The 230,686-nt window shown below is 61.1% G+C and carries 200 protein-coding genes, 3 tRNA genes, 1 other RNA gene and 1 riboswitch (2 of these 205 running past the window's edge); of the genes, 133 read left to right on the top strand and 71 right to left on the bottom strand.

All coding sequences use genetic code 11. The annotated features are described in order from the left end of the window. Together ACIQTW_RS03940 and ACIQTW_RS03935 are read right to left on the bottom strand one after the other, a co-directional pair. On the bottom strand, window positions 1–138 hold the 5' end (the start) of the coding sequence (locus tag ACIQTW_RS03940) for a transporter substrate-binding domain-containing protein (RefSeq protein WP_402933912.1). 813 nt of this gene lie to the left of the window's left edge; 138 of the gene's 951 nt are visible here — the first part of the coding sequence; the start codon lies at window positions 136–138; its stop codon lies off the left edge, out of view. Between the two features lie 322 nt (window positions 139–460). Then, a complete protein-coding gene (locus ACIQTW_RS03935; protein WP_402933909.1) occupies window positions 461–1,171 on the bottom strand; it encodes a 3'-5' exonuclease in 711 nt (236 codons plus the stop codon). A gap of 66 nt (window positions 1,172–1,237) precedes the next feature. On the opposite strand from ACIQTW_RS03935, the gene ACIQTW_RS03930 reads away from it, so the two are divergent. The 3 genes from ACIQTW_RS03930 to ACIQTW_RS03920 are packed head-to-tail and all read left to right on the top strand — an operon-like array spanning window position 1,238 to window position 8,528. Next, the gene (locus ACIQTW_RS03930) at window positions 1,238–1,654 is read left to right on the top strand and encodes an MGMT family protein (RefSeq protein WP_402933906.1); all 417 of its coding nucleotides are present in this window, start codon (window positions 1,238–1,240) and stop codon (window positions 1,652–1,654) included. Then, a complete protein-coding gene (locus tag ACIQTW_RS03925; protein ID WP_402933903.1) occupies window positions 1,651–5,004 on the top strand; it encodes an ATP-dependent helicase in 3,354 nt (1,117 codons plus the stop codon). The genes ACIQTW_RS03930 and ACIQTW_RS03925 overlap by 4 nt, the downstream gene beginning before the upstream one ends. Next, the gene (locus ACIQTW_RS03920; protein ID WP_402933900.1) at window positions 5,001–8,528 is read left to right on the top strand and encodes an ATP-dependent helicase; all 3,528 of its coding nucleotides are present in this window, start codon (window positions 5,001–5,003) and stop codon (window positions 8,526–8,528) included. The genes ACIQTW_RS03925 and ACIQTW_RS03920 overlap by 4 nt, the downstream gene beginning before the upstream one ends. Before the next feature lie 39 nt (window positions 8,529–8,567). On the opposite strand, the gene ACIQTW_RS03915 is transcribed toward ACIQTW_RS03920, so the two are convergent. Further along, a complete protein-coding gene (locus ACIQTW_RS03915) occupies window positions 8,568–9,740 on the bottom strand; it encodes a macrolide 2'-phosphotransferase (protein ID WP_402933898.1) in 1,173 nt (390 codons plus the stop codon). Between the two features lie 193 nt (window positions 9,741–9,933). On the opposite strand from ACIQTW_RS03915, the gene nudC reads away from it, so the two are divergent. From nudC to ACIQTW_RS03900, 3 genes are read left to right on the top strand one after another with little or no spacing between them, the layout of a single operon-like run. Then, window positions 9,934–10,923 carry an NAD(+) diphosphatase gene (gene nudC, locus ACIQTW_RS03910; RefSeq protein ID WP_402933895.1) on the top strand — a complete coding sequence of 330 codons (990 nt, stop codon included), beginning with the start codon at window positions 9,934–9,936 and terminating at the stop codon, window positions 10,921–10,923. After that, window positions 10,920–13,052 (top strand): ATP-dependent DNA helicase UvrD2, encoded by a 2,133-nt coding sequence (locus ACIQTW_RS03905; protein ID WP_402933892.1) that lies wholly within the window; start codon window positions 10,920–10,922, stop codon window positions 13,050–13,052. The genes nudC and ACIQTW_RS03905 overlap by 4 nt, the downstream gene beginning before the upstream one ends. After that, window positions 13,052–13,690: a M48 family metallopeptidase gene (locus ACIQTW_RS03900; protein WP_402933889.1), complete on the top strand. Its 639-nt coding sequence runs from the start codon at window positions 13,052–13,054 to the stop codon at window positions 13,688–13,690. The genes ACIQTW_RS03905 and ACIQTW_RS03900 overlap by 1 nt, the downstream gene beginning before the upstream one ends. Before the next feature lie 127 nt (window positions 13,691–13,817). On the opposite strand, the gene ACIQTW_RS03895 is transcribed toward ACIQTW_RS03900, so the two are convergent. Then, entirely contained in the window at window positions 13,818–15,275 is a 1,458-nt protein-coding gene (locus ACIQTW_RS03895) for a zinc-dependent metalloprotease (RefSeq protein ID WP_402933886.1), read from the bottom strand. Between the two features lie 211 nt (window positions 15,276–15,486). Between ACIQTW_RS03895 and ACIQTW_RS03890 the strand changes: the two genes are divergently transcribed. The 5 genes from ACIQTW_RS03890 to ACIQTW_RS03870 all read left to right on the top strand — a co-directional run bounded on the left by ACIQTW_RS03890 (window position 15,487) and on the right by ACIQTW_RS03870 (window position 21,438). After that, complete coding sequence (locus tag ACIQTW_RS03890; protein WP_402933884.1) at window positions 15,487–16,623, top strand: PDZ domain-containing protein; 1,137 nt, start codon at window positions 15,487–15,489, stop codon at window positions 16,621–16,623. Window positions 16,624–16,664: 41 nt separating this feature from the next. After that, window positions 16,665–19,745: a UPF0182 family protein gene (locus tag ACIQTW_RS03885; protein WP_402933881.1), complete on the top strand. Its 3,081-nt coding sequence runs from the start codon at window positions 16,665–16,667 to the stop codon at window positions 19,743–19,745. Window positions 19,746–19,877: 132 nt separating this feature from the next. Beyond that, window positions 19,878–19,951 (top strand) — tRNA-Met (locus ACIQTW_RS03880). Window positions 19,952–20,445: 494 nt separating this feature from the next. Next, window positions 20,446–20,519, top strand: a tRNA-Met gene (locus tag ACIQTW_RS03875). Window positions 20,520–20,640: 121 nt separating this feature from the next. Then, window positions 20,641–21,438, top strand: coding sequence for a GntR family transcriptional regulator (locus ACIQTW_RS03870; protein WP_402933879.1), 798 nt, complete (start codon window positions 20,641–20,643; stop codon window positions 21,436–21,438). A 109-nt stretch (window positions 21,439–21,547) separates the two neighbouring features. Here ACIQTW_RS03870 and ACIQTW_RS03865 read toward each other — a convergent pair whose 3' ends face one another. After that, entirely contained in the window at window positions 21,548–22,336 is a 789-nt protein-coding gene (locus ACIQTW_RS03865; protein WP_402933876.1) for a PspA/IM30 family protein, read from the bottom strand. Window positions 22,337–22,434: 98 nt separating this feature from the next. After that, window positions 22,435–24,495, bottom strand: coding sequence for a TPM domain-containing protein (locus ACIQTW_RS03860; RefSeq protein WP_402933873.1), 2,061 nt, complete (start codon window positions 24,493–24,495; stop codon window positions 22,435–22,437). Window positions 24,496–24,827: 332 nt separating this feature from the next. Here ACIQTW_RS03860 and ACIQTW_RS03855 point away from each other — a divergent pair, with 332 nt between their 5' ends. The 6 genes from ACIQTW_RS03855 (at window position 24,828) to ACIQTW_RS03830 (ending at window position 31,282) form a co-directional block, all read left to right on the top strand. Continuing rightward, entirely contained in the window at window positions 24,828–26,459 is a 1,632-nt protein-coding gene (locus tag ACIQTW_RS03855) for a S1C family serine protease (RefSeq protein ID WP_402933870.1), read from the top strand. 246 nt (window positions 26,460–26,705) lie between these two features. After that, the gene (locus ACIQTW_RS03850; protein WP_402933867.1) at window positions 26,706–27,509 is read left to right on the top strand and encodes an electron transfer flavoprotein subunit beta/FixA family protein; all 804 of its coding nucleotides are present in this window, start codon (window positions 26,706–26,708) and stop codon (window positions 27,507–27,509) included. 14 nt (window positions 27,510–27,523) lie between these two features. Continuing rightward, window positions 27,524–28,477, top strand: a complete 954-nt coding sequence (locus ACIQTW_RS03845; RefSeq protein ID WP_402933864.1) for an electron transfer flavoprotein subunit alpha/FixB family protein — start codon at window positions 27,524–27,526, stop codon at window positions 28,475–28,477. 5 nt (window positions 28,478–28,482) lie between these two features. Further along, entirely contained in the window at window positions 28,483–29,262 is a 780-nt protein-coding gene (locus tag ACIQTW_RS03840; RefSeq protein WP_402933861.1) for a PIG-L deacetylase family protein, read from the top strand. Window positions 29,263–29,336: 74 nt separating this feature from the next. After that, window positions 29,337–29,882, top strand: coding sequence for a gluconokinase (locus ACIQTW_RS03835; RefSeq protein WP_402933858.1), 546 nt, complete (start codon window positions 29,337–29,339; stop codon window positions 29,880–29,882). Next, window positions 29,879–31,282, top strand: coding sequence for a gluconate:H+ symporter (locus tag ACIQTW_RS03830; protein WP_402933855.1), 1,404 nt, complete (start codon window positions 29,879–29,881; stop codon window positions 31,280–31,282). Before ACIQTW_RS03835 ends, ACIQTW_RS03830 begins: the two co-directional genes overlap by 4 nt. Window positions 31,283–31,382: 100 nt before the next feature. On the opposite strand, the gene ACIQTW_RS03825 is transcribed toward ACIQTW_RS03830, so the two are convergent. The 4 genes from ACIQTW_RS03825 to ACIQTW_RS03810 form a co-directional block, all read right to left on the bottom strand. Next, window positions 31,383–32,216, bottom strand: coding sequence for an anti-sigma factor domain-containing protein (locus ACIQTW_RS03825; protein WP_402933852.1), 834 nt, complete (start codon window positions 32,214–32,216; stop codon window positions 31,383–31,385). A gap of 1 nt (window position 32,217) precedes the next feature. Continuing rightward, window positions 32,218–32,823: an ECF RNA polymerase sigma factor SigK gene (sigK, locus tag ACIQTW_RS03820; protein WP_402936222.1), complete on the bottom strand. Its 606-nt coding sequence runs from the start codon at window positions 32,821–32,823 to the stop codon at window positions 32,218–32,220. Window positions 32,824–33,011: 188 nt separating this feature from the next. Further along, complete coding sequence (locus ACIQTW_RS03815) at window positions 33,012–33,479, bottom strand: tRNA (cytidine(34)-2'-O)-methyltransferase (protein ID WP_011775373.1); 468 nt, start codon at window positions 33,477–33,479, stop codon at window positions 33,012–33,014. A 38-nt stretch (window positions 33,480–33,517) separates the two neighbouring features. Further along, window positions 33,518–34,462, bottom strand: a complete 945-nt coding sequence (locus ACIQTW_RS03810; protein WP_402933849.1) for a J domain-containing protein — start codon at window positions 34,460–34,462, stop codon at window positions 33,518–33,520. Window positions 34,463–34,616: 154 nt separating this feature from the next. On the opposite strand from ACIQTW_RS03810, the gene ACIQTW_RS03805 reads away from it, so the two are divergent. The 4 genes from ACIQTW_RS03805 to ACIQTW_RS03790 all read left to right on the top strand — a co-directional run bounded on the left by ACIQTW_RS03805 (window position 34,617) and on the right by ACIQTW_RS03790 (window position 38,625). After that, window positions 34,617–35,510: a diacylglycerol/lipid kinase family protein gene (locus ACIQTW_RS03805; protein ID WP_402933847.1), complete on the top strand. Its 894-nt coding sequence runs from the start codon at window positions 34,617–34,619 to the stop codon at window positions 35,508–35,510. A 108-nt stretch (window positions 35,511–35,618) separates the two neighbouring features. Continuing rightward, window positions 35,619–36,293: a hypothetical protein gene (locus tag ACIQTW_RS03800; protein ID WP_402933844.1), complete on the top strand. Its 675-nt coding sequence runs from the start codon at window positions 35,619–35,621 to the stop codon at window positions 36,291–36,293. 374 nt (window positions 36,294–36,667) lie between these two features. Continuing rightward, window positions 36,668–37,351, top strand: coding sequence for a helix-turn-helix transcriptional regulator (locus ACIQTW_RS03795; RefSeq protein ID WP_402933841.1), 684 nt, complete (start codon window positions 36,668–36,670; stop codon window positions 37,349–37,351). A 41-nt stretch (window positions 37,352–37,392) separates the two neighbouring features. Further along, window positions 37,393–38,625: a cysteine desulfurase family protein gene (locus ACIQTW_RS03790; protein ID WP_402933838.1), complete on the top strand. Its 1,233-nt coding sequence runs from the start codon at window positions 37,393–37,395 to the stop codon at window positions 38,623–38,625. A gap of 9 nt (window positions 38,626–38,634) precedes the next feature. On the opposite strand, the gene ACIQTW_RS03785 is transcribed toward ACIQTW_RS03790, so the two are convergent. Continuing rightward, complete coding sequence (locus ACIQTW_RS03785) at window positions 38,635–39,870, bottom strand: NAD(P)/FAD-dependent oxidoreductase (RefSeq protein WP_402933835.1); 1,236 nt, start codon at window positions 39,868–39,870, stop codon at window positions 38,635–38,637. A gap of 162 nt (window positions 39,871–40,032) precedes the next feature. On the opposite strand from ACIQTW_RS03785, the gene mnmA reads away from it, so the two are divergent. From mnmA to ACIQTW_RS03750, 7 genes are all read left to right on the top strand, one after another. Continuing rightward, a complete protein-coding gene (gene mnmA / locus ACIQTW_RS03780; protein ID WP_402933833.1) occupies window positions 40,033–41,172 on the top strand; it encodes a tRNA 2-thiouridine(34) synthase MnmA in 1,140 nt (379 codons plus the stop codon). A gap of 171 nt (window positions 41,173–41,343) precedes the next feature. Next, window positions 41,344–42,972, top strand: coding sequence for an ABC transporter substrate-binding protein (locus ACIQTW_RS03775; RefSeq protein WP_402933830.1), 1,629 nt, complete (start codon window positions 41,344–41,346; stop codon window positions 42,970–42,972). 127 nt (window positions 42,973–43,099) lie between these two features. Then, window positions 43,100–44,191, top strand: a complete 1,092-nt coding sequence (locus ACIQTW_RS03770) for an ABC transporter permease (RefSeq protein WP_402933827.1) — start codon at window positions 43,100–43,102, stop codon at window positions 44,189–44,191. A gap of 2 nt (window positions 44,192–44,193) precedes the next feature. Beyond that, complete coding sequence (locus tag ACIQTW_RS03765) at window positions 44,194–45,198, top strand: ABC transporter permease (RefSeq protein ID WP_402933824.1); 1,005 nt, start codon at window positions 44,194–44,196, stop codon at window positions 45,196–45,198. Continuing rightward, entirely contained in the window at window positions 45,195–46,901 is a 1,707-nt protein-coding gene (locus ACIQTW_RS03760) for a dipeptide ABC transporter ATP-binding protein (RefSeq protein WP_402933821.1), read from the top strand. Before ACIQTW_RS03765 ends, ACIQTW_RS03760 begins: the two co-directional genes overlap by 4 nt. Window positions 46,902–47,095: 194 nt before the next feature. Continuing rightward, window positions 47,096–47,485, top strand: coding sequence for a chorismate mutase (locus tag ACIQTW_RS03755; protein ID WP_142938545.1), 390 nt, complete (start codon window positions 47,096–47,098; stop codon window positions 47,483–47,485). A 21-nt stretch (window positions 47,486–47,506) separates the two neighbouring features. Further along, complete coding sequence (locus ACIQTW_RS03750; RefSeq protein ID WP_402936220.1) at window positions 47,507–48,523, top strand: hypothetical protein; 1,017 nt, start codon at window positions 47,507–47,509, stop codon at window positions 48,521–48,523. Between the two features lie 12 nt (window positions 48,524–48,535). Here the strand turns inward: ACIQTW_RS03750 and ACIQTW_RS03745 are convergent, their stop codons facing one another. From ACIQTW_RS03745 to ACIQTW_RS03720, 6 genes are read right to left on the bottom strand one after another with little or no spacing between them, the layout of a single operon-like run. Then, window positions 48,536–49,249 carry a DUF4166 domain-containing protein gene (locus tag ACIQTW_RS03745; RefSeq protein WP_402933817.1) on the bottom strand — a complete coding sequence of 238 codons (714 nt, stop codon included), beginning with the start codon at window positions 49,247–49,249 and terminating at the stop codon, window positions 48,536–48,538. Between the two features lie 36 nt (window positions 49,250–49,285). Next, entirely contained in the window at window positions 49,286–50,578 is a 1,293-nt protein-coding gene (locus tag ACIQTW_RS03740; protein ID WP_402933814.1) for a DUF58 domain-containing protein, read from the bottom strand. 32 nt (window positions 50,579–50,610) lie between these two features. Next, the gene (locus tag ACIQTW_RS03735; RefSeq protein ID WP_402933811.1) at window positions 50,611–51,756 is read right to left on the bottom strand and encodes an AAA family ATPase; all 1,146 of its coding nucleotides are present in this window, start codon (window positions 51,754–51,756) and stop codon (window positions 50,611–50,613) included. Beyond that, on the bottom strand, window positions 51,753–52,955 hold the full coding sequence (locus ACIQTW_RS03730; RefSeq protein ID WP_402933808.1) for a DUF4350 domain-containing protein: 1,203 nt from the start codon (window positions 52,953–52,955) through the stop codon (window positions 51,753–51,755). Before ACIQTW_RS03730 ends, ACIQTW_RS03735 begins: the two co-directional genes overlap by 4 nt. After that, window positions 52,952–53,590 (bottom strand): DUF4129 domain-containing protein, encoded by a 639-nt coding sequence (locus ACIQTW_RS03725; protein ID WP_402933805.1) that lies wholly within the window; start codon window positions 53,588–53,590, stop codon window positions 52,952–52,954. The genes ACIQTW_RS03730 and ACIQTW_RS03725 overlap by 4 nt, the downstream gene beginning before the upstream one ends. Window positions 53,591–53,637: 47 nt before the next feature. Further along, window positions 53,638–54,603 (bottom strand): hypothetical protein, encoded by a 966-nt coding sequence (locus ACIQTW_RS03720; RefSeq protein ID WP_402933802.1) that lies wholly within the window; start codon window positions 54,601–54,603, stop codon window positions 53,638–53,640. Window positions 54,604–55,138: 535 nt separating this feature from the next. On the opposite strand from ACIQTW_RS03720, the gene mtrA reads away from it, so the two are divergent. From mtrA to secA, 7 genes are all read left to right on the top strand, one after another. Then, the gene (gene mtrA / locus ACIQTW_RS03715; RefSeq protein ID WP_014922244.1) at window positions 55,139–55,813 is read left to right on the top strand and encodes an MtrAB system response regulator MtrA; all 675 of its coding nucleotides are present in this window, start codon (window positions 55,139–55,141) and stop codon (window positions 55,811–55,813) included. Next, window positions 55,785–57,782, top strand: a complete 1,998-nt coding sequence (gene mtrB / locus ACIQTW_RS03710; RefSeq protein WP_402933799.1) for an MtrAB system histidine kinase MtrB — start codon at window positions 55,785–55,787, stop codon at window positions 57,780–57,782. Before mtrA ends, mtrB begins: the two co-directional genes overlap by 29 nt. Window positions 57,783–57,787: 5 nt before the next feature. Beyond that, window positions 57,788–59,497 carry an LpqB family beta-propeller domain-containing protein gene (locus tag ACIQTW_RS03705; protein WP_402936218.1) on the top strand — a complete coding sequence of 570 codons (1,710 nt, stop codon included), beginning with the start codon at window positions 57,788–57,790 and terminating at the stop codon, window positions 59,495–59,497. 103 nt (window positions 59,498–59,600) lie between these two features. After that, a complete protein-coding gene (locus tag ACIQTW_RS03700) occupies window positions 59,601–60,569 on the top strand; it encodes a ComF family protein (protein WP_402933796.1) in 969 nt (322 codons plus the stop codon). Between the two features lie 183 nt (window positions 60,570–60,752). Continuing rightward, window positions 60,753–61,481, top strand: coding sequence for a ribosome hibernation-promoting factor, HPF/YfiA family (gene hpf / locus ACIQTW_RS03695; RefSeq protein ID WP_402936216.1), 729 nt, complete (start codon window positions 60,753–60,755; stop codon window positions 61,479–61,481). A 29-nt stretch (window positions 61,482–61,510) separates the two neighbouring features. Next, window positions 61,511–62,803, top strand: a complete 1,293-nt coding sequence (locus ACIQTW_RS03690; RefSeq protein ID WP_402933793.1) for a winged helix-turn-helix domain-containing protein — start codon at window positions 61,511–61,513, stop codon at window positions 62,801–62,803. Between the two features lie 42 nt (window positions 62,804–62,845). Further along, on the top strand, window positions 62,846–65,587 hold the full coding sequence (gene secA / locus ACIQTW_RS03685; RefSeq protein WP_402933790.1) for a preprotein translocase subunit SecA: 2,742 nt from the start codon (window positions 62,846–62,848) through the stop codon (window positions 65,585–65,587). Between the two features lie 97 nt (window positions 65,588–65,684). On the opposite strand, the gene ACIQTW_RS03680 is transcribed toward secA, so the two are convergent. Together ACIQTW_RS03680 and ACIQTW_RS03675 are read right to left on the bottom strand one after the other, a co-directional pair. Further along, window positions 65,685–66,107: an Rv3235 family protein gene (locus ACIQTW_RS03680; RefSeq protein ID WP_402933787.1), complete on the bottom strand. Its 423-nt coding sequence runs from the start codon at window positions 66,105–66,107 to the stop codon at window positions 65,685–65,687. 151 nt (window positions 66,108–66,258) lie between these two features. Next, complete coding sequence (locus ACIQTW_RS03675; protein ID WP_402933784.1) at window positions 66,259–67,035, bottom strand: LysM peptidoglycan-binding domain-containing protein; 777 nt, start codon at window positions 67,033–67,035, stop codon at window positions 66,259–66,261. 148 nt (window positions 67,036–67,183) lie between these two features. Here ACIQTW_RS03675 and ACIQTW_RS03670 point away from each other — a divergent pair, with 148 nt between their 5' ends. Then, window positions 67,184–67,771: a hypothetical protein gene (locus ACIQTW_RS03670; protein ID WP_402933781.1), complete on the top strand. Its 588-nt coding sequence runs from the start codon at window positions 67,184–67,186 to the stop codon at window positions 67,769–67,771. Here the strand turns inward: ACIQTW_RS03670 and ACIQTW_RS03665 are convergent. Further along, entirely contained in the window at window positions 67,768–67,989 is a 222-nt protein-coding gene (locus ACIQTW_RS03665; RefSeq protein WP_402936214.1) for a helix-turn-helix domain-containing protein, read from the bottom strand. The two genes, ACIQTW_RS03670 and ACIQTW_RS03665, sit on opposite strands and share 4 nt — an antisense overlap. Window positions 67,990–68,143: 154 nt before the next feature. On the opposite strand from ACIQTW_RS03665, the gene ACIQTW_RS03660 reads away from it, so the two are divergent. From ACIQTW_RS03660 to ACIQTW_RS03645, 4 genes are read left to right on the top strand one after another with little or no spacing between them, the layout of a single operon-like run. After that, on the top strand, window positions 68,144–68,788 hold the full coding sequence (locus ACIQTW_RS03660; protein WP_402933778.1) for a flagella basal body P-ring formation protein FlgA: 645 nt from the start codon (window positions 68,144–68,146) through the stop codon (window positions 68,786–68,788). Beyond that, entirely contained in the window at window positions 68,785–70,095 is a 1,311-nt protein-coding gene (locus tag ACIQTW_RS03655; protein WP_402933775.1) for a CpaE family protein, read from the top strand. Before ACIQTW_RS03660 ends, ACIQTW_RS03655 begins: the two co-directional genes overlap by 4 nt. A 57-nt stretch (window positions 70,096–70,152) precedes the next feature. After that, window positions 70,153–75,009, top strand: coding sequence for an NAD-glutamate dehydrogenase (locus ACIQTW_RS03650; RefSeq protein ID WP_402933772.1), 4,857 nt, complete (start codon window positions 70,153–70,155; stop codon window positions 75,007–75,009). A 31-nt stretch (window positions 75,010–75,040) separates the two neighbouring features. Then, complete coding sequence (locus ACIQTW_RS03645; protein WP_402933770.1) at window positions 75,041–76,510, top strand: sensor histidine kinase; 1,470 nt, start codon at window positions 75,041–75,043, stop codon at window positions 76,508–76,510. 89 nt (window positions 76,511–76,599) lie between these two features. Here the strand turns inward: ACIQTW_RS03645 and ACIQTW_RS03640 are convergent, their stop codons facing one another. Then, window positions 76,600–76,848: a WhiB family transcriptional regulator gene (locus ACIQTW_RS03640; RefSeq protein WP_015937605.1), complete on the bottom strand. Its 249-nt coding sequence runs from the start codon at window positions 76,846–76,848 to the stop codon at window positions 76,600–76,602. 238 nt (window positions 76,849–77,086) lie between these two features. Between ACIQTW_RS03640 and ACIQTW_RS03635 the strand changes: the two genes are divergently transcribed. Next, a complete protein-coding gene (locus ACIQTW_RS03635; RefSeq protein ID WP_402933767.1) occupies window positions 77,087–77,587 on the top strand; it encodes a hypothetical protein in 501 nt (166 codons plus the stop codon). Between the two features lie 51 nt (window positions 77,588–77,638). Here ACIQTW_RS03635 and ACIQTW_RS03630 read toward each other — a convergent pair whose 3' ends face one another. After that, window positions 77,639–81,748 (bottom strand): FtsK/SpoIIIE domain-containing protein, encoded by a 4,110-nt coding sequence (locus ACIQTW_RS03630; RefSeq protein WP_402936212.1) that lies wholly within the window; start codon window positions 81,746–81,748, stop codon window positions 77,639–77,641. 232 nt (window positions 81,749–81,980) lie between these two features. On the opposite strand from ACIQTW_RS03630, the gene ACIQTW_RS03625 reads away from it, so the two are divergent. The 7 genes from ACIQTW_RS03625 (at window position 81,981) to ACIQTW_RS03595 (ending at window position 89,640) form a co-directional block, all read left to right on the top strand. Further along, window positions 81,981–82,598, top strand: coding sequence for an acyltransferase (locus ACIQTW_RS03625; protein ID WP_402936210.1), 618 nt, complete (start codon window positions 81,981–81,983; stop codon window positions 82,596–82,598). Continuing rightward, a complete protein-coding gene (locus ACIQTW_RS03620; protein ID WP_402933764.1) occupies window positions 82,595–83,686 on the top strand; it encodes a DegT/DnrJ/EryC1/StrS family aminotransferase in 1,092 nt (363 codons plus the stop codon). Before ACIQTW_RS03625 ends, ACIQTW_RS03620 begins: the two co-directional genes overlap by 4 nt. After that, complete coding sequence (locus tag ACIQTW_RS03615; protein WP_091468545.1) at window positions 83,686–84,672, top strand: Gfo/Idh/MocA family protein; 987 nt, start codon at window positions 83,686–83,688, stop codon at window positions 84,670–84,672. The genes ACIQTW_RS03620 and ACIQTW_RS03615 overlap by 1 nt, the downstream gene beginning before the upstream one ends. A gap of 188 nt (window positions 84,673–84,860) precedes the next feature. Further along, window positions 84,861–86,045, top strand: coding sequence for a UDP-galactopyranose mutase (glf, locus tag ACIQTW_RS03610; protein ID WP_026005450.1), 1,185 nt, complete (start codon window positions 84,861–84,863; stop codon window positions 86,043–86,045). After that, window positions 86,042–88,048 (top strand): glycosyltransferase, encoded by a 2,007-nt coding sequence (locus ACIQTW_RS03605; protein ID WP_402933760.1) that lies wholly within the window; start codon window positions 86,042–86,044, stop codon window positions 88,046–88,048. Before glf ends, ACIQTW_RS03605 begins: the two co-directional genes overlap by 4 nt. 2 nt (window positions 88,049–88,050) lie before the next feature. Then, window positions 88,051–88,908, top strand: coding sequence for an ABC transporter permease (locus ACIQTW_RS03600; RefSeq protein ID WP_024817353.1), 858 nt, complete (start codon window positions 88,051–88,053; stop codon window positions 88,906–88,908). Further along, window positions 88,909–89,640: an ABC transporter ATP-binding protein gene (locus tag ACIQTW_RS03595; protein WP_402933757.1), complete on the top strand. Its 732-nt coding sequence runs from the start codon at window positions 88,909–88,911 to the stop codon at window positions 89,638–89,640. It abuts the gene before it with no gap. A gap of 246 nt (window positions 89,641–89,886) precedes the next feature. Here the strand turns inward: ACIQTW_RS03595 and ACIQTW_RS03590 are convergent, their stop codons facing one another. From ACIQTW_RS03590 to ACIQTW_RS03555, 8 genes are all read right to left on the bottom strand, one after another. Beyond that, the gene (locus ACIQTW_RS03590; protein ID WP_402933754.1) at window positions 89,887–92,130 is read right to left on the bottom strand and encodes a hypothetical protein; all 2,244 of its coding nucleotides are present in this window, start codon (window positions 92,128–92,130) and stop codon (window positions 89,887–89,889) included. Window positions 92,131–92,227: 97 nt separating this feature from the next. Next, window positions 92,228–93,256, bottom strand: a complete 1,029-nt coding sequence (locus tag ACIQTW_RS03585; RefSeq protein WP_402933751.1) for a lysylphosphatidylglycerol synthase domain-containing protein — start codon at window positions 93,254–93,256, stop codon at window positions 92,228–92,230. Continuing rightward, window positions 93,253–94,008: a glycosyltransferase gene (locus ACIQTW_RS03580; RefSeq protein ID WP_243836811.1), complete on the bottom strand. Its 756-nt coding sequence runs from the start codon at window positions 94,006–94,008 to the stop codon at window positions 93,253–93,255. The genes ACIQTW_RS03585 and ACIQTW_RS03580 overlap by 4 nt, the downstream gene beginning before the upstream one ends. A 213-nt stretch (window positions 94,009–94,221) precedes the next feature. Continuing rightward, window positions 94,222–97,305, bottom strand: a complete 3,084-nt coding sequence (locus tag ACIQTW_RS03575) for a chitobiase/beta-hexosaminidase C-terminal domain-containing protein (RefSeq protein WP_402933749.1) — start codon at window positions 97,303–97,305, stop codon at window positions 94,222–94,224. Continuing rightward, the gene (locus tag ACIQTW_RS03570) at window positions 97,305–97,832 is read right to left on the bottom strand and encodes a hypothetical protein (protein WP_402936208.1); all 528 of its coding nucleotides are present in this window, start codon (window positions 97,830–97,832) and stop codon (window positions 97,305–97,307) included. Before ACIQTW_RS03570 ends, ACIQTW_RS03575 begins: the two co-directional genes overlap by 1 nt. 84 nt (window positions 97,833–97,916) lie before the next feature. Further along, window positions 97,917–98,753: a hypothetical protein gene (locus ACIQTW_RS03565; protein ID WP_402933746.1), complete on the bottom strand. Its 837-nt coding sequence runs from the start codon at window positions 98,751–98,753 to the stop codon at window positions 97,917–97,919. A gap of 118 nt (window positions 98,754–98,871) precedes the next feature. Then, window positions 98,872–100,218 (bottom strand): hypothetical protein, encoded by a 1,347-nt coding sequence (locus ACIQTW_RS03560; protein ID WP_402933742.1) that lies wholly within the window; start codon window positions 100,216–100,218, stop codon window positions 98,872–98,874. A 255-nt stretch (window positions 100,219–100,473) separates the two neighbouring features. Next, the gene (locus ACIQTW_RS03555; protein ID WP_402933739.1) at window positions 100,474–103,203 is read right to left on the bottom strand and encodes a GH25 family lysozyme; all 2,730 of its coding nucleotides are present in this window, start codon (window positions 103,201–103,203) and stop codon (window positions 100,474–100,476) included. A 284-nt stretch (window positions 103,204–103,487) separates the two neighbouring features. On the opposite strand from ACIQTW_RS03555, the gene ACIQTW_RS03550 reads away from it, so the two are divergent. The 14 genes from ACIQTW_RS03550 to ACIQTW_RS03485 all read left to right on the top strand — a co-directional run bounded on the left by ACIQTW_RS03550 (window position 103,488) and on the right by ACIQTW_RS03485 (window position 114,923). After that, window positions 103,488–104,708 (top strand): CpaF family protein, encoded by a 1,221-nt coding sequence (locus tag ACIQTW_RS03550; RefSeq protein WP_402936206.1) that lies wholly within the window; start codon window positions 103,488–103,490, stop codon window positions 104,706–104,708. After that, window positions 104,708–105,562, top strand: a complete 855-nt coding sequence (locus tag ACIQTW_RS03545) for a type II secretion system F family protein (RefSeq protein WP_402933736.1) — start codon at window positions 104,708–104,710, stop codon at window positions 105,560–105,562. Before ACIQTW_RS03550 ends, ACIQTW_RS03545 begins: the two co-directional genes overlap by 1 nt. Further along, a complete protein-coding gene (locus ACIQTW_RS03540; RefSeq protein WP_402933733.1) occupies window positions 105,559–106,500 on the top strand; it encodes a type II secretion system F family protein in 942 nt (313 codons plus the stop codon). The genes ACIQTW_RS03545 and ACIQTW_RS03540 overlap by 4 nt, the downstream gene beginning before the upstream one ends. 83 nt (window positions 106,501–106,583) lie before the next feature. After that, window positions 106,584–106,823 carry a hypothetical protein gene (locus ACIQTW_RS03535; RefSeq protein WP_402933730.1) on the top strand — a complete coding sequence of 80 codons (240 nt, stop codon included), beginning with the start codon at window positions 106,584–106,586 and terminating at the stop codon, window positions 106,821–106,823. An 8-nt stretch (window positions 106,824–106,831) separates the two neighbouring features. Continuing rightward, entirely contained in the window at window positions 106,832–107,254 is a 423-nt protein-coding gene (locus ACIQTW_RS03530; RefSeq protein WP_402933727.1) for a TadE family protein, read from the top strand. Continuing rightward, complete coding sequence (locus ACIQTW_RS03525) at window positions 107,235–107,777, top strand: hypothetical protein (protein ID WP_402933724.1); 543 nt, start codon at window positions 107,235–107,237, stop codon at window positions 107,775–107,777. Before ACIQTW_RS03530 ends, ACIQTW_RS03525 begins: the two co-directional genes overlap by 20 nt. Beyond that, complete coding sequence (locus tag ACIQTW_RS03520) at window positions 107,774–108,229, top strand: pilus assembly protein TadG-related protein (protein ID WP_402933721.1); 456 nt, start codon at window positions 107,774–107,776, stop codon at window positions 108,227–108,229. The genes ACIQTW_RS03525 and ACIQTW_RS03520 overlap by 4 nt, the downstream gene beginning before the upstream one ends. Before the next feature lie 69 nt (window positions 108,230–108,298). Then, on the top strand, window positions 108,299–109,417 hold the full coding sequence (prfB, locus tag ACIQTW_RS03515) for a peptide chain release factor 2 (protein WP_309073003.1): 1,119 nt from the start codon (window positions 108,299–108,301) through the stop codon (window positions 109,415–109,417). 188 nt (window positions 109,418–109,605) lie between these two features. After that, window positions 109,606–110,370 (top strand): cell division ATP-binding protein FtsE, encoded by a 765-nt coding sequence (gene ftsE, locus ACIQTW_RS03510; protein ID WP_017198501.1) that lies wholly within the window; start codon window positions 109,606–109,608, stop codon window positions 110,368–110,370. After that, window positions 110,367–111,281, top strand: coding sequence for a permease-like cell division protein FtsX (gene ftsX, locus ACIQTW_RS03505; RefSeq protein WP_017198500.1), 915 nt, complete (start codon window positions 110,367–110,369; stop codon window positions 111,279–111,281). Before ftsE ends, ftsX begins: the two co-directional genes overlap by 4 nt. Window positions 111,282–111,336: 55 nt before the next feature. Then, on the top strand, window positions 111,337–112,752 hold the full coding sequence (locus ACIQTW_RS03500) for a peptidoglycan DD-metalloendopeptidase family protein (protein WP_402933715.1): 1,416 nt from the start codon (window positions 111,337–111,339) through the stop codon (window positions 112,750–112,752). A 76-nt stretch (window positions 112,753–112,828) separates the two neighbouring features. Beyond that, window positions 112,829–113,299: an SsrA-binding protein SmpB gene (smpB, locus tag ACIQTW_RS03495; protein ID WP_017198498.1), complete on the top strand. Its 471-nt coding sequence runs from the start codon at window positions 112,829–112,831 to the stop codon at window positions 113,297–113,299. Between the two features lie 98 nt (window positions 113,300–113,397). Further along, window positions 113,398–113,766, top strand: a transfer-messenger RNA (tmRNA) gene (gene ssrA / locus ACIQTW_RS03490). A 173-nt stretch (window positions 113,767–113,939) separates the two neighbouring features. Continuing rightward, window positions 113,940–114,923 (top strand): S1C family serine protease, encoded by a 984-nt coding sequence (locus ACIQTW_RS03485; RefSeq protein WP_402933712.1) that lies wholly within the window; start codon window positions 113,940–113,942, stop codon window positions 114,921–114,923. Here the strand turns inward: ACIQTW_RS03485 and ACIQTW_RS03480 are convergent. Continuing rightward, the gene (locus ACIQTW_RS03480; protein WP_402933709.1) at window positions 114,920–115,288 is read right to left on the bottom strand and encodes a hypothetical protein; all 369 of its coding nucleotides are present in this window, start codon (window positions 115,286–115,288) and stop codon (window positions 114,920–114,922) included. The genes ACIQTW_RS03485 and ACIQTW_RS03480 overlap by 4 nt on opposite strands. Before the next feature lie 37 nt (window positions 115,289–115,325). Between ACIQTW_RS03480 and ACIQTW_RS03475 the strand changes: the two genes are divergently transcribed. Beyond that, window positions 115,326–116,774: an MFS transporter gene (locus tag ACIQTW_RS03475; RefSeq protein WP_402933706.1), complete on the top strand. Its 1,449-nt coding sequence runs from the start codon at window positions 115,326–115,328 to the stop codon at window positions 116,772–116,774. A 61-nt stretch (window positions 116,775–116,835) separates the two neighbouring features. Here ACIQTW_RS03475 and ACIQTW_RS03470 read toward each other — a convergent pair whose 3' ends face one another. From ACIQTW_RS03470 to ACIQTW_RS03440, 7 genes are all read right to left on the bottom strand, one after another. After that, window positions 116,836–117,549: a metal-dependent transcriptional regulator gene (locus ACIQTW_RS03470; RefSeq protein ID WP_402933704.1), complete on the bottom strand. Its 714-nt coding sequence runs from the start codon at window positions 117,547–117,549 to the stop codon at window positions 116,836–116,838. Between the two features lie 9 nt (window positions 117,550–117,558). Further along, complete coding sequence (locus ACIQTW_RS03465) at window positions 117,559–118,383, bottom strand: class I SAM-dependent methyltransferase (RefSeq protein ID WP_402936204.1); 825 nt, start codon at window positions 118,381–118,383, stop codon at window positions 117,559–117,561. 77 nt (window positions 118,384–118,460) lie between these two features. Next, a complete protein-coding gene (locus ACIQTW_RS03460) occupies window positions 118,461–119,870 on the bottom strand; it encodes an aminotransferase class V-fold PLP-dependent enzyme (RefSeq protein ID WP_402933702.1) in 1,410 nt (469 codons plus the stop codon). A 32-nt stretch (window positions 119,871–119,902) separates the two neighbouring features. Then, window positions 119,903–120,016, bottom strand: a riboswitch (SAM riboswitch). A 179-nt stretch (window positions 120,017–120,195) separates the two neighbouring features. Then, window positions 120,196–121,008, bottom strand: coding sequence for a histidinol-phosphatase (gene hisN, locus ACIQTW_RS03455; protein ID WP_091468486.1), 813 nt, complete (start codon window positions 121,006–121,008; stop codon window positions 120,196–120,198). Between the two features lie 56 nt (window positions 121,009–121,064). Then, entirely contained in the window at window positions 121,065–122,180 is a 1,116-nt protein-coding gene (locus ACIQTW_RS03450) for a ribosome small subunit-dependent GTPase A (protein ID WP_017198490.1), read from the bottom strand. Window positions 122,181–122,182: 2 nt separating this feature from the next. Continuing rightward, the gene (gene aroA / locus ACIQTW_RS03445) at window positions 122,183–123,565 is read right to left on the bottom strand and encodes a 3-phosphoshikimate 1-carboxyvinyltransferase (protein WP_402933699.1); all 1,383 of its coding nucleotides are present in this window, start codon (window positions 123,563–123,565) and stop codon (window positions 122,183–122,185) included. A 6-nt stretch (window positions 123,566–123,571) separates the two neighbouring features. Next, on the bottom strand, window positions 123,572–124,087 hold the full coding sequence (locus tag ACIQTW_RS03440; protein ID WP_017198488.1) for a DoxX family membrane protein: 516 nt from the start codon (window positions 124,085–124,087) through the stop codon (window positions 123,572–123,574). A gap of 181 nt (window positions 124,088–124,268) precedes the next feature. Here ACIQTW_RS03440 and ACIQTW_RS03435 point away from each other — a divergent pair, with 181 nt between their 5' ends. Then, window positions 124,269–125,063 (top strand): sigma-70 family RNA polymerase sigma factor, encoded by a 795-nt coding sequence (locus ACIQTW_RS03435; protein ID WP_402933696.1) that lies wholly within the window; start codon window positions 124,269–124,271, stop codon window positions 125,061–125,063. After that, window positions 125,060–125,320, top strand: a complete 261-nt coding sequence (gene rsrA / locus ACIQTW_RS03430) for a mycothiol system anti-sigma-R factor (RefSeq protein ID WP_017198486.1) — start codon at window positions 125,060–125,062, stop codon at window positions 125,318–125,320. Before ACIQTW_RS03435 ends, rsrA begins: the two co-directional genes overlap by 4 nt. 101 nt (window positions 125,321–125,421) lie before the next feature. On the opposite strand, the gene ACIQTW_RS03425 is transcribed toward rsrA, so the two are convergent. The 6 genes from ACIQTW_RS03425 to ACIQTW_RS03400 all read right to left on the bottom strand — a co-directional run bounded on the left by ACIQTW_RS03425 (window position 125,422) and on the right by ACIQTW_RS03400 (window position 132,986). Further along, the gene (locus tag ACIQTW_RS03425) at window positions 125,422–125,496 is read right to left on the bottom strand and encodes a 50S ribosomal protein bL37 (protein ID WP_369299106.1); all 75 of its coding nucleotides are present in this window, start codon (window positions 125,494–125,496) and stop codon (window positions 125,422–125,424) included. A 124-nt stretch (window positions 125,497–125,620) separates the two neighbouring features. Beyond that, window positions 125,621–126,235, bottom strand: coding sequence for a PadR family transcriptional regulator (locus ACIQTW_RS03420; RefSeq protein WP_402933694.1), 615 nt, complete (start codon window positions 126,233–126,235; stop codon window positions 125,621–125,623). Continuing rightward, on the bottom strand, window positions 126,235–127,083 hold the full coding sequence (locus ACIQTW_RS03415; protein WP_402933692.1) for a DUF4097 family beta strand repeat-containing protein: 849 nt from the start codon (window positions 127,081–127,083) through the stop codon (window positions 126,235–126,237). Before ACIQTW_RS03415 ends, ACIQTW_RS03420 begins: the two co-directional genes overlap by 1 nt. Before the next feature lie 81 nt (window positions 127,084–127,164). Beyond that, complete coding sequence (locus ACIQTW_RS03410; protein WP_402933689.1) at window positions 127,165–128,445, bottom strand: serine hydrolase domain-containing protein; 1,281 nt, start codon at window positions 128,443–128,445, stop codon at window positions 127,165–127,167. 2 nt (window positions 128,446–128,447) lie between these two features. Continuing rightward, window positions 128,448–129,095, bottom strand: a complete 648-nt coding sequence (locus ACIQTW_RS03405; RefSeq protein WP_402933687.1) for a GDSL-type esterase/lipase family protein — start codon at window positions 129,093–129,095, stop codon at window positions 128,448–128,450. 90 nt (window positions 129,096–129,185) lie between these two features. Continuing rightward, a complete protein-coding gene (locus ACIQTW_RS03400) occupies window positions 129,186–132,986 on the bottom strand; it encodes a multifunctional oxoglutarate decarboxylase/oxoglutarate dehydrogenase thiamine pyrophosphate-binding subunit/dihydrolipoyllysine-residue succinyltransferase subunit (RefSeq protein WP_402933684.1) in 3,801 nt (1,266 codons plus the stop codon). A gap of 487 nt (window positions 132,987–133,473) precedes the next feature. Between ACIQTW_RS03400 and ACIQTW_RS03395 the strand changes: the two genes are divergently transcribed. The 5 genes from ACIQTW_RS03395 (at window position 133,474) to ACIQTW_RS03375 (ending at window position 138,875) form a co-directional block, all read left to right on the top strand. After that, window positions 133,474–134,826, top strand: a complete 1,353-nt coding sequence (locus ACIQTW_RS03395) for a hemolysin family protein (protein ID WP_091468474.1) — start codon at window positions 133,474–133,476, stop codon at window positions 134,824–134,826. Next, entirely contained in the window at window positions 134,823–135,893 is a 1,071-nt protein-coding gene (locus tag ACIQTW_RS03390; RefSeq protein ID WP_402933681.1) for a hemolysin family protein, read from the top strand. Before ACIQTW_RS03395 ends, ACIQTW_RS03390 begins: the two co-directional genes overlap by 4 nt. Window positions 135,894–135,998: 105 nt before the next feature. Beyond that, window positions 135,999–137,015 (top strand): metal ABC transporter solute-binding protein, Zn/Mn family, encoded by a 1,017-nt coding sequence (locus ACIQTW_RS03385; protein WP_402933679.1) that lies wholly within the window; start codon window positions 135,999–136,001, stop codon window positions 137,013–137,015. A gap of 135 nt (window positions 137,016–137,150) precedes the next feature. Beyond that, the gene (locus ACIQTW_RS03380; RefSeq protein ID WP_402936202.1) at window positions 137,151–137,984 is read left to right on the top strand and encodes a metal ABC transporter ATP-binding protein; all 834 of its coding nucleotides are present in this window, start codon (window positions 137,151–137,153) and stop codon (window positions 137,982–137,984) included. Continuing rightward, window positions 137,985–138,875 carry a metal ABC transporter permease gene (locus ACIQTW_RS03375; RefSeq protein ID WP_402933677.1) on the top strand — a complete coding sequence of 297 codons (891 nt, stop codon included), beginning with the start codon at window positions 137,985–137,987 and terminating at the stop codon, window positions 138,873–138,875. Here ACIQTW_RS03375 and ACIQTW_RS03370 read toward each other — a convergent pair. Continuing rightward, window positions 138,872–139,339 carry a Fur family transcriptional regulator gene (locus ACIQTW_RS03370; RefSeq protein WP_402933675.1) on the bottom strand — a complete coding sequence of 156 codons (468 nt, stop codon included), beginning with the start codon at window positions 139,337–139,339 and terminating at the stop codon, window positions 138,872–138,874. The genes ACIQTW_RS03375 and ACIQTW_RS03370 overlap by 4 nt on opposite strands. Window positions 139,340–139,433: 94 nt before the next feature. Here ACIQTW_RS03370 and ACIQTW_RS03365 point away from each other — a divergent pair, with 94 nt between their 5' ends. Next, on the top strand, window positions 139,434–140,087 hold the full coding sequence (locus ACIQTW_RS03365; protein WP_402933673.1) for an MBL fold metallo-hydrolase: 654 nt from the start codon (window positions 139,434–139,436) through the stop codon (window positions 140,085–140,087). On the opposite strand, the gene ACIQTW_RS03360 is transcribed toward ACIQTW_RS03365, so the two are convergent. Further along, the gene (locus tag ACIQTW_RS03360; protein ID WP_402933670.1) at window positions 140,084–141,166 is read right to left on the bottom strand and encodes a PLP-dependent cysteine synthase family protein; all 1,083 of its coding nucleotides are present in this window, start codon (window positions 141,164–141,166) and stop codon (window positions 140,084–140,086) included. The two genes, ACIQTW_RS03365 and ACIQTW_RS03360, sit on opposite strands and share 4 nt — an antisense overlap. A gap of 83 nt (window positions 141,167–141,249) precedes the next feature. Here ACIQTW_RS03360 and ACIQTW_RS03355 point away from each other — a divergent pair, with 83 nt between their 5' ends. Genes ACIQTW_RS03355 through ACIQTW_RS03345 form a run of 3 tightly spaced genes read left to right on the top strand, consistent with a single transcriptional unit; the run spans window position 141,250 to window position 143,719 of the window. Then, on the top strand, window positions 141,250–142,149 hold the full coding sequence (locus ACIQTW_RS03355; protein ID WP_402933667.1) for a sulfurtransferase: 900 nt from the start codon (window positions 141,250–141,252) through the stop codon (window positions 142,147–142,149). Further along, entirely contained in the window at window positions 142,146–143,294 is a 1,149-nt protein-coding gene (locus ACIQTW_RS03350) for an NAD(P)-dependent alcohol dehydrogenase (protein ID WP_402933664.1), read from the top strand. Before ACIQTW_RS03355 ends, ACIQTW_RS03350 begins: the two co-directional genes overlap by 4 nt. Continuing rightward, complete coding sequence (locus tag ACIQTW_RS03345) at window positions 143,291–143,719, top strand: HIT family protein (protein ID WP_402933661.1); 429 nt, start codon at window positions 143,291–143,293, stop codon at window positions 143,717–143,719. The genes ACIQTW_RS03350 and ACIQTW_RS03345 overlap by 4 nt, the downstream gene beginning before the upstream one ends. A 102-nt stretch (window positions 143,720–143,821) precedes the next feature. Here the strand turns inward: ACIQTW_RS03345 and hrpA are convergent, their stop codons facing one another. The 3 genes from hrpA to ACIQTW_RS03330 all read right to left on the bottom strand — a co-directional run bounded on the left by hrpA (window position 143,822) and on the right by ACIQTW_RS03330 (window position 149,108). Continuing rightward, a complete protein-coding gene (gene hrpA / locus ACIQTW_RS03340) occupies window positions 143,822–147,772 on the bottom strand; it encodes an ATP-dependent RNA helicase HrpA (protein WP_402933659.1) in 3,951 nt (1,316 codons plus the stop codon). 13 nt (window positions 147,773–147,785) lie between these two features. Then, a complete protein-coding gene (locus tag ACIQTW_RS03335) occupies window positions 147,786–148,778 on the bottom strand; it encodes a helix-turn-helix transcriptional regulator (RefSeq protein WP_402933657.1) in 993 nt (330 codons plus the stop codon). A gap of 159 nt (window positions 148,779–148,937) precedes the next feature. Next, complete coding sequence (locus ACIQTW_RS03330; protein ID WP_402933655.1) at window positions 148,938–149,108, bottom strand: hypothetical protein; 171 nt, start codon at window positions 149,106–149,108, stop codon at window positions 148,938–148,940. 81 nt (window positions 149,109–149,189) lie between these two features. Here ACIQTW_RS03330 and ACIQTW_RS03325 point away from each other — a divergent pair, with 81 nt between their 5' ends. Then, a complete protein-coding gene (locus ACIQTW_RS03325) occupies window positions 149,190–150,158 on the top strand; it encodes a GlxA family transcriptional regulator (protein ID WP_402933653.1) in 969 nt (322 codons plus the stop codon). Window positions 150,159–150,213: 55 nt separating this feature from the next. Here ACIQTW_RS03325 and ACIQTW_RS03320 read toward each other — a convergent pair whose 3' ends face one another. The 6 genes from ACIQTW_RS03320 to ACIQTW_RS03295 all read right to left on the bottom strand — a co-directional run bounded on the left by ACIQTW_RS03320 (window position 150,214) and on the right by ACIQTW_RS03295 (window position 154,858). After that, window positions 150,214–150,516, bottom strand: a complete 303-nt coding sequence (locus tag ACIQTW_RS03320; protein WP_017199712.1) for a protealysin inhibitor emfourin — start codon at window positions 150,514–150,516, stop codon at window positions 150,214–150,216. 80 nt (window positions 150,517–150,596) lie between these two features. Then, window positions 150,597–151,637: a M4 family metallopeptidase gene (locus ACIQTW_RS03315; protein ID WP_402936200.1), complete on the bottom strand. Its 1,041-nt coding sequence runs from the start codon at window positions 151,635–151,637 to the stop codon at window positions 150,597–150,599. A gap of 158 nt (window positions 151,638–151,795) precedes the next feature. Beyond that, window positions 151,796–151,868 (bottom strand) — tRNA-Arg (locus ACIQTW_RS03310). A gap of 130 nt (window positions 151,869–151,998) precedes the next feature. After that, the gene (locus ACIQTW_RS03305) at window positions 151,999–153,501 is read right to left on the bottom strand and encodes an FAD-dependent oxidoreductase (RefSeq protein ID WP_402933651.1); all 1,503 of its coding nucleotides are present in this window, start codon (window positions 153,499–153,501) and stop codon (window positions 151,999–152,001) included. Further along, window positions 153,498–154,370: an FAD:protein FMN transferase gene (locus tag ACIQTW_RS03300; protein WP_402933649.1), complete on the bottom strand. Its 873-nt coding sequence runs from the start codon at window positions 154,368–154,370 to the stop codon at window positions 153,498–153,500. Before ACIQTW_RS03300 ends, ACIQTW_RS03305 begins: the two co-directional genes overlap by 4 nt. A 5-nt stretch (window positions 154,371–154,375) precedes the next feature. After that, window positions 154,376–154,858, bottom strand: coding sequence for a hypothetical protein (locus ACIQTW_RS03295; RefSeq protein WP_402933646.1), 483 nt, complete (start codon window positions 154,856–154,858; stop codon window positions 154,376–154,378). A gap of 235 nt (window positions 154,859–155,093) precedes the next feature. Between ACIQTW_RS03295 and argS the strand changes: the two genes are divergently transcribed. From argS to ACIQTW_RS03170, 25 genes are all read left to right on the top strand, one after another. Further along, window positions 155,094–156,743 carry an arginine--tRNA ligase gene (gene argS, locus ACIQTW_RS03290; protein ID WP_402933644.1) on the top strand — a complete coding sequence of 550 codons (1,650 nt, stop codon included), beginning with the start codon at window positions 155,094–155,096 and terminating at the stop codon, window positions 156,741–156,743. Between the two features lie 4 nt (window positions 156,744–156,747). Further along, window positions 156,748–158,220: a diaminopimelate decarboxylase gene (lysA, locus tag ACIQTW_RS03285; RefSeq protein WP_402933641.1), complete on the top strand. Its 1,473-nt coding sequence runs from the start codon at window positions 156,748–156,750 to the stop codon at window positions 158,218–158,220. Further along, window positions 158,213–159,529, top strand: a complete 1,317-nt coding sequence (locus tag ACIQTW_RS03280) for a homoserine dehydrogenase (RefSeq protein ID WP_402933639.1) — start codon at window positions 158,213–158,215, stop codon at window positions 159,527–159,529. Before lysA ends, ACIQTW_RS03280 begins: the two co-directional genes overlap by 8 nt. Beyond that, on the top strand, window positions 159,530–160,633 hold the full coding sequence (thrC, locus tag ACIQTW_RS03275; RefSeq protein ID WP_402933637.1) for a threonine synthase: 1,104 nt from the start codon (window positions 159,530–159,532) through the stop codon (window positions 160,631–160,633). Window positions 160,634–160,635: 2 nt separating this feature from the next. Beyond that, entirely contained in the window at window positions 160,636–161,610 is a 975-nt protein-coding gene (gene thrB, locus ACIQTW_RS03270) for a homoserine kinase (RefSeq protein ID WP_402933635.1), read from the top strand. Between the two features lie 304 nt (window positions 161,611–161,914). Beyond that, window positions 161,915–164,026, top strand: coding sequence for a transcription termination factor Rho (gene rho, locus ACIQTW_RS03265; protein WP_402933633.1), 2,112 nt, complete (start codon window positions 161,915–161,917; stop codon window positions 164,024–164,026). Window positions 164,027–164,317: 291 nt separating this feature from the next. Beyond that, the gene (prfA, locus tag ACIQTW_RS03260; RefSeq protein ID WP_014922181.1) at window positions 164,318–165,391 is read left to right on the top strand and encodes a peptide chain release factor 1; all 1,074 of its coding nucleotides are present in this window, start codon (window positions 164,318–164,320) and stop codon (window positions 165,389–165,391) included. A gap of 34 nt (window positions 165,392–165,425) precedes the next feature. Next, entirely contained in the window at window positions 165,426–166,298 is an 873-nt protein-coding gene (prmC, locus tag ACIQTW_RS03255; RefSeq protein ID WP_402933631.1) for a peptide chain release factor N(5)-glutamine methyltransferase, read from the top strand. A gap of 12 nt (window positions 166,299–166,310) precedes the next feature. Then, window positions 166,311–167,117, top strand: coding sequence for an L-threonylcarbamoyladenylate synthase (locus ACIQTW_RS03250; protein ID WP_402933628.1), 807 nt, complete (start codon window positions 166,311–166,313; stop codon window positions 167,115–167,117). Next, a complete protein-coding gene (locus tag ACIQTW_RS03245) occupies window positions 167,114–167,899 on the top strand; it encodes a WecB/TagA/CpsF family glycosyltransferase (protein WP_402933626.1) in 786 nt (261 codons plus the stop codon). The genes ACIQTW_RS03250 and ACIQTW_RS03245 overlap by 4 nt, the downstream gene beginning before the upstream one ends. After that, the gene (locus ACIQTW_RS03240) at window positions 167,900–168,856 is read left to right on the top strand and encodes a glycosyltransferase (protein ID WP_402933624.1); all 957 of its coding nucleotides are present in this window, start codon (window positions 167,900–167,902) and stop codon (window positions 168,854–168,856) included. It abuts the gene before it with no gap. Between the two features lie 280 nt (window positions 168,857–169,136). Further along, the gene (locus ACIQTW_RS03235; protein WP_402936198.1) at window positions 169,137–170,249 is read left to right on the top strand and encodes an MraY family glycosyltransferase; all 1,113 of its coding nucleotides are present in this window, start codon (window positions 169,137–169,139) and stop codon (window positions 170,247–170,249) included. Window positions 170,250–170,368: 119 nt separating this feature from the next. Beyond that, window positions 170,369–170,860 carry a hypothetical protein gene (locus tag ACIQTW_RS03230; protein WP_402933622.1) on the top strand — a complete coding sequence of 164 codons (492 nt, stop codon included), beginning with the start codon at window positions 170,369–170,371 and terminating at the stop codon, window positions 170,858–170,860. Continuing rightward, complete coding sequence (locus ACIQTW_RS03225) at window positions 170,847–171,185, top strand: hypothetical protein (RefSeq protein WP_402933620.1); 339 nt, start codon at window positions 170,847–170,849, stop codon at window positions 171,183–171,185. The genes ACIQTW_RS03230 and ACIQTW_RS03225 overlap by 14 nt, the downstream gene beginning before the upstream one ends. An 81-nt stretch (window positions 171,186–171,266) precedes the next feature. Next, on the top strand, window positions 171,267–172,067 hold the full coding sequence (gene atpB / locus ACIQTW_RS03220; RefSeq protein WP_017199729.1) for a F0F1 ATP synthase subunit A: 801 nt from the start codon (window positions 171,267–171,269) through the stop codon (window positions 172,065–172,067). Window positions 172,068–172,144: 77 nt separating this feature from the next. Then, on the top strand, window positions 172,145–172,348 hold the full coding sequence (gene atpE / locus ACIQTW_RS03215; protein ID WP_009356484.1) for an ATP synthase F0 subunit C: 204 nt from the start codon (window positions 172,145–172,147) through the stop codon (window positions 172,346–172,348). 55 nt (window positions 172,349–172,403) lie between these two features. Further along, window positions 172,404–172,961, top strand: a complete 558-nt coding sequence (locus ACIQTW_RS03210; RefSeq protein WP_017199730.1) for a F0F1 ATP synthase subunit B — start codon at window positions 172,404–172,406, stop codon at window positions 172,959–172,961. Next, complete coding sequence (locus tag ACIQTW_RS03205) at window positions 172,961–173,788, top strand: F0F1 ATP synthase subunit delta (RefSeq protein WP_017199731.1); 828 nt, start codon at window positions 172,961–172,963, stop codon at window positions 173,786–173,788. Before ACIQTW_RS03210 ends, ACIQTW_RS03205 begins: the two co-directional genes overlap by 1 nt. Window positions 173,789–173,873: 85 nt before the next feature. Beyond that, entirely contained in the window at window positions 173,874–175,511 is a 1,638-nt protein-coding gene (gene atpA / locus ACIQTW_RS03200; protein ID WP_026005655.1) for a F0F1 ATP synthase subunit alpha, read from the top strand. A 76-nt stretch (window positions 175,512–175,587) separates the two neighbouring features. Next, window positions 175,588–176,478 (top strand): F0F1 ATP synthase subunit gamma, encoded by an 891-nt coding sequence (locus ACIQTW_RS03195; protein ID WP_011775258.1) that lies wholly within the window; start codon window positions 175,588–175,590, stop codon window positions 176,476–176,478. 84 nt (window positions 176,479–176,562) lie between these two features. Then, the gene (atpD, locus tag ACIQTW_RS03190) at window positions 176,563–178,014 is read left to right on the top strand and encodes a F0F1 ATP synthase subunit beta (RefSeq protein WP_141282550.1); all 1,452 of its coding nucleotides are present in this window, start codon (window positions 176,563–176,565) and stop codon (window positions 178,012–178,014) included. Between the two features lies 1 nt (window position 178,015). Continuing rightward, the gene (locus ACIQTW_RS03185; RefSeq protein ID WP_014922172.1) at window positions 178,016–178,300 is read left to right on the top strand and encodes a F0F1 ATP synthase subunit epsilon; all 285 of its coding nucleotides are present in this window, start codon (window positions 178,016–178,018) and stop codon (window positions 178,298–178,300) included. 10 nt (window positions 178,301–178,310) lie between these two features. Beyond that, window positions 178,311–178,742, top strand: coding sequence for a DUF2550 domain-containing protein (locus tag ACIQTW_RS03180; RefSeq protein ID WP_402933616.1), 432 nt, complete (start codon window positions 178,311–178,313; stop codon window positions 178,740–178,742). A gap of 5 nt (window positions 178,743–178,747) precedes the next feature. Then, a complete protein-coding gene (locus ACIQTW_RS03175) occupies window positions 178,748–180,046 on the top strand; it encodes an alpha/beta hydrolase-fold protein (protein ID WP_402933614.1) in 1,299 nt (432 codons plus the stop codon). Next, window positions 180,028–182,544, top strand: coding sequence for a phosphatidylglycerol lysyltransferase domain-containing protein (locus ACIQTW_RS03170; protein WP_402933612.1), 2,517 nt, complete (start codon window positions 180,028–180,030; stop codon window positions 182,542–182,544). Before ACIQTW_RS03175 ends, ACIQTW_RS03170 begins: the two co-directional genes overlap by 19 nt. A 178-nt stretch (window positions 182,545–182,722) precedes the next feature. On the opposite strand, the gene ACIQTW_RS03165 is transcribed toward ACIQTW_RS03170, so the two are convergent. The 3 genes from ACIQTW_RS03165 to nucS all read right to left on the bottom strand — a co-directional run bounded on the left by ACIQTW_RS03165 (window position 182,723) and on the right by nucS (window position 185,218). Further along, window positions 182,723–182,926: a cold-shock protein gene (locus tag ACIQTW_RS03165; RefSeq protein ID WP_017199737.1), complete on the bottom strand. Its 204-nt coding sequence runs from the start codon at window positions 182,924–182,926 to the stop codon at window positions 182,723–182,725. 301 nt (window positions 182,927–183,227) lie between these two features. Then, complete coding sequence (locus tag ACIQTW_RS03160; RefSeq protein ID WP_402933610.1) at window positions 183,228–184,475, bottom strand: N-acetylglucosamine-6-phosphate deacetylase; 1,248 nt, start codon at window positions 184,473–184,475, stop codon at window positions 183,228–183,230. Window positions 184,476–184,522: 47 nt separating this feature from the next. Beyond that, entirely contained in the window at window positions 184,523–185,218 is a 696-nt protein-coding gene (gene nucS, locus ACIQTW_RS03155; protein WP_402933608.1) for an endonuclease NucS, read from the bottom strand. 57 nt (window positions 185,219–185,275) lie between these two features. Here nucS and ACIQTW_RS03150 point away from each other — a divergent pair, with 57 nt between their 5' ends. Further along, on the top strand, window positions 185,276–185,623 hold the full coding sequence (locus ACIQTW_RS03150; protein WP_402933606.1) for an ATP/GTP-binding protein: 348 nt from the start codon (window positions 185,276–185,278) through the stop codon (window positions 185,621–185,623). Window positions 185,624–185,642: 19 nt separating this feature from the next. Further along, entirely contained in the window at window positions 185,643–186,437 is a 795-nt protein-coding gene (locus tag ACIQTW_RS03145; RefSeq protein WP_402933604.1) for an alpha/beta hydrolase, read from the top strand. A gap of 100 nt (window positions 186,438–186,537) precedes the next feature. Here the strand turns inward: ACIQTW_RS03145 and ACIQTW_RS03140 are convergent, their stop codons facing one another. Beyond that, window positions 186,538–187,845 carry an AI-2E family transporter gene (locus ACIQTW_RS03140; RefSeq protein ID WP_402933602.1) on the bottom strand — a complete coding sequence of 436 codons (1,308 nt, stop codon included), beginning with the start codon at window positions 187,843–187,845 and terminating at the stop codon, window positions 186,538–186,540. A 202-nt stretch (window positions 187,846–188,047) separates the two neighbouring features. Between ACIQTW_RS03140 and ACIQTW_RS03135 the strand changes: the two genes are divergently transcribed. The 8 genes from ACIQTW_RS03135 (at window position 188,048) to ACIQTW_RS03100 (ending at window position 197,584) form a co-directional block, all read left to right on the top strand. Then, window positions 188,048–189,856 (top strand): hypothetical protein, encoded by a 1,809-nt coding sequence (locus ACIQTW_RS03135; protein WP_402933600.1) that lies wholly within the window; start codon window positions 188,048–188,050, stop codon window positions 189,854–189,856. Window positions 189,857–189,894: 38 nt separating this feature from the next. After that, entirely contained in the window at window positions 189,895–190,893 is a 999-nt protein-coding gene (locus ACIQTW_RS03130; RefSeq protein ID WP_402933598.1) for a co-chaperone YbbN, read from the top strand. Beyond that, window positions 190,893–191,993, top strand: a complete 1,101-nt coding sequence (locus tag ACIQTW_RS03125; protein WP_402933596.1) for an NADH:flavin oxidoreductase/NADH oxidase — start codon at window positions 190,893–190,895, stop codon at window positions 191,991–191,993. Before ACIQTW_RS03130 ends, ACIQTW_RS03125 begins: the two co-directional genes overlap by 1 nt. A gap of 40 nt (window positions 191,994–192,033) precedes the next feature. Next, the gene (locus ACIQTW_RS03120) at window positions 192,034–192,933 is read left to right on the top strand and encodes an ABC transporter ATP-binding protein (protein ID WP_402933594.1); all 900 of its coding nucleotides are present in this window, start codon (window positions 192,034–192,036) and stop codon (window positions 192,931–192,933) included. After that, a complete protein-coding gene (locus ACIQTW_RS03115) occupies window positions 192,915–194,486 on the top strand; it encodes a transporter (RefSeq protein WP_402933592.1) in 1,572 nt (523 codons plus the stop codon). The genes ACIQTW_RS03120 and ACIQTW_RS03115 overlap by 19 nt, the downstream gene beginning before the upstream one ends. Window positions 194,487–194,566: 80 nt before the next feature. Then, window positions 194,567–195,349 (top strand): glucosamine-6-phosphate deaminase, encoded by a 783-nt coding sequence (gene nagB / locus ACIQTW_RS03110; RefSeq protein WP_402936196.1) that lies wholly within the window; start codon window positions 194,567–194,569, stop codon window positions 195,347–195,349. A gap of 8 nt (window positions 195,350–195,357) precedes the next feature. Then, a complete protein-coding gene (locus ACIQTW_RS03105) occupies window positions 195,358–195,696 on the top strand; it encodes a DUF3039 domain-containing protein (RefSeq protein WP_017200120.1) in 339 nt (112 codons plus the stop codon). 112 nt (window positions 195,697–195,808) lie between these two features. Continuing rightward, the gene (locus ACIQTW_RS03100) at window positions 195,809–197,584 is read left to right on the top strand and encodes a DEAD/DEAH box helicase (RefSeq protein ID WP_091468360.1); all 1,776 of its coding nucleotides are present in this window, start codon (window positions 195,809–195,811) and stop codon (window positions 197,582–197,584) included. An 86-nt stretch (window positions 197,585–197,670) separates the two neighbouring features. Here the strand turns inward: ACIQTW_RS03100 and ACIQTW_RS03095 are convergent, their stop codons facing one another. Together ACIQTW_RS03095 and ACIQTW_RS03090 are read right to left on the bottom strand one after the other, a co-directional pair. Then, entirely contained in the window at window positions 197,671–198,297 is a 627-nt protein-coding gene (locus tag ACIQTW_RS03095) for an isochorismatase family protein (protein WP_402933590.1), read from the bottom strand. Next, a complete protein-coding gene (locus ACIQTW_RS03090; protein ID WP_402933588.1) occupies window positions 198,297–199,625 on the bottom strand; it encodes a nicotinate phosphoribosyltransferase in 1,329 nt (442 codons plus the stop codon). The genes ACIQTW_RS03095 and ACIQTW_RS03090 overlap by 1 nt, the downstream gene beginning before the upstream one ends. Before the next feature lie 37 nt (window positions 199,626–199,662). On the opposite strand from ACIQTW_RS03090, the gene clpS reads away from it, so the two are divergent. The 6 genes from clpS to rdgB all read left to right on the top strand — a co-directional run bounded on the left by clpS (window position 199,663) and on the right by rdgB (window position 204,016). Then, window positions 199,663–200,025: an ATP-dependent Clp protease adapter ClpS gene (clpS, locus tag ACIQTW_RS03085; protein WP_402933586.1), complete on the top strand. Its 363-nt coding sequence runs from the start codon at window positions 199,663–199,665 to the stop codon at window positions 200,023–200,025. Then, on the top strand, window positions 200,018–200,584 hold the full coding sequence (locus tag ACIQTW_RS03080) for a DUF2017 domain-containing protein (RefSeq protein ID WP_402933583.1): 567 nt from the start codon (window positions 200,018–200,020) through the stop codon (window positions 200,582–200,584). The genes clpS and ACIQTW_RS03080 overlap by 8 nt, the downstream gene beginning before the upstream one ends. An 84-nt stretch (window positions 200,585–200,668) precedes the next feature. After that, a complete protein-coding gene (gene murI / locus ACIQTW_RS03075) occupies window positions 200,669–201,739 on the top strand; it encodes a glutamate racemase (RefSeq protein WP_402933581.1) in 1,071 nt (356 codons plus the stop codon). Further along, on the top strand, window positions 201,736–202,533 hold the full coding sequence (locus ACIQTW_RS03070; RefSeq protein ID WP_091468347.1) for an MBL fold metallo-hydrolase: 798 nt from the start codon (window positions 201,736–201,738) through the stop codon (window positions 202,531–202,533). Before murI ends, ACIQTW_RS03070 begins: the two co-directional genes overlap by 4 nt. A 65-nt stretch (window positions 202,534–202,598) precedes the next feature. Next, window positions 202,599–203,357 (top strand): ribonuclease PH, encoded by a 759-nt coding sequence (gene rph, locus ACIQTW_RS03065; RefSeq protein WP_011775233.1) that lies wholly within the window; start codon window positions 202,599–202,601, stop codon window positions 203,355–203,357. Then, window positions 203,354–204,016, top strand: a complete 663-nt coding sequence (rdgB, locus tag ACIQTW_RS03060) for an RdgB/HAM1 family non-canonical purine NTP pyrophosphatase (RefSeq protein ID WP_402933578.1) — start codon at window positions 203,354–203,356, stop codon at window positions 204,014–204,016. Before rph ends, rdgB begins: the two co-directional genes overlap by 4 nt. A 73-nt stretch (window positions 204,017–204,089) precedes the next feature. On the opposite strand, the gene ACIQTW_RS03055 is transcribed toward rdgB, so the two are convergent. Beyond that, complete coding sequence (locus ACIQTW_RS03055) at window positions 204,090–204,851, bottom strand: DedA family protein (RefSeq protein ID WP_402936193.1); 762 nt, start codon at window positions 204,849–204,851, stop codon at window positions 204,090–204,092. 130 nt (window positions 204,852–204,981) lie between these two features. Between ACIQTW_RS03055 and ACIQTW_RS03050 the strand changes: the two genes are divergently transcribed. The 5 genes from ACIQTW_RS03050 to ACIQTW_RS03030 all read left to right on the top strand — a co-directional run bounded on the left by ACIQTW_RS03050 (window position 204,982) and on the right by ACIQTW_RS03030 (window position 208,754). Then, entirely contained in the window at window positions 204,982–205,383 is a 402-nt protein-coding gene (locus ACIQTW_RS03050) for a GntR family transcriptional regulator (protein ID WP_402933576.1), read from the top strand. Next, complete coding sequence (locus ACIQTW_RS03045) at window positions 205,380–206,315, top strand: ABC transporter ATP-binding protein (RefSeq protein ID WP_402933574.1); 936 nt, start codon at window positions 205,380–205,382, stop codon at window positions 206,313–206,315. Before ACIQTW_RS03050 ends, ACIQTW_RS03045 begins: the two co-directional genes overlap by 4 nt. Then, window positions 206,312–206,998 (top strand): hypothetical protein, encoded by a 687-nt coding sequence (locus ACIQTW_RS03040; RefSeq protein ID WP_402933572.1) that lies wholly within the window; start codon window positions 206,312–206,314, stop codon window positions 206,996–206,998. Before ACIQTW_RS03045 ends, ACIQTW_RS03040 begins: the two co-directional genes overlap by 4 nt. Window positions 206,999–207,094: 96 nt before the next feature. Further along, window positions 207,095–208,105, top strand: coding sequence for an exonuclease domain-containing protein (locus tag ACIQTW_RS03035; protein WP_402933569.1), 1,011 nt, complete (start codon window positions 207,095–207,097; stop codon window positions 208,103–208,105). A 79-nt stretch (window positions 208,106–208,184) separates the two neighbouring features. Further along, the gene (locus ACIQTW_RS03030; protein ID WP_402933566.1) at window positions 208,185–208,754 is read left to right on the top strand and encodes a DUF4395 domain-containing protein; all 570 of its coding nucleotides are present in this window, start codon (window positions 208,185–208,187) and stop codon (window positions 208,752–208,754) included. Window positions 208,755–208,761: 7 nt separating this feature from the next. Here the strand turns inward: ACIQTW_RS03030 and ACIQTW_RS03025 are convergent, their stop codons facing one another. Beyond that, window positions 208,762–209,832 (bottom strand): ADP-ribosylglycohydrolase family protein, encoded by a 1,071-nt coding sequence (locus ACIQTW_RS03025; RefSeq protein WP_402933564.1) that lies wholly within the window; start codon window positions 209,830–209,832, stop codon window positions 208,762–208,764. 81 nt (window positions 209,833–209,913) lie between these two features. On the opposite strand from ACIQTW_RS03025, the gene ACIQTW_RS03020 reads away from it, so the two are divergent. The 6 genes from ACIQTW_RS03020 to ACIQTW_RS02995 all read left to right on the top strand — a co-directional run bounded on the left by ACIQTW_RS03020 (window position 209,914) and on the right by ACIQTW_RS02995 (window position 217,419). Further along, entirely contained in the window at window positions 209,914–210,270 is a 357-nt protein-coding gene (locus tag ACIQTW_RS03020) for a YidH family protein (protein WP_175538584.1), read from the top strand. A 2-nt stretch (window positions 210,271–210,272) separates the two neighbouring features. Next, entirely contained in the window at window positions 210,273–210,617 is a 345-nt protein-coding gene (locus ACIQTW_RS03015) for a DUF202 domain-containing protein (protein ID WP_402933562.1), read from the top strand. Between the two features lie 139 nt (window positions 210,618–210,756). Further along, a complete protein-coding gene (locus ACIQTW_RS03010) occupies window positions 210,757–211,689 on the top strand; it encodes an MIP/aquaporin family protein (RefSeq protein ID WP_402933559.1) in 933 nt (310 codons plus the stop codon). Window positions 211,690–211,757: 68 nt separating this feature from the next. Further along, the gene (locus ACIQTW_RS03005) at window positions 211,758–212,963 is read left to right on the top strand and encodes an exonuclease SbcCD subunit D (RefSeq protein WP_402933557.1); all 1,206 of its coding nucleotides are present in this window, start codon (window positions 211,758–211,760) and stop codon (window positions 212,961–212,963) included. Then, a complete protein-coding gene (locus tag ACIQTW_RS03000) occupies window positions 212,960–215,971 on the top strand; it encodes an AAA family ATPase (RefSeq protein WP_402933554.1) in 3,012 nt (1,003 codons plus the stop codon). Before ACIQTW_RS03005 ends, ACIQTW_RS03000 begins: the two co-directional genes overlap by 4 nt. A gap of 86 nt (window positions 215,972–216,057) precedes the next feature. Continuing rightward, entirely contained in the window at window positions 216,058–217,419 is a 1,362-nt protein-coding gene (locus ACIQTW_RS02995) for an MFS transporter (RefSeq protein ID WP_402933552.1), read from the top strand. 3 nt (window positions 217,420–217,422) lie between these two features. Here the strand turns inward: ACIQTW_RS02995 and ACIQTW_RS02990 are convergent, their stop codons facing one another. Then, window positions 217,423–218,397 (bottom strand): helix-turn-helix domain-containing protein, encoded by a 975-nt coding sequence (locus ACIQTW_RS02990; protein WP_402933549.1) that lies wholly within the window; start codon window positions 218,395–218,397, stop codon window positions 217,423–217,425. 235 nt (window positions 218,398–218,632) lie between these two features. On the opposite strand from ACIQTW_RS02990, the gene ACIQTW_RS02985 reads away from it, so the two are divergent. After that, a complete protein-coding gene (locus ACIQTW_RS02985) occupies window positions 218,633–220,108 on the top strand; it encodes an APC family permease (protein ID WP_402933547.1) in 1,476 nt (491 codons plus the stop codon). A gap of 7 nt (window positions 220,109–220,115) precedes the next feature. Here ACIQTW_RS02985 and ACIQTW_RS02980 read toward each other — a convergent pair whose 3' ends face one another. Beyond that, window positions 220,116–220,862, bottom strand: a complete 747-nt coding sequence (locus ACIQTW_RS02980; protein ID WP_402936191.1) for an IclR family transcriptional regulator — start codon at window positions 220,860–220,862, stop codon at window positions 220,116–220,118. A gap of 129 nt (window positions 220,863–220,991) precedes the next feature. Here ACIQTW_RS02980 and ACIQTW_RS02975 point away from each other — a divergent pair, with 129 nt between their 5' ends. Beyond that, a complete protein-coding gene (locus ACIQTW_RS02975) occupies window positions 220,992–222,326 on the top strand; it encodes an MFS transporter (protein WP_091468291.1) in 1,335 nt (444 codons plus the stop codon). Between the two features lie 94 nt (window positions 222,327–222,420). On the opposite strand, the gene ACIQTW_RS02970 is transcribed toward ACIQTW_RS02975, so the two are convergent. Beyond that, window positions 222,421–223,089, bottom strand: coding sequence for a phosphoribosyltransferase (locus ACIQTW_RS02970; RefSeq protein ID WP_402936189.1), 669 nt, complete (start codon window positions 223,087–223,089; stop codon window positions 222,421–222,423). 86 nt (window positions 223,090–223,175) lie between these two features. Between ACIQTW_RS02970 and ACIQTW_RS02965 the strand changes: the two genes are divergently transcribed. Continuing rightward, the gene (locus ACIQTW_RS02965) at window positions 223,176–223,589 is read left to right on the top strand and encodes a MarR family transcriptional regulator (RefSeq protein ID WP_402933545.1); all 414 of its coding nucleotides are present in this window, start codon (window positions 223,176–223,178) and stop codon (window positions 223,587–223,589) included. 3 nt (window positions 223,590–223,592) lie between these two features. Here the strand turns inward: ACIQTW_RS02965 and ACIQTW_RS02960 are convergent, their stop codons facing one another. From ACIQTW_RS02960 to ACIQTW_RS02940, 5 genes are all read right to left on the bottom strand, one after another. Continuing rightward, window positions 223,593–224,423 carry an alpha/beta fold hydrolase gene (locus ACIQTW_RS02960; RefSeq protein WP_402933542.1) on the bottom strand — a complete coding sequence of 277 codons (831 nt, stop codon included), beginning with the start codon at window positions 224,421–224,423 and terminating at the stop codon, window positions 223,593–223,595. A 1-nt stretch (window position 224,424) separates the two neighbouring features. Next, window positions 224,425–224,754: a biotin/lipoyl-containing protein gene (locus ACIQTW_RS02955; protein WP_014922133.1), complete on the bottom strand. Its 330-nt coding sequence runs from the start codon at window positions 224,752–224,754 to the stop codon at window positions 224,425–224,427. After that, window positions 224,747–225,832, bottom strand: a complete 1,086-nt coding sequence (locus ACIQTW_RS02950; RefSeq protein WP_402933539.1) for an alpha-ketoacid dehydrogenase subunit beta — start codon at window positions 225,830–225,832, stop codon at window positions 224,747–224,749. The genes ACIQTW_RS02955 and ACIQTW_RS02950 overlap by 8 nt, the downstream gene beginning before the upstream one ends. Continuing rightward, window positions 225,825–226,877: a thiamine pyrophosphate-dependent enzyme gene (locus ACIQTW_RS02945; RefSeq protein WP_402933536.1), complete on the bottom strand. Its 1,053-nt coding sequence runs from the start codon at window positions 226,875–226,877 to the stop codon at window positions 225,825–225,827. The genes ACIQTW_RS02950 and ACIQTW_RS02945 overlap by 8 nt, the downstream gene beginning before the upstream one ends. A gap of 138 nt (window positions 226,878–227,015) precedes the next feature. Beyond that, entirely contained in the window at window positions 227,016–228,401 is a 1,386-nt protein-coding gene (locus ACIQTW_RS02940) for an amino acid permease (RefSeq protein WP_091468278.1), read from the bottom strand. 174 nt (window positions 228,402–228,575) lie between these two features. Between ACIQTW_RS02940 and ACIQTW_RS02935 the strand changes: the two genes are divergently transcribed. The 3 genes from ACIQTW_RS02935 to nadA all read left to right on the top strand — a co-directional run. Next, window positions 228,576–229,049, top strand: coding sequence for an Lrp/AsnC family transcriptional regulator (locus tag ACIQTW_RS02935; protein ID WP_017200403.1), 474 nt, complete (start codon window positions 228,576–228,578; stop codon window positions 229,047–229,049). Window positions 229,050–229,160: 111 nt separating this feature from the next. Then, window positions 229,161–229,880: an NrtR DNA-binding winged helix domain-containing protein gene (locus ACIQTW_RS02930; RefSeq protein WP_011775198.1), complete on the top strand. Its 720-nt coding sequence runs from the start codon at window positions 229,161–229,163 to the stop codon at window positions 229,878–229,880. Next, window positions 229,877–230,686: the 5' portion of a quinolinate synthase NadA gene (gene nadA / locus ACIQTW_RS02925; RefSeq protein WP_402933533.1), read on the top strand. 498 nt of this gene lie beyond the right edge of the window; 810 of the gene's 1,308 nt are visible here — the first part of the coding sequence; its start codon is at window positions 229,877–229,879; its stop codon lies beyond the right edge, outside the window. Before ACIQTW_RS02930 ends, nadA begins: the two co-directional genes overlap by 4 nt.

The raw sequence follows: 230,686 nt of genomic DNA, 5'->3' as shown, positions 1-230,686 counted from the left end.
CTTCTGGTCGCTACCGGCCAGGGCATCGGTGGGGGAGCCGCTGGGCTCGGAGGTTCCTCCGCCGCATGCTGCCAGGGAAATCACCAAGGCTGCGGCCACGGGGGCAACAGACAGCCACTTAGGGGCTTTGAATTTCATGAAGAAATCACTTTCATCGGGTCACGGAGACGTTTCGCGGTGGGCGGGGAATGCGGCAGCAATACGAAGGTTGGCTGCCCTAGCAGACTTCAACCCGCCAAACTTAATTATGTCACCAGCCATCTAAGGTGCGGTGAATCGAAGAAATGGTTGCCTACACTCGATTAAGCCGAAGAAAATTCCCGTCAGTGGCTCTTCGGGGTCCAGACTATTCCGGCGGCAGAGCCTCGGGTGGAATCTGCGGGCGGCCACCCCTGAAAATGTGGATCCCGAAATTGCTGTGACTTGTGTCGCAAAAACGGGCAGTCGCCTGTTCCCGGGGCTAGAAGCCGCCCCGGCTTGCATCTTCGGGGGGAAGGACCGGCCACTCGCCCTCGATAACCGCTGTGGGCTTACTGCGCCGCAAGTACTGCTGGAAATCAGCGGCCTGGGATGCAGCCCAGTCTACTTGTAGCTGGTGCAGCGTGGACGCCGGCATCTGCAACTTGGGGAATTTGCCGGCCATGGCATCCAGCACACGGAGCGTAGCGAGAGCGTCCGCAGCGGAAGTATGCGCGTTCGTCAGGTCCACGCCGTATTCCTCGCACAAAGCGGTAAGGGTGCGCTTTCCCTTGCGGTACCGGTCCACCTGCTTGTTCATCACATAGGGGTCCAGCACGGGGAAGCGGCTGAGCTGGGGAACGCCGTAGCGGGCGGACTCGGCCGCCAATACGGTGAAATCGTAGCTGGCGTTGAAAGCAATGACGGGAGTGCCGTCGTCGAACAGTCCCTGGAGTACCCCAGCCACCTCGCGTGTAACCTCTGCGGCCGGTCGGCCTTCTGCACGGGCTTTCTCTGTGGTGACGCCGTGCACTTCGCTGGCTTCGAGCGGGATTTCAACACCGGGATCTGCCAACCACTCGTGCTCTGCGACGAGTTCTCCGCGGGCATCCACGACGGTGATGGAAGCGGTGACGATCCGTGCTGACCGTGAGTTTTTCCCGGTGGTCTCGAGGTCGAATGCGGCGCGGGAGAGGGTGTTCCAGGAGCTCATGTCTTCAAGCTACCGGCTGGGTCCGACACTATTCGGGCACGACACTCCTGCCGTTACGCTGAACACATGCGGATGGAGTATGTGACGGCGGTCCTGGCCGTTGTGGACCTTGTTCCATCGGGTTCGGCGGTTTCCTACGGTGACGTCGCAGAGCTTTTGGGAGCCGGTGGGCCGCGGCAGGTCGGCGCAGTGATGAGCCGTTATGGCAGTTCGGTCGCCTGGTGGCGGGTCCTTCGGGCCAGCGGGGAAGCGCCTCCAGGTCACGAAGTTGCCGCCCTGCAGCACTACTTGGAGGAAGCTACCCCGCTGCATGGCGCATACGAGGCCTTCCTGAGGACGGGCGAAGGCCGTTGGCGCGTCGACCTGACTGCGGCCCGATGGACGCCTACCGACTCCGACTTCGACCAACTGGATGTGATCTCGGACCAGTTGGAGCGTCAACTCCATAAATTGTCGGTGCCCGATGATGAAATGACTGTGTGACCGCGACTCCTGCCAAAACCCGCCAAGCACCGGCAGCCCTCCGCCTGCTCCCGCCGCGTGAGACCCACTACGCGGCTCCTGTCTTGTCTCCGGACCAGAGCGCAGTCGTTTCCCTCACCCAGGGGAGCGGCCCTGTCCTCGTGCCCGGGGGGCCGGGAACGGGTAAATCAACAGTGTTGGTGGAATCCGCCGTCCGCCGCGTCCGTGAGGACGGCTTGGACCCGGAACAGGTCCTCGTTCTTGCTCCCGGGCGCCACGCCGCTGCAGCCTTGCGTGACACCTTCACAGGACGGCTGGACCGCAGTCTCAGTACGACGCCGGCACGTACCTGGGCTTCCTACGCCTTCGACGTTATCCGGCGGGCAAAGGCGGAAGGAATATTGCCTCTGACACGGCCGCCGAAGCTTCTGTCGGGCCCGGAGCAGGACCTCATCATCAAGGAGTTGCTGGAAGGCCACTCCCGTCCGGGATCCCAGCTGCCTTGGCCGGAGGATCTCGCAGCGGCACTTCCTACCCGCGGCTTCCGTCACGAGATCCGGCAGTTGTTCGACCGCATCATCGAATCGGGGCGTACCGCAGAGGACCTGGTTGGGCTGGCTTACGAATGCGGACGGCCTGATTGGATGGCGGCCGCCGAACTGTACAGCGAGTACCGGGATGTCTTGGACCTCCGCATGCCTGAGGCCTTTGACCCTGCTGGCATCATCACCACAGCGCGACAGATCTTCCAAGACTCGCCGGCCTTTCTGGCTGCCGAGCGGGAACGACTCCAACTCATCCTCGTGGACGACGCCCAGGAATCGAATCCTGCCGTGTTCGAGCTCCTTGCCGACATCGGCGAGGGCAAAGACGTCGTGGTCACCTACTCACCGGATACCGTCGTGCAAGGCTTCCGCGGTGCACGCCCGGACCTGGTGTCAGAGTTGCCGACACTGCTGGGCGGCTCACAGCAAAAGGTTCTCGAACGCCCACTGTCGATTACCCACAGGCACGTGCCCGAGGTAGCTGAGGCGTGGATCCGGGTCGCGAGCCACATCTCGCAGCGCTCGGGTGGCCAGTTGGCAAGGCAAATGGAACAACCACAATATCCGCAGGGCATGCATTCCGCATCTGCCCGGGATGGTCGGGTGGAGGGCCATGTGCTGCCGTCAGCGGTCCACGAGTTGAGATATGTTGCACAACGCATCCTCGAAGCTCAACTACGGGAGTCGCGGGAGTTCAGCGACATCGCGGTGATCGTCCGGAACGGCGGTCAAATTTCCCAGTTACAGCGTTACCTGAGCGGCCAAGGAATACCGGTACGTGTTCCAGTGGCAGACTCGGCTGTCCGCGATGAGGTTGCGGTGCGTCCGCTGCTTGAGGCCTTTGCCATTGTGCTGGACCCGGCAAAGCTGACGCCGGAAACTGCCGTTTCCCTCCTAACCTCCCGCATCGGCGGAGCCACGGCCGTTGAACTGCGCAGGCTGCGCCAGTCCCTGCGCCGCGAGGAACTACTGGGAGGTGGTGGCCGCTCCAGTGACGCTTTGCTGATCGAGGCCCTGCTTCAGCCCGGGGCTCTGGCATCGCTGGGCATTGAAGGCAGTTCTGCCCGTAGGCTCGCCCGTATGATCGCAGCCGGTACCGCGGCGGCTGCGGAACCCGGTGCCAACGCGGAATCTGTCCTGTGGGCTTTGTGGCACGCTACCGGCCTGTCTTCCCGCTGGGCAGAAATGGCACTTGAAGGAGGCAACGCGGGGGCGCGTGCCGATCGGGACCTTGACGCGATGATGGCGCTGTTCCATACGGCGGAACGCTTCGTGGACCAACTGCCCGGTTCCGGTCCCGAACAGTTCCTGGACTACTTGTTGAACCAGGAGCTTCCAATGGACACGCTTGCTGCACGAGCACAGCTGGAGGCCTGCGTGGAGATCATGACTCCAGCAAGCGCGGCTGGGCGGGAATGGCCGGTGGTGATCGTCGCGGGGCTCCAGGAAGGCGTATGGCCCAACACCCGGTTACGTGGTGAGTTACTGGGCAGCACTGTCTATGCCGACGCAGTGGAGCATGGAGTGGACTACGCCCTTCGGCGTGGGCCCCTGAGCAGGCTCCGGGACATTCGTTACGACGAACTCAGGAGTTTTTCAACCGCCGTATCCCGGGCCCGTGAAGTATTGATCTGCACCGCGGTGTCTTCTGAGGATGAGCAACCCTCGGCTTTTCTGGACTACGTGGTTCCCCTGGAGACCGGTGAGTACAAGCGTGATTACACCCCTGTTGACCGACCCATGACGTTGAGGGCACTGGTTGCGGAACTACGGCAGCACGTTCAGGCGGAAGACGCCGGTAGCGGTGGCGCCCGCAGCGCGGAAGAGGCCGCCCGGATATTGGCCAGGCTCGCCAGCACGGACCCACCCGTTCCGGGTGCACACCCGGACACATGGTGGGGTTTGGCGGCGCTGAGCTCCCAGGAAGCCGTGGTGCCACCGGGCGGTACCGTCTCCGTCTCGCCTTCCAAAGTGGAGGCCGTACATAAGTCGCCGTTGGACTGGTTCGTCCAAGCAGCCGGAGGGGAGGCTGCCACCGACTTCGCACGCAGCCTTGGCACCTTGGTCCATAGCATCGCCCAGGAGCTCCCCGATGCTTCAGGAGCCGAGTACGTGGCTGAGCTCGTACGCCGCTGGCCCACTTTGGGCATGAAGGACAACTGGGAAGGGAAGCTCGATTTCCAGCGGGCAGAACTGATGGTCCGGAAGTTGGCCCAGTACGTGCTCATCATGCGCGCCGATGGAAGAAGCTTGCTGGCAGTGGAGCACGACTTTGAAGTTCAACTGCCTGATGTGAACGTGGATGCCGGCGGTGTCAGTGCTCCTCATGCTCCTGAAGAGGAAACCACGCGCCATGCGGTACTACGCGGTCAGGTGGATCGCCTGGAGATAGATTCGGAAGGCCGGCTTGTAATCGTGGACCTCAAGACCGGTAAGCGCCAACCCGGCAAAGCCGAGGTTGCCATGCACCCACAACTGGGTGCCTACCAGGCCGCTGTCCTCAAAGGCGCCTTCCGGGACGCCGGAGCCGGAGACGAAACGCCAGACGTCGGTTCCCTTGCGGCGTCTACGAACGGCTCTGTCCCCGGCGGAGCCGTGCTGGCCCAACTCGGGACCAAGACCAAGAGCCCTGCGGTACAGCAGCAGGATGCGTTGGATCCCGCGGACAACTGGGCCGAGGGGCTGGTGAATGAGGCGGCAGCGCTGATGGCCGGTGCGACGTTCGAAGCACGGCACGACCCCGGTAAGGGAGGGCATGGCGGCCATGGATGCCGTCTACCGGACGTTTGCCCGTTGTGCGCCAGAGGAAAGCAGGTCACCGAATGACAACCGAGCTCCTGGATGGCCATGCCTCCAGCACCCTGGGCGTGGAGGCAGTTCCCGAGCCCAGGTTCTCTCCTTCTGAGCTGGCCAACATCCTTGGTGAGAAGAACCACCCTACGCCTGAGCAGGCCGCCATCATTGCCTCGCCTCTCTCTCCCCGCTTGGTGATAGCCGGGGCAGGTTCAGGTAAGACGGCCACCATGGCGGACCGCGTGGTGTGGCTGGTGGCCAACGGATGGGTGCGCCCTGAAGAAGTCCTCGGCGTGACGTTCACCCGAAAGGCTGCCGGCGAATTGGCGAGCCGGATACGGTCCAAACTGGCCACCCTCCAGCGGATAGCGTCGGCGGACGACGGCAGCCTGGGTTTCCCGGAGGGACTTCTCGGCGCAGACGACCTCGAGCCCAAAGTGTCTACCTACCACTCCTATGCAAGCGGCATCGTGTCTGACTACGGCCTGCGGTTGGGCATCGAGCGGGACGTCGTCTTGTTGGGAGGTGCACAGTCCTGGCAGCTGGCCAGCGAAGTTGTGGAAGCATATGACGGCGACTACGAGCACTTCACTGCCGCCAAGTCCACGCTCGTCAATGCCGTCATACAGCTGGCCGGGGAGTGTGCAGAGCACCTTCAGGATCCCGGGGAAGTACGGGAATGGGTTCTGGAACGCGTTCACGCCTTTGAGCAGCTTCCCTACGTAGCGGGCGCCAAAAAGAATCCAACGCAGGCCGCAGGAGAACTTGCGGCCATGCTCAGGACACGCGCCAGCGTTGCCGACATGGTGGTCCGCTACCAGGAAGCGAAGCGTCAGCGCGGTGTCCTTGATTTTGGCGACCTCGTGGCGCTCGCAGCCCGAATTGCGAGCGATATTCCGCTCGCTGCCACCACTGAACGCGCCCGGTACAAAGTGGTACTCCTGGATGAATTCCAGGACACCTCCCACGCACAGCTTGTTCTGTTCTCCCGTCTCTTCGGTCAAGGCCACGCAGTTACTGCGGTGGGCGACCCCAACCAATCGATATACGGCTTCCGAGGCGCTTCCGCGGGCCAGCTCTTCCATTTTGTGCAGGAGTTTCCTGTCCTCCAGACGGACCTGTCCGGCCACGCCGAATCCTATTCCGTTGCCCCTACCTCCTATCTGACCACCGCCTGGCGGAACGGCAGGAACATCCTCCGGGCCGCCAACACCATCGCAGCGCCCTTAAACAGGTCGGCGGCACTGGACGGTCCGGCTGGGGAGAGGGAAACGGCCAGTAATGTCTCAGTCCCCGCGTTGGTTCCAAGCCCGGGTGCGGTGGATGGAAGTGTGGTGATCGGTCGCTTCGGCACGGATGAAGACGAAGCCGCAGTGATAGCCCGCGATGTCCGTCGCTTCCAACTGACTGTTTTCGAAGAAGAGAAGGATGGCACTCCGGTCAAACCCACCATGGCGGTTCTCTGCCGCCGGCGGGCGCAGATGGAGTGCCTCCGCCGCGAGTTCGAGCTCCAGGGGATTCCCTACGAGATTGTGGGACTTGGCGGCCTGCTGGACACGCCGGAGATCGTGGATCTGGTGGCGACCTTGCGCGTCCTGGCCGATCCAGGACGTTCCGATGCCCTGATGAGGTTGTTGGCCGGGGCGCGGTGGAGGATTGGTCCGGCGGACTTGATGGCCTTCAGCGACTGGTCCCGCTTCCTGGCTCGCCGGCGGTCGGCTCCGGAAACCCAGTCGGAATCCTTTGATGACAACGAAGAACCGTCGGGGACCGTAATTGAAAGCGATATCACAGATGCCGCAAGCCTCGTGGAGGCCCTTGACTTCCTTCCTCGTCCAGGCTGGACGTCCGGTCATGGGAGGAGCCTGAGCGCTACTGCCCTGAATCGGCTGACCCACCTTGCTTCGGAGCTGCGCTCGCTGAGGAGCTACATCGGCGACGACCTCACCACACTCCTTGGCGAAGTGGAACGTGCGATGCTCCTGGATATCGAAGTGGCGGCCAAGCCTGGAATCAGCATCCATCAGGCGCGCCGCAACCTGGATGCTTTCCAGGATGCGGCGGCCGGTTTCCTGCAGACGTCGCAGCGCATTGACCTGCTGGCTTTCTTGTCGTGGCTGGAGGCTGCGGCCTCGGAGGAAGGGGGCTTGGATGTAGCCCCCGTCGAGGCGAATCGGGAAGCGGTGCAATTGCTGACCGTCCACGCTTCGAAAGGCTTGGAATGGGACGTTGTTTTTGTCCCGGGCCTTAACGCTGGTTCGTTCCCCAGCAACAGGGATTCGAGATGGAGCACCGGCGCCGCGGCTTTGCCGTGGCCCTTGCGGGGCGATCGCGCCGACCTTCCCCAGTGGGATCTCGATCAGCCTGACCAAAAGGGATGGTTGGACGCCGAGAAGGACTTCAAATCCGAGGTCCAGCATCACGGTGAGGCCGAAGAGAGGAGGCTAGCCTACGTCGCTTACACACGGGCGAAGTTCGTCCTGTGGGCTTCCAGCGCTGCCTGGAATGGCTCTCGATCGGGGATGGCCGGCATGTCGGCCTTCCTCTCCGAACTGGCGCCGCTTGCCGGAGTTGCTGGAGAGGACAGTGACGCCGGCCAGCCGCAGTCGGTCGACAGTGCACAGTCCGCCGTCAGTGCGGTGGTCCATGCGGAATCGGTGGCCGAAGAGGCCTTGCCTCAGGAAAGCCCCTTGACCGTACTGCTCGAGGTTGCCCAATTTCCCTATGACCCCTTGGAAGGGCCGTCAGACCCACGGAACGGCGCCCGGCTGAGGCTGACTCCGGGCAGGCGGCTTGCAATGGATCGCGCCGCCGCCATGGTCCGTGGATATATCGAGGAACCCTGCCCGGCCCCTTCAGATGAATTGATCGGTGCCGCGGGGAAATGGTCCCAGGAGGCCGAACTACTGCTGGATCGCCAACGGCAACTCAAGACCATCCAGGACGTCCACCTGCCCAGCCACGTATCTGCCTCCCTCTTCGTTGACCTGGGCGCTGACCCTGCCGCTGTCCTGTCCCAGCTGCGCAGGCCCGTTCCCCGCGAACCGGGTATCTCAGCGCGCAAAGGTACGGCATTCCATGCATGGGTCGAGGAGTACTTTGGCACAACCGGCATGCTGGACCTTGATGAAGCGCCGGGCTCGGATTCCCATATCGACGAGGCCTACGGCTTGGATGACATGGTGGCGGCCTTCAAGCAGTCTGAGTGGGCCCAGCGCGCCCCGGCTTTCGTCGAAGTACCTGTGGAAACGCGGATTGGCGACGTCGTGGTCCGAGGGCGCATCGACGCCGTGTTCCGTGATGCTGACGGCAGCTGGCAACTCATAGACTGGAAAACCGGGCGACGTCCCGCAGGTCGGCAGCTGGCGACCCGGGCGGTGCAGCTGGCCGTTTACAGGCTGGCTTGGGCGCGACTAAAGGGTGTACCCCTGGAGGACGTCAGTGCCGCGTTCTACTATGTGGCCGACGACGCCGTTGTGCGTCCGCACGATCTTGGCAGCGCCGAGGAACTGGAGCTGATAGTGGCGAAGGCGTTGAAGAACAGCGGGGATCTGTAGGGACGCCCTGGAACCCGGGAAGGAGCTGGGTTCCGGGTTCTAGGAACGTTCGGCCGCGTGAAGCGGCGTGACGCTGACAACACTGATAGCGGCAGTGGAAGTGTCGTCGTGTGATGTCGTGCCGGGGCCGCTTTCTTCGGAGCTCTCTGAATCTTCGGCGTCGGGAATCGCCGCCACACTGACTGCAGGCTTGTCGGCCCGTGAATCCGTTGCTCTCAGCTGAGCGGCCTCGTGCTGAGCAGCTTCGTTCCCGGCGGCCTCGTCCTCAGCGGCTTGGGCAGCTTCTTCGTCGCGACGCACTTGCTCGTCGATGTCATCGGCAAGTGCCTGGAGCATGGACTCTGCTTCTGCCGTCATGCTCTGGTGCCCTGCCGCCATTGCCTTGACCAGATATTGGGCAAGGGCGAACTCGGCCAGCAGTGCGGCCCGACGCAGAAGGTGTGTGTCTGGAATCTCGCGGCGTGCTTGGGTGTAGTGGCTCAAAACGGCCTCAACAAACGAGGCTTCATTGGATGCCACCAACCAGGCGAAGTCGTCTGCAGGATCACCGATCCGGAGATCGGTCCAACCCGTCAGGGCGGTCACCGTGTCATCCTGCACCATCAGGTTGTCTTCATGAAGGTCGCCGTGGACCACTGAGGGATTGAAACGCCATAGGGCAACGTCTTCGAGGGCGTGCTCCCAACGACGCAGCAGGGTGGCCGGAATCTTCCCGGTGGTTGCCGCTTGGTCCAGTTCATTGAGTTTGCGTTGCCGGAACTCATTGGCTGAGTAACTGGGCAGGTCCGCATTGGTGACCAGGGTCAGTGGCAAGTCATGAATGGCTGCCAGGGCTGCGCCGACTTCCTTGGCCAAGGCGGGACTTCCGGCCGACAGTTCGTCGATGGAGAGCATGGAGCCTTGCAGATGGGCGTACACGAACGTCGTCAATGCACCTTGCCTCACCGTGCCGGCAATGGTGGGCACATGAAAAGGCAGTTCAGCGCGGATGGCGGGCGCGAAGGCCCGCAGGACCATAAACTCGGTTTCCAGCCGGGTGCTGGCTTCCGGATGGCGCGGTGAACGGACTCGCCAGCGTTTGCCTTCCGCGTCCAGCAGCAACGCCGAGTCGAAGTCGGCGTCGTCGTCGGGGGAAAAGGCTGCGGCCGTTGGCGACAGGCCGGGCACCGCCGCTGTTGCTACGGCGGCCAGTTCGAGCGGTGTTCTTCTCACGTTCTCAACGGTAGATTGAGTGCGGCCCGTGGCCATGATGCAGTGCGGCGAGTCTTCAGATCCGCAGCAAATGCGCCGGAAATGTGGAGCAAAACATGGCTTAAGTGCGCAAGAGGGCATCCTATGGGGTGGTGTCCACAACAGGGGACCTTTCCAAATGTTCTTTGTCGGTGCTAGTCAGTACGGTAGATACATGAGTCAAACGGAGTCCTCGGCGCTTGCCAATCACCTGATGGAGACTGTTCTTCCCGTCCGTCCTGCCATGGTGGATCGCGGCTCGGGCGTGCGTATGAAGCCGGGCATGATTGAGGATCTCATCGCCTCCGGCACCGCCAAGGCCATGGTTATTTCGCAGCGCAAAGCGTTGGTGACTGCTGACGGCCTGTGGTTCGGAGACGCTGCGCCGCTCTGGAACGCTCTCAATGGGTCGGAGGCCGGCGCTGTTGCTGCCATCTACTTGGGCAGCACGTTGACATCGTCCTCCTTGCCGGAGGGTACGTCCGTTGTGCTGTTCACAGTGTCTGAACCGCCAGCGCCCGGCACCGCCACGGTTCCGTTGGATGCTTCGTGGGCAGGTTTTCGGGATGTCGCGGCGCGCCTTGACGCCAAGGACACCGCCTTGTTCATCGAGGCCAGCGCAATCTCCAACTGGCATGCAACCCACACACATTGCCCGCAGTGCGGCACGCCCACGGACATCGAGGCCGGCGGCTGGGTCAGGCGTTGTCCCAAGGACAACTCAGAGCATTACCCGCGGACGGACCCCGCGATCATTGTCACGGTGGTTGGCCCGGATGGTCGGCTCCTGCTCGGCGGCGGAGGGCCCGTCGACGCCAAAAATTACTCCACGCTGGCAGGATTCGTTGAGCCCGGTGAATCGCTGGAGCAGGCTGTCGTGCGGGAAATCGGGGAAGAAGTTGGTGTCCGCGTGACGGCCTGCCAGTATCTCGGTTCGCAGTCTTGGCCGTTCCCCGCTTCCCTGATGTTGGGATTCACGGCAAGGACAGACGACACCGTAGCCCGGCCCGACGGCGTAGAGGTCACCCGGGCACGGTGGTTCAGCCGTGAGGAGCTGCAGGAAGCGGTGTTGAGCGGTGAAATCACCATCTCAACGCGCCTGTCCATCGCACGTTCATTGATCGAGCATTGGTATGGCGGCGTCATCGAAGACCTGCAGCCGTGACTGAAGGGATTTTCGACGGCGGTGGCTCACTTGAGGAGCGCATCCTCGGTGGGCTGGACGAAGAACAGCGGGAAGTAGCCAGTACCTTGGCGGGTCCCATGTGCGTCCTCGCAGGGGCAGGCACGGGAAAGACACGCGCCATCACCCATCGCATTGCTTACGGCGTTCACTCAGGGGTATACAGTCCCCAGAGGCTGCTGGCCGTGACTTTTACTGCCCGGGCCGCAGCTGAGATGCGCAGCAGGCTTCGGGACCTTGGCGTCGCCAACGTTCAGGCCCGCACCTTCCACGCGGCCGCCTTGAGGCAATTGCAGTTCTTTTGGCCCCAGGCAATTGGCGGTACGTTGCCCAATCTGCTGGACCACAAAGCCAACATGATCGCCGAGGCCTCCCGCAGGCTTCGCCTCAGCACTGACCGTGCATCCATCAGGGACCTGGCAGCCGAGATTGAGTGGGCCAAGGTGTCCATGCTGACGCCCGCTAACTACCTGGAGAATGCACAAGGTCGTGGAACTCCCGGGGGGTTCGACCTCACGGCGGTCTCCCGGGTGTTCCAAGCCTATGAGGACATCAAAACAGACCGCAACGTCATCGATTTCGAAGACGTGCTGCTCATCACTGTGGGGATCCTCCAGGAGGACCCCAAAGTGGCGGCAACAGTCCGCGAGCAATACCGCCATTTCGTGGTGGACGAGTACCAGGACGTTTCACCCCTGCAACAGCGGCTTTTGGATTTGTGGCTCGGCGGCAGGAACGAGTTGTGCGTGGTGGGCGATGCAAGCCAAACCATCTACTCCTTTACCGGAGCCTCACCCAAACATCTTCTGGAGTTCAAAGCTCAATTCCCAGGAGCGACCGTCGTCAAGCTCATTCGTGACTATAGGTCAACCCCACAAGTGGTGAAGTTGGCCAACGACCTCTTAGGCTCCCGCCGAAGCGGTGGCCCGGTGGCAGATGCCGCGTGGGCTTCGCCCCTCAAGCTCGTCGCCCAGCGGCCCTCTGGTCCGGAACCGCGGTTCATGGAGTGCCCGGACGACGAAGCCGAGGCAGCTGTGGTGGCAGGCAGAATTCAGGAGCTGCTCAACAGTGGTGTCAGAGCCAGTGAGATCGCCATTCTGTTCCGCACCAACGGCCAATCTGAAGCGTACGAGCAAGCCCTGGCCTCTGCCGGGATTGGCTACCAGCTCCGTGGCGGCGAGCGGTTCTTCGCACGCAAGGAAGTCCGCGATGCGATCCTCCAGTTGCGCGCGGCAACCCGCGCCGTGGCGGAGGGTCCCCAGGAATCCCTGGGCCAGATCGTGCGGGACATCGTTGCCTCACTTGGTTATACGGAGGCCGCCCCCCACAACGGGGGAGCACTGCGTGAGCGTTGGGAATCCTTGGCAGCCCTTGTCGCCTTGGCGGATGAGCTTGCTGCAAGCCGCGGGGAGTCCTTCACCTTGGCTGAATTCGTCAACGAGCTTCAAGAGCGCTCGGTCGCGCAACACGCACCTACTGTTCAAGGTGTCACTCTTGCTTCCCTCCACGCCGCCAAGGGCTTGGAATGGGATGCCGTGTTCCTGGTGGGTCTCAGCGAGGGCCTGATGCCCATTTCGTTCGCAGATACCCCCGAGGACGTGGACGAAGAACGCAGGCTGCTTTATGTCGGAATCACCCGGGCAAGGGAGCACCTGAATCTTTCCTGGTCCACAGCCCGAACACCGGGTGGCCGGGCCAACCGCAAGCCCTCACGATTCCTTGACGGACTTCGCCCCAATTCCGTGGCTTCCGCTAACGCGCGCAGCAAGACAGGTCCCACGCGGCGCAAAGCTGCCGCCCCGGCGTCGTGCAAGGTATGCGGAAGCATGCTCGCAAGTGGAGCCGAACGGAAGGTGGGACGTTGCAACCAGTGCCCGCCCACCTACGAGGAACAGACCTTCGATGCGTTAAGGCAGTGGCGCAGGGACGAGGCCCAATCGGCCGACGTCCCGGCGTATGTAGTCTTCACGGACGCTACGCTGACGGCCATCGCGGAGGCTAAGCCTTCATCGCTTGAGGAACTGGCCGGTCTGGCGGGAATCGGCCCATCCAAGCTCGAACGCTACGGCGAAGCTGTACTGGCAGTGCTCGCTGAGAGCAGTGAACTCTGATGACCCGATCTTCCTCCGACACCGGCATCCCGCACATCACCGACGACGGCGCTCCCGTTGTGGTGCGGAGATCAGCCAGACGGCGGCGAACCGTCGCCGCTTTCTGGGAAGACGGAAACGCCGTGGTGGCCATTCCTGCCAGCTTCACCAAGTCCCAGGAACAGGAGTGGGTCCGGCGGATGCTGGTTAAGCTGAAGAAGCAGGGGGAGCGGCAAACGGGTGCTGGCAGGCGTCGTCCTGCCACGGACCAAGCCCTAGCCAAGCATGCCGAGCACCTTTCAAAAACGTACCTCGGGGGGCGGGCGGTCCCGACGTCGGTCCGCTGGGTAGCCAACCAGAACTCCCGGTGGGGATCGGCAACTCCTGCGGATGGCACTATCCGGCTGTCCAACAAGCTTCAGACCATGCCTCAATGGGTGATTGACTACGTCCTGGTTCACGAGCTCGCACACCTGCTGGTGGCGGGGCACAATGCCGAATTCTGGAAATTGGTCGAGGGGTACCCCGAGACGCAGCGGGCAAAGGCCTTCCTGGAAGGTGTCGCCTTTGCTACGTCCCGGGGACTACCGGCAGATTCAAGCCCCGAGGATCCAGGCGATTCGGCTGTGGACCCGACTGAGGAAGGACGTCAAAGCTAGTCGCACAGCTTCTCTTAACCGCGCAGCTTCTCTTAGCCGCAGCTGTCCCTAACTGCACTTGTACTAAATAGCGCAACGGCCGCCATCGAGATGGCGGCCGTTGCGCTGTGTTTCAGACTAGGCCCGCTTACTTGCTCGGTGCCTCGGGGTCGGTGTCGTCCGTTGCCGCTTCGTCACCGGAATTGTCCTCCGCTGAGTCTTCCTTGGAATCTAAGGCTTCAGCTTCATCGGCCTTGGTGGAGTCGTAGCCGCCGCTCAGGAGCTTCTGCAGGGCGTCATCAACTTCGCTGTCACTTGCTTCGGCCAGGCGCCGACGTTCGGAGAAGCCCTTGGGATCGTCGAGGTCCTCACCGGTGGGCAAGAGATCCGGGTGGTGCCAGATCGCGTCGCGTCCGGCGATGCCCCTTTCTTCCTTCAGGGTTGCCCACAGTGTTGCTGCTTCCCGGAGCCTGCGGGGACGAAGTTCCAGGCCGACGAGGGACGAGAACGCGTGCTCGGCCGGTCCGCCTGTGGCACGACGACGACGCACGGTTTCGCGCAGTGCGGTGGCTGATGGCAGCATCTTGTCGGTTGCTTCGGCGGTGAGCTCGTCTACCCAGCCCTCCACCAAGGCGAGAGCCGTTTCGAGCTTCTCCAACGCGGCCGTCTGGACCGGCGTGCGTTCCGGTGTGAAGACTCCCTGCGACAATGCTTCCTGGATACCCTCGGGGTTGCTTGGGTCGAGGTCGCGGGCGAGGTCTTCAATGCGCGACATGTCAATGTGAATGCCGCGGGCATATGCCTCGATAGCTCCGAGGAGGTGGCCACGCAACCACGGGACCTGGACAAACAGCCGCGCGTGGGCGGCTTCACGGACGGCAAGGAAGAGCCGAACGTCGTTCTCGGGGAGGCTCAGGCCTTCCCCGAACTTGGCTACGTTTGCCGGCAGCAGTGCCATTTCCAGGTCTGCCAGGGGGACACCGATGTCGGTGGAGCTGACAACCTCGGCTGAGAGTGCGCCGATTGCCTGTCCCAGTTGCATGCCGAAGATCGCTCCGCCCATGTTCTGCAGCATGGACGAGGCACCGCCCATCATGGACTTCATTTCTTCGGGCATTTGCTGGGTGAGGGCGTTGGACAAGGCATTGGCGATGCTGTTGGCCACGGGCTCAGTCAGGCGCTTCCACGTCCCCAGGGTCGCTTCAACCCATTCGGCCCTAGACCATGCCCTACCAATCAGGCCTGTTGCCGAGAGATCAGTAACCGGGTCCAGCCAGAGTTCTGCGAGCCTGAGGGCTTCGTCGATCTCCTTGGCCTGTTGGGCATTGACCGAGGGATCGCTGCCGGCAGCGGCGACACGCCGTGCATTCTCGTGGGCGAGCTGCCAATTCACGGGACCTTCAGAGGTAGAACTCATCATCGCCTGTACCTGCGCGAACATTTGCTGAAGGAGCTGCGGATCGTTGGGTAGGCCTGCTGCCTTGGCCAGCTCAGCGGGATCGATGTTGCCCATGTCCTGGCCGCCCATCAGGTTCTGGAGCATTTCTGCCAGCGGATCCTTGGGGGTTTCGTCGTCGTTGGACGGATTGTTGGGGTTGGAAGTCATGGTGCCGCCGATCGTCGAACTGGCTGGTGATCTCTTTCACCGTACCGCGCGGCCGGAAGGCTGTCTGCCCGGAGGCGGTGCCGTTCGCTGTAGGCAAAGCAGTCCTGCAACGTCAGACCGCGTAGTGTTGATGTTTGGTATGTGCCGCCGCCGCCTTCGGCGGCAGGAGCCATGGATCCGGTCACGCAAATGCCGGCATAGAGAGGCCTCAATGCTTACTTCGCCCAGCCCCGAGGGCTCATTGGACCCGCGTCAAACGCCCGACGCCGATTCCACCTCCACGCCGCCGGCGCCGCCCCGTGACGGTCGCTACATGATCATGGTGGTCTCGGGTCTCCTCGCACTCGGCCTCGGCATCGGGGCGGCAGCGTTGCCGGTTCCCTATGTCATAGAGTCAGCGGGTCCTACCTTCAACACCCTGGGCAAGGACGGCGACAAGCCTGTCATCAGCATTTCCGGCCGTGAGTCATTTCCAGCGAACGGCAACCTTGACCTGACCACCGTGGTCATGACCGGCGGTCCTAAGAGTCCGGCCACCATCTTTGATGTCTTCCGCGCCTGGTTGGATCCCTCCAGGGCCATTTATCCCGAAGAGCTCATCTATCCCAAGGGCACCACCGCCGAGCAGACAGTGCAACAAGGCGAGATTGCCATGGAAACATCGCAGGAGAACGCGGTGGCCGCAGCCTTGCGAGAGCTCGAGATCCCCTTTGAGCAGCGTCTCAACGTCGCAGGTCTGTCAGACCCTTCGCCATCCGCCGGGAAGATCCAGGAAGGTGACCGGCTGGCCTCTATCAACGGCAAGGCAATCACGTCCATGAGCGTGGTCCAATCCGAACTGGCCGCTGGCGCAGGTGCCCCGGTCGTCGTCGGCCTGGACAGGAACGGCACCTCGGTATCCGAAACGATAACCCCCACCAAGAACCAGGCGGATCGTTACGTTCTGGGTGTGCTGTTGGCTAGCGATTTCACGTTTCCGTTCGACGTCAGCATTTCCTTGGACAATGTTGGCGGACCCAGCGCAGGAATGATGTTTGCCTTGGGGATAGTGGACAATCTCACGCCGGGGGACCTCACTGGCGGCAAACACGTTGCGGGTACGGGCACGATCACCGCCGATGGCGCCGTGGGCCCCATCGGGGGCATTGCCCAAAAGATGATCGGCGCCCGTCACCAGGGTGCCACCATGTTCCTGGCGCCGGCATCCAACTGTGCCGACGTCGTGGGCCACGTTCCGGACGGGCTTCAGGTTGTCAAAGTGGAAACTCTGGCCGACGCCACCTCTGCCGTAGAGCGGCTCGGATCCGGTCAGGACACGGGGAGCCTTCCCACCTGCACAAACAACTAGACTGACGGTGGAACTTAGCTTCACCGCCACTCGTGGCATAGATGACGGCCCCTGCCACATCCCAGCGGCAGGGAAAGTCAACACGCGCACACCGACTGTTCACTGACACCAATGAGGTACAGAGTTTGTCCCGTCCCGCCAGCTCCAACCCGCCCGGAAGATCACCGCTGAGACGAGGTGCCCTGACGCCGACACTCATTGTCGTGGCAGTGGCCGTCGTAGGATTCATTTTCTTCGCCAATGTGTGGACTGACGTCCTGTGGTACCAGCAGCTTGGCTTTTTCGAAGTTTATATCCGCGAAAACCTCGCCAGGATCATTACGTTCCTCATAGGTTTCGCGATGATGTTTGCCGCTGTCTTCTTCGCCATCAGGATCGCCTACCGCTCCCGGCCCGTCTACGCTCCGGATGCTGAGGCGCGGGACAACCTCAACCGTTACCAGGCACAGCTTGAGCCTGTCCGCCGGGTTGTCATGATCGGCCTGCCCATCCTGTTCGGGCTCTTTGCCGGCAGTGCGGCAGCCAGCCAGTGGCAAAAGGCCCTGTTGTTCTTCAACCAGGAGCCGTTCGGACAGAGCGACCCGTTGTTCAACATGGATATCAGCTTCTACCTGATGACGCTGCCGTTCCTCGGTTTCGTCACCGGCTTCCTGATCAGCATCGCCGTTGTTGCCGGTATTGCAGGCATCCTGACGCACTACCTCTACGGCAGCATCCGTCTCATGGAACGCGGTATCTTTACGAGTCGGGCAGCGCAGATCCATATTGCCGTCACCGGCGCTCTTTTCCTGGTCCTGCTGGGGATTAACTTCTGGCTGGACAGATACACAACTGTCCAGAGCAACTCGGGCCGTTGGGCCGGCGCCCTTTACACGGATGTTAACGCCGTTGTACCCACCAAGGCGATCCTTGCGGTGGCCGCGGGCCTCGTTGCCATCCTGTTCATCATTGCCGCGATCATTGGTCGCTGGCGCCTTCCGGTGATTGGTACGGCGATGTTGGTTATCACGGCCATTCTGGCCGGCGGTGTTTATCCGTGGGTTATTCAGCAGTTCCAGGTTCGTCCGTCGGAGAACACCTTGGAAAAGGAGTTCATTGATCGAAATATCAAGATGACCCGGGCTGCATACGGTCTGGATAAGATCAATGTGTCGGCCTACAACGCCACTACCACGGCGACTACCGGTGCCTTGGCAGCGGACGCGCAGACTACTGCCAATATTCGCCTCCTTGACCCGAACCTGATTTCCTCGGCGTTTGCTCAGCTTGAGCAGTACCGCCCGTATTACCAGTTCCCGCAAACCCTGAATGTTGACCGCTACATGGTTGACGGCAAAGTCCAGGACACCGTGATCGCGGTTCGTGAACTGAACCCGGACGGCCTGAGCGCCAACCAGCAGACGTGGGTTAACAGGCACATCGTTTACACCCATGGCTATGGTGTGGTGGCAGCGAAGGGCAACAAGTTCACGGCCGATGGCAAGCCGGAGTTCCTGCAGTCGGGCATTCCATCCAATGGCGTTCTGGGTAACGATGCTTCTTACGAGCCGCGGATTTACTTCGGCGAGAACTCACCTGAATACTCCATCGTGGGAGCTCCGGATGGTGCCCCCAACCGCGAGCAGGACCGGCCTGCGGGCCGTGAAGGCGGCGGCGAAACACAGTACACCTTCAGCGGTAACGGTGGACCGAACGTTGGCAACTGGCTCAACAGAATTCTCTACTCCATCAAGTTCCAGTCTTCTGACCTACTGCTCTCGGACGGCGTGAACGCGGAATCCCAGATTCTCTACGAACGCAATCCGCGAGAACGCGTTGAGAAGCTCGCCCCGTACCTGACAGTTGACGGCAACGCCTACCCGGCAGTGGTGGACGGCCGCGTCAAGTGGATTGTTGATGGTTACACCACCAGCCAGTACTTCCCGTACTCCCAGCCTCAACAACTGCAGAACGCCACGGCCGATTCCCAAACCAGCGCAGGGCGCACAGTAGCCTTGCCGAACAGCTCGGTGAACTACATCCGGAATTCGGTCAAGGCAACCGTGGATGCCTACGACGGCTCGGTGAATCTCTATGCATGGGATGATCAGGACCCCATCCTGAAGGCTTGGCAGAAGGTCTTCCCCACAGTTATCAAGCCGTACTCGGAAATGTCCGGGGACCTCATGAGCCACGTTCGCTACCCCGAAGACCTCTTCAAGGTTCAGCGTGAGCTTCTCGGCCGTTACCACGTGACAGATCCGGACAGCTTCTATCAGAACAATGATGCTTGGAGCGTTCCGAACGATCCCACCGTTTCCGAGGCAGTCAAGCAGCCTCCGTTCTATATGTCACTCCAGATGCCTGACCAGGAGAAGCCGGCCTTCCAGCTGACCTCATCGTTCATTCCGCAGACTGTCAACGGCAGTGCGAGGAACATTTTGTATGGATTCCTTGCAGCTGACTCTGATGCCGGAAACGAGAAAGGAGTCAAGGCCGATAGTTACGGAAAGCTGCGGCTCCTTGAGCTGCCAACCGACACCCAGGTGCCGGGTCCGGGCCAGGCGCAGAACAAGTTCAACTCCGATCCCACGGTGTCCCAGGCGTTGAACCTTCTGCGTCAGGGTGCATCAGATGTGCTGAACGGTAACCTGTTGACTCTTCCCGTGGGCGGCGGTCTGCTCTACGTGCAACCCGTCTACCTGAAGTCCACAGGTGAGACGTCGTACCCCACATTGCAGCGTGTGCTGGTTGCCTTCGGTGACAAGATCGGCTTCGCGCCCACCCTTGACGAGGCACTGAACCAGTTGTTCGGCGGAGACTCCGGCGCTTCTGCCGGGGATGTCGCAAACAATGGCCAGACGCCAACGGCGCCTCCAGGCACTACTACACCGCCGGCTGGCCCCACCGATGCCAAGGCCGAACTCAAGGCAGCTCTGGATGAGGCCAACAAGGCCATTCAGGATGGCCAGGCCGCTCTGGCTAAGGGTGACTTCGCCGGCTACGGAGCGCAGCAGACCAAGTTGTCTGACGCACTGAAGAAGGCGATCGACGCCCAGGCCCGCTTGGACGCCACTCCGGCACCAACAGCGACGCCGGGAGCTACTCCCACTGCTACGCCGTCTCCTTCACCAAGCAGCTAGTTCTGTAGGTGGTTGAAGGCCGGTGCCTGCTTCCTTCCGGGGGCGGGCACCGGCCTTTTTAGTTGGCGAGACGCACATCACGTCGCCACGATTTGGTCTGCCATTCACCGGACGGTAATGTTGTTCTTGCGACGCGGGGTGGAGCAGTTCGGTAGCTCGCTGGGCTCATAACCCAGAGGTCACAGGTTCAAATCCTGTCCCCGCAACTGGAGAAAAGGTCCGGATCAGTAAACACTGATCCGGCCTTTTGTTTTGCCCGGAAACCCCTAGCCGGCATTTCCGAGTCCAACCTTCTCTCACTTCCCGCGGGCTTGAGCCCAACGCTCGCTCACTTCGCTGGGGCTTGAGCCCAGCGCTCGCTCACTTCCCTGGGGCTTGAGCCCAGCGCTCGCTCACTTCCCTGGGGCTTGAGCCCAACGCTCGCTCACTTCCCTGGGGCTTGAGCCCGGCCCTCTCTCACCTCCGGCGGGCTTGAGCCCCACGCTCGCTCACTTCGCTGGGGCTTGAGCCCGGCCCTGTCTCACCTCCCGTGGGCTTGAGCCCAGCGCTCGGAGGGCGTTGGCAGGCCGATGCAGAAGCTCCTGTTGGCTGTGGGCCAAGGTGGCTGCGAAGTGATTAGGCTTGGGGTAGTGATCTGCGGCACCTTGGGTGCCATATGGTCAGAAGCACCCTTGAGGGTGCGGTAGAGTTGTTCTTGCGACGCGGGGTGGAGCAGTTCGGTAGCTCGCTGGGCTCATAACCCAGAGGTCACAGGTTCAAATCCTGTCCCCGCAACTGGAGAAGAGATCCGGATCAGTGATAACTGATCCGGATCTTCTGTTTAAGTGCGCACCGGCACACCGGTGCTAGCATCAAACCCGGATTTGCTGGGGTAAGGAACGGATGGGACGGCCCAATGGTCAACGACGACTACAAGTTAGGCCTCGAGCGTGAAGTCCTCCAGAGGGATGGCCCTGTTGCCGTGTATCAGCAGGTGGCAGACGTCCTGACAGATCAAGTCAGCCGTCTGGAACCGGGGTCGCGGATCCCCACCGAGGAGTCCCTGATGGACGCCTACGGCATTAGCCGGACCACCGTCCGGAAGGCGATCGAAACACTGGTCGTGAAGGGCCTGCTGGTCCGGAGGCAGGGCAAAGGGACGTTCGTGATGGCTCAGCGCCCCGTCAAGATGCTGAATCGTCTGGCACCGTTCATGGAGACGTTCACGGCGGCTGGCATGAAGACTGTCAAGGGACTCATCGAATACAAATGGATGGAGAAGGACAAATCGGTGCCAGCCAAGCTGGTTTCCGATGACAATCTCGTTCTGGTCATTCGCCGCTCATACTCAAGTGCCGGATGGCCCTATGCCATTGCGGAGATTTTCATACCGTCGCATATTGGCCGTCATATCAGCCTCGCGGATGCTGAACGGAACTCCATCTACCAAGTCATCCAGGACAGGACGCTGAAGCCCCTCCATCGGGCGGAAATCACCGTGACCATGCATGCGCCGCCAGAGCACCTGGCAGACGCCCTCAACGTCCGTGGGTTCGCCATGGTGCCACGTTTGGAGCGGACCACCTTGGGCCCTCATGGAGAGGTCCTAGAGTGCACTGTGACCTACTTCCACCCCAAGGGATTCGAAATCCGCGCTGAAGTGGCAACCGACGCCAGCCCCACCCAGGATTCGGCGGTTCCTTCGGCAGGTTAGGTGAAAAACGCAAAATGGGCCGGATCCCTTAGAGGATCCGGCCCATTTCTTGGTTCAGCGGTGCGTTGTGGGCAGTCCGCCCGATCGGCGATAGCGGCCCGGTTAGTTCCTAGAGCTTGTCGAAGTCAGATTCGTCTACGGTTGCGCCTGCTGATGCAGGGGCTCCCGCGCCGATGGCAGGCTTGGAACCGCCCGACTTCAGGGCCGCAAGACGGGCCTCGATCTCAGTCTGCTCTCCAAGGTCTTCGAGCTGGTTGAACTGGGCATCGAGGCTGGAGCTGGCGAGTTCCTGCTGGCCCAGGACCTTGGCCTCTTCGCGGCGGATCTTCTCTTCGAAGCGGCCCACCTCGCTGGTGGGATCCATGATGTCGATGCTCTTAAGCGCATCGTGCACCTGAGACTGCGCGGCAGCGGTCTTGGAGCGTGCTACCAACTCGTTGCGCTTGGCGGTGAGCTGGTTCAGCTTGTTCTTCATCTGGTCAAGCCCGGTCTTGAGCTTGTCCACTACCTCGGTCTGGGAAGCGATGCTCGGTTCTGCTGCCTTTGCCTCGGACTCGGCAGTCATCTGGCGCTGGATGGCTACCTTCGCCAGGTTGTCGAACTTCTGGGCATCAGTCGCGTCACCGGCAGCGCGGTATTCATCGGCTTTCCGGGATGCTGCCAGAGCCTTGTTGCCCCAGTCCTGAGCGTTCTTGACGTCTTCGTTGTAGTCCGCCTGCAGCATCCGGAGATTGCCGATGGTCTGGGCCACGGCTGATTCGGCCTCGGCAATGTTGTTCGTGTAGTCGCGGACCATCTGGTCCAGCATCTTCTGCGGATCCTCAGCCTGGTCCAGCAAGGCGTTAATGTTTGCCTTGGCGAGCTGCGAGATCCGACCGAAAATGGACTGCTTAACCATGGTGTTGCCTTTCGTCCTGCTCAGTGGTGACACTGAAATCAGTGATCAGTTGTTGTAACGCTCCTATGCGGGGCATGGACCCCGCCTAGTCTGTCTGGCTAGAAGCTGCCGGAGTCTCCGCCGCCAAAGTCGCCTCCGCCGCCGCCCCAATCGCCGCCGCCACCGGAATCGCCGCCGAAGAAGCCACCGCCACCTCCGCCGTCATTGCCGCCGCCCCAGCCGCCTCCTCCGCCGTTGAGGATGGAGTTGATGAGGATGCCGCCGAGGATGGCGCCGCCGAGGCCACCGCCTCCGCCACCTCCGCCGAACATTCCGCCACGTCCGTAGCCCTGCCCTTGGTCGGCGTAACCGAACTGGTCGACGTCGGACTGTGCGAGTTGGGCAGCCTGCGCTGCAAGCGAATGCGCCTGCTGAGCGTAGGTCAATGCGGTGACGGGATCATTGCGGGAAATGGAAAGCGCGTAGTCGAGGTTTCGCTGAGCCTCGGCCAACCTCGTCCGGGCCTCAGTGCCCACACCGCCGCGACGGGCTGTGATGTAGTCCGATGTTGCGCTGATCTGTGCCTGTGCGGCCATGATTGTCTGCTGCAGCGAGGCCTGGGCGCGCCGGGCCTGCTCCTGCTGGTCACGGATGCCGGACAAGGACTGATCGAGCGCCTGATGAGCTGACTCTACGCGACTCAGAGTCGCGATTGGATCGATCTTTCCGCCTTGGATCTCGGTCTTCACCTGCGCCAAGGCGGCTTCCACGCCAGCCACGGGACCGGCGAGTTCCGGGTGTTCGCCGGACTGGATCATCGCACGCGCTTGGGCAAGGTCTTGGCTGGTCTCCGCTACGGCGCCTTCAAGGGAGGCCCGGGCCTCATCCAAGCTGCCGGCAGTCTTGGAAATGGCATCGATCAGCACGTTGGTCTGGTGCAGGCTTTCCTCCGCCGCGCGGACTGCCACAGCTGCCAGGCTGTTCTCACCCGTCGCCAACTTCTCTTGGGCGGCAGTGACGGCATTCTGAACAAACGCGAGTCGCTCCTTGGCCTGCAGAATGTTGTCTGAGACCTGAGCCAACGCGGATTCGGCGTACTTGGCGCGCAAGCCCTCAAGGGACCGCTCTGCGCTGGCAATCTTCGCATCCGCTTCTTTGGCCCCCGCAGTCACTGCTGCCAAAGCTTGAGGGGCGTTCTTCTCAAGCTCGCGCAAGGAGTCAAAGTCGGCCTTCTGGTCGCGCAGGGACGCCAAAGCGGCTTCTGAACGGCGAATAATCTCACCGAGCCAGCTCCTCTGTTGCTCTTCAGTGTCAGGGATGTGGTCGTCCAGCTGCTGTTGCAGCTTGAAGGACTCCGTCATGTGGCCCTTCGCCTCTTCGAGGGCTTTGGTGAAGTTGCCAATCGCGGAATCACCGTACTGCGCCTGTGCGAAACCGAGTTCCTGCTCGCTGGACTTGATAGCGTCGTCCGCCTCGATCAACAGCGAGCCGCTCTTCTGTCGGAGTTCCGGAATGCTGAGGCCAGCCAGCGGGTCAAGTTCCTCGCCCTGCGGTCCATAGCTGGCGCTCACGGCCTTGGTGCTGCCCTTCTTGCGGCGGTTCCGGAGGTAGAGGTAAGTTCCAGCGCCGCCGGCTGCTACCACACCGACCCCGACAAGGACGCCGACTCCGGCGTTGCCGCTGGGCACTGTTCCGCTGCCTCCTCCTGCGGCGTCACCAATAGCAGCAGCAGTATCGATGGCTGCCTGGGCATAGTCCTTCTTCCCGCCGGCCAGATTGGCAACGACGGCGTTCTGCGCGATGGCAGATTGTTTGGAGTAGATGGAGCTACCCGAGTTAAGGGCGAAGTTGTACTGGCCGGCCGTTGAGATCGCCAAAATAGCGTCTGCCTTGCCCATGACCTTCTTCTCGGCAACGGCCTTGGTCCACTCGGCCGGGGATGACGGATTCGTAAAGGAGTCCACCGTGACCACGTACAGGTTGTACTTGTGGTCCTTGAGCGTCTTTTGGATGGCCTCCTGGACTTCGCCTTTTCGGCCGCCAAGGACATTGGCGTCGTCCACGATGTTTTGGCCGGACGGAATGGTCACCGGATCGGCAGCCCAAGCGGCGCCGGCCGGCAGGGCCAACATTCCAGCCAGGCCGAGAACGGCGAGTACGCGTTTAACTATTGACCGCATGTGCAACCCTTCAGCACGTCTGCGACTGGAACAAGGCGTACCAATCGTCACAGAATGCTCAGCGCCCCCACGCATGGTGTAAAGCCGCAGGTCGCTGTGGCAATTCCTCTTGATTCTATGGTGCACCCCATAACCCGTCCACAGGGGTGAATATGCCACCAGCGAAATATAGGAGAAAGCTGGATTGTTGACCCCTTGAGGTTCTTTTTGAAGGGTATGCCGCCGCGGAGGGAACAGGGGTCAGTGCCTTTCAGGAAGCTCCCAGCGAACGTCCGCTTTTGTTCCAGTTATTGGGTACATAGTTAGTGGAGAAGAGGACGAAAGGAAGACCCATGACGGAGAACCCAGCGCAGGGCACCGCACCAGAGAACCGCGAGCCATCAGAGCCGCGGAATACGACGGCGGAGCAGGGCGATACGGCCGCCACCCAGCAGCAGCCTGCCTGGAATTCAGGACGCGGAGCGGGGTCGGACGGCACCGCTCAGCCCACCACTCCGCTGCCTGCCTTCCAGGCGCCGGCAACCCAGCAGCAGTCTCAGCAACCACAGCAGCCGCAGTACTACGGCGCTCCGCAGCAGCAGCATGATCCAGGGCACCGCCCGAACTACCCTCAGCACCAGCCGTTCTACGGTGGTTCAAACCCGGGAACAAATGGAAATACCGGCAGCCAGTTCCACAACGCACAGGGATTCCAGCATGCGCAAGGCCAGAACGGCTCCGGAATGCAGCACACCCCCGGCCACTCTTCGGCGGTAGCCAACAAGCGCAAGCCGGCGTTCGGTGTGGGCACCCTTGTGGCAAGCATGCTTGCAGCAGGTTTGATCGGTGGTGGTGTAGTGGCCGGAAGTAACGCGCTGTGGGATAACCCCGCTCCTGCTGCTTCGACAGGCGGGCAGTCCAGCACGGTCATCGTGAACAACAAAGACGACGTCAACGTCATTACTGCAGCGGCAGCCAAGGCATCGCCCAGCGTGGTGACCATCAAGGCGACCAGCGGCAACGAGGGTGGCACGGGTTCCGGCATCATCCTTGACGACCAGGGCCACATTCTCACCAACACGCACGTCGTCACGTTGGACGGTGCTACCGCCAACGCCGCCATCGAGGTCCGGACGAACGACGGAAAGGTCCTGAAGGCCACCGTGGTTGGCACGGATCCGTTGTCAGACCTCGCTGTAATCAAGGTGAGCGATGCATCGGGCCTGGTCCCGGCGACTCTGGGTGACTCGTCCAAGATCAACGTGGGGGACACCGCCGTCGCCATCGGTTCACCGCTGGGCCTCACCGGCACGGTGACGGACGGCATCGTGTCAACGCTCAACCGCACCATTAGTGTTGCGTCGTCTGCGGTGCCGGAAGGTACACCCGATGAGAGCCAGGGCGACGATGAAGGCTTCCAGTTCGCACCACCGAATGGTGGCCAGAGCCAGAGCGCGGCCAACGCGGGTTCGATCGCGATCAACGTCATTCAGACCGATGCTGCCATCAACCCCGGTAACTCCGGCGGTGCCTTGGTGAACAGCAAGGGCGAGGTTATCGGCGTCAACGTTGCCATCGCTTCCGCGGGCAGCGGTACCTCCGAAACGTCCACCGGCAACATCGGCGTTGGTTTCAGTGTTCCGATCAACCATGCGAAGCGTGTCGCGCAGGAGATCATCGACACCGGCAAAGCCAGCCATGGTCAGTTTGGTGTGTCCGTTCGTTCGAAGTCCTCTTCGGGCAGTGATTCAGGCTTCTCCGTGGGTGCCGAGGTTGCGTCAGTGACGTCGGGTTCGGCAGCTGCCAAGGCCGGGCTCAAGGTTGGCGACGTCGTAACCAAGTTCGGCGACTACACCGTGAGCGATCCCAACCAATTGACCGCCGCTGTCCGCGAACAGCCGGCCGGTGCCAAGGTGAAGGTCACCATCCAGCGTGGTGGCCAGACGCAAGAGGTTGAGGTCACCCTCGACGCAGCCCAGCAATAGTCAATAACAACGCACGACGGTGGACGGCAGCTCACGACTGTCGCCCGCCGTTTTGCTGTCACCCGCGGCGAACGGCGAAGGAACCGCATCGCGCGCAGCTGAAACAGGACTTAACGCAGGGAGTGGTTTTCTGCGGGCAATATGCTTAGCTAGGACGAGCCCACGCGATGGGCAATTTACGGCCACGCTGCTGCGTTTGGCCGTCCACAAGCATGGAAGGCTGCTTCGAAGACAGTGGAAGAGACATTGAAGATTGTCGTTCTGGTCAAGCACGTCCCGGACGCCCAGTTCGACCGGCACATCACCGGACCTGGCAACACAACCGACCGTGAAGAGAGCATTTTGTCCGAACTGGACGAATACGCCCTCGAGGCAGCGCTCCAACTGGCGGAGGAACGCGGCGGCCCGAAGGCCGGAAACGAGGTCATTGCCTTGAGCATGGGCCCGTCGGGTGCGGTCAATGCTGTCAAGAAGTCACTCCAGATCGGCGCGTATTCCGGCGTCCACCTCAGCGATGATGCTTTGGCTGGTTCGGATGCTGCTGCTACATCGCTGGCACTCGCCGCCGCCATCCGCCACATCTCAGCCGATGGGCGACCAGTGGATCTGGTTCTTACGGGAATGGCGTCCACGGATGGCGAGACTTCGCTCATCCCGGCCCAGCTTGCCGAGCGTTTGTCGGTCCCGCAGGTCACCTTTGCCTCAAGCCTTGAAGTGACGGGCGGCCAGGTCAGGGCCCGCCGTGACGCTGGCGCCTTCTCCGAGACGGTTGAAGCGCAGCTCCCTGCAGTGGTCTCGGTGACTGACCAGATCAACGAACCGCGCTATCCCAACTTCAAGGGCATCTTGGCTGCCAAGAAGAAGAAGATTGCCTCCCTGTCGCTGGCCGACATCGGTGTGGACGCCTCGCAGGTCGGCTTGGCCGGCTCGTGGACAGTGGTTGAGTCTGCAGAGGCACGCCCACCGCGGACAGCAGGAACCATCATCACAGACGACGGCGACGCCGGCATCAAGCTGGTCGACTTCCTTGCCGCACAGAAGCTGCTCTAAAGGGGACTCCAACCATGGCAAATGCACTTGTTTTCATTGACAACCCGGGAGCAGCTCTCAAGAAGAGCAGCCTGGAGCTCCTGACCATCGCCCGTTCCCTGGGGGAGACCGCCGTCGCGTTCACCGGGGAGCTTCACGACGACGTCGCCGCCACCTTGGGTGCCCACGGTGCCACCACGGTCTACCAGCCGTCGGTGGACGACCTCGACAACTACCTGGTGGGGCCCAAGGCCGCCTACCTCGCCGCTGCAGTGGCAGCGTCCGGAGCCACGACGGTACTCCTGGACAACTCTCCTGAGGGCAAGGAAATCGCGGGCAGGCTCGGCATCAAGCTCAACGCCGGCGTCATCACGGACGTTGTGGGCGTTGAGGCTGACGGCACCGCGCACAAGTCGGTGCTGGCGGGCTCCTACAACACCACCGCGAAGGCCACCACTCCGGTGACGGTTCTTTCGGTCAAAGCCAACAACGTAGAACCGGCGCCTGCCGGTTCGCCCACTGCGCCGGCTACTGCCACGGTTGAGGTTCCGGCAGACGCGACCGCCAACTCCGCACGCATCGCGGCGCGGAGTGAGAAGCCCGTCAGCGGCCGGCCGGACCTCAGCGAAGCAAGGATCGTCGTTGCCGGTGGTCGTGGCGTGGACGGCGACTTCGGCCCGCTCGAAGAGCTTGCCGACGCCCTGGGCGCGGCAGTTGGTGCGTCCCGAGCCGCTACCGATGCGGGGTGGATCGGCCACGATGCACAGGTTGGCCAGACCGGTGTCACGGTGTCACCGCAGCTGTACATTTCTGCCGGCATTTCAGGAGCCATTCAGCAAAAGGCCGGGATGCAGACTTCCAAGGTCATCGTGGCCATCAATAAGGACGCAGAATCGCCTGTGTTCGAGATTGCCGACTACGGCATCATCGGTGACCTCTTCAAGGTTCTCCCGCAGGCAACTGCGGAGATCAAGAAGCGGAAAGGCTGATCCCTTTGTCCACTGACGCCACGTCAGCAAAGAGCCCGTTCGATGCCTCCACGGAGCGCGTTGAGCGGGTGCTTTGTTTTACTGCCCATCCTGACGACATCGACTTTGGAGCTGCCGGGACCATCGCTGCCTGGACGGCGGCCGGCGTCGAGGTCAGCTATTGCATCATGACCGACGGCGACGCCGGCGGCTTTGATCCGGTGGACAGGGAACGGATCACCGAACTCCGAGCAGAGGAGCAACAGCGGGCAGCAGCCATGGTGGGAGTCGCCGACATCCACTATCTGCACGAGCGTGATGGCTACCTGGAGCCGACACATGGCGTCATCAAGCAAGTAGTGAAGCTGATTCGCGAAATTCGCCCAGGCATCGTGCTCACTATGCACCCGGAAAGGAACTGGGACCGCCTCCAGAAGAGCCATCCTGACCACCTCGCGGCAGGCGAAGCCGTTACCCGTGCGGTCTACCCCGCAGTGGAGAACCCCTTTGCCTACCCGGAGCTGGCCGCGGAAGGACTTACTGCCTACAAGCTCCCGTGGCTATGGTTTATCTCCAGCCCGGACGCCCGGGAGAACCACTTTGTGGACGTTTCGGACCAAGTGGAGGCAAAGCTTGACGCCATCCGCGTCCATGCAAGCCAACACCCGGACATTGAAGGAATGGAGCGGGTGGTCCGGGGCATGATGTTGGCCAACGGGGAGCGTGCCGGCCTGCCTGCCGGGACCAGCGCGGAAGCCTTCCACGTGGTGTCCGTCAACGGGTCAAGCACCATCGCCGGCTTCTGACGTTGCTGTGGTGTAACCCGTGTCATATGCTTGATCTCGGTTAAATCATATTTATTCGAGGAAGGCAGACTTTGATGGCGAAGACTGCGCAGCAACCTGTACTGGTGATTATGGGAGTCTCCGGTTCAGGCAAATCGACTGTAGCCGGCGTATTGGCAGGAAAACTTGGATGGGACCTTGCCGAAGGCGATGATCTCCATCCTGAGGCTAACGTGACAAAGATGCACTCGGGGCAGGCCCTCAGCGATGAGGACCGCTGGCCTTGGCTGGGCATCATCTCGGATTGGATCCGGGCGCACGTGGACGCCGGAACCCCGGCGATCATCACCTGCTCGGCATTGAAAAAGAAGTACCGCGACGTCCTCCGGGGTGAAGGGGTTGTCTTCGTCTTCCTCCAGGGGAGCAAGGACAAGATCTCGGACCGCCTTGCCTCCAGGCATGGTCACTTCATGCCGCCGTCGCTCCTGGAATCCCAGTTCGACGCTCTTGAGGAACCCACGGAAGACGAAAACCACATCTCACTGTGCGTTTCCGCGTCGCCAGCAGAAGAAGCCGACGAAGTCATTGAACGGCTCGGTCTCCGGCCCTTGGGCGCCGGTACCGAAGTGACCGCCTCGTGAGGGTCCTGGAAACAGCGACCCAGGTGCAGGAATGGACAGCGCACGACACCCAACTTCTTGTGGTGGCAGCACTTGGCATTGCCCTGATTGTGGTGCTGATCGCAAAACTGAAACTGCATCCGTTCCTGGCGCTGGTGTTGGGCTCGGCCTTCGTGGGACTGGCGTCAGGCGTGGAACTGGGCAAGGTCATCACCAACTTCGAGGACGGCGTTGGGGGTGTCCTGAAGGAAGTCGGCCTGCTCATTGCGCTTGGAGCCATGCTCGGGAAGCTGCTGGCTGATTCCGGCGGAGCCAACCGCGTGGTGGACACCCTGTTGGCCAAAGCCAGCGGCAACAAGCTCGTGTGGATGATCACGCTCGTGGCTGTGATCATCGGCTTGCCGATGTTCTTCGAAATCGGACTTGTCCTGCTGCTTCCGGTGATTGTCCTGGTTACTCAGCGGTCCAAGATGAAGCTGATGCGTATCGCGATCCCGGCGTTGGCTGGCCTGTCTGTGCTTCACGGACTGGTGCCACCGCACCCGGGTCCGTTGATTGCGATCAGCGCAGTCAAAGCTGAGCTGGGAACAACGCTCGGCTTGGGCATCCTCGTCGCTATTCCTACGGTCATTATTTGTGGCCCGCTCTTCTCGCGGTTGGCTGCCCGATGGGTACCTGTTGATGCGCCGGCGGTAGCCGGAGGCATAGACACCCAGCACGCAGCCGATCTGAGTGAAGTGAAGCGCCAGCCCTCGTTCCTTGTGACGCTGCTGACCATCATCTTCCCTGTGGTCCTCATGCTGCTGAAGGCCTTGGGCGGCATCATCTGGCCGAACTCTGAAACGGCACCGGCAATCAGGATCTTCTTCGACTTTGTGGGCCAGCCCCTGGTAGCCATGACGCTGGCGGTCCTCTTGGCAATCGTGACGTTCGGCTACGCCGTAGGCTTCACGGGTAGCAAGATCACAGGCAAACTGGGTGAAAGCCTGGGACCCATCGCTGCCATCCTCCTCATTGTGGGCGCCGGCGGTGGTTTCAAGCAGACACTGATCGGTGCCGGCGTAGGCGATGCCGTCAAGAAATGGGCAGAAGGCGCCAACATGTCGGTCCTGGTGCTCGGCTTCATCGTGGCGGTGGCCCTCCGCCTGGCTACGGGCTCGGCGACAGTGGCAACCGTGACTGCGGCGGGCATTGTGGCACCCCTCGCCAGCAGCCTTAGCCCGACGCACGCAGCCTTGCTGGCCTTGGCCATCGGAGCAGGGTCCCTGTTCCTGTCCCACGTCAACGACGCTGGATTCTGGCTGGTCAAGGAATTGTTCGGCCTTACCGTGGGGCAGACATTCAAAACCTGGTCCGTGATGGAGACACTGATCTCCGTGGTGGGCTTCGGCTTCGTGATGCTTCTATCGCTCGTGTTGTAGCTGCGAAAGCGATCTTGTAGCTGCGAAATCAGCCGACAAACGCACGACGGCGGCCGTCCCTTCTTGGGGCGGCCGCCGTCGTGCGTTACAAGGCCATGTGTCAGGCGCTGAGCCCGACCACCAGGACCGGGTCCGTAGTGGGGGCGCTGGATCCGCCAGTGGGTTCCACGGTGATGGCTACGGACGAGGCTGAGGACAGGCCCTTCACAACAGCTGGTTTGGAGAGTGTTTCCGCATCCATGGTTCCCTGCGGTACAGGGGCGGAGCCATCCTTGGGCAGGGTCCACAACTGGTAGACCTTGCCCTGAGGGGCCGGTGCGACGCCATCCATCAGAACCACGAAGGAATCTTTTGCCGTTGATGCAGAGATGGTGGCCGTACCGCCGCCGGGAACAGGCGCGGATTTCTTCTGGACATCCTGTGCCTGAAGGACCTGGTTGACCGGGTCGTTCTGCGCAGAAACGTAGGCGCCCACTCCGATGCCGCCCAGTGCAATCACCGCTGCTGCGGCGGCTGCCACTATCCATCTGCGTGCGCCACCGGCGCGTGTGCGTTCTTCGCGCTTGGCCCTGGCAGCTGCAAGGTCGTCGACGGCGGGATTCACCGCAGGTGGGGCCGCCGGCTCAGCAGTGGGTCGGGTAGCGGCATCCGTGGTGATGCGTTCCATGATGTTGTCGAATAGTCCGGCCGGGGGTGCCTCTTCCGGCGCGAAACTGACTGACAGTGCCTCGCGGGCTTCGCGGACCCGATCCAGGAATTCAGGACGTTCCGGAGCGTCCTTGATGTAGTCGTCGATCATGGCCCGTTCGTCGTCACTCAGGGCTTCCAGGGCATAGATTTCGGCCAATTCGAGAACGCGGCCCTCAGCGAGGTCGGTGGCGATGTCGTTGGCAAACATTCTGCGGATAAAGCCTCCACTGGTGTTTTCACTCATATCAGCCCACCCCCAGGCAGGTCTTCAGGCGTAGTAGTCCATCGCGGATGCGGGACTTGATGGTCGGGACGGCGGCACCGAGATGCTCGGCGACTTCCCGATAGGTCAATCCGCCGTAGTATGCGAGCCGGACTGATTCGCGCTGCGTGTCCGTGAGCGTACCGAGGCAGCGGCTGACAGCTTCGGCTTCCAGGTTGGTATCGGCTTCCTCCGCCACCAGGTCGCGGTCCGGGTCCTGGCTGGCTGCGCCGTATCTGGCCTCGCGGTCAGTTGCTGCTTGCACGGCGCGGACACGGTCTATGGCCCTCCGATGGGCAATGGTCATGAGCCAAGCCAGCGGGCTGCCTGCGGCGCGGTCGAATCTGGCAGCACCCTGCCAGACCTGGATATAGACCTCTTGGGTGGCGTCCTCGCTGAGGTCGGGGTCTATCAGGACGCGCCTGGCCATACCGAAGACACGCCGCGAGGTGAGGCTGTAGAACTCGGCGAAGGCCTGCTGGTCGCCTGCTGCCACGAGTTCGAGCAGGCCAGCCAGCTGCGAGTTCAGATCAGTCGCAGGGCCGGTAGCTTCGGAGACCGGGGGGCCGGGATTGTTGGGGATGTCCATCACCGTCCAGCATATGTCGTCCCGTTTGAAACCGGCAGCATAACGGGATTGCGTCGAAGGCGCGGCGGTGCAGCGGCTTGCCGTCATCACCCTGGTCTGCAGCGCACTCACGTAGGCTCCCTCAACGAATGTCCAAGGCAGGAGTTGTCCTGCATAAGGTATTCGGTGCTGCGGCCCCGTTGGATGGGCTAGACCTTGGCGCCGGCGAATCCGTTCTGCCGCCAGGCTTCAAACACGGCGATCGACGCAGCATTGGCCAGGTTGAGCGAACGAAGTGAAGGCTTCATGGGGAGGCGAACGCGCGCCGTAACGTGCGGATCCTGTTTGAGCCAATCCGGCAGGCCCACGGATTCCGGCCCGAACATCAGGACGTCTCCCTCGCGGTAACTGATGTCCGTGTAAGACGTCTCACCGTCCGAGGTGTAGGCGAAAACCCGTTCCGGCTTGAGTGCGGCCCAGGCGGCTTCGATGTCCTTGTGGACAGTAACTACGGCGAGATCGTGGTAATCAAGGCCGGCGCGACGCAGCTTGGCATCGGAAAAATCGAAGCCGAGGGGCTCCACCAAGTGAAGCTCGGCCCCCGTGATGGCGGCCAAGCGGATGGCGTTGCCCGTATTGCCCGGGATTTCTGGAGTGTGGAAGAGGATGCGGAACACTGTCCCATCTTAGTCAGCCACGTGGAGGTCGACTGCGCCTAGTGCATCCCGCGAAGCAACCGTGCCAGGACGGGTATCACCACGGTGTTCGGCGCTGGCCCTGAACTGAGGAATTGCTTGAGTCCCCTCGCCAACCCCGCTGCATTGACCACTTCTACAGGATTGTGGGTCGATACGCCCTTGCCGTATTGGTCGATCACCGGTTCGTGGAGGTTGCCGTCAGGGCTGTGCAGAACTACCCAACCTGTGACATTGAGTTCGGGAAAGAGGTCCTGCATGTGGCGGACGATGTGCTCGAGCTGCGGAGGAGCTACCGAACGCCCGCCATGCCGCAGAGAATGGCCGTCCCACGCATAGGCACCTTTGGGCAACAGCATGGAACCAATCAATGCCAGACGGTAGCCGGAAAGGACGGCGTGGTCGATGTGATTATTGTCCGACGGCGAGCGCAGGCCGTTGATCAGCCGGGCAGCGGGTATGGCAGTCAGGACCTGCCGGCTGATGAGCTGCACAGTGCGCATCTCGCGTTGAATGCGGGCCTCGGCTCCAAATATGCCGCGTTTGCGGGGGAGCCCGTGAACCTGCTGAGCCGCTTCAGCTGCTGAAATGAGCGGAACCTCGTTGGGGTCGTCAAACGCAGGGACATAGACAGGGGGGTCACCCGCAGTATTGCGTTGGGCTTGGGGTCGCTTGACATTGGTAGTGGCGGAAGGACCCGGCGCGGCAGCGCCGGTGTAGTCCCCGGGCCGGGGCTGACTGACGTTTGAGGCTCCACGGGCGTACCTTCGGTCGTACTCTGCCCGTCGTTTGGGATCAATCAGGGTCTCGTAGGCGAGTGTCACGCGCCGGAACATCTCCGCTTCTCCACCGTGGTCAGGGTGGGCCTTCCGGGCAGCCTTGCGGTAGGCCACTTTGATCTCCTTGTCCGTAGCTGTGACGGAAACACGGAGAACCTGATAATGCGAGTTGTTGCCCTCGGCCAAGCACAGGCCCTTCTCTGGGATGATGGTGCGCTTCTGAAGAGGCGCAGTACTGGCAAGTTTATCCAGCCACTATGTGAACGTCGGTAACGGGGCGCGTGGTTCCCGCTGGCATAATTCACGCTGTGAACCCTTCGGCAACCGATAGACCCTGAGCATGCCGAAGAAAATCGCTGTCGCCATTAACCCGGCTGCCTCGTTCGGCCGGGGGCGCGATGCCGGGGACCAAACCGTGGGTCTTCTCCGCGCCGCCGGCCGGGACGTCGTCGTACTTGAAGCGGACGACTACGACGCCCTGCGGAGGTCGGTGGATGCGACCTTGACGGCTGGAGTGGAGGCCTTGGTAGTGGTGGGTGGTGACGGCATGGTCCACCTGGGTGTCAATGCGCTCGCCGGGATGGACATTCCCTTCGGCATTGTTCCCGCCGGAACAGGCAACGACGTCGCAAGGCTGTTGGCGATGCCGCTGAACGACACTGGTGCGGCTTGCCGCAGGCTGCTGGCCGCGCTGGAGACGGGCGGGCGCAGGATCGACGTCGGACGGGTTGCCGCCGGCGGTGAGACCACCTACTTCGCCGGTGTCCTTTCCGCCGGCTTTGATGCCGCTGTCAACGAACGGGCCAATTTTTGGCGGTGGCCCCGCGGGAAGATCCGGTACAACCTGGCGATGCTCAGGGAATTGGTGTCCTTCCGTCGCATTACCTATACCGTGACCGCCGATTGCGTGACCTGGCGTCAGCCTGCCTTGCTCATTTCGTTGGCTAACGGTCAGTTCATAGGCGGGGGCATGCGGATTACCCCTGACGCGGTTCCCGACGACGGGTGGCTGGACATGTTTGTGGTGAAGCCGTTGTCGCGGCTCAGCTTCCTTGCCGTGTTTCCCAAGGTCTTCTCAGGGAAGCACACCAGCCATCCTGCCGTGGAAATCAGACGGGTCCGGAATGTGCAGTTGGACGCCGAAGGCGTGGTGGCCTACGCAGACGGCGAGCGCATAGCTGCGCTGCCCGTCGTTGTTGACCTTGTTCCCGCAGGCCTATGGGTGCTTGCCTAGTACGCGGGGTGCTGGCGGCACCTCGTTGCAGGAGGCGGCTAGACTCGATCGCGGCGACAAGCCGCGGGAGCCGGAAATCAGGCGGCAGGCTTCAGACAGGGAGAAATAGTGGCGAACAACGTTCGACGACGACTGGCTGGTTTGTTTGCCGCCGGAGCCGCAGGTGTCATGCTGGCCGCCTGCACCGTCAACGTTCCCGATCCGGCAGCTCCGAAGCCTTCGCCATCGGTACCCACACTTGCGACTCCCACTATCACTCCCGGACACGACGCGGCCGCGGTGGCGGCGAAGGATTTGCCGCTGGCAGCAGGGGGAACCTTGGCGCCGGGGGAGCCCGTGACGGTGTCTACGCGGTTGGAGGAAGTGCCTGGCTGGTCGGTGGTTCATTCGGGCCTGCAGGGTGAGTCCAGATACACGAAGACGGACGGATGCATCCTCGCGGTTCGGCTCAGCGTGAATCAGGGTCCGTTGGTGGTGGCTGGCGACGACGCTGCTTCAACCAAGGAACTGTTCAATTACTTGAATGCCGGCGTTGCGGTGGACGGCTTGAAACCGGCGTCGTTGCGTTGGGGGGAAGACTCTGACAAACCGCAACACAGCGTTGAGTTCCTCAGTTTGGAATCCTCTTCAGCGTCCGGCGGCCAGTCAGCAGTTGTCTTGGCCAGGTTGTTCAGCGCCCCTGCTTCCTCGGTATATGTCTCCCTGTCATGCCCGGATGACAAGACCTTGGCCCCGGCGCGCGCTGAGATGATGGCCCAGCTCGTGGTGGTGCCGCCGTCCTGATCCTGGTTCGACGGCTACATGGTTCGGCGGCTACAAGGTTCGGCGGTTACCTCGAGTTTGCGACTGCGAGGCGGTTCAGTGCCAGCGCTGCGATGAGTAGGCCAAAGTCCCTGAGCGCTACATCGAAAAATGCGCCCATCATCAACAGGTTGATGATGATGCCCGGAAGCCATCCCGCCACTATGAGGGAGGCGCAATGGTGAACACCGTTCGGAGCAAGAGGAAGGCGTGCTTGGAAGAACCTCTAAGGGCAGTTCTTCCGGAGCCGGATGCCGTGGTGGTTGCCATGATGCTCTCCAAAATTGTGTAACTCAATTTTAGATCTGACCCCTGACTAAAGCAATGGTTCTTGTTTTTAGAGTTAGGGTCTATGCATGGGTACAGTTGACCTCCCGTGGATCCGTAAAATCGCAGCCGTCGCTTCCCTGGGGGATGAGAACCGCCGCAAGCTATATCAATTCGTTCTCAATGCCCGTGGCGCAGTCGGCCGCGATGAGGCGGCCTTGACTCTGGACTTGCCCAGGAGTTCGGTCTCTTTCCATTTGGACCGCCTGGTTCGCGAAGGACTCCTGCAAGTCGAGTTCAGGAAGTCACCCGACAGGACGGGGCCAGGGTCCGGGCGGCCATCCAAGCTCTACAGGCCGAAGGTGGATGAGATTGGAGTCTCCATCCCTGAGCGGCACTATGACCTCGCCGGCCACCTCATGGCAGCAGCCATCCAGCGTGCTGAGGCGGATGGCGCACCCGTTGAGGCAACCCTGCGTGAAGTCGCTGCCGCCAAGGGAAGGGAACTCGGAAGGCCCGGCGATTTCCTGGTTGCGATCTCGGAGCTCGGATACGAACCTACCCCCGATGCCTCCGGGGGATACCGACTGCTCAACTGTCCGTTCCATCGCCTGTCGCGTGACCACAAGGACGTGGTGTGCGGCATGAACGGCGCCTTCCTCAACGGCGCTGCAACGGCCTCCGGACTCAGCGCCGACGTCGTCGTGCCGGATCCGGACCATGGCCCGGGAAGCTGCTGTGCGCGCATCACCGCCCATGAGGGCGTTTCCTGAGCGGTCGGGCCCCAGGCGCTCGCCGTCGGTAGAATTACAGGGTGCCTGTATACCTTGACCATGCTGCAACCACGCCCCTGTCGGCCCAAGCGTTGGCTGTCATGACGCGCGAGCTCGCGCGGACGGGAAATCCTTCGTCGCTGCACGGCGCAGGGCGCCGCGCGAGGCGGGCGGTAGAGGATGCCCGGGAGACGCTCGCCGCGGCAGCCGGGGCGCATCCATCGGAGGTTATTTTCACCTCAGGCGGGACTGAAGCGGACAACCTGGCAGTCAAGGGGCTCTATTGGGCCAGGCGGGACCAGAGCCCGCGCCGCACGCGCATCCTTTGCTCCGCCGTCGAGCATCACGCGGTCATGGATACCGTTGAGTGGCTTGAAAAGCACGAAGGCGCGCACGTTGTGTGGCTTCCCGTGGACGCTGAGGGCAAGGTCCGGATGGACGTCATCAAGCATGAAATCGAACGGGAGCCGGAATCGGTAGCCCTGGTAACCGTGATGTGGGCCAACAATGAAGTAGGCACCATCCAGCCGGTTACGGAGATCGTTGAGCTGGCAGAGCCTCATGGCATCCCGGTTCACTCCGATGCTGTCCAGGCTTTCGGTTCTGTTCCCGTGGATTTTCGTGCCTCCGGACTTTCCGCGATGTCCGTCTCAGGACACAAGCTTGGTGGTCCCGGGGGAGTCGGCGCCCTTTTCCTCGGTAGGGCTGTGAAGCTGACGCCGGTGCAGCACGGTGGAGGCCAAGAGCGTGATGTGCGGTCCGGGACGTTGGACACCCCCGCAATTGCTGCCTTTGCCGCAGCCGCCGAGGCTGTGACGGCAAACCTGGAGCGTGAACGTGAACGCCTCAGCTCGTTGCGCGACCGCCTCATTCGCGGGGTACTCGAATCGGTTCCGGACGCGGTGCTCAGGGGTGCTCCCGGGGACGGTCGGCTGCCGGGAAACGCCCACTTCACTTTCCCCGGTTGTGAAGGCGACTCACTGCTGTTTCTCCTGGACTTGGCAGGTGTTGAATCCTCAACGGGTTCGGCATGTACCGCTGGGGTGCCCCGGCCGTCGCACGTCCTCCTGGCCATGGGCTTGGACGAGGATACCGCCCGAGGAGCCCAGCGATTTACCCTGGGCCACAGCTCCACCGAGGCGGATGTTGAAGCGCTCCTGAAAGCACTTCCCGAGGCATGCCTCAGGGCCCGGCAGGCAGGAATGGCTGGTCATGAATCCAGCATTCAAACAGCGGCGACAGAGGCCCGGCAAACCGCGGCGGAAACTTTGTAGCGACTTCTGCTATCCGGGCACAAGGTCGTTCAGGGGTACTCCTGGATCCGTTAGTTTCGCTACATCTACCGGGACGCGGCTCGAAATCAAGGCCTTGATGGGTTTCTGAACCCGATTCTGGTTGACGCTCATTCCCGCCACTACGTTGCCCTCCCTCAACCAGAAAGCAATGAAGCTGCCCTCCTCCAGCGATCCGCGGATCACCGGTGGGACTCCGGAGGTCAGCGAGGGAAAGCCCGAATACTCCATGCTCAGGCTGAACTGGTCCGTATAGAAGTAGGGCACCACATCCAACTTTGCGTCCTGGCCCATCATGGACTTGGCAGCAACTTTGCCGCCGTTGAGTGCGTTGGCCCAATGCTCGCTGCGATGGTGCTCGCCGGTAAAGGGATGAAGTGCGTTGGCCACATCCCCTGCGGCCAGCACATCCGGAGCGCTCGACCTCAGTCCGGCATCCACCAATATTCCATTGCTTATTTCGAGCCCGGCAGTTTCGGCGAGTCCTGTGTCCGGGATGACGCCGACGGCAACGATGACGACGTCGGCAGGCAGCGTTTCTCCCATATCGGTGCGGACCGCCGTCGCCTTGCCCTCCTGTCCATCAATCCCGACGGCACTAGCCGGGAGGCGGAAACTGACGCCTTGGTCTTCATGGAGCCGCTGGAAGTATTTGCCGAGTTCAGGGCCGATGGCTGCACTTAGAGGTATATCTTCCAACCCCAGCAGCGTGACGTCGTTGCCGTACGTGCGGGCCGCCGCGGCCAGCTCCATGCCGATCCACCCGGACCCGATCATGACCACCCTCTGTCCTCCTCCTTTAAGGAGGGACTGAAGTCGCAGGCTGTCATCGAATGTCCGGAACGTCATGACTCCGTCAAGGTCTGCGCCGGGGAGCTGGATAGTGCGAGGCCGGGAACCCGTAGCCAGAAGCAGCTTGGAGTAGCTGAGGCGTCGGCCGTCGGCCAGGGTTACCTCGTGACCAGCCGGGTCGATCCAGCTGACGGTGCTGCCGAGGAGAAGCTCGACGTCATTCTCCCCGTACCAGTCCTCGGGTACTACCAGGGCAGAATCTGCGTCAGCTTTGCCCAAGAGGAATTCTTTGGACAGGGGCGGGCGTATATAGGGTGTCCGGTGCTCGGCGGCCACCAGGGTGACGACGCCTCCGTAGCCCTCGGCCCGGAGGGTTTTGGCCGCAGTAGCGCCGGCGAGCCCGCCGCCCGCTATAACGATGTGTTCGTTTGCCATGTCAGCTCGATTCTAAAACCAATAGTCTTGACTTTAGAAGGATGGTTGGGGACAGTCAAGGGGTTTTAGGGTGGGCGAGGCACTGCGGGCTAGAATGGATGGGCACGCCGACTCTTCCCAGCCGGATCAGTTGCCCTAAATCCACAGACACAGAAAGCCAGCATGCGAGTACTTGCAGCAATGAGCGGCGGAGTAGACTCCGCCGTGGCCGCAGCCCGGGCCGTGGAGGCCGGACACGACGTCGTCGGAGTCCACCTTGCGTTGTCGCGCATGCCCGGCACCCTGCGCACAGGAAGCCGGGGCTGCTGCACTATCGAAGACTCGCGCGATGCTTGGCGGGCCTGCGACGTCCTGGGCATTCCCTACTACGTGTGGGACTTCTCAGAGCGTTTCAAGGAAGATGTGGTCCAAGACTTCATCGATGAGTACGCTGCGGGCAGGACGCCCAACCCCTGCATGCGGTGCAACGAGCGGATCAAGTTCGCCGCTCTTCTGGAAAAGGCCATTGCACTGGGCTTCGACGCCGTGTGCACCGGTCACTATGCCAAAGTCATCGAAGACGCCGACGGCAACCGGGAACTCCACCGCGCCGCCGATTGGGCAAAGGACCAGAGCTACGTTCTCGGTGTACTGACACATGAGCAACTCAAGCACTCCATGTTCCCGCTGGCGGACACCCCTTCCAAGGCGGAGGTGCGCGCCGAGGCCGAGCGTCGCGGACTATCCGTGGCCAACAAGCCGGACAGCCACGATATTTGCTTCATTTCCGACGGCGACACCCGCGGATGGCTCGCCGAGAAGATTGACATGACCACCGGTGACATCGTTGACGAAACCGGGACCAAGGTTGGTGAGCATCCCGGTGCCAACGCGTTTACAGTGGGACAGCGCCGCGGCCTGAAGCTGGGAACCCCCGCGGCAGATGGCAAGCCCAGGTTCGTCCTGGAAATCCGCCCCAAGGAAAACAAGGTGGTTGTGGGACCGGAAGCCCTGCTGGCGATCGATGAGATCCGCGGCATCAAGGTTTCATGGGCCGGCTTGCCCATTTCCGAGGTTTCCACCGGTGCCGAGTTCGACTGCCATGCGCAAGTCCGGGCGCACGGCGATCCTGTTCCGGCAATTGCCCGTGTGGAATCCGTTGCTGACGAATCCGGCGTGGAGCGTGCCCAGCTCGTTGTCACTCTGACGGATCCCCTGAGGGGCGTGGCCCCGGGCCAGACCGTCGTCCTCTATCAGGGCAGCCGCGTCCTGGGGCAGGCCACCATTGACGCCGCCCGCTCACTTCAGCGGGAAGTCCTCTAGCAGCCGGCTCCTTCCTGGCGAAACCTACTGGAAAGTAAATTTTGTGTCTCGAATCACAAAATGAAGGGTTCGCGGCCTTCGAAGTCTGATTGAATCGTGGAATCAAGAGTGTGCGCCGTCACAAATATCCCACGGCGGCGCGCCGAATCCATCGAACAGAAGGTTCACCAGATGGCACTGAACAAGAAGGCCCTGCACGGCGTTATCGCGCTGGCGGGCATTTCCGCGCTCGCCCTGACGGCATGCACGGGTCCCTCCGGCGGCGGTTCATCATCCGCCCCGGCTGCCGCAGGCCCCATCGCCTACGGCACTACTGACAAAGTCACGTCGCTGGATCCCGCCGGGTCCTATGACAACGGTTCGTTTATGGTGATGAACCAGGTCTACTCATTTCTCTTGAATTCCAAGCCCGGCGGTGCGGAGCCCGTACCCGACCTCGCCGAATCGTCGTCGTTCACGGCGCCGTCGGAATACACCGTCAAGCTCAAGTCGGGACTCAAGTGGGCCAACGGGCACACCCTGGACTCCAAGGACGTCAAACACTCCTTTGACCGGCAGGTGGCAATCAACGATCCCGCCGGGCCCGCCTCGCTGCTGACCAACATCGAAAGCGTGAGTACGCCCGATGCCACCACGGTGGTGTTCAAGTTGAAGAATGCGAACGACCAAACGTTCAGCCAGATCCTCAGCAGCCCTGCCGCGCCGATCGTCGACGATGAAGTCTTCCCGGCCGACAAGATCCTTTCGGACGACGAGATCATCAAGGCGAACGCGTTCTACGGCCAGTACACGATTGACAGCTATAAGAAGAACGAACTGGTCAGCTTCAAGGCCTTCGCTGACTACCAAGGCGTTCTTGGAAAGCCCGCCAACGTTGCTGCCACCATCAAGTATTACGCCAGCCCCACCAACCTGAAGCTCGAAATCCAGCAAGGCGCCATTGACGTTGCCTTCCGCAGCCTGAGCGCCACGGATATCGACGACCTCCGCAAGGACTCCAAGGTCAAGGTCCTCACCGGGCCGGGTGGCGAGATCCGCTACATCACCTTCAACTTCGACACCATGCCATACGGAACAAAGGCAGCCGGCGCAGACCCTGCCAAGGCGCTCGCAGTTCGCCAGGCAGTAGCCAACCTCGTTGACCGCCAGGCCATCGCTGACCAGGTATACAAGGGCACCTACTTGCCGCTGTACTCCAACGTTCCGAGCGGATTCCTCGGTGCCAACGAGTCTTTCAAGGACGCCTATGGCGACGCTGGTAAGCCAAGCCTGGACAAGGCGAAGAAGGTCCTGACGGATGCCGGCATCACGGAACCCGTCGCACTGAACCTGCAGTACAACCCGGATCACTACGGCGGATCCTCCGGCGATGAATACGCCATGGTCAAGGAGCAACTGGAGAAGTCCGGTCTCTTTACAGTGAACCTGCAGTCCACCGAATGGGTTACTTACAGCAAGGCCAGCCGCGCCGACGAGTACCCCTTGTTCCAGTTTGGCTGGTTCCCGGACTTCAGCGATTCCGATAACTACCTGACGCCGTTCTTCCCGGAAGGCGGCTTCCTGAAGAACCACTACAACAATCCCGAAGTCAATGAGCTGATCGCCAAGCAGTTGACGGATGCGGACAAGACCAGCCGAGAGGCTGCCATTAAGGATGTCCAGAACGCCCTGGCCAAGGACATCTCCACCCTGCCACTGCTCCAGGGTGCCCAGGTGGCGGTCGTCGGAAGCGGAGTGAACGGCGTCGAGAAGACGCTGGACCCGTCCTTCAAGTTCCGTCTCGGAGTAATTTCCAAGTAACCGCACCTTTGTGAAGAAAGGGAGGCGGGACACTGATCCGGTGTCCCGCCTCCTTTGCTGACCACCCACGTGGCCGGCTCGCATGTGACAACCCCGCGCAATCCACGGGCAGGAAATGCAGGTAACAATGACAACACTTATTGAGGTTCCCGAGGCTGAGCCCGGCATCGTTGCTCCCAAGAGCAAGTCCAAAGCCGGGGGAGGGCTGGGCAGATACATCGTGGTCAGGTTTTTCCTGATCATTCCCACCGTTTTCATATTGGTAACTCTTGTCTTCTTCCTGATGCGGGTCATTGGGGACCCCATCACGGCATCGCAAGGCGGACGACTGCCCCCGGACGTCCTGGCCCAGCGAATACAAGAGGCCGGCTACGATAGGCCCGTCCTGGTTCAGTACTTCGAATACCTGGGCCAGCTCATCACCGGCAATTTTGGCAGCACCATCACCGACCGGCGGCCGGTGGTGGAGGTACTCACCACCTTCGGCGCAGCCACACTCGAACTGTCGATCAATGCACTGATCGTCGCGCTCGCAGTCGGCATCCCGTTCGGGCTCATTGCCGCACAGCACCGGGACAAGACTCCTGACGCGTTTCTGAGGTTCTTCGCCATCCTCTGCTACGCAACACCCGTATTCTTCTCCGGGCTCCTCCTGAAACTCACGTTTTCCGTGTGGCTTGGGTGGTTCCCAGTGGCCGGTCGAGCCTCTACGCGGACGGAACTGACCATGAGTGCCCTGGCTGCACCGTCTGGCATTTACTGGCTGGACGCATTACGCAGCGGCAACTTCGCAGCTTTGGGGGACATCGTCGCCCACGCGGTGCTCCCCGCAGTAGCCCTCGGGTTGTTGACCGCCGGCGTCTTCCTGCGACTAGTGCGCACAAACGTCATCGGGACGCTGGGAAAGGACTACGTCGAGGCCGGGCGTTCCCGCGGCGTCAGTGAGTTCCGCCTGGTGACCAAGCACGCCTACAAGCCGGCACTGATTCCCATCATTACGGTTATGGGCCTGCAAATCGCCCTGATGCTGGGCGGTGCCATCCTCACCGAAACCACGTTTGAGTGGAAGGGCCTGGGCTATCAGCTGGTGCAGTACCTGAACGCGCGCGACTTTGTGGCCGTCCAAGGAATCGTAGTGTTGCTGGCCATCATTGTGGCTGTCACCAACTTCGTGGTGGATATCATTGCCGCGCTCATCGACCCTCGAGTGAGGTACTGAACATGAGCACTTCCCAATTGACCCGACCCAAGCAGCCCTTGTTCTCAAGGTTGCCCGTGATAAGCCACCTGAAGAAAAGCGTAGGACTTCAGCGAGGCATGCTCATTGTGGGTGTCGTCCTCAGTGGACTCTTCATCCTTACGAGCATTTTTGCTCCTCTCCTTGCTCCCTATGGCTACTCGCAACTCAGCGATGCATCCGGTTCGTTTCCCACCCAGGAAGCTCCGAACTCCAAGCACCTGCTGGGTACAACCGTTGGCGGCTACGACGTCCTGTCACGGGTGATCTGGGGTTCCCAAACAGCGGTGACAGTCATCGTTGTGTCTGTGGCGATGTCCCTGTTCCTCGGTGTCGCCCTTGGTCTGCTCAGTGGTTATTTCGGAGGGTGGCTGGACAGGATTCTGGTGGTAGTAGCGGATGCCATCTATGCGTTTCCCACCCTGCTCCTGGCAATCGTCATTTCCATTGTGATCAGCCGGGGACAATCCAGTTTCTGGGGTGGCATCTTCTCTTGTGCTTTCTCCATAACGGTGGTCTTTGTCCCGCAGTACTTCCGGGTCATCCGGGCAGAGACCATTCGTCTCAAGGCCGAGCCTTTCGTCGAATCGGCCAAGGTGCTCGGAGCCTCCAGCGTGCGCATCATCGGGAGGCACATTTTCAAGAACGCCACCAGGACCCTTCCGCTCATGTTCACCTTGAACGCCTCCGAGGCGATCCTGACGCTCGCTGGCTTGGGCTTCCTTGGCTTCGGCATCGAGCCAACATCGGCTGCTGAATGGGGCTTTGACCTCAACAAGGCACTGGCGGACACCTCGTCCGGTATTTGGTGGACGGGCGTCTTCCCGGGTATCGCGATAGTTCTCACCGTCCTGGGCCTGACCCTCGTGGGCGAGAGCATCAACGACCTCAATGACCCCCGGATCCGTGGGCGCAAACGCGCGGGCAGGACGCCGGCACCAACAACGGCAGGAACGACCTCAAACCCGGCAGAGGCAGGCAAGCCATGAGCACCAACCTTGGAAATATGTCAGATCACGTCAGCACCGGGCAGCCCGTACTAACCATCGATCGGCTCCAAGTCACCTTCGCCACTGATAGCGGGGACGTCCATGCTGTAAAGGACGTCAGCCTGGAAGTCGGAGCCGGTGAAGTAGTGGCCATCGTAGGGGAATCCGGTTCCGGCAAAACCGTAACAGCCAAAACCATTTTGGGCCTGCTTCCGGAAACTGCTATCAGTTCAGGCGCCGTGGTGATCAATGGCAACAACGTCATCAGCGTCAGCAAATCCACGCTTCGGAAAATCCGTGGCCGGGATGTCGCAATGGTGTTCCAAGAACCTTCCACAGCCCTGAACCCGGTCTTCACCGTGGGCTGGCAGATTGCCGAAGGTATCCGAGCACACGCCACGGACGGTCGTCGCATCTCCGCCAAGGAAGCCAAGCACCGGGCAACCGAGGCGCTCCGCAAGGTGGGCATCCCGGATCCTGAGACGCGGGTCAACTACTACCCGCACCAGTTCTCCGGTGGCCAGAAGCAACGCGTGGTAATCGCTGCGGCCCTGGCCCTTAACCCGGGACTGATCGTGGCGGATGAGCCTACCACCGCGCTGGATGTCACAGTCCAGGCTGAAATCCTGCAGCTCCTGCGCGACCTGAGGGACAACTATGGAACCTCAATCGTGCTCATCACGCACAACATGGGAGTCGTCGCAGACTTGGCCGACCGCGTTGTTGTCATGTACCAGGGCGACGTCGTGGAAGAGGCTCCTTCCCGGGTCCTGTTTGCTGAACCCCGGCAGGAGTACACCAGGAAACTGCTGGCCGCAGTGCCGCACCTCGGACGGAACTCGGCCTCAGAGGGCGCCCGTGGCCGGCTCCATCAGGGAGGCAAAATCCTGGTGGAAGCAAAGAACCTCACCATCGAATACCCCGGGCGTTTCGGCAGGCACGGGTTCAAGGCCGTGGACAACGTCAGCTTCACGGTGTCGGAGAACGAGGTTTTCGGGCTGGTAGGGGAGTCCGGTTCCGGAAAATCCACCATCGGAAGGGCCATTGCGGGCCTGACCCGAACCACCGGCGGCAGCCTGAAGGTCCTTGGATACGAGATGCTGGACTTCAAGGAACGTACCTTCCGTCCGCTCCGCAAGGAGATCGGCTTCGTTTTCCAGGATCCGGCGGCGTCCTTCAATCCGCACCTCACCATCGGCGAGTGCGTCGCGGAACCGCTGCTTATCCACACCAAGCCCGGTGCCGCTGAGGCGAGGAAAAAGGTAGGTGAGCTGCTCGAATCAGTCCAACTGCCGGCGTCGTACGCGGAGCGCTACCCGCACGAGCTGTCCGGTGGGCAGCGGCAGCGCGCATCCCTGGCGAGGTCGCTGGCACTCAACCCGCGCCTCCTGATCGCCGACGAACCCACCTCCGCCTTGGATGTCTCAGTGCAGGCCAAAGTGTTGGACCTCTTCAAGGACATACAGGAGCAGTACGGTTTCGCGGCTCTGTTCATCAGCCACGACCTCGCAGTAGTGGACATGTTGTCCCACTGGGTTGGCGTGCTGTACAAAGGCCAGTTGGTGGAGCAGGGGATCGGAAACCATGTGATGGGCTCACCGCAGCATGAGTACACCAAGAGGCTCATCGCCTCGCTGCCGGTGCCGGACCCGGATGAACAAGCACGACGGCGGGAAGCGCACCGCACTCTGCTTGGCGGCTAGACCCTTGCTTAGCGCCTAGCATCCACGGAAAATCCGCACAACGTAGAGAAGGTACGCCCCCCACTGTGGCGGGCGTACCTTCTCCGCGTTGAGTCGTGTGGCAATAGGTGACTGTCATGGTTGCTTTGCCGTGCCGGTCCTGGGCGGCAGGTAACAACCGCGGCGGCACCGCCCCACACCATAGACTTGGGTGCATGACCGAGCAGAACAACGCCCTTCCCCATGACGCCGATTCCTTCAACCCGGCAGCAAGCTCCCTGGCCGGCCACGTGGACCGTGCCGTCATGGATGAGCTGTTGTCCATCCGGTCCAGCATCGACAACATCGACGCAACTCTGGTCTTCCTACTCGCGGAACGCTTCAAGGCCACCCAGAAGGTAGGAATCCTGAAGGCCACCCACAAGCTTCCCGCCGGAGATCCGGGCCGCGAATCGGCCCAGATAGCCCGCTTGCGACGGCTCGCCGAGGATGCGCACCTTGATCCAGCCTTCGCAGAAAAATTCCTCAACTTCATCATCAGCGAAGTGATCCGCCATCACGAGGCAATCGCCGAGGATCACCAGATTTCCAGCCAGCAGGCCTGATCCGTGGCGGAAGTGGTTACCATGCGCGCCAGCGCCACCGCACTGGGTCCTTGGCCTGGAAGCGACCCCGCGGAAGCAAGCCGGATCATTCGGGGCGAATTAGGGGACCCCCATCTTCCTTTCCTGCCCGAATTGCCTGATCGAGGGGTGGGGTCGGATGCCGTCGGCAGGACCGGCTCATTGTTGATGGACCTGGCAATCGACGTCCAACCGCACGGCTGGCGACTGGTGGACAAGCCCGGGAAGGATGCCCGGCGCGCCCACTCGGCGCTCTCGACTGACATCAATATTCTGGCCGACATCGCTGGTGCCGAGGATGTCGCTGCAACAGAGTTCAAAGTCCAGCTGTTGGGCCCCATGACTCTTGCTGCCAATCTTTACCTGCACAATGGCGAGCGGGCACTTCTCGATTATGGCGCCCGCAGGGATATTGCGGAATCCTTGGCCTCCGGCGTCGCAGAGCACCTCAACCGCATCGCCACGGCTGTCCCGGGTGCCCGTTTGGTGGCCCAAATTGACGAGCCGGACATCGCCTCCATCATGGCCGGCACGATCCCGACGGCGAGTGGCTACCGAACGTTGCGGTCCATATCCGGGGAGGAAGTGACTGGCGCGTGGCGCGTGGTGATCGAAGCTCTCAAGACAGCGGGCGTCGTGGAGGCCGTGGTCTCCGTACCGGAAATCGAAGCGCCCATCGAGCGAATCCTCGCAGCGGGAGCCGACGGCGTCGCGGTGCCCCTGAAAGCCCTGACAACACGCCAATGGGAGCAGTTGGCTGTAGCGGTCGAGGACGGAAAACGCCTGTGGGCCGGTGCACTTTCCACCAGCGAGCCACAGGCGCAACTGCCTCGCACCGCCGAGGTTGTTGAGAGCATCTGGAAGCCGTGGCGGCAGCTCGGGCTGCCTGCCGCAGGCCTGTCGCGAATCCGCGTCACTCCCTCCACAGGGCTGGCGGCCTTCAAGCCTTCAACGGCCAAGGACGTGCTCACCAAATTGACCCAAGTGGCTGACGGACTGGACCAGCTGGCTCAGGGCTGACTTGCGGAAGCGTCAGATTCTCTTTTCCCAGCGGTCCGGTTCCGCATAGCGGGGGAGCGAGCTACCGGGGGCAGTTCCTGGCAGATACGGTGCCAAGCGGTAGTCGAAGCGTCCGGCATATACAAGGACCAAGCCGATCTGGGGTTGGATGACTTTCACTTGGATGTGGTGCTTGCGCTCCGCGCTGTCCCACCACTGCTCAGCGTAGGCACGCGCATCAAGTGCGTTCGGCAACGGAATTCGCAAGGGGCCCAGGAATAGTCTGCTTGCTTTGGACACGCCACGAAGGCGGCCCTCCGAGGTAACGCTGACATCCAGGTCAGTCACCAGGCGACGGTAACGCCCCACATGGTCCACCAAGCGGGCATTTCGATGGTCGGAGCCAGTCAGGACGGCGCTCGTCGTATCGTGGAACAACCGTGTGCCCGAGGGAAAATAGATCTCCCGGCGGGCCGTCAGGGCCGGTCGTCCGAAAGGATCCAGGTGGGCGTGGTTTTCGATCCGGAACGGAATGCCCTCACCATATTCGGGGAAGAAAGCCTCCTCGCTCCCCGTCAGTGCGAGCAGAGGCCTCAACCACTTTTGCCGGCACCCCACAACGTCAAAGACTCCTTCACCGATTCCATACGATCCCGAACCGGCAGCCAACGAAAAATACTCCTGGAGCTCCGGGGTTAGCCGGCTGAATTCGTCACCGAGTGCCAGCTGGTAGATGGGGGTATTCATTGCGGTCCTTCCTTGTAACTGAAACTGAACCTGGGCCTAAAGCCTTCCGGCTGCTTTGAGCCGGATGTAGGCGTCAGCGAGCAGGGGAGGAACATCGTGAGGTTCGGCATCCACCACTTCGGCTCCGAGTTGCCGGAGTTGGGCGGTCACCGCGGAACGCTCCAACAGTGCGCGTTCGGCGGCGGCTGCTCGGAAAACCTGGCTGGCAGTGGTTCTTTCTTCTTTCATGGCAGAAAGCAGGGGATCCCGAACCGAGGCCACCACCACAACGTGTTGGCGCGACAATTGCGCCACAGTGGGGAGGAGTCCCTCTTCGGGGGCACCGCCGTCGAGCGCCGTCAAAAGAACCACCATGGACCGGTGCGCCGACACGGCCCGTACCTGCGCTGGAATCTGCTGCCAATCGAGTTCGATCAGTTCAGCTTCCAAGGGGGCCATGGCTTGGACGAGTTGACCCAGCAGATTGCCTTTTGAGGCCGATTCCACGCGAGCGCGGAGTCGTCGATCATAGGCGAGGAAGTCCACGCGATCGCCTCCGCGCTCGGCCAGCACTCCGAGCAGCAGCGCCGCCTCAATTCCGGTATCGAGCCGGGGTTCATCCTCGATCCGGGCAGCTGCTGTGCGTGAAGTATCAAGCACGATGACCACACGCCGGTCGCGCTCCGGGCGCCACGTCCTTACCACCACTGAAGTCCGCCGCGCCGTGGCTCGCCAGTCGATAGATCGGACATCGTCACCGCGGACGTAGTCGCGCAGTGAATCGAATTCGGTGCCGGCCCCACGGATCTGCACGGCGGCCCTGCCGTCCAGCTCCCTGAGCTTCCGGAGTTTGGAAGGGAGGTGACGCTTTGAATGGAACGGGGGGAGGACCCGCAGCTGGCCAGGTAGTGCGCGGGTCCGTTGCCTTGCGGCCAAACCCATGGGGCCAAACGATCGGATGGTCACGTGAGGGCTCTTGAGGTCGCCGCGACGCCGAGGAACCAGGGTCACTGTCAGGCGGCGACGCTCGCCGGAGGGGACTACCAAGGACTGTGAAGAGTTCAAGGCGCCGGCGGAGGGCTGCCACGTGTCTTTTACCTCGGCACGCAACTTGCGCCGCGTGCCATTGGTGATAGTGACATCGGTGTCCACCTTGCCCTCAAGCGTCACGTTTCCAGGTTGCGTGCGTTCCAAGGCAAGCTTCGCGGGCGAGGCTGCGGAGACAAGATCCATAACCAGCAGGAGCAGCAGGCCCAAGGCCACGAACAGGACGGTGCTCCACGCAGGAAAAACCACCAAGGGGGCCAAACTTAGAAGGGCCAGCAACACGAAACGACCCGTAATGGCCACTCAAACCTCCTCAGCCGGTGCTTGGCCCGGGATCACCGTGGCACCGGGACGGACGCCAGGATACTGCCCAGGACGTCGTCCACTTGGATGCCGTCCATTTGAGCCTCCGGACGCAGACCCACCCTGTGCCGCAGGCAAGGCAAAGACAAAGCCTTGACATCATCCGGAGTCACGAAAGACCTGCCGGACAACCATGCCCATGCTTTGGAAGTGTTGAGCAGTGCGGTGGCCCCACGTGGAGAAACGCCTAGTTGGAAAGAAGGAGCAGAACGGGTGGCGCGAACCACGTCAACTATGTACGCGAGGATTTCCGGAGCTACGGCCACTTGCGCCACAGCCGCTTGAGCGTTGGAAAGCTCGACGGCGCCCGCTACAGGCCGTACGCCGGCTGCAGACAGGTTCCGGGGATCAAAGCCGCTGGCGTGACGGCGGATGACCTCGATCTCCTCTGCCCGTCCAGGTAGTGGCATGGTCAGCTTGAGGAGGAACCGGTCCAGTTGTGCCTCCGGCAAGGGATAGGTGCCTTCATACTCCACCGGGTTCTGGGTTGCCGCCACAATGAACGGGCTCGGAAGGGGGCGGGACACACCATCCACCGAAACCTGGCGTTCCTCCATCGCTTCCAGGAGCGAGGCCTGGGTTTTGGGCGGAGTCCGGTTTATCTCATCGGCAAGCATGATGTTGGTGAAAACCGGGCCCTCACGGAAAGTGAACTCAGACGTATGAGAGTCATAAACCAGTGACCCCGTGACGTCGCCGGGCATGAGGTCCGGAGTGAACTGGACGCGCTTTGTGTCCAGGCTCAGCGCGGTGGACAAAGCCCTGACCAAAAGGGTCTTGGCCACGCCGGGTACACCTTCCAGGAGGACATGTCCGCCACAGAGAAGGGCGATGAGCATACCCGTTACGGTGGGGTCCTGACCGACCACGGCCTTGCCCACCTCTGTCCTGACATTCAGCAGTGACTGCCGCGCCGGATCCTCAGCGGGCCGGCGATGTCCGTTGTCTGCGGGCCCAGTTCCCTGAGGCGCACCCTGGTGGGTAGCGTTCCGCGGGCTGGCGTCTTGCAGGCTGGCGCCCTGTTGCGATGGATCGGGCTGCAGTCCATCCGGGCGGGGCGTCATACCTCCTGCGGAGTGGCTGTTGCTGTCCGTGTAGCTGTTTGGCTGGCTGCTCATCGGGCGGTCGCCTCCTGTTCGATTCGTTCAATCTGTTGTGCCCATTGCACCAGTTGTCCTTCGCTTTCCGGCATGAAGTCGATCAAGACAAATCGGACTTCCTGGGCGGATTGCGCCGCGTGGCGGGCTGTTGCGTCGACTATTGCCTCAGGGGTGGTGTCGGCGCCGAGGTTGAAGTGCCGGGCCAACCGTGACAGGGTGCCTGCCCTCAAGTTGTCGGCTGCCCGTCCCACAGCCCGCGAATCCTGGTAAAGGCGTGCCCGGCCTTCTGCTGTTTCGACAGCCTTGACCACCACGGGGAGCGGCTCGAATACGAGAGGGCCCATGCGCCGGCCCCGCCAAGCGATGGCCAACAGGGCTACCAAGCCCAGCCACGGGCCAGCGAAGGCCAGCCATCGCGGCGCCAGCTCGTTCAGAGTGGGGTTTGAATTGGAGGCGGAGATGTCACCGACGCCCGGGATGTACCACACGAGGTCCGCGTTGTTTCCCAAGGTACGCAGGGCGAGGGCAGCATTGCCCTCCAAGGCGAGGTGTTGATTGTCCAGAAGTTCCCTGCTGCCCAGGACAATAACCCGCCCATCGGCCGATGCCGCGTACAAGCCCGGTCCGTCGTCGCGGGTGGGATAGCAAACCACGGGTCCTGAATAGACGGAACCCTGGGCGGACACCCTGCCCGCTGCCCTTGCGTCTTCCTGTTCACAGCCGGGCTCGATGACCTGCGTTGCTTCTGGAACCACACCGCCGGGCCGGATCCCCTGGTTGAGGGCGTTAAGTGTCCTCAGCCGTGGAGTAACCACCACAACACGATCGGCTGCGGCAGTGATCTCCTCCAGTTGGGACCGGTCAAGGAAGCCCTGCGCGTCATAGAGGAAGACCGTGGTTTTGTCATTTGCTGACAGCACATCCAAAGTGTCTTCGTACGTGTCTGTCGGAGTAACGGATACGCCTTGGCGTGAGAGGATTTCGGCTGCGGCCATGGCTCCATCCGGTGCTGGATTCCGTGCGGAGAGACGCCGGGAATCCGTCGCGGCGGAGACACTGTTGACGGCCAGGAAAGTGACCAAGCCGGCTAGAAGGGTGCCCAGGGCAATCCACACCAGGTGTTTCCGGAACCAGGCGTTGAAACGCTGACCCGCGGAAACTCCTTCGGAAGCGACATTGTCTGCACCCACGGCACTGCCTTCCAACGTGGTACTCATCGTGGTACCGCGAATCCGGCGTGGGCTTGTCCCGTGAAGTCGGGCTTCAGATCAAGAAGATCAGCATCCAGTTGGCGGACGGACTCATAGTCCGCCCGTGTTGCGGCCTGTTCGCCGTACCGCACGGCGTCGAAAACACCGGCAGCGGCGAGCAGCCTCACTTGTGCCGCACCAAAAACCTCGCCCAGTTGACCGGCTGCTTCGTCTGCCGTCCTGCCCGCTCGAGCATCAATGATGTCCCGTTCTTCGGCCGATCGGACAAGAGCGCGAAATTGATCGACGACGGCGGCTGGCCAGTTGCCGCCGTCGGCTGCAGTTGCTGCCCTCCTCCGGTATCCCTCGGCATCGACGCTCTGGTCTTCTCCATAGAGATCGCCGGGTTCTTCCGTTCTCCGGGCGTTGAGCCTTGGCCTGATGACCACGATGGCAGCAATGATGAGGGCTAAAGCCAAAACCACAATCAACGGGAGAGCAAGGTTGGGCCCGGTACCCGGTCCGTCACCTTCCAAGGATGCCAACCAGTCAAGGAAATCGCGCCACAACTGGTCCAGCCAGCCGGGCCTTGCATCCGGATACCGGGGGTTCGATAGCTCCTCGGCAGCCCAACGCCGTGCTTCGTCACGGTCAGGTTCCACCGGCGGTTCCCTGAAAGCCGGCGGTGCAATGCCTATCGCGGTGACCCTCATGCGGGAGGCCGCTGCCCGGGGGGAGCAGAAGGAAACTGCCCGCCATCAGCTGGCCAGGTGGTGTTTCGGGTCAAGGTGGATGGACTGCCGGGAATACCGTCAGGATCGGAACCTGTTTCCATGATCCGCATCAATTCAACATCCAGGCCATCGCGACGCATCCGAAGATCCATGTAGATCAAGCTCGACACGGACGCTTGAAAGGCGAATGTCACGGACCCCACCAACGCCCCGATCGCTGTTGAGATCACAGTGGTCAAAACCAACGTGGAGGTCATCGAGTCGGGATCAGGATGGGGAGCAACTACGCCACCAATGGCAGCAGAGGCCAAGGACACGGGAATTTGCACAATCTGGGCGATGATTCCCACCATGATGGCTACCACCAGGGTGATGCCGAAGATGCGCCACCAATTGTTCTTGGTCAATCTCCAGGATCGGAGCAATCCTTGGAAAACGCCGGTCTGCTCCACCACGATGGCTGCGGGAGCCAGCATCAACTTCAGGCCGACCCAAACGAACGCCACAAAGGAACCAAGCCCCAGTGGCAGGACAATAAGCAGGGCGGCGGGCCCCATGGCAGTGAACAACAAGATCGCGAGCCCGATCACTGCGGCAGCTGCGAGGAGGCCGCCAAGCGTCAGCAGCGCGGCAACGCCGAGGAGCGGCAGGATTCTCGGGCCCGCCAGCTTCCACATTTGCTTGAAGCCTGTCCGGCGGTTGAGAACCGAGCGGGAGACCGGGACAACCAGAACTCCTTGGAGGACAGCACCCAGGAAACCGATCAGCACGGAAACGCCCAGGGTGCCGGCCATGAAAGCGAGGAACGGGCCCATCGCATCGGCCAACTCTGCTTCTGAACTGACAGATTCAAGGGAAGTCGACAGTTGGAACATCCCAACGGTGACGATGCCGATGAAGACTGCTCCGATGGCTTGTACGATCAGCGCGGAGCCAAACATGGAGGCAGCATTGCGGCGGATTGTTTGGAAGGAACCATCAAGAATCTCGCCGAACTGCAGCGGACGCAGGGGAATGACTCCGGGCTTTGGGGGAGCGACATAGAGAGGCTGCCCATACGGAGGCCCCGGAGGCCATCCCGGAGCAGCTTGGCGTGGATGGTTCTGCCCGCTGCTCTGCGGTGGCGCCCATCCCGGAGGGCCTCCCCACTGCGGCTGGTTTCCCCACTGTGGTTGACTTCCCCACTGTGGCTGGTTTCCCCATGCGGACTGATCGCCCGGCGGCGGATTCTGGCCGTGCTCTGGTTGTGACACGATTCCCTCCCCATAAGATCCGGCCCGCCGACTCCCGACGTCCCCCACACGGACCTTCGCACCCAGCCTATAGTCCCGCCGTCGTCCCTCATAGCCTGCAGCCCATGCTGCCGCCAGGGGCGTGGTAGCGGCAGGTGCAGTACGGTGGAAGTTGCCTTGGGGGCGCCATGCCGTGCGCCGCGCCCAACGGGACAAAGACTTGGTGATAAGGGAATATATAACTATGAAGGCACGCATTCTGGTAGTTGACGACGACGAAGCACTTGCAGAGATGATTGGAATCGTCCTGCGCAACGATGGCTTCGAGCCGGTGTTCTGCGCAGACGGCGGCCAAGCTTTGGAGGTCTTCCGGTCCTCAAAGCCGGACCTGGTGCTGTTGGACCTGATGTTGCCGGGCTCCGATGGCATTGAAGTCTGTCGGCAGATCCGTGGCGAATCGGACGTCCCCATCGTCATGCTTACCGCCAAGTCCGATACTTCAGACGTCGTTCGCGGGCTTGAGTCCGGCGCCGATGATTATGTGCCCAAGCCCTTCAAGCCCGCTGAACTTGTAGCACGAGTCCGGGCCAGGTTGCGGCCGGGCGATCAGAAGGCCCCCGAAACCCTGCGTATCGCAGACGTGACCATCGACGTCGCAGGTCACTTGGTGACCCGTGGCGGAGAGCGGATCTCCCTGACGCCCCTGGAATTCGACCTCCTGGTTGCGCTGGCACGCAAGCCGTGGCAAGTATTCACCCGCGAATTGCTCCTCGAGCAGGTGTGGGGATACCGCCATGCCGCTGACACGCGACTGGTCAACGTGCACGTCCAGCGCCTGCGCTCAAAAATCGAACGCGATCCGGAAGCGCCCGAGGTCGTTTTGACGGTGCGTGGTGTCGGATATAAAGCAGGTTCCTGAGTCCCCGGTCGGCAAGACCGGCGAGGCAGGCGGGGGTCTGGGTCCCAAAGCTCCCGATCTGGCCGGTGTCCAACAGGTGACCCCGGCAGATTCGGCGACCCCTGAGCAAGCCGCTGCGTCCGCTGAGCCAGCCGCTGCGTCCGCTGAGCAACCCGCTCGGGAGGCCAGGGACCTTTCATGGCTACTGTCCCGGGCGCGGATCTGGACACGGCGCGGATTGATCCTGGTCCTTCGAGTTTCGCGACTCGTCTCCATTGGCGTGCGGCAAATAAGACCAGGGCTGCGCTTCGTTTGGCGTTCCTTGTTGAGGCGCTGGCGGCGGTCCTTGGAGTTCCGTACAGTCCTGACCACACTGCTGCTCGCTGTGACGTCGTTCGCGATTGTGGGCGCATACTTGTCCAACCAAATCGCCAACAACCTCTTCCAGGAGAGGCTGGCACAAGCGGAATCCGAGTCGCGCTTTAACGTCAAGCAAGTCCAGGACACGTTCGACGGCGCCCAAGTCACCGACCAGTCAAGCGTCATCACCTTGGTTTATGACACCTTGACAGCCGTGGAAGGCCGGGGCTCGGTCATCCAACGCAGATATGTCTTCGAAGCTGCTCCGGAACAAACCAAACCACGTAACCGCTGGGTGGAATCGCGCGCTTCGGACCAGCTGACGGTTCGCGTCATTCCCCCAGAGCTGCGTAAGGCCGTTCAAAGCGGCGGAAAGCAGCAGTTTTGGGCCTCCACGCAGTTCCCGGTTGGGAACGAGGACCGGCCCGGTATCGCCGTGGGAAACATGGTCACCTTCAACGGAACGGCTTACGAGCTATACCTGATCTACGACCTCAATACTGCCCAACAGACACTGGACGAGATCCAGAATGTCCTGTGGGCAGGCGGTGCGGCTCTGGTCCTCATGATTGGTGCCATTGCCTGGTACGTGACCCGTAACGTCGTCAGTCCGGTCAGCCATGCTGCCGTCGTATCGGAGAAGCTTGCTGCAGGTCAACTACAAGAACGAATGGTTGTTAAGGGAGAAGACGAAGTCGCCAGACTGGGCGCTTCCTTCAACCATATGGCTGCAAGCCTCCAGGAACAGATCACCCAATTGGCCACGTTGTCGCAGATGCAACAACGCTTTGTCTCTGATGTGTCCCACGAACTGCGTACCCCGCTCACCACGGTTCGCATGGCGGCCGAAGTCCTGTTCGATGCGCGGGACGATTTCGACCCCATGAACAAGAGATCGGCGGAATTGCTGTACCACCAGGTTGAGCGCTTTCAGTCGCTGCTTTCCGACCTGCTGGAGATTTCACGATTTGACGCCGGCGCCGCCGTCCTGGATGCAGAACCGCAAGACATTTTCCAGGTGATCTCGCACGTTATGGAAGGTGCGGCACCGGTGGCAGCGGAGTATGGTTCCGAAGTCCGGCTGAACGCCCGACAGAAGAGCATCATCGTGGAGATGGACTCGCGTAGGATCGACCGCATTCTCCGCAACCTGCTGCTCAATGCACTCGAACATGGCGAGGGCAAGCCTGTCCATATATCTGTCGCGGCCAACCATGAAGCAGTAGCGGTGTCAGTAAGGGACCACGGCATCGGAATGACCCATGCTGAGGCGGCCAGAGTTTTCGACCGCTTCTGGCGGGCAGATCCAGCACGAGCCAGGACCACGGGAGGAAGTGGTTTGGGCCTTTCCATCGCAGCCGAGGACACCAAGCTCCATAACGGCTGGCTTCAGGCTTGGGGCCGAAAGGGTTCCGGTTCCAACTTCCGATTGACGCTTCCGCTGCGGCAAGGAGGCACCATCGTGAAGTCTCCGCTTCAGCTGGAACCTGCGGACATAGGATTCCCTGGGGCGGCAATCGAACGGCAAATGCTGGTTCTGGGCCAGGAATCCGGCGACGTTCCGCAGCCGACTCCATCTGTGGGCGTGAAGCTTGAGCCTGACGACGGTGGAACGGGGGAGAAGTCGTGAGGACGTTGCGTCCCGGGCGTACGAGGGCAGTCGTCGCGCTGCTGGTTGTGCTGATGGTCATGCTGGCTTCCTGCGCCCAGATTCCCCGCTCCGGCCCCGTCGGTAAAAGCAAAGACGAAGGCGCCGGTAACCCCAACGCGCCGGTATTTTTCCCCGCTGCACCGCGGGCCGGTTCCAGTCCTGAGACTGTGATTGAGGATTTCTACATGGCTGGCAGCGGCTACGAGGATGACTATCCTGTGGCTCGTCAGTACCTGACGCAAGCTCAGTCTGTGACGTGGAAGCCGGACAAGCGTGCGATCGTTTTTCGCGAGGCACAGGTAGTCAAAGCAGCGGGCGAGAACGAATACCTCTACGAACTCGATCTCGCATATTCGGTGGATGCAGACGGCGTTGCCACCCAGTTCCCTCCGGGTACCAAAGAGACCATTCCGCTAACGCTCGAGCAGGTTGAAGGAGAATGGCGGATCTCGAAGGTGCCCGATGGCACCGCCATCCCCGAGGAGACGTTCAAGGTTATCTATGGGGCAAACCCCATCTACTTCTATGACCCGACGTTCACCTATGCTGTACCGGACTACCGGTGGTTCATTAAGAAGAACACAGTCAAGTCCATGACCAGCGCCCTGCTGGCCGGTCCCGCCCCCTACCTGCGGGGGGCAGTGGTCAGTGCTTTCCCATCGGGAATGAAGCTCGCCCGCGAATCTGTTCCGGTTGTCTCTGGTGCAGCGCAGGTAGACCTCTCCGCCAAGGAGCTTTTCGAGGCCTCTGCGGAGGACCGTCAGAGGATGCAAAACCAGTTGGCACTGACCTTCCGTAGCCAGCCCGATGTCATCAACGTTCAACTTCGCGCCGATCAGGACCTGGTACGGGTGGAAGACAACGGTACGGTTCTGCCTCCGGTGCTGGACAAGAGCGTTCCTGCCCGCCAGATCGCAGTAAACAACGGCGATCTGGTGCGTTACGAGAACAACAGAATTACTCCGCTGCCGGACATTCAGTCTGTGGCTGGTCTGGGACCGCACTCGCCTGCTGAGTCGCCGGTGTCCCAAACAGCGGCTTTCCTCAACGGCGATAAAACCACGCTTTACTCCATCGAACCGGGGCAACCTGCGCGACAACTAACCACCAGGAGTACCCTCACTGGTCCTTCCTTCAGCCCGAACGATTGGGTGTGGACAGCAGGTCCTGGTGCCAACGGGGCAGCCGAAGTTGTGGCTTACAAGCCCACAGGCACAGCTCCTGGTACCGGCGTTCCCAGCGTCACTATGACGCCGGCCTGGCTAACGGGACGAACAGTCAAGGACTTCAGGGTCTCCCGGGAGGGGACCAGGGCGCTGGTCATTTCCGAAGTAAACGGTAAGTCCGCTGTACAGATTACGGGCATAGTCCGTAACCCGGACGGCGTTCCGAAGGACCTCACGCTTCCCATCACACTGCTGAGCAATACAGCCGCCGATCAAGGCGCCTGGGTCAATGGTTCCACGGTGGCCGTGATGTCCGGTTCGGCCACTTCGACGGTGGTTCCGGAGCTGCTGTCACTGGCATCGGGTGAACCGCAGGAGTTGGCACCGTGGGACGGTTTGACCAGCCTCAGCGTTGGAAACGGAGCAGAGCAGATTTACGGTCAGTCTGCTGCCGGTATCTTCCAACGCGTCGGAAACGGCTGGGAGCTTCAGCTAAAGGGACCCACAGAACCGGCATTTCCAGGCTGACCGCTGTTTGTCAGGGGCTCCGGTCCATGGATTCAACCCGATTGTTATGCACATAGCGTGCTGTGTGTCTTCTCAGGTAACGACCAGGCGGTAAAGCTGAAGAGTGACCTTTACAGTCCCCAGCTCATGGTTCCTTACACAGCAGACCCGGCAAGATGTCGACCCTGACCTGAACCCGGTTGAACCTGACAGGGCTCGACGCCGCGCCACTGACCAACGGAGAACCGGCCGACTCATCGCCGCGTTGCAGGCGGCCTGGGTTGACCTTCTGACCGTGCTGATTCCCGTGGACTGTGTCTGCTGTGAAAAGGAAGACGCAGTACTTTGCGGAAGTTGCGCAAGGAAGGTCCGTCAGCTGTGCAAGCAGCCGTTCCGGGCCGAGCAGGAGTCGCCGGCTTTGGTTGACGTCGACGGCACGGCAAAGACTGAAGTGGTAGCAGCGGGGGCATACCGGGATGAGCTGGCGCGGTGCCTCCTCTCTTTCAAGCACCACGGTCAGTGGCGGCTTGCGGCTGTTCTGGCTCCTTGCCTTGGCAAAGCCGTGCAGACTGCCATCGGTGGCCGCTCCGGTTATTGCCTTGTCCCCGTTCCCAGCAGCGGTAAGGCCTACCGCCGGCGCGGATTCAGTCCCCTGCATCTCCTGCTCTTTTTCATTCGCGTGCGCCGGATACTGCCGTTTTGCCCAATCCTTGACGTGCTGGAGAGGCGGGGGGAGCCGCCAGTGATGACGGCGCGCCCTCGAGCCGTCCTGGAGGTGGCAGCCCGGCTTTTTGGGGAGGTATCAGGACGTACCCCTGTGGAACGTGCAGGCGGTGGCCAAAAGGGGCTGGGAAGAGGCGAACGTGCTCGCCGGGTCCGGGGATCCATGAGGATACGCGCAGGCAGAGGCAAGGAACTGAGGGGACGGAGATGCATCCTCGTTGACGATGTTCTCACCACCGGGGCAACCCTTGCTGAGGCAGCGCGGGCGGTCACTCTTGCCGGCGGCGTAGTCTCCGGCGCTGTTGTGCTCGCGGCCACGAGGCCACCAGCCTACGCCTCCGTCGCTGCTGGGGACCACCCGACGCAGTGATTAAGACTCAATCAAAAATTAAGTGGCTAAAGGATGAATAACGGGTGCCGATGAACTAACGTCGGTTGTGGGTACCAAGAACAGATGTACCTGTCGATAGCGGCTCGGAAAGGGGCTCGACTGTCCGTCAGACAAGCCCCCAACAGCGTCGTTGTCGTGTCACCTGAGTTATTGGAGGGCACCATGGAGTTCATGATCAGCGGACGAAATCTGACAGTTTCTGACCGCTTTCGCGAATATGCCGGCGAAAAAATCTCAAAGATTGAATCGCTGGGGGATAAGGTCCAGCGGGTTGACGCCAAGGTTTCCAAGGAAACCAATCCCAGGCAGACGCCTGGCGAACTCACCGTTGAAGTGACTGTCCTGGGCCGAGGCCCCGTTATCCGTGCCGAAGCCACAGCCGCTGACAAGTTTGCTGCCTTCGATCTCGCGTACAACAAGCTGCTTGAGAGGCTTCGTCGTGCGAAGGACCGCAAGAAGGTGCACCACGGCCGCCACACGCCTAAGGCTGTGCGGGAAGCCACGGCAACACTTGAGCCAGCCAGTGCGAGTGAGCCGCTTTATGTAGAGGCAAGCAACCACCAGGAGTCCGCGCCGCAGGCAGATGAGCGGTCACCCTATGACATTGAGAACGATATTCCGGCCGGTGACTCTCCCGTCTTGATCCGCCGGAAAGTTTTCCCCGCAGCATCGCTGACCCTTGATGACGCTGTGGACAACATGGAGCTCGTCGGGCACAACTTCTACCTGTTCCTGGACAAGGAGACCAACGCGCCGTCGGTCGTTTATCGGCGCAGTGGCTGGACCTACGGTGTCATCACGCTCGACTCCACATGCGAGCCCGGCGAGGAAGCCGTGGAAGAAAAGATCCACGCCTACCGCTCCAATGATCAGGCCGCAACGGCCAAGTAAAGCCTCAACCTAAGCACGAAGGGACTTCAGTGACCGCTTCGCTGAGCCTGTCACAGGCAAGGCGGATCGCATTGGCAGCTCAAGGATTGGCAAAGGTCCGGCCCACCGGCCCCGTGACTTCACGGGCTGTGGGCCGGACCTTTGCCCAACTACAGCTTGTCCAGATCGATTCAGTTAACGTGGTGGCTCGGAGCCACTACCTTCCGTTCTTTTCCAGATTAGGTAACTACGATCGCCTCATCCTCCAGTCGATGGCAGGCCGCAACCCACGCAAAATGATGGAGTATTGGGCACACGAGGCAAGTTTTATCCGCCCGGAGCACTTTTATGACTTGCTCATATGGCAAAAGCGGGCCTGGGTGGGAGCCCATGGCCTGGATCCGGCCGTACGTCAGGATATGGAGGATCGAATTTTGGACGCCCTCACCGTAGGACGCCCGATGACAGCATCCGAACTGACTGTAAAGCTCGGACACGATGAAGGCCCGGAACGTGATAATTGGGGCTGGAACTGGAACATCGTCAAGCGCGTCCTGGAGCACCTCTTCGAAGAAGGACGGATATCCGCTGCTTCTCGAACATCGCAATTTGAACGCAAATACACCCTGACCTCACGGGTAATTCCACCACACGTGACTCCGTCCGACGTCGACGCCGAAGCGTCCATTGATCGTCTGATGGAAGCAGCCGCCCAAGCCCACGGCATTGGTACGGTGAGGTGCTTCTCCGACTACTTCCGGACACCCCTGAAAGCAGGTGCAGACTCTGTACGGCGGTTGGTCCGGGCAGGCCGCCTTGAGCCTGTTGTGGTCCGGGGATGGGACAGGGAAACCTACAAACATGTTGACGCCAAGCTGCCTCGAAAGGCCGCGGCCCGGGCGCTTCTGAGTCCGTTCGATTCTTTGGTCTTCGAAAGACGGCGACTCGAGGAGCTGTTCGGATTCCACTACCGGATTGAGATCTACACCCCAGCCGCCAAACGACGGTTTGGCTACTATGTTCTTCCATTCCTGCTCAGGGATGCCATCGTCGCCAGAGTGGACCTTAAAGCGGACCGCGCATCCGGTCAGCTCCTGGTGCGCTCCGCTTTTGGTGAGATGAACGCGCCGGTGGACACCGCCGTCGAACTTGCCCAGGAACTTAGGCTCATGGCTACATGGCTCGGCCTTCAGGGAGTGGTGGTGTGGCCAGTGGGGGACATTGCCGGACCGCTTTCCGAGGCGGTGGCAGAAGGTCATGTTGCGTCCGAACAACGCCTCCAACCGGGCAGTCCGCTCAGAGGGGAACGCGGCAACGTGGCGCTGGTCTCTCCCGTAGACTGAAACAGCCAGAATTCGGCAGCATGAGACTGGGAGCAATTTCACGTGGCATCACTAATCGAAAAACTTCTCCGCACGGGTGACAAAAAGACACTCAAGACACTGCGGAACTATGCCGATTCCATCAATGCCCTGGAAGACACTTTCAAGTCCTTCTCGGACGCTGAAATCCGCGAGGAAACGGACCGGCTAAGGTCCCGCCACCAAGATGGCGAATCCTTGGAAGCCCTCCTCCCGGAAGCCTTCGCCGCTGTGCGCGAAGCCTCGTCCAGGACCTTGGGGATGCGGCATTTCGACGTGCAGCTCATGGGTGGCGCTGCGCTGCACCTGGGCAACATCGCGGAAATGAAGACGGGTGAAGGCAAGACCCTTGTTGCTACAGCGCCTGCGTACCTTAACGCTCTTTCGGGCAAGGGTGTCCACGTTGTCACGGTGAACGACTACCTTGCTGAGTACCAGTCCGAACTCATGGGCCGCGTCTACAGGTTCCTTGGTCTTTCCAGCGGTTGCATCTTGTCCAACCAGGACCCCACCGTACGCCGGGAACAGTACGCCGCAGATATTACGTACGGCACCAACAACGAATTTGGCTTCGATTACCTGCGCGACAACATGGCTTGGGACGCGAGCGAGCTCGTCCAGCGCGGCCACAACTTCGCGATCGTGGATGAGGTTGACTCCATCCTGATCGATGAAGCGCGTACTCCATTGATCATTTCCGGTCCCGCGCAAGGCGACACCAACCGGTGGTACAGCGAATTTGCCAAAGTCGTCCTTCGTTTGCAGCCTGACGTCGACTATGAAGTCGATGAGAAGAAGCGGACCGTGGGCGTGCTGGAGGCCGGTATTGAAAAGGTAGAGGACTACCTCGGAATACAAAACCTTTACGAATCTGCCAACACCCCGCTGATTGGCTTCCTCAACAATGCCATCAAGGCCAAAGAACTGTTCAAGCGGGACAAAGACTACGTCATTCTCGACGGCGAGGTCCTGATCGTTGACGAGCACACCGGCCGCATCCTTGCCGGGCGGCGCTACAACGAAGGCATGCACCAGGCTATTGAGGCCAAAGAAAACGTCGAGATCAAGGCGGAGAACCAGACTCTCGCCACGGTGACGCTGCAGAATTACTTCCGCATGTATTCGAAACTGGCCGGCATGACCGGTACGGCCGAGACTGAAGCTGCGGAGTTCATGAGCACCTACAAGCTCGGTGTCGTGCCCATTCCAACTAACCGGGACATGCAGCGTATCGACCAGCCGGACCTCGTCTACAAGAATGAGGTGGTTAAGTTCGATGCTGTTGTTCAGGACATCGCGGAACGTCACGAGAACGGCCAGCCTGTGCTGGTGGGTACCACTAGCGTCGAAAAGAGTGAGTACCTCTCCAAGCTCTTGGCCAAAGAAGGTATCCGGCACGAAGTACTGAACGCCAAGAACCACGCACGGGAGGCGTCCATCGTTGCCCAAGCCGGGCGAAAGGGCGCGGTCACAGTAGCAACCAACATGGCGGGCCGCGGTACTGACATCATGCTTGGCGGCAACGCCGAATTTACTGCCATTGCCGAACTTGCCAAGCGCGGCCTTGATCCTGAGGAAAACTCCGAAGAGTACGAGGCCGCGTGGCCGGCGGCGCTTGCCGCGGCCAAGCAGGCGGTCAAGGACGAGCATGAAGAAGTTCTGGACCTTGGCGGACTTTATGTGCTTGGAACCGAGCGCCACGAATCCCGCCGGATCGACAACCAGTTGCGTGGACGTTCCGGACGGCAAGGCGACCCCGGCGAATCCCGGTTCTACCTCTCTCTGACAGATGACCTCATGAGGTTGTTCAACTCAGGTGCGGCCGAACGTCTGATGAACAGTTCGGTGCCTGACGATGTTGCCCTTGAGTCGAAGCTGGTTTCCCGTGCCATCGCATCTGCGCAAGGCCAGGTAGAGGGCCGCAACGCCGAGCAGCGTAAGAACGTACTCAAGTACGATGACGTCCTCAACCGTCAGCGTGAAGCCATTTATGGCGACCGTCGTCGGATCCTTGAAGGCGATGACCTGCACGAAAAAGTCCAGTACTTCCTGGAAGACACCATCAACGCACTTATTGACGCCGCCACCTCTGAGGGATCGGGCGATGACTGGGACTACAACCAGCTGTGGGCGAATCTCAAGACGTTGTACCCGGCAACAGTGACTGCCCAGGAAATCATTGACGAAGCCGGCGGTAAGTCCAGGGTCACTGCGGAATTCCTGAAGGAGGAGATCCTCTCTGATGCCCGGCTCGTTTACCAGGCACGGGAAGAGGCAATCGGCTCTGAGAGCATGCGTGAGCTCGAGCGCCGGGTTGTGCTCTCGGTCCTTGGACGCAAGTGGCAGGAACACCTCTACGAGATGGATTATCTCAAGGAGGGCATTGGTCTTCGTGCAATGGCCCAACGTGATCCCTTGGTGGAATACCAGCGCGAGGGGTTCGTGATGTTCCAAAGCATGATGGAAGCCATCCGTGAGGAGAGCATCGGTTTCCTCTACAACCTCGAAGTTGAGGTAACACCCGCCGAAGACGTGGTGGTGGCGGACGATTCTGCCGCCGGCGCACACACCGAGCATCACGACCCGCAAATCCGTGCGGCAGGCCTCCAAGCGCCGGAAAAGCCGGCGCAGCTACAGTACACCGCGCCAGGTGAAGACGGAGCAACCCAGACACGCATTGAGGGCCGGACTTCAGGCCGCTCCGGCAATCCTGCGAAAGCGGCCACCCAGGACCAGCGCAAGCAGGCCAAAAAGAAGCGTCGCTGAACCGGTCTCCTAACGCGCTAATGAAAAGGGTGAACCCTGGATTATGGTCCAGGGTTCACCCTTTTTGTCCGCCTCGAAGCAGTTTCTTCCGTTGAGTTTATCCAATTTCCAGTGCGGTAACCTGCCAAACTCCGTCCAGCCGCTCCAGCCTCATGGCTACGGCGCGGCAGCGTTGCTCTTCCGCCACTACGATGCTTGCCTCGCAAATGGATTCGGATATTGAACAGACCCGGACAGAGCGGACCATGGGGCTCAAGTGCGGCTGCGGGTTACCCCTGGTCCTGGCTGCGTGCTTCCGTGTGAGGGCTGCTCGATGCTGGAGGGACAAGTAGCACTCCGAATCCAGTGAGCGGGAGAGTTGTTGCAGTGGACGGGTGCCGGCCAGGACCTCCAGGGCTGCCTGCGCGATGCTCCTGGCCACAAGCCGGACATCGATGTCCTGGCCACCCGGGCCGTATGTGGGGGTTGTTCGTTTTGTGCTCCGACGGCTTGCTGGTCGGTTCGCTGTTGCAACGGTCATGTCATACCTCAGGCATTCACTACATGAGCTCAGCGTGGGGACGCTTGGCTCGGTGGCTTCTGCTGGGATGACGCTAGGAATCGGCTTTGATATGTGGAGGCGCCCCTGAGCGGGCGGGTCTGTGGAAATGGCGGGCACTAGCCCTTGGCTGCTAGCCCGGTGAGGGCGGCTGCAGAACCTGTCCCGCAAGCAGCACGGCTGGGTCACTTCCGATGGTTTCGCGGTTGGCGGCATACCACCTGGGCCAGATCAGCGCGACGTCCACGTCAGTTGCGAAGGGTCCCAGCCTGGACGCTGCAATTGACCACAACGAGTCTCCATCCTTGACGACTACGCCGGGGTCGCCGGCTTGTGTCGATGAACGCGAGGACTGGCGGCTCAGAAGCCCTGGATCAACCACGGGAGGTTGAGGCTGCCAGCGTGGATCAATGGCCCGGCTGCTGGCCTTGTCGTTGTCGTCTGCGGATGCAGGGGTGGAGAAGTCGCGCTCCGCGGAAGCGGGAATCCACGCTGGCTGCGCGTGGGCCGCGTTGCCGGGAGAAGCACTATGCCAACCTGGGACAGGTGGGCGGGTATCTGCTTGAGCGACCCCTGCGCCCAGAAGGTTCAGGCTCATCACCGCCACGGCGATTCGCAACATAAAGCCAGGGCTGAACTTCGAAAGCGAGTCGGCACGCTTCCTGTGCCCTGACTGGTGCAGTAGCGACGCCAGGAAGGCGATGAACAAGGAGAGCGCCCACCAAATCACTATCGCAATCCCGGCAGCGCAAACAGCAAACCCGAGAAGGTGGTCAAAAGTTGATCTTTGGTTAAGTCGCTCAGCGGCTTCCCACTGTGCAAGGAGCAGGTTTCCTACAAGAATCAGGAGCAGTCCCAGACCAAGAACAGACGCTGCGAGGGTGGCGTCACTGCGTAATGTTCGTGCCATTCAAAGCCCCCAAGCTTCATTTGATGCAATTTGATCTAATTTGATCTTGATAGACCCATTTTGGGCACAATTGCTTCCTCTTGTCCAATCCGAGTGTTCTTGTCCCGCCAGATTGGCCGTGCTTCTTCCAGCAGCCTAGTCTGACTACATGAGATGGGACTCTCTTTTCGACGATCTGGAAGCACAATTCTCCGCAGGGCGTGCTCTGGAGCACGAATCTGAGATCACAGATCGGGCCAGGGTTGAGCTTGCGGGAATCGATCTAAGTGATCGCCTGCGGGGGGCTGCTGGTGCCGAACTCAAGATCGCACTGGCTGACGGCAACGTCATCCGAGGGGTGCTGGCTCATGCGGGTAGCGAGTGGCTGGTCCTGACGGAGGGGGCTCGACAGTGGCTGGTGCCTCACGCATCGGTGCTCTCATACCAAGGATTGGGGAGAGTGGCATTGAAGCCTTCGTCACGGATACTGCAAGGAGCGGGGATAGCTTCAGCACTGAGGGCGCTGTCACGGGACCGCTCTGAACTGGTAGTTCATCTAAAGGTGAGCACGGGAGACGGGCAAAAGCTGCATGGAGTCATAGACAGGGTGGGGCGTGACCACTTCGACCTCGCAGTTGTTCCGCACGGTGAAGTACGCCGGGCCAGCAATATAGCCGCTGTCCTGACCATCCCTTTCAGTTCATTGGCGGCGCTTTGCTCTGGGGGGAGCCAAGAATTCAGGGGTAGCGGCAATTAAGGGTGGTTAGCCTTGCTCTTGGCCTCTTCGATCATGCGGCTGGCCTCTGCGTAGCGGTCCTCGATGTACTGCTCAAGCATCTTTTCCTCAATGCGCCATTGCCCCCGCCCTCCTACCTGTATGGCCTTCAGTTCGCCGCTTCTTACCAAGGCATAGGCCTGAGGGGAATTAATTTGGAGCTGTTCGGCGACATCCGCAAGAGTCAGGAATCGGGGCATGGCTTCATTTTGCCACTGTTGTTGGCTTTTGGTGTAGTTATCCACAGTTTCGGCCTGTTTGAGGCCAATGACTTTGGACCTGTGGAAGGCGCCGGTAAGAATGAGGAGGCAGGTGCCGTCGGCCATGCCATAACTCAAAGCGGGGATGAGGAAAATGGGTCAGAGTGCGGACGTTGCAGCTCCAAGGCTACAGAAACCATCGTGGAAGGATCCCCGGCTGCTCATAGGCGTATTGCTGGTCTTGGGGTCTGTAGCCGGCGTCATTGCATTGCTTGGTTCAGCTGACAGGACTACGCAGGTCTACTCGGCCAAGGAAGACATAGCCGTAGGTCAGGTGGTCGCGGAAGCGGATTTATCCATTGTCAAGGTCCGCTTGGATGAGGTCGAGGCCAGTTATGTCACAGTCGAACACGGCCTCGCTGAGGGGAAGGTTGCGCTGCAGCGGGTGGCAAAGAATCAGCTGGTCCCGCAGGCAAGCCTGGGTGCTGCCGATGCCGTCGATCGTAAACCGGTGGCCATTGCCATGGAGGAAGAGCTGCCCTCGCAGGCCGTTCCAGGCGCCAGAGTTGATGTCTGGATTGCAATGCCGGGTTCGAACGATGCGTTTGAGGAACCGCGGCTACTTCTGCCCAGTGCAGAAATAGCCGGAATGACCAGCGGCTCTTCTACGTTGGGTGCTGCGAAAACAACCGTGGTGATGGTGCTGGTAACTGATGAGCAAATGCCAAAATTGTTGGGTGCCCAAGCAAACAAAGCCAAGGTGTCGGTCGTTTGGAATCCTGCGGGCGTGGTTCGGTGAGCATTCCTGTCGTTACCGTTGGTTCCGCACAGGAAGTCGTAGTCGGCGGGTTGGAACGCCTGCACGGACCGGTAACAGTGGTGCGCCGTTGTTCAGAGCTTGCTGAACTGATTGCTGCTTGCCAAAGCGGTCTCGCAGTAGCGGCAGTGGTAGCTGAAGGTTCCGAGGAACTCACCACCACGCTGGTTGATCGCCTGGGAGCAGTCGGCGTCTCCATCGTCGCCTTGACGGATGATCCCGCTGAGGCCAAACGCCTGCACTCCATCGGCGCCCTGCCAGCTTCGACTGGCATTGATGCCGCAGAGCTCGCGGCCAAAATAGCGGAGGCTGTGGGTCGCGAAGGTCCACGGAGCCGGCCTTGGGTTGGTAGGGACGCAGGATTCGCAGATCCAGGGGCGGGTGCGCTTTTGGAGCCTGCAGCGGAATACATCGACGACACACCAGAGGGGTCGGGTCAGATAACTGCTGTTTGGGGACCGGTCGGTGCACCTGGCAGGACTCTTCTTGCGGTCAACATAGCGGCGGAGCTGGCCGCGGCCGGCGAGTCCGTCATCCTCGTCGATGCTGATAGTTATGGGGCCAGTGTGTCGGCGATGCTTGGGCTACTGGACGAGTCTGCGGGTTTGGCCCAGGCCTGCAGGCTGGCGGACCAGGGCTTGCTCGATGTTGAGGCACTTAAGTCGGCGGCCATACCTGTTTACATGAAAGCCGGGACTTTTCGGGTTCTCACGGGAACTACCAGGGCAGACCGGTGGACGGAATTGAGGGCGGGGGCCGTCTCGATGGTCCTCGAAAGGGCAAGGCAGGTGGCGGACCATGTGGTGGTGGATGCGGGTTTTTGCCTTGAAGCCGATGAAGAGCTCAGTTTTGACACAATGGCTCCGCGGCGGAATGCCGCCACGCTTCGCAGTTTGGAAATGGCTGATGTTGTGTTCGCCGTAGGAGTGGCGGATGCCATTGGAGTGCCTCGATTAGTTAGGGGGCTGGCGGAGCTTGAATCCGCGGTTCCGGAGGTATCTCCCCGTGTTGTATTGAACAAGGTGAAGCGTTCGGCAGTGGGCCATTCGCCCAGACAGCAACTGGGCGACGCTTGGGATCGGTATGGTCCGGGAGTGGGCGTGGATGCCTACCTTCCGGCAGACTCCGTGGCGTGTGATGCCGCTTTGCTTGCAGGTGCAGTGCTCCTGGAAGTTGCGCCTGAATCGCCCCTGAGGATGGCTATAGCCAACTTGGTCTGTGCACCTGTACAGCGAAATCGCAATTCGTTTGGCCGAACTATCAGAGCTTTGCACCTCCTTAAGCGCTAGGCTCGCCATGTGGGCTGCAGAGTCGCAGCAATGAACATGTGATGGAGGCGTTTGTAGATGTCGTCAGGATCCAGCGTGGAGGATCGGTCCGAAGCAGCAGTTGTCCGTGAAGGGTTCTTCGGCGACTACTATGAACACCTCGCAGAGGAAGACTCGCGTGCGTATTCACCCGAACTGCTGATTGCGCGGGCAACAAAGCACAGGAACGTTGCCCAGTCCCGACGGCCCGGAAATGCCGTCGTCCAGATCGCCGTCGAACCTGAGAGAAACGTTGTATATATCGTCACGGACGATATGCCGTTCCTCGTCGACTCTGTCAATGCAGAACTTGTTCGCCAGAACTGCGCGATCCGTTTGGTGATGCACCCGTTGTTCGTGGTCACCCGTGACCGGGTGTCCGGTGAGCTGAGCGGTATTTCCAGAGTCCCGTCCAACGTTGGCATTTCCAGCGGCGACACCGCAGCGCTCCCCAGCGTGGCCCACCTCCTCGGCGATGGCGATAACGCCTCGCATATGGAGTCATGGATTGCTGTTGAAATTGACCGTGTCAGTGACGATGCACGCGAAGAGTTGATCGCAGGGCTGCAACGGGTCCTCGGCGACGTCAGGGCAGCGGTGGAGGACTGGCCCAAGATGCGCAGCAAAGCTCTCGAGCTTGCCGAGGCGTTAGGCGGCATCACGCACCCGGAGCAAGTCGCTGAACTCCGGCAGGCACAGGACCTTTTGCGGTGGCTGGATAATGGAAACTTCACTTTCCTGGGTTACCGCGAATACGACCTCGTTGACGAGAACGGCGAGGACGTTCTTCAACTCCGTGAAGACAGTGGCCTCGGCCTCCTGCGCGCCGGCGACACCACGCGTCAAGTCCAGCACCTCACGGATGCCGGCCGTAAGCGCGCGAGGGAGAAGCGTGCCTTGGTGATTACCAAGGCGAATTCGCGTTCCACTGTGCACCGGCCCGCCTACCTGGATTACATCGGAGTCAAAAGTTTCGATGCGTTGGGTAACGTTAACGGTGAACGGCGGTTCATTGGCTTGTTCGCCACCAGTGCTTACACCGGATCGGTTCGCAACATCCCGATCGTTCGGGACAAGGTGGATGCTGTCCTGCGTAACGCGGGGTTCCCCATTGACTCCCACTCGGGGAAGGATCTTTTGGGAATCCTTGAAACGTATCCCCGCGACGAACTGTTCCAGATTGAAATACCTGATCTGGCCGCCACGGCCACCGGCATCCAGCGACTCCAGGAGCGACGTCGGACTAAGCTGTTCCTGCGCCCCGACATCTACGGACGGTTCATGTCCGCCGTGGTCTACCTGCCGCGTGACCGGTACACCACCAGCGTAAGACTCCGGATCGAGCAGGAACTCCGCGAAACGTTCCACGCCGAAAGCATTGACTACGAGGCCCGGATCACTGAGTCCGCGTTGGCTCGTGTTTTCTTCAGGATCAGGCTGCCCCGCACGGCTGAACTGGCAGAAGTTGACGTGAAAGAACTGGAACAACGACTGATGCGTGCGTCCCGGTCTTGGAGCGAAGGTATCGCCGAGGTGCTCCGTGAGCACCGTTCTGCCGAGGATGCCGATGTTCTGTCTGCGCTGTGGGCCGAGGCATTTCCCGCGGGGTATCGCGTGGACTACGAAGTGGAAGACGCTCTTGAGGACATCGAACGCTTCGAGAAGTACGGTGCGGAGGCAGAGCGGGCAGGGCGGGTTACCAAGCAAATCAAGCCCGGTGTCCACGTATATCTTCCCGAAGGTGCCGGTGAGGCGTTGGAGGAGGATGCCCGGGTCAAGCTCTACCTGATGGAGCCCAAGAGCCTTAGCCAAATCCTTCCGTACTTCCACAACCTCGGCCTTGAGGTCTTGGATGAACGGCCCTTCGAGATCGAAACCTCGGATCATCGCGATTTCTTCCTTTACGACCTCGGACTCAAGTACCCTGCGGGCGTCGACCCCCTGGCTACGGGAGACCTGCTGGGCGCCTCCTTTGGTGCAGCCATCACGGGCGCTGTGGAATCAGACAACTTTGACCGGCTGGTTCTCCGTGAAGGCATCCACTGGCGTCAAGTGGTGGTACTGCGTGCCTACGCCAAGTACATGCGGCAAATGGGCAACACCAACTCCTTCGGATTCATTGCTGATACCCTCCTGGGTAATCCCGATGTTGCACGTGGGCTCAATGAGCTCTTCTCTGCGCGCTTCGACCCCACCGTTCCCGAAGGGCAGCGGGCCGAACGCCAAGCCGCAGCGCGGGCAGCGCTCGCCGAGTCGATCGAGCAGGTGGCCACGTTGGATGCAGATCGCGTTCTGCGAACCTTCGTGAACCTTATTGAGTCGACTCTGCGGACTAATTACTACCAGAACAAGGAATACGTCAGCTTCAAACTCGATCCCACGTCCATTGAGGGTCTTCCTTTCCCGCGCCCAATGTTCGAGATCTGGGTTTACTCTCCGAGAGTTGAAGGCGTGCACTTGCGCTTCGGGAAGGTAGCCCGCGGTGGCCTTCGCTGGTCTGACCGCCGGGAGGACTTCCGGACTGAGATTCTGGGCCTCGTAAAAGCGCAGACCGTCAAGAATGCGGTCATCGTCCCAACGGGTGCCAAGGGAGGTTTCTTTGCCAAGAAGCTTCCGAACCCGGCAGTAGACAGGGCTGCTTGGATGGCGGAAGGAATCGAGAGCTACAAGACTTTCATCCGAGGCCTTCTGGACATCACAGACAACCTCGTTACCTCAGCAGACGGCGAAAGGCTGGTGCCGCCGTCGGACGTTGTTCGGCACGACGACGACGATTCGTACCTTGTAGTGGCGGCGGACAAGGGCACCGCCACGTTCTCCGACACCGCCAACGGGCTTGCGGCAGAATACGGCTTCTGGCTCGGTGACGCGTTTGCCTCGGGCGGGTCAGTCGGTTATGACCACAAAGCCATGGGCATCACTGCCCGCGGAGCCTGGGAATCAGTCAAGAGGCACTTCAGTGAGCTCGACTTGGACACCCAGACTGAGGAATTTACGGTGGTTGGCGTTGGCGACATGTCTGGTGACGTCTTCGGTAACGGCATGCTGCTTTCCAGGCATATCCGGCTGTTGGCCGCCTTCGACCACCGCCACATCTTCCTTGATCCCTCACCTGATGCTGCTGCATCGTTTGCTGAGCGGCAGAGGCTATTCGAACTGCCCCGATCCTCGTGGGACGACTATGACCGTAGCCTTATCAGCGAAGGTGGCGGTGTCTATCCACGCCAGGCCAAGACCATCCCGGTCTCGGACCAAGTACGCAAGGCATTGGGCCTGCCGGATGGAACAACGCAGCTAAGCCCGCCGGAACTTCTTCGCGCGATTTTGCTGGCCCCTGCAGATCTCCTCTACAACGGCGGTATTGGCACCTATGTCAAGGCTAGTACTGAAACGCATGCTGCAGTGGGTGACAAAGCCAACGACGCCATCCGTGTGGACGGCCGGGATCTGCGGGTCAAGGTCGTGGGCGAAGGCGGAAACCTGGGATTGACGCAGCGTGGACGTATCGAGGCCGCTTTGCAAGGCGTCATTCTGAATACGGACGCAATCGATAACTCCGCCGGAGTTGACTGCTCCGACCATGAGGTCAACATCAAGATCTTTGTTGACCGGATGGTAGCGGCCGGCAAGCTTGACTCTGCGGAACGAGCCAGCTTCCTCGCCGATATGACCGATGAAGTGGGACGGCTTGTCCTACAGGACAATATCGACCAGAATATTCTGCTGCTCAACGACCGGACCCGCGTCGCGGACTGGAGCCCAAGTTACGAGCGCCTCATGGACTGGCTGGAGAAGTCTGCAGACCTCAAGCGCGATCTCGAAGCACTCCCCACCACGGAAACCCTGCGGTCGAGGTTGGAACAAGGCCAAGGACTCACGTCTCCCGAGTTGGCGGTCCTTGCTGCATACGCAAAGATCGAGCTGACCGGGGCGTTGCGGGACAGCAACCTCGCCGACGATCCGTGGTTCGCGGACACGATCCGTGAATACTTCCCGAAGCAACTGCGGGAGAAGTTCGACGCTGAGTTGGACACCCACCCGCTGCGGCGCGAGATTATCGCCACTGTGGTCGCCAACGACATCATCAATCTGGGTGGCATTACCTTCGCCTTCCGGGCCATTGAAGAAACGTCGGCAAATGAGGTGGCCGTTGCCAAGGCATTTGTGGCGCTGCGTGAAATCTACGACCTCGATCCCATGGTTGCCGAGCTGAATGCGCTTCCGGCATCTTTCCCGACCGAGCACTGGAGTGAAGTCCATTTGGACATTCGCCGGTTGCTCGACCGGGCAGTGCGCTGGGTGCTGGGCCAGGGGATGGGGTCACAGCCCATTTCGGAGGTTGTTGAATCCTTCAAGCCCATGTTGGCCCCACTGAGGGCCAAGCTTCTGGATTACCTCCGGGGAGAGGACAAGATCCGCATTTCCGGCTGGTTGGACAAAGCCCGAACCTGGGGACTGCCGGAGCATCTTGCGCACAGATGGGCCGAGCTGTTCGAGAGCTATGCTCTCTTGGACATCGCGCGGATTGCCCAAACCGGAAACGAGGGTGTCGAGGACGTCGCGCACGTCTACTACACCGTATTCAACCGCTTCCACGTGGATTCGCTGCTGGAACGGATTAGTTCCTTGCCCCGCGATGACCGCTGGCAGGCTTTGGCGCGCGCAGCTCTCCGTGATGACTTGTACTCCACGGTGGCGGATATGACGACGTCGGTCCTTGAGTCCACAGAGTCCGGCGCCTCGGCTGAAGATCGCCTGAAGGCATGGGAAGGGCAGAATGCCGAACAGTTGGGGCGTGCCAAGACGATGTTTGATGAGGTCAACGCACTCGAAGCCGACGACATGGCTTCACTGTCGGTAGCATTAAGGCTCTTGAGGTCAATCGTTCGACGCTAGGGCCTGTCCCGGCGTCGCAAATGGAGGTGCAGTGGCAATCTTTACAGACCCCATCAGGGAACACGCTGATTTCGGGCCTGGAGATGCCGAATGGCTGCACCTCCTCGTCGGTGACTGGCAGATGGTGGCTGACTTGGCATTCGCGGACCTCGCTTTGTGGTTCCCGCATCCGGAGTTCGGCTACATTGCCCTCGCCCACGTCCGTCCGTCGACATCTCACACGGTGTTTCACGCGGACTTCGTGGGGGAGGGCATCCGCTCGGATCTGCGTCCGATTGTGGATAAGGCGTGGAACAGCCGCTCGATCGAGCGATCAAGTGAAACAAGCTGGAGCAGCGACATGGCACTCCGTGTCGAGGCTGTCCCCATGGTGCGCAACGGCAGAACACTCGCTGTCGTGACATCCCATATGGACTTGTCCAGTTCGCGCATGCCGTCCAGGCTGGAACTCACGTATCGTCAGTGTGCCTATGACCTCTTGCGGATGGGAACCCTGGGCCTGTGGCCAGACTTCGCATCACCGACGGGCTCCCGCCGGGGAGCCCCGCGAGTCGGCGACGGGCTCATCAGACTCGACGCGGAGGGCATTGTGCAGTACGCAAGCCCCAATGGCGTGTCTGCCTTCCGTCGGTTGGGGGAAGTAGAGTCCCTGGAAGGGCGTTCGCTGGCGGAGGTCACTGCAGGCCTTCTGAAGGACCGGCGGATGGTGGACGAGACATTGCCGTTGGTTGTGACTGGGCGGATGCCGTGGCGCAGTGAGATTGAGTCCAGGGGTGTCAGTCTTTCACTTCGGGCCATTCCACTGCGAGATGAGCAGCAGCGTTTCGGTGCCCTTGTCCTTTGCCGTGACGTTTCGGAACTGCGCCGCAGGGAAATGGAACTTGTTACCAAGGACGCCACCATCCGGGAGATCCACCACCGGGTAAAGAACAATCTTCAAACTGTGGCAGCTCTTCTGCGGATGCAATCGCGGCGAATGGTCAGCGACGAAGCCAAGCAGGGTCTGGAACAGGCTATGCGGCGCGTTGCCACGATCGCGCTCGTCCACGAGACCCTTTCCCAGGGCCTGACGCAGAGTGTCGACTTTGACGAACTGATCGGGCGGCAATTCAGGCTGTCAGCTGAAGTGGCCTCACCGTCCCAGCAAGTGCGAACAGAACGCTCAGGTATGTTCGGCGAGTTGCCCAGCGACTTTGCCACGCCACTGGCGTTGGTGATCAACGAACTTGTCACCAACGCTGTTGAGCATGGACTTGAGGGACGTACTGGAACGGTGTGGTTGCTGGCCGATCGGGCAGATGGCGAAGGCAACGACGAATTCCTGACGGTGACCATAGCCGACGATGGCGTGGGCCTGCCGGATGGCCAGTACACCGAGGGATTGGGCCTGCAAATTGTTCGTACGCTCGTGACCAGCGAGCTCGGCGGGTCCATTCAGTGGAGCCCGCGCGAAGGCGGCGGGACCGCCGTCGAGATCGTCCTCAACCTTGCCCGGGCGTAGCTCCCCAAGCCAGGATTCCTGAATCCCAGGAGAAGCACTTAACGAAGAAGGCCGCGGACCAAGGGTCCGCGGCCTTCACTGTCCTTGGGTTAGGAAGCGCGGCGTGCGCGAGCAGCGCGGCGCTTAAGTGCCCGTCGTTCGTCTTCACTCATGCCGCCCCAAACACCGGCGTCTTGTCCGGACTCCAACGCCCACTGAAGGCAGGTGTCTACAACGGGGCAGCGGCGGCAGACGCTTTTGGCTTCCTCGATTTGCAGAAGTGCTGGTCCCGTGTTGCCTACTGGGAAGAAGAGCTCCGGGTCCTTTTCGAGGCAGGCTGCGCGATTACGCCAATCCATGCTGATCAGTCACTCCATTCGTGAGAACTAGAAGGGCCTTTTGTGAAAACATTCACGAAAGGCTCCAAAGGAAAGGGGCCCGCATGGGCCCCCTTGGTCGTCTGAGTCAAGCGTTTCATGTTAACGCCTTGTAAACAAGGGGTGTTAGTGGTCGAAATGCCCGGAATCCGTGAGCGATGCATCACATCAGCCGCCAGTGCCCTCACTGCTAGATGACTATGTCCGGTAGTGTGCCAGTGTGTCAAGACCTCCCGTGAATCCTGCCCAACCCGCGTCCGGCCCCGACGGAAGCGATGATCCTGATGCGTCGGCGAGCCTCGCAGCACACAGACCTGGTGCCGGTCGCCGTCCCCTGGGAATCGTTGTCATCTCAGTGGTTGTAGCGCTTGAAGCCCTCGCCCTCCTCGGCGCAGCTGCTTGGTACGCATTCGAACTGTTGACCGGCGCGCCAGTGCTGACCTTTTGGGGGGCAATCTTCACTCTTGGGCTGCTGTTGGCCTTCTCCGCCTGGCTATTTGCCGTAGGTCACTTCTTGTTCCGCGGCTATAGGTGGACGCGTGCGGCAGCGTTGGTGGCCCAATTGTTTGTTCTCACCATTGGTTTTCCCACCATGACCGGAGGGCTGGTGTTGCAGGGGTTGGCGATGCTGATTCCGGCATTCGCCGCGATTGTTTTTCTTTTTCAAAAGGACGTCGTGGCTTTTGCTTCAGGTACCGGGGGAGCTACCGGGGCTCTCTAGTCACCGGGCTGGGTCAGCGACACGGCAGCCTGGACACAGCGTGTCACCGGTTCAGTGCCCCTTGGCATGCGGTGGAAAACTTGTGGTGAGTACGCCTTGAAAGGGCGTCGCTTCCGCCCCACGGATGAGAAAGCCGCGGCCCGGGAGTCCGGCCCCATCGGATTCCAGCCTCACTCCGAGTAGTTCGCCGTCGTGGGGTGTTCGGGGGGCTAATACCAAACCCATGCTGGACGCTTGTGCTTCCTTTGCCAGCGGCAGATGATGTAGCAGGGCCGGTCTCGTTGTCGCTGTCAGGATGATGCCCCGGACTTTGCCCACCAAGCCAGCCAAGGCCTGGCGTCCCTGGGGATCAAGCAAATCGGCATCGTCCACCAGCAGGATGCTGTTGGAGGCAAGGGTCTTCGCGGCGGCCTGGGATGCCACTAAGGCCCAGAATGGGCTGGCAGCCGCTGTGTCCGGCGGGTACACCCATGGGACCAAAGGATTCAGGGCGTGGAGCGATGCCAGGACTGAGCTCTTGCCGGAGCGAGGACCACCCAGGATAACGCTGACTCCATCTTCCCGCAGCGGCATGGCCACCGGGAGGGCTTCGTCTCCTCCAACGCCGATCCACAGTGGACCCAACGCACTGCTTTCCGCGGTGCGGGCTCCTACTCCGTTTCCGGCCGCCAGTCCTGAACCTGACCCCGGTGGCAGTCCTTGTCCCAGGTACGCCGCCACAAGGTCGGTGAATTCCTCAGCTCCAAGAAGATTCGGGAGGGGCCGTACCCGGAACGGCGGCTCAGATGAACCCAGGTCACCGAACGGCCAGGGTTCATGTTCCGGAGAAACACGAAACTGAGCCACGGTTGTGTTTTCGTCGGCAACATTTCCCATGACGACGGCGCGGCCGGGGAGGGACTCCATCTCCGGGAGGCGTGGCCAGTGGAATCGCGACTCTTCAGTAGATCCCGACGGAAAGTACGCGCGATTCTGTATCGAGGCAAAAAACCGTGAGCTGACGAGCTCCCGCTCGCCCGAGATCAAAACAGTAACGCCTAAGGAACAACCGTCCCTGATGATGTCCTGCAGAATTGCTTCTGCATAAGCAAATGGCCCACTCCGGAGCGCAGTGGCCCACGAGCACCATCCGCTCACGATTAAGACCAGAGGGGAACGGGCCGGCCCTACTTCGCCGGCACTTCGTCGACACTCCATTTCCGTAGCGAGGCGCTTTAGGACGCGCACTGCGAGGTGCAGTTGGTGCAGGCCCACTCTGGCACCGATTCGGCCTCCCTCGATGACATGGCCAAGGACGCCCATTGCGTCCAGGATATAGAGGTGCGGTTGGGGCTTCTGGGTCGCGAGCATCGCGGACGCGGCCCTGAAGCAGTCCGGCATACCACTCGAGTCGCTGCCGATCATTGCCAGATGGCCGTCTTTGGAAGGTGACCACAGAAGAGGTTCCACAACTTGATGCGTCGGCCTGTCGAGCATCGCCAAGGGGCCCACCGTCCACTGCCCTTCCGCCGTGGACAAGGGGCCGTCCATTCCAGGAAGCTCGTCACGCCAAAGGATCGTTGAGGGCAGGGTTGGGGCTACTGGGCGTCTGGGGAGGGGTTTGCAGAGGCGCTGCCATGCCTCGCGGACTGCTGAAACCACCCATTCGGCTCCAACATCCGAGAAGGAATCGTGTTTCCCGGATGTATTAGCTGCACCAAAAGAGGGCTCCAATGCCTGCGAAGCTGACTGCACGGCTGGCAAGGAACCGTCCCGCCACACGCCACCCACCGTGATGGTCGGGGGAACCGATAGGGACGCTGCCTGGAATTCTTCGGGGCTGCATGAAGCTTTGGCGAGATACGCCCGTCCCGGAGCTCCCACCCCTATGTAGGCAGCAGCCTTCGAATTGATGATGTCCATGGACTCTGACTCAGACTGCACGCGCAGGGCAATGCTTGATGTCACGTTCGCCCGGATGTCGGCGGACAAGGCTCCTTGGGGCCGCTGGGTAGCCATCACCAAATGAATACCCAGGGAGCGCCCGATGGTGGCCACGCGCATGAGCTCGTGAAGAGAGCCAGGGGCTTCGTCAACCAACATGCGAAACTCATCAATTACCAAGACCAGATACGGGATGTTCGGATTGCTGGATAACGCCAGCCGCCGATAGTCGGCGAGATCTGACACGTTGGCCGCAGCGAACAGCTCTTCGCGGCGCCGTATCTCCCCACGCAAGGAAACGAGAGCGCGGTCCAAATGATGCTTGCTGAGGTCCGTCAGCAGGCCAACGGAGTGAGGCAGGCCCGCTAGTGGCCGCAAGCCCGATCCGCCCTTGAAATCAAAAAACAAGAAAGTCGTGCGCTCGGGTGAGTCACTCAGCGCAAGGGAAGCCACAAGTGTCCGAAGAAGTTCGGATTTGCCGGAACCAGTGGTTCCGGCTACCAACAGATGCGGACCGTCCCGCTTGAAGTCGAAGGACAACTGCCCGCCGTGGCCTTTGCCCAGGACGGCGGTGAGGCCGTCTTGCTTGGATGCCGCTGCCCACCTCCGGAGCACTCTGCGCTGCCCGTAAGGGAGCAAGTCAGCGAGTGAACATTCCTCCGGAATCGCGTTGCTCATTCCAACTCCTTCACGGAAAGCTGAACCCCGCACCCTACGGCAGAACCTGTCGAAAACTTCGGCTGGCACGAGATCGGGGACGAAGTGCCGGCGCTCGCCGTCCATCTCCAGATAGCCTGTTGTTCCGGATGGCGATATTTCGATGATGCCGCCGGAAAGCTCAAAGTGAATGGAGCACCTGATGACCCGCCACGCGGCGGTTTGAGCAGCCTTCAAGAGATCGGACACGAATTTTTGATCGGTCGGTGGAACTTCGAGCATGATGAGCATCCCATTCAGCTCGCCGTTCGCACGCTGCAGGGCAGCCAGGACGGTGGTCAAGGTGCTTGTGAGGGTGACCCGGGGCAGGAACCTGGCGCTCAATGGCAACCTTCCTGCCCTGCCAAAGATAATGATGGGCGTTTCCGCCGAGCCCGAAAAGCTAGCCAGTTGCATCAACACGAATCGAATCAACGCTTCCGTGTGATCGGGGTGGCCGCAGAGCGTCACCACGGCATGTTTGGGATTCAAAGTCATTGCCGCGCTGCCTATGGACGGGGATCGGAAGTGGGGATCGTGGGGAACAAGCCGCATGTTTGCTGCGGCCTGGGTGGTGCCGAGCCGGAGCCACACGCCGTCGCCGTGACTGCCGATCCTGGCCGGCCCATTGTTCCCTGCCGGCACCGCAGCTGCAGCGACAACGGCGTGGTCCGCAGCGGGCTCCGTGGCCAGCTGTCCAGTCTTGGAATCGCCGTGTGCTGCCACAATTAGCTCTGCAGCTGAAGGTGAGCACTGCCGGCGTCGTTCAATGTCTTTCTGCACCGCGAGCGCAATGGCCAGTTTGCGTTCCCTGCGGCCCTTTTGCCCAGCGATCAGCGGAACGAGAAGGCTGATCGCTGAGATGGTTGTAAATCCCAAGTACATCCAGATTCCTGTGGCAACAGCCAAGCCGATACCGGCAATCAATGGCAGCCCGGCAGCTAAGGCCATTGCCAGATGGTTTCCGGAGCGACTGACATGAGGTACTTCGAGTGGCACGTCAACCGAACGACCTGCATCAACTGAAATCTCCGGAAGAGGACTACTTTCCGTGACTACGGTGAAGGTGGAATTCCCACACCTCACCAGTGAAGAGGATGTGATGAACTTTTGTTGAACGGGTCGGCCATCCACGAAAACCGGATTCGCGCCCCCAACCGCCCTGATTTTCAGCGCAGTGCTGGAAACCTCCAAGAAAGCCTGTTCCCTGGACATCCCGGTATCCGGCAATGAAATATTGAACGAACCCCTGCCGATGCAGTAGCTGCCTCGCTGAATCCGGAAGACGGAGCCTGCACCTGGTCCTGAATGGGTAAGCAACATCAGGGGCATGGACATGTTGTTCGTGTCTCGTTGCGGTGGAGCACCATCCACAATGACGGCGCCTGAAACAAGCGGCGGTAGTCCGACCGTGAGAGTAGCCAAGAATCGCCCACCCACCGTGAGGACGCCAGTTCCACGCGTTTCTCTGAGAAGCTGCTGTATTTGGGCGCCGGGCGTGCCTTCAGGGAGGGCGATGCTGAGTTCTTCCGGGCTGCCCATTGCTCCAGCGGCTCCGGGGGCGCAGACCAATGTGCACTCCAAGGCCATGGGTTCTTCCTCTGCATCTCGTAGGGTGTTGAACTTCGCGTTAACGAGAATCACGCTACGGCTCTCGGAATTGAAGCGCTGCGACCGTCTTGGCATATGTGGAAAACTCTCGCCAGGGCTCATGCAGAGGCCGCCTTGACACCGGGGCATGGTGTCTCAGCTAAGATGAATCTCGTTGTCGCGTGTGCTCAATGAGGAAGGACCTTCACCGGTGATAGTGGTTGCGGAGAGCGCCGATGTTTCAGACAAGGCGATTATTGGTGATGGATCAAAGATTTGGCATCTGGCCCAAGTCCGCGAGCAGGCCGAGTTGGGTGTCAATTGCATCGTAGGACGCGGGGCCTATATTGGCACCGGAGTCAAGATGGGGGACAACTGCAAAGTTCAGAATTATGCTCTTGTCTACGAGCCCGCAGTGCTGGAGGCTGGAGTGTTCATCGGCCCGGCCGTAGTACTCACGAACGATACTTACCCCCGGGCGGTTAGCCCGGATGGCGGTCTAAAGAGCGCCCACGACTGGGAGCCGGTTGGCGTCACCATTCGTGAAGGCGCATCGATCGGTGCCCGCGCCGTCTGTGTCGCCCCTGTGACCATCGGACGATGGGCCACAGTGGCTGCCGGCGCTGTTGTGGCTAAAGACGTCCCTGATTTTGCCCTGATGGTCGGAGTGCCGGCCAAACGCCATGGTTGGGTCGGTAAAGCTGGTTTCCCGCTGCAGCGCAGGGGCGAAAACTGGGTATGCCCGGAGACCGGCGCCACATATGTTGAACAGAACGATACCCTTCGAGAGGTAGAGGCATGAGCCCCGAATTCATTCCCCCCGCCAAGCCCATCATCGGTGATGACGAGCGCAAGGCAGTAGAGGCCGTCTTGGTTTCCGGCCAACTCGCACAGGGTTCGGAGGTTGCATCCTTTGAGCAGGAGTTCTCTCAGGTGCTCCTCGACGGCCGGGCTGCTGTGGCGGTTAACTCCGGTACTTCCGGACTGCACCTTGGCCTGTTGGCTGCGGGGATTGGCCCTGGTGACGAGGTCATCGTTCCGTCGTTCACGTTCGCGGCCACGGCCAACTCCGTAGCCTTGACGGGGGCCACGCCCATCTTCGCTGACGTGGACCTGGACCACTACACGCTTGATCCGGCCTCCGTCGAATCAAAAATTACGGACCGCACGGCCGCCATCATGCCGGTGCACCTCTATGGCCACCCCTTCGACGTGGACGGCATCGGCGCCGTTGCATCCAAGCACGGCGTGAAGGTCTTCGAAGATGCAGCCCAAGCACACGGTGCGGCTGTCAACGGTCGGAAGGTGGGTACGTTTGGCGACTTCGCCATGTTTAGTTTGTACCCCACGAAGAACATGACGTCCGGCGAAGGCGGCATGGTCAGCACCGGTTTGGTCGACGTCGAGCGGCGGCTTCGGTTGCTTCGTAACCAGGGCATGGAGCGCCAGTACGAAAATGAGCTTGTTGGTTTCAATGCCCGCATGACCAACATCCATGCTGCCATTGGCCGCGTGCAGCTGACCAAAATCAATGCTTGGACCAAGACCCGACAGGAGAACGCGGCCTTCTTCGATGCAAACATCGAAGGCGTCGTCACTCCCAAGGTCTCTGAAGGCTACGAGCATGTTTACCACCAGTACACCATTCGCATCGCTGAGGACCGTGACGGTTTCGCCAAGGCGCTGCGTGAGGAATACAACGTGGGCTGTGGCGTGTATTACCCCATCCCCAACCACCGTTTGGCTCCATTCCAGACTTCTGATGACCTCCCCGTCACGGAGGAAGCTGCGGCCAGCGTCTTGTCGCTGCCTGTTCACCCTTCGCTGAGCCAGGACGACCTTGATCGCATCGTGGCTGCGGTCAACGCCATTGCGAAGGCAGGAAGCTAGTGGCAAATCTGCGCGCAGGCCTCATCGGACTGGGGATGATGGGCCGCCACCACGCCCGCGTTATTCGTGAACTTGAGGGCGTGGACCTTGTAGCCGTGGCTGACTCCTTCGGTGATCCTCACAACGTAGCCAGTGGGCTCGAAGTGTGCAGTTCGGTTGAACAGCTCATCGAGCAGGGCATTGATATGGCCGTAGCGGCCGTGCCAACGGTGCTTCATGAGGAAGTGGCGCTGCGGTTGGCTGAAGCCGGCGTGCACTGCCTGGTGGAAAAACCCATTGCCAACGATTCCGTTTCGGGCCGCAGGATCGCCGAAGCGTTCGACTCGCGGGGATTGATCGGCGCGGTTGGTCACATCGAGCGATTCAACCCGTCATTGCAAAGCCTCCGCGAACGGCTCGGCAACGGCGACCTCGGAGAGGTCTACCAGATCTCGACCCGCCGCCAGGGGCCATTCCCTTCCCGCATTGCCGACGTTGGTGTGGTCAAGGACCTCGCAACTCACGACATCGACCTCACTGCATGGCTTGCACAGAGCAATTTCGTGAATGTGGTTGCTCACACCACCTCCAGGAGCGGGCGCGAGCACGAGGATATGGTCACAGCGATTGGCCACCTCAAGAGCGGCGTAGTCACCAACCACATCGTCAACTGGCTGTCGCCCATGAAGGAGCGCACCACCGTTGTTCTGGGTGAACGCGGCGCATACATCGCGGACACTATCTCGGCTGATCTGACGTTCATTGAAAATGGCACGTTCCAGACAGATTGGGATTCCATAGCGGCATTCCGTGGGGTGTCCGAGGGGTCATCCACACGCTTTGCGCTGGCAAAGCGCGAACCGCTGAAGATGGAACACGAGGCCTTCCGTGATGCTGTCCTCGGAAAGTCCATGAACATTGTCACAATGGCTGAGGGGCTTGAGACCCTTCGCGTTGCCGAAGCAGTGCTCGAGTCCGCAGGGACAGGCTCCGTGGTCTCGCTCTAGACATGGTTCTTTTTGCAGTATTTGAACGGGAGGCTGGCTATGGGCCAGGCCTCCCGTTTGTTTTTTGCGGAACATTTGCTGCTTTGCTGCCATGCGCCGCCGAATCGGGGAACGATCGCAACGTCGGGTAGCCTTGACCAGTAGACGTGGGCATCTCTGTGCCCGCACGCCAATACACAGGAGAGTTTGTGAACGCTGATCTCGTCGTCGTCGGCTCGGGTTTCTTTGGCCTGACCATTGCAGAACGCGCCGCTACCGAGTTGGGGCTGAAGGTTGCGGTGCTTGATCGCCGCCACCATATTGGTGGAAACGCCTACAGCGAGAATGAGGCGCAGACCGGAATTGAGGTGCACCGCTACGGCGCGCACCTCTTCCACACCTCGAATGAGCGAGTGTGGGAATACGTGAACCGGTTTACCAAGTTCACGAGCTACCAGCACAAGGTTTACACCAGCCATAAGGGCGAGGTGTACCCTATGCCCATCAACCTGGGTACCATCAACCAGTTCTTCCGTTCGGCCATGAGCCCCACCGAAGCAAAGGCACTCATCGCCGAGCAGGCTGGTGAACTGGCGGGAACAGACCCCCAGAATCTCAACGACAAGGGCATCCAGCTCATCGGCCGTCCCCTTTACGAGGCCTTCATTAAGCACTACACGGGAAAGCAGTGGCAGACGGACCCGAAGGACCTGCCGGCTGAAATCATCTCGCGACTTCCCGTGCGCTACAACTATGACAACCGCTACTTCAACGACACCTACGAAGGTCTCCCGGTAGACGGTTACACGGCTTGGATTGAACGCATGGCGGATCACCCGAACATTGAGGTCGTCTTGAACTCGGACTTCTTCGACGACGGTGAGTACGGCCGGTCCTCTGTCCTCGGACAGGTACCCGTTATCTACACGGGTCCGGTTGACCGCTACTTCGATTATGCAGAAGGCGATCTGTCCTGGCGTACGATCGATCTCGAAGAAGAGGTCTTGCCCATTGAGGACTTCCAGGGCTGTTCGGTCATGAACTACCCGGATGCCGATGCCGCTTTCACACGCATCCATGAGTTCCGTCACTTCCACCCTGAGCGGGACTACACCAAGGACGCCACCGTCATCATGCGCGAGTTCTCGCGTTTTGCTGAGAAGGGGGACGAGCCGTATTACCCCGTCAACACTTCTGACGACCGTCAGAAACTGCTGGCTTACCGTGATCTTGCCAAGGGTGAGAAATCGGTCCTGTTTGGTGGCCGCCTTGGAACGTACAAGTACCTCGACATGCACATGGCAATTGGTTCCGCCTTGTCCATGTTCGACAACAAGATCAAGCCGCACTTCACCGGTGGCGCCAAGCTTGAAAGCGGGGGAGTAGACGCATGACCGCTACAACAAACGAAAGCCAGGAGATCGCCATGACGGCCACCACTGCCGCTGAAATCCCCGCTTCGACGGAACAGAACCTGCGGATTGTCCAACGCGTGATTTTCCCGGCCAACCGTGACCTCGACACACTGCCCCTATACGTGGATCCTGACACCAACAAGGTCCAGAGGAGCGACAGCAGCGCCGATGTTCAGGCGATCGGCATGGCCAGGAAACTCCACCCGGAGGACATCTTGGACCGCGGCTCTGTCCAGGTGCGCCGCGGTGAACGTCTTTCATTCGGTTCTTACTTCAACGCCTTTCCAGCAAGTTACTGGCGTAAGTGGACCATCGCCACCAAAACCGTGCTTCACATTGAAACCGAGGGCGAAGGGACGGTTATCGTTTACCGCTCCAACGCTCGTGGCGCATCTCAGCGTGTCGACTCGATTCTGGTCGAGGGCGCTTCCGTCAATGATTTCGAACTGACGCTGGCGCCGTTTGGCGACGGCGGCTGGTACTGGTTCGACCTCATTGCGGGCGGCGATGGCATGACGTTGAAAAGCGCTCATTGGGCGGTCCCCGATGAAGGCCGCGCTCAAGGCCGCGTGACGCTGGGCGTAACAACGTTCAATCGCGCCGACTACTGCCTTGAGACCATCAAGTCCATTGATGCTGACGCTGGTCTCCGGGAAATCCTGGCAGAACTCATCATCGTGGACCAGGGCAATAAGAAAGTTGCCGACGAAGCTGGCTTCGACGCAGTTGCGCAGTCCATGGGTGATCAACTTCGGATCATCAACCAGGGCAACTTGGGCGGCTCGGGCGGTTTTGCCCGGAACATGTACGAGATGGTCGTCTCTGACAAGAGCGATTACGTCATGTTGCTGGACGACGACATCGAGCTGGAAACAGAGGGTGTCATGCGCGCAGTGGCGTTTGCCGACCTCTGCCGTAAGCCGACCATTGTTGGTGGCCACATGTTCGATATGTACAACAAGTCCGTCCTGCACGCCTACTCAGAGGTAGTCAACTTCTACCGCTTCCTCTGGGGTCCTGTGGAAGGACTCGGCAATCACGACTTCTCCACCGCAGGTTTGCGGTCCACTCCGCAACTCCACCGTCGCTGGGACGCTGACTACAACGGCTGGTGGATGTGCCTCATTCCCAAAACCGTTGTGGAAACCATCGGATTGTCCCTTCCTGTGTTCATCAAGTGGGACGACGCTGAGTACTCCCTTCGTGGCCGCGCAGCGGGCTTCCCCACCGTGACCCTTCCCGGAGCGGCAGTCTGGCACGTTTCCTGGGCTGACAAAGACGATTCAGTGGACTGGCAAGCCTACTACCACGAGCGCAACCGACTTATCGCGACACTCTTGCACTCCCCGTTCCCCAAGGGCGGACGCATCCTGCGGGAAAGCTTGAACACGGACGTCAAGCATCTGGTGTCAATGCAGTACTACCCGGAGCAAGCCCGTGTTATGGCTCTCCGCGACGTTCTTGCCGGACCAGGGGACCTGCACAAGCAATTGCCCACCATGATGCCGAAGCTCCGCGCCATGCGTGAGGAGTTCCCGGACTCGCAGGTTAAGACCGACCCTGCCGCCTTCCCGGAGGTCTTCCTCAAGCGTCCCCCCAAGAAGCCCCAGTCTTACAAACAGCCAGGCGCTTTGGGCCTGCTTCCCTGGGCGGTTAAGACTGTCCTTAAGCAAACGCTGGCTCCCGTCCGCGATACCGCCAAGACCAACCCTGAGGCTCACGTGGCTCACCAGGACGGTAAATGGTGGAGCTTGGCGCACCTGGACAGCGCAGTGGTGTCCAATGCAGACGGCACCGGTGCTTCATGGCACTTGCGGGACCCCAAGATGGCCCGTCAACTCGTGGTTGAATCGGCTAAACTCCATGCCCAGCTCTTCTCCAACTGGGAGACCCTCCGGGCGCAATATCGTGAGGCTCTTCCCGAGATCACCTCCATGGAGTCGTGGCGGGAAACATTTGAAGCTTCGGAGCCCAGCAAGTAGCAATGACGACTTCCACAGATACTTATGCTGTTCCCGGGGTCGGTGCCGGGCTGCTGGATGTTTACCGGCGCCGGTACCTCCTCAAGCTGATAGTCCGTAAGGAACTCCGTGTAAGGTACCGGGGCTCGGTCCTGGGCCTCGCCTGGTCCTACGTCAAGCCGTTGGTTCAGTACGTTGTGCTTTTCTTCGCTTTGGGAATTGTCCTGCGCGTCGGGGATCAGATTCCCAACTACGCGTTGTACATGTTCTCCGGCGTCATCGTCATCAACTTTTTCTCCGAAGCGTTTTCGAATGCCACGAGATCCATCGTGTCGAACGCTGCCTTGGTCAAAAAGATCTACCTGCCCAGGGAACTGTTCCCTGTTGCGTCAGTGTGGGTGGCAGCAGTTCATTTCCTCCCGCAACTTGTGGTTTTGTTGGCAGCTGCGCTGCTGAGCGGGTGGAAACCGGACATCATGCAGCTCATTGGAGCTGCTTTGGGCTTCGTCATTGTTGCAGTCACGGCGACCGGTTTGGGCCTCTTGGCTGGCGCCATCAATGTCTTCTTCCGCGACGCTGAAAACATCGTGGATATGTTGATGATGATCGTAACGTGGACGTCGCCGGTGCTCTATGACTGGACCATGATCCGCAGGCTCGCGCCCCCTTGGGTGTTGGTCATCTATCAGCTCAACCCGATCACTGTTGCTGTCGAATTGTTCCACTGGGCCTTCTGGTACCCCACTGTTGACCGTCCGGTGGAGCTTCCGCCGCATCTCATGTGGACGGGATTGATTGGTCTCGGCATGGCAGCCCTGTTCCTTATCATCGGCCAGCTCGTCTTCCGACGACTTGAGGGCCACTTTGCGCAGGAGGTCTAGATGGGCGCCGCAATAATCGTCAAGGGCCTTAAGAAGACTTTTAATCTCCGCCATTCACACTCCCTCAAGGAGACGCTCGTTTGGTTGGCCAAGGGTAGGAAAAGCGACCTCAGCAAGAAGTTCGATGCTCTCCATGATGTGAGCTTTGAGATTCAGCCGGGGGAGACCGTGGCACTGCTGGGGTTCAACGGCTCAGGAAAGTCCACGCTGTTGAAACTCATATCGGGCGTTATCCTGCCTGACAAGGGAACGGTCCGCACAAAGGGCCGCGTAGCTGGACTGATCGAGGTGGGCGCAGGCTTCCACCCGGACCTGTCCGGGCGCGAGAACGTCTTCCTCAATGCCGCCATTCTGGGAATGACCGAGCAGGAAATCAACGAGAAGTTCGACGAGATCGTTGCGTTCTCTGAAATAGAACAGTTCATCGACACCGAAGTGAAGTTCTACTCCTCCGGTATGTTCCTGAGGCTGGCTTTCGCGGTTGCGGTCCACACGCAGCCGGACATTTTCCTGGTGGATGAGATCCTGGCTGTAGGCGACGAACCTTTCCAGAAGAAGTGTTTGGCCAAGATCAAACAACTCTCGGAGGAAGGACGGACCTTGGTGGTTGTCAGCCACGACCTCGACATGATCTCACGCATCTGCGACAGGGGAGTGGTGCTTGCCTCCGGGACAGTGCAATTCGAAGGCCCAGCCAACGAAGCCGTAGCGTGGCTGCGGGACAGCAACTAGCAGATACTCCTTATGTGACCACGCATTAGGGTGGCATAAAGGCCACCTCCCATCTTCCCTGAAGATGGGCGGTGGCCTTTGCCGTACTCCGGAGCAGTACAAGAAGCTGCCATTCCATCAGCATGCATCGGCCCCGTGCGTGAATGGCTTTAGCGGGGCTTGAAGGCCACAAAAGAAGAGCGCCCGCTCCCAGTAAGGGGCGGACGCTCTTCTGCGTTACTGAGCCCTGAGGCCATGTCCGGTTGCTTAGACCGAAACCTTTTCTGCCGGCGCCTGAAGCACGCGTTCTTCCGACTTGGTCCGACGGTGCCGACGAACGTAATGGAAAACGGTGAACACCAATATCCCGAACCAAGCGACTGCTTGAGCGGCAAGACCCATGGTGATGCCCGGCGTCGTGAAGGAAACGTCCACTGAGGTGGCGCCGGCCGGAATATCCACCAGTATTACTCCCGCTGGGCCCTGAGTGAGCTTTTGCGGTTCCCCGTCAACCGTGACGGTGTACCCGGGCCAAGCGAGACGGGCGAGGGTCAACTTTCCAGCGCTGCCGTCGCCGGACAGGGTGATGTGTTCATCGTTGCCGTTCTTGACAGCATCCTGCACGGCGATACCGTCGGAAGCCCAGGAAACAGTACCGGGATAGGGCAGTGGATTCTGCCGCTGGAGAATTGTCCTGGTCTCATCCGAGGCCACGATCCTCCAGCCCGGGGCTACGTTCAGTTGGTCCGGGGCGATCAACGTTTTTTGGACGGCTACAGTCTCCACTTGGAGGACATCTGCCAAGGTAACGTCAATTTCGCTTGATGCCTGCTTGAACAGCTCCGTGTAGGCCAAGGGACACGTCTCCCCGCGGTAGTTCATGCACAAGGCGTTCACGTACGTGGTAAAGCTGATCCCGCTGTACCGACCCATGCTGTTGTTGACGTCCGCGTTGAGGATCTGATTGCCGTACAGGAGGCGGCCCTCAGTGAATTCCTCTCCTGTGATCTTCATGGTGTTGAAGATCTGAATGGTGTTGCCCCTGTAGTTACTGGTTGAGTCACGAAGGGTGTCTGCATCCACGGGTGAACCGATCCCGGCAACAGCGTTGTTGGGGACGAACTGTCGGGACTGCATTCCAAGCGTAGCGATTGTTCCGACAACCATTACGGCTGCGAGGCCGCGGTAGCCGAATCGCTTCCAACCGAGGACGGCCAGCCCCACAAGACCCAGCGTCACGGCCAAGGTGAAGACCTGCCATTTGCCGCCCTCAGGCACCATGGACCACGCCCGGTAGGTCCCGAAGCCCAGGATGGCCACAGTAATGAATAGCCGTTTTTTCCATGACGAGGTCTTCAGGCCCGCTGAAGCCACGACTGCGACGAGAACGATGACTCCGAGGTATACATACTCGATAAGCCGAATAGGCCAGCGGAAGACAAGCACCTGGGAGGGAGCGAAGGTCAGCAGGAAATAGATTCCAGTAATGATGTAGATACTGAATATTTGACGCGAGCGGTTCTTGAAGCTGCGGAAATCCAGCCACGGAAGCAACGGTAGGACAAACCACGCCAAGTAGCTGGACGGGACATTGTCTATGGGGGCCCAGAAGTTGTTAATCCGGGGCCTCATGGACGAGGTGCTCATGGTCAGCAACGATGACATATCCGGGGATAGGAAGAGGTCATTCAGGATTTCGCTCTGCTGCCGTACGGTGACGGCCGAGCTTAGGGGCAAGGGGAAATAGACCAGGACAGCGGTCAAACCAACCAGTGCACCCACGATGACGATTGGTATTAATCGACGCCAGTGCCTCATGAGCATGAGCTCGACGGCAACTGCAGCGAGAACCAGGATGACGCCGATGGCACCGTAAGGGTTTCCTGCAGTCATCGTCAGGAAGCCCAGGAGGAACGGCAGGAATGGTGAGGTGTTGCGACGCGCGTAGCGGCGAACAGACCACCAGAAAACGGTAATCCAGGCGAAAGCCATGAGGCCGCCTGGCCAACGGGCGGCCTCGTAGAAGAGCGTGAATCCGCTGAACGGGATGGCTACACCAGCAGCCAAAGCGAGCGGCCTGTTGGAACCGTAGTCGCGGGCGAGCATGAACGTCCCGAACGCCAGCAACGCGATGAATTGCACGATGATGAAATAACTCGCCAGAGACAAGTTCTCGAAGTTAGAGACGATAACTGAGTTGACGATGTTGACCGGGTTGAAGATGCCGTAACCCACCTCGGCCACGATGTTGCCGCCGACCCAGCCGCCGGGTTCCATCAGAGGGAATCGACCGGACCGTATCTCCTCGCCCATATGCCGCCACAAGGGGAGGAAAGACTGCATCATGTCGTCCCAGTAGTAGAACGTGGGATTGAACAGTCGCGGAATGATGGAGGCAACGGCCGCTATAGCGGCAGTAACAATTCCCCAATGCCAGTCGTGCTGCATGAAATAGCGCCGCCGGGTGACCGGGGGTCGCTGGGCAGTAGCCCCGGAGGTTCCTGCTGTCATGGTCTTAGCTTGCTCCTTAGCGCGCGGCATAAGTATGGACTTTGGCCTGAAAGACTGCCGTGGTTACGGAAAACCAGAAGGCGTCCGTCACCACCCGCTACTTGGCCTCGGAGGTGGAATCTACGGAGGTTTTGGAAGTGGACTGTTGCCGCCACCGGAAGTGAACAAAGGCGATACCGACGCACAGCAGATCGGCGATCGTGAACATAATTCGTGAAAGGGCAGCGATTGCCGTCGCGGCACCGGCGCTCATCATTCCAGCCAGGGCAAGGATCAAGATGGCTTCGCGGGCACCTACACCGGCGGGGAGCAGGAACGCCAGCACTCCCAGCGTCATTCCAAGAGCCAATGCACCGGTCAGTACCAGGAACGTTGCGAGGTCCAAAGTGGCCTCGTGACCAACCAGGATCCACAGGTGCAGGCCGAAACACAGGTACATCAGAACGCCAAGAATGAAGGCCTTCACCATGGTGTTGGCCTGAATTCGTTCGGGGAGCGGTGGCCGGCGGAACACTCGCAGAACAATGTTGACCAGGAACGTCACGACATTCGGGTTCATCGCCAGGATGACTACTGGGAGTATGACGTACAGCCACTGCAGATTGGGCTGCCGTTGGACCAGGATTGGAAGAGCAGAAGCTCCAACCACCAGGGCCGCCCCGATGGTGATTCCGGTGCTCACCAAGGACGCTACGAAAACCTGCGCGCGCGCAATGCCGTTTTTTCGGCCAAGCTCCATCTGAAGCACGAAGGCCCACACAGAACCGGGCAGGTACTTGCCGATCTGGCCGACCAGATAGATCTGGTTGAGCACCAAACCTTGGGGTTCAATGTCTACTGACCTCAGCAGACTCGCCATGACTACCCGCCACATGTACATTCCCAGGAGAACGCCAGGAATTAGTGCCAGCAGGGACAGAAGGACCTGCCACCATTGCAGGGCGAAGACGGTGGCTTGGACTTGTGGCCATTGGACTGCAATGAAATACACCGCAGCGGCGAACACGATCACTACCAAGGCGCGTCGGGCGAAATCAACCAGCTTGGCCTTGGTGCTCTTTGCAGCTGGCTGTTCAGGATTCAGATCGTTGTCATTTGAAGGTGTTTCCGCGATTGAACCCGTCATGAGGCATGCGTTCCCGCGCTTGGCGCCACCGCGAACTCACTCCGACGGCGGCGCATGGCTACCAGCCCCTTGAACATTTTTACGACGTCGGCAGTACGGATGGTGGTTTCGCCTGGTTCGTCGTCGGGAGCCAGCGTGACGGGCACTTCGACAATCCTGAAACCCTGCTTCTCAGCGGCGTAGACAACCTGGGTGCTGAAAAGGAACCCGGGGTCATCGAAGCGGTCAACCATGCTTCGAAGCCAGTCGCCGTCGACGATCAGCGTTCCTTGGGAGTCGCCGATCTTGGACCCGAGTATTACCTGTCGCAGGGTCTTGAAACCAAAAGTAGTAATGCCGCGGATGACACTGCGCTCAGTGATCGAGTCCTTGTGGGCCTTCGAACCAATGACAATGTGCGGTTTGGTTTCGAGCTTCTTGTCTTCGTCGAGATCATCAGTGCCGAAGGGGAGATCGTCCGCTGTGAGAAGCACTCTACGGCCGGAGCTTGCTTCGATGCCCCGGCGATAGGCATTGCCCATGCCCTTTTGGCTCTGGAGAACCTGGAACGTCACATTGGGAGTATCCACCGCATGCTTGAGCGCAACCTCAAGTGTGTTGTCGGAAGAACCGTTCTCCACGATGATGATCTCGGAGGTGCCACTGGTCAAGTAGCCGGAAAGGCGGGCCATTGTTGCCGCCAAAATCCGTTCTCCGTTATAGACCGGGATCACAACGGAGAGATCCGGTTGGCCTGCCTGGTCGAAAGTCAAGACTCTCCTCGGTAGTTCGTGCCGACGAATTCTTGAACGCCAGCCGCAGCCCGCAACGCTGTTGTCACGAGTTCCTTGCAAACCCTCAGTCTAGTTCATTACTGGATGCCTTCTGGGGAAGGGTGGCGGTTTCAGCGCTGACAGCAGACGAAAGGGGTGCACCGGATATTCTCCGATGCACCCCTCAAAACGGCAAGCCAGGTCCGGTCCCTGTCAGGGGAGTGACGTGAATCCTTGCCATCCGGTGCCTACCTGGCCCCAAGCCAGCCAGCCCCCGGAGCCATTGCCGGGATAGAGCCACAGATTGCCATTGGCGTCCCGGGCAAGTACGTCAGCTTTGCCATTCCCGTTGAAGTCCCCCGGTCCGAGCAACGCCGTCATGCCGTTCCATCCGCTTCCGATTTGGGAGCGGCTGCCCCAGCCGCTGCTGCCATTGCCAGGGTAGAGCCACAGGGCACCTGCAGTATCCCGGGCCAGCACATCAGCCTTCGCGTCGCCATTGAAGTCACCCGTGCTGAATATGGCGTTCATGACGTTCCACCCGGCTCCTACTTGGGTCCGACCAGCGCTGAACTTGCCCAGGCCGTCGCCCTTATAGAGCCATAGGACACCAGAAGAATCCCTGGCAAGGACGTCGGATTTTCCGTCCCCGCTGAAATCACCGGGGGCGATCACGGACGTCATGCCGCTCCAGCCTGAGCCCGCTACCTCAGGAGGCTGCCAGCCGCCCGCACCGTTTCCTCTGAAGAGCCACATTTGACCGGACGCGTCCCGGGCCAGGACATCGCTTCGTCCGTCGCCGCTGAAGTCCCGGGTTGGGGCGATCAGGTTGTAGTTGTTCCACGATGTGCCGGTGTTGACCTTGCCGAGCCATCCGCCTGTGCCATTACCCGGGTAAAGCCACAACGTACCGGCCGCGTCCCTGGCCAAGACGTCATTCTTGGCGTCCGAGTTGTAGTCCTTCCAGGTATTGGCTGGCGCCGCAGGCAACGTGTATGTCTGCGAGGCTACTGCGGATTGGTTTCCTGCAGCATCAACGGCGAAATACTTGACGGTGGTGGTCGCTGTCGGTGTCACTGTAACGGTTGTGGTCCCGCTCGGGCTGGAAACCGTCGGAGTTGAGTTGTTCGTGGTGTAGTAGATCTTCGCGCCGGACTCTGTGGTCAGAGTGACCTTTTGCCCGAGAGTGAGGTTTCCGCCTTGTGGGCTTGCCGTCACGGTCGGCGCAACATTGTCCAACACGTACACCTGAGTTTGGGGTGTGGAGGCATTGTTGGATGCATCGACGGCCATGTACTTGATCGTTTTGCTTCCCATCGTTATGGGACCGGTGTAGAGAGTACTGGCCGTGGTAGGAGTCGTGCCATTCTCTGTGTAGTAGATCTTGGCGTCGGCTTCATTCGCGGTCAAAGTGACCTTTGCAGCAGGACCGTACGTTCCGCCGAGGGGACTGGCTGTCACTGTGGGTGGCGTCGTGTCAGCCACGAAGACAGTGAAGTTGACGCCTGCGACGGCGGTGTTGCCGGCAACATCCCGGGCTTCCACCTCGAACCTCTTTGGTCCGTTGGCGATGTCTGCATAGACCTTAGGTGAGGTGCAGGTGGTGAAGGCATCAGTTCCCAAACGGCACCGGAATCCCGCCACATCTGGCGAGGTGGAGGCGAATTGGAACTGGTATCCGGCTCCCACGGTAGCGCCGCTGGCCGGAGCCGTGATGGATACCTGGGGGGCCGTCAGATCAGCTGTCACGGTTTGCGCAGCTGCAGCGCTGACATTCCCGGCCGAGTCTGTGCTGCGGATCCTCAAGGTATGGCTGCCCGCAGTGGTGAGCGTGAAAGTGTCGCCCGGTACACACGTCTGGAAAGCGGCATCCGCAGTGGAGTCAACAGAGCAGCTCAGTGTTGTTCCTGGCTCGAAAGTGGCACCGAGGACAGGTTTGCCGTTCACCACTTGACCACTGTTCGGAGCGGTGAATACCGGTGTAGCTGGAGCGATTGTGTCCACTGTGAAGGTCCGTGAAACCGGAACCCCGCCGGGGGCCGGCCTGACGGAAAACGTCTGCGGTCCATTGTTCAATGCAGTTGACGTGTAACTTCCGCCAGTGCAGTCAACCCAAGCACCGCCCATGGAGCATTCCAAAGCGCTGCCTGCTGGTTCGGCGGCCACTCCGAATGTTGGAGTTGTGTCATTCGTGAATTCGGGGTTGGGAGCCAGTGCACCACTCGCCAGCGTGGGGCCGGAAGTAATTTTAGCTACAGCGCCGCCGAGGATGCTGATGCTGCCTCTGCCGGTTGCCGGAGTGGATTCCAACTGGCCGGGATCGTCCAAAACCAGCAATTGTCCTCCGCGCATGCCCAGGCCGCTGATCTTGCTGAAGCCCAGAGCCCACTGGTTGTCTACTGCACCCGTGGTGAGGTTGAGGCGTGAGACCTTGTCTGTGCCTGCTGTCGTACCACTGCTCGTCCCTGTATAGATGACGTGCGCGTCGTAGTCGTAGAAGATGGACGACGCAATGCCTACGTTGTAGGAAGCCAACGGCACGTAGTCTGTCATTGCACCATTGCCCGGCGCGGAGAATGCCCTAAGACCCGTGGTTTCCAGGACATACACGCTGACATATCCGTTGCTGTCCCAGCCCGCTGCCACAAGGCCGCGCGCCCGGGTACTGACCGAAGCGATGGATTCAATGCTTGGGTGCATGATCGTCGGATCAACGATCTTGATGATTGAGCGGGCGTTGGCGAACGATAGGTAGATGTTGCCGTCCGGGCCGTCCGACACTGCGTTGGGGCGGACGTCACCGTCGAGGACCGTCAGCGTACTGCTGTACTCAAAGAGGTCCAGCGGAGGATTCCACACAGCCCGTACAAGATGAGAACTCCCAACGGCTGAGTCCGGGATGAAGGCTGTTTCGTCGCCGTTGCCAATAGAGCCGGGCGTCGGGTCGAGAACTACGGAAACACCGGGCACTTTGGGGCCAGGGCCGGCTCCGGGCAGGCTTCCGCCCAAGCAAGTGTCTTCCTCAATGGTGCCCGCGTTCCCATTAACGGGTTCGGACATCCGGCAGAATCCGGCCACACTGTCTGAAACCCACATCCTGCCAATGGGGTCCAGGACCGTTCCAGCCGGCTTGGTGAGCCCGATGCCTATGATCTGTTTCTGTTGGTCGGCATGTGCGGGGGTACTGGAGACCACCGCTGTCATACCTGCAACGGTCAGAAGAACCGCAGCCAGTGCTGTGGTGACCTTGTGGCCGCGACGCCGCCAACCGCCGTCGGGCCTTATCTGCCGTTCCATCACGCCACTTCCTTCAGCCACTTGGTGAGGACTGCGGCCTGCGGTGCCATGGGCGCCAGGGTGAGCGCTCCCTTGACGATGGGCACGCCGCCAAGCCCATAGAGTGCCGTACTTATGGTTGGTGGATTATTTCTGGTGCATGCTTTGATAATCGCAAGGCAAATGTCATTACGGTTGCCAACGGCCCCCGCTTCAAGAGCGACATTTACCGCGGCATTTTCTTCGGCTACCAGAACCTGGGGCTGAGGACCCACATATGTCACCACGACATCTGCGAATTTCTTGTATTGAGTGTTTGCCCAAACCTCTTCAAGGCTCGACAAGATGATGAGCGGATTTCCATTAATCCCGCGGCACTCAAATTGATAGCGCTTTACTGGTTCGGGTCTTTCGACGCGTGGTTTGTCGGCATCGCCGGCATTCGTCACGCCCAGCCTGAATGGCTCAACATTTTCAACGACCTTGACCGAGCAGCCTGTAAGAACGAGACCGGCTAGGCCAAGCTGGACGATAGCGCGTCTTGGCATGTCCACCGAGGGATCCCCACTTCATTCGGATGCTCCCCAGCTCCGCATGCAGTTGGATTTTCGCCCCAGCCGTTGCCGGCTGCATTACTCTATCTTCTCCCAAATTCCGCATTTGTCACTACTTAGTAAGTCTTTTTCTTCAAGGAGTATTCCTGACTGACCCTCAGCTGCGCCGCCGCTGGCCTTTGTGCTGCCGTCTGAGGCCGATACCGACCACGTGCAGCCCTCCGGCGGCGTCTTCCGGAGATGGAACTTTCCGGGCATCAGGCCGCCGTTGGTCACCGCATACTCGCCATCCGCAGCTCTCTCGCCGGACGCCCAATATCCAATAACTCGTCCTTGTGGCGCCCTGGGGCATAGCTCGCTGGCCGCCTGCAGCATCTGCCGGCTGCTGCGTCCGAAGAGCTCGGAAGCTGCTTCGTCGCTAACGCGGCTACAGAGCGACAATGCAGTTAGGTAGGCGTCGAGCCCTTCGGATGCTGGCACGCCGGGCTCAGCTAAGGAGATGATCCTTGCCTCATCCTCCGTGGGTTCGAACGGGACAGGCCCCTCGTAGTTTGCTGTGCAGGAAGCCAGCCGGACATATTCCGAGGAAGCCCAAACCTCGGCGAGGCTTATGTAAGTAACGTCTGGAACGGCCTCGTTAACGTTTGAACACACATACGAGAACCGGCCTGAATCATCAGGAGCCCCAGCACCCTGTCCGCTGCCTTCGCCCGGCTGCGTCGGTTCCGGGGTTGCTATGGCCGGTGATGAGGGTGCTGTGGTAGGAGGTTCCGATGCAAAAGAACCGGAAGGTGCCCCGGCGGAACTTGTCGTGGTTGGTGTCGGCGCGCCGGAGCAGCCAGCCACTAGCAGTAGCAGCGCCGCAGCGGCCGGGTACAGGGTTCGCATGGTGACCTCCACCTCCATGGTTGTCATAACCCGAATGCCGGTCAATGCATTTGCCTGCGAATCGGGTATCGATACCGCTACAAAATGGCGACGCCTGCATCGAAGGCCTTGCTCCAGAGACCAAGGCCTTCGACGGGTACGGAACTTAAGCGAACATCGAGTTCAGCGTGTTGATGACAGTTGCTTCTACGCCGGTTGTTCCGCCCCGAAAGTGGCCAATGTGCCCGTAAACGGTCATGGAGCCGCCCGCGATCCCGGGATGGTCCGGGTCCCAGCCGCCCTCATAGCTGCCGCCGGAGGAGTAGGGCGGCAGGAACTGTGCACTGGGCACGTAGTAGCAGGATTCATTTCCGTAGCCCCCGACGATCACGCCGTTTGCTCCGCCGAACCTTGCTCTGAAGTATGCGGCATAGCCACTCACCAGCTCGCCACCGACAATCCCGATCCTCAGTTGAGGGCTGCCTCCGAACTTCCACACTTGGAAGGGACAAACGACTGAGGTCTCGTAACTGCCGCTATCAATTCGACCGATCATGACTTGGGCGTGGCGTCCGTACCAGGCGGGATTGCCATCGAGGTTGGGTAGCCGGGATGCATAGGCGGCCCGGACAGCTGCCATGTTGCCTGCCGTGGGCGTGATATCCAAGGGGATCTCAACTTCCCGGTAGCTTGTCAGGAGCGGGCTGCCTATGATTCGACCCGGCGTCTGCATGGCCACGTCAACAGCAGCACCGAGTCTGGTGGCGTACTCGTCCCTCAACTCCCAACTGGGTACTCCCATGGGATTCTGATCTCCAGCCGCTCCCTGCAGGAACAAGGCAAAGCATTCGGGGTTGGTGTTTTCGATGTAGTTACATGCCCCGGCGGGAAAGTCGCCGTCGAACAGCGTACGCATACCAGCCGCGACCGGATGGCACGCGTAGTTGAAAATCACCGCCGCGGCGTTGCCGTTTGGCTTACGTGCCACAATGACGGGAACTGTGTTCTCAAGGTAGGGAAGGCCCACCCTGTTGTACGCGATGCTGGCCGTAGTGACCTTGTAGTCCAGAGTGACGGCAGTCTGCGAGGCATTGAGCGCTTCCCTGGCCGCGTCCACGAGGTCGTTCTCCAAGTGCTGGCTGTAGTTCTCCACCATAGACAAATCCGACAGCCCGTAGCACATGAACGGGTGGAGGGTGTCAACTATGGCCGGCCCGTTATGGGTGTGGGTGGACTGGATCAGGATGTCGCTGTTTGACCAGCTTGCCAACTCAAGGATCCGTTGCCGGGCACGTTGATGAATGGATCTGGGCAGGGCGAGAATGTCCACGCTCATGATCAGGTTGGGGGAGCCGTTTTCCCAAAGAACGATCGCCCGAACCCACAGTGATTCGTAGGGTGCACTACTGGTGGCCTCCCGGCCGCCGTCGAGGGTCCCGTAGCCCGCCATGTAGGGATTGACAGAAAGCGGCGGCGAAATGCTGACCTTGGCCGTTGAAACGGTAAACGCCATGAAAGATCACTCCTTGATTGTGCGCATTGGTGACCTTCGCTTGCCCCCAAACAAAGCCCGTTTCCCGAATGCGCTGAACAGCCAATACGTGAGACCACCTTCATTAGATCACGCCATCCAGGGATTTAGACCCGTCCCTTGGCTCAAACATTATTTGTTTCCATTACGTAGTTTTGCCCAAATGGGAAAGGGTCTGCACACTCCCTTTCGGAGTGTCCAGACCCTTTCGCTTTTCGAGTCGGAGTGTGCGGGCTTCTAACTTCCAGCGGGGGCGAGGATTCTCAACCCGCCCCATCCGGTGCCAACTTTGGTGGGCGAACCCCAGCTGCGATTCTGTCCGACCGGGTAGTAACGCAGATCGCCGTCGGTCGTCCGGGCCAGAACTCCGGTTGATCCCGCCCCGGCGAAACCACGGATGGATCCGAAGCTGTTGACCACATTCCAGCCGATACCTACGAGGCCCGGCGCTTCCAAGACCAGGGCTCCACTGCCGTTTGACCGGTAGAGCAATAAATCACCGGCGGCATTCTTCGCCAAGAGGTCCATGTTGGAGTCCTTGTCGAAGTCCATCTGGGCGATGCCCAATCCGGACCAACCCGTACCAATCTGAACACGCGCGCCCAAGCCGGCGCCGGATGGATTACTAATGTGGAACAACCGACCCGCGGAATCGTAGCCAACAATGCTCGGCCGGGCATCGGCCTTCCTCCACGAACCCACGGTTAGCGTCCAGTCCTTCCAACCGGTTCCGAGACTGATCGGCGCCCCGTAGCCCCGGCCGATGAATCCCGGGTAGACGCTAAGCCGCCCATCGGTCCACTGCGCAACGATGTCCAAGGCGCCATCGTTGTTCCAGTCTGCGAGGAAACCGGCCTTAAGGCCGGTCCACTGAGTGCCGATAAGCTCGGCTGGTAGCAAGGAAGTAGATCCCGACCCGGGGTAACGGTACAGGTTGCCGTCTTGACGAGCGGCCACGACGTCCTGCGCGTCCACCCCGAGCGTGCGCTCAACGTTGACCGGTGCGCCGCTGATGACGTTCGCGTCATTCCATCCCACTCCGATGAGGAAGCGGTTGCCCCAGGAACCGGAGACAGCCGGGTAGTAGTACAGGTCACCATTGGCAGTCCGGGCTTGGAGCCCTTGCGAACCGGAGCCGTTGAAACCCGCTGCGGAGCTGACCGATGTCATGCCGGACCAGCCGTTGCCAATCACCCGGCTCGATTCGGCGAGGAAAGATCCCACACCGTTGGAGCGGTATAGACGCATGATCCCGTCGGCCGTCCGGGAGACGATGTCCTGGTTGCCGTCGCCGTCGAAGTCCAGTTGGTTGAATTGGTGCCCTCCGAATCCGGTTCCGATCATCACACCTCCGCTGAGGGCACCTCCTGCCGCATTCGTGTACCGGTAAAGGTTTCCTTTGCCATCCTGGCCGATGACACCCGGATAACCGTCCCTCGAGTTCCACCACCCAACCGTGAGCGACATTTCCTGCCACCCGGTTCCCACCAGCAAGGGTGAAAGGAATCCGCCGCCGGAGGCACCGCGGAAGACTTGGAGCGAGCCGTCCCGCCACTGGGCGAGGATGTCTTGGACCCCGTCCTGGTTCCAGTCAACGACGTGGACGGATTGCGCGGTTCCCCAACCGGCCCCAATCGTTACCGGTCCTGTGATGCGGCCCTGGCCGTCTGCCGGGAAATTGTCCAGGCGTCCGGAGGGCATGGCAGCGAGCACGTCAGCCCCGGACCGGATGGAAGGGCTGGATGGGCGGGGGACTCCACGCGCAAATGTCCGAAGCTGGTCATAGGTGCCGTTGAAAATGTTTGAATCGCCCTCAAAGGGGCCGGTGCTGCTGTACTGCCACATGGTGTAGTTGCCCCAACTGACCGGCAGGTTACCCGGGGAGTTGGTTGGGTTGTTCCAGTAGGACGCGATCCACAGGGGGTAGCTTCCGAAGGTGGAGTTTCCCACACAGGTATTCCACCAGTCCGTGGTGCTGTAGATCACCGGGAAGCGGCCGGTCAGGGCCTTGACTGTGTTGCCAAAGTCGGCCGCCCACTGTCCGAGCTGCGCTTTGGACATGTCATAGCACGTGTTGCCGAAGTAGAACCCGTTGATGGTCCGTCCGGCATAGGGGTTGTACTCGATGTCCAGGACGGGAGGCAACGTGTACCCGTCGGCTGTCCACCCACCACCGTTTGCCACAAAATATCTGGCTTGATCGGCACCTGATGACCAGTTGGGTATAGCGAAGTGGTATGCGCCCCGGACCATTCCTACGTTGCGGGATCCGTTGTACTGCTGTGTGTACTTCTCATTCAGGTAGTAGTTGCCTTCAGAGGCCTTGACGTATGCCCATCGGGAACCTTGATTCCATTGGTTCTGCCAGTTGATGTCGGGTTGGTGGGCGCTGACGTCCTGTCCGGCAATGCCGATACTGGGCCGCCAATGTCCCGTGTCAGCCGCCATGGGGACTGCTGAGTCCAAGGCTCCGCCGATTGCTTTCGCTCCGGAAGGCTGCGAAGCCGCCTTCTGTTGATTGGCCATTACTCTCGGCGAGCGCTGCCCCATCTCTGCACCACCGGCTGGAATGGCGGCGCGCATGGCGGATTTCATGGCTTCGGCGTCCGGGGCGTTGCCGGGCATGGACCTGGGCGTTGCGGCAGGTGCTTCGGTCTGACCGGAGGCAGTGGGGCTTGTCGCCACGGGTGAGGGTTCGACGGCGGCCGGCCGCTCTTGCTGATCGGGCGCCGGTGCACTCGTTGACAACCCGCTGTCCGGAGCGGACCCGGAGCCGTCGCCGGCCGGCCGGGGGCCCTGCGGCGGCGGGCTTTCCTGAGTATTGGAATGCGGGGCCGGTCGAGGGCCGGAAGACTGCGCCCACGCGGGAACTCCCAGGCTGCTGGCCGCCAGCAGTGCGACAGTAAGCGCCAAGCCGGCACGTGCCAGAGGGATGCGGTGGACCAGGTCCATCGAATTTGTTTTCATTTTCACATCCGGCCCTGAACCGCGGCTTAGCGGCGCATGGTGTGGCTTGCGGACAAGCTCCGGGGCGGGCGCCTGCGCATGAGACCAAAGGCCAGCTCCTAACGGGCTTTACCCTAACATTCCGAAACTGGAGTGACTAGTGGGATTCCAGATGCATATGTGACAGAAGGGGGCATTTATCCACACCTGCTATCTCAGCGACTTGGGCGTCTGCTTTCGCTCGCCTAGCGTGAATGACTCGAGATGCGCCTCTCATTTACGGGTTCGTGATCATGGGGAGAGATGTGGATGCTGTAAAAATCGTCGAGGGAGAAGTCCGGGAACTCATACGACGCCGCGGTTTGGATCCGCTGGAACAAACCAAGGATGTTCGGCTTCTGGTAGATGAGGCCGTCGACGATTACGACGAACGGGCACTTCTTGGCCCTCTGCCTTCACTCGGACACCTCGAGGCCGCCCGACAACACATCTTCGATGCCGTTGCGGGGTTTGGGCCACTGCAGCCGCTTTTGGATGATGCCGGAATCGAGGAGGTATGGATTAATGCGCCGCACGAGATCTATGTGGCCCGCAATGGGGAATCCGAGCTGACGGCCGTAACACTCAGCGATCAGCAAGTGCGGGATCTCGTAGAAAGGATGCTCAAGAGCTCGGGGCGCCGTTTGGATCTTTCATCCCCTTTTGTGGATGCGGCACTTCCCGACGGATCCAGGTTGCACGTAGCGATCCCGGACATTACCCGTAAGCACTGGGCCGTCAACATCCGGAAATTCATTGCGCGGGCAAACCGACTCGAACACCTCGTTGAGCTTGGAAGTTTGACGCCCCAAGCCGCCAGGTTCCTTGGCGCTGCAGTAGCCAGCGGGCTCAACATCCTTGTTTCGGGAGCTACCCAGGCGGGAAAGACAACCATGCTGAACTGCCTTGCCGCGAGCATCGGTTCCCGTGAACGTGTCATCACGGTTGAGGAGATCTTCGAATTGCAGCTCCCGCTGCGCGACGTAGTCGGGTTGCAATGCCGGCAGGCAAATCTCGAAGGTGAAGGGGAAATTCCGTTGCGGCGGCTGGTTAAGGAAGCGCTTCGGATGCGTCCCGATCGCCTGGTAGTGGGAGAAGTTCGCGAAGCCGAAAGCCTCGATATGCTGATCGCACTGAATTCCGGCTTGCCCGGGATGTGCACCGTGCATGCCAATTCCGCACACGATGCCGTCACTAAGATCTGCACGCCACTCCTGGCGGGAGCGAATATCTCTAGTGCTTTCGTAGTCCCCACTGTGGCATCCTGCATCGATCTGGTGGTGCACTGCGGTCGACATTCAACCGGGCGCAGGCAGGTAACCGAAATTCTTTCCCTGGGGCGCAGGGTGGAAAACGGGATCATCGAATCCACTGGTGTCTTTGGCATGGTTGCTGGTCAGTTGCAGCCCAGGGCAAATTCCATGCCGGCAGCGGAGAAGTTTGCCCGGGCAGGCTTTGACGTGGCTGCCCTCCTGGAGTTGAACTGATGGCACCGTTGCTTGGGATCGTGTGTGGCCTGGGAGTGTTCCTCGTTTGGTGGTCAGCGTGGGTGGAGCCACCGGTTGAACCCAAAAGAAGCACGCCACGTCGCTTGGACCTCCTTCTGATGGCAGCAGGGATCGAGAAAGTCACGGGCGGCGGGCTCCTTGCCACCTGCGCCGGATTCGGCTTGTGTGCGCTGCTGGCGTTCTACGTCCTGACAGGCTCGCTGCCTGTTGCCTCATGCTTTGCGATATTCGGTTCCTGGATTCCGTTTGCGGCGGTACGTTTGCGTGCCCGGAAGCGCAGGACGGCGCTCCGGCAGCTGTGGCCGGATGTGGTGGACCACTTGCGGTCGGCGATTCGCGCGGGTCTTGCACTGCCGGAGGCGTTGGTCCAGCTGGGATACAACGGACCGGAGGAGCTAAGGGAATTGTTCTTGGACTTTGGAGCCGACTATAGAGCGGCCGGGAATTTTGAGGCGGCGGTGGAAAGGCTCAAGGATCGGCTGGCAGACCCTGTAGCCGACCGCATCATAGAAGCCTTGCGAATGACCCGGGAAGTGGGCGGTTCAGACCTTGGGCGTATGTTGGGTACCCTCTCTGCGTTCCTGCGTGACAGCGCCAGGACCCGAAGTGAGCTTGAGGCCCGGCAGTCGTGGACGATCAATGCTGCCCGGCTTGCTGTAGCTGCTCCCTGGATAGTTCTAGTGGTCATGGCAAGCCGGCCCGAAGCCATGATTGCTTTCAACTCCGGCAGGGGCGCGGTGGTGTTGCTGGGAGGGCTGCTGATCTCAGTTTTTTGCTACTCCGTGATGCTTCGTGTTGGCGCCTTGCCAGAGGATGAGCGGGTTTTTCGATGAACACCTCGATTGCTTTCGCCGTGTTGTGCGGCCTGGTCCTGGGCGCCGGATTCTGGTTAGTGCTTGTGCGGCTCCCGTTCATGCGGCCACTGCGATTCTCTGACCGCATTGAACCGCAGTTAAAGTCGCAGAATCTTGATTCGCGCCTTCTCCGTACGCCAACGGACAATCTCACGCCCTTCGGCCCGTTGGAACGCATACTCCGCCCCATCATTCGGGATGCAGTCATCGCCATGTCCCGGCTCAATCTTGGTTCCACAGCCCTGAGTAGGAGGCTTGCCCGTGCCGGTTCAAAACAATCAACATTGGACTTCCGGGCTGAGCAGCTTCTTTGGGCTGGCGCCGCTTTCGTGCTCTCTGTCCTCGTGGTTGTCGCGCGAGCGACCTCCGGGCAATTCAGTCCGGCCGCGTCCTGTCTCACCGTCCTTGGAAGCGCGCTGGGAGGCTACCTGCTTCGCGATTTTGTGTTGGGGCTGAGGATCAAACGGAGGGAATCCAGGATGTTATCCGAGTTTCCCAGCTTGGCGGAGTTAATGGCGCTCGCTGTTGCTGCCGGAGAGAGCGCAATGGGCGCAATGGACAGGGTGAGCCGCAGCTCGAATGGTGAGCTCTCCAGGGAATTTGCCACAATTCTGGCCGATACACGGTCCGGGAAACCGCTAACGGAAGCACTTCAGGCTTTTTCGTCCAAGGCTGACTTGCCGCCCCTGGTCAGGTTTATAGACGGATTGGTGGTTGCTGTTGAACGCGGAACGCCCCTCGCAGACGTCCTTCGGGCGCAAGCGGCGGATGTCCGTGATGCCGCGCAACGGGAACTCATGGAGTCTGCAGGCCGAAAAGAAATTGCCATGATGGTGCCGCTTGTTTTCGGCGTGCTTCCTCTGACCGTGGTCTTCGCTGCGTTCCCTGCCATCGCAGCCTTGGAAATGAGCCTTTAGCGCAGTGTCATCAATCCGTCCTTTCCGTACTTTCAACCGGCGATGCTACGTCAGTAATTGCTGGAAACACATTGGGGAAAACCATGAAACGAGTTACAAACAGATTGTCCGCTGCCTCTCTCCCTCTGCTTTGCTGCCAGTGGTTGTTCGTGGTCATTGCTTTGAGAGTGTTGCCCCAGAGGGAAGATCGCGAGCGCGGTGACGTACCTGGTTGGGTAATGATCACTCTAATGTCAGCGATCCTCGTGGCGGGACTACTTGCCATCGCGACACCGGCGTTGGGTGATCTCTTCAATCAAGCAATGAGCAAGGTGGGCAAGTAGGGCATGGGATGCACCATAAAAGCCTTGTAGGTGGCTGTTTCAATCCAAGGAGTGTTGGACATGTGAATGAGCGTGGATCAGCGGTTGTCGACTTCGTGTTGGTTGGCGCATTGCTGACTTTGTTTTTCATGGCGATTGTTCAGCTGACGCTGGTGCTGCACGTTCGGAACACGCTTATTGATGCTGCCGCTTCCGGAGCGGGCTACGGGGCATTGTCGGATCGAACGTCCTTGGACGCCCGTGCCCGGACTGCCGAGTTGATTGGTGCGGCGTTGAGCAGTGACTTTGCACGCGATGTCACGTCGACTGAAATCACCACAGATGGGATCCGAACATTGGAAGTTACAGTGAGGGCACCTCTGCCGGTGGTGGGCCTGATCGGCCCCGCCCAAACCTTGGAGGTCAAGGGTCATGCAGACGTCCCCGGGTGACACGTCAAGGTCCCTACTCGTGGCTTTCCGGCTTCGGCTGCGGGCGGCCTTGTGCTTACGGGCGGAGCCGCTTGGGACAGCAACGACTTACGCTCCCCAACAGGAACAAGAAGCCCAAGGGGGCAACGCAACGGTTGAATTCACCTTTCTGGCGTTGCTGCTCATGGTCCCCGTCGTCTATTTCGTGGTGACTGTAGGCCAGATCCAGGGCGGATCGTTTGCGGTAGTTGGCGCTGCTGACCAAGCGGCGAAAGTCTTCGTGACTCAACGGGATCCCGTCAGCGCAAGGATTGCAGCGGAGCGCAGTGTTCTTGTGGCCCTCAGGGACCACGGTCATGACGCTGAGAAGGCCAGCATCACCATCGCGTGTAATCGCGGGAGTTGTTTGGCAGCCGGCGCAACCGTAACCGTCACAGTGCGCCTGGACGTGTCTTTGCCCTTGATGCCATTCGCGGACGTGCTGCAATTGCACGCGAGTCGACTCAGTGCCTCGGCATCGCAGGTTGTAGGGCGTTACCAATGACAGTGGTGGCACCGAATGGGCACCCGCGGGAGGATGGCCAGATATCGGTTCTCATCCTGGGTTTCGTGCTGTTGTCGCTCCTCCTTGCTTCGGTGGTTATGGGAGCTTCAGCTATGTATTTGGAGCGCAAGAAGCTCCTGTCCCTGGCTGACGGAGCGGCTCTCGCGGCCGCAGATTCCTACACGGTGGGGGATATCGGGGGAAGCGGTATTCCTTCCACATCGCTGGTAGATGCAAGGGTGCTCGCCGCAGCCGGCTCCTACCTCGACGCCAGCAACGCTTTTTCCCGACATGACCAACTGGCTATCGCGCCGGACACGGGAAGCGAGCCGGGGGGTACAGCAGTGGTAGTCCTCACTGCCATAGCGCATCCGCCGGTGATCAGCTTTCTGCTCCCCGATGGGATTCTCATTGAGGCGAGGTCAACTGCCCGTTCCCGGCTGACCCAGTGAGTGCGTCTATCATGGGCGGGGCAAAGGCGCCATCAGGGAGGCCAACAGATAGCGTACGCTGGGAAGATCATGGCTGAAATTGATTTTCCCGCGGAAATCCGCGCACTTCGAGCAACGTATAGCTCAATCGAGAACGTCACCGATATCGATGCCTTAAAGGCTGAGATCGCTGAGCTGAGCGAGCAGGCAGGGGCTCCGGACCTTTGGGATGATCCTGCTTCTGCCCAAGTGATCACTTCCCGGTTGTCGCACCGGCAGTCCGAAGTTGAGCGCCTGTCCAAGCTCGCTTCCCGGATTGACGATCTCGAAGTCCTGGTGGAACTAGGCCAGGACGAGGGCGATGAGGATTCGATGGCGGAAGCGGCCAAAGAACTTTCCTCTATCCGCAAGGCGCTGGCGGAACTCGAGATTACAACCCTTTTGTCGGGCGAGTATGACGAACGCGAAGCTGTAGTGACCATCAGGGCAGGAGCCGGCGGCGTCGATGCAGCCGACTTCGCAGAGATGCTCATGAGGATGTACCTGCGTTGGGCCGAACGCCATGGGTACCCGACCACTGTGATGGACACGTCCTATGCCGAAGAAGCCGGCCTGAAATCGGCCACCTTCGAAGTCAAGGCACCTTACGCCTTTGGCACGTTAAGTGTTGAAGCCGGAACCCACCGCTTGGTCCGCATCAGTCCTTTCGATAATCAAGGGCGCCGCCAGACATCCTTCGCAGCGGTGGAAGTCATCCCCTTGATCGAGCAGACAGACTCGATCGAGATCCCGGACAATGAAATCCGTGTTGACGTCTTCCGGTCGTCAGGTCCGGGCGGGCAGTCGGTCAATACAACTGACTCCGCAGTGAGGCTGACTCACATCCCTACGGGCATTGTGGTCTCAATGCAGAATGAGAAATCGCAGCTTCAGAACCGGGCGGCCGCCATGCGCGTGCTCCAGTCCCGACTGCTGCTGGTTAAGAAGGAACAGCAGGACGCGGAAAAGAAGGCATTGGCCGGAGACGTCAAAGCCTCCTGGGGCGACCAAATGCGCTCCTACGTCCTCAATCCCTACCAGATGGTCAAGGACCTGCGAACGGAACATGAGGTGGGCAACACCTCGGCGGTGCTTGACGGCGATATAGATGATTTCATTGACGCCGGCATTCGTTGGCGTACCGGCAACCGAAACGCAGCGGCCAACTAGACACCGACTAATGTGGCTTGGGTCATGTGAGACTTCGTATTCCGCGACACGCCCTTGAAAGCCGCGGAATAGCGGCTTACCCGTGCGTATAGTCGAGTGGCCGGTGCTCTCACTTCCCCCATCGAAAGCCCGCGCTCCGGCTGTTGGACTGGGCGACTATGTCATGTCCGGCGGGGTTCTAAAGGGCCATGATCAGATTTGAGAATGTCACCAAGGTCTACGAGCAGAATGCCCGACCGGCGCTCGATTCTGTGAGCCTTGAGATCAACCGCGGCGAATTCACCTTTCTGGTGGGCGCTTCAGGATCCGGCAAGTCCACCTTCCTGCGGTTGATCCTGAAAGAGGACAAAGCCTCGTCCGGATCCGTTTACGTCGCGGGCCAGAATGTTGCCAACATTTCGAGTTGGCGCGTCCCGAAGCTTCGGCGCGGAATCGGCGTCGTCTTCCAGGACTTCCGGTTGCTCCCTCAGAAAAACGTCTTCGCGAACGTAGCATTCGCGATGCAGGTGATCGGCAAAAGCCGCTCGATTATCAGGGAGACAGTACCTGAGGTCTTGAAGACGGTTGGCCTTGAGGGCAAGGAACGTCGCATGCCTCATGAACTATCCGGTGGTGAGCAGCAGCGCGTGGCGATTGCCCGCGCCGTCGTAAACCGCCCTGGCATTTTGCTGGCGGACGAACCGACCGGAAACCTTGATCCCATCACTTCGATGGGAATCATGGGAGTCCTGGACAAGATCAACCAGAACGGCACCACGGTAGTGATGGCAACCCACGACGACGACATCGTCAATGAAATGCGCCGCCGCGTGGTGGAGCTCAAGAACGGCAAGGTCATTCGCGACGAAGCCAAGGCGCTGTACACCTCGATGATTCCCGTGGTTGGGGAATCGCGCCGGCTGCGGGACGCCAGCGGGGAAGAGCTCAACCGTGCGCAGGGGGCACAGCTGTGAGGCTTTTGTTTATTCTGGGGGAAATCGGTGGTGGCCTGCGCCGCAACCTCTCCATGGTTATTTCCGTGGTCTTGGTGACTTTTGTTTCCCTGACGTTCGTTGGTGCGGCGGGAATGCTGCAGATGCAGATCAACCAGATGAAGGGCTACTGGTACGACAAAGTGCAGGTAGCCGTCTTCCTCTGTAATGACGGTTCGACGGCGGTGGGCTGCGCTTCGGGTTCGGCCACCAAGGAACAGCAGGACAACCTGCAGGCAATGCTCGAATCACCGGCAATCAAGCCGTACATCAACGATTTCCAGTTCGAGTCCCAAGCCGAGGCGTACACGCACTTCAAGGAGCAGTTCTCCAACTCTCCGATTGTGGATTCAGTATCTGAAGACCAGTTGCCGGCCTCGTTCCGGATCAACATGAAGAACCCCGAAAAGTACGAAATCATCAGCGAGACGTTCTCCTCGCAACCGGGTGTTGAAACAGTCAGTGACCAACGGCAGGTGCTCGAGCGCATTTTTTCCTGGATGAACGGGGCATCGGTTGCGGCCATAGGCGTGGCGGCGGTGATGATTTTCTGTGCGGTCCTTTTGATCACCACCACCATCCGTCTGTCGGCATTCAGTCGACGGCGGGAGACAGGAATCATGCGGCTGGTTGGTGCATCCAAGACGGTGATTCAACTGCCGTTCATCCTGGAAGGTGTAATAGCTGCCGTTGTGGGTGCGCTACTGGCCTCCGTCACGCTCTGGCTTATGGCCCACTTCTGGCTGAACGGCGACTTGTCGAGGCAGTTCCTCAACACCCCGTTCATTTCGTCCACGCAGGTCCTGGTGATCGCACCGGTGCTTATTGCCCTTGGCGCTGGTCTTGCCGGCATCTCTTCCCTCTTAACTCTCCGGCGTTACCTGAAGGTGTAACCGTGAACGTCCTGACTGAAACAACGCCCATGCTGATAAGCGAAAAGGAATCCTGATGACCACGTTGGACCCGAACCCCCTGCGCCGGCGCCTTGCGTCGGGCCATGCTCGGTTTCTGGGGGCGGTTCTTGCTGTTGGCCTGGCTGTCAGTCTCCTTTCAGGCGCTCCAACAGCCCAGGCAGATAGCCTTGAGGACCAGCAGGCTGCGCTGGAAGCAGAAGCGGCCCGGGTCCAGGCTTCGCTCGAGTTTGTCGACTCAAACATCGCAAAGGCTGCCGGTGACCTGGTGATTTACCAGGGCCGGCTTCCCGGTGCACAACAGGCTCTGCTTGAGGCGCAGGGGCGGGTGGCTAGTGCGGTGAAGGAAGTTGAGGCACTTGCCGCCAGGGTTGAGCTTGCCCAGCAGAACAAGGCCAAAATTACGGAGCAGCTGGAGAGTGATAAGCAGAAGATCACGGACACCAAGAAGCTGATCGGACAGATCGCCTCCCAGGCCTACAAGTCCGGTGGAGTTCCCACCAATATTGCACTCTTGTTCGGCTCCAGTGAATCCGGAAGTTTGACCGAGTCCATGGACTTGGCTGACCAGGCCATGCGCAGCCAAAACGCGGCGATGACCAAACTCACCCAACAGAACGCCACCAACGTGAACTCCCAGGCGAGGCTTGTTGCTGTCGAGGAAGAAATCCAGGACCTGAAGGCAAAGGCGGACGCCGCGCTGGAACGGGAAAAGTCGGCGAGGGACGAGGCTGCGAGCAAGAAAGCCGAAGTCGACAAGCTGATTGAAGACACCACCCGCCTCAATGGACAACTTCAGGCCGCTAAGCCGGGCATTGAGGCCAACCTTGCGCGGGTAAAGGCCGAACAGAGTACGGTCGCCGCCGAAATCGTGGAGCGTGACCGGAAGCTGAGGGAAGCCTGGGAAGCGGAACAGCGCCGAATTGCCGAAGAGGCCGCGGCTGCGGCAGCTGCTGCAGCCGCAGCCCAAGGAAGGCCCGCACCTCCTGAACCGCCGTATTCTCCTCCGCCGGCCGGTTCGCCGTCGGCCTTCGGTCTTCGGCACCCCTTCGCAAGTGCTGTCCCCATTACGTCCGGATTTGGCTGGCGGGCAACACCACCAGGCACCATCGACTTCTATGGCACCGGTGGTTACATGCACACGGGCATCGACTTCGGCGCGGCATGTGGCACGCCCGTCTATGCAGCGGCGGCCGGCGAGGTCTTCAACTCGGGCTGGAATTCCGCCGACGGCGGCGGATGGCGGGTAAAACTGTCCCATGGTGTGGTGCAAGGCAATTCGCTGACCACCATCTACTACCACAACAGCAGCATTGTTGTAGCAAACGGCCAGCAAGTATCGGCGGGGCAACTCATCGCTTACTCGGGTAGCACGGGTAACTCGACAGGTTGCCACGCGCACTTCGAAACCTGGCTCAACAGTGCCGCAGTGGACCCCATGACTCTCCTTTAGCGTGCGGATGGCGCGCAGAGGTTGTCTCGCGCTGGCGTACACTAGTTGAAATCCGCATCTAACAAGGAGTTCTACCGTGCCCAAGGAAAGTGGCCGTAAGGTAGTGGCCACCAATCGGAAGGCCCGGCATAACTACCATGTCCTGGACACCTATGAGGCAGGCATTGCCCTCATGGGAACAGAGGTAAAGTCCCTCCGTGAAGGTCATGCCTCCATGGTTGATGGCTTCTGCACCTTCTACAACGACGAACTGTGGATGGAGGGCATCCACATCCCTGAGTATCACCAGGGGAGCTGGACAAACCATGCTGCTCGCCGCCGTCGTAAGCTCCTGCTGCACCGCGATGAACTGGACAAGATTTCGCAGAAAATTCGTGAGTCCGGCTTCACCGTAGTGCCGCTTCAGCTTTACTTCCTGGACGGCCGTGCCAAGGTGGAAATTGCCATCGCCCGAGGCAAGAAGGATTACGACAAGCGCCAGACGCTCCGTGAGCAGCAGGACAAGCGTGAGTCGCTGCGTGAGTTGAGGGAACGCAACCGACGCTAGGGAGCGTGTCTCCGGGGAATGATCAGCCGGTTGGATGCGTTATGATAGGTAGTCCGACGGGAGTTCAAAGACTCTTGGCGGGTTTGGTAACAAAATACGGGGATGATCGGTTTCGACGATGTTAGTCGCGACAGGTGAAGCGGGCCGAGGATGCAGAATTATCTCGTAAACGCTGTCTGCAAACCAATAAGTGCCGAATCTAAGCGCACTGACTTCGCTCTCGCTGCCTAAGCAGTAAGACAGTCCGTCAGCCCGGGGTTGCTATCGCCCCGGTTCCTGGCGTCATTTAGATAGCCACTGCTGTTTGCCTTCGTCATTGAGGTAAACGGGACTTTTAGATGACTGGGCCCGGATCAGCCACCTGTTCGCAGGATGGCTGGGGCCGAGAAAATCCGACGCGAACTGCGCCCGGAGAAGCCCTGACAAAACGACATCGGACGGGGGTTCAATTCCCCCCATCTCCACCCCGGAAAGCCCTCGGATCCTTGTGATCCGGGGGTTTTCTTTTGCCCGCACGCAAAGCGTTCACCCACGGCGTAGCACCTTCCGGACTACCGGCAACTGCATGGCAGTTGTACAGGGTAGACGCGTCGCCGAAGGTTAGCGGTGAATCGCGGCGGATCTTGGCAGGAGGCACGATATGACGACAAACGAGGCTTTCGAAGAACAGGCGTCAGACGACGATGGCGCCTTGGATGCGTACTCGCAGATTGTCATACGGGTTGCTGAGTCGGTGACGCCCCACGTTGCCGCGATCGAAATGACAAGTACAGATCGCCGCGGACGGGTCCACGGAGGAAGTGGTTCAGCTGTGGTCTTCACCGGCGACGGATACATGCTGACCAACGCCCACGTGGTGGCAGGCCTCCAGTCCGGTCGGGCCGTTTTTGCGGATGGCAAGCAAACTGATGTGGAGCTGGTGGGTGCAGATCCCCTTTCCGACCTGGCCGTAGTCCGTGGCTTGAAGTCAACCCCGCCTCCGGCTTTGCTGGGCAACGCTGACACCTTGCGGGTGGGCCAACTGGTGATCGCCGTGGGGAATCCGCTCGGTTTGGCCGGTTCGGTAACTGCTGGCGTGGTGAGCGGGTTGGGGCGTTCCATCCCCGTAAGGGCGGGCGAACACAGGCGGGTAATTGAGGACGTCATTCAAACCGATGCTGCGCTCAACCCAGGGAACTCCGGCGGTGCACTGGCCGATACGAGGGGACGCATCGTAGGTATCAACACTGCCGTTGCGGGTCTTGGGCTTGGACTGGCCGTACCCATCAACACCACAACCCAGCGCATCATTGCGGCGCTGCTGAGGGACGGTCGCGTGCGCCGCGCTTACTTGGGGCTGGTGAGCACGCCAATACCACTGGACGCCAGTGCAGTGGTGCGGACCGGGCAGAAGGAAGGCCTGCGGGTGGTGGAGGTCATCCCGGGCTCGCCGGCGGAGTTGTCCGGGCTCCACGCGGGGGATGTGGTGCTACGTGCGCAGGATCGTGCGGTGTCCAGTGCTGAGAGCTTGCAGAAATTGCTGTTTGCCGAGGCTATCGGCCAGCCGTTCCCGCTGACGGTACTCCGGGAAGGCAAAGTACTAAAGCTCACTGCCGTTCCATCCGAAATGGGTCAGCCGACCTAGTCCTCGCGAACGTCCACAACTCCGATGAACCGGCTTCCCACGCCTTCATACTCGCTGCGGACATCGCCGAGGAACAGTTCGGGAAGTTCGCTGTTCCGGTGGCTGCCACAGAAGACGAACGAAAAGTCCGGCCACCATTTCTTGGGGCGAACGGCCTCGGTGTATCCGCAGACAGCACATGTCAGATGGACCCAGACGGGTCGCTTGCCGGTGCGGTTGGCCCGGGACTGTACCAACCACGCCGGAGGGTTGTCCTGGATGTCCCTGAGCTCGGCCTCGGAGAGGCGGGACGGAATGCCGTGGCGTTGGGCCATTTCCATCGAAATATCAAGGGCCAATGCGGCATCACGTCTGCTAATCACCATTCAACGATACGGGACTTCCCGGGCGTAGGCTGTGCACATGACTGACGCTGCGGTCCTGCCGCCGAGTACACCTCTCCAGAAACGCGTCCTTGTGGTGGCAATCGTGGCTTCTTTCATCGCAATCCTGGATGGTTTTGTGGTGAATCTCGCACTGCCAGCCATCGGAAGGGAACTGGGTGGCGGCCTGGTCATTCAACAGTGGGTGGTGGACGCCTACCTGCTCACGCTGGGGGCATTGATCCTGGTTGCCGGTTCACTATCTGACCATTTCGGCAGGGCAAGGATCCTTGAATGGGGGCTGGCCGGTTTTGCCGCGACCTCCGTGATGTGCGGACTCGCGTGGACCGGCGAAGTGCTGGTAGTCTCCCGGGCGTTGCAAGGGGTCGCCGGCGCCCTCCTGGTTCCGAGTTCCCTCGCCATGATCATCTCGTCGTTCACCGGCCCGGCCCAGTCAAAAGCCATCGGGCAATGGTCAGGTTGGACGAGCGCCGCGGCCATTGTGGGCCCGCTGATCGGCGGCATCGCTGTGGACCTGCTCTCGTGGCGGGTGATCTTCTTCATCAACGTCATCCCCGCTGTTGCCATCTGGCCAATGCTTGCGCGCCTGCGGGCGTCGGACGCGGCGAGGGACAAGAGCAAACACATCGACTATCTGGGAGCTCTCCTGGCCATGGTTGGCTTGGGCGGCCCGGTATATGCCTTCATTGAACAAGGGCGGATGGGGTGGGGGAGCGCCCAGGTGTGGGTCCCCCTTGTGGTGGGTGCGGTTGCGATGGTGCTGTTCCTCTTCCACGAGGCCCGGACTGCTGAGCCCATGTTGCCGTTGCGTCTCTTCAGTATCCGCAATTTTGCCTGGGGCAATCTCGCTACTCTGGCCATCTACGCCGCCATCTCGCTGGGCTTCTTCGTGTTGGGCATCTACCTGCAGCAGGTCGGCGGCATGGGTGCCACGCTTGCGGGCATGGCGCTGCTTCCCGGCACGGTCATCCTCATGCTGGGTGCGTCCTACTTTGGTGGCCTCTCCGGTAGGTACGGCCCAAGATGGTTCATGACGGTAGGCCCTCTACTGTGTGGTGCGGGCTTCCTGATGTCGTTGAGTGTCCGGGAACCGCTCAACTACTGGACGCAGGTGTTGCCGGGGCAGATAGTCTTTGGCCTTGGGCTGGCGACATTGGTTGCGCCCCTCACGGCCGCCATTCTAGGTGCTGTTCCCTCGGAGGAGGCTGGGATTGGTTCGGCCGTTAACAACGCCGTTGCCCGTATTGCGGGTCTGATCTCCATCGCCTTCGCAGGCGTGATTGTGGGGCCGGCTTTCACCCGGGGCGGACTGTACAACGCTCTGCTGGTGACTGCGGGCCTGTTCCTGTTCGGGGCGCTGGCCTCCGCCGTCGGAATCCGGAATCCTGTGCAGGAAGGTGCGGCGGCCGCCGTCAGCGAACCGAACACCGCGTCCGACGACGGTGGTGCGAGCGGGCAGCCAGGCTGACCTAAAGCGCGCCCGCGTTAATGGGCATGGGGCATGGGGCATGGGCTTGCCGGGGTCGGGCTTATCGGGCTGGAAGGATGCAGCCTTCGTGCGTCTCCGCACTTTGAACCCAAAGAGCTGACGTGACCTCGTCCGCGAGGTCGAACTCGCGGCCTTTTGCGCCGCTGCCGATGCGAACAACCAAGGCCCCTCCAAAGGGTTTGCGGCCCACTACTTCAACAGGCGCGTCCAAGGAAATCTCTTCCGAGGCAAGGTATCGCAAGAGGTCCGGATTTTCATCGCTGATTCGCGTGATCCGGCCGGAGTGACCCTGATCCAGTTCAATCATTCGGTACGCGTGCGGCAACTCAACCGAACCATCGGCGGAGGGAATCGGGTCTCCGTGAGGGTCCCGGACAGGATGCCCAAGCTTGGCCGACATCCGCTCAATGAACGTATCGGACACAGCGTGTTCCAACATTTCGGCTTCGTCGTGGACCTCGTCCCAGCTGTAGCCGAGTTCATCCACCAAGTACGTCTCAATAAGCCGGTGCCGGCGCACCATGGAGAGTGCGAGCCGCATACCTTCAGGGGTCAGCCTGATGGCGCTGTAGGGTTGGTGATCAACGAGGCCCTGATCCTTGAGCTTGCGCACCATCTCAGACACGGAGGAGTTAGCCACCCCAAGGCGCTGGGCAAGTTGGGACGACGTAATTGGTTTGTCCTGCCACTCCGTGTAGGAGTAGATGACCTTGACGTAGTCCTCGATCGAGGAGGAGGGCGTACTGGTCTTCACACCCCAAGCCTACCGTGGCGTTGTACCTTGAACCTTGACTGCCCGCCAGGTCTGCGTCATGTAGGGCAACCCGATGGTTTCACCAGCGGCGTGGCCGAGGTGGTCGTAGAGGTACCACTCAAGGTTGCCCATGACTTTCGCGCGCGTGGGGTCGTTGGCGCGGAGATAGTAGCTGCGCGACTTGGTCAGTTCCATGATGTCCTCAGGTGTCAGGGCATCCTCCCAGCGGGTCAGATGACTTTCCAAACCTTCAAACTCCGGGCCGATGACTGGCCGGAATCCGGGCTTGTGGACATCGCCTGCATGCATGATGCGCGAGAGGCGGTGAACCCACGGAATTGAAGTGTCCAGTTGATTCCAGACCAGTCCCAAGATTCCATGGGGCCGCAGGATCCGGGCGATCTCCGTGCTCGCTGCGAGGGGCTCGCACCAATGCCAGGCCTGGGCAACGCTGACGACGTCGAATGCTGAGTCCGTCAGTCCAGTTGCCTCGGCCGTTCCCTCCAGCGCATTGACCTGGGGGCAGGCTTTTCGCAATTGCTCCAACATGTCCGTGGAAGGATCAACGGCGCTGACCGCCAGGCCGCGTTCTACGAGGAGTGCCGTGAACTTTCCCGTGCCGGCTCCAAGGTCGGCCGCGGACCGCGCCCCTGGAGGAAGCAGCCAGTCCACGGAATCGGCCGGATAGCCGGGCCGCACGCGGTCATAGTGTTCGCCGCCGTCCTGGAAGCTCTGACCGAGTTCATGCCGGCGGGAAGCATGCAGCCTTGGACCACGCGGCCCGGCTGGTCCGGGAGTACGTGGCTGTCCGCTGGAGGCAGCCGGTGAACGCAGGACCACGAAAAGCTCCTTCACAGGGTCGCTAAAAGTACCCTACGAATTTACCGCAGTGTTTCTAGTCCGCAGTGTTTCTAGTCCACAGTGCAAGGGGCTGCGCCCGCAGTGCCAGGAGTGTTCGGGGCCCATTCGGGGTAGCTGCGATGGTCATTTGCAGGAACCCAACGGCCCTCGTCCACCACATAGTCCCAGCCCAGTCCGTCGCGCTTCAGTCCTTCGATGCCTGCGAGCAGCCTGGTGGCATCCTCCAACCGGGAGCCGACGCCGAAGCTGGCGCGCAGGGATCCGGAGGGGAGCCCGAGGCGCTTGAGGAGCGGGTGGGCGCAGAACCGGCCATCACGGAGGCCAACGCCATGCTCGGCCGCCAGGTAAGCCGCAACCAGTCCGGCGTCGAATCCTTCTACGGAGAAGTTGACCACACCGATGGTGTCAAGGGAGTCAGCGAAGATCTTGTGGACGGTCACGCCATCGATGGCTTCCAGGCCCTTCACCAGGTACGAGCGGATTGCGGACTCATGGGCGTGCCACGCGTCCTGGTCCAGCCCTGCGAGGACTTGGGTGGCGCGGGCAAGTGTCGCGGCGCCCAGCACGTTGGGGGAGCCGCCCTCGTGGCGCGCAGGCCCCGCGGCCCAGCTTACGGAGTCCAGGCGCGCTTCACGTACCGCGCCGCCTCCGGCAAGGTGCGGTATGCCGGCGTCGAGCCAGTCCGGACGACCCACCACGACACCTGCGCCGAAGGGGGCGTAAAGCTTGTGTCCGGAGAAGACGATGTAGTCGACGTCCGCCTCCGCGATGTTGATCCGGCGATGCGGTGCGAGCTGCGCAGCGTCCACCACGATCCGTGCGCCGTATTCGTGGGCAAGCGAAGCAAGGCGGGCGATGGGAAGGATTTCCCCGGTCACGTTCGAGGCACCGGTAACGGCCAGCAGGCTGACCCCGCCCTGGGCAAGTTCGGCCTCCAGCTTGTCCAGCGTTTCGGCCAGGGTTGGTGCTGCGACGACGCTGCGGTGGGGGACTCCTTGCCACGGAAGCAAGTTGGCGTGGTGCTCGATGTCCAAGTACAGAACTTCGCCTGCAAACTCGCCGTCCACCTGTGGTAGGCACCCGGCCAGGAGGTTCAAGGAGTCCGTGGTGTTCCGTGTGAAGATCACTGAATCATCAACCCGCCCGCCGACGAAATCACGGACGATGTTCCGCGAGTTCTCGTACACCGACGTGCTGATTTGGGAGGCGTACCCGGCGCCCCGGTGAACGCTGGCGTAGTAGGGCAGGACCTCGTTGAGGTAGGCCGAAACGATGGTCAAAGCCGGAGCCGATGCGCCGTAATCCAAGTTTGCGTAACGGACGTGGCCACCTTGAATCAGCGGAGCCTGAAGTTCAGCGCCAGTGACCGCGGCAAGCGGACGCGCAGCGGTGCTCGTCTCTGCTGCGGATTCTTCGACAAGGGACGGAATAGTGTTGGGGTTGAACGTGACAGTGCTCATGGAACCTCACTCAAGAGGGACCCCCATAGGGGGATCCGCGCTTGCCGCATCCGTTCCGGACCGGCCGGGTCGTCACCCGGGGCACCCCACCGCGAATGGAGGGTTGCCGGCCAGCAAACCGGGGTTTAGCGCTGGCACTCGTGACCTGTAAAAAAGGCTAAGGCACGTCCGGGGACGCTTCCAAAGCCGCTGCCTTTTGTTAAGCCCTTTGTTACGTCGAATGCGAAATCCCTTCCTCGCCGAATAAAAAACGGCGGAGACCCGCAAAAGGGGTCATCCGCCGTCGAAAATTCCGCCCGCTGCTTGGTGGCTGGACGCTGAAAGTTTAGAGAAGGTCGTCCAATCCGGGGTTGAGGCGCTTCAGGACCTCGGAGTGCAGGATCGAGTTAGTGGCCAGGGCGTTACCGCCAAACGGACCGTCTTCGCCTTCCAAGGATGTGAAACGGCCGCCTGCCTCGGTGACGATCGGGACGAGTGCTGCCATGTCGTAGAGGTTCAGTTCAGGCTCGCAAGCGATATCCACGGCACCCTCGGCCACGAGGCAATACGACCAAAAATCACCATAGGCGCGTGTCCGCCAGATGTCTTCCGTCAGCCCAAGGAATTCATCCAGGTTGCCGCGTTCCTTCCACCCCGAGAGGCTGGAATATGACATGGAGGCGTCGGCCAGGCGGGAAACGTTGGACACCTTGAGCCGCGTCGCCGAGGCCAGGGAGCGGCCCATGTAGGCGCCCATATCCTTCGCAGCCCACCATCGCTTGCCCAGCGCAGGCGCACTCACTACGCCCACCACAGGTTCCCCTTCATCCACGAGGGCGATCAGCGTTGCCCACACCGGGACGCCGCGAACAAAGTTCTTGGTTCCGTCGATGGGGTCGATGATCCAGCGACGTGAACCGTGACCGCTGCTGCCGAACTCCTCGCCGAGGACCGCGTCCCGCGGACGTGAGCGGGACAGTTGACCGCGGATTGCTTCCTCAGCGGCCTTGTCAGCATCAGTGACAGGTGTGAGGTCGGGCTTGGTTTCGATCTGCAGGTCCAGTGCCTTGAAGCGATCCATGGTCTGGGCGTCGACTGAATCGGCGAGGACGTGGGCCAGGCGCAGGTCATCGTTGTAGGTGGAAACGGGATGGGTCATGCCACCAAACTATCCTGAATAGTTCGCTTCATTGGGGACGTGAAGCAGACAACGAATCAGTTGACGGTGCCCAGTTCCTTGGTCTCCTTCGCTTCGAGCCTTGGGTCCGCACCCAGCAATCGGCGCAAGGAGGCCAACCGGGCCACACCTGATGGCCCTGCGTGGCCATCGTTAACCCAAGCATCCAGCCCGCAATTGGTGGCGGTGGCACCGTGCTTGCAGCCACGGTCGCAGGTCTCCGTGCCGGGCTCAAGGTCCGGGAACGAGTGCAAAATCCGGTCGGGATCCACGTGCGCCAAGCCAAAGGAGCGGATACCGGGAGTATCGATGATCCAACTGCCGGATGGTGCATCGTCCAGCTTCAATGCCAAAGCCGAGGATGATGTGTGCCGTCCCCGGCCCGTCACCGCGTTGACGCCGCCAGTGGCGCGCTCTGCGCCTGTCAGCGCGTTGACCATGGTGGATTTGCCCACGCCGGAGTGACCGAGCATGACGGTGACTTTTCCACCCAGGTGCGAGCGGAGTTGGGATACGGCGTCCTTGTCCAGCCGGGCTGACAGGCCGTCATCGGAACGGGCATCGATGCCTCCGGCATCGGAGTCGGCGGTCCTGCTGATGATCACGGGAAAGTCCAAGCTCAGGTAATTGGCCAGGAGTTCCGCCGGGTCCTTCACATCCGCCTTGGTGATGAGCAGCAACGGCTCGATGCCGGCGTCGTACGCTGCAACCAAGGCGCGATCAATGAATCCCGTACGTGGCTCCGGATTGGCCGCCGCAACAACCACCACGAGCTGATCGGCGTTGGCGACAACTACCCGTTCGATGGGGTCCGTATCGTCGGCACTGCGGCGAAGGAGGGTCTTCCGCTCTTCCACCCGGACCAGGCGTGCCAAGGTATCGGGAGACCCTGAAACGTCACCCACCAATGCGACGAAGTCACCAGGGACAACGGGATTGCGCCGCAGTTCGCGGGCGCGGGCTGCGATGACGATGCGTTCGTCCGCGGAATCTTCGCCCACAATTGCCCTGTACCGTCCGCGGTCCACCGTGATGATCCTGCCTATGACTGCGTCATCGTGGCTGGGGCGATCCTTGGTGCGTGGCCTGGATCCTTTTTTGCTGGGACGGATGCGGACGTCTGATTCGTCCCAGGAGCGTGCGTCACGGCCCATGGTCAGTTGCTGGCCTCATCAAGATCGGTGTTGGCATCAGTTGGCTGCAGCATTGCTTCCCACATCTTTGGAAAATCCGGCATGGTCTTCGACGTCGTGGCGATGTCCTCAACCTGCACGCCTTCGACGGCGAGCCCAAGAATCGCCCCGGCAGTGGCCATCCGGTGGTCCGCGTAGCTGTGGACCACGCCACCGTGAAGAGCCGCCGGGCGGATAACCAAGCCATCGGCGGTCTCTTCCGCGTCGCCCCCGAGGCCGTTGATTTCGGCAACCAGCGCGGCGAGCCGGTCAGTTTCGTGTCCGCGGAGGTGGGCAATACCGGTTAGCCGTGAAGGGCCGCTGGCCAATGCGCACAGCGCGGCAACAGTCGGTGCAAGTTCGCTTGTTTCGTCGAAGTCAGCGCCCTTGATTTCCGTCCCGCCGGTCACGGTCAGTGTTCCGTTCTGGAAGGTTACTTCTGCTCCCATGGTGGTCAGGATGGTTCGCCACTGATCGCCCACTTGGGTGGTCCCGGCAGGCCAGTTGGGGATGCGGATGCTGCCGCGTGTGGCCAGCGCAGCGGCGAGGAAAGGCCCTGCGTTTGAGAGGTCTTGTTCGATCCGCTGGTCAAAAGCGCGGATGGGTCCCGGAGAGACCCGCCAGTGGTTGGGCACGGAATCGTCCACGACGACGCCAACGCCGCGGAGGACTTCCACGGTCATGGTGATGTGGTCCAAGCTGGGCACGGGCTTGCCCACGTGTTCCAGATGCAAGCCTTCAACGAAGCGGGCACCGACCAGCAATAACGCGGAAACGAACTGCGATGAAGCGCTGGCGTCAATCACCAGGTGGCCTCCCCGAACCTCGCCGGTGCCCTCTACGGCGAAGGGAAGGGACGACGGCGTCCTGCCGCCATCCGTTGCCACCGGAACGCCGAGGGCGATCAAGGCTTCGATGATGGTTCCCATGGGCCTGTTGCGGGCGTGGGGATCGCCGTCGAAGACGGTCGCGCCTTTACGCAATGCAGCCAACGGGGGGACGAACCGCATGACAGTTCCGGCCAGTCCGCAGTCGATTGCCGTTTCAGCCCCTGATGCGGCGGGATCCATGGGCGTTATCTCCAGGTCCGGCCCGAAGGATCCATCCCCGGGTACCTCGGTGACGGTTGCTCCCAATTGTCGGAGGGCCTGGATCATGAGCGCAGAGTCGCGGGAATGCAGGGGAGCCCGCAGCCGTGAGGGACCATCCGCCAAAGCCGCCAATACCAGGAACCGGTTGGTCAGCGACTTTGAACCAGGGACCGTCACAGTTGCGTCCACGGGGCCCCTGGCAAACGGGGCGGGCCACAGTGGCAGCATGGTGGCGGCTTTGTTTGATTCGGTGTTTGCGGCGGTGGTACCTGTCATGCTTCCTTATGCTCCAACTGCGTTGTCAACGGCCTTGCGAACTGCTTTATCTGCCCGCTTGATCTGCTTGCCCGTCACCTTTTTGGCATCGGCAGCCAAGTGCTCCGCCCGCCAGGCAATGCTGGGCCGGCCCGCGGTGTCAACAGAGGCAAGGAGCACGCCGCCGGTGAGGGAAATGTTCTTCAGCAACTGGGCCTTGCGGGCACTGCGGCCTTCCTTTGTGCTGATGTCGGCGGATCGCCACTCCACATAGGAATTCAAAGCCGAGGTCACAGCCAAAACCGTGGCGGCAAAACGGGAGAGCTTGCCGAGTCCGAGCAAGGCTCCGGCGCCCAACTGCGCCCCGCCGATGACGCGTGCCAAGGTCTTTTCGTCAGCCTTGAAGGGCAGGGATTCCGAGGCGCGGCGAAGGACTGGCGAGAGTTGCTTCGCAGTGTCGTCCGCGTTCCTGAGCTTATCCAGCCCTGCGACGACGAAGCTGGACGCGAGCATGGGACGTGCGAGAAAACGGATAACAGACATGTCTTGCCTCCTGGATGGCTTGCCACATTAGTTCGATAAGTGTTGTGTTCAAGGGGTGCAGTCTGCTCTAGTCTTGCACTTTTGCGGAATATTTACCCAGCAGCAGCCGTTGTGAACTTCAGGTGCGGTGGAGACCGGACTGCGGCATTGTGTTTGCCGCCTGTTGAACGGAGTTGGTTTTTTGACTTTGGTTAAGGACCGGGTGGTTCTACCGGAGCCTGTGTATGGGATGCGGCCGGAATCCCGGCAGCTGACAGTAGACTTGGCAACGATGAGCACCACTGAACCGGCCGCAGCGGCCATGTACCAGGCAACCGGCGCGGACGACGCGGCGGCTGTAACCGACGTCGATCCTGCTACGGAAACTCCAGAACAGCGGCGGGCGCGCTTTGAGCGCGACGCCATGCAGTACGTGGACCAGCTGTATTCGGCAGCCATGCGGATGGCACGCAACCCATCCGACGCTGAAGACCTGGTTCAAGAGGCTTACACCAAGGCGTTTTCTGCCTTTCACCAGTACAAGCCGGGGACCAACCTCAAGGCCTGGTTGTACCGCATCCTGACCAACACGTACATCAACCTTTATCGGAAGCGGCAGCGTGAGCCGCTGCAGTCCAACTCGGACACGATCGAGGATTGGCAGTTGGCCAAGGCAGAGTCGCATACTTCTGCGGGTTTACGGTCGGCGGAGACTGAGGCTCTTGACCACCTCCCTGATTCCGACGTGAAGAACGCATTGCAGTCGATCCCGGAGGAGTTCCGGCTGGCCGTCTACTTCGCGGATGTTGAAGGGTATGCGTACAAGCAGATTTCAGAGATTATGAACACCCCGATCGGCACGGTCATGTCACGGTTGCACCGCGGCAGGAAGATGCTGCGGGACATGCTGGCGGATTACGCCGCCGAACGGGGCTTCAGGGCCCAAACCGAAGATCAGGCCGCGGCCGGAAGCAACAATCAGGAGAAAGAGAAATGAGCGACTGCCAGGGATTGGGCGATTGCGACGATACGCGAATGCAGCGGATCTACGAGTACCTCGACGGTGCGTTGACCCGCGAGGACTTAACTGAGATCAAGCAGCACTTGGACTCCTGCGAGGAATGTGCCGAGCAGTATGACCTTGAGTGCCTCATTCGCACCATGGTCAAGCGATCATGCACGGAGTCGGCCCCGGAGAACCTAAAAAACTCCATCCTTGACAGGATTCACTCCATCAAGCCTGTGGACGCCTGATTCGACTCCCATTTACCTTATGAGGCTTAACATCGAAGGCCCCGGAAACCGCATGGTTTCCGGGGCCTTCGCTTTTAAGCCTGTGACGCTAAGCCGATGGCTTAGGTGTTGGGACGCTTGCCGTGGTTCGCGCCGCCGCGCTTACGGTCACGACGCTTACGTGCACGCTTGCTCATAGCTGGCCTCCTTCAAGGATTGATACTCAATAAAGCTGCCCTCCAGTTTCGCACATCCGGGTGCTGCGCGGCGAACCGGGCGGGTGTTGGGGTGTTCGGAACTAGCTGAGTGGTCACCGAGGAGCTAGTCCTGCAGCGAATTCCTGATCGAGATGCGGGCTTGGTCCAAAACTGTACGAACGGTTTCCAATGCCAAGGGAGTCAGCGGCTGGGAGGCGCCGTGTTGGCGTAGCTCGACACGGATGTCGTCCCTGAAGGACTGAACCAATAATTCAGCTTCCTTGAGGATGCGCTGGCCATCGGGAGTGTAGCCCGCCGTCCTGCTCCTAAACGTGGCCGAAGAGGCGCTGGTGCGCGCCGCCTCCGCTGTGGCTGCGAGATCTGCGCGCAGGCCACGCATATTTGCCCGGATATCATCCCGCAGGTTGTCTGCCAGTCGCCTGACGGAGGCTGATATGGTGTCCTCGACGTCGGCCAGCTCCTGCCGACGGCTGTCCAACTCAGCGCGCCCGGCTTCCGTAATGAGGTACTTGGTGCGGCGTCCTTCGGTCTCCGTGGCAACGAGTCCTTCCTCCTCCAGCTTGCCCAGCCGCGGGTAGATGGTGCCGGCACTGGGGGAGTAGGTGCCGCCGAATCGGTCGCCCAACGCTTTGATCAGCTCGTATCCGTGCTTCGGACCTGTCTCGAGCAACGCGAGCAGGTAGAGCCGCAGGGCGCCGTGTGCGAAGACGGGAGGCATCAGAGGCCCGCTTCCCCTGGGACCGGATGGCCGTTTTCCGGCGTGGGCGCCGATCCGTGAATGATGTAAGTCTTGCCGGACACCGTGTTTGTCCGCACCAGCATCAGCCTTTCGTCCGGGCCGACAATCGTGTGAATGTTGCTGCCAGGCTGGGCGTACATTTGGTCGTCGATTACCACGGTTCCGCTGGCCGATTTCGCCACGATGTCCAAGCCGACGTCATACGGCAGCCGGATGGTCAGGTCGCCGGAGACGGAGTTCGCGCCGAGGTCGTTGGTGTAGTCCTGGAGATCGAAGCTGAGGTCGCCGCTGACGGTGCTCGCACGGACATTCTTGAACTTTCCTGAGGCGGTCACTTCGCCGGAGACGCTTTTGGCGGTCAGGACGCCGTCGTGGTTTCTGGCGATGACCTCGCCACTGACCGTGTTCACGTGCAGTTCGCCGCTGGTGTTGTCCGCCAAGACCGATCCGGAGACGGTGTTCAGGCGGGTGCGCCCGCTGATGCCTGACACCATGCCGTCGCCACTCACAGTACCTGCTTCAACGTCGACGCCTGAAGGCAGCGCGATGCCGACGATCACAGAGTTGGTGCTTGTGTTGTTGACTGTCCCCATCAGGTTGCGGAACCAGCCCTGAGGGCCTTGGAGTTGGTGGCGGACTTCGAGTCTTCCGTCAACAAGGGTGACCGTCAGGGGGTCGCCCGTGATCTCGCTGATTTCGATACGTACGAATGGCTCGTCGTGTGTCACGACGTCGAAGCGGCCTTTGACGATGCCCAGCTTGAGAGAGCGAACCTCCTCTACATCTATGGTTTGCGGGCCTGTCACGGTCCATAGTTCGTCAGACATGATCCCTCCAAGTTGCGATATATCGCGTCGTTAAACAACACGATATATCGCGTTTGCCCCATAGGCAATGCTTACCGGTGATCAGGCCGCAGGCCGGTAGATTTGGTCGATGAGCGAACGCGCAATGATCACCGCCGGATCCCGCCCGTCAACGGCGGGCGCCAGATTCGTCCATACCACCAGCGTGACGGAGTTCACCGGGTCGCTGCCCATGAAGGTATTGAAGCCTGGGAGTTCTCCCGTGTGGCCGTAGAGGTTCCCGAACTTCGCAATGCCCAGGCCATACGATGCGCCGCCCGGGATATCCGGGTTGGTGGGCAGGACGCTCTCAAGCCGCTTTTGTTGGAGTTCCGGCTTCAGGAGTTTTCCATTGACCAGGCCTTCACTAAGAGTTTTCAGGTCAGTGGCGGTGGAGATCCCCGAACCGGCTGCCCAAGCCCACGACGGGTTGACGTTGGTGACGTCGTTGGGGGCCAGAGTGCCGGCAGCAGCCTCTTTCTGCATGTCCTCCGGAAGTGCGGGATTGGTCATGGTCAGGACGTTGTCCCCGAAGAAGTAGCCCTGGGGATGTGGTTCCGGGACACTATTGGACGAAATGTCGGGGAAGACTGTGCCCTTAAGGCCGAGCGGCTCGAAGATCCGTTCCTTGAAAAGTTGTCCGAGTGGCTTCCCGTCGACTTTTTCTGCGATGAGGCCGAGCAGGACTGTGTTGGTATTGGAGTAATGGAAGCCCTGGCCTGGAGCGAAGTATGGTGGGTGGGCAAACGCCAGGGCGAGTAGTTCTTCCGGCTTCCACGCCCTTTGCGGGTCTGTATCCATGGCCGAATTGAGTTCGAGCGTTTCGGTGTAGTTGAACAGTCCACTCCGCATGGTCAGCATTTGCTCGACCGTAATGGCGTCCCCGTTGGGAACGTCGGCGTAGTGTTTGGACACCGGATCATCCAAGGACAGCTTGCCCTCCTGGACCAACTGCAGAATGACAGTGGTGGTCCAGGTTTTGGTGACCGACCCTACGCGGATATGGTCCTCTGCTGATATCGCTCGTTGGGCGTCGCGGACGCCAGTGCCGTACGAAGCAGTGAGGGTTCCTTCAGGGGTAACCAACAACATCATGGCCCCGGGGACGAGGACTTCCTTTGCCGTCCGCTCGAAGTCTGCACGCAGGGTTCCGGCGTCGAAGGGCTGCAATGCAGCCGAGGCCGCCGATGGCGGACGGGGTGATGCTGGGGACGAAGGCGTAGCCGTCGACGACGTCGCTGAAGGAGCCGGTGGACCGGAACTGCAGGAAACCGTGGCTGCCACCGCGGCAACAACGGCCGCTGTGAATGCTGCTCTGACAGAAACCTGCACGTTCCGCGTCATGGCTACTCCGGTTGAGCGATATTAAGCCACTGGAACCAGCCGCGGTGCAGAACAAGCCACGCAATCAATCCGTAGCCGGCCTGGCCCGGTGTTCCCCCATTGGCTGCGAGGTCCGTCCTCCACTGCTCATGATTGAGCAAGGGGGAGAAGGTGTCAACGTAATGGTGGTTTCGTCGGGTGGTGACATCGGCAAACGCAGTGTTTAGTTCAGCAAGCCGCTTGTTGCGCGTGGGATCCAGCGTGGGAGGCGGGCCCACCACAAAGACTTCCACGCTACTGTGCGAAGCGCCATCAAGGATGTTGGCCAGATTCAAGCGGCTGCGCGCGGTGGACAACCCAAACTCGAGATCCCGGCCCGAAAGGCCGATCACCAATCGATTCTCATGCGTATCACTGAAGCGTCTGCCGGCTTCCTCCTGCCAGCGCGCGGCAAGGCCCTCAGTACCTTCCATGGGGCAGGGGAGCGGGAAACTTTCCACCACGACGGAATCCTGGGGTGTGCGGGCCAGGACTCTTCCGAGCCAACCCAAGGCGCGGGGATCCCCCAGGCCCGCGAGCAGTTCATCTCCTACAGCTGCGATGCGCAGCTTCCTGTCTTCCACGGTTACCTCTTCACACTCGTTACGGTCCTTGCACGGTTTCCGAATCATCGGCCGGTTTGGGAACCGGGTACTTGTCCCATTAAACAGAACTGCCCGGCCTAAGGCGCGCTCATCGCTCCTTAGGCCGGGCAGTTTCGCTTACTTGCGTTCGAACGCCTGCTTGATCAGGGCGTCCTGTTCAGCGGCATGGCGCTTCATGGAACCGGCAGCAGTGGATGCCGAAGCAGGACGTGAAACGAGGCGGAGCTTACGGTCGAGCTCAGGCGCCAGGTTCAAGCCCATGAACGGCCAAGGACCCTGGTTGGCGGGCTCGTCCTGTGCCCACACGATGTCAGCGTTCGGGTACTTGGCGAGCTCGGCGTCGATCTCAGCCTTGGGCAGCGGGTAAAGCTGCTCTACGCGGATGATCGCCGTGGAGGTATCCCCGGACTTCTGGCGGTTGGACAGGAGATCGTAGTACAAGCGTCCCGAGACCAGGATGACGCGGTCCACATTGGCGGGCTGCACTTCCGGATCGCCGATAACCGTCTTGAAGCCGCCGGTGGTGAAGTCCTCGACAGCCGAGGCGGCACCCTTGAGGCGGAGCAGCTGCTTGGGCGTGAAGATGATCAGCGGCTTCCGCGGACGGCTGTAAGCCTGACGGCGCAACAGGTGGAAGTGAGAGGCAGCCGTGGTGGGGTTGGCCACGATCATGTTGTCCTCGGCGCACATCTGCAGGAAGCGCTCGATGCGCGCAGACGAGTGGTCCGGCCCCTGGCCTTCGTAGCCGTGCGGGAGCATGAGCACCAGTGACGAGCGCTGGCCCCACTTCTGTTCGGCCGAGGAAATGAACTCGTCAATGATGGTTTGCGCACCGTTGACGAAGTCACCAAACTGGGCTTCCCAGAGGACCAGGGCATCAGGGCGCTCCACCGAGTAGCCGTATTCGAAGCCCATGGCTGCGTATTCGGACAACAGGGAGTCGTAGATCCACAACTTGGCCTGGTCATCGGAAAGGTTGCCCAATGGCAGCCACTCGTTGCCGTTGGCGCGGTCGTGGAACACAGCGTGACGCTGCACGAACGTGCCTCGGCGGGAGTCCTGGCCAGCAAGGCGAACGGGCACTCCTTCCATGATCAGCGAGCCAAAGGCTGCGATCTCGCCAAAGCCCCAGTCGATGCCGCCTTCGCGGGACATCTGCTCACGCTTCTCCAGAAGCTGCTTGAGCTTGGAGTGAACGGTGAAGCCTTCCGGAATTTCCAGGTGCGCCTTGCCGATACGGGCAAGGGTCTCTGCGGAAATTGCCGTAGACGCGGGGGAATTGGTGCCGAAGTCCGACTGCTGGGCAATGGGACGCTCGATGTCCGAGACCGCCGCGGAGTCAGCCGTGATGATCGGGATCGGCGACGTCTGCGCAGCATGCGTTTCGGCGAAGACGCGTTCGAGGCGCTCCTGGTAATCGCGGAGCAGCTGCTCTGCCTCTTCCTCGGTGATGTCCCCACGGCCGATGAGCGACTCGGTGTACAACTTGCGAACGGAGCGCTTGGCTTCGATCAGGTTGTACATGAGCGGCTGGGTCATCGAGGGGTCGTCGCCTTCGTTGTGGCCACGACGGCGGTAGCACACCATGTCGATGACGACGTCCTTGTGGAAACGCTGGCGGAACTCGTAGGCGAGCTGCGCAACGCGCACCACGGCCTCGGGGTCATCGCCGTTCACGTGGAACACAGGGGCCTGGATCATCTTGGCGACGTCCGTGGAGTATGTGGACGAACGCGAAGACGACGGTGCCGTAGTGAAGCCCACCTGGTTGTTGACGATCACGTGGATGGTACCGCCGGTGCGGTAACCGCGCAGCTGCGAGAGGTTGAGGGTTTCCGCCACAACACCTTGGCCTGCAAAGGCGGCGTCGCCGTGGACCATGATGGGCAAAACCGGGAAGGATTCGCCTTGGTCCAGTCGATCCTGCTTGGCGCGGACGATGCCTTCCAGCACGGAGTCGACTGCCTCGAGGTGGGACGGGTTGGCGGCGAGGTAAACCTTGGTCTGCTTGCCGTTGTCAGACGTGAAGGTGCCTTCGGTGCCGAGGTGGTACTTGACGTCACCGGATCCCTGGACCGAACGGGGGTCCTGGGTGCCCTCGAATTCGCGGAAGACCTGCGCGTAGGTCTTGCCTGCAATATTGGTCAGCACGTTAAGCCGGCCACGGTGGGCCATGCCGATGGCAACTTCGTCGAGGCCGTCGTCGGCTGCGTCTGAAATGACAGCGTCGAGCAGCGGAATGAGCGACTCGCCGCCCTCAAGGGAGAATCGCTTTTGGCCAACAAACTTGGTCTGCAGGAAGGTCTCGAAAGCCTCAGCAGCGTTGAGCTTGGAGACGATGCGCAACTGCTCTTCGCGGCTCGGCTTGGAGTACGGGTGCTCCAACTGGTCCTGGAACCACTTGCGCTCGGCGGGCTCCTGGATGTGCATGTATTCGATGCCCGTGGTGCGGCAGTACGCGTCACGCAGAACGCCAAGGATGTCACGGAACTTGAGCTGCGGCTTGCCGCCGAACCCGCCCGTGGGCCATTCGCGGTCCAGGTCCCAGAGCGTCAGGCCGTAGGTCAGGACGTCAAGGTCCGGGTGTTTGCGCTGGACGTACTCCAACGGATCGGTGTCAGCCATCAAGTGGCCACGCACACGGTAGGAGTGGATCAGCTGCTGGATGCGCGCAACTTTGTTGATCTCGTCAGCAGGGTCAACCTGGAGATCCGGGCTCCAGCGCACGGGCTCGTACGGAATGCGCAGGGCTTCGAAGATTTCGTCGTAGAAGTTCTGCGCACCGAGGAGGAGCTGATGAACAAGCTTGAGGAACTCGCCACTGCCCGCGCCCTGAATGACACGGTGGTCATAGGTGGACGTCAGGGTGAGGATCTTGCTGATGGCGTTCTGGGCGATGATCTTCTCGCTGGCACCCTGGAACTCAGCCGGGTAGTCAAGGGCACCGACGCCGATGATGGCAGCCTGGCCCTTGGAAAGACGCGGTACCGAGTGGACCGTACCAATTCCACCCGGGTTGGTCAGGGAGACAGTGGTGCCTGCGTGGTCATCAGCGGTCAGTTTGCCGTTGCGGGCGCGCTTGATGAGGTCCTCGTAGGTGTGCCAGAACTCGGCGAAGTCCATGGTCTCTGCCTTCTTGATGTTCGGAACCATCAGGAGGCGGGTGCCATCGGGCTTGGGCATGTCAATGGCGATGCCGAAGTTGACGTGAGCCGGCTGCACCGCGCTCGGCTTGCCATCGATTTCGTCATAGTAGACATTCATCGAGGGGAACTGGGAGAGCGCGCGGACAACTGCATAACCGATGAGGTGGGTGAAGGACACCTTGCCACCGCGGGCGCGGGCAAGGTTGGAGTTGATGACCACCCGGTTGTCGATGAGCAGCTTGGCAGGAACTGCCCTGACGCTAGTGGCAGTGGGAACTTCAAGGCTGGTCACCATGTTGGTGGCAATAGCCTTGGCCGGGCCGCGGAGGACGGAAACGACGTCTTCCTCAGGTGCCGTAGGAGCCTTGGTGCTCTTGGGCAGCTGGGCCGGGATGGGCTGGGCCGTGGTGCCGGCGGCGGGCTTCTTTGCTCCGTCCCGGGCAACCGTGGCAGGTGCCTTTTTCGCCGGGGCGGGTGCCGCCGGTGCAGTTTCCGCGGCGGGCGCCGCTGCGGGAGCGGCCGGCGCCGGTGCCGGTGCCGCTGCAGCCGGAGCTACCACGGGAAGTACTTGGGTAGGGGGATTGGCAGCCGTTGCGGCTGCGGAGGATCCGTTGGAAGAAGTGCCGTCACCGGAAGCAAAGGACTCGAAGAGTGGCCACCACTTGGCGTCGACCGAATTCTTGTCCTGTTGGTACCGCTCGTACAGTTCGTCAACGAGCCACTCGTTTCCGCCAAATTCCTCTGGTAGACGGTGGCTGGGCTGCTCTGGCACTTGAAATACGCCTCTTCCATGAGTGTTGTTTTCCCGCTGGCCACAGATGCTCTCCACAACGATGGGCCAGGGTCCGGGTCCCGCGAACTCAGACCCATGTCAGTCTAGTTAGGATCGTTGGTTAACTGCCAATAGTGGTGACCTAAATCATGTTGCGGCTGACTTAATGGGCATGCGCTTCTTCTTCGAAGCGTACGTGACGTCAGCGAGGCGTCCCTGGTCGGGCGGACTGTAGACTGAAGTTCTTATGGACAGTAAATCTAGGTGCCGGCCTGGGAACTGTCGGGGGAGCCAATCTGGCAACCCCGCACAGCGTGCCCGTCGAGCCGGCAACACCCGTTCACATGCCCATCACTCGCCGGCGGTCACAGCCGGTGGTGCCGCAGACCATGCGTCCGCGGGACCCGACCAGCCTCCGCCGGGGCGCTTTCCCGGGCAAGAGGCCTTAACCCCATTGCACGTGCCCACTCTTGGAGTGATGCGCTAAGTGGAATGGATTCTTCTCCTTGCCGGCTTTGCCCTGATTCTTGGCACCGGCTTCTTTGTAGCAGTTGAGTTTTCCCTTGTTGCCTTGGACCAGGCAAGCGTTCAGCGGGCTGTCGATAACGGCGACCACGCTGCGGCGCCGCTGCTCAAGTGCCTTAAGTCCCTCTCCACGCAGCTGTCCAGTTGCCAGCTTGGCATCACGCTGACAACCCTGTTGACAGGTTTCGTGATGGAGCCCTCTGTGGGGCAGTTGCTCGTTGGCCCCCTTGGCTTGCTTGGCCTCGCTCCTGAGGTAGCGCATTCGGTCGCGCTGATTGTTGCCATGGCGTTTGCCACGCTGCTGTCCATGCTTTTGGGTGAGCTGGTCCCCAAGAACATGGCCATTGCCCTCGCTTTCCCTTTGGGTAAACGCCTCGCGCGGCCCCAGCTGATGTTTACAGCCGTTTTCAAGCCGGCCATCGTGGTCCTCAATGGCTTCTCGAACAAGGTGTTGAACCTGTTTGGCCTCGAAGCCAAGGAAGAGATCTCGGGGGCAAGGACCCCTGCAGAGCTTGCATCCTTGGTGCGGCGCTCGGCCGAGCTGGGGACTCTGGATGCCGGGACAGCCAACTTCGTTGCCCGCACCCTGAACTTTTCCGGGCGCACGGCGGCGGACGTCATGACGCCCCGCATCCGCATGGAAACTATCGACGCCGACCAACCCGTCTCCGACGTTCTGGACGCTGCGCGGCGAACCGGATACTCGCGATTCCCTGTCATCGGGGATTCCACGGACGATATCCGCGGCGTGGTTCACGTTAAGAAGGCCGTAGCGGTCCCTGCGGAGCGTCGGGCCAAGCTCGAGGCAGGCGCGATCATGACTGACGTCCTGCAGGTTCCAGAGACTATTCATCTGGACGCGCTCCTGTCCGAACTTCGCGAAGGCAACCTTCAGCTGGCTGTTGTGCTTGACGAGTACGGCGGCACCGCGGGAATCACCACCCTTGAAGACCTTGTGGAAGAGATCGTGGGCGAAGTATCCGACGAGCATGACAAAGTTCGGCCGGGAGTGCTGCAGAGTGCATCCGGCGACTGGTATTTCCCGGGCTTGCTGAGGCCGGACGAAGTGTCCGAGCAGATCCCCAACCTCACTGTTCCTGATGAATCCGCTTACGAGACTGTTGGTGGGTACGTCATGAGCCAGCTGGGGCGCATTGCCAGAACAGGCGATGTGGTGGACACCGTTGGGGGGACGCTCACCGTGACCCGGATGGATGGCCGAAGGATCGACAGGATCTGTTTCCATCACGTGGAGACGGGCGAATCATCATCCGCTGACTCCGGAAGCACACGTCACGAAGCAGGTGCCGTATGAGCGACTGGGCAGGAATCGTCTGGCTCGTGGTCCTTTTGATCGGCAACGCCTTCTTTGTTGGTGCAGAGTTCGCAGTCATGTCTGCGCGTCGCAGCCAGATTGAGCCGCTGGCCGAAGCTGGATCCAAGCGAGCGCAAACAACGCTGCGCGCCATGGAGAACGTCTCGCTGATGCTTGCCTGTGCGCAGTTGGGCATCACCGTCTGTTCGCTCCTGATTCTTCAGGTTGCAGAGCCGGCAATCCACCACTTGCTGGCGGAGCCCTTGGAACTGGTCGGCGTCCCCGTTGAACTGGCAGACGTCATCGCTTTTGCCATCGCGTTGCTGTTTGTCACGTTCCTGCACGTCACCTTTGGTGAGATGGTGCCCAAGAACATTTCGGTCTCCGTTGCGGACAAAGCTGCCCTGCTGTTGGCCCCGCCGCTGATGTTCATAGCCAGGGTGGTCAACCCGATCATCTGGACGCTGAACTGGCTGGCCAACCACATCCTTCGGTTGATGAAGATTGAACCCAAGGATGAAGTCTCCTCTTCGTTCACGTTGGAGGAAGTGCAGTCGATCGTCCAGGAATCCACGCGCCATGGTCTGGTGGACGACGAAGCGGGCTTGCTGAGCGGTGCTTTGGAGTTCTCGGAACATACTGCTTCACACATCATGGTTCCCTTGGACAAGTTGGTGGTACTGAAGACGGCGTCCACTCCCGTGGATCTCGAGAAGGCGGTCAGCCGCACCGGATTCTCCCGGTTCCCGATGGTCGACGACGACGGCGAGCTCGCCGGATACCTGCACGTCAAGGACATCCTGTCCATTCCTGACGAGGGGCGAAGGTACCCTATCGCCGAGGGTCGAATCCGTTCGCTGGCAAACCTTTCCCCGGATGACGAGATCGAACAGGCGATGTCCGTCATGCAACGCACGGGTTCGCACTTGGCCCGTGTTGTTGGTGCGGGCGGCGAGACTCAGGGCGTCCTGTTCCTGGAGGACGTCATTGAGCAGTTGGTAGGTGAAATCCGTGACGCCACGCAGGCCACCGGCATTCGCCGTTACGGTGGCCAACAAGCGCAATAGCAGGAGAAAACGAGTCCGGCGTCGATGGCTCTCCATCGACGCCGGGCTCGTCTAAACAGGAATGATTCCTATTAGGGGTACACTGGATGGAGCCCCTAATTGTGTTTGATTCTCATTTTGACTAGATCCGAGGTCTCCGTGCGCCGCTCCGCCGTCCGACTTTCCCTTGCCGCCTCTGCAGGTCTTGCTGCCCTGTTGTTGTCCTCCTGCGCCGGCCCGGCCGGCGGCGATGCCCCGTCGTCATCTGATGCCATTGAGGTAGTGACCTCCACCAACGTCTATGGGGATGTGGTCAAGGCAATTGGTGGTGACAAGGTCAAGGTGAGCGCGATCATCACCAAGACCAGCCAGGATCCGCACTCCTATGAAGCCACTGCGCAGGACAAGCTGGTGATCTCCAAGGCCAAGCTGGTGGTGGAGAACGGGGGAGGGTACGACGAATTCCTTCACAAAATTGCTGACGAGACCAAGGTCGGTCACCAGAACATGATCAGTGCTGTGGAGATCTCGGGGCTGGCCCCCGAAGAAGAAGGACATGGCACGGAATCCAGTAGTGCCGGGGCCCACAACGAAGATGAGCACGCGCATGAGCATGGCGAGTTCAATGAGCACGTCTGGTACAGCCTGGACGCCATGGGCAAGCTCGCCGATGCCGTTGCCGAAAAGTTGGGCACCCTGGACACCGGATCTGCCTCCACTTTCACTGCGAACGCGGATTCCTTCAAAGCAAAACTCTCTGAACTGACCGGCAAGCTCGGTGACATCAAGGCCGGAAACGAGCGTGCACCAGTGGCTGTAACCGAACCCGTTCCCCTGTACCTCCTGGAAGCGGCCGGCCTGGAAAATAAGACGCCGGAGGCTTACAGCGCGGCCATCGAAGAGGAAACAGATGTTCCTCCCGCTGTCCTGAAGGAAACTGCAGACCTCGTCAGTGCCAAATCTGTGCGTCTCCTTGCCTACAACCAGCAGACGGAGGGGCCACAAACCGAGTCCGTCAAGCGGGCGGCCGAAAATGCAGGGGTGCCGGTTGTGGACTTCACCGAAACGCTTCCGGACGGCAAGGACTACCTTCAGTGGATGGCGGACAACGTGGAATCCATTTCGGCAGCACTTAAGAAGTAGCCATCCAGCAAGGCAACGTGCAGTGAAGAGCCCCGTTGGCGTCCTAAGATATTCAGGATGGCTGCGGGGCCTTTGCCTGCCATCAGCACACAGCCGCGGAGACCAGCGGCACAACTATTGCGTTCCTCGGAGCGCATGGATCGAGGACAACTTTTGACACCGGTAGTGAGCCTCCGCGGAGCGAGCCTGCAGTTCGGCAAGAGGACACTGTGGCGGGATCTGGACCTGGACATTCACCCCGGAGAGTTCTTTGCGGTGCTTGGTCCCAACGGCAGCGGCAAAACAAGCTTCCTGAAAGTCCTCCTGGGGTTGCAGGAGCTGCATTCCGGAACGGTGTCGCTGGGCGGCCACCCCGTTGAACGCGGGAGCAAGCGGATCGGCTACATACCGCAGCAAAAGTCCTTTGCGGCGGATACTCCGCTCCGGGCCCGCGACCTGGTAGGGCTGGGGATCGATGGGCACCGCTGGGGAATGCGATTCGCATCCGGCAAAGTCAACCAGCGGATCGACGAGTTGTTGGAGCAAGTGGGGGCGTCAGACTATGCCAAGGTGCCGGTGGGTCAGTTATCCGGTGGTGAGCAACAACGTCTCAGGGTGGCACAGGCACTGGCCACTGAGCCTCAGGTTCTCCTATGCGATGAGCCGCTGCTTTCCCTCGATCTGCATCACCAGCAGGGCGTCAGTTCACTGATCAACAAGCAATGCCACGATCGGAACAGTGCCGTGGTCTTCGTGACCCACGAGATCAACCCTGTCATCGATTACGTAGACCGCGTCCTCTACCTTGCCGGTGGCCAGTTCCGCGTTGGAACGCCTCAGGAAGTCATGACCACGGAGGTTCTTTCCGAGCTGTACGACAGTCATGTGGAAGTCATCCACACCAACGGAAGGATCGTCGTCGTCGGTCTTCCAGACGCAACCACGCACTTTCATGACGATGCCCACGCCACCGCCGGGGAGGAGTTCTAGATGGATCTTGAGAGCATCCTGCAGACCATTTTCAACTTCGAGAACTACGGTGAGTTGCTGGTACTTGTCCAAAATTCCATCTGGGCGGGAGCTGTCCTCGGATTGCTGGGCGGACTGGTTGGCACCTTCGTGATGAAAAGGGACCTTGCCTTCGCTGTTCACGGCATCTCAGAGCTGTCCTTCGCCGGCGCCGCGTTTGCTCTCCTGATTGGCACCGACATCATTTTCGGTTCCTTGATCGGCTCGGTGGCCGCGGCAGTGCTTCTGGGTTTCATGGGAGTCCGGGCCCGGGACAAGAACTCGATCATCGGGGTGATCATGCCGTTCGGGCTGGGCCTGGGGATCCTGTTCCTCGCCCTTTATGAGGGGCGCGCGGCCAACAAGTTCGGCTTGCTGACCGGTCAGATTGTGTCCGTGGATACGGTGCAACTCCAGGTTTTGGCCGGCACCGCAGTGCTGGTGATGGGGGCACTGGCGGCCATCTGGCGGCCACTGAGTTTTGCCAGCGTTGACCCGGAGATGGCTGAGGCCAGAGGTGTCCCTGTCCGTGGCCTGGCCATCGGTTTCATGGTTCTCCTGGGTGTCAGCGTGGCCCTGTCCATCCAGATCGTTGGCGCGCTGTTGGTCCTTGCCTTGCTGATTACCCCTGCAGCTGCTGCGCTGCGGGTCACCACATCGCCCCGTTTGGTGGTGTTGCTGAGTGTAATCTTCGCGATGACGGCCACAGTGGGCGGTATTCTCCTGGCCTTGGGCAGCCGCATTCCGATCAGCCCCTACGTCACCACGCTGTCCTTCCTGATCTACGTGGTGTGCCGGATCACTGGCAGGGTTCGCGCCAACAGAGGCCTCAACGGGCGGGTGTCACGCGACCAACCGGCAGGTGCGCTCTAGAGCTTGCCGGCTGCTTTCTTGGCCGTGCATTCGGGGCACAGTCCGAAGATCTCCACTGTGTGGGCCACCTCGGTGAAGCCATGTTCAGTTGCCGTACGGGCAGCCCAGGTCTCGACGGCGGGTGCTTCCACTTCTTCTGCCTTGCCGCAGTTGCGGCATAGCAGGTGATGGTGGTGCCCTGTGACTGCACAACGACGGTAGACGGCTTCGCCGTCACCGTTCCGGAGGACATCAATGAGCCCATCGTCAGCCAGGGACTGCAGGATGCGGTAGGCGGTGGCCAAGGACACCGAGATGCCCTTGTTCTGCAGAAGCCGGTACAGCTCCTGGGTGCTGACGAAGTCATCCAATTCATCCAAGGCGGCACTGACGGCCAAGCGCTGCTTGGTGACGCGCTGCTCCTTGACGCCGCTGGTGGCCGGCGCGTCTTGGCCGGTCGAGGCGGGACTGGTGCCTTGTGGCATTGAAAGACTCACTTCCCTGGGGATGCTGGCAAACCCCAATTTTACCAGTAGGGGAACCTTGGAAACCGTCAGCGGGCGGCCCTAGGCTGTCTCCATGAAGCTCACCAAGTACACCCATGCCTGTGTTCGGTTGGAGAAGGAGGGAAGGGTCCTGGTGATCGATCCCGGGACTTTCTCAGAGTCAGAGGAAGCGTTAAGGGGAGCCCACGCTGTCCTCGTCACGCACGAGCACAATGACCACATTGACCGCCCGGCAGTGACGGCAGCCCTGCGGGGCAACACCATGCTGGAGGTCCACGCGCCAGCCGGGGTGGCAGCTGCGCTCAAGGAAAACGCGGATGTCGCCGGCCGCGTGCATGCTGTGGAGCCCAACTCCGTCTTTGAAGCTGCAGGCTTTAACATCCGGACTTACGGTGGGCAGCATGCCGTTATCCACGCCCAGATTCCAGTTGTAGCGAACATCGGCTACCTGGTGGATGACAACGTATTCCACCCCGGGGATTCATTCGTGGTCCCTGACGGAATCAATGTCCAAACCCTTCTTGTCCCCATCCATGCCCCGTGGTCCAAAGTGGGAGAGGTTGTGGACTTCGTCATCGCCGTCCGTGCTCCCAAGGCTTTCCCTGTCCATGACGGGCTGCTCAACGAACTGGGCCGGGGGATAGTAGAGGGACATGTGACACGGATCGGGGCCCGCTACGGAACCACTTACGCGCGACTGGCGCCACATGAATCCGTGGAGGTCTAGCCGGTCCACACTCCTGTGTTGTGGAAGTGTTCAAGTACCGCTTCGTGCGGCGCCGGGTCCAGTCCGTGCGCGGCCAGCCATCCGGCGTCGTTGTAGCTTCCCGCATAGCGGTCGCCGGCGTCGCACATCAGGGAAACGACGCTGCCTTTACGGCCCTCGGCCACCATCCCGGCAACCAACTGCCAGACGCCCCAAAGGTTGGTCCCGGTTGAAGGCCCTGCGTGCAGGCCGGTGAGTTTCCGGAGGTGCCGCATGGCGGCAACCGACGCGGCATCGGGCACCTGGATCATATGGTCGATGACCGCCGGCACGAAGCTGGGCTCAGACCGAGGCCTGCCGATGCCTTCAATCCTGGAAGGCAGGCCAGTGGCTGCGGCTGCGTCTCCGTCCCGCCACGCCGGGTAGAAGGCTGAGTTTTCGGGATCCACTACGGCTAGGCGGGTGTTGTATCGGTTGTACCGCAGGTAACGGCCGATGGTGGCGCTGGTTCCGCCGGTGCCGGCGCCCACAACGATCCATTCCGGAACCGGATGCTCTTCCAAGGACAACTGATCGAAAATCGACTCCGCGATGTTGTTGTTGCCCCGCCAGTCCGTTGCCCGCTCGGCAAACGTGAATTGGTCCATGTAATAGCCGCCGGACGTCCTGGCCGTCTCTTCGGCTACGGCGTAAACCTCCGAGGCGTGGTCCACCAGCAGGCAGGCACCACCGAATTCCTCGATCAGGGCGATCTTCTCGGGGCTGGTGGTCTTTGTCATGACTGCAATGAAAGGCAGTCCGATGAGCCGGGCAAAGTAAGCCTCCGATACGGCCGTGCTGCCGCTGGAGGCTTCCACAATGGTGGTGCCCTCGGTAATCCAGCCATTGACCAAGCCGTACAGGAACAGGGATCGCGCCAGACGGTGCTTGAGGCTGCCGGATCTGTGGGTTGACTCGTCCTTCAGGTACAGCTGGACTCCCCAGTGGTCAGGGAGTGGAACTGCATAAAGGTGGGTGTCGGCGGAGCGGTTATTCTCGGCCTCGATCTTACGGATGGCCTCGCTGGCCCATGCCCTGTCCTGAATACACGAATTGCTCACCGGATAAGCCTAGGCTGGAATTCGGACACCGGCAGCAACGAAACCTCGGCAGGACGAGCAGCCGCCAGAACGAAGGAGATCCCATGGCCACGTTGATGAGTGCGTCAGAACTGCACCAGCGACTCGAAACCGGGCGGCGGAGCGTACTCCTCGACGTCCGATGGGTCCTGGGCCGCTCTGACGGGCACCTTGAATATCTGGGCGCCCATCTTCCCGGTGCCGTTTTCGTGGACCTCCCCACAGAGCTGGCCGATCACGCACAACCCGGGCTGGGCCGCCACCCTTTACCAAGCCCGGAGCGTTTTCAGGAGTCGGCTCAAAAGTGGGGGATTAACGACGGTGACACCGTGGTTGCTTACGACAACAGCGGGAGCATGGCCGCGGCACGCGTTTGGTGGATGCTGCGGAACGCTGGATTTGTCTCTGTGTACCTGCTCGACGGCGGCCTTGCCGCTTGGCGGGAGGCTGGTTACCCGGTGGAATCCGGTGAGGTGACTCCCGCCGTCGGAAATGTCACTCTGGGAGAAGGCCTCATGCCGGCCATCACTGAGCAGGAGGCGGCACTGTGGCACCGCAATGGTGTGTTGCTGGATGCCCGGGCAGGGGAGAGGTACAGGGGCGAGGTAGAACCGATAGACCCCAGGGCCGGGCACATTCCCGGTGCGGTGAGCGCGCCGACCACAGGGAACGTCTCACCCGACGGCATGTTCCTTCCAAGTGAAGAGCTGCGGAGGCGTTTTGAGGAGTTGGGTCTGGACAACTCGTCCAACGTTGCTGTTTATTGCGGGTCCGGCGTGACAGCTTCCCATGAGATTGCTGCCTTGGAGATCGCCGGATACCGTGCGGCGCTCTATCCCGGTTCATTCTCGCAGTGGTCAAACAATGCTTCGAATGACGTTGCTGTGGGCAGCGCGCCGTTTGACGATGACTCCGCTGGCCCAAGTGGCACAAGCACGGCTGCCGGGAGTAGCGTCGGAGCATGACTCCCGGACGCCCTGTGCCCCCGCCCCTCGCCAAGCCCGTCACTTTGGATAGCAAAGAAGACCGGTCCGGAACGCTGGCTGCAGCGTACGGGGCCACTTCCCCGGAAAGTGGTTTGGTGCCGCTGACTGTTGCGCGCCGGACCCCTACAGCGGACGACATCGAAATCGCGATCGAATTTTGTGGTTTGTGCCACTCTGACGTGCATGCAACGCGCGGCGAATGGCGGGTTCCTCCCTACCCGTTGGTTCCCGGACACGAGATCGTGGGCCGTGTGACACGTGTGGGTGCCGGGGTGCAGGAATTTGCCCCGGGCGATCGTGTTGGCGTGGGTTGCATGGTGGATTCCTGCCGCGAATGCGAGAGCTGCCTTGAAGGACTGGAACAGTACTGCGAGAGGGGCAACGTCGGTACCTACGGAGCTGTGGACCCGCGTCACGGGAACCAAATTACGCAAGGCGGATACTCTACGTCGGTAGTGGTGGACAGGCGCTTCGTGCTGCGAATTCCGGAGGCCCTTGATCCGGCAGCAGCGGCTCCCTTGCTGTGTGCTGGAATCACCACTTACTCTCCGCTGCGGTATTTCGACGTGGAGGAAGGCGACTCCGTGGGTGTCGTAGGGCTTGGTGGCCTTGGGCATATGGCAGTGAAGATCGCCAAGGCCATGGGTGCCGTTGTCACCGTATTCACGACGTCGGAATCCAAGTTCACGGCTGCCCGGGAACTGGGCGCGGACCATGTGGTCCTCTCCAAGGACGCGGACGCCATGGAGGCCGCCAACCGGAGCATCGACGTCATCATCGATACCGTCGCAGCGCCGCATGATCTCAATCCGTATTTCCGGACCCTTCGCCTGGACGGAGCACTCTTCCAATTGGGCCTCCCCGCGGATGACATGCCCCCGGTCAGCCCGGGGCTGCTCATCCGCCGGCGACTCGCCTATGCGGGTTCACTGATCGGCGGCATTGCGGAAACCCAGGAAATGTTGGATTTCTGCGCCGAACATGGTGTTGTGAGCGACGTCGAAATAGTGGCAGCCGGGCAACTCAATGAAGCTTACGACCGCATGGTGGCCGGGGACGTGAAGTACCGTTTCGTACTGGACACCGCAACACTCCAGGAACAATCCGAAAGGGCAGACGCATGAGCACGCTGTTCACCAAGATCATCAACGGGGAGATCCCGGGCCGTTTTGTCTGGAAAGACGAGGACGTGGTTGCCTTCCTGACCATCTCGCCCATTACCCAGGGACACACCCTGGTGGTGCCGCGTGAAGAAGTGGACTCGTGGACGCAAGCCAGCCCGGAATTGCTGGCCAAGGTCATGGACGTGGCCCAGCGCATCGGCAAGGTGCAGGAGGATTTGTTTGACGCCAAGCGCGTTGGCGTGCTGATGGAAGGCTTCGAGGTGGACCACCTGCATGTCCACGTGTGGCCTGCCTACTCCACGGCAGACTTTGAAATCCACAACGTGGACCACAACCCGGATCCCGCAGTCATGGAGGCCACCGCCGTGAAGCTCCGTGCTGCCCTTCGGGAAGCCGGCCACGGGGACGCTGTTCCTGAAGACTAATCCTGGGTGAGGACCGAGCCCTCCATGAGTTAACCCGGCAGCGCTTAATAAGCGCTGCCGGGTTTTTTCATCCCTTTTGGCCGTGTGGGAGCGATACAGCCGCTAGACGGGTGCCAAGGCCTGGTTCAGGACCGTGCGGATGCGCTTTTCCGACACCGAGTAGGCAGTACCAAGCTCGACGGCGAAGAGGCTCACCCGCAGCTCTTCGATCATCCAACGCACCCGGGTTAACTCGGCGCCGGCCCTGCGCCCCGGAAGGAGCGCCGACACGGCATCGTCATAATCGTCTTCCAACGCCTGCACGATAGCCATGTTCAAGCTGTCCCGTTGAACGTTACCCGGGAGCTTTTCCAACCGCTTCTCGATCGCCTGTAGGTAACGTGGCAGTTGGCTAAGCTGCGCGTAGCCCGTCTGTGCCACAAAGCCCGGGAAAACCAGCTGCTCCAGCTGGCTTTTCATGTCGTTGAGGGCGCTGATCAGAGGCAAGCTGGCGTTGGACTTCAGCTGCTTCTGGATGCGCCGCGTACTGGCCAGGATTCGTTCGACGACGGCAGTCACCGTAAACACGGTGTCGATAAGTTCTGCCCTGACGACCTCGTACAACGCATCGAAAGCCACTTTGTTCCACGGCAGATCATGAGGAACCAGTTTGTCGATGGCAGCCAGTGCGCAGTCAGCGATAAGTGCACTCACGGATCCATGCGGGTTTTGGCTGAAAGTCAGCTTTTCCGTATTACTGAGGTGTTCCAGCACGTATCGGTCCGGCGGCGGGATCCGCAGCGCCAGCAGCCGGATGACACCGCCACGCATGGCGGCTTCCTGTTCCGCTCGGGTTTGGAAAACGCGAAGTGCAACAGACTTGCCCTCATCGACCACGGCAGGGAAGCCGGTCACGGCGTGCCCCTTCACGGTGCGAGTAACCTGACGCTCAACGGTGCCGAAGTCCCATGCAGTGATGCCCTCGCGTTCGGCAACCGCCCCACCAACGGCGGGAGCCGGCCCTGATGCCGGCGTTCCACCACTGGGTGCGCCGCCCGCCGCCCCGGTTGTCTTGACGCCCTTCGCGCGTGAGGTCGTCGCAGGTGTTGCTCCGAGGGACTCAGCGATGGCGCGGCGCGTGGCCGGCGCCAGCTTTTCCTGGAGTTCAGCCAGGTTCTTTCCTTCGTCGAGCACCTTGCCACTGCTGTCCACCACCTTGAAGCTGACGCGTAGGTGAGGCGGTACTGCTTCCCAATTCCAGGATCCGGGAGGAATGACGTGCCCGCGGAGCCGTCGAAGGACCAGTTCCAAGGATGGCTCGAGCTCATCGGTGGCGGGATCGAAATCCGCTTCCAGTGCCGCGGTTGCTTGCTTTGCAACGTCCGGGGCAGGCACAAAATTCTTCCGGATTTGTTTAGGCAGCGACTTGATGAGGGCAGTGACCAGCTCCACCCGCTGGCCGGGGATTTGCCAGCGGAAGGGGGCATCGTCGAGCTGATTGAGGAACAACACCGGAACTTCGGCGGTGACGCCGTCGGACGGATTGGGGGCCGAGCCAGGAGCCACAGGATGGAACTCGTAGCTCAGTGGTAGTTCGAATCCCTTGTGCATCCAAGTCTTCGGATACGCGGAGTCGTCCAAGGCTTCGGCGTCTTCGCTCATCAGTAACGATTGGTCGAAGTCCAAGAGGTCGGGGTCTGACTGCCGGGCGTCCTTCCACCACTTATCAAAGTGCCTCTCGGAGACCACTTCCTTGCCCACGCGTGCGTCGTAGAACTCGAAGAGCGTCTGATCGTCCACCAGGATGTCCCGGCGCCGCATGCGGGTTTCGAGTTCTTCGATTTCCTGCAGGAGGGCGCGGTTACGGTGGAAGAACTTGTGATGCGTCTTCCACTCACCTTCCACCAGCGCATGGCGGATGAACAGTTCACGTGAGAGCTCGGGATCGACCCGCCCGTAGTTGACCCGGCGGTTGGGAATGATCGGGACGCCGTACAGCGTCACTTTCTCATGGGCCATGACGGCGCCTTGCCGTGAAGACCAATGCGGTTCACTGTACGAACGCTTCACCAGGTCAGGGGCTACCTGCTCGGCCCACACGGGATCGAACTTGGCGGCGACACGTGCCCAGAGGCGGCTCGTTTCCACCAGCTCCGCAGCCATGACGAACGTGGGCGATTTCTTGAACAGTGCTGACCCGGGGAAGATCGCAAAACGGCTTCCGCGGGCACCGGCATATTCACGTTTGCGCTCATCGAGGAGGCCGATGTGGCTGAGCAAGCCCGAGAGCAGGCTGATGTGGATGCCCTCGTAGTTGCCTACGGGATCCGCTTCCCGTTTGTTGTCCAGCGATATGCCAAGGGGTTTGGCCATCTGCCGGAGCTGGGTGAAGAGGTCCTGCCACTCGCGGACGCGGAGGTAATTGATGAACTCGTTGCGGCATAGCTTGCGGAACTGGGTAGAGGACAGCTCGCGCTGCTTTTCCTGGATGTAGTTCCATAGATTGAGGAAGCCGGTGAAGTCCGAGAGCTCGTCGCGGAACCGCGCATGCTTCTCCGCAGCTAATTGTTGCTTGTCCGTTGGCCGTTCACGGGGGTCCTGGATGGTGAGGGCAGCCGCCAGGATCATGACTTCACGGACACAGCCGCGCTTTCCCGCCTCCACAATCATCCGGCCCAGCCGTGGATCCACCGGCAGCTGTGCCAGTTTCTGCCCGACGGCGGTCAGTCCACTGCCGGGGCGACCGTTGCCACCCGCGTCACCGGACTTGGGCGAGGTCAAGGCGCCGAGTTCGCGCAGGAGCGTGACGCCGTCGTTGATGGCCCGGGAGTCGGGCGGTTCCACGAAGGGGAAGTTCTCTACGTCTTTGGGTCCGCGGGCAACTCCCATGGCGGTCATCTGCAGGATGACGGCAGCGAGGTTGGTCCGGAGAATCTCCGGGTCCGTGAACAGTGGACGCGACTCGAAGTCTTCTTCCGAGTACAAACGGATGGCAATGCCCTCGGAAACGCGCCCACAGCGGCCCGAGCGCTGGTTGGCCGAAGCCTGGGACACGCGCTCGATGGGAAGGCGCTGGACCTTGGTCCGGTGTGAGTACCGGGAAATGCGCGCGGTTCCGGTATCGATCACGTACTTGATGCCAGGTACGGTCAGCGACGTTTCGGCAACGTTGGTGGCCAGGATAATGCGCCGTTTTCCGCCGGGGTTGAAAACCCTGTGTTGCTCTTGAAGGCTCAGCCGGGCAAAAAGGGGCAGGACTTCCGTCCCGGTAAGGCGCCTGTTCGTTTGGATGCGGCCGTTGATCGCCTCAGCAGCATCGCGGATTTCGCGCTCACCGGAGAAGAAAATGAGGATATCGCCGGGTGCCTCCTTGGCGAGCTCGTCCACGGCGTCGCACACAGCGTCAAGGGGATCGCGGTCCTCCTCAAGTTCATCGTCCGAGGTGTCTTCGTCCCCGCCCGTCGGCTGCGACAAAGGCCTGTACCGGATCTCTACAGGATATGTTCGCCCGGAAACCTCAATGATTGGTGCCGGATCTTCCTCGGTGCCGAAGTGTTTGGCAAACCGTTGGGGATCGATGGTGGCCGAGGTGATGATGACCTTGAGGTCCGGGCGCTGGGGGAGGATTCGCTTGAGGTAGCCAAGGATGAAGTCGATGTTGAGGCTGCGCTCATGGGCCTCGTCGATGATGATGGTGCTGTATTTCCGCAGGAGTTTGTCCCGCTGGATCTCAGCCAACAGGATGCCGTCGGTCATCAGCTTGATCTTGGTGGACGTACTGACCTCGCCGGTGAAGCGGACCTGGAAGCCAACTTCCTGGCCAATTTCCACGTCGAGTTCGGAAGCGATGCGCTCGGCCACGGTGCGGGCTGCCAGCCGGCGTGGCTGGGTGTGCCCTATGAGGCCCCTCTCTCCAAGGCCAAGCTCGAGGCACATTTTGGGGATCTGGGTGGTCTTACCCGAACCGGTCTCGCCGGCAATGATGGTCACCTGGTTTGCGGCGATGGCCGCCATCAGATCCTCGCGGCGCTCGGATACGGGCAGCTCTGCGGGGTAGGAAATATGAAGTGTCATGGCTGCTGTCAGTCTACTGTGAGTGCGGTTCAACGTCCGCTGTGTCGGTCACAGTCCCGGCCGCAGCGCGCAGCCGGCTCGAGAGTTCCATGGCGTAAGCCTTGAATTCAGCAGGCTCGAGGATCTCAAAGTCCATGTCCATAGCTGCCAAATATGCCGCCGGGGCGGCCAGGTTGTCCCATCCGGACCGCAGGATTGTGGCCTTTGGACCGTCGGCCGTCAGTGTCGCGTACTGGGAATTAACGACGGCGGATACCTCGGCCAGGGGAGCGCGGAGCCGCACTACGACGTCGAACCTGTACGGCGAGCGGGTGATGGACTGCTGCACGTAAGCGGCGAGGTCTTCCGCCGGCAGGGGCCTTGGCGTGTACCTCTTCCGTTCCGACGGCAGGGAAGCAAGACGGTCAGCCCTGAAGGTTCGCCAATCTTCCCGTTCAACGTCCCACGCCACCAGATACCAGCGGCGTCCGGTGTCCACCAACCTGTAGGGCTCCACCAGCCGGCGTGCCGATTCGCCGTCGGATTTCACGTAGTCGAAGGAGATTTGGCGCCGGTCCGATATGGCAGCGGACACGACGGTCAGTTGCTGGGGATCAACGGTCCCCGCGTTGCTGGGGAGGGTGGTGACGGCGGCTTTCAGCATGGCGAACTTGGGACGCAAGCGGGATGGCAGGACCTGCTCCAGCTTGGCCAAGGCGCGGACGGATGCCTCACCGATGCCTGCCACGGGGCCTGCGGCTACGGAATTCAAACCCAAGGCGACAGCCAGGGCTTCGTTGTCATCCAGCAGCAGCGGCGGAAGCTGCGCGCCGGCACCAAGCTGATAACCACCGGCTATGCCGGGGGAGGCTTGTATGGGATATCCCAGGTTGCGCAGCTTGTCGATGTCCCGGCGCACGGTCCGCTCCGTCACACCCATGCGGTGGGCCAAGGCTGGTCCCGTCCACTCGCGGCGCACCTGCAGCAGTGACAACAGCTGGAGGAGCCGCGCAGACGTTTGGATCATGCATGTGAATCTAGCCCATGGGACATCCGCATGGGTCCATTGGCGGGACCATGGGCAAATAGGGACGCCCGCCGTTCAGAGGAATCCTGCAGAATTCCATGAACGGACGGGCGTCGTGTGGATGTGGCTTGCCGGGTTTTGCAGTGGCTTGGCATTCCCCTAGTAGATGCGGGGGTTCCAATACGGGCTGCTCGGAGCCTCGAAAGCGCTCCAGGGTTCCTTGGAGTTGATGGGCGGGTTGTGCCCGCGTCCATCCTTCAACAGGGCTGAAACGGTGGCAGCGACGGCGGTGATGAGGACGATGAAGAGGATGATTCCAAAGATTTCCATGCCTCAAGCCTGCTCCTGTGGCAGTTGAAGAAACAGTGGCAGAAATGCCCCATTCAGACAATTTTCTGCCACACTGGAGATGTGTTGAAATCAGTGGCGGTGATCGTGGTCCCCAACTTCTCGGTCTTTGAATTCGGTACAGCCTTCGAGGTCTTCGGCATTGACCGATCGGACCGTGGTGCCGGTGTCCCGGCTTTTGACTTCCGGGTGGTTGCCCCGGAACCGGGTGATATCCGCATGAAGTCCGGCTTATCCCTTCATGTAAACCTCGGCCTCGAAGCAGCAGCCGACGCGGACCTCGTCATCATGGCGCCGTTCGGCCGCGACCAGGAAATCCCGGAAGCGGTGCTTGACGCCTTGCGCGCTGCGCATGCCAGAGGGGCGTGGGTGATGTCCATTTGCTCCGGTGCTTATGCTTTGGCCCGGGCAGGGTTGCTGGACGGACGCCGGTGCACCACACACTGGCACTACTCGCAGGACCTGGCCAGCAGGTACCCGAATGCGATCGTGGATGAGAACGTCCTCTACGTTCAGGACGGGACCATCATCACCAGCGCCGGCACGGCCGCCGGAATCGACGCATGCCTCCACCTTGTCCGCGAAGAACTAGGGGCGAACGTGGCTGCGGCAATCGCGCGTGACATGGTGGTACCCCCACATCGCGACGGAGGGCAGGCCCAGTTCATCGACCGGCCCATGCCCCGCTGTGGTTCAGCGCCTATGGAGGCGTTGCTGCGCTGGATGGTTGAACACCTCGACGAAGAGCACAGCGTGAACGAGTTGGCTGCGCGGCTCCACATGTCTCCCAGGACGTTCGCCCGCCGTTTCAGGGCGGAAACCGGCGCGACACCCGCAGCATGGCTGAACTCGCAGCGTGTGCTGCGTGCGCAGGAACTGTTGGAAACCACTGAGTTGAACATCGACGAGATCGCTCGTGTTGCAGGGTTCGGGCATTCGGTCCTGCTGCGCCACCACTTCACCAAAGTGCTTGACACAAGTCCGCAAAGCTACAGGCGGGCATTCCGGGGGCAGTTGGCAGAAGCCATCTGAAATCGCGTCACATCAGCAGCCGATGGAAACCGCTCCGGGCCATGTGTGTGGCTCGTTAGCGGCGGCTTCCGAACCCGCCCCGTGACTCTGCACCTTCGGCCTTGGCACATTCCACCAGTTCCTGCCAGGGGCCTGTGACGGCGCGGTCGGGAAGGGTTGCCCGTCGCTGCCCCGCACGGATGGAGTACATAAAACGGTCCGGCTCATTGGGTGTCCGGGACTGGCTCTTGGCTTCGTCCCACGGGCAGGCCTCAACGATCGGCACCCATCGTTCCTTCTCATCGGGGGACACGGCATCTACGCTCCAGACGCGTGTCATCGCGGCGATTCCCCCACTGCGTTGGACGGTGATCTTCATAGCCGGCTGCTTCTCGTTCGACGTTCCGTTGTCAGCCAACCGGCAGGGACCGAACCAAACTGTCCGGTCCCGCCACCTGACTAAACCTTGACCTTCACAGTCTCCCACGCCTTCAGGACGGCGTCATGCTCAGCTGATCCACTGCCGAAAAGTTCCTCAGCAGTTGCGACCGTGGTCCTGGCAAACTTTCCAAACGTGCAGTTTGCCGGCAGGGATCCACTGGTCAAGGTGCCGTACCAAATCTGGCCGGGCGCCTCCCAGGCATTGCCTCCCAGTTCTGTGGAAACCACGTAGAAGGCCTTATTGGGGATTCCGGAGTTGATATGCACTCCGCCGTTGTCAGCACTCGTCCGTACATACGTATCCATGGAATCCGGTTGTGGGTCCTTACCCAGAACGTCGTCGTCATAAGCTGTCCCGGGCGCTTTCATTGAGCGCAGGGCGGAGCCTTGTACCTGATCTGTGAAGAGGCCCTCCCCGATGAGCCAACTGGCATCCCGGGCGGACTCCTGCTTCAAATACTGCTCGACGAGGACCCCGAAGACGTCCGACATGGACTCGTTCAGCGCTCCAGCCTGATTTCGATAAGCCAAATTGGCTGTGTATTGGGTGACCCCGTGTGCCAGTTCATGGCCTATGACACTCACGGACTTGGTGAAGCGCTGAAAAATCTGGCCGTCGCCGTCGCCGAAGACCATCTGGCTCCCGTTCCAAAAGGCGTTGTCGTAGAGCTTCCCGTAATGGACCGTTGCATCCAAGGCGAGCCCTGCGTCGTCAATCGAGTCCCTGCCGAAGATCTCCCCATACAGCCGGTGTGTGCTCCCGAGGCCGTCGTAAGCCTCGTCCGCAGCAACGTCGCCGACGGGCGGAGATCCTTCCTTGCGGACAATGCGGCCGGGCAGGGTCTCGGAGGACCCGGCGTCGAAGATTGTCCGCTTGGGCGGACCGGGTTTGGCTTGACGTGCGCTCGGCGGTGCAGCGGGGATGGGGGCCGTCCGGATGGCCTGCAGATCCTTGATATGCAGCAACGACTCCTTCGCGGCCCTGGCAACTGCCCGGAGTCGTGGTTCGTTCCGGGCAGCAATCCGGCGCAGCATATACGGCGGGACGATTGAACACATCACGGCAAAACCCCTTTGGCTATCGGTATGACCAACTGAAATCAGCCTAGGAGCAGGGGCTGACAATATTGCGGTCCAAGCGCGGCAAGCCCCCAACTGATAGTCCATATCCGGCACAAAAAAATACCCCGCCAGCAAGGCTGGCGGGGTATTCGTTGTGCCCTCGATAGGATTCGAACCTACGGCCTTCTGCTCCGGAGGCAGACGCTCTATCCCCTGAGCTACGAGGGCATCCAGGGTTCCCTCCGTTGCCGGTGGGACGTCCTAGAGCTTAGCAGTCCCTGTGCCGCAAATGAAAACCCGCCACAGCAGACGAAAGTCACGGTGCCGGACCAGCAAGCCCGGCCCCGAACCCTTCGAATCAGTAACCCGCAAACGAGTCCACGTGCACCCGACGCGCTCCTGCGCCACGTGCTGCAGCTCGAAGGGAATCCACACTCGCCGGCGAGCCCGAGACAAAGACTTCCCGATCCCCGATGTCCGGAACCAGCTCTTTAAGGCGCGCTGCATCGATTCTGGAAGTACCGGCGTCGACCATGAACTCCGGGGGAGTGGAACCGTCCGCAAGGCGGGCGATCACCTTGGCGCCGGAGGCTTCCAGCTGTTCCACGGCGGCCAGCTCCTCGCGGCCCTTCGCTAAGTACAGCACCACGGTGTTGCGCGCGGCGTCGTCGGCGGCCAGGTGTGACAGGAAAGGCGTGATACCGATTCCTGCGGCGATCAGCAGGACCGGCTTCCCGGCGTCGTGCGGTAAAACAAAGTCTCCACCCACGGCTGTCGCGGAAACGCTGTCCCCGGGCCGAAGCGCAAGCAGTGCCTTCTTCGCTGCAGACAGCGGCTCGGCCGTACCCACGCCGAAGGTAACCTCAGCCGCGCCAGGTGGGCTGGTAATGCTGAAGACGCGGCGACGGCCCTTGCCGTCGGATCCGGAATGCGGCAGGTTGAGCTCCATGAACTGTCCGGGCTCAAAACGCACAGGCCGCTGCGGTTCGAACCTGAATTCAGTACTGGCGGGGGTGAGGGGGCGCGAGCCCTTAAACGTCAGATGGACGCCGCCGCGCTGTCCAAGGAAGAACGCAATGAGGTTGCCCAGCAGCAGTGCGAGCTCCGGGGAGTTGGCAATGAAGCCGAAGTTATAGGGGACCGCGAAAACGACACCCACGACGGCGGCAAGCGCCAACTGCTGCCAGCGGCGGGGAGGCAGGGTGAGAGGTTCCGAAAGCATGAAGCCGACGAAAAACAGCAACGGCCGTTGGGCCAAGGCCTGCCATAAAGCCTGTCCCAGCGTCATATCGCGGCTCAGCAGCTCCACGGTGATGATGCTTGTGGCAGCCACCAGGAAAACGGTGCCCATCAGCATTTTCCGTGTGCGATACAGGACAATCACCACTCCCGGAACCAGGAGCCAGAGCATGGCCGGGGTGGCGGCCCACCACGTGGCGATATTGAGCCCCGTCAGGCCCGTAATGAACGCACCTGCGGCGGCCGGGTTGAAGATATGTCGCCCGCGGAAGGCCAGAGCGTACTTGGACACGCTGGCAAGCACGCAAGCCAAAGCAACGCCCGCCATCTCCATCGCTCCAAAGGCGGGCCAGAAGAGGAAATACAGCAGCAGTCCGGTGATCAGTGACGACTCCGTATGCTGCTTGACACCAAAGAGCAAAGCCAGGAGTCGGCCGGAGGCATAGGTTGCGCCCAGGCAGAGCACCAAATGGACCAACATCTCAGGTAGGCCAAAGGTCAGCCATCCCAGGATGTTGAGGACCATGCTGTAGGCCGCCAGTACTCCCAGCACCCAGAGAATCAAGCGGTACATGGTGAAGCGGCCCAACCAGGTGTCCACGCGAGACTTAGCGGCAATCATGTGAACAGTCTCCCCTCAAAACCCTTCGAAAAGGCGGCAGCACCGCTCGACGACACCGTAAGCCATGAGAATTCGAATTCCTTCTCCAGCGGAGCAGCTTCAAGCATGAATAATGCCGTGGCCAGGCCGTCTGCCACCAGGGCGCTTTCAGCCATGGTCCATGTGGCCACAGTGGTGTGTACAGGTTCGCCCGTTGTTCCGTCCAGGACATGGTGGAGTCCATCACCCCACGTGCGGCGGTTCGAGGCCGAGGCACACAGCGCGTAGTTGTCCAATTCCACTGTGCCTATGGCCTGTCGCGGGTTATAGGGATGCTCCAAAGCAACCGTGACGGGGTGTTTCCCGGAGTGCAGCATGTCGCCACTCCCGTCCACCAGGAAGTCGGTGTAGCCGGCTTCCCGCAGGACTTCGCCCAGTAGGTCCACGAGCTGGCCCTTCCCGGCGGCTCCAATGTCCAAAACCACCGGCTGTTTGGCGGCCAGCTCGGTCCCTGCCCAATCAAGGACGTCTTCCCAACGAGGCGGGGGGACGGGCCTGCCCGATGGCGCGAGGGCATAAGTGGCGTCATAACCCAGCCGCTCCAAGCTGCTGCCGATGAGTGGGGTCATGGCACCACCGCTGAGGCGATACAGCGCGGAGTAGACCTTTTGCAGGACGACGGCGTGCCCCGGCAGGGTGATCTTGCCTGCACTACGGGAAAGGCCGGACACCAAAGAATCCGTCCTGAACCGTGACCACGTCTTGTCGTATGCCGCTACTGTTTCAAGCAGTTCGCTTCGGACGGCGGGTACTAAGCTGTCCGGCGTCGAAATCTCCCACTGCGTACCGATCCCTTCGAAGCGGAAGGTGCTCCAGCCAGGGTGCGGCATGGCTGCTACTTGGCCTGGGACTTGATCTGTTCCACGGCTTCGTTGAAGCCACCGGATGTCAGCGAAGAGCCAGCCACCTTGGAGACGTTGAGTTCGTCGATATCCTTGCCCACGATCTGTGCGGCGATGCCACTGGCGAACTCACCCTGGAACTTCTTGGTATTGGGATTGGAAGGGTGGACGGTGATGTTGACCGCAGAAACCTTGTCGGCTGCAAGCGTCAGTTCAACACCCACCGTCTCCTGGCCATTAGGCGAAGTGTAGGTGCCGTCGGAACTGTAGGTCCCGTCCCTGTAGCTGGACGCGACAGCCGTTGACGATGAAGTGCCCGCTGCTGAAGGGCTGCTGGTGGAGGCCTGGCCTGCATCCTGGGTAGCGGGGGTTTGGGTTGAGGGGGCTTCGGTTGTGGGGGCGCATGCCGCGGCTGTTCCAATGATGGAGAGGCCGGCGAAACCAACGTAGATGCTCTTGCGGAGTGGCGTAGTCATGGTTCTGCTCGTTTCAACTGGACAAGAATTCGTCAATGGTCATTTACGTCAAGGGATACTGCGTGTACCGGGATGACCAACGAGGCCACCTCCTACGTGTTCACAACGTCGAATTCAGCGTAATGGTTCAGTCTGTGGCGTCGGGTGGCCGTTCCTGTGAATACGCTGTGACCACATTATCCACATACGGGACCCTCAATTCCGCGACTTTGCGGGCCCCCGGTAGGCTAGAGGCGTGACTCCCGAAGAACTCTCTGCTGCCATATCCGCCTGCCTTAAGGACGCCGTTTCCACCGGCGAAATCGCCCTGACGGAATCTGCCGTGCCCGACGCCGTACGAGTGGAGCGACCCAAGAACCGGGATCATGGAGACTGGGCCACCAACATCGCCCTGCAGCTCTCCAAGCAGGCCGGCATGAATCCCCGGGAATTCGCAGGCATCCTCAGCAACCATCTGCAAGGCATTCCCGGTGTCACCGGAGTGGAAATCGCCGGTCCGGGCTTCCTGAACATCACCGTGGATGCTGCCACAGCCGGCGCCCTCGCCAAAGCCATTGTTGAGGCCGGAGCCAGCTATGGCACCAACCAGGCGCTCGCGGGCCGTGTGGTCAACATGGAGTTCGTTTCCGCGAATCCCACCGGTCCGTTGCACATCGGGCACACTCGCTGGGCCGCTTTGGGCGATGCCATTGCCCGCGTTCTGCGTGCCTCCGGCGCCACCGTCACCGCCGAGTACTACATCAACGACGCCGGCTCGCAGATGAACGTCTTCGCCAACTCGGTCCTCTCGCGCCTTCACGGGCGTGGCGTGCCTGAGGGTGGCTATCCGGGCGAGTACATCCGCGAGCTTGGCGACGAAGTCCTGAAGGCCCATCCGGACATCCGGGAGCTGACGGACGAGGCAGCCCTGCCCGTAATCCGCGCCGCCGCCTACCAGGCACAGATGGCGGACATCAAGACCACCTTGGCCGAGTTCGGCGTCGAGTTTGACGTCTTCTTCTCCGAAAAGGAACTGCACGACGCCGGTGCGATCGAATCCGCCGTCGCCCGCCTTCGCGAGCAAGGCCACGTTTTCGACGACGGCGGCGCCGTCTGGTTGCGCACCACAGACTTCGGTGACGACAAAGACCGTGTAATGATCCGCGCCAATGGCGAACCTACCTACTTCGCTGCGGACGCCGCGTACTACCTCTCAAAGAAGGACCGCGGCTTCACGGAGAAGATTTACCTGCTTGGTGCGGACCACCACGGATACATCAACCGTTTGAAAGCAATCGCGGCCTGCGCGGGAGATGATCCCGAGGTCAACATTGAGGTCCTCATCGGCCAACTTGTGTCCGTGAATGGCGCCAAGCTTTCCAAGCGTGCCGGTAACATCATTGAGCTCAAGGACCTTATTTCCTGGCTCGGCAAGGATGCCGTCCGTTATTCCCTGGCTCGTTTCCCGGCTGACTCGCCGCTGACGCTGGATCCCGAACTGCTGAAGAAACACAGCAATGAGAATCCGGTCTTCTACGTGCAGTATGCGCACGCCCGCTCCCGCGGCACAGCACGCAATGCTGCCGAGGCCGGGGTGGAGCGTTCCGTCTTTGACGCATCGCTCCTGGACCACGCCACGGAAAACGAGTTGCTCTCCTACCTCGGCAGCTACCCGTCAATCGTGGCGAAGGCTGCCGAACTGCGCGAGCCGCACCGTGTGGCACGCCACCTCGAAGTCATCGCCGGTGCCTACCACCGTTGGTACGACGCTTGCCGCGTTTCGCCGCAAGGGGACGAGCCAGTACAGGATGTCAACCGCACGCGTCTGTGGCTGAACGACGCCACCAGCCAAGTGCTGGCCAACGGACTCGAACTGCTGGGCGTTTCTGCGCCGGAACGGATGTAGGGAAATGACCACAAATGCTGCACACGCTTCTCCGCTCGCACCCGAATGGCTGACTGTTCCCCAAGACCTCAACGCCTTGCAGGCACCCATGTGGGCGGCCGGAGTTGAGAAGAACGACGCCGGTGAGGTCACTATTGACGGCGTTTCCATCAGCGAGCTCAAGGAGCAGTACGGAACTCCGCTGTTCGTGATGAGCGAATCGGACTTCCGTTCCCGTGCACGGGCGTTCAAAGACGCGTTTGATTCCGCCTTCGCGGACATTTGCGGGGGAGTGGACGTCTACTACGCCGGGAAGTCGTTCTTGTGCACAGCAGTAGCCAGCTGGGTTTCCGAGGAGGGCCTTCGCTTGGACACCTGTTCGGGCGGCGAGTTGGCTGTGGCCGCCCGTGCGGGAATCGAGGGCCCCAATCTTGGCCTGCACGGCAACAACAAGTCCGACGCCGAGATCAAGCGAGCCTTGGATATGAAGGTCGGCCGAATCGTGGTGGACAGCCTCGATGAATTGGAGCGGGTGGCGAAGATTGCCTCCAGCCGCGGCGAAACTGCCAAGGTCATGCTCCGGCTGACCCCAGGAGTACACGCCCACACCCATGAGTTCATTGCCACGGCACACGAGGACCAGAAGTTTGGCCTCTCCATGGCCGGCGACACTACCGATGAAGCCGGCCTGTCAGCAGCCGAGGAAGCGGTGGCTGCAGCAACCTCCTACGCCAGCATCGAGCTCTTGGGCCTGCACTGCCATATCGGTTCACAGATCTTCGAGCCGGACGGCTTTGCCCTTGCAGCGGAGAAGCTGCTGGGCTTCCTGGCCTCCATGCAGGCCAAGTACTCCATCGTCATGCCCGAACTGGACCTGGGCGGCGGCTACGGAATCGCCTACACCCCGGTGGATACACCCCGGCCGCCAGCCGAAATCGCGCAGGCGATGGCCGCCGTCGTGCGTTCCAAGTGCGTTGAGCTGGACATCACTCCACCGCGCATCTCGATTGAACCCGGACGCGCCATCGTGGGCAGCACCACGTTCACGCTTTATGAAGTTGGCACGCTCAAAACCGTCCGTGTCGACGTCACTGAAGGGGAAGAAGGGGACAACAACGTTACGTATCCCCGCCGCTATGTGTCGGTGGACGGCGGGATGAGCGACAACGCGCGCCCGGTGCTTTACGACGCGGATTATTCGGCAATTTTGGCTTCCCGGAACTCTTCGGCGGATCCTCAGCTGTCCCGCGTAGTGGGCAAACATTGCGAGAGCGGCGACATAGTTGTTAGAGATGTATATCTGCCCGCGGACGTGGCAGCCGGTGATTTGCTCGCAGTACCGGGTACCGGCGCCTACTGCTGGGCCCTCTCCAGCAACTACAACTACCTGGCCAGGCCTGGCGTTGTCGCTGTACGCGACGGAGCTGCCCGGCTGATTGTCCGTGGGGAAACCGAAGAAGATCTCTTGAACCGCGACATGGGAGTGGCGAATGTCTGAAGTGCAAACCCTGAAGGTGGCCCTGCTGGGCTGTGGCAACGTTGGGGCCCAGGTTGCGCGGATTCTGATTGACGACGCCGAGGCCCTCGCAGCCCGCAGCGGAGCCCGCTTGGAACTTTCCGGCATCGCCGTGCGCAATATCGACTCCCCGCGCGACGTCGAACTGCCGCGCGAACTCTTCACCACGGATGCCGATACCTTGGTCAAGGACGCAGACCTCGTCATTGAACTCATGGGCGGCATCGAACCTGCCCGTTCGCTGATCCTGACGGCCATCCAGAACGGCGCATGCGTTGTCACCGGCAACAAGGCACTGCTCGCACAGGACGGCCCCACACTCTACGAAGAGGCAGACAAGGCTGGCGTCCAACTGTCCTACGAGGCCGCCGTCGCCGGGGCGATTCCCATCCTGCGCCCTATCCGCGACAGCCTGTCCGGCGACCGCATCACCCGGGTCCTGGGCATCGTCAACGGCACCACCAACTTCATCCTTGACCAGATGGACACCACAGGTGCGCAGTTCTCCGACGCCCTCGCCGAAGCCCAGCGCCTTGGATATGCAGAAGCGGACCCCACTGCCGACGTCGAAGGCCACGACGCTGCAGCGAAGGCAGCGATCCTTGCATCGTTGTCCTTCCACACGCGCTTCTCGCTGGATGATGTCTATTGCGAAGGCATCACCAAGGTCAGCGCTGCGGACATTGCCTCCGCCAAGGAAGCTGGCTTTGTCATCAAATTGCTCGCGATCGCCGAGAAGATCGAGTCATCGGACAACGGCAGCGGCATTTCCGTGCGCGTCCACCCCACGCTCCTGCCTCGCGAACACCCGCTGGCTGCTGTCCGTGGCGCCTTCAACGCCGTTTTCATTGAAGCGGAAAATGCCGGCGAACTAATGTTCTATGGCCAAGGTGCAGGTGGGACGCCCACCGCATCCGCCGTGCTTGGTGACCTCGTGTCTGCCGCGCGGCGCTTGGTTCTGGGCGGCCCCGGCCGGACGGAGACCACCACTGGCCACGTTCCGGCGCTGGCCATCGATGCGTCCACCACCAGCTACTACATCGGCCTGGACGTCGCTGACCAAGCCGGCGTGCTGGCCAGGATCGCGCACATCTTTGCGGAGAACGGCGTTTCCATCGAAATCATGCGTCAAACGATCCACCGCGACTCCGCCTCCAACGTTGAGTCGGCCGAGCTGAAAATCGTGACGCACCGTGCGTCCGAAGCTGCACTCGCGGCAACCGTCGAGGCCGTGAAGGGCCTGGACGTCATCAATTCTGTAACATCCGTACTCCGGGTAGAAGGGGTCTAAGTGGCTCACCAATGGCGCGGAGTAATCCGCGAATACGCTGATCGTTTGCCTGTAACGGAAGCCACCAAGGTCATCACCCTGGGTGAGGGCGGCACGCCTCTGGTCCATGCGCAGAAGCTTTCAGAGCTGACCGGCTCCGAGGTATACCTCAAGGTCGAAGGCATGAACCCCACGGGTTCGTTCAAGGACCGCGGCATGACAATGGCCATGACAGCTGCTGTGGAGGCCGGTGCCAAGGCTGTGGTTTGCGCCTCCACCGGCAACACGTCCGCCTCAGCTGCTGCCTATGCCACTGCCGCAGGCCTCAAGTGCGCGGTGCTGGTACCCGAAGGCAAGATCTCCATGGGCAAGCTGAGCCAGGCTATCGCCCACGGTGCCACCCTGCTCCAAGTTGACGGTAACTTCGACAACTGCCTGGACATCGCTCGAAAGCTCGGGGAAGCCTACCCGGTGTTCCTGGTGAACTCAGTCAACCCGGCTCGCATCCAGGGCCAGAAGACCGGCGCCTTCGAAGTTGTGGACACACTGGGCGACGCCCCCGACATCCACGTACTGCCAGTGGGCAACGCAGGCAACATCAGCGCCTACTGGAAGGGTTACAAGGAGTATTCCGCGCCGTTCGAGACGGCAAACGGGACACTCCCGGCTGTTTCCACCAAGACACCCGTCATGTGGGGCTTCCAAGCTGCAGGTGCCGCGCCGTTCGTTGCAGGGCACCCCATTACCGAGCCCGACACCATCGCGACTGCCATCCGCATCGGTAACCCGGCCTCATGGGAGACCGCAGTTGCGGCCCGTGACGAATCAGGCGGATTGATCGAGGCTGTCACCGACGACGAAATCCTGGCCGCCCACCGCTGGCTTTCAGCGAAGGAAGGCGTCTTCGTCGAACCCGGTTCCGCTGCAGGTGTCGCGGGATTGATCAAGAAGCACGCTGCAGGCCAGGTTCCGTCCGGCAAAACCATCGTCATCACGGTCACCGGACACGGGCTCAAGGACCCGCAGTGGGCCCTCCGCACCGAGGACGGCAGCGATGTCCAGCCCGTCAAGGTGCCGAACGATGTCGTCACTGTTGCCGCAGAACTGGGACTGGAAGAAAACTAAGAGTGGAATCAACGCAGCCCACCGCGACCGATCGTGCACTTGTCGCGGCAGGTCAGCGGCTGACCGTCAAGGTCCCCGGTACGAGTGCCAACCTGGGGCCCGGTTACGACAGCCTCGGCTTGGCCCTGTCGATTTACGACACCTTGACGGTGGAAACCCTCAGTGCCGGAGAGCTCGAGTTCGAGCTCTCCGGTGAGGGCGCTGACTCCCTCCCGCGTGACGCCAGCCATCTGGTTGTTCGTGCCATTGACCTTGCGCTGACTCGGCTTGGATTCCGGCATTCAGGTCTGAAGATCATTGCGGACAACGTCAATCCACATGGCCGGGGGCTGGGGTCTTCAGCATCCGCTGTGGTTGCTGCCGTAACAGCTGCCAACGCATTGGTTCCCACCGATTTCCGGCAGGACCGCGACTGGATTCTGCAGTTGACCAGCGAGATGGAAGGCCACCCGGACAACGTCGCACCCGCCATTTTCGGCGGACTGGCGCTGTCATGGCAGGACAGCGAGCAGTACAGCACCACACGCGCTGACGTCGCACCGTCAGTTATCCCCGTGGTGGCGGTCCCGGACTACGAACTAGCCACGGAGACTGCACGCGGATTGCTCCCGGCATCCGTTGGACATCACGCGGCAGCGATGAATTCCGGACGTGCAGCCTTGCTGATTCACGCACTCACTGTGGACCCAACATTGCTGCTGCCTGGCACGGAAGACTATCTCCACCAGAGCTATCGCGCTCAGGCAATGCGTCCGAGTGCCGACCTTATGGCTGCTCTTCGGTCTGCGGGCCATGCAGCCGTTGTCTCCGGCGCAGGCCCCACCGTGATGGTGCTGGCCAATGGATCTGAGGAAGCAGCCACTATCGCCGCATTCATCGGCACATTCACGGCGGACAACACACCCGACGTCGGTTGGCGTGTGATGACGCTGGCTGTGGACGATCAAGGTGCTAGAGTGGAAGTGCACCGCCAGTAAAGCCGCGGGCAGTTCCCTGATTTTGGATCTCGGTGTTTTGCCGTACCTTTCGTCAACTGTGCCAACGTTGGTGGTGTCGTCTCTTTCCGGCCTGTCTCAGGTGCCGCAGAAATCTCTCTGTTTCCTGAACCTACGCCGGCTGTCCGGGCAACTGGATCCAGTGATGACGATCAGTATCCGGCCCTGTTGGCCACAATCCATCAGGCACGGCCCAAATCACCGGCTGCAGATCTGAACTGCAGCCCAGAACAAATCATCGCGTCCAGCTCTCGCTCTGGACGCCGTCGAGGGGGAAGGATCCTTCGTGACAGAAACCACTGAGCTGGCTTCAGCTGTGGACACAACATCTTCTGCTGCTGATTCGTCAACTGCAGCAACCACCAAGAGCAGCGGCCTCGCAGGCCTTAAGCTCGCCCAGCTTCAGGCTCTCGCGAGCCAGCTGGGCATTTCCGGGGGATCCCGTATGCGCAAGGGGGATTTGGTCACGGCCATCTCCGCCCACCGTGCCGGCACCTCCACTACCAAGGCTCCCGCCAAGGCCAGTACGGCAAAAGCAACTGCGGCCAAGGAAGCCCGGGCTGCAGAGCCGAAGGCCGCTCCTGAAAGCAGCGCACCTGCTGATGCAGCTGCCGAGGCACCAGCCCAGGAAGCGCCCCGCGGTCGTGGTCGTGGCCGCAGCCGTCGCGCTACCAGCGATGGAGTAGTAGCAGCCGCTGAAGCCGCTGCTGCGCCTGCTGAGACCGCAGTCGCACCGGTTGTCGAAGCTCCGGCAGCCGTCGAGACCGGCGAGGCCGCTACTGAGCGTCGCCAGCCGCGTACCCGTAACCGCCGCCGCGGCGAAGCTGCCGCGGCACCTGCCGAAGCAGCAGAAGCACCAGCAGCCGAGCAGCGTGCTGACCGCACGGAACAGCGTGAGCAGCGTGCTGACCGCACGGAACAGCGTGAGCAGCGTGCTGACCGCACGGAACAGCGTGAGCAGCGCGAACAGTCTGACTCGGGCGACCAGCAGCGCGAACGCCGCGAAAACACCCGCGGACGCCGTGAAGACAACAACGACGGCGACGACACCGGCAATCGCCGCAATCGCCGCAACCGTCGTGACCGCAACGAGCAGAACGACCGGAGCGACCGCCGTGGCGGTCAGGACAGCCGTGATGGAAACACCCGCAGCGACCGCTTCCGCGACCGCAACGAGCGCCGCCGTGGCCGCGCGCAGGGACCGGACGTTGACGACGTCGAGGTTACCGAGGACGACGTCCTTCTTCCTGTGGCCGGCATCCTGGACGTTCTGGAGAACTACGCATTCATCCGGACCTCCGGATACCTCCCCGGTGCAAACGACGTCTACGTTTCCCTGGCACAGGTCAAGAAGTACAACCTCCGCAAGGGCGACGCCGTCGTCGGCGCCATCCGTGCACCCCGCGACGGTGAAGACCGCAGCCAGCAGTCTGCACGCCAGAAGTTCAACGCGCTCGTCCGCGTCACCTCTGTCAACGGCAAGACACCGGAAGAACTCAAGGATCGTGTCGAGTTCGCCAAGCTCGTACCGCTGTACCCGTCCGAGCGCCTGCGCCTCGAAACGGACCCTAAAAAGATCGGTCCGCGTGTCATCGACCTCGTGGCCCCGATCGGCAAGGGCCAGCGCGGCCTGATCGTCTCCCCGCCGAAGGCCGGCAAGACGCTTATCCTGCAGTCCATCGCGAACGCAATCACCACCAACAACCCTGAGGTTCACCTCATGATGGTGCTGGTTGACGAACGCCCCGAAGAAGTTACGGACATGCAGCGCACCGTCAAGGGTGAGGTCATCGCCTCCACCTTCGACCGTCCCGCAGACGACCACACCACGGTTGCCGAGCTCTCCATTGAACGTGCAAAGCGCCTCGTGGAAATGGGCATGGACGTGGTGGTCCTCCTGGACTCCATGACCCGCCTGGGCCGCGCCTACAACCTGGCAGCACCGGCCTCAGGCCGCATCCTGTCCGGTGGTGTGGACTCCGCAGCGCTGTACCCGCCCAAGCGTTTCTTCGGTGCAGCCCGCAACATCGAAAACGGTGGCTCGCTCACCATCCTTGCAACCGCGCTCGTCGAGACCGGCTCCAAGATGGACGAAGTCATCTTCGAAGAGTTCAAGGGCACCGGCAACATGGAACTCCGCCTGTCCCGGCAGTTGGCAGACAAGCGCATCTTCCCGGCTGTGGACGTCAACGCGTCCGGTACGCGCCGCGAAGAGAACCTGCTCTCGCCTGAAGAAGTCAAGATCATGTGGAAGCTGCGCCGCGTCCTTTCGGGCCTGGAGCAGCAGCAGAGCCTTGAGCTGCTGACCAACAAGATCCGGGAGACGCAGAGCAACGTCGAGTTCCTCATGCAGGTTCAGAAGACCACGCTCGGAGCGAAGTCGGACAACGACAAATAGCTGCTTTACTGAGCCGCTGATTCTGCTGCCCCCCGCCCCTACGCGTGGTGGCCAGGTCCTTACGGACTTGGCCACCACGCTCCGGCAGGCCCGAAGCCACTCCCGGGGCAGCAGAATCAGCGGCTCGTTCCGTTTTCGGCTCGCCTGTCGCGGGCCGGCAAATTACTCGACGGCGGTCAGGTCACCTTGGGCGTTACCGTCGCCTTCGCTGGCCGGCTTATTTGAGCGGTTGGTCGTCAAGACACCAATCGTCACAACTAGACTTGTCTGCGAGTCGAAAGAGGTTTGAAAATGTTTGAGTCCGTACAGGGATTGCTGGATGAGCATGCTGCTATTCAGGCACAGTTGAGTGATCCTGCCGTTTATGCCGATCAGTCTGCTGCCAGGAAGTTGGGGCGTCGGTCTGCGCAGCTTCAAGGCATCGTGGAGGCGTACAACAAATGGCGCGGTCTCAATGATGACTTGGAAGCGGCCAAAGAGATGGCGGACGAGGATCCGGAATTCGCTGCAGAAGTTGTGCAGCTGGAGGAACAGATTCCTGCGGCACAGGAGCGGCTGCGCCGTTTGTTGATCCCCCGTGATCCGGACGATGCCCGCAACGTGATCCTTGAAGTCAAGGGCGGCGAAGGCGGCGACGAAGCTGCATTGTTCGCTGGCGATCTTCTGCGTATGTACATGCGTTATGCCGAGTCGCGGGGGTGGAAGACTGAAATGATCTCCGCCACCGAATCCGATCTTGGCGGATACAAAGACGTTGCCGTGGCCATTAAGGGCAATTCGAACGACCCCGCACAGGGCGTATTTGCCCGCTTGAAATTTGAAGGCGGCGTGCACCGCGTCCAGCGGGTTCCTGTCACTGAGTCGCAGGGCCGCATCCACACGTCCGCTGCAGGCGTGCTGGTGCTCCCCGAAGTTGATGAGCCCGAAGAACTTGAGATCAACCAGAACGATCTCAAGATCGATGTTTACCGTTCATCCGGTCCGGGTGGCCAGTCCGTGAACACCACCGACTCTGCCGTGCGCATTACCCACCTGCCTACGGGCATCGTCGTGGCCATGCAGAACGAAAAGTCGCAGCTCCAGAACCGTGAAGCCGGTATGCGCGTTCTCCGCGCGCGCCTTCTGGCCCACCAGCAGGAACAGATCGACGCCGCCAACTCCGAACAGCGCAAGTCGCAGATCCGCACCATGGACCGTTCGGAGCGCATCCGCACGTACAACTTCCCGGAAAACCGTATTGCGGACCACCGCACCGGCTACAAGGCTTACAACCTCGATGCCGTCATGAACGGCGATCTTGAACCCGTGATCCAGTCAGCCATTGAAGCTGACGAGCAGGCACGCCTGGACGCCATCGGCGAATAGCGCTGCCGAACAATAACCACAGCAGAGTTCATCAATGACGTTTTACCAAGGCCAGAGCCTCGCGGACGCTGTTCGCGAGGCTACTGCCGTCTTATCCGACGCCGGTGTGCCCAGCCCGCGTGTCGACGCAGAGTTGCTTGCCGAGCACTTGCTGGGTGTCGGCCTAGGCCGCTTGCGCGCCATGATGCTCGGCGACGCACCAGCTCCCGACGGCTACGGGGAGCTAGTAGAGGAACGCGCTGGACGGGTCCCCCTGCAGCACATCACCGGCGTCGCTTATTTCCGTCACCTGGCGTTGCGGGTGGGGCCGGGCGTTTTCATTCCACGTCCTGAAACGGAATCGGTAGTTCAATTGGTTATTGACCACCTCGCTGGAATGCCGAAACCCAAGGTGGTGGACCTCGGAACAGGGTCCGGTGCTATTGCCGGTTCCATCGCCCATGAGGTTCCAGGCGCTGAGGTCCATGCCGTGGAATACAGTACGTTTGCGCATGCTTGGGCCGCCAGGAACCTCGAACCCCTGGGCGTCATACTCATTGAAGGCGATTTGCGGGATGCCCTCCCGGAGCACAACGGAACTTTCGACGTCGTCGTATCCAACCCGCCGTACATTCCCGCCGAAGCGATCCCGACAGAGCCGGAAGTCGCCCTCCACGATCCGCCGGAGGCACTTTATGGCGGGGGAGCGGACGGCATGGAACTTCCGACGGCGGCAGCAGCCTCAGCGGTACGGCTCCTCAAACCCGGTGGCTACTTCGTGATGGAACATGCGGAAGTCCAAGCAGCGTGGATCGCCGGCATGCTGCAACGAACGGGGCGTTGGAAAGACATCACCACGCACTATGACCTGAACGGCAAGGAACGTGCCACCAGCGCTGTCCTGGCAAGCCCGTCTCCCGATGAGTGAAAGAATAGCGCTGTGACCACAACCTATAACTGCACTTCCGACGACCAGCGGACTGAGGGGCTTCAGCATGCCCAGCGCGCCATCAGCGAAAAGAAGTGCATCGTGATGCCAACGGACACCGTCTACGGCATTGCCGCTGATGCCTTTTCACCTTTGGCCGTGACAATGTTGCTGGCCTCCAAGGGGCGCAGCCGGCAGATGCCCCCTCCGGTCCTGATCCCCCGGATCAATGCCCTGGACGGGCTGGCCACCGACGTCCCGGCCGATGCCCGGGCGCTGGCACAGGCCTTTTGGCCTGGCGGCCTGACCCTGATCCTGCATGCCCAGCCGTCCTTGGATTGGGACCTCGGCGAAACCAAGGGCACCGTCGCCCTTAGGATGCCCGATGACCAGATCGCCTTGGAACTCCTGGGGCTCACGGGTCCATTGGCCGTTTCCTCCGCCAACCGGACGGGCCAGGAAGCAGCACAGACGGCCTCGGAAGCACGGCTCCAACTGGCAGAGTCCGTAGAGGTCTACCTCGAGGGTGGTTTCCGTCCCGTCAAGGGAACGGCTGCCCTGCCCTCCACGATTGTTGATGCCACTTCCAACCCGTTCCGCGTAGTGCGCCAGGGAGCCATCGAGCTGGAACGACTCCGCGAGATCGTTCCCTCGATTCTGGGCATCGGTGAAACCATTCCTGCGGATGCGCCTGCTGCGGAGGACGCGACCGTAACAGCGGATGATGCGCCGATCGAAGTAACGGAAACGGCCGGCGTCGAAGATTCATCCCAGGAATCAGTGAAGCCAGAGGCCCCAAGCGAAGCCAAAACCGAATGATTCCGGAGCACCAACGCGTCCCCGTCTTTGACGTCGACGCCACTCCGATGCGCGTCGATGAGCTTATTGAAGCGATGGGCGGACTCATCGCGGCCGGAACAACCGCCACCGTGCTTGGACATAATCTTCACAGCATCACGCTGCTTCATTCGCGCCCGGATGTCCGCTCTCTGTACGAGGACAGCTCGATCGTCTTACTGGACGGTGCTCCCGCTGCAATGCTCTGGGGGCTCGCCCACAAGCGTCAGCTCCAGGCGCAGGGTGAGGGAACCATGGCCTACCGGCTCGGTTCCATGGATTGGATCCCGGAGCTGGGAAAGGTCAACGACCTGAAACGTGTCGCCGTAGTCGGTGCCGGACGGACCGCCAATACCAAGGCAGTCGCCCGGCTGCGCACCATCATCCCCGGTGCAGCGGTGGATGGAATGCCGGGTGAGGGATGGGACAGCACCCTCGAGGATGCGGTGGTGAACTGGCTGACGGATTTCCGTCCGCAACTGGTCCTGCTCGGACTTGGGATGCCGCTGCAGGAAACGGTCCTGCACCGCCGGCTCGCACAGTTGCCGCCTGCTCTCTATTGCGCCGTCGGTGGTGCCATTGAACAGGTCGCGGGGATCCAAAAATTGGCACCACGTTGGCTCGGACGCTTAGGGCTCGAATGGGCCTGGCGGCTGGTCCTTCACCCGGGCCGTGTGGCCTACAGAGTTTTCGTTGAACCTTGGAAGCTGGCAGGCCTGCTGATCCGGCGCCGTTTCCAACCATCCAAGACCAAAGGCAAGTAAATGACGTCCCACTCTGTCGTGGTCGCTGTCGTAGTGACCTATAACCGGCGTGAACTCCTCCAGACAACCCTGGAGGGCATTGTTGCAGGTACCCGGGTACCGGACGCCGTGGTCATCGTTGACAACGCCTCCACCGACGGAACCGCAGAGTTCCTCCAGCAGTACCAAAGCCCGGTGACCACTGATGTGGTCACATTGAACACGAACGTGGGCGGTGCCGGCGGGTTCGTCGTCGGTATGGAACGGGCCGTACTGGACCACGCTGCGGACAACGTCTGGATCATGGACGACGACACGGAACCGCAGCCGAATGCCCTTCATGAAGCATTGGACGTCTCAGAGGCCTACCAGCAGGAAACGGGCGAGGCCCCGGCCTTCGTCGCAAGCCGCGTTGTATGGACTGATGGCCGCGATCACCCAATGAACCGTATGCGGCCGCGGATGGGAGCGAGCGAGGACGAACGCAGCGTTGCTGCGCGTCTGGGTGCCACCCAGATCCGTAGTGCTTCCTTCGTGTCAGTGCTGATACGTGCTGAAGAAATCAAACAGCATGGCCTGCCGATTGCGGACTACTTCATCTGGAACGATGACCTCGAATACACCGCGAGGATTTCCCGCCGCGGGATCGCCTTGACTACCAACGCATCGGTGGCTAACCACCATACGAAGGTTTTTGGTGATGCGGGAGCGGATCCAGGCCCGCGCTTCTACTATGAAGTGCGTAACAAGCTCTGGGTTTATACCCGGTCGAACGCCTTGGCGCCGTGGGAAAAGATCCTGTTCACCGGTGCTTCGCTGCGTAACTGGACCCGCACGATCGCCGCCTCTCCAAATCGTAGAGTGCTGTTGGCAGGGCTTTTGAAGGGCCTGCGCCACAGCCTGAAAGCTCCGCGCTCCAACGCGCAGGTGCTCGAAGGGATCTACGTTTTGCGCAACGTCCAAGAGCCTGCCAGGTAGCAGCTGCGCAGCGTGAGTCCCAGCAAAACACGGTGGGGCTTGGCGGCTGCATCACAGGGTGGTCACGACCGTTGGCATTAGTATCGTGACTAGAGTCCACAGAAATCCCGCAACATTCGGCACAGCCGGTGCAGGCATGGCGACGGAGTAGTTCCATTTATCCAAAGACAGAATTCCACACCTTGAGCTGCCCACAACCCGACGGCAATCGAACCCGCCGGCTGCATTCGATGATCCATTCTTCCCGTGTGGTGTGCAGACTGCTGTCCGGGGCCGCGTCATGATCATGTACATGCTGATGGCCCTTACGGCGGCCGTGGTTTCGTACACCGGGACATGGGGTGCACGGGTCCTGGGAAACAAGCTGCGCTTGTACCAGCCCATCCGAAGCCGCGACATGCATTCAGCCCTGATCTCCAAACTCGGGGGACTGGGCATCTTTGTGGGCTTCTTCGCTGCGTTGGTGGTTGCGAGCAATTCCTTCTTCGTCAAGGACATCTTCAGGCACAACGATGCCCCTTGGGGGATCCTCGCTGGTGCCGTTGTCATTGTCGCGGTGGGGGTCGCGGACGACATCCTGGACATCCGCTGGTGGATCAAGCTCCTGGGCCAAGCCGCAGCCGCCTTCATCGTGGCTATCTGGGGTGTGCGGATGTCTGTGGTGCCCTTTATACCCGAACCGATTTTCCTCGAGTCCGAAGTCGTGCAGATTGTGCTCACCGCCGGGCTCATCGTCACCACCATGAATGCCGTCAACTTCATTGACGGACTGGACGGTCTGGCAGCAGGAGTAGCCATCATTGGTGGGGGAGCGTTTTTCCTCACCGCCTATTGGGTTCACAGGAACAATCCATCCACTGACAACTCAGACCTCGCAACACTCCTGATGGCCATCCTCGTGGGGAGCTGCATCGGATTCCTGCCACACAACTGGTTTCCGGCAAAGATCTTCATGGGCGACTCAGGAGCCATGCTTATTGGTTTGCTGATGGCCTCCGCCGGCGTCGTGGCCACTGGGCAGATCGGCTCCGGTCTCTACGACCGCGCCAACGGTATCCCCACCATCGTTCCCATCTTGTTGCCCTTCGCGGTGCTGTCCCTTCCCCTTCTTGACTTGGGAATGGCCGTTGTCCGCAGGACAGCCAGGGGCCAGTCGCCTTGGTCGGCTGACCGCGGGCACCTCCACCACAAGTTGGTGGACCTCGGATACTCGCACCGCAGCGCCGTCGTCATGCTTTATGTGTGGACGTGCATTCTTGCCTTCGGCGGCGTCGCCTTTGCTGTGTTCCCATGGCAAATTGTGCTCATCGTGGTCATAGCCGCAGCGCTCGTTATGGCCGCGGTGACGGCATGGCCTTACTTCACCCGGAACTCGACGCGGCCGGGGGAGTAGTTGTGACGGCCGGTTATGGTCACAGTTCTATCTCATGTAGAATTCTTTCTGCGGACAGTCACTCGCCCGTAACCCCACTTTGAGAATATGGCACCTGTGCCACGAGGATTGGTATCCCCATGACATCCAACGCCGAAACCGGACGCCCGTCCGGTAAACGTGGTGTTGGAGTTTCCGGTGAGACCACCAAGCTCTGGCTACGGCTGCTTTATTTCAGCGTCCTTTCTGCACTTGCGGCCACGGCCGTCACATGCGTCATCGCTGCTCTCGTGGCCGGCGGGCAGAGTGCGCTCTCCACCGCTCTCGGTGCCATGCTGGTGATGCTCTTCTTTGGCATCAGTCTCCTGATCGGCCACTTTGTTGGCCGGAACAATCCTTCAGGTGCAATCGGACTCTTTGTTGCGACTTACTTCATCAAAGTCATCGGATTCGCCGTAGTGCTGTTTGTACTAGGTAAACCGGACTGGCTCCAAGGCCGGTGGTTCCTCATTGGGGCGGTTGTTTCAGTCGTCTTCTGGCAGGCCGCGGAGATCTACGCTTTCAGCAAGGCCCGTCTCCAGATCTACAACGATCCCGCAGAACCGAAGGGTGGCCCGGATGTCTCCGCGTAAGCGTTATTCACGCCCGGTTGCCAATGCCCGGAAAGCTGCCAACCACAATGAATCTGCCGAAGCGGGAAACGACGGCGGATACAACGCCGGCATCGCTGTCTTCAGCTACATCATTGGCGGGATCATTGTCTGGAGTTTGATAGGCTGGGGTCTGGATAATCTGTGGGGGACCCGCTGGATTGTGCTCCTTGGCGCTCTGCTGGGAGCCGCAGGAGGGTTCTATCTTTCCCATATGCACGGCCTCACCAGGCAAAGCTCCAATCCTTCTGGCGAGAGCAACGCAGACAGCGGTCCGTCCACGGACGGGGACAGTAATGCCAAATAATTTCACATGGATTGTGAATGCGTCCAACGCGTTCGGATTCCAACCAATGCCCAATGATGGACACAGCAGAGAGGAAACGCGTTGATCGCGCTTGCGCTCCCCGCCCAGGATTCGGGGTCATTCACCCCACCCGGAATCGACGAAATGCACCTGCCGGCAATCCTGCCTTGGGGTGCACACGACGGATTCTCCAAGCAGATGCTGCTGGTGATCCTTTCGGTCGTCATTATCGCTACATTCTTCATCCTCGCTGCACGTAAGCAGCAGCTGGTTCCCGGCAAACTGCAGTTTGCAGGCGAGATGGCCTATGGCTTCGTCCGCAACAGCATCGCCAAGGACATCATCGGCGGCAAGGACTTCATCAAGTACGTCCCGCTGTTGTTCAGCCTGTTCTTCTTTATCTTGGTGAACAACATCTACGGCGCCATCCCGGTGATCCAGCTCCCGAGCTTCTCGCACGTTGGCGGTGCCTACGTGCTGGCCGGCATCGTGTACTTCACGTGGATCATCATCGGTATCAAGAAGAACGGCCTGAAGTACTTCAAGCTCGCCACCGTTCCTTCCGGTGTTCCTTGGTACATCCTCCCGATCGTCGTACCGATCGAGATCATCTCCAACTTCCTGGTCCGCCCGGTCACGCACAGCCTCCGTCTGTTCGCAACCATGCTGGCCGGTCACTTGATCGTCATGCTTGCCGGTTCCGGTATCGAGTACCTGGTCATGCAGGAGAACGTCCTTTTGAAGGGCACCTCGGTCCTGGTCCTGGTTGGGGCGATTGCCATGTACATGCTCGAAGCATTGATCATGGCCCTGCAGGCTTATGTGTTCACTTTGTTGACCGCGATCTACATCGAAGGCGCGCTGCACGCCGACAGCCACTAGGCTCCCAAACTTCCCCTTGTGGGGATTGAAGTAAACCAAACAACCTGCCACATGGGTGGCATCTTGAAAGGAAAAAAATGGAAGGCAATCTCAACCTCGTAGGTTACGGTCTGTCCGCAATCGGCGGTGGTATCGGTGTGGGTCTCGTGTTCGCGGCTTACATCAACGGTGTTGCTCGTCAGCCGGAAGCTCAGCGTGTGCTGCAGCCGATCGCGTTCCTTGGTCTGGCACTGACCGAAGCTCTCGCCATCCTCGGTCTCGTCTTCGCGTTCGTTCTCTAGTCTTCGGATTCAGAACAAGCGAATTCCGCAACCGAGTAGATAGGACGGGTGAAATATGAATCAGCTGATCATCTCAGCCGCCACTGAAGGCGAAGAGGCCGCTAACCCTCTCGTTCCCAATGTTTGGGAAATGGGCGTCGTCCTCGTCGGCTTTGCGGTCCTCCTGTACATCGTGATCAAGTTCATTGTTCCGATGTTCGAGAAGACCTTCGCAGAGCGCGCCGAAGCAATTGAAGGTGGCATTGCAAAGGCCGAAGCGGCACAGGCAGAAGCTTCTGCTGCTCTCGAAGAGTACAAGCAGCAGCTCACTGATGCCCGTGCCGAAGCCAACCGAATCCGTGAAGAAGCACGCGCCGAAGGCGCCCAGATCCTCGCGGACCTGAAGGCGAAGGCTGCAGCAGAGTCTGCACGCATCACTGAGCAGGCACACGCTGCCATCGAATCGGAGCGCCAGGCAGCTGTTGTCTCGCTTCGTTCCGAGGTGGGCACTTTGGCCACTACGCTGGCTGGCCGCATCGTTGGGGAAGCACTCACCGACGACCAGCGCGCCGCACGTGTTGTGGACCGCTTCCTTGCAGATCTGGAGACCCAGAGCGCAGGTGCAGCTAAGTAATGGCAGGTATATCGAGCGAATCGCTGACCACAGCGCTGGCGCAGCTGGAAGCCAAGCTTCCCTTCGCCTCGCTGCAGTTGGCTAAGGACCTCTTCGGAATCCTGGGAACGGTGGACAGCTCGGCTGGCTTGCGCCGCGCCCTGACTGACCCGTCCCGTTCCGGTGACGAGAAGTCGGCGCTGGTCAAGCAGCTGGTTGGCGGAAAAGTCTCCGCTGATGCTGCTGAGATTGCAGGCGGATTGGCCAGCTCGCGCTGGGCATCGGCCCGCGATATCGGCGATGCACTCGAGACGCTTGCCGCCACGGTTGTCATTGCCGTAGCTGAAAACAAGTCGGCCGTTTCTGCCTCCGGTATCACGGGGCTGGAAGAGCTGGAAAACGATCTGTTTGCCTTCAACCAGGCCGTCGCCTCCAGCCACGAAGTACAACGTGCTCTGTCTGAACCGCAGGCATCACCTGCGGCGAAGATTGCACTGGCCGAGAAGCTTGTTCCTGGCAGCAGCGAGGAAGCAAAGGTTCTCATCCGCCAGGCAGTTACGCAGCCACGCGGTGTCAAGCCGAGCAAGCTCGTCGAGTCATTCGCCAAGCTTGCAGCCAAGCGCCAGCAGCGCTGGATTGCAACTGTCAGCGTTACCCGTCCGTTGACGGAAACGCAGGCCAGTCGTCTGCAGGCCGGGCTTGATGCCCTGTACGGCCGCGAACTGAAGGTCAACGTCAATGTTGACCCCGCACTGATCGGTGGAATTCGCGTCCAGGTGGGTGACGAAGTGTTGGACGCTTCGGTCATCGCCCGTCTGTCCGAACTCCGCCGCCAGCTCGCTGGCTAGCGAAGACAAAGCACAACTTAACTGATATAAAACCCGGTCATCGTGAGCAACGATGATCACGAAAACAGGAGAGCAGGGACTGCAGATGGCCGAATTGACCATCAACGCCGACGACGTCCGTAATGCGTTGAACGAGTTCGCGGCGTCCTACGAACCCGGTAACGCAGAGCGCGTAGAGGTTGGTCGTGTGACCACCGCAAGTGACGGCATCGCCCGTGTTGAGGGTCTTCCCTCGGTCATGGCGAACGAGCTGCTTCGCTTCGAAGATGGCACGCTGGGCCTGGCCCAGAACCTTGACGTCCGCGAGATCGGTGTCATTATCCTCGGTGACTTCACCGGTATTGAAGAAGGCCAGGAAGTTCACCGTACCGGTGAAATCCTGTCCGTTCCGGTTGGCGATGCCTTCCTGGGTCGCGTTGTCGACCCCCTGGGCCAGCCCATCGATGACCTCGGCGAGATCAAGGCCGAAGCCACCCGTGCACTGGAACTTCAGGCTCCGGGCGTTACCGAACGCAAGTCGGTTCACGAACCGATGCAGACCGGCCTCAAGGCTATCGACGCCATGATCCCGATCGGCCGTGGCCAGCGTCAGCTGATCATTGGTGACCGCCAGACCGGCAAGACTGCCATCGCTGTGGACACCATTATCAACCAGAAGGCCAACTGGGCTTCGGGAGATGTCACCAAGCAGGTACGTTGCGTCTACGTTGGTGTCGGCCAGAAGGCTTCCACCATCGCAGCCGTCCGTCAGACCCTCGAGGATCACGGCGCTCTGGAGTACACCACCATCGTGGCGTCCCCGGCATCTGACCCCGCCGGCTTCAAGTACTTGGCACCGTATGCAGGTTCGGCCATTGGCCAGCACTGGATGTACGGCGGCAAGCACGTTCTGGTGATCTTCGATGACCTGTCCAAGCAGGCCGAAGCTTACCGCGCCGTGTCTCTGCTGCTGCGCCGTCCGCCGGGACGCGAAGCATACCCGGGCGACGTTTTCTACTTGCACTCCCGCCTGCTGGAGCGTTGTGCCAAGCTCTCCGACGAGCTCGGTGCCGGCTCGATGACCGGTCTTCCGATCGTCGAGACCAAGGCAAACGACGTCTCTGCCTACATCCCGACCAACGTGATCTCCATTACCGATGGCCAGATCTTCCTTCAGTCGGACCTCTTCAACGCCAACCAGCGTCCTGCTGTTGACGTTGGCGTGTCCGTCTCCCGCGTTGGTGGAGCTGCACAGGTCAAGTCCATGAAGAAGGTCTCCGGTACCTTGAAGCTGGACCTGGCCCAGTACCGCGATATGCAGGCATTCGCCATGTTTGCCTCTGACCTGGATGCTGCTTCCCGTCAGCAGCTGACCCGTGGTGCACGCCTGATGGAACTGCTGAAGCAGGGCCAGTACTCACCGTTCCCGGTCGAGAACCAGGTTGTTTCCATCTGGGCCGGCACCAACGGCTACCTGGACGATGTTCCGGTTGAAGACATCAGCCGCTTCGAGTCCGAGTTCCTGGAGCACCTCAAGCACCAGTCCTCCATCCTGACCACGCTGGCGCAGACCAACGTCCTGGATGACGACACCGCTGCAGCTCTGAAGGAAGCAATTGTGTCCTTCAAGAAGGGCTTCTTCGGTGAAGGCGACAACCACTTGGTTGGCGCCGGCCACGAAGAGCACGCAGCGATCTCCGGCGGCGACGTCGACCAGGAAAAGATCGTCAAGCAGAAGCGCTAGTTCCGATTACCTGTCCTGCCGGGGTCCGCAAGGGCTCCGGCAGGACAGCACATCGGGAACATAGGAAAGGATAAGTATGGGAGCCCAGATTCGGGTCTACCGTCAGAAGATCAGCTCGACGACGTCGATGCGCAAGATCTTCAAGGCGATGGAACTGATCGCTACCTCGCGCATCGGTAAGGCCCGCGCCCGCGTAGCAGCTTCACTGCCTTACGCGAACGCGATTACCCGCGCCGTTTCTGCTGTCGCAACTCAGAGCGAAATCGACCACCCGCTGACCACCGAGCCGGAGCAGATCCGCCGCGCCGCAGTCCTGATCATTACATCGGACCGCGGCCTTGCAGGATCCTACTCCGCTAGTGTGCTCAAGCAGGCTGAAGGTCTCACCGAGCTTCTTCACGCAGAAGGCAAGGAAGTCAAGGCGTACCTGGTTGGCCGCAAGGCGCAGGCGTACTTCGATTTCCGCAACCGGTCCTACGCCCGCGTATGGACTGGTGGCACGGACGCACCGGAATTCGAAACCGCGCAGGAAGTCGGAGCTGCACTTCTTGAAGACTTCTCCACTGACTTCGAAGAGGGTGGCGTGGACGAGATCCACGTTGTTTACACCCGCTTCAAGTCCATGGTGACGCAGGAGCCGACGGTTATCCGTTTGCTCCCGTTGGAGGTCGTCGAAGAGGAAGCAGCCTCGGAATCCGAGCTGTTGCCGTTGTACGAGTTTGAGCCGGAAACAGAGCAGGTGCTTGACGCACTGCTGCCGCGTTACATCGAGTCCCGCATCTTCGCAGCCATGCTGCAGGCCGCAGCTTCCGAGCTCGCAGCCCGTCAGCGCGCTATGAAGTCGGCCGGTGACAACGCTACCGACTTGATCAAGAAGTACACGCGCCTTCGCAACACGGCCCGCCAGGCCGAGATTACGCAGGAGCTTTCCGAAATCGTGGCCGGCGCAGACGCCCTCGCGTCCTAGCCTCCAACGGATTCGGCTCGAAGCCGCACCTGCACCAAACAGATAAACTTAAATCCACGCCATCTACTGAGTGAAGTGAGAGAGATGACTGCCACTGCTACCGAACACGTAGCTACGGCCGGTGCTACCGGCCGCATTGCCCGTGTTATTGGTCCGGTTGTCGACGTCGAATTCCCGGCTGACGCAATCCCCTCGATTTACAACGCTCTGACCACTGAGATCACTCTCAACGGCCAGACGAAAACCATCACGTTCGAGACCTCCCAGCACTTGGGTGACAACCTCGTTCGCGCCATCTCCCTGCAGGCAACCGACGGCTTGGTCCGCGGTACTACCGTGCAGGACTCCGGCGCTCCCATCTCCGTGCCCGTCGGCGACGGCGTCAAGGGCCACATCTTCAACGTTCTCGGCAAGCCGCTGGACGTCGAAGAGTCCGAGATCAAGGCTGACGCCTACTGGCCGATCCACCGCAAGGCTCCGTCCTTCGCTTCCCTCGAGGGCTCCACGGAGATGCTCGAGACCGGCATCAAGGTCATCGACCTTCTCACCCCCTACATCAAGGGTGGAAAGATCGGCCTGTTCGGCGGCGCCGGCGTTGGCAAGACCGTTCTGATCCAGGAAATGATCACCCGTGTTGCCCGCAACTTCGGTGGTACTTCCGTATTCGCCGGTGTTGGCGAGCGTACCCGTGAAGGTAACGACCTCTGGGTCGAAATGGAAGAGGCAGGCGTTCTCAAGGACACCGCCCTTGTATTCGGCCAGATGGATGAGCCGCCGGGAACGCGTCTCCGCGTGGCACTGTCTGCCCTGACCATGGCGGAGTACTTCCGCGATGTTCAGAACCAGGACGTGTTGCTCTTCATCGACAACATCTTCCGCTTCACGCAGGCAGGTTCGGAAGTTTCCACGCTGCTCGGCCGTATGCCGTCCGCTGTGGGCTACCAGCCTAACCTTGCCGACGAGATGGGTCTGCTCCAGGAGCGCATCACGTCCACCAAGGGTCACTCCATCACGTCGATGCAGGCAATCTACGTGCCTGCAGATGACTACACGGACCCGGCTCCGGCAACGACCTTCGCACACCTCGACGCGACCACGGAACTTTCCCGTGAAATCGCCTCCCGTGGTTTGTACCCGGCCGTTGACCCGCTGACGTCCACGTCCCGTATCCTGGATCCCCAGTACATCGGCAAGGATCACTACAACACGGCTGTTCGTGTTAAGCAGATCCTGCAGAAGAACAAGGAACTCCAGGACATCATCGCCATCCTCGGTGTTGACGAACTGTCTGAAGAGGACAAGATCGTCGTGTCGCGTGCACGTCGTATCCAGCAGTTCCTCTCCCAGAACACCTACACCGCCAAGCAGTTCACCGGTGTCGAGGGCTCCACCGTGTCCATCAAGGACACTGTTGAAGGCTTCACGGCCATCTGTGACGGCGAGCTGGACCACATCGCAGAGCAGGCGTTCTTCAACGTCGGCGGCCTGGATGACGTCGAGCGTCAGTGGGCCAAGATCCAGGAACAGACCAAGTAGTATGGCTGAGCTCGAGGTTGAGATTGTCGCAGCGGACCACTTCGTGTGGTCAGGTGCGGCCAAGATGGTGAAGGCCCGCACCAGTGATGGTGAAATCGGAATCCTGCCGGGCCACTCGCCCCTTCTGGCCATCATGGCCGCGGGCGAGCTGGCAATCCAGCCGGTTTCCGGTGATCGCATTGCAGTAGTTGTTGACGGCGGATTCTTCTCCGTCGACAACGATCGCGTGGTCATTGTTGCTGACAACGCCAAATTGGGCGAAGCGGCTACAGCGGGGATCCGATAGCACGACCTTGATGGACGATTCCCTTATTCCGTTCATCGCCCTGGCAACAGCGTTTACGTTGCTGATCATTTCACTGTGCCTTTTTGGGGTGCGCCGCTTCAATCTGCGGCGCGCCTTGGGCACGGTCGACGCCTCCATTTGCATGGCTGGAAACAGCTGGCAGATGGGGGTTTGTCGTTATCAGGACAATGAGCTTGAGTGGTTCCGCTTGATGTCCCTAAGCGTCATCCCCAAGCACAGGTTCACACGCAGCTCACTTGAACTGCTGGGCCGCCGCCAGCCCACGGAAGAAGAACTCGTCAGGATTCAGCCTGGCGTGGTTGTGGTTGAACTGCAGTATGAGGGCAGGAAGTTCATGCTCGCCATGAATTTTGATGCCTACGCGGGATTGTCGTCCTGGCTTGAAGCAGGGCCCGTTATCGGCGTCGGAACCTGGCGTTAGGCGCCATGGAGTTTTTTTCGGACGTCAGTCTGGTTGATGGGCCGTTCCTCTGGTTGAGCATCGCCTGTGGCGCGGCCGGTGGGGCCTACCTTCTATGGCGTCGACGACGTTCCTGGCCGCTGCTCGTCGCGGGCAGTCTGCTGGTGGCCGTAGGCGTGGTGGCGCTGATTCACTGGATCCTGGTGGATCTTATGGCCACGTTCTCGGAGAACCTTCCCTTTCAGACTGTGGCCTGGGCGGTCCCCGCTGTCGCAGCCCTTATCCTGTGCGCTGCGCGCTTCCCCCGCAACTCCTGGCGCGGCCGCTCGTTCAGCGTGGTGGCGATGCTCGGCGTTGTGCTTTTATGCGTGGTGCAGATTAATCTCTATTTCGGGCTGAATAACACGGTCTCGGACCTGCTGGGTACTGCGGTGGCGCGCATACAGCCACTGGAACCGAGCCTCAAACGCGCGCCGGATGCGATGCCCGGTCCGGCCCCCTCTGTGTGGAAAGCCCCGGATTCCATGCCCCGCAGCGGTGTCCTGCGGAAAGCAGACATTCCCGGTGCGGTCTCCGGTTTCAACGCACGGGAAGCGTACGTTTATTTGCCACCTGCCTATCAGACGGCATCGCGTCCCAGCTTGCCTGTCCTTGTCCTCTTCGCAGGCCAGCCGGGCGGTCCTGCAGACTGGCTGACTGGCGGCCAACTGCGTTCCCTCTTGGACCAATTCGCTGAAACACACCACGGGATCGCTCCCGTCACGGTGGTGGTGGACCCCAACGGATCAGCCAACGCCAACACCATGTGCATGGACAGCAACATCGCCTCCGTGGACACCTACCTTTCACAGGATGTGCCAGCGTGGATCACTGAGACGTTGGACGTCTCCAAGGATCACAAGCAGTGGGCTGTGGGCGGTTTCTCCTTTGGCGGCACGTGTGCCATGCAAATGGGAACCCTGCACCCGGATCTCTTTGCATCTATTCTGCCTTTCGCTGCAGAAAGGGAACCAGCCCTGGCCAAGGATCGAAGCAAGACCATTTCTGATTCGTTCGACGGGGACGTTGAAGCCTTCGAATCCCGGACACCTCTGGTGTTGATGCAGCAACGCGACTTTGCCGGCAGCGGGGTGTTTCTGGTTTCAGGTGAAGCTGACCAGGAGTTCACTGACTACATGCATGAGCTTGCTGAGGCGGCACGGAACGCTGGTTTTGAAACCGAAGAACATTCCATTCCTCAGGCCGGGCACTCCTGGGATGCAGTGATTCGTGGAATGCCGGGTGGACTGGACTTCCTGGCCGCCCGGTGGGGGTTGCCTCGGTGAGCCTTACCCTCAAAGGTGTGGCGGAGCCTGCGCTGAGGGAGGCGCGCCGGCATTTGCGGTCAACGCCGTTCACTCTGCTCGTGCTCGCCGTTTTTGTGGGCCTGTCCTTGGTCTCCGGGAGCCTCCTGGTTGGGCCATCCCGGTGGTGGCTTGCGGTGGCCAGCGTATCGCTGGACGGGTTGCGGTCGGGGGAATGGTGGTCCATCTGGACGTCGCTGTTCTTTACCACCAATCCGTTGGCCTATGCCACCGCCATCCTCATGATTTTGTTCCTGCTCGGACTGGCAGAGCGGAAGTTGGGCTCCCTCAAAACGGCTGGAGTGTTCTTCGGCAGCCAGTTCGGCTGTATATCGGCCTTCCTCTTGGTGACCCAGGTAGCGCAGTACGTCGATGACGGGTGGCTTTCAGAGATGGCCGACACCCGCCTGATCGGACCTTACGGTGCGGTACTTGCTACGGCTTTGGCCGCGAGTGCGTTCCTGCCCACGTTATGGCAGCGTCGCCTGCGCACAGTGGTGCTTTCCATTTCCCTGTTGCTGGTGCTCTACGTAGGACATGCGGAGACAGTTGTTGGTTTCCTGGGCGCTCTGATTGGCTTGCTCGCTGGTTGGTGGATGCAAAGCAGCCAAGGCCATCTCCACCTTCATAGGTCTACCAGCCGTGAAGTCCGGAACCTCCTGTCATTGACCATGGCGATTTTCGCCGTGGGGCCCATCGTGACCGCGGCAGCCAAGAGTCCATCGGGGCCGTTGGCCCTGTTGCGGGACGTCATCCTCAATCCGTTGCCAACCCTAAGCCAACTGGAAAGCAACTGCGGGGGCACCATTGACGTCGCTTGCCTCGAGATAGCACGCCAGGGCTATACAGGACCATTCGGCTTGGCCTTGGCAGTCGTGCCGGTTGCCCTGCTGTTGATTTGCGCCGACGGCATGAGGCGCGGACGCCGGCTCGCTTTGGGAATTGCCATCGGCGTGCAGTTGGTGGTGGTCGTCTTGTCCACCATCTACCTTGGCCTTTTTGCCGGTTTGCCGCGGCCGGCAGGACGCCCACATGTGGGGATGCTCAACTCGGCTGTGGTTCACATCATTCCGCTTGTGCTGGTCCCTTTGGCTTTGGCGCTTCTCCTGTTCGCGTATCGGGGCCACTTCCGGGTGGTAACCTCTGACCGCCTTCGCCGAAAGGTGTTCTGGGTGGTCGGCTTGACTGGGGGAGGGCTCAGCCTTGCGTACACAGCGGTGTGGCTGGCTTCCGGTGGATTGATTCGCGACGGCGGCTTGCTGGGTTTGGTGGCCGAGCTCGCCCGACAGTATCTCCCCGTCCCGCTTCCCGGCGTCTACCGCAAGGTCTTTGCGGAGCGTGATGTGCTGGAAGTTTTCCTCTTTTCCTACTCCGGCACGCTGTTTTGGCTCGTTGCCTTGATCGGCGTTTGGGTGTTGCTGATACGCGGACATCACACGGGTGGACTTGACCGACTGGCGCGCCAGGGCGCACGCTCCTTGGTGAAGCAGGGCGGAGATTCACTGTCATGGATGGCCCTTTGGGAACCAAATAAGTACTGGTTCACTCCCGAGGGCACCGGGGGAGTGGCCTACCAGCAGCACAGCCACGTGGCGTTGACTCTGGCCGGTCCCTTCGGAGCCCGGCAGTACCACGCAGCAACCGCCAAAGGTTTCCTGGAGTACTGCTCGCAGCATGCGCTAACGCCATGCCTGTACTCCTGCACGGACGAACTCTGGCCCATGCTGCAATCGCGCGGCTTCCGCCGGGTGTCTGTTGCCCAGGAGACACGCCTGCGGATCAGGGGTCTGGAGTTCAAGGGCAAGGAATGGCAAAACGTCAGGACATCCCTCAACCGTGCCGCAAAGATGGGGGTCACGGCGAGGTGGGGCCGATACTCCGAACTCCCTCATGGGGTGCGTGCCCAAGTGAGTGAGGTTTCCGAAGAATGGGCAGCCCAGAAGAAGATCCCGGAAATGGGCTTCACCATGGGTGGCCTGGATGAGTTGAATGACGACGACGTCCTGTGCTGCGTCGCTTTGGACGACAAGGGTCTTGTCTATGGTGTCACCAGTTGGCTTCCCGTCTATGAGGACGGTGTAATTGTCAGTTGGACACTGGACTTCATGCGGCGGCGGGGCGACGCTTTCCCGGGGGTCATGGAGTTCCTGATCGCTTCAGCCGTTTTGCACCTGCGGGATTCGGTGGAGCTGATTTCCTTGTCCGGTTCGCCTTTAGCCCGGGAGAAGGGCGAAATTGAGCAACGGGCCAAAGGCTTGGCAGGACTACTGGAGGTGGTGGGGCACGCTTTGGAACCTGTTTATGGATTCAGGTCGTTGGCGTCCTTTAAGTCGAGGTTCCAGCCCGAGTACAGAACGTTGTACATGTACTACCAAGACCCGCTGCATCTTCCTGCAATTGGGCGAGCGCTCAGCAGGGCCTATCTTCCGGGATTGTCAGTCCGGCATTCCGCGAGGCTGCTCCGGAGCTTGGTTGGTTGAATTGTCAACACTTATCCGAAGGACCCTTTTGGTATTTCTGCATGGTTAGTAACACTTCTTGTTGAGAAGCCATTTATTGCGGCGGGCATTCTTCGGGTTAAGACACGTTGACCCCGGCTCGAAAGCCAGGGTCAACGTGTTTGTTGTCTCTGCAACAAGCAGAGATCAACGGGTAAGACTAGACGACCGTAACGCCGGTTGCCTGAGGGCCCTTGGCTCCCTGACCGATCTCGAACTGAACGCGCTGGTTCTCGTCGAGGGTCTTGAAGCCACCGGTCTGGATCTCGGAGTAGTGAACGAAAACGTCCCCGTCCGCGTCATCCGGGGTGATGAAGCCGAAGCCCTTTTCGGCGTTGAACCACTTGACGGTTCCCAGTGCCATGTATTTCTCCTCATTGTGGAACATCAGTCCGATACACCTCGTACCGGGTTTGTTACTCCGCGAGAAGACCCTGAATATCGCACAAGCCGGGGCTTGGTTGATTCGCAGGAGCTTCACGCTCGCAACTGGTCTTGCGAGCATGAAAACCACCTACACAAAGACTGCTACAACACTTTCATGAGCTCTGCCGGAGGTCAACGGTGTTTTGGGCAATTCAGGAAAATTTTCGGTAAAAAGAAGGTAACGTCGGCTTCTGCAATTCACCAAGGTCCTTTTCCTTACTGGCAAGGCAGTCGTTCAACTAAGACAACCACTGGCCATTGCGCATTACGCCTGTCAGTTCCAGATCCTCGTTTGTTACGACGACATCGGCCCGCAGTCCCCGTCGGAGCCCGCCTATTTCGTCAGAAAGTCCCAAGACAGCTGCCGGGACCGCCGTCGCCGAGCAAATTGCGTCGGGAAGCGCGACGCCGGCTGCCACGGTTTTGCTGACGACTTCCAGGAGCGTGGAGGTGCCCCCGGCAATGGAGCCGGTGGCATCCAGTGTGGCCACGCCGTCGCTGACAGTGACCGGCGACGGGCCAAGCATGTAGTTGCCATCGGACAGTCCTGCCGCAGCCATGGAATCCGTTACCAGCACGATGTTGCCCGCTCCCACCAACTGGAAAACGGTGGCCACGGTGCTGGGGTCCAAATGCGTTCCGTCAGCAATGAGTTCAACAACTGCCTTCCCTTCCTGGGCCATGCGTAGGCATGCCGCAACGGGACCAGGAGCGCGGTGATGCAGGGGTGGCATCCCATTGAAAAGGTGTGTGACCGTGGGGAGCGAGCTTACGCCGTCGAATCCTGCTGACTCGAGTCCCTCGCGGGCCGCAGCCAAGGAAGCGGCGGCCGTGGCGTCGTCGCAGTCTGTGTGACCCAAGGAGGGGGTGACTCCATGGGAAGTCATCAAGTCCACCAAGGCAGCTGCGCCCGGAAGCTCAGGGGCGTAAGTCATGGTGGCGAGCTTGCCGGCCGCGGCGCCCACCAGTTCGTCCATGAGTTCCAGGTCGGGTTCCAGCAGGTAGTCCGGATTCTGGGCCCCGCAACGGGCATGGGAAAGGAAGGGGCCTTCAAGGTGGATGCCGGCCACGAGGCCTTCGTCCACTAGCTTGACGTACAGCTCGATGCCTCGAAGGAGATCTGCCCGGGGAGCGGTGACCATGCTTGCAAGGAAAGTGGTGGTTCCTGAGCGATGCAGGAATTCCACTGCCCTGCGCGCCGAGTTTTCTTCGCCGCCAGGGAAATCGCCGCCGTTGCCACCATGGCAGTGAACATCCACGAGTCCAGGGAAAAGGTAGCTGCCGCTGGGGATCCCTAAGCGGATTGCACTCTGGAAACCCTCGAAATCTTCGGGATCGAAGCCTTTGGCCGGTCCCGCGTAGGCAATTCTGTCCCCGTCGACGGCAACCAGGCCGTCTTCCACTACCTCCCCGTCACTGACAAGCGTTCCTCGGATGATCTGATGGCTCGGAGCGGAGGAAGAGGTGAAACCGGATGCAACAGTCATGATTCTGATTCTAGTGGGCTGCGGCACAGTCTCCCGAAGGGGAAAACTCAGAAGAGCCGCGACTCGCTGTCATCCACACCGCGCATGGCATCATAATCCAGCGTGACGCAATCGATTCCGCGGTCGTTGGCCAGTACCTTTGCTTGCGGCTTGATTTGTTGTGCAGCGAAAATTCCCCTCACGGGGGCCAACAGGGGGTCACGGTTGAGTAGTTCGAGGTAGCGCGTGAGCTGTTCGACACCGTCGATGTCTCCACGGCGTTTCAACTCAATGGCAACGGTGGCACCGTGCGCGTCCCTGGCCAGGATGTCCACAGGGCCGATAGCTGTGAAGTACTCGCGACGTATGAGGGAGTATCCGGATCCCAGAAGCTCGATTTGCTCGGCCAGCAGCCTTTGGAGATCTGCTTCGACGCCATCCTTGATCAGGCCGGGATCAGTGCCGAGCTCGTGCGAGGTGTCGTGCAGCTGCTCATAGATGTTGATGATGAGGCGATCATCTGTTTTGGCGGACTGAACCGTCCACTGTTCCACCACGCCTTCTTCCACTTCGGTTTCTTCCGGAGTGGTCACCCGCAGGGTCGCAGGGGGGCTCATCCAGTTCAGCGGCTTGTAGGAACCGCCGTCGGAATGCACCAACACCGAACCGTCCGCTTTGACCAGCAATAGCCGGGTAGCTAGGGGAAGGTGGGCCTTGAGGCGGCCAACGTAATCAACAGAACAACGGGCTATGACGAGTCGCACCCGCCCCACCTTACCGCCTCACCATCTACAAGAGGGTTGCTGGGGCAGAATGGAAGCATGCCCCGCTCCAACCGTCCTCGTCGCAACGCGTCCAGCACACGCTCCGGCAACGCCGGTGGCAGCAAATGGACGGGACCGACGCCGGAGCTTGACCTTGAGCGGGCACGCGGTGGTGTTGCGCGGCGTGAGAGTGCGCCGGACGGCGAATGGATGGTGCGGACCATGACGGCCAAGAAGGCGGAAAAGCAATACATCTGCCCGGGTTGTTCCACCGCGATCCTGCCGGGCATAGCCCACTTGGTGGTGTGGTCGGACAGCCATCTCTTCGGGCAAGCCGCGGGACTGGCCGAACGCAGGCACTGGCATACCAACTGCTGGACATCCCGGACGTACCGCTACCGCTGATTCCCTTAGGCTTGGTTGCATGACTTTCGACCCCGCCTCGTTCGTTTTTACCCCGCAGGACGCGCCATCGGAAATTCGTGCTTCCACGGTCCTCCCCGCCCTGCGGGAGAATGTGGAGTTCACCACCGAGGACGGCAAGGTGTTGCTGGGTGAGCTCGCACTCCCCGCATCAGGGGAAATAACCGCCACGCTGATCACGCTCCACCCACTGCCCACCCACGGCGGATTCATGGATTCCCACGTATACCGCAAGGCCTCCTACCGGCTGCCGGCGCTGGCGGGAGTTGCAGTCCTGCGCTTCAACACGCGTGGCACGGCATCACCGCGCGGTACCAGCGATGGTCAGTTCGAGGAAGGCATTGGTGAGCGCTACGACGTTGAAGCTGCCGTCCGTTTCGCCGTGGAACGCGGACTCCCGAACCGCTGGCTCGTCGGGTGGTCCTTCGGCACCGAACTCGCCCTCATGTACGGGGCAGTGGAGCCCGTGGCAGCGCAGATTGAAGGTGCAGTGCTGCTGTCCCCGCCCTTGCACCGCGCCACGGATGTGCACCTCAAGGAATGGGCAGCCTCCGGGAAACCGTTGACTGTCCTGGTGCCGGAACACGACGACTACCTGCAGCCTGCTGAAGCAGCCCAGCGATTCAGTCTTGTACCGCAGGCCCGGCTTGTCGGCGTCGACGGTGCAAAACACCTTTGGGTGGGCGAGAAGTACGCGGCCCGTGTCTTGAATGAAATCGTCGACGACGTCACTGTGGCAGGTGCCGGGGCGGACGGTCTGCCACGCGAATGGGCGGGGTCGGTCGCGAGTGCTTGACCCGGTCGCGAATCGCTAAGCTTCTGTACGGAAAAGCCCCTAAAAACGTGTCGTTTTTAGGGGCTTTTCTGTATGAAATACCTGTATGGGGCCGGGGTACTCAGTGCCGATCTTGGCGGACGATGAATACTTCCTTGATCAGCAACATGATGGCTGCCGCTGTCGGAATGGCGATCAGTGCGCCAAGGACGCCGAGCAGGCTGCCGCCCGCAATCACCGAGATCACCGCCACGGCCCCCGGTACAGCTACTGCACGCTGCATGATGCGCGGTGAGATGAAGTACGCCTCGAACTGCAGGTAGGCGAAGTAGGCGATCGCGTAGATCACGGCTGTCTGCCAGCCGGCGGTGAGTGCTACCAGGATGACCACGACAGCGGCGATCATGCCGCCTACCAGGGGAATGAACGCCAGCAGGGCAACTACGAAGGCAAGCAGGACGCTGAAGGGGATGCCCAGGATGGTCATCAGGATGAAGGCAAAAATGGCGTTCAGCAGGGCAACGCAAACCTGGCCTATGACGTAGTTGCCCACGGAGTCGGTAATCGCTTCGGAAAGCGCCTCAACACGTGGACGGCGGGACCGGGGAGCGAGGCGATAGGCCCACTTCTTCATGGATGGCAGGGCTGCCAGGAAGTAGAGGCTGAGGACCAGTACGATCAGGGAACCGAACAGGCCGTTGGCAACCGTGGACCCGAAACCGACCACACCGCCGAAGATTCCGCCCATCGCTTCGGGATCCTTGACAAACTTGTCCAGTTCGGTGGTGATGCGGTCACGCACGCCAAACTGGCTGTCTGCGTTGCGGAAGAAGTCCGAGTCCAGGAAGCTGCGGATCCAGTCCGGGGCTTGTCGGACGATTTCCGATACCTGTTCGACGATGGTGGGAATCAACGTTGCAAAGAATCCGGCCACCGCGAGCACAAGGGCTGAGACGGATATGAGGATGCCGGCGGGCCGGGGCACTTTGCGGCCTTCCAGCCAGCGGACCACGGGGTCAAGTCCGAGGGCGATGAAGAGTGCCGCCACGATCCACAAGATGAGCTGGGTGGTGTTGCTGGCGATATAGAACACGGCCAAGGCAATGCCGACACCTGCAGTACCCATGAATCCGACATATACAGGATGCTGGGAAGACATCCGCGGGCCAGGGGCGCCGAAGCCGTGGTCGTCCTCCGGGCGGAAGCCTTCGCGGCCTTCATCCGATTCAGCTTCCGGGGGCATCTCGAAACGTACGCGGTTCCGGGCACCGGGGATGGGTTGCCTGAGCCTGCGGCTGATAGCAGCAAGGCGTCCGGTGCGGACCGGAACCGCAGCAGCCGGCACCGTTGCGGAGGTGCCCTCTGAGGGGGCATCCACCGCACTTGCCCCGGGCTCATCGGCGGGACGGGGCTCCATGTGGTCTTTCACGCGGTTTAGTTGCCTTTTCAGTGGTGGTAAGGGGTGGACTTAGGCGTTGGAAGGCCCGGATATCATGATCATCGCCACACTATCAGGAGCGCGGAATGGCGCCGGAGCGGCACGGTGGCAGGCTTTTCGGGATGTCGGCGAGATCACCTCGATCTGACTCTCCTATAACAAAACGGTTACCCTTGAAGTTCAACGACCGCTGATGATAGGTGATCCTGTGCGTTTGAAGACTGCAGCCTTGCTGGTGCTGCTGGGCCTGCTGACGATGCTGGCCGGTATTGGCCAGCTGACTTTTTGGGCCCCCTCCGAGACCGTGACGGCTTCGGTTCCCAGCGATACCAAAGCTGCCCCGCTGACCGTGATCGACCAAAAGTTGATTGCCCTCCACGACGGGCCGGTGAAGATCAAGATCCAGGGTGAAGGCAACTTCATTGTTGCCACAGGACGCCCTGACGACGTCGAAGCCTGGGTCGGCGAGACTGCCCACAACACGTTGACCGGTGTCTCTGCGGACCAGAAATCGCTGGAGGTGTCCTCTGCCGACGGCGAGGCCACGGCGCCTTCCCCGGCTGGATCCGATTTGTGGGTCAGCACCGAGGACGCCAGCGGCGATTTGGACTACACCTGGAACCCTCCCGCCGATGGTGAGTGGTCACTGCTGGTTGCCGGCGACGGTACCCAGCCTGCGCCGTCGTCGATTTCAATGACGTTCCCGAACAACGCCACCACCCCCTGGGCAGTGCCGCTGATTGTTTTGGGCATCATCATCATCCTGATCGGAGCGGCGCTGCCGTTCATCGCCAAAGCGCTCAGCAACCGCCGCAAGCACGACGACGACGAGCCGCACGACGGCGGAGAGACCACCACGCTCCCGGTACAGTCCTCTACTGCCAAGTCGCCGGGCGCTGAGGCGTCTACGACCCAGTCACCCACCGTTCAGTCGCCTGTTGCTGACAAGGGACGTCGTCCTGGTGCCGGGACCGAAGGGCCAGCCCTCCGCGTCACTGCACTCGCGGCGACGCTGGCAGCGGTCATGGTCGGTGGAACAGCCATCGCCGCCCAGGCCACCACTACCCCCGAGGCGACCTCAACCTCTTCTGCTGCGGCAACTGCTGAAGGCGGAACGCCTGTCATGCTGGAATCCCAACTGCAGAGGATCCTCGAGCAGGTAGCGAGCACCGTGGATGCAGCGGACGCTGCAAAGGACGCGGCAAAGTTGGCCCCGCGCGTGGACATGATGGAACTGCAGGTCCGGACCCAGAACTACAAGATCCGGTCCGCGGTGTCTGCCTACGAGGCGCGCATGCCGGTCCGGGCCACCAAGCTTCAGAGCAGCGTTATCAGCACCAAGCGGGACTGGCCCCGTACGGTCTTCGCCCTCACCCAGGGTGAAGGAAACGTGGTGCCGCAGGTCCTGACCCTGGTGCAGCTTTCGCCTCGTGAGAACTACAAGTTGTGGGGCAGTGCGCCGCTACAGCCTGGCACCAACTTCCCGTCCTTCCCCATTCCTCGCAACGGAACTGAGCCTGTACCGGCGAGTGACAGCACGGGCTTGGCCTACAGCGGTAATCAGGCCTTGGAAATCCTGAGTGAAATGCTGACGAACCCGGAGTCGCCCAACCGTAGCAAGTTGGCCGATGGGCAGTCTTCTCCTTACATCGCAGGGGCACTGGCCTACCAGGCGGACACTGTGAAGAACGGAACCAGCGCAAACTTCAAGTTCACACACACGCCGGTCACCAACCAAACTGTGGTGCTGCGGACAGCCGACGGCGGCGCCGTGGTAGTGGGGCGTTTGGATTTCGCTTTCGAAGGCACACCCAAGGCGGCAGGCGACAAGCTTGTGCTTGAAGACGATTCCGCAGTCTTCGCTGGTGGTAAGGAAACCACTACAGGCATGGTTCTGAACTTCGCCGAATCCGTGGCCGTCTACATCCCGCCGGCAGGTTCTGCGGACCCCATGAAGCTCGTGGCGGCTACCCGCGGGCTGGTTGGAGCCAGCTTCAAGTAAGGCATACCCATGGCAGGGCAGCGGCTAGAGTGGACGGTATGAGTTCGCCCGGATACCGACCCACTCCAGCCGCTGCCAGCCAGCTCAATCTTCGCGGTGCCGTTGACCTGTCGTCGCTGCGCCGCCCGGCCGCCCCGCCGGTGCCGGCCCCCTCTGCTTCGGCGGAGGGCGGATCGCCGGCGGATGGCACGCCCCAAGCGGGTGACGCCGGCAAAGCACCACTTCGAGTGGATGCAACCGAATCAAATTTCCAGGACCTGGTGCAATTGTCCGCACAGATCCCCGTGCTTTTCCTTCTTTGGTCGCGCTATGCGCCCGAATCACCTGCCGTTCTCGATGCAGCCGAACGCGTCGTTGAAAGTTACAGTGGGCGCTTGGTGCTTGCAGCCGCCGATGTGGACACCTTCCCGCAACTGGCGCAGGCCTTCCAAGTTCAGGCAGTTCCAACAGCCGTTGCCGTGGTCAAGGGACAGCCCGTGCCGCTTTTCCAAGGACCAGCGGATGACGAACAGATCCGAAACCTGGTTGAGGAACTGCTCAAGGTTGCTGCAGCAAACGGGGTCACCGGCAGCATAGGTGATGCCGCACCGGCCGAGGATGCGGAACCCGCACCACTGCCGCCGCTCCACCAGGCAGCCATCGACGCGATCGAGGTCGGCGACTACGCCGGCGCAGCCGCGGCCTACAAGCAGGCGCTCCTCGAACAGCCGGCAGACTCCGATGCCAAGGCTGGTTTGGCGCAGGTCGAGCTGATGGCCCGCTTGGACCAGCTCTCCGCCCCTGAGGCCGAGAGCCTCCGCGAACTCGCGGCCGAAGAGCCGGACAACGTCCAAGCCCAGTTAACTGTGGCTGACCTCGATATCTCCGGCGGCCACATCGATGACGCTTTCAACCGCATTATCACGTTCATTGGCAGGAATTTCGGTCCCGAGCGTGAGACCGCCCGTGTGCGCCTCCTTGAGCTCTTCGAGGTTGTGGGAACCCAGGACGAACGGGTGGCAAAGGCACGCCAAGGGCTCGCGAGGGTTCTCTTCTAGTGCCGTCCGCGCTGTTCGCTCCGCTTCAGCTGCGCTCACTTACCGTCCCACACCGAGGCTGGGTATCGCCGATGTGCCAGTACGGCTGTCACCCGGAGACCGGAGTGGGCGTGCCCAACGACTGGCACTTGATGCACTTGGGTTCTTTTGCAGCCGGCGGCGCCGCCCTCATCCTGAGTGAGGCGGCTGCGGTGAACGCTGCGGGCAGAATCAGCCCCTTGGACGCCGGCTTGTACTCCGATGAGCAGGCGGCCGGATGGGAGCGGATAGTGGCGTTCGTGCACCGGCATGGTGCCGTCGATTGCAAGATTGGGGCGCAACTTGCCCACGCGGGGCGCAAGGCATCCACGTATTGGCCGTTTTCCGATCGCTCCGGCTCTGTTCCGGAATCCGACGGCGGGTGGGTCACCGTGGGGCCAGGCAATGATCCGTTTGACGGCTATGCCGCGCCGGAAGCTATGAGCGACGCGGAAATCCACGGCGTGGTGGCTGACTTTGCGTCCGCTGCCAGTCGGGCAGTGGCGGCGGGTTTCGATACTGTGGAGATCCATGGCGCCCACGGGTACCTCCTGCACCAGTTCCAAAGCCCGCTCATCAACGCCCGCACCGATGGCTGGGGTGGAAACGAGGAGGGGCGCAATCGACTTATGCTCGCGGTGGTGGATGCGGTCAGGGAAGTCATTCCGGACTCCATGCCGCTTCTGCTCCGCATTTCCGCGTCGGACTGGGCAGACGGCGGCGTTGACGTCGAAGCTTCCGTTCGGCTGGCCCGTGCCGCTGCCGAACGTGGCGTCGACCTTGTGGACGTCTCCAGCGGCGGCGCAGTAGCGCATCAGCAGATTAGGGCTGTGCCCGGTTATCAGGCTGGATTCGCCCAGCAGGTAAAGAACGACGCCGGAGTCCTCGCCGGCGCGGTGGGCTTGCTCACGAGCGCCACGCAAGCGGAGGATATTGTGGCGAACGGCAGGGCGGATGCGGTTTTCATGGCCCGCGCCGCATTGCGGGATCCGCATTGGTGGCTCAGGGCCGCATACGAACTGGGCCACGACATTCCATGGGTTCCGCAGTACCAGCGGGCCGTTCCCCGCCACGGCTTCTAGGACCTCCTCAGCTTCGTGTTGGCAAGGCTAGGCTGGGTCCATGACGGAACCACGCCATGAACCCACGTCCGCCTCCACGCCGCCACAAGCTTCTGCACCGCAACAGGCTGCCCAAACCCAGCCGGTCAATCAATTACCGGCTAGCGCCCTCCCGTTGCCTTCAAGTGGTCCTGCCGAGGGCGGGCCGCTGGCTGCACTGTCCATCCGCGGCCTGGCCAAGCGTTTTGGTGAGAAGATCGCGGTCGACGGCGTGAGTCTGGAAGTCCCCGCGGGTTCCTTCTACGGGATGGTTGGCCCCAACGGTGCCGGCAAGACCACTACGCTGTCCATGGCTACCGGCCTGCTGCGGCCCGACTTTGGCACGGCCCTGGTCCATGGCGTAGATGTTTGGGCGCGGCCCTTGGAAGCCAAGAAGCTGATGGGCGTCCTGCCGGATGGGGTGCGCCTCTTCGACAGGCTGACGGGCGAACAACTGGTGACCTATTCCGGGCTGCTCCGCGGCATGGATCGTGATGTTGTGGGCTCCCGGGTTTCTGAGTTGCTGGCCGCCCTCGATCTCCAAGCAGACGCCGGAACGTTGGTTGTTGACTACTCGGCCGGCATGACCAAGAAGATCGCGCTGGCCTCTGCGCTGATTCACGCGCCCCGCCTCCTTGTCCTGGATGAACCCTTTGAATCGGTGGACCCCGTTTCCGCTTCCAATATCCGGGGCATATTGGAGAGTTACGTCGCTTCCGGCGGTACTGTCATCGTTTCCAGCCACGTCATGGACCTCGTGCAGCGCATGTGCAGCCATGTCGCGGTGGTCGCCGGCGGTCGGGTCCTTGCAGCCGGATCTGTGGAGGAGGTCCGGAACGGCTCCACCCTGGAGGAACGGTTTGTGCAATTGGTGGGCGGCGGACACCGGACGGAGGGGCTGGAATGGTTGCGCACCTTCTGAGTCTGAAGTGGCGCCTGCTGCTTAACGGTTTCAAACGCAGCCCGTGGCAGTTGGTGGGCATGGCACTCGGCCTGCTCTATGCCTTGGGCGTCCTTTCTCTTCTGATTGGCGGACTCATTGCGCTGCGTTGGGCGGACGTTGAGATTGCCCACACGGTGGTAGTGCTGGGCGGTGCGGCCACGGTGCTGGGATGGGCCATTATTCCACTCCTCGCTTCTGCGGCGGACATGACCTTGGACCCGGCCCGCTTCACCACGTTCGCGATCCCCTCGAGGCAACTATTGGCTGGGCTCGCCCTGGCGGGGTTCATCGGTATCCCGGGTTTGGCTACGTTGCTCGCCGCTTTGGGCACGGTGGGAACCTGGTGGCGTAGCGTTCCAGCTGTGGCCGGCGCTTTTTTGGGTGCCATTCTGGGTGCCCTTACATGCATCGTTCTGTCCAAGGTGGTCACGACGGCGACCGCCGGCCTCGCCTCGTCGCGACGTTTCAAGGACGTCAGCAGCATCATTGTCTTCATCCCAATGATGCTGCTGGGGCCCATCATGGTGGGAATTGTGGACGGCGTTCGCGGCAGTGCCGATTTCCTGCAGGTGTTGGCCCGCACCGTGTCCTGGACTCCGCTGGGTGCGGCCTGGTCCTTGGGCGGCGACCTGGAGTCCGGTAGCCTGGGCGCCGCAGCCCTGAAATTTCTGATCTCTGCAGCAACCATTGCCGGCCTCCTCCTGTGCTGGCATGTCCTGCTGCAGCGCGCTTTGGTGACGCCCCCGTACTCCGGAGGGTCGGCCAGGAAGGGAGGGAAACTTGGACTGTTTGCCCTTCTTCCCGGAACTCCCGCGGGCGCAGTTGCTTCCAGAGCTTTGATCTATTGGATGAAGGATCCAAGGTATGCGGCCTCCCTGGTGATTGTTCCCCTGTTTCCCGTCATCTTTTTCTTCAGTGGATCACAGAGCGGCAGCTACGACCTGCTCATGATCCTGGGACCGTTGACAGCGTTCATGATGGCTTGGTCCATCTGCGCTGACGTCTCGTATGACAACACAGCTTTTGCACTCCACCTCGCGGCGGGCGTTAGGGGCATTGACGATCGCCTGGGTCGTGCCCTGGCCTGCTTGGCCATCTCACTTCCAGTGGTGCTCGTGTTCACTGTTGGGCCCCTTTTCGTCACTGGCGACTGGCGATGGCTTCCTAACCTTCTGGGGTTGTCGCTGGGAACTCTCTTTACCGGGCTGGGGCTCTCCTCGGTGATTTCGGCACGCTATAACATCGCAGTACCTTTGCCGGGGGACAGCCCGTTCAAGAAACCGCCGGGAAATGTCGCCCAGACGCTGGCAGTGCAAGCCGTCGGTATGGGCGTTTTGGCCCTCCTGCTCGTTCCGGAGCTTGCGTGGGTGGCTATCCAGGCCTTCAGCGGAGGTCCGGAAGCAGGCTGGATCAACTTGGCAGTTGGACCTTTACTCGGCGTCATCCTCTTCGTGGTTGGCGTCCGGCTCGGTGGAAAATGGTTGGATGCCCGCGGTCCGGAAATGTTCGCCCAACTCAGCGTGAACCGCTAGCCTCCGTAACAACCGTGCCCGTAGATGGGACATGGGATAACGTCTTTGTCAGATAGCTCATACTACGAAAGGCCATGACGATGGAAGTTGTCATTCTCCCTGGCGCCAAGCAGATCGGTGCGCTCGCTGCCGATGCCATCGAGGCGCTGGTACGCCGTAAGCCCAATGCAGTGCTGGGGTTGGCAACGGGGTCGTCACCGCTGCCCATTTACGACGAATTGGCCAGCCGGTACGAGGCCGGGGGACTGGACTTCAGCCAGGCGCATGGGTTCGCCTTGGATGAATATGTTGGGCTCCAAGCAGGACATCCCGAGTCCTACCGCGAGGTCATCCGACGCGAATTCACCAACCGGGTGAACATCAAGCCGGAGAACGTTCATGGGCCGGATGGCGCGGCTGAGGACCTTGAGGCTGCATGCCAGGGCTACGAAGACGCCATTAAGGCTGTAGGTGGAGTGGATCTCCAGATTTTGGGCGTTGGAACAGACGGTCATATCGGCTTCAATGAGCCTGGCTCCTCCCTGGCATCCCGGACGCGCATCAAGACATTGATCGAGCAGACCCGGAAGGACAACGCCCGTTTCTTCAAGAGCATCGACGACGTTCCCCACCATGTAGTCACGCAGGGCCTCGGCACCATCATGGATGCCCGGCATGTGGTATTGGTCGCAACGGGCGCCCAGAAAGCCCAGGCTGTCCGGGATTTCGTGGAGGGGCCGGTGGCTGCCATTTGCGCGGCCTCCATCCTTCAGATGCACCCGCACGCCACGGTTTTGGTGGATGAAGCGGCCGCATCATCGCTGAAACTGGCCGATTATTATCGGCACACCTATGACAACAAGCCGGAGTGGCAGGGCCTGTAGACGGTAAGATGTTTGGCATGACTACGCTTCCTCCGGATCCATTCGAAAACGACCCCATGCGCGAGCTTTCCGGAGCCGGAACGTCCACTGCCACCATTGAGCGCGAAGAAACGCGCCAGGAAGTGGAGCCCGGCGACCGCGAGCGGTTTTCGCATTATGTCCGCAAGGAAAAGATCATGGAGTCGGCCCTGACCGGCGAGCCCGTCATTGCCCTGTGCGGCAAAGTCTGGACGCCGGGGCGCGATCCCAAGAAGTTCCCGGTCTGCCCGGAGTGCAAGGAGATTTACGAAGGCCTCCGCCCCGGCAATGACGGTGGAAAAAACGGCGGCCCGGGCAACTCCAAGTAGTGGGTGGGAAGAGAACTCCAGCCCTTTCTGATCATCACCGTCCCAAGGTCCGCTTTGGCGTGCCCGGAAGGTCGGAGATCGTCGTCGCTGCCATCAGGCCGGGGGAGTCAGCATGACAGAAACACTCTTTGGTGGACCATCCCTGCCTCCGGCATACCCGGAGCGTGCCGCATGGGGTACCGCGCCCAAGCTCCGTGCGTGGCAGCAGGAGGCCCTCGACCTCTACATGACCCGCAATCCGAAGGACTTCCTCGCTGTGGCAACGCCCGGCGCTGGTAAAACCACCTTTGCGCTGCGCATCGCCACCACCCTGCTGGACAGCGGTGTGGTCAACCGCATCACCATTGTGGCGCCTACTGACCACCTGAAGCGGCAATGGGCAGACGCCGCAGCAAAAGTGGGAGTCGCCATTGATCCCAACTTCAAAAACTCCGATGGCCAACACGGCCGGGGATTCGTGGGTGTAGCCGTCACGTACGCACAGGTAGCGAGCAAGCCCATGTTGCATCGCGCGAAGACCGAAGCGGCCCGCACCTTGGTGATCCTGGATGAAATCCACCACGGCGGCGAGGCCCTTTCGTGGGGAGACGGCCTCCGGGAGGCCTTTGATCCTGCTGCCCGGCGCTTGTCCTTGACGGGTACCCCTTTCCGTTCGGACACCTCCCCAATTCCCTTCGTCGAATACGCCGAGGACCGGGACGGCATTCGCCGTTCCAAGGCTGATTACACCTACGGCTACGGAAACGCATTGCGGGACCATGTGGTGCGTCCTGTCCTGTTCATGGCCTATTCAGGCCAGATGCGCTGGCGGACCAGTGCCGGCGATGAGATGGCGGCATCCCTCGGGGAAGCGGCTGTAACCAAGGACATCACCTCGCAGGCCTGGCGGACTGCCTTGAACCCCACGGGAGAGTGGATTCCTGCCGTCCTGGCGGCCGCAGACAAACGGCTCGGCGAGGTTCGGCGGACCGTGCCCGACGCAGGCGGGCTGGTGATTGCCACGGACCATGATGATGCCCGCGCCTATGCCGGTCAGTTGAAGAAAATAACAGGCCAATCGCCTACGGTCATTCTCTCTGACGATTCCAAGGCTTCCAGCAAGATCGAGGAGTTCTCCGCGGGGGACCAGCGATGGATGGTGGCTGTCCGAATGGTGTCCGAAGGCGTGGACGTTCCGCGTCTGTCAGTGGGCGTCTATGCCACCTCAACCTCAACTCCGCTGTTCTTCGCCCAAGCCGTAGGCCGCTTTGTGCGTGCCCGCAAGAGGGGAGAGACGGCGTCGGTATTTCTTCCGTCCGTGCCTCCGCTAATGGTGTTGGCCAACACCATGGAAGCCGAACGCGATCACGCATTGGACCGCCCCGAAAAGGACGACGACGGCCTCTTCAATCCCGAAGAAAACCTCATGGCGGAGGCCAACCGCGAGGACAAGGCCTCAGACGAGCTCACCAAGGGCAAGTTCGAAGCCTTGGATTCCCAGGCTTCCTTTGACCGTGTCCTTTTCGATGGCGGCGAGTTTGGTACGGGTGCGGATATCGGTTCGGATGAAGAGCTGGACTTCCTGGGAATTCCGGGGCTACTCGACGCCGAACAGGTAGGCACGCTGTTGCGTCAGCGCCAGCACGAACAGCAATCACGCAAGAAGCGCCAGTCACCCTTGGCAGCCGCCGCCGCGCCTGCGGTTCCTGACCACCGCATGCTCATGGACTTGCGCAACGAGCTGGCTAAGAACGTGGCCGCCTGGTCCGCCCGCACCGGCACGCCGCATGGAGTGGTTCATACCAAACTGCGTGAAGTGTGTGGGGGTCCTGCTGTGGCCCAGGCGAACGAGGAGCAGCTGCAGGCCCGCCTGCGCAAGCTTCAGGACTGGTTCATCGGCAGGAAGTAGCTGGCTCCAAAATCTGCAAAAACTAAACACGGGAGGGCGCCGCGTTTGCGGCGCCCTCCCGTCTTTACAGCTAATAAGTTGCAGTCTTAGTCACGTTCAACTTCGACGCCGGCGGCTTCCATTTCGTCGTAGGCGGCCGAAAGGTCCTCGGCGATTCCGGCTGTGAGTTCAGCGATGACCGTGGTGCTGTAGCCGGCTTGGACGGCATCCAGTGCGGTGGCCTTGACGCAGTAGTCCGTTGCGAGTCCCACCACCACCACTTCCTCGACGTCGTGGCTCTGCAGCCAGTCGTCGAGCCCTATCGCGTCTTCTTCGAGGACTTCCGCTACGGCGGCGCCCGCCTTCAGGTCGCCGGTGGGGACATCGTCTTCGGGAGCCAGGACGCCCTCGAAGCCTGAGTAGGCCGCAGTGAACTGTCCCTTTCGGAAGTACGCCTGGATGTACTCGGGATCCAGGTCTTCGTGGAGTTCAGCACCTTTGCTCCGGGCCCTGCAGTGCGGAGGCCAGGAGTCAACCATGTCCGGGTCGTCTGAAAAGTGGTCGCCGGGTTCGATGTGCCAATCCTGGGTGGCCACAATGTGGTCAAAGTGTTGCTGGTTGGCGTCTACGTACTCGGTGATGGCACCTGCTACGGCGGCGCCACCTTCGACAGCGAGCGTTCCACCCTCGCAGAAGTCATTTTGTACATCGACGATGATCAGGGCCCTGGACATCAGTTCTCCTCGTAGATGGTGGGGATGGCAGCCTCGCCCCGCTGCAGGCGGTTCACGACGGCGGGCAGCTCGGCCATGGTGGCCGCGTGCCGTTCACGGGCACGGATGACACCCTCAGGTCCGGTCCATCCGGGCAGCACCTCGCCGTTCTTGACGAACTGGTGAAGCAGGACGCGGTCGTTGCCGTCGTCTTCGGGGCGGTGGCCTATTCCCACGATTTCCTGGGTGGCACGGCCTCGTTCGTTGAGCTTACGGAGGGCGTATTTGCGTCCACCCACGCTAGCCTTGTTTTTCGCGGCTTTGGCAACTGAGATGAATTCGCCGGCGTCGTTGGTGCGGCTGACCAGCTTGTAGACCATGCTGGCAGTCGGGGCCCCGGAACCGGTAACCAGGGAGGTGCCAACGCCGTAGGAGTCCACCGGGGCGGACTGCAGGGCCGCGATGGCGAATTCGTCGAGGTCCGAGGTGACCACAATGCGGGTGTTGACGTTGCCGAGGTCGTCGAGCATTTGGCGTACCCACTGCGCCTGGGCAATGAGGTCGCCGGAGTCCAGCCGGACTGCGCCGAGTTTGTCACCGGCGAGCTCGACGGCGGTACGCACCGCCGTCTCGACGTCGTAGGTATCCACCAGCAGGGAAGTGCCTGGGCCGAAGGCAGCGATCTGCGCTTCGAAGGCCTCCCGCTCGGTGTCATGAAGGAGCGTGAAGGAGTGCGCTGCTGTTCCGACGGTTTTGATGCCATAGCGCCGGCCGGCTTCCAGGTTGGAGGTGCTGGCGAAGCCGGCAATCACGGCCGCGCGGGCTGCCGCCGTCGCTGATTCCTCCTGGGTGCGCCGGGACCCCATCTCGATGCAGGGCCGTGAGCCGGCCGCCGAGGTCATCCTCGAAGCCGCGGAAGCAATGGCGCTGTCGTGGTTGAGGACCGAGAGGATGAAGGTTTCCAGGATGCAGGCCTCGGCGAACGTCGATTCGACGATGAGGATGGGGGAGTTGGGGAAGTAGGCGTCACCTTCTGCGTAGCCCCAGATGTCGCCGCTGAATTTGTAGTCGGCGAGGTATTCCAGCGTTTCCTGGTTGACCACTTTGTTCTGCTCGAGGAAGGCAAGTTCGTCATCGCCGAACCGGAAGTCAGCTATGCCTTCCAGGAGGCGTCCGGTGCCGCCCACCACGCCATAGCGGCGGCCGTCCGGCAGTCGCCGGGCGAATGCTTCGAACACCGAGCGGCGGTGTGCGGCGCCCGAGTGTAAGGCTGCCTGAAGCATGGTCAGTTCGTAGTGGTCTGTGTACAAGGAAGTTGCGGGGTGGTCCCACGACGAGGCTCTACTCACGAATTCACTCTAGTGCGAGCCGCCATAGAATGGACAGATGAGCCCTAGCGTTGCGTATGGCACGGACATCGATGAGCGGACGAAAGCTGCAGAGCAATCGTCCGCCGATGTCCTGATGGCCCCTGATATCCCGTGGAACCTTGTGATCTGGAATGATCCCGTGAATCTGATGAGCTACGTGAGCTATGTGTTCCAGAGTTACTTCGGCTACTCCGAGTCCAAAGCCCACAAGCTGATGATGGAGGTCCACAAGAAGGGCCGGTCCATTGTGGCCCACGGCAGTAAGGAACAAGTGGAACAGCACGCGGTGGCCATGCACGGTTTTGGTCTCTGGGCCACCGTGGAAAAAGCGGCGAGCGGCAACGAAACACCCGGGAAGGGCGGCCGCCAGCGTGGCTAAGGCATTCAAATACGGTCTCAAGGGCATCAGTGGATACCTCGAGCCAGCGGAGCGTGACCTCCTGCGCGGATTGCTGGACGATGTCATTTCCATGCTGGAATCGGATGTCCGGGAAAATGAGGACCCGCTGGCAGCGTTGATCGGCTTGGATATGGATGTGAAGCAGCCCAGCGACCGCGCCCTGCTGCGTCTCCTGCCGAACGTCATGAAGGACGACGACGGCGGCTCGCTGGAGTTCCGCCAACTCACCGAACGCTCTGTTCGGGAAAACAAGATCGGGGCCTTGAGGGCTGCGGCTCTAGGCCTGGACAAGAATGAACTCGTTCTGACGGCGGAGGATGCTACCCGCTGGTCGATGGCGCTGAACGATGTCCGGCTTGTATTGGCCGAACGCCTGGACATCCGTGATGAAGCAGACGCGGAGCATATCCACAGCATGCAGGACTGGAGCCAGGCGGAGGACGTGGAGAGCTATCTGGCCCTGGTCTACAACTTCACCACGTGGCTCCAAGAGTCTTTGGTGCAGGCGATGATGGCCGCAAGGCAGGCGAAATCCTGATCCGGATGGCGGGTTGCTGCTCCTTCCCCGAAGCAAATGCGACTGTCCTGTGACAAATCAGACACGAGGCGGAGAGCACAGGTAATGGCCGCACACCACGGGAAGCCTTATTCTCGAATAATTATGACTTCAGCATCGGGTTCACCAAGCGGCGCGTTGGGCAGTGACGCCCCCATCGGCAACGGGGAACTCATAGGGACACGTCCAATCGGCATTTTTGATTCAGGTGTGGGTGGATTGACGGTGGCGCGTTCCATCATCGACCAACTCCCCAACGAATCAATCCTCTACGTGGGCGACACCGCTAATGGTCCTTATGGTCCACTTCCCATTGCCGAGGTCCGGGCGAATGCGCTGGGCGTTATGGACGAGCTGGTGGATTCAGGGGTGAAGTTGCTGACCATCGCCTGCAACTCGGCCTCCGCCGCGGTGCTCCGCGATGCCAGGGAACGCTATACGGCGCGGTATGGCATACCGGTCATCGAGGTTATTCAACCGGCAGTCCGGCGTGCGGTCTCCGCTACCCGTTCCGGGAAGATCGGTGTTATCGGAACCTCGGCCACTGTAGGGTCCAGAGCTTATGAGGACACGTTTGCTGCCGCTCCGGACCTGACGATTACGTCCGTGGCCTGTCCGGCGTTCGTGAACTTCGTGGAGGCCGGAATCACCACAGGTCCGGACCTCCTGGCCGCCGCAAATGAATATCTGAAGCCCCTTAAGGACGCCGGAGTGGACACTGTAGTCCTGGGTTGCACCCACTACCCACTGCTGACCGGCGTCATCTCATTCGTCATGGGCGAGGACGTCACGCTGGTCTCCAGTGCTGAAGAGACTGCCAAGGACGTCTACCGCGCCTTGGCCAACCACGGCATACAGCGGACAGGATCCCAAGCACCCAGCCACGAATTCATTGCCACTGGCGACGCCACCCAGTTCGAGATCCTGGCCCGCCGCTTCCTGGGTCCGGAGGTCCTCTCCGTGAAGCATGTGGACCATGTTGCGGCCCAGTACCCCACAGGGAGTCTTGCCCGCATTACTCCCGAGATGCTGGAAGCGGCACGGTCGGGAGCGGGGCTGTCCCGCCGCTCGTACTTCGTCCAGCCCGAGGACTCCCTCACCAGTGGCACCGGCACAACCATGGGGGGTGGCCTGTGAAGCTGACAATAGTGGGCTGCACAGGCTCGTTCCCGGGCCCGGGTTCGCCGGCGTCGTGCTATTTGGTCACAGCCCACGACGGTGAGCGTGAATGGAAGATCGTGATGGATCTGGGCAGTGGTGCCTTGGGGGCCATCCAGCGCTATACGGACTTGGAAGACATCGACGCGATCTTCCTCACCCACTTGCATCCCGATCACTGCATGGACCTGTGTGGCCTGCATGTCGCGGTCCGGTGGAAGCCCGGCGGGTGGGGCAGGGATCGCCTGCCGGTTTGGGGTCCTGCAGCTACCGCGGACAGAATGGCCACGGCCTATGGGTTGGATCTGGATCCCGGCATGCACGAGGAATTCGACTTCACCAACTGGACTGAGCTCAAACCGGTCACAGTGGGGCCGTTCACAGTGACGCCGTTCGCCGTTAATCACCCCGTCGAGGAGGCTTATGCCTTGCGGGTAACTGCCACGGAACCGGGCAAGGACGGCGTGTCCGTGACCAAGATCCTGACGTATTCGGGGGACACCGATTCCTGCCAAGGACTCGAAGACGCAGCGAGGGACTCAGATTTGTTCCTTTGTGAGGCGGCGTTCGAGGAAGGCCGTGATGACGGCATCAAGGACGTCCACCTCACCGGTAAGCGTGCGGGGGAGGCGGCCATGAACGCAGGTGCCAAGCGCCTCCTCCTGACACACATCCCGGTGTGGACCTCACAGACCAAAGTACTGTCCGAGGCCAAACCGGTCTTCACGGGTGATGTGGCTGTAGCCGTTGCCGGAGTCCACTACACAATTTAGCTGTCCGCTTCGATCCAACTTTGCAGGGCGTCGGTTGAACCCCTCAGCTTGGCTAAGCTTGAACCATGACTTCTGAAGCTACAGCCACTCCCGTCATCCGCGCCGATGGCCGGACCCCTGACCAACTGCGACCCATCAGCATTACCCGCGGCTGGTCCAAGCAGGCGGAGGGCTCGGCGCTGATCGAGTTCGGGAATACCCGGGTTCTGTGCACGGCTTCCCTCACCGAGGGTGTGCCCCGCTGGCTCAAAGGCGAAGGCCGCGGCTGGGTAACGGCCGAGTACGCCATGCTTCCCCGGGCCACGAACACCCGGTCCGACCGCGAGTCGGTCAAGGGCAAGATTGGTGGACGCACCCACGAGATCTCCCGGCTCATTGGCCGCTCGCTGCGCTCCATCATCGACACCAAGGCGCTGGGCGAGAACACGATCGTCCTGGACTGCGACGTCCTTCAGGCCGACGGCGGTACACGCACTGCCGCGATCACCGGCGCCTACGTGGCACTGGCGGAAGCCATCCGTTTTGCCCGTGAGAACAAGCTGATCGCCCGCAACGCGGAACCCTTGGTGGACACCATTGCGGCTGTTTCCGTGGGCATCATCGATGGCGTTCCGATGCTGGACCTCCCATACGTGGAGGACGTCCGCGCGGAGACCGACATGAATGTGGTGGTCACCGGCTCGGGCAAATTTGTGGAAGTTCAGGGAACTGCAGAAGGTGCCCCGTTTGACCGCGACGAGCTCAATGCGCTGCTTGATCTCGCCCTCCTCGGCACCACCCAGCTGTCCGCTATCCAGCGCGAGACGCTGGCGGAAGCTCCGTGAGCGGCACGCCAATCTCCGGGGCTCCACGCCTCGTCCTGGCAACCCACAACAAGGGCAAGCTGAAGGAACTCCGCGAACTGCTTCGGGGCCAGGTTCCAGGGCTCGACGTCGACACGCAGGTGGTGGACGCCTCTGCCGCAGGTGCCCCGGATGTTGCCGAAACCGGTGTCACCTTTGCTGAGAACTCCCTCCTCAAGGCCAGGGCCGTGGCGGAAGCGACTGGCCTGGTGGCCATCGCTGACGACTCCGGATTGGCAGTTGACGTCTTAGGCGGAGCCCCGGGTATTTTTTCGGCACGCTGGTCCGGCACGCACGGCGATGACGTCGCCAACCTGAACCTGTTGCTGGCACAGCTCTCTGATGTTCCTGACTCGTTCCGCGGAGCTGCGTTTGTTTGTGCGGCCGCATTGGCTGTCCCGGGTCCCGACGGCATAACCCGCGAGACGGTGGAGTATGGCCAGTTGGAAGGGACGCTCCTGCGCGAGCCCCGCGGCGAAGGTGGCTTCGGCTACGACCCCGTGCTGCAACCGGCGGGGATGGATCGGAGCTGCGCCGAGCTTAGCTCGGAGGAGAAGAACGCTATCAGCCATCGGGGGCAGGCGTTTCGCGCGTTGCTTCCCGCGATTGTGTCGGCCTTGTCCGAGGCCGGTTCGAACTAGTTCCTTCGTGGACGCAAAAGGCACCCCGCTGTGCGGGGTGCCTTTTGCTGCGCTTTGGGAGCTTGTTGGAGCCTTAGTGCTCGCTGTGCTTACCGCCCTCGTGCTCCTCGATGAACTCTTCCACGGGGTTGGTGCCTTCGGCCGCGGCCCTGCGCTTTGCCATGAATCCCCGACCGATCTCAATGAAGATCGGGATGACGGAGATCAGGACTATGACGATGAAGATGATGTCGATGTTGTTGCCAACCCACTCAAACTGGCCAAGCCATGCGCCAAGCAAGGTAACGCCGCCGCCCCAGAGGACCGCGCCGATGACGTTGAAGAGGAAGAACTTGCGCTTGTCCATCTGCGCCACACCCACGATCACCGGCACGAAAGTGCGGATGATGGGAACGAACCGCGCCAGGATCAAAGCCTTGCCGCCGTGCTTTTCGAAGAACGCGTGGGCGCTCTCCACGTTTTCCTTCTTGAACAGCCGCGAATCCGGCTTATTGAAGATTGCCGGTCCGGCCTTGGACCCAATCAGGTAGCCCGTTTGGTTGCCGATGATGGCAGCCACGATAATCATGGCGCACATGGCCCACAGATTGAACTCGATGGCGCCGGTGGAGACCAGGAGTCCCGCCGTGAACAGCATGGAGTCACCGGGCAGGAAGAATCCCACCAAGAGGCCTGTTTCTGCGAACACAATGGCGCAGACCAGGAGGACAACCCACGGTCCCAAAGGTGAATCGCGGAGGAAGACGTCGGGGTTCAGCCAGTCCGGCAGGAACGAAGCCATAGGCGGCGAAACCGGTCCCGCGCCTCCGAATGTGGATACGGCAAGGTCGCTTATCGCAGAAAAGATCACCCATCAAGCCTACTTGACGGCCGTCGTCTAATATTTCCCGGCTATCCCTTGACTGCTGGTTTGCTGGTTGTATGGTTAGTTACATGAGTAATGAACCAGTAGGGCGGTGGTGCTGATGATCGATGACAGCAAACCGATCTTCATGCAGATCGCCGAACTCATCGAGAACGGAATCGTCGACGGCACCATGGCTGAAGAATCACAGGTTCCTTCCACGAATGAGTTCGCCGCTTTTCACCGAATCAACCCCGCGACTGCTGCCAAGGGCGTCAATCTGCTGGTGGATTCAGGAATTCTCTATAAACGCAGGGGGATAGGGATGTTCGTCGCCACAGGAGCGCGCGCCCAGCTGGTAGCACGCCGCACCGAGGAATTTTTCGAGCAATACGTCAAGCCGCTGGCAATGGAGGCCCGAAAGCTGGGCATCTCAACAGAGCAGCTGAACACGATGATTGAACGCAGCTCCGGGATTGCACCGGAATCCGGGACAGACAAGGAAAGGAGCGCGGCCCTGTGAACGACACCATCGTCGAGGCCCGTAACCTGATCAAGCATTACAAAGACCTCAACGCTCTGGACAACGTCAACCTCAGCCTTTCGGCGAACCGCATCTACGGCTTGCTGGGACGCAACGGTGCGGGCAAGACCACGTTGATGTCCATCCTCACCGCCCAAGCCTTCGCCACTTCCGGCGAAGCGCTGGTTTTTGGCGACAGCGCCTACGAGAACGATGCCGTTTTGGCCCGGATCTGCTTCATCCGTGAATCGCAGAAATACCCGGACGATTTCCAGCCGCAGCACGCCTTCCGCTCCGCTGCTCTCTTCTATAAGAACTGGGACCAAGGCTTCGCCGACCGCCTGGCCGAAGACTTCCAGCTTCCCCTCAAGCGCCGGATCAAAAAGCTCTCACGCGGTCAGCTGTCCGCCGTCGGAGTCATCATTGGCCTCGCCTCGCGCGCAGAACTGACGTTCTTCGATGAGCCGTATCTGGGGCTCGACGCCGTCGCCCGGCAACTGTTCTACGACCGCCTGGTGGAGGACTACGCCGAGCACCCGCGCACCATCATCCTTTCCTCACACCTGATCGACGAGGTGGCGAACCTCCTTGAACACGTCATCGTGATCGACCGGGGGCGGATCATCATGGACGCCGATGCCGACGAGATCCGGGGTTCGGCTGTCACTGTTTCAGGCTCCGCAGAAAAGGTGGACGCCTTCCTGGCTGGCCGACGGATCCTGCACCGCGAAACGCTGGGCTCCTTGGCCTCCGTGACGGTGGACGAGGTTCTCAGCGGCCGTGAACGCACCGAAGCCCAGGAGTTGGGCCTTGAACTATCGCCGGTTTCCTTGCAGCAGCTGGTGGTGCGGAAGACCATGGCCGGTACCGAAGCCGGCCTGTCACTAAATACCGGAGACTTCGCCGACGACGCGATGGAGGCAAAGCGATGAGCAGGACGCTGGCGGTCGCCCGGATGCAGCTGATCAACAAGTGGACGTACATTGGATGGCCGTTGACCATCCTGGCGGCATCCTTCCTGATGTCGCTCGCCATCTTCGCGCTCATTCCCGTCACCGAGGGGAAAAATGGTGGCGGTAGCCAGGCGCCCCTGTGGTACTTCCTGGTCCTTGGAATCCAGAGTATGACCTTGGTCTTTCCCTTCTCTCAGGGCCTCAGCATCAGCCGACGTGCGTTCTATCTGGGAACCTTGGGCCTCTTCTCGCTGATCGCGGTCGGGATGACAGTGCTCTACATGCTGGGTGGCGTCATGGAACGGGCAACCAACGGCTGGGGTGTCTATGGCTACTTCTTCAATATCCCCTGGGTCACTGATGGTCCTTGGTACTCGACAGCAGCATTCTTCTTTGTGCTGATGATGTTCATGTTCATCATCGGGTTCTGGTTTGCCACCATCTTCAAGCGTTGGGGCACCACTGGAACGCTGGTCTCGACGTTGGGCACAGCAGTCGCCCTGATCGGTGCCGCTGCCCTCACGACGTTTTTGCAGGGATGGGGACATGTTGGAAGCTGGTTTGCCCAGCAGACGCCGCTTAGCATCAGCGGGTGGGCTGCGCTGCTGTGCGTCATCCTGGCGGCCGGTTCCTATGCAACCCTTCGCAGGGCCACTCCGTAGGCGTCCAGATGTAGCGTTGGCCACAATGCAGGCCGGAAGGGCCGCCCCGCCGCAGAAATCGGCAAGGGCGGCCTTTTCCGGCTGTAACCTTGTCCAGTGGCATTGGACTTTACGGCGATCGACTTTGAAACAGCCAACGGCTTCCGGGGGTCTCCGTGTTCGGTAGGCCTCAGTAAAGTCCGTGGCGGAGTGGTAGTGGAGGAAGCTTCCTGGCTCATGCGCCCGCCCGAAAACCACGACCACTTCGAGTTCCACAACACGCGCATCCACGGCATCCGCGCCGAAGACGTCGCTGATCGCCCGCGGTTCGGGGAGCTCTTCCCGGAAATTGGCGCCTTTATCGGTGACGACGTGCTCGCTGCCCACAACGCGGCATTCGACCTCGGCGTTATCCGATCCGGCCTGGAAGTGTCCGGCCTTGCCGGGCCAGCCTACGACTACGTGTGCACCGTGATGCTCTCACGCCGTTGCTACTCGCTCGTGTCCAACTCCCTGCCCTATGCCGCCGAGGAGGCAGGCGTTCCCCTGGTCAACCACCACGACGCCGCGGAGGACGCCCGTGCCTGCGCCGGAATCCTTGTGGACATCGCCCGACGGAACAACGCCAACAGCATCGCCGAACTCTACCTTTCCCTTGGCCTTAACCTGCCGAAGCAACCGGCATTCGATCCAGCCCAAGGTCTCTCCAAAGCGACCATGTCCGCACTTGCTGCCAAAACCGGCAGCTTCGCAGAACGAACCCTGGAACGGGCACTTGGCGTCCCCAGCGGTTTCTCGAGCTGGCCGGAGGAGGGGCCCAACCCCCTACCGAACCCGGCTGCGGAACCCGGACATCCGCTCTTCGGCCAGACGGTGGTATTCACGGGTGACCTCGCCATCACCAGGCCAGAGGCGAAATCCCGGGCCGCGGACATGGGGGCACGTCCGGAAAGCCGGGTCACCGCGCGCACCACTGTTCTGATCGTCGGTGATGGCTTCGTAGCAGGCGACCTTCGTGCCGGCCGACTCACTGGCAAAGCCAAGCGGGTCCTGGAACTCCATGCCAAGGGCCAGCAAATCGAGGTTGTGTCCGAGGGTGAGTTCCTGCAGATGGTGGGCGGCGCGTAACCTTCCGGCCGCCGCGTCATCTGGTCATACTGCGCAATAATCCTTCCCGCCGGAAGAGCGGCACTCCTAGCCTTGGGGGATGACCAAGTCAGCCGTTCCCCAAGCTCCCGTGCGCCGTCCTGCCGGTGATGACGCTCCTTCTGGCGCTGCAGCAAAGGGTGGGGCTGGTTGGCGGGCTTTTTTCGCATTCCCAAATCCCGTTAACGAATATGCTGCCCGGATCACGGCCGGACTGGTTGTGGTGGTGGCCATCGCCACCCTGCTGACCGGCTGGGCTTGGGGCTTGGTGGCACTTGCTGCCGGGTTCTGGCTTCGTGTGCTGTTTGGACCACGGATCTCCCCACTTGCCCTCCTGTCCGTCAAGGTGTTGGCACCAAGGATCGGGCAGGCCAAGCTCGTGGCCGGTCCTCCCAAGCGCTTCGCCCAAGGGATCGGCGCCGCACTGACGAGTGCCGCCGTCGTGCTGTTTTTCACCGGCTTCCAGCCCGCCGCCTGGATCCTGCTGGCAGTGCTGATCGTGGCGGCTTCGCTGGAAGCGTTTGTGGGTTTCTGCCTCGGCTGCGCGATTTTTGGCTTCCTGCAGCGCAGGGGCCTCATCCCCGAGGACGTGTGCGAGGCCTGCAACAACGTCACGCTCCGCCGGGTATGACTTTGGTTTAGCCGGTGGTGACGGCAAGCAATTTGTCCGCCATGCCGCGAATGACTTCAGGCGCTTCCAGGGCGTCGAGCCAGTCGGACGGAAGACAGTCTTCACCGTAGTATGCCCCCAGGATGTTTCCGGCTATGGAGCCTGTGGAGTCGCTGTCGCCGCTGTGGTTGATGGCCACGGTTATGGCATTGCGGAAGTGTTCTGCCGGCGTGCTGCCGCTGGTGGACAGCACAGCATAGAGGCCGACGGCGAGTGCCTCCTCGGCAATCCAGCCCTCACCGAGCGCTGTGGTCAGTCCTTCCGGGTCCAGTGGGGCAGGCTGCATTGACAACTGCAGGGCGGCTTCCAGCCGATCCGCCAGCTCGGGTGCTTTGGTGGGGACACCGTTGACATAGCTGAGGGCCTGGATAGCGGAGGTGCGGATGTCGCTTCCGGCCACGATGTTGTGGATCAGCAGGCTAAATGCTGCTGCGCTGAGTCGCGCCGAAGGGTGTCCGTGCGTCAACGAAGCGGCGTCCGAGCTGAGCTTGTACACGGCTTCACGCGGAATGTGGGGGATGAGTCCGAACGGGGCTGAACGCATCACAGTGCCGCAACCTTTGGAGTCGGCATTGACTGGCCGTGCAACTGTTCCCATTTCCCCCGTTGCCAAACCGCTGAGGCAGGCATTTCCGGGTGCACGGCGGTGACGCAGGACCTCCTGGGCATCGATCCAGCGCGGTTGCGGAACGGGAGCGGAGGAGGCAACAGCTACATCCTGGGTGGCGAGCCAGCGGAGGTAGGCCAGCCAAAGGCAGGCGATTTCGTCCGCCGCTACGCCGTCGTTGGCCCATTCGAGCGCTTCCACAAGACCGTCAACGGTATACAACGTCATTTGCGTGTCGTCCGAGAAGTGGCTGCGGCCGTCGAGTTGCGCGAAAGACGTCAGGCCGCCGGAACCGTAGCGTGCACGAATTGCGGCAATGGAGTCGAACTCCACGGCATAACCAAGGGAATCACCCAGGGCTCCTCCCAAAAGTGCCCCCTGGACACGGGATTCGAAGGAAGGAACAGCGGGGGACTTAGGCTCAACACTCATGCCAGTAACTTACCGTGCCCGTGAACCTGCGCTGATATGGTGGGGAAGCTGCCCGGCACTGACAGAACTTGGAGTGACCTTTTGCGTGAACCTGCTTGGCGACGGACAGGCAAGACGCCCGACTACAGGTTTTCCCTTGCCAACGAGCGCACCTTCCTTGCGTGGATCCGCACGTCCCTGGCCTTGCTCGCCGGCGCAGTTGCCGTTGACCAGCTGGCTCCGAACATCGCGCCCACACCCGTCCGGTTAGTCCTTTGTGTGTTGCTGGCGCTGGTCGGGGCGGGGCTGGCGGCGCTTTCCTACCGCCGTTGGGGGCAGATGGAAGCCGCCATGCGCAATGATCAGGCGCTCCCGTTCTCCAGGGTCATGCTGTTCATGACCATTGTTGTTGCCGTAGCAGCGTTCGCTTTTGCTGTATTGATACTGGTGGCGCGGTAAGTATGGAAGTCCGCGACCCCGGATTACAGCCCGAGCGCACCACCTTGGCATGGCGACGGACGTTGATCTCACTGGTGGTGGTGGACTTGTTCATTTGGCGGAGTTGGCTGACGTCTGAGCCCTCCACCGGCATCCTCGTTGCCGGCCTTCCTGGACTTGATTACCAAGGGATCTGTGCACTCATGGCGGCACTTGCCACCATCGTTCTGGCGTCCGTGGTGTGGGTTCGCTCACGCCAACTCCACGTTGGAAACGAGGCAGCATCAGCCCGGCTTGTCCTGGTCAGCACGCTGGCGGTGATGGGTCTCGGTGCCACTGCCATCGCAGCCATTGCCCTGGGCGGATAAGCTCAAGGGCGGGATTCAGCAACCGCCCAGACTCGGCTGGCAAGATACTCAGTGGCTTTGAGCTTTCATTGCCCCTGCCAATGCCAGCGTGCGGCCGGTGATACCCGGCATCCATACCAACCGTAAGGACTCACTCGACATGACCTCTCCTGTACAAGCCACACCCGACACCCAACCGGGACTTCTTGCCCGGCTGTCGGCGGAAGCTTTGGGATCGATGTTCGTTGTGGTTGCCGCAGTGGGGGTCGGCATTTTTTCGAATCCTGGTGGGGCCCCCTTGCCGGTGGCTCTTGCCACTGGCCTTGCCGTAACCGTGGCAATGCTGGCTTTCGGCTACGTCTCCGGAGGGCACTTCAATCCGGTGATCACCTTAGGCAATTTGATTGCCGGCCGCATCCGGTCCGTAGCGGCCGTCGCCTATGTGGCGGCGCAAATCATTGGCAGCGTCGTTGGTGCTGCTTTGATCTATTTCGTGGTGACCACCGTGCCTGTCCTCACGGACGCCAGGGCGGCGTTCGACGTCGTTGCCCCGGGGTTCGGTGAGCATGCTTCCGCACAAACGCAGATGGCGGGAGTTCTGCTGGTTGAAGTCCTTGGTTCGGCCCTCATTGTGGCAGTGTTCCTTGGCGCGACCGCAGGCCGCCGGGCACTTCCTGCCATGGCGCCCTTCGCCGTAGGCCTTGCAATGGCTGTTCTGCTTCAGCTCGGACAGGTACTGGGAAACCTTCCCTTCAACCCTGCGCGGGCAACCGCCCAGGCATTCTTCAGCTCGCCTTGGGCGATAGGCAGCTTGTGGCTCTTCTGGGTGGCCCCACTGATGGGTGCCGCCCTTGCCGGCCTTGCTTTCCGTGGCTTCCAAGGCCTGTCACATACCACCGTCGCCGTGACCGATGACGTCCAGGGCGGCAGCGATGGGCTGAACGACGCCTTCGATGCCAACGAGGAGCCGCTTGAGGTCGACAGGGTCAAGGAAGCTCCTGCGAAATCTGACGAGGCCGCTACCCGACGTGTTGCGACTGCGCCGGTCAATGATGACGCCCGCGACTTCTTCGACGGCACAAAGGGCAAATAACCTCACGGGATCGACGGCGGACGGCTCGCCTGCGCTTTATTGTCGGTGCCCCCGGTTAACTTGAGAATATGCGGTTACTTCATACTTCCGATTGGCACCTTGGCCGGTCATTCCACGGCGTTGGCATGCTTGAAGCCCAACGCAAATTCGTGGACCAGTTGGTGTCGCTGGTTGAATCCAAGTCCGTTGACGTGGTGCTGATAGCCGGAGACGTCTACGATCGTGCCTTGCCCGGGCTGGATGTGGTCAAACTGCTTGATGATGCCCTGGTGCGCATTACTCAGGCAGGGGCCGGGGTTGTCCTGACCAGTGGCAACCACGACTCAGCCATCAGGTTGGGCTTTGCCTCGCGTCTGCTGGAACGCGGGGGAGTGCACTTGAGGACGCACGTGGAAGATCTTGATGTGCCGATCCTCTTTCCCCTGGGAGCCGATGGACATGGCGCCGATGGACATGGCAAGGACGGCACAGGAAACGGCCACGTCGCCATCTACGGCATCCCCTATCTTGAACCCCGGCTCGTGGCCGAGCGCCTGGGCGCTGAGAACGCCAACCACTTTGATGTCACTTTGGCGGCAGTGGAGCGGATCCATCAGGATGTTGAAGCCCGCCGCGCTTCCGGACCCGTGTATCCGGTGGTCCTCGCGCATACCTTTGCCAGTGGGGGCCTTACTTCGGAAAGCGAACGGGACCTGAGCATCGGCGGCCTGGGCGCCGTTCCATTGGATCTCTTTGAAGACTTCGCCTACACCGCACTGGGTCACCTCCATGGGCGGCAGGAATTGGCACCCAATGTCCGTTACTCCGGTTCTCCCTTGGCCTATTCATTCTCGGAGGCCAACCACCACAAAGGTGCCTGGCTGGTGGACCTTGACGCCGACGGAGTAATCGCTGTTGAGGAAGTTGTTTGGGATGCCCCCAAGTCCCTCGCCACGTTGCGTGGGACGCTGGATGATCTGCTCGGCGCCGAAGAACACACCTGGGCAGAGAGTGCTTACTGCCAGATCACATTGACGGATGCACAACGGCCCGCGCAGGCCATGGAGAGGGTGCGCACCCGCTTCCCCGATACCCTCGTTCTCTCCTTCGATCCCCAAGGCGCGGAGGCACGGACTTCCACCAGTTACAGTAATCGGCTCGCCGCTGCCGAAGACGACCTTGGAGTCTGCTGTGGTTTTCTGGAACATGTCAGGGATCGCGGTGCCAGCGATGCAGAGGAAGCGGCGCTGCAGGAAGCGCTTGAAGCTGTCCGGTTGCAGGAGGCTGAGCTGTGAGAATTCATCGTTTGGACATCGAAGCCTTCGGTCCGTTTGCGACGCCCCAACATATTGACTTCGATCATCTGAGCGCACAGGGTCTTTTCCTCCTCAATGGCGCTACGGGTGCCGGCAAGACCAGCATTCTGGATGCCATCTGTTTCGCGCTGTACGGGTCCGTTCCCGGTGCACGCCAAGAAGGGAAACGGCTACGAAGCGACCATGCGGCGCCAGCCGCGGAGCCGCGCGTGGTCTGTGAGTTCTCAGCACGCGGGCGCCGTTTTGAAGTGACGCGTTCGCCGGCCTGGGACCGGCCCAGCGCTCGCGGGCGCAACGGATTCACCACCCAGCAGGCCAAGACCCTCCTCAGGGAACGTGTGGCAGGGAGCTGGGAAGAGAAGTCTTCCAGGAACGACGAGGTAGGTGCCGAGCTCTCGGACGTCCTTGGCATGGATCGGGAGCAGTTCACCCGGGTAGTGATGCTGCCTCAAGGCGACTTCGCGGCTTTCCTGAGGTCCAAGGCCAACGACCGGTTGGAACTCCTCCAAAAGTTGTTCGGCACGCAACGATTTGAAGCTGTTGAACGCCAAGTCGTTCAGCAAGCAACCGAGGCCACCCGTGCCGTGCAGGAGAACGCGTCCGAACTCAAGCTGCTGCTTGACCGGGTTGCCGCGGAACAGGAACAACTCGGTCTTGCCGCTGCCGCTCCAACCGCCGGCAAGGAGCCGGGTCAGGAGCCTGAGTCCTGGCTTTCCGGTGTGGAGACAGAAGTCAAAGCTGAATGGGAGCGCAGGCTGGACGAGTCTGCTGCGGCAGAGTCATTGTCCAACCGCCTCATGGAGCAATTCCAAGAGGCGCAGGAGAAAGCGCTCCGGCATGGGCGGCTCGGCGCTGCAATGCAGCGGCGGGTCCTGCTTGAACTGGCAGCTCCCCGGGCTCTGGAGAACAAAGAGATGCTCGGAAGGCACCGACGCGCTGCTGTGCTCAGCGGACATCTGGAAGCGGTCGATACTGCAGCGCGTAAACTCGAAACCGCGGCTGCGCGGACGGAAGGCCTCCGAGGGAAACTTGCTGCGGCCGGCTTGGAGGCAACAAACACTGCCGCTGCCTTGGAAAATGTCAAGGCAATCAGCGCAGTCCTTGAGGCCCGGCTGCACGATGAGCAGCGATTGGAAGAGATCACTGCGCGCCTTGCCGCCAAGCGTGGTCAAACGGCGGAACATCAAGCCGCTGCCGAGGCTTCGGCGGCCGTGCTGGAACAGCTGCGCGACGACGTGTCCGCTGTGGAGTCGCAGATCCAGCCGCTCGAGCCTTTGGCTGGCCAACTGACAGAACTGGAGCGGGATGCGGAGGCCGCGGCGGAGCTGGTTCGAGTCGTGGCCCGCCATGACACGGCTGCCAGCGAGTTGGCCAAGGTTACTGGAAAGCACGTCCAGGCCCGGTCGGCGTCGCAGGACCTCCGGCAACAGTGGCTCGACGTCCGCGAGTTGCGTTTGGCCAACGCAGCAGGGGAACTGGCAGCGGCACTGGAAGACGGTAAGCCGTGCGCTGTTTGCGGAAGTGCAGAACACCCCAACCCCGCCGAAGCTGTGCGGTCAGCACTCTCCCTTGCCCAGGAAGAGGAAGAAGCCAAGGAACAGTTCGAGGCCAGTGAAAAAGCTCTGGGGCTCCTCGCCGAGCAAGTTTCCTCCTTAGCCCAGGTGCTCGCTGGACTCGTTGCCCAGGGAGGTTCAACCGATGCTGCTGAGGCGGAGGCCAAACTGAGATCTGCCCAGGAAGCTAGTGCGGAGGCACGTAAAGCGGCAGGCTCGCTGGAGAAGCTTCGGGGCCGGCAGGAAGCCCTCACCAAGCACATTTCCCTGATGCAGGAGGAACATGACGCGTCGGTGAGCGCGGCAGCCCACGCGTCGTCCGCCGTTCACCTGCTTCAGGAGCAATTCGTTGTCCTTGAAAAGGATCTGGCTGGCTTAAAGGGCGACTTCCCGAGCCTGCGCGAGCGGCTGGAAGCATTGATGGTTGAGCAGGAACTTCTGCAAGCAGCTGCGGATGCAGACCGCGAACTGGAGCGAGCAGTACAAGCCCGGGAAGACGCCGCCTTGTCGCTCCAAAAAGCTTTGCCGGAATCCGGATTCACCTCCGCTGACGAGGCTCGCCTGGAGATCCTCTCACCGGCCGATGTTGTGGGCCTTGAGAAAGACCTGGCAGATTTCGAGGCTGAATCATCCCGTTTGGATGAGTTGTTTGCCAGTGAGGACCTGGTCCTTGCCGCCAAGGAAGCCAGCATGGATGAGCATCCCTTGGGAGAAGCTGAACTTGCTGAAGCGAAGCTGATTGCTTCCAATGCCGCAGACATTGCACGGGCCAAGGCTTTGTCTGCGGGTCTTGCCGCAAAATCGGTGGACGCTGTTACCCGGTTCCGGAGGCAGTATTTGGCCTTGGCACAAGCAGGAAGCGGGCCGCGGAACCGGGCGCACATGCTTGCTGAGCTGGCCGACACCGTGAGGGGATCGGGCGACAACAGCTACCGGATGAGCCTGAATACTTATGTCCTTGCTGCACGGCTGGAACAAGTGGCAATCGCCGCCTCCGAGCGGCTCGTGGCCATGAGCGACGGCAGATATACCTTGCAGCATACGGACGCCAAGGCCGCCAGAGGCGCGAAGTCCGGCCTCGGTCTTGAAGTCGTGGACGAGTGGACCGGCCAACGGCGGGACACTTCCACGCTCTCGGGAGGCGAATCCTTCATGGCGTCGTTGTCATTGGCCCTTGGCCTGGCCGACGTAGTCCAGCAGGAGGCCGGGGGCGTGGACATCGAGACACTGTTTGTTGACGAAGGCTTCGGCAGTCTCGATGAACAAGCCTTGGAGCAGGTGATGGACGCCTTGGAGGGACTGCGCGACGGCGGCCGGGTAGTTGGCCTCGTCAGTCACGTTGGGGAGATGAAGCAACGCATTACCAGCCAGCTACAAGTGGTGAAGGGCAGACACGGTTCCAACGTGCGGATTGCCGACGCCGTACCGGTCTGACAGCTGTCCGATAGACTTAACCCGTTACACCGGGTCGCGCGCATCGGGAGGAGGGACGATGCGCACACTTTAGCGAACCCGGATTAATGGAAAAATCTTCTTTAGTTACACAGCCGCTATCATCGGCTGCCGCACGCCCCTCACGCCTGCCGGGCCGCTTCGCGCGGCTTCCCGAACTGGCCGGACCCGGCTTCCTTCCCTTGGGCCTTTTCGCCAGGCTCCCCCTGGCAATGCTGACAGTCGGTACCCTGACGCTGGTCACTGCAGTCAGCCACTCCTACGCGATTGGCGGCATGGCGGCCGGAGCGGTGGGCATCGGCTCAGCGTTGGGTGCTCCCGTCCTCGGCTCGTTGGCTGACCGGGCCGGGCAGCGGATCGTGCTCCTCGTGGCCGCAGTCATCAACACCCTTGCGGTCGCCGGCCTCCTTGCTGCGGCGTACCTCACTCCCGGCTATGGCTCAGCGGGCGATGCAGTGGGTGTCCTCATTGCAGCTTTCCTCGCGGGAGCCAGCTGCCCCCAGGTGGGTCCCATGGCCCGTGTCCGATGGATGGCGCTGACAACCCGCAACTTATCCCCGTCGTCAGCCAACGGAGGCAGAAGCGTTGCAGCCAACCGGGCTGACCTGGATACCGCTCTGTCCTATGAAGGCACCGCGGACGAGGTCACCTTTGTCCTCGGCCCTGCCCTTGTGGGTGTCCTGGCAAGCATGGTGGCACCCTGGTTGCCACTCGCCTTGGCAGCCGTGATGACCATCACGTTGGTTCCTGCTTTTGCGATTCATCCCAGCCAGTTGGCCGTTGTACCGGCACCTCGGAAGCCGAATGCCGGCGTCGTGACTCCCGGAGAGCAGTCCCCCCACGTGGGTCGGCAGCGGCGCAACCGTTGGGCGGGGGCTGTGGTGGCCGTTCCGGTGGTGGCGATGGTGTGCATGGGGACATTCTTTGGTGCGACGCAAAACGCACTAAGTGCTTTCTCTGCGCAGTACGCTACGGCCGAGATCGCTGGACTCCTGTACGCAGTAATGGGCCTGAGCTCTGCTGTGGCTGCCCTGTCCGTGGCGTTTTGGCCGCAACGGTTCAGCCTGGCTTCCCGTTGGGTTGCCGCAGCGCTCACGATGTCCGTTTTGTCCCTTTTGCTGCTTCTCCCCGCGGGCATCTGGCCCATGGTTCTTGTTCTGCTGATACTGGGCATTCCCGTGGGGCCGGTGATGGTGACAGTCTTTAGCATTGGCGGCGTGGTGGCGCCGGCAGGGCGCATGGCAACGGTGATGACGGCCCTCGCCAGCGGGATTGTCGCTGGAACAGCGCTTGGCTCGTACTTGGCCGGGCAACTGGCTGAAACGCAAGGCCCGGGGGCGGCATTCGTGGTTTCAATGGCGGCGGCTGCGGGCCTTTTGCTGCTGGGCGTTGTTACGTCGTTGGTGATGAAGCGACAGCCTCAGGCTTAGCTGCTAAGCGGCGTTGCGGTAACCGGTGGGAGAGTTCCCGAACGCGGCCCGGAAGATCCGGCTGAAATGGGCAGCATCGGTGAACCCCCACCGGGCGGCGATGGCAGTGACCGGTCGATCGGCCAGGACCGGATCCCTGAGGTCGCGCCGGCATCGTTCGAGTCGTCGTTGCCGGATGGACGAGGCCACGGTCGTCCCTATTTCCTGAAAGAGATCGTGCAGGTGCCGCGTGGAGATGTAGTGGGCTGCCGCGATGGTCCCGGGGGAGAGCTCGGAGTCCCCGAGATTGGCTTCGATGTAATCGTGGATGCGGCCCAGCAGCAGGAGATGCGGATCCCGGCCCGTCTCGATCAATTGATCGAGTTCACCGTTGAAGAGCGTGGTCACCAGGTCCAGTGCATTGTGCACCAGCCGGAGCCCGTTGGTGCCCGAGAGGGCTTCAAGGTTGTCGGCCAGTTTCACCAGGAAGGGACTGATCAATTCGCCGAGGCCCTCGTCGCCAGGAATGCGCAAGGCGGTCACGTGCCCCATGGCCTCGGCCGGAAGGTCCAGCAGGACATGCGGGAACATCAGCACCAAAGTGCGGAAGTCGTCGTCGAACGACAACTGATAGGGGCGGGAGGTGTCGTAGATGGAGAGATCACCGGGACGCAACACGGCTTCGCGTTCGTCCTGGACCAGGCGGCCCGATCCAGCGAGCTGAATACTGAGTTTGAAGAACCGCCCTGTGGACTTTGCTATCAGCTCCTGGGTGCGCATGACCGTATGGGGCCCGGCAGTAATCTCCACCACGGAGATCTGCCCCAGCACTCGTGCACGCATGGTTCCGTGGAATGTTGCCCCCTGGACGGAAGAACTGCCCGGCCCCGTTGCCAACAGGGGTACGAAGGAAGTGGAGATTGCCTTGCTCCACTCCTGGAACGACTCCGCCACGATGGTTTCCACGGTTGCGGGGCCCATATCTGCCGCGACGGTCATCAAACTCCCTTTCAAGGGCCCGCGGGCGCCGTTGCCTCCAAGGCTGTAATGCCGATAACGCGGACGTGAGCTTGCCCACGATTCTACACCGGGGCCCGGGTTCGGCCGTGCTTGCGTGCAGCGACAACTACCCTGCCGTGTGAGACAAGTCACGCACGCTCCCTGCGGTGGAAGATTGCGGAATGACAGACACCGTGCCGTGTAATCTCCCGCGGCACCGAGGCAGGAGCACACTATGAGCGTGGATAACCCCGTCAAGGGCAGGACCGCCGGAACAGTCGGTACCAAACGGCGGCTCGGCGTACCGGCAGTGACCTTCATGATTATCGCGGCCTCTGCACCGCTGACTGTGCTGGCGGGAGGTGTGACCACCACCTTCGCGGTCACCGGCGTGACCGGGGTGCCGTTGTCATTCCTGATTCTGGGCGGAATCCTGGCGCTGTTCGCCGTGGGCTACGCGGCAATGAGCCGCTACGTCACCAACGCCGGTGCCTTCTACGCCTACATAGCGCAGGGTATCTCAAGGCCGGCCGGTGTGGGGGCATCGCTGATCGCCCTCATGGCCTACAACCTGATGCAGGTGGGCATCTACGGTTTGTTCGGCTTTACGGTCTCCTCGCTCCTATCCGCGCGGCTTGGTGTCAGTGTTCCCTGGTGGATCCCCGTGCTCTTATGCATCGCAGTTGTCGGGTGGCTGGGGGTGAACAGGGTGGACCTGTCCGCCAAGGTGCTTGGTGTCCTGGTGGCCCTCGAGTTCCTGGTGGTCATCGTGTACGACGTCATCAGCCTCTCCGTGGCTCCGGAAGGGATCAGCGCAGTGACTTTCAGTCCCGAAAGCTTGTTTGTTCCCGGCATCGGCGCAGTCCTCTCCTTTGGGATCGCGGCCTTCATGGGCTTCGAATCCGCCGCAATTTACGGTGAAGAATCCAAGGACCCCAAACGAACGGTCGCAAGGGCAACGTTTGCCGCTGTGGGAATCATCGCTGTCTTCTATGCTGTATCCGCCTGGGCAATGAGCGTAGGGGCAGGACCATCCGCCGTGGTCGAGGCGGCTACTACCAACGGGCCGGACATGATTTTTGCTTTCCTGGGCACCCATGGGGGCCTGCTGCTCAGCGACATAGCCCAGATCCTCTTTGTCACGAGCCTTTTCGCCGCACTCGTTAGTTTCCACAACGCCGTAGCACGCTATTTCTTCTCCCTCGGCCGCGAGCGCGTCCTGCCGTCGGCGCTCGCCAAGGTGCGGGCGGAAAGTGGGGCACCGTTCGCCGGTTCGCTGGCGCAAACGGTGATCGCCGTCGTCGTAATGCTTGGCTTTGCGATTGCCGGTGCAAGTTCCGAACTCGGTGAACTGTACCCCGTACTGACCATGTTCACTTGGCTGACCAACAGCGGTGCCATGGGGCTGGTGCTGCTGATGACCGTGGTGTCGGTAGCTGTGATCGGTTTCTTCCGGCGGCAGCAGCACGGGGCCAGCCTGTGGGTGAGGGTCATCGCTCCTGGACTGGGATTCGTGCTGCTGGCGGTTGTTTTCGTGCTCATCATGGTTAACTTCAACGTCTTGCTGGGGCAGACCGAGTCAACGGCCGCTACGTTCGTCTTGCCGTTGCTGGTGCTGCTGCCCGGGGTTGCGGGCGTCATCTGGGGCTTGCGCCTCCGGCGCTCGCAGCCGGCACTGTACGCCCGGATCGGCCATGGAGCAGAGGACTAAAGGGGAATCAGGCCAGCTGGCTTTCGATACGAGCAGCACTGTCGGCCAGCGCCTTGCCCACGGCGTCAGCGTCCTGGTCCAAGCGGATATAGACGACGGCGATCGCCGCCGGCCGGCCGCCCGGAACGCGGATGGGGGCGGCGATGGAGGACAGGCCGGCGATGACTTCGTCGTGGCTGGTTGCGTAGCCCAGGCGGCGGGCTTCGTGCGCTTCGGCGCGGTAGGGGTTCCCTGCTCCTACCTGCTGCCAGCGGTCCTCCGTCATGGTTGATTGGATGGCGATCCCGGGAGCGCCGGTGGCGATGGGGTGGCGGTTGCCCGGGTGCTGGGCGAGGGCGGCACCTGAGTGTCGAGGCTCAACGGTGACCAGGTTGACGCATTCCTGGTGGTCCCACACCGCCACGAAGGCAGTCATGTGCAGTGTGTTCGCCAACTGGGTGAGCTCGGGTAGTGCTGCGGTTTGCAGGTTCCGCGAGACTCCGCGGGCCAGGACCGACAGTCCCGGGCCCGGCTGCACGCGGCCGGAGTCGTCACGCACCAGCAACGAGTGGTCCTCAAGCGTCCTCAAAATTCGATAGGCCACGGACCGGTGGACCCCGAGGGCCTCCGTGAGTTCGGCAATGCTGAGGGGGCGTTCAGCCGCTGCCAGAATTTCCAGCGCGCGGATACCGCGGGAGAGCGTTTGCGACGGCGGAACCTGCGTTGCCGTTTCCGGCGGACCTTTGACGTCGCTGCGGGGATTCATGCGAACCATTCTATGGTGGTCGACACGACAGGGGTCTGTGCTTTGAGTCACAGGTTGTAGTATTCTTTCCTAACTGACCGTTCTGTCGGTTAATGCAAGTCACGTGCCGACCAGTCACTCTCACCCCATGGAGTTCCAATGACCGAAACTTCCACTGTCGATTCACCGTCAGGGCCAAGCACCAAGCGCGAAGAGCGCCGGGTTCTGGCCGGGACGCTGGTGGGCACCACCATTGAGTGGTACGACTTCTTCATCTTTGCCCAGCTGACAGCCACGCTGTTGGCACCGTTGTTCCTTTCTCCTTTGGAGAAGTCCAACCCGGGAGTCGCCCAGCTCCTGTCGTTCGCCACCATCGGCATCAGCTTCTTGTTCAGGCCTCTGGGCGCCTTTGTGGCCGGGCACCTCGGTGACCGCCTGGGCCGCAAGGCCGTGCTCGTAATGACGTTGGTCATGATGGGTGCTGCCACCGCATTGATCGGGATGCTGCCCACTTACGCCACCATCGGTGTCTGGGCCCCCATCCTCCTGATCACCCTGCGTGTGGTCCAAGGATTCTCGGCCGGTGGCGAATGGGGTGGTGCTGCACTCATGGCTGTGGAGCATGCGCCCCTCAAAAAGCGCGGACTGTTCGGTGCCTACCCGCAGATCGGTGTTCCGATCGGCATGATCCTGGCCACCGGGCTCTTGTTCCTGCTGCAGTCGGGCATGTCCAAGGAAGATTTCGCGTCCTGGGGATGGCGCGTTCCGTTCCTGCTGTCCGTGGTCCTCATCGTGGTGGGCTACCTCATTCGACGCGCAGTCGGCGAAAGCCCTGTCTTCAAGGAGATCGCTCAGCGCAAGGCCGAAAGCAAGGCGCCCTTGGGTGAATTGTTCCGGAAGAACAAGAAGGAAGTGGTCCTGGCCGCGCTGATCTTCATCGCCAACAACGCCGCTGGCTACTTGTTGATTGCCTTCTTCATCTCCTACGCCACACGTACGTTGAAGATGCCCACGCCCCAGGTTTTGCTGGCCACTACCATCGCTTCGTTTGGCTGGCTCATCTTCACCATGGTGGGTGGCTGGTTGTCTGACAAGATCGGCCGCGTCAAGACTTTCCTCATCGGCTACGGCCTGGTCTTTGCCTGGATGATTCCCATGTTCGTGCTCATCGATTCCAAGGACATCGTGCTCTACGGAACCGCATTGTTCGTCCTTACCATTGGGTTGGGTCTGTCCTATGGTCCAATGTCTGCCATGTATGCGGAGATGTTCCCGGCCCAGGTCCGCTACTCGGGAATATCCATCGGGTACGCGTTGGGTGCAATTCTGGGCGGTGCCTTCGCTCCCCTCATTGCCCAAGCACTCCTGGACACCACCAAGTGGTCCGGCTCGGTGGGCATTTACATCATGGTGCTGTGCGTTATCTCTGCCATTGGCGTGATCCTGGCCAAGGAAACCCGGGGTCGTCCGTTGGGATACAGCGTCCACCACTAGAAGCTCCAACAAAGTCCAAAAGACGGGCGCGGTCCAGGGGCCGCGCCCGTCTTTGCGTCCCCGCAGGACTCTTCGCGTTTATGGACGACGGCGGCTACTTGCGGCCGCTGGCCTCTGCAGTTTCAAGCTGGCCTACGACGTCGTCGTCCGACAACTGCTCGAAGCGTTCGTAGAAGGCGCCGACAGCATGGAACTTTCCGGGAGTGTGCAACGCCATCACAAAGTCGCAAACCCGACCCAGCGACGTCGAGGCTTCCAGCGAGGCAACCGGTACCGCCGCGACGACTGTGCCGGCCCCGCCCGCCCGGACCGCCTCCACGGCTGCCCGCATGGTGGCCCCCGTAGCCAGGCCGTCGTCGGCCAGCACCACGGTCTTTCCGCGGAGATCGTGGCTGATACCCGGGTAGCGGTTGGCGCGACGGATAAGTTCGGCACGCTCATGCGCTTCCACTGCATCCAAGGCGGACTGGGAAATGCCGTGGGCCAGGACAAGCTCCTTCAGGGGTCTGTTGACGATCCTAAGGACGTCCCCCCGGGACCAAGCCAATGCCCCGAAAGCGGTCTCGTCACGCCCCGGAATGCCCAGCTTGCGGACCAGTACAGCGCCAAACGGCAAGTACAGTTCTGCAGCTGCGGCTGCGGCTACCGGGACCCCGCCACGGGCCAGGCCAAGGACGATGGTATCCGGCCGTTCCCTCAGCTGGGGCAGTCCTTCAGCCAGGCGTCGACCGGCTTCCGCGCGGTCCTTGAAACGCATGCCCATCTGCTCCACTTCCACGTAATTCGTTGCACTCCCAAGCCTACCGTCCAGACCTTGCCCGGTGGCGCCCCCACTGAAAGCATGGCCTTGTGAACAAGCCCATCGGATATTGGATCAAAAGGCTGGACGCCGCATTGGAAGTCCAGCTGGACGCCACCTTGGCCAGGATCAAGCTCACTAAGCGCCAATGGCACACCTTGGGCACTCTTTCGGAGGGTGCCCTGCTGCCTGATCAGCTGGAGGACATCCTCCAGCCGGTGTGGGGCGGCGATGCCCGGCTGCGCGAGCGGGAACTTGCAGCCCTGGTGGGGCGGGGAATGATCACCATGATCGATGACAGGCTGGCACTGAGCGAACGTGGTCGGGAAAAGTACCACGAGGCCCAACGGATGGTGGAAGATGCGCGTCAGGACTTGTCCATGGGCATCGGCATCGACGAGTACGCAATGGCCCTCAGCGTACTGGAACGTATGAGCCTTAATGCTGAGCGGCTGGCCCGCTGACTGCTATACCCCGAGGAATTCGACGGCGGCTTCCTTGAACGCCCGGCTGGTTATCACGTTGGTATGGGTGCGCCCCGGAATCACCAGAGTCTCCACCATGCCTCCACGCTTGCCGGCGATCGAGGCCAACTCGGGCATGGTGGCCGCCCGTTCGTCTTTCTCGCCGGCTACGAGCAAGAGGGGCATGTGCGGGGCGGCCTCCGCGGGATCAAAGGGCTCGCCCTTGATGGCCTCTATGAGCGACAACATGGCGAACAGGTTGTTGCTAGGAAGCATCTGGGCCATCTTCAGGAGCCCGGCGGTGGACGAGTCTTCAATGGGTGTGCCGTCGGCCAGATGCCGCTGGGCGGCAACGAGGTCGAAAGCTGCCAACGGATCTGCCGAGCTCGGCCCGCCCAGGACAATGCGGTGAACCAAGTCCGGCTGGGTGGCGCCAAATTCCCAAGCCAGCCGCGATCCCAGTGAATAGCCGATGACGTCGAGTCCCGTGGACGGGTCGCCGTCGCGCAAGGGCCGGGCCCCGGCGTCGGTCACTATTTGGAGGAGGTCGGCGCGGATGCGGCTGGGGGTGTACGAATCCAGGTCCTCGGGGGAGTGGCTCCGGCCGTGACCCGGCAGGTCTACGGTGATGACCCGGCGGCCGGCATCCTGAAGCGTGGTGATCCACCCGCTGTCCACCCAGTTCAGTTTCGTGGAGGAAGAGAAGCCGTGAATCAGCAGGACGGGGCGCAGCCCGGCGTCGGTGGACGGCTCGTGAACTTCCACGAACAGCCCGGGGTCCGTTCCCTCTACCGTGTGCCTGTGCTGTTCCATGGTGTGCCTGCCGGTCATCATGTCAGTCCTCATCGAGTACGGCGCTCAGGCGGACCCGGCGCTTGGGTGCTTCGTCCTTCGGAACAGTGCCCACGATCCCGGCGGTGTCATCCGGAACCTCGAACACAATCAGCGGTTCGCCAACGTTGATGGTGTCACCGGGCGCCCCGTGAATACGCACCACTTTACCCGCCTGCGGGCTCGGCAATTCGAGGGCCGATTTTGTGGTTTCGAGCTCCACTATCGCTTGGTTGCGTTCCACCTGCTGACCGGGCTCCACGAGCCAGTCCAGCACGGTCGCCTCAATGAGGCCCTCGCCGAGGTCGGGGAGCGGGAAGGAAATTTCAGCCACGACGGTACTCCAGTACACGTTGGATCCCAAAGAGGATGCGGTCGATGTTGGGGATGTATTCGTCCTCCAGGTCTCCGGAGGGGTAGGGCACGTCGAAACCGGTCACGCGTTCAACCGGCGCCTTGAGTGTGGCGAAGCAGCTCTGCGTGATGAGCTGGGCCACCTCCGCACCCAAACCTGAGGTCAGCGGCGCTTCATGGACGACGACGGCGCGGCGCGTCTTCCCGACAGACCTCGCCAGGGCTTCTGCGTCGATCGGTTTAAGCCACCGCAGGTCCAGGACCTCGACGTCGATCCCGTCCTCGGCCGCCAGCTCAGCAACCTGCAGGCAACGGGAGACCATGGCACCCCAGGCAACGAGGGTGAGGTGACGGCCTTCCCTGGCCACATGGGCGCCGGTGAGGCTGCCGCCGTTGGACGTGTCGCCGTCGTGGGCTGCCTCACCGGGTACCGGAGTGGTGACGTCCACAGGCCCCTTTTGCCAGTAGCGCGACTTGGGCTCCATGAAGATCACCGGGTCCGGCCGGGTGGCAGCGTACTTCATCAGATGGTAGGCGTCGTGCGGGTTGGAGGGGGAGACCACCTTGAGCCCGGGGACGTGCGCGAAGAGCGCTTCCAGGCTCTCGCCATGGTGTTCCGGTGCGCGGATACCGCCGAAGCTGGGTACACGCAGTGTGATCGGCATGGGTAGGGTGCCGCGGCTGCGGTAGTTCATTCGCGCGATTTGGCAGACGATCTGGTTGATGGCCGGGTAGGCGAAACCGTCGAACTGGACTTCCGGGATGGGGTGGAAGCCTGCCATTGCCAGGCCCACGGACATGCCAAGGATGCCGGACTCGGCGAGCGGGGTGTCGAAGACGCGTGCCTCGCCGTGTTTTGCCTGGAGGCCGTCGGTGATGCGAAAGACGCCGCCAAGCCGTCCGCAGTCCTCGCCAAAAATGACGGTCTTGGGGTTCTCAGCCAGGACCTCGTCGAGTGCACGGTTGAGTGCTTGCTGCATGGAAAGCTGCTGAACGCCGGCTGCAGCGGTGTCCGTGCTGTTGTCCGTCGTTCGCAGGTCGGTGATGGTCTCAGGCATGTTCGGACTCCTCACGCCACGCGGTGGCTTGGGATTGAAGGGCTGGCGTTGGTTCCTGGAAGACCAGGCTGAACATTTCGGCGCCGGGCCTTGGACCCAGGTCAGCGATGCCTGCCCGGACGGCTTCTTCCTCTTCTTCAGCCGAGCGCTGTGCGTCCGCGAAGAAGGCCTCGTCGGCCACTCCTTCGGCGAGGAGCCGCTGCTTGAACCGCTCCAGCGGATCCTCGCCGGCGTCGAGGCGTTCCTCCTCCAGCGTGCGGTAGCGGCCGGGATCGTCCGCGGTGGAGTGCGGACCGCGACGGTAGGTCATGGCCTCGATGACCACGGGGCCGTTGCCCGCGCGGCAGTGCGCGAAAGCAGAACGAGTGGCTTCGTAGACTGCCACGACGTCATTGCCGTCCACTTGCAAGGACGGGATTCCGTAGCCTGCGGCGCGAGCTGCGACGGAGCCGCCGGCAACCTGGCGTTCCGTAGGGACGGAGATGGCCCAGCCGTTGTTTTGGATGAAGAAGACCACAGGGGCTTTCATGACTGCGGCGAAGTTCATGGCTTCGTGGACGTCACCCTGGGAGGAGGCGCCGTCGCCGAAGTACGTCATGGCTACGCCCGTTTCACCCTTGGCGTGGCCGGCCAGGGTTTGGCCGTGGGCCCAACCCACAGCGTGCAGCACTGAACCTGCCACCACGGCCTGGATGGGTGCGAACCTGGACTCCAGCGGGTTGTACATGCCGCCGTGCCACGTGGCCTTGTGGGTGGACATGTAGCCCACCATGTCCAGGCCCATGGCACGGGCAACGCCCATCTCGCGGTAGGTGGGGAAGACGAAGTCCCTGGTCCGGTCAACGGCGTAGCCGCTGCCCACCTGTGCGGCCTCCTGGCCGAGTTCCGGCGCGTAGCCCGGGATGATCCCCTGGCGCTGCCAGGCCACGGCTGAAGTGTCCAAGTGCCGGACGGCTGCCATCAGGGTGTACAGCTCACGTAGTTGCTGGTGGGTGAGCGGGGCCGCGTCATCATCGACGGCGGCCAGCACAGGATGTGTAGTCATGGCTGTGACCCTAGTCACCCAGGGGGAGTGTGCGCAATCAGCTCAGTTCAAACGAAACACTTTGTACAATTTGGGAACACAAAGAAGCCCTACACAGTACAAACTGTGCAGGGCTTCTTTGTGATGATAAACAGTTGGTTACTCGACGGATGTGGAGTGTTTGGCGGCCTTTGACTTGGCGTTGATGAAGCAACCGGCGGCTATGACCAGGATCAAAATGAATGTTCCGATCAGCTGTCCGGCACTTTCCGGGTTGGCGAAGCCCACCACCAGGATCAGGCCCAGCAGGACGAGGCCGACGATGGTGAGGAAGGGGAATCCCTTCATGCGCAGCGGCAGCTCCGTGCCGTCCCGGTCAGCCCTGCGGCGCAGGATGAACTGCGACACCAGTGCGGTACCCCAGACCACCAGGCACGTGGAGCCCACGAGGTTCAGCAAGGCGGGCAGGATCTTCTCCGGGAACAGTAGTTCAAGGACCGTTGCGATGAAGCCGAAGGCAACCGAAATTCCGACGGCGGCAACGGGAACCTTTGAGCCGCTGAGGCGGGACAGGAAGCGGGGAGCTTCCCCGCGCTCCGAGAGGGAGAAAATCATGCGGGAGGCGCCGTAGAGATTGGCGTTGAGGGCGGACAGCAGGGCAACGACTGCTACCAGGGTGATGGCCGCGCCGGCACCGGGGATTCCCGCAAGGTCCAGCACGCCGGCGAACGGGGACTTCAGGCCCTCCGAGCCCACGGGAAGAACGGCTGCGATGACAAACACGGAGCCGATGTAGAAGACCAGGATGCGCCAGACCACCGTGCGGATGGCCTTGCCCACGCTGTGGGCGGGGTTCTCGGTTTCGGCAGCAGCAACGCTGACGATCTCGGTTCCACCGAACGCGAAGATCACTACGAACAAGGCGGCGGCGATGCCCCCAATACCGTTGGGAGCAAAGTCGCCAAATGCTGAGAACCCGGGGGATGGGACGTTTGGCAGCCAGCCGAACAGCAAGGCTGCGCCGATCAGCAGGAAGATGACGATTGCGGCCACCTTGAGGATGGCGAACCAGAATTCGAACTCGCCGAAGTTGCGGACGCCCACCAGGTTGATTCCCGTGAAGACCACCATGAAGACCAGCGCAAGGACCCAGACGGGGATGACGGGCCAGATGGAGAACAGCAGTCCGGCTGCTCCGATAGCTTCAGCGGCAATGACCACCACCAACTGGAGCCACCACAGCCAGCCGATGGTTCCTCCGGCGGTCTTGCCCATGGCTTTCTCTGCGTACACGGAGAACGCGCCGCTGTTCGGGTTGGCAGCTGCCATCTCGCCGAGGGCCCACATAACCAGGATGATCAGCGTCCCGGCGACGAGGTAGGAAATAAGCACTGCGGGACCAGCGGCCTGGACGCCCGCTCCTGAACCGAGGAAGAGGCCTGCCCCGATCGCACTGCCGAGCCCCATCATGGTGAGCTGGCGAGGTTTGAGTGAGTGGCCGAGGCCGGATGTTGGGGCAGGAGCCGCGATGGACTTCGTTGTCATACGTGTCTACCTTCTATGGATTACATGCTGGTTTGGCGTGCTGGCCTCATGGGCTTGGCACGCAGGCGTCGACGACGCAGCAAGAGCCGTGGAATAATTCTCGCAGTTTGTAAGATACATCACTTTTTGCTTTAGCGATGTGATGGGTACGGATCCCCGGGGACAGGAACTTTGATGCTGGTCGATGCGCTTGATGCAAAAATTGTACGTTTCTTCACTGATTCACCGCGATCCTCAGTGCTGGAGGCCTCCCGCGTGCTCAGGGTCGCAAGGGCTACGGTGCAGTCCCGAATTGACCGGATGATTGAGAACGGGGTCATTGGTTCCTGGGTTCCGCAGCCGGATCCCGCCAATTTCGGTTTTCCGGTGGTGGCCTTCTGCTCGGTGACCATCACGCAGGAGATTGGCCACGACGCCATCATCGAAAGCCTGAGCGCCATCCCGGAGATTATCGAGGTCCACACGGTCACGGGAAACTCGGACCTTATGGTGAGGATCGCGGCGCGGTCCAACCCGGATATGCAGCGCGTGCTCGATGCCATGATCGCAACCAAGTCGGTGGTCCGGTGCTCGTCTGTCATTGTCCTGAACAGTCACATCCAGGGCCGCACTTTGCCGCTGATGGAAGCGGCCGTGAAGCAGGTGTGACGTAAAGCATTTTGCTAACCACCAGTTGAGCCGTACCATTAGTTCTAGTCAACATGACTTTAACTAACGCTTCGCTATACGGGAGTGGTTTTGGGACGGCGATGAAGCGAGGTGAACGCCGTGAACACCAACTCAGCAAACGTCGCCGAGAGGCGGCTCGCACCGCCGTCGTTGGCTATTTCAACGGTGATTTTCGCGCTCCGCCCCAGTGAGAAGTCAGGTCGACCCACGTTGTGGCTACCTCTGGTCCGCCGCATCCGCGAGCCCTACAAAGACATGTGGGCTCTCCCGGGCGGGCCGTTGGCCCACGACGAATCGCTACAGGACGCGGCATCGCGAAACCTCCGCGAGACCACCGGTCTGGCACCCCACTACCTTGAGCAGCTGTACGCGTTCGGAGGCCTCCACAGGTCGCCCACCCAGCGGGTCGTCTCCATCGTGTACTGGGCTTTGGTCCAACCCACCGAAGCTGCCCTCGCCGATGAATCCGAGAATGTGCGCTGGTTCCGGGCAGACCGGCTCGGCGAACTGGCCTTTGACCACAACGCAATCGTGGACTACGCCCTCTGGCGGCTCCGCAACAAGATGGCTTACGGGTCCATCGCCTACCACCTGCTGGGAGAGTTCTTCACCCTCGCCCAGGTCCGCGAAGTCTACGAAGCTGTGCTGGACCGCCAGCTGGATCCCGCCAACTTCCGCAGGCACGTCAAGGCAACACCGGAAATCGAAGAAACCGGTGAATACCTCCAAGGCGGAAAACACCGCCCACCACGCCTCTACCGCTTTACCGGCACGCCCGGCCTCGGGCCAGATAACAGGAGTACACCATGAGCAGCGTCAACACTGCCGTCCAGCTGATCACTCGCGAAGAAGCCGAGAAGGGCCTCTCCCGCGCAGGGTCCACGTGCAGCCCGGCCCTGGCCAGGGGCCCATGGGAGTACGACCTTGCAGAGTCCCTTGCCGGTGAGCCCGCCTACGGCCCAGGCGCCTCAAGCGATGACGTAGCGCCCCAGGCCACGCCGCGCCAAGGCCAGCTGCCTGAAGAGTACAAGAAGGCCACCGACGCTGAACTTGACGCCCGCATCCGGGCCGCCAAAGCGACGCTGGGGGACCGCGCCGTCATCCTGGGCCACTTCTACCAGCGAGACGAAGTCATCCAATACGCAGACTTCGTCGGCGACTCGTTCCAGCTCGCCAACGCAGCACTGACCAAGCCGGACGCCGAAGCAATCATCTTCTGCGGGGTCCACTTCATGGCCGAGACAGCGGACATCCTCTCAACCCCTGAACAGGCAGTGATCCTGCCGAACCTCGCTGCGGGTTGCTCCATGGCGGACATGGCAGACGAAGACTCTGTTGAGGAGTGCTGGGAGCAGTTGGAGGAAATATTCGGTACGGACGCGGACGCATCCGGGCGTGTACCCGTCATCCCCGTCACGTACATGAACTCTTCCGCTGCGCTCAAGGCGTTCTGTGGAAGGAACGGCGGGATTGTCTGCACCTCGTCCAATGCCAAGGTTGTCCTGGAATGGGCCTTCGAACGCGGCCAGCGGGTCCTGTTCTTCCCCGATCAGCACTTGGGCCGCAACACGGCCAAAGCACTGGGCGTCCCGCTGGAACAGATGCCCATGTGGAAT

The sequence above is a fragment of the Paenarthrobacter sp. NPDC090517 genome (genome assembly GCF_044769165.1).
GTDB lineage: Bacteria > Actinomycetota > Actinomycetes > Actinomycetales > Micrococcaceae > Arthrobacter.
The sequence above is the reverse complement of the archived record's forward strand: the minus strand, read 5'-3'. Positions and strand labels throughout refer to the sequence as shown.

Bases quoted from the DNA above. Each gene is read 5' to 3' on its own strand.
- ACIQTW_RS03935 (WP_402933909.1), bottom strand. From the start codon at position 1,171: ATGAGCTCCTGGAACACCCTCTCCCGCGCCGCATTCGACCTCGAGACC.
- ACIQTW_RS03930 (WP_402933906.1), top strand. From the start codon at position 1,238: ATGCGGATGGAGTATGTGACGGCGGTCCTGGCCGTTGTGGACCTTGTT.
- ACIQTW_RS03920 (WP_402933900.1), top strand. From the start codon at position 5,001: ATGACAACCGAGCTCCTGGATGGCCATGCCTCCAGCACCCTGGGCGTG.
- nudC (WP_402933895.1), top strand. From the start codon at position 9,934: ATGAGTCAAACGGAGTCCTCGGCGCTTGCCAATCACCTGATGGAGACT.
- ACIQTW_RS03900 (WP_402933889.1), top strand. From the start codon at position 13,052: ATGACCCGATCTTCCTCCGACACCGGCATCCCGCACATCACCGACGAC.
- ACIQTW_RS03895 (WP_402933886.1), bottom strand. From the start codon at position 15,275: ATGACTTCCAACCCCAACAATCCGTCCAACGACGACGAAACCCCCAAG.
- ACIQTW_RS03890 (WP_402933884.1), top strand. From the start codon at position 15,487: ATGCTTACTTCGCCCAGCCCCGAGGGCTCATTGGACCCGCGTCAAACG.
- ACIQTW_RS03885 (WP_402933881.1), top strand. From the start codon at position 16,665: ATGACGGCCCCTGCCACATCCCAGCGGCAGGGAAAGTCAACACGCGCA.
- ACIQTW_RS03870 (WP_402933879.1), top strand. From the start codon at position 20,641: ATGGTCAACGACGACTACAAGTTAGGCCTCGAGCGTGAAGTCCTCCAG.
- ACIQTW_RS03865 (WP_402933876.1), bottom strand. From the start codon at position 22,336: ATGGTTAAGCAGTCCATTTTCGGTCGGATCTCGCAGCTCGCCAAGGCA.
- ACIQTW_RS03860 (WP_402933873.1), bottom strand. From the start codon at position 24,495: ATGCGGTCAATAGTTAAACGCGTACTCGCCGTTCTCGGCCTGGCTGGA.
- ACIQTW_RS03855 (WP_402933870.1), top strand. From the start codon at position 24,828: ATGACGGAGAACCCAGCGCAGGGCACCGCACCAGAGAACCGCGAGCCA.
- ACIQTW_RS03845 (WP_402933864.1), top strand. From the start codon at position 27,524: ATGGCAAATGCACTTGTTTTCATTGACAACCCGGGAGCAGCTCTCAAG.
- ACIQTW_RS03835 (WP_402933858.1), top strand. From the start codon at position 29,337: ATGGCGAAGACTGCGCAGCAACCTGTACTGGTGATTATGGGAGTCTCC.
- ACIQTW_RS03825 (WP_402933852.1), bottom strand. From the start codon at position 32,216: ATGAGTGAAAACACCAGTGGAGGCTTTATCCGCAGAATGTTTGCCAAC.
- sigK (WP_402936222.1), bottom strand. From the start codon at position 32,823: ATGGACATCCCCAACAATCCCGGCCCCCCGGTCTCCGAAGCTACCGGC.
- ACIQTW_RS03805 (WP_402933847.1), top strand. From the start codon at position 34,617: ATGCCGAAGAAAATCGCTGTCGCCATTAACCCGGCTGCCTCGTTCGGC.
- ACIQTW_RS03795 (WP_402933841.1), top strand. From the start codon at position 36,668: ATGGGTACAGTTGACCTCCCGTGGATCCGTAAAATCGCAGCCGTCGCT.
- ACIQTW_RS03785 (WP_402933835.1), bottom strand. From the start codon at position 39,870: ATGGCAAACGAACACATCGTTATAGCGGGCGGCGGGCTCGCCGGCGCT.
- mnmA (WP_402933833.1), top strand. From the start codon at position 40,033: ATGCGAGTACTTGCAGCAATGAGCGGCGGAGTAGACTCCGCCGTGGCC.
- ACIQTW_RS03775 (WP_402933830.1), top strand. From the start codon at position 41,344: ATGGCACTGAACAAGAAGGCCCTGCACGGCGTTATCGCGCTGGCGGGC.
- ACIQTW_RS03770 (WP_402933827.1), top strand. From the start codon at position 43,100: ATGACAACACTTATTGAGGTTCCCGAGGCTGAGCCCGGCATCGTTGCT.
- ACIQTW_RS03765 (WP_402933824.1), top strand. From the start codon at position 44,194: ATGAGCACTTCCCAATTGACCCGACCCAAGCAGCCCTTGTTCTCAAGG.
- ACIQTW_RS03760 (WP_402933821.1), top strand. From the start codon at position 45,195: ATGAGCACCAACCTTGGAAATATGTCAGATCACGTCAGCACCGGGCAG.
- ACIQTW_RS03755 (WP_142938545.1), top strand. From the start codon at position 47,096: ATGACCGAGCAGAACAACGCCCTTCCCCATGACGCCGATTCCTTCAAC.
- ACIQTW_RS03750 (WP_402936220.1), top strand. From the start codon at position 47,507: ATGCGCGCCAGCGCCACCGCACTGGGTCCTTGGCCTGGAAGCGACCCC.
- ACIQTW_RS03745 (WP_402933817.1), bottom strand. From the start codon at position 49,249: ATGAATACCCCCATCTACCAGCTGGCACTCGGTGACGAATTCAGCCGG.
- ACIQTW_RS03735 (WP_402933811.1), bottom strand. From the start codon at position 51,756: ATGAGCAGCCAGCCAAACAGCTACACGGACAGCAACAGCCACTCCGCA.
- ACIQTW_RS03730 (WP_402933808.1), bottom strand. From the start codon at position 52,955: ATGAGTACCACGTTGGAAGGCAGTGCCGTGGGTGCAGACAATGTCGCT.
- ACIQTW_RS03720 (WP_402933802.1), bottom strand. From the start codon at position 54,603: ATGTTTGGCTCCGCGCTGATCGTACAAGCCATCGGAGCAGTCTTCATC.
- mtrA (WP_014922244.1), top strand. From the start codon at position 55,139: ATGAAGGCACGCATTCTGGTAGTTGACGACGACGAAGCACTTGCAGAG.
- hpf (WP_402936216.1), top strand. From the start codon at position 60,753: ATGGAGTTCATGATCAGCGGACGAAATCTGACAGTTTCTGACCGCTTT.
- ACIQTW_RS03680 (WP_402933787.1), bottom strand. From the start codon at position 66,107: ATGACCGTTGCAACAGCGAACCGACCAGCAAGCCGTCGGAGCACAAAA.
- ACIQTW_RS03675 (WP_402933784.1), bottom strand. From the start codon at position 67,035: ATGGCACGAACATTACGCAGTGACGCCACCCTCGCAGCGTCTGTTCTT.
- ACIQTW_RS03670 (WP_402933781.1), top strand. From the start codon at position 67,184: ATGAGATGGGACTCTCTTTTCGACGATCTGGAAGCACAATTCTCCGCA.
- ACIQTW_RS03665 (WP_402936214.1), bottom strand. From the start codon at position 67,989: ATGCCCCGATTCCTGACTCTTGCGGATGTCGCCGAACAGCTCCAAATT.
- ACIQTW_RS03660 (WP_402933778.1), top strand. From the start codon at position 68,144: ATGGGTCAGAGTGCGGACGTTGCAGCTCCAAGGCTACAGAAACCATCG.
- ACIQTW_RS03650 (WP_402933772.1), top strand. From the start codon at position 70,153: ATGTCGTCAGGATCCAGCGTGGAGGATCGGTCCGAAGCAGCAGTTGTC.
- ACIQTW_RS03640 (WP_015937605.1), bottom strand. From the start codon at position 76,848: ATGGATTGGCGTAATCGCGCAGCCTGCCTCGAAAAGGACCCGGAGCTC.
- ACIQTW_RS03630 (WP_402936212.1), bottom strand. From the start codon at position 81,748: ATGGGCAGCCCGGAAGAACTCAGCATCGCCCTCCCTGAAGGCACGCCC.
- ACIQTW_RS03620 (WP_402933764.1), top strand. From the start codon at position 82,595: ATGAGCCCCGAATTCATTCCCCCCGCCAAGCCCATCATCGGTGATGAC.
- ACIQTW_RS03605 (WP_402933760.1), top strand. From the start codon at position 86,042: ATGACCGCTACAACAAACGAAAGCCAGGAGATCGCCATGACGGCCACC.
- ACIQTW_RS03600 (WP_024817353.1), top strand. From the start codon at position 88,051: ATGACGACTTCCACAGATACTTATGCTGTTCCCGGGGTCGGTGCCGGG.
- ACIQTW_RS03595 (WP_402933757.1), top strand. From the start codon at position 88,909: ATGGGCGCCGCAATAATCGTCAAGGGCCTTAAGAAGACTTTTAATCTC.
- ACIQTW_RS03590 (WP_402933754.1), bottom strand. From the start codon at position 92,130: ATGACAGCAGGAACCTCCGGGGCTACTGCCCAGCGACCCCCGGTCACC.
- ACIQTW_RS03585 (WP_402933751.1), bottom strand. From the start codon at position 93,256: ATGACGGGTTCAATCGCGGAAACACCTTCAAATGACAACGATCTGAAT.
- ACIQTW_RS03575 (WP_402933749.1), bottom strand. From the start codon at position 97,305: ATGGAACGGCAGATAAGGCCCGACGGCGGTTGGCGGCGTCGCGGCCAC.
- ACIQTW_RS03570 (WP_402936208.1), bottom strand. From the start codon at position 97,832: ATGCCAAGACGCGCTATCGTCCAGCTTGGCCTAGCCGGTCTCGTTCTT.
- ACIQTW_RS03565 (WP_402933746.1), bottom strand. From the start codon at position 98,753: ATGACAACCATGGAGGTGGAGGTCACCATGCGAACCCTGTACCCGGCC.
- ACIQTW_RS03560 (WP_402933742.1), bottom strand. From the start codon at position 100,218: ATGGCGTTTACCGTTTCAACGGCCAAGGTCAGCATTTCGCCGCCGCTT.
- ACIQTW_RS03555 (WP_402933739.1), bottom strand. From the start codon at position 103,203: ATGAAAACAAATTCGATGGACCTGGTCCACCGCATCCCTCTGGCACGT.
- ACIQTW_RS03545 (WP_402933736.1), top strand. From the start codon at position 104,708: ATGGCACCGTTGCTTGGGATCGTGTGTGGCCTGGGAGTGTTCCTCGTT.
- ACIQTW_RS03540 (WP_402933733.1), top strand. From the start codon at position 105,559: ATGAACACCTCGATTGCTTTCGCCGTGTTGTGCGGCCTGGTCCTGGGC.
- ACIQTW_RS03535 (WP_402933730.1), top strand. From the start codon at position 106,584: ATGAAACGAGTTACAAACAGATTGTCCGCTGCCTCTCTCCCTCTGCTT.
- ACIQTW_RS03530 (WP_402933727.1), top strand. From the start codon at position 106,832: ATGCACCATAAAAGCCTTGTAGGTGGCTGTTTCAATCCAAGGAGTGTT.
- ACIQTW_RS03525 (WP_402933724.1), top strand. From the start codon at position 107,235: ATGCAGACGTCCCCGGGTGACACGTCAAGGTCCCTACTCGTGGCTTTC.
- ACIQTW_RS03520 (WP_402933721.1), top strand. From the start codon at position 107,774: ATGACAGTGGTGGCACCGAATGGGCACCCGCGGGAGGATGGCCAGATA.
- prfB (WP_309073003.1), top strand. From the start codon at position 108,299: ATGGCTGAAATTGATTTTCCCGCGGAAATCCGCGCACTTCGAGCAACG.
- ftsE (WP_017198501.1), top strand. From the start codon at position 109,606: ATGATCAGATTTGAGAATGTCACCAAGGTCTACGAGCAGAATGCCCGA.
- ACIQTW_RS03500 (WP_402933715.1), top strand. From the start codon at position 111,337: ATGACCACGTTGGACCCGAACCCCCTGCGCCGGCGCCTTGCGTCGGGC.
- ACIQTW_RS03485 (WP_402933712.1), top strand. From the start codon at position 113,940: ATGACGACAAACGAGGCTTTCGAAGAACAGGCGTCAGACGACGATGGC.
- ACIQTW_RS03480 (WP_402933709.1), bottom strand. From the start codon at position 115,288: ATGGTGATTAGCAGACGTGATGCCGCATTGGCCCTTGATATTTCGATG.
- ACIQTW_RS03475 (WP_402933706.1), top strand. From the start codon at position 115,326: ATGACTGACGCTGCGGTCCTGCCGCCGAGTACACCTCTCCAGAAACGC.
- ACIQTW_RS03460 (WP_402933702.1), bottom strand. From the start codon at position 119,870: ATGAGCACTGTCACGTTCAACCCCAACACTATTCCGTCCCTTGTCGAA.
- hisN (WP_091468486.1), bottom strand. From the start codon at position 121,008: ATGACCCATCCCGTTTCCACCTACAACGATGACCTGCGCCTGGCCCAC.
- ACIQTW_RS03450 (WP_017198490.1), bottom strand. From the start codon at position 122,180: ATGGGCCGTGACGCACGCTCCTGGGACGAATCAGACGTCCGCATCCGT.
- aroA (WP_402933699.1), bottom strand. From the start codon at position 123,565: ATGACAGGTACCACCGCCGCAAACACCGAATCAAACAAAGCCGCCACC.
- ACIQTW_RS03440 (WP_017198488.1), bottom strand. From the start codon at position 124,087: ATGTCTGTTATCCGTTTTCTCGCACGTCCCATGCTCGCGTCCAGCTTC.
- rsrA (WP_017198486.1), top strand. From the start codon at position 125,060: ATGAGCGACTGCCAGGGATTGGGCGATTGCGACGATACGCGAATGCAG.
- ACIQTW_RS03420 (WP_402933694.1), bottom strand. From the start codon at position 126,235: ATGCCTCCCGTCTTCGCACACGGCGCCCTGCGGCTCTACCTGCTCGCG.
- ACIQTW_RS03415 (WP_402933692.1), bottom strand. From the start codon at position 127,083: ATGTCTGACGAACTATGGACCGTGACAGGCCCGCAAACCATAGATGTA.
- ACIQTW_RS03410 (WP_402933689.1), bottom strand. From the start codon at position 128,445: ATGACGCGGAACGTGCAGGTTTCTGTCAGAGCAGCATTCACAGCGGCC.
- ACIQTW_RS03405 (WP_402933687.1), bottom strand. From the start codon at position 129,095: ATGATTCGGAAACCGTGCAAGGACCGTAACGAGTGTGAAGAGGTAACC.
- ACIQTW_RS03390 (WP_402933681.1), top strand. From the start codon at position 134,823: ATGAGCGACTGGGCAGGAATCGTCTGGCTCGTGGTCCTTTTGATCGGC.
- ACIQTW_RS03380 (WP_402936202.1), top strand. From the start codon at position 137,151: ATGGATCGAGGACAACTTTTGACACCGGTAGTGAGCCTCCGCGGAGCG.
- ACIQTW_RS03375 (WP_402933677.1), top strand. From the start codon at position 137,985: ATGGATCTTGAGAGCATCCTGCAGACCATTTTCAACTTCGAGAACTAC.
- ACIQTW_RS03370 (WP_402933675.1), bottom strand. From the start codon at position 139,339: ATGCCACAAGGCACCAGTCCCGCCTCGACCGGCCAAGACGCGCCGGCC.
- ACIQTW_RS03365 (WP_402933673.1), top strand. From the start codon at position 139,434: ATGAAGCTCACCAAGTACACCCATGCCTGTGTTCGGTTGGAGAAGGAG.
- ACIQTW_RS03355 (WP_402933667.1), top strand. From the start codon at position 141,250: ATGGCCACGTTGATGAGTGCGTCAGAACTGCACCAGCGACTCGAAACC.
- ACIQTW_RS03350 (WP_402933664.1), top strand. From the start codon at position 142,146: ATGACTCCCGGACGCCCTGTGCCCCCGCCCCTCGCCAAGCCCGTCACT.
- ACIQTW_RS03345 (WP_402933661.1), top strand. From the start codon at position 143,291: ATGAGCACGCTGTTCACCAAGATCATCAACGGGGAGATCCCGGGCCGT.
- hrpA (WP_402933659.1), bottom strand. From the start codon at position 147,772: ATGACACTTCATATTTCCTACCCCGCAGAGCTGCCCGTATCCGAGCGC.
- ACIQTW_RS03335 (WP_402933657.1), bottom strand. From the start codon at position 148,778: ATGATCCAAACGTCTGCGCGGCTCCTCCAGCTGTTGTCACTGCTGCAG.
- ACIQTW_RS03330 (WP_402933655.1), bottom strand. From the start codon at position 149,108: ATGGAAATCTTTGGAATCATCCTCTTCATCGTCCTCATCACCGCCGTC.
- ACIQTW_RS03320 (WP_017199712.1), bottom strand. From the start codon at position 150,516: ATGAAGATCACCGTCCAACGCAGTGGGGGAATCGCCGCGATGACACGC.
- ACIQTW_RS03315 (WP_402936200.1), bottom strand. From the start codon at position 151,637: ATGTGTTCAATCGTCCCGCCGTATATGCTGCGCCGGATTGCTGCCCGG.
- ACIQTW_RS03305 (WP_402933651.1), bottom strand. From the start codon at position 153,501: ATGATTGCCGCTAAGTCTCGCGTGGACACCTGGTTGGGCCGCTTCACC.
- ACIQTW_RS03300 (WP_402933649.1), bottom strand. From the start codon at position 154,370: ATGCCGCACCCTGGCTGGAGCACCTTCCGCTTCGAAGGGATCGGTACG.
- ACIQTW_RS03295 (WP_402933646.1), bottom strand. From the start codon at position 154,858: ATGACTACGCCACTCCGCAAGAGCATCTACGTTGGTTTCGCCGGCCTC.
- lysA (WP_402933641.1), top strand. From the start codon at position 156,748: ATGACCACAAATGCTGCACACGCTTCTCCGCTCGCACCCGAATGGCTG.
- ACIQTW_RS03280 (WP_402933639.1), top strand. From the start codon at position 158,213: ATGTCTGAAGTGCAAACCCTGAAGGTGGCCCTGCTGGGCTGTGGCAAC.
- prfA (WP_014922181.1), top strand. From the start codon at position 164,318: ATGTTTGAGTCCGTACAGGGATTGCTGGATGAGCATGCTGCTATTCAG.
- prmC (WP_402933631.1), top strand. From the start codon at position 165,426: ATGACGTTTTACCAAGGCCAGAGCCTCGCGGACGCTGTTCGCGAGGCT.
- ACIQTW_RS03245 (WP_402933626.1), top strand. From the start codon at position 167,114: ATGATTCCGGAGCACCAACGCGTCCCCGTCTTTGACGTCGACGCCACT.
- ACIQTW_RS03240 (WP_402933624.1), top strand. From the start codon at position 167,900: ATGACGTCCCACTCTGTCGTGGTCGCTGTCGTAGTGACCTATAACCGG.
- ACIQTW_RS03235 (WP_402936198.1), top strand. From the start codon at position 169,137: ATGATCATGTACATGCTGATGGCCCTTACGGCGGCCGTGGTTTCGTAC.
- ACIQTW_RS03230 (WP_402933622.1), top strand. From the start codon at position 170,369: ATGACATCCAACGCCGAAACCGGACGCCCGTCCGGTAAACGTGGTGTT.
- ACIQTW_RS03225 (WP_402933620.1), top strand. From the start codon at position 170,847: ATGTCTCCGCGTAAGCGTTATTCACGCCCGGTTGCCAATGCCCGGAAA.
- atpE (WP_009356484.1), top strand. From the start codon at position 172,145: ATGGAAGGCAATCTCAACCTCGTAGGTTACGGTCTGTCCGCAATCGGC.
- ACIQTW_RS03210 (WP_017199730.1), top strand. From the start codon at position 172,404: ATGAATCAGCTGATCATCTCAGCCGCCACTGAAGGCGAAGAGGCCGCT.
- ACIQTW_RS03205 (WP_017199731.1), top strand. From the start codon at position 172,961: ATGGCAGGTATATCGAGCGAATCGCTGACCACAGCGCTGGCGCAGCTG.
- atpA (WP_026005655.1), top strand. From the start codon at position 173,874: ATGGCCGAATTGACCATCAACGCCGACGACGTCCGTAATGCGTTGAAC.
- ACIQTW_RS03195 (WP_011775258.1), top strand. From the start codon at position 175,588: ATGGGAGCCCAGATTCGGGTCTACCGTCAGAAGATCAGCTCGACGACG.
- atpD (WP_141282550.1), top strand. From the start codon at position 176,563: ATGACTGCCACTGCTACCGAACACGTAGCTACGGCCGGTGCTACCGGC.
- ACIQTW_RS03185 (WP_014922172.1), top strand. From the start codon at position 178,016: ATGGCTGAGCTCGAGGTTGAGATTGTCGCAGCGGACCACTTCGTGTGG.
- ACIQTW_RS03180 (WP_402933616.1), top strand. From the start codon at position 178,311: ATGGACGATTCCCTTATTCCGTTCATCGCCCTGGCAACAGCGTTTACG.
- ACIQTW_RS03175 (WP_402933614.1), top strand. From the start codon at position 178,748: ATGGAGTTTTTTTCGGACGTCAGTCTGGTTGATGGGCCGTTCCTCTGG.
- ACIQTW_RS03165 (WP_017199737.1), bottom strand. From the start codon at position 182,926: ATGGCACTGGGAACCGTCAAGTGGTTCAACGCCGAAAAGGGCTTCGGC.
- ACIQTW_RS03160 (WP_402933610.1), bottom strand. From the start codon at position 184,475: ATGACTGTTGCATCCGGTTTCACCTCTTCCTCCGCTCCGAGCCATCAG.
- ACIQTW_RS03150 (WP_402933606.1), top strand. From the start codon at position 185,276: ATGCCCCGCTCCAACCGTCCTCGTCGCAACGCGTCCAGCACACGCTCC.
- ACIQTW_RS03145 (WP_402933604.1), top strand. From the start codon at position 185,643: ATGACTTTCGACCCCGCCTCGTTCGTTTTTACCCCGCAGGACGCGCCA.
- ACIQTW_RS03135 (WP_402933600.1), top strand. From the start codon at position 188,048: ATGATAGGTGATCCTGTGCGTTTGAAGACTGCAGCCTTGCTGGTGCTG.
- ACIQTW_RS03130 (WP_402933598.1), top strand. From the start codon at position 189,895: ATGAGTTCGCCCGGATACCGACCCACTCCAGCCGCTGCCAGCCAGCTC.
- ACIQTW_RS03120 (WP_402933594.1), top strand. From the start codon at position 192,034: ATGACGGAACCACGCCATGAACCCACGTCCGCCTCCACGCCGCCACAA.
- ACIQTW_RS03115 (WP_402933592.1), top strand. From the start codon at position 192,915: ATGGTTGCGCACCTTCTGAGTCTGAAGTGGCGCCTGCTGCTTAACGGT.
- nagB (WP_402936196.1), top strand. From the start codon at position 194,567: ATGGAAGTTGTCATTCTCCCTGGCGCCAAGCAGATCGGTGCGCTCGCT.
- ACIQTW_RS03105 (WP_017200120.1), top strand. From the start codon at position 195,358: ATGTTTGGCATGACTACGCTTCCTCCGGATCCATTCGAAAACGACCCC.
- ACIQTW_RS03100 (WP_091468360.1), top strand. From the start codon at position 195,809: ATGACAGAAACACTCTTTGGTGGACCATCCCTGCCTCCGGCATACCCG.
- ACIQTW_RS03095 (WP_402933590.1), bottom strand. From the start codon at position 198,297: ATGTCCAGGGCCCTGATCATCGTCGATGTACAAAATGACTTCTGCGAG.
- clpS (WP_402933586.1), top strand. From the start codon at position 199,663: ATGAGCCCTAGCGTTGCGTATGGCACGGACATCGATGAGCGGACGAAA.
- murI (WP_402933581.1), top strand. From the start codon at position 200,669: ATGGCCGCACACCACGGGAAGCCTTATTCTCGAATAATTATGACTTCA.
- rph (WP_011775233.1), top strand. From the start codon at position 202,599: ATGACTTCTGAAGCTACAGCCACTCCCGTCATCCGCGCCGATGGCCGG.
- ACIQTW_RS03050 (WP_402933576.1), top strand. From the start codon at position 204,982: ATGATCGATGACAGCAAACCGATCTTCATGCAGATCGCCGAACTCATC.
- ACIQTW_RS03040 (WP_402933572.1), top strand. From the start codon at position 206,312: ATGAGCAGGACGCTGGCGGTCGCCCGGATGCAGCTGATCAACAAGTGG.
- ACIQTW_RS03030 (WP_402933566.1), top strand. From the start codon at position 208,185: ATGACCAAGTCAGCCGTTCCCCAAGCTCCCGTGCGCCGTCCTGCCGGT.
- ACIQTW_RS03025 (WP_402933564.1), bottom strand. From the start codon at position 209,832: ATGAGTGTTGAGCCTAAGTCCCCCGCTGTTCCTTCCTTCGAATCCCGT.
- ACIQTW_RS03015 (WP_402933562.1), top strand. From the start codon at position 210,273: ATGGAAGTCCGCGACCCCGGATTACAGCCCGAGCGCACCACCTTGGCA.
- ACIQTW_RS03010 (WP_402933559.1), top strand. From the start codon at position 210,757: ATGACCTCTCCTGTACAAGCCACACCCGACACCCAACCGGGACTTCTT.
- ACIQTW_RS03005 (WP_402933557.1), top strand. From the start codon at position 211,758: ATGCGGTTACTTCATACTTCCGATTGGCACCTTGGCCGGTCATTCCAC.
- ACIQTW_RS02995 (WP_402933552.1), top strand. From the start codon at position 216,058: ATGGAAAAATCTTCTTTAGTTACACAGCCGCTATCATCGGCTGCCGCA.
- ACIQTW_RS02990 (WP_402933549.1), bottom strand. From the start codon at position 218,397: ATGACCGTCGCGGCAGATATGGGCCCCGCAACCGTGGAAACCATCGTG.
- ACIQTW_RS02985 (WP_402933547.1), top strand. From the start codon at position 218,633: ATGAGCGTGGATAACCCCGTCAAGGGCAGGACCGCCGGAACAGTCGGT.
- ACIQTW_RS02980 (WP_402936191.1), bottom strand. From the start codon at position 220,862: ATGGTTCGCATGAATCCCCGCAGCGACGTCAAAGGTCCGCCGGAAACG.
- ACIQTW_RS02975 (WP_091468291.1), top strand. From the start codon at position 220,992: ATGACCGAAACTTCCACTGTCGATTCACCGTCAGGGCCAAGCACCAAG.
- ACIQTW_RS02970 (WP_402936189.1), bottom strand. From the start codon at position 223,089: ATGGGCATGCGTTTCAAGGACCGCGCGGAAGCCGGTCGACGCCTGGCT.
- ACIQTW_RS02960 (WP_402933542.1), bottom strand. From the start codon at position 224,423: ATGATGACCGGCAGGCACACCATGGAACAGCACAGGCACACGGTAGAG.
- ACIQTW_RS02950 (WP_402933539.1), bottom strand. From the start codon at position 225,832: ATGCCTGAGACCATCACCGACCTGCGAACGACGGACAACAGCACGGAC.
- ACIQTW_RS02945 (WP_402933536.1), bottom strand. From the start codon at position 226,877: ATGACTACACATCCTGTGCTGGCCGCCGTCGATGATGACGCGGCCCCG.
- ACIQTW_RS02940 (WP_091468278.1), bottom strand. From the start codon at position 228,401: ATGACAACGAAGTCCATCGCGGCTCCTGCCCCAACATCCGGCCTCGGC.
- ACIQTW_RS02935 (WP_017200403.1), top strand. From the start codon at position 228,576: ATGCTGGTCGATGCGCTTGATGCAAAAATTGTACGTTTCTTCACTGAT.